This is a genomic window from Saccharopolyspora hordei (genome assembly GCF_013410345.1).
Classification (GTDB): domain Bacteria; phylum Actinomycetota; class Actinomycetes; order Mycobacteriales; family Pseudonocardiaceae; genus Saccharopolyspora; species Saccharopolyspora hordei.
Genome location: NZ_JACCFJ010000001.1, coordinates 2440142 through 2666137 on the forward strand (window position 1 = coordinate 2440142; position 225996 = coordinate 2666137).

Consider the following 225996-nt stretch of genomic DNA (forward strand, 5'->3'; position numbering starts at 1 on the left):
CCGGGATGGTGCAGTTCAAGCCGTACTTCCTGGGCGAGGCCCCGGCGCCGTACCCGCGCGCCACCAGCATCCAGAAGTGCGTGCGCACCGGCGACATCGACGAGGTCGGCAAGACGACCCGGCACAACACGTTCTTCCAGATGGCGGGCAACTTCTCCTTCGGCGACTACTTCAAGGAAGGCGCCATGGAGTTCGCCTGGGAGCTGCTCACCAAGTCGCAGTCCGACGGCGGCTACGGCTTCGACCCGGAGCGGCTGTGGGTCACCGTCTACGAGAAGGACGACGAGGCGCGGGACCTCTGGCAGCGGGTCGTCGGCGTCCCGGCCGAGCGGATCCAGGCCCGCGACGGCAAGGACAACTACTGGGACATGGGCGTGCCCGGTCCCGGCGGGCCGTGCTCGGAGATCTACTACGACCGCGGCCCGAAGTACGGCCGCGAGGGCGGGCCGGTCGCCGACGAGGACCGCTACATCGAGATCTGGAACCTGGTGTTCATGCAGGACATCAGGGGGGAGCAGTCGCCGAAGCAGGGGCACCCGCCGATCGGCACGCTGCCCAGCAAGAACATCGACACCGGCATGGGCGTCGAGCGGGTGGCCTGCCTGCTGCAGGGCGTGGAGAACGTCTACGAGACCGACCTGGTCCGCCCGGTCATCGCCAAGGCCGAGGAGCTCTCCGGTCGCCGCTACGGCGCCAACCCCGAGGACGACGTCCGCTTCCGCGTCATCGCCGACCACGCCCGCTCCGGCGTGATGCTGGTCGGCGACGGCGTGACCCCTGGCAACGAGGCCCGCGGCTACGTGCTGCGCCGCCTGCTGCGCCGGATCATCCGCTCCACCCGCCTGCTGGGCGTGCACGAGCCGGTGCTCAGCGAGTTCAGCAAGGTCGTGCGCGACGCGATGGCGCCGAGCTACCCGGAGCTGGTCACCGAGTTCGACCGCATCGACTCGGTGATGCGCAACGAGGAAGAGGCGTTCCTGTCCACCCTCACCGCCGGGTCGAAGATCTTCGACATGGCGGTCGCCGAGACCAAGAAGACCGGGGGCAAGCAGCTCTCCGGCGACAAGGCCTTCCAGCTGCACGACACCTACGGCTTCCCGATCGACCTCACCCTGGAGATGGCGGCCGAGCAGGGGCTGAGCGTCGACGAGCAGGGCTTCCGCGACCTGATGGCCGAGCAGCGCCGCCGGGCCAAGGAGGACGCCAAGGCCCGCAAGACCGGCCACGGCGACCTGTCCACCTACCGGGCGCTGCTGGACCAGCACGGCACCACCGAGTTCATCGGCTACACCGACCTGCAGTCGCACAGCCGGGTGCTGGGGCTGCTGGTGGACGGCCAGCCGGCCAAGTCCGCGCCCGCGGGCACCGAGGTCGAGCTGGTGCTGGACCGCACCCCGTTCTACGCCGAGGGCGGTGGCCAGATCGCCGACACCGGTCGGCTGGTCGGCCCCGGCGTCGCGGTCGAGGTGCACGACGTGCAGCGCGCCGTGCCCGGCCTGTTCGTGCACCGCGCCAAGGTCGTCGAGGGCGAGCTCGGCGTGGACACCCAGCTGGAGGCCGCGGTCGACCAGGCCCGCCGCCACGCCATCGAGCGCTCCCACTCCGCGACGCACCTGGTGCACGCGGCGGTGCGCAGCGCCTACGGCAAGCGCGCCGCGCAGGCCGGTTCGCTGAACTCGCCGGGCCGGATGCGGTTCGACTTCACCGCGCCGGCGGCGGTGTCGGCCAGCGTGCTCACCGGCGTCGAGGAAGAGGTCAACGACTACCTGCAGAGTGACGTCGAGGTGCAGGCCTACACCACGACGATGGACCGGGCCATGGAGCTCGGCGCGATCGCGCTGTTCGGCGAGAAGTACGGCGACCGGGTCCGGGTCGTGGACATGGGCGACTACTCCCGCGAGCTGTGCGGTGGCACCCACGTGCCGCGCATCGGCAAGCTCGGCGTGGTCAAGCTGGTCTCGGACGCCTCGGTGGGCTCGGGCGTGCACCGCGTCGAGGCGCTGGTCGGCATGGACGCGATGCGCCACATCAGCAAGGAGCACCTGCTGGTCAGCCAGCTGGCCGAGCAGTTCAAGGTGCCCGCCGACCAGCTGCCGGAGCGCATCAGCAGCGTGGTCTCCCGGCTCAAGGCCGCGGAGAAGGAGATCCAGCAGCTGCGCGTCGCGCAGGTCCTGCAGTCCGCCGGGGAGCTCGCCGAGAAGGGCACCGACGTGCACGGCGTGACCGTGGTCGCCGAGCAGGTCCCGGACGGCGTGGACGGCGGCGCGCTGCGCGCGCTGGCCGCTGAGGTCCGCGGCCGGTTCGGGTCCCGGCCCGCCGTGGTGGCGCTGTTCTCCGCCGACGAGGGCAAGGTCAGCTTCGTGGTCGGCGTCAACGACGCGGCCCGCGACCAGGGCCTCGCGGCCGGCAAGCTGGTGCCCGGGTTCGCCGCCGAGGTCGGCGGTCGCGGCGGCGGCAAGCCGGACATGGCCCAGGGCGGCGGCTCGGACCCGGCCGGCATCACCGCCGCGATCGGCGCCCTGCGCAAGGCGGTCGACCAGGTGGTGGCTGGCGGGTGAGCGAGCACCAGCAGGCAGTGCCCGGACCGGGACGTCGGCTCGGTGTCGACGTCGGTGCGGTCCGGGTGGGCGTCGCGCTCAGCGATCCCGCGCCGATGCTGGCCACCCCGCTGGTCACGCTGAAGCGGGACGAGCCGGGCGGCAGCGACCTGGCGCAGCTGGCCGAGCTGGTCACCGAGCACGACGTGGTGGAAGTCGTGGTGGGCCTGCCCAAGACGCTGGCCGGCCGCCACGGCTCCGCCGCGGAGATCGCGCAGTCCTACGGGGCGGCCCTGGCGGAGCGCATCGCACCGGTGCCGGTGCGCTTCGCCGATGAGCGCCTGACCACCGTCACCGCGAGCCGGATGCTGTCGCAGCGCGGCGTCAAGGGCAAGAAGCAGCGGGCCGTGGTGGACCAAGCCGCCGCCGTCGAGATCTTGCAGGCGTTCTTGGACAGTCGGGGGAAGACGCGAGAGGACCTGTCGTGACCGACGATCTCGGACTGTTCGCCGACGAGCCCGAGGAGCGGAGGCACCGCGCACCGGACCCGGAGCGCTTCCGCCGCCGCAAGCGGCGCCGGCTGGTGACCGCGCTCGCTGGGCTGTTCGTGCTGGTCCTGGTGGGTGTCGGCGTGCTCTACGGGGCCAGCCAGATCATGCAGATCGGCGCCTACGACGACTTCGACGGCGAAGGCAGCGGTGACGTGGTCATCGAGGTCAAGCCCGGGGACACCGTCAGCGCCATCGGCCGCACCCTGGCCCAGCACGGCGTGGTGGCCTCCTCGAAGGCGTTCACCAAGGCCGCCGAGGAGAACCGCCGGATCAACAGCATCCAGCCCGGGTACTACCTGATGCGCAACCAGATGTCCGGCGAGGCGGCCGTGGCGCACATCCTGTCGCCCAAGGCGAAGGTCGGCCGGGTGGACATCCGCGGCGGCATGCGGCTGGAGGACCAGCTCGCCCCCGACGGCGGGCACACACCGGGCATCCTGACCCGGCTCGCCGAGGCCACCTGCGTCGGCGAGAACCCGACGTGCACCACCCCCGAGGAGATGCACCACGTCGCCGCCACCGCCGACCTGGAGTCGCTGGGCGTGCCGGACTGGGCGATCGAGGACGCGAGCAAGGCGGAGCCGAAGCGGCGGCTGGAAGGCCTGATCATGCCCGGCGTCTACGACGTCAAGCCGGGCGAGTCCGCGGAGAACGTGCTGCGCGACGTGGTGAACCGCTCGGCGGCGGCGCTGGAGGCCGCCGGTCTGCCGCAGCGGGCCGAGGGCACCGGGCACACGCCGTACGAGCTGCTCATCATCGCCTCGATCGTGCAGAGCGAAGCGATCGAGAAGGACTTCCCCCAGGTCGCGCGGGTGATCGAGAACCGGCTCACGCACCCGGTCATGGAGCTCAAGATGGACTCCACGATCAACTACCCGCTGGACAAGCCGAGCCTGCTGACCAGGCCGGAGGACCGGCAGCGGCCCGGGCCGTACAACACGTACCTGAACTACGGGTTGCCGCCGACGCCGATCTCCACGGCCAGCAAGGAGGCGCTGGCGGCCGCCGAGAAGCCGGCGGAGGGCAACTGGCGGTTCTTCGTGAAGTGCTACCCGGATGGCACGTCCTGCTTCGCGGACACCCTCGAGCAGCACGAGGCCTACATCGACGAGGCACGGGCTCGTGGCGCGTTCTGACCAGCGGCGGGCAGCGGTGCTCGGTTCCCCGATCGAGCACTCGCTGTCCCCGGTGCTGCACGGGGCCGCGTACGCCGCGCTCGGCCTGGACGGCTGGACCTACGAGCGGGTGGAGGCCGACGAGCGGCAGCTGGTCGACGTCGTCGCCGGGCTCGGCCCGGAGTGGGCCGGGCTGTCGGTGACCATGCCGGGCAAGCGCGCCGCGCTGCGCCTCGCCGACGAGGCCAGCGCGCGGGCCGAGGCGGTCGGCGCGGCCAACACCCTGGTGCACCGGGCGGACGGCAGCTGGGCGGCGGACTGCACCGACGTCGACGGGGTCGTCGGCGCGCTGCGCGCCGCCGGTGGGTTCCGCACCGGCACCAGCGGGCTCGTGCTCGGCGCGGGCGGCACCGCCGCCGCGACCCTCGCGGGATTCGCCGACCTCGGGCTGCGCGAGGTGACGATCGCGGTGCGCGAGCCCGCGCGGGCGCGCGAGGTGGTGGAGACCGCCGAGCGGGTGGGCCTGTCGGTGCGCGTGGAGCGGCTGGACCGCGTCTCGCTCGCCGACGCCGCGGCCACGGCGGACGTCGTGGTGTCGACGCTGCCTGCGGGCGCGCTCGACGAGCGGGCGGCGGAGCTGGCGAAGGCGGCCTGCGTGCTCGACGTCGTCTACCACCCGTGGCCGACGCCGCTGGCCGCCGCGGTGACCGCGGCCGGCGGGCGCATCGCGACGGGGCTGGACATGCTGCTGCACCAGGCGTTCGGCCAGGTCGAGCAGTTCACCGGCCTGCCGGCCCCACGCGAGGTCATGCGCGACGCCCTCGCCGACGCCACCGGCGGCGAGGTCCCGCTGCCGCTGTGACCGCGGTTCCCGCGGAAGCTGGACGTCCGATTTCCCCGGGAGTCGCGTGGGCCCCGGCACGCGTGCGTGTGTCGTGACCGACGCACCGACGTTCCGGGGCGTCGGCACGCCCCGGGACGACGACGGCCCCTCCGCTCGGGGAGCGGAGGGGCCGTGTGCGTCGGGGTGCTTCAGTTGGTGTTGTCGAGGTCGGTGGCGACCAGCCGGGCCACGTGGTCCAGCGCCGCCTCCGCGCCGTCTCCCTCGGCAGCCAGCACGACCTCGTCACCGAAGGACGCGCCCAAGGTCATCAGACCGAGGATGCTGCCCGCCTCCACCGGACCGGTGCCGTCCTTGCGGATCATGATCTTCACCGGCTGCGCCGCGGCGGCCTTCGCCACCAGAGCCGCGGGCCGAGCGTGCAGACCTACCTTGCTGGCAACGGTGACCCGTCGCTCCACCATCGGTTCTCCGTTCGTCGGGGGAATCGGGGAAGGGTGCCGGGGGGTTCAGCTGCGGTCGGGGCCCGCCCCGGCCTTCCCCTCGACATTGTCCGTACCGTTCTCGGCCGCGTCGCTGTCGTCCTCCTCACGGCCGGGGGTGCGCAGGTTCCACTTCGTGATCACGAACCGGAACACGAAGTAGTAGATGACCGCGTAGCCGAGTCCGATCGGGATCAGCCACAGCGCGTTCTGCGAGATCCCGAAGTTCAGCAGGTAGTCGATGGCGCCCGCGGAGAAGCCGAACCCGCTGTGGATGTCCAGCGCGTTGACCAGCGCCATCGACGTGCCGGTGAGCACCGCGTGGACCAGCAGCAGCGGCCAGGCCACGAAGATGAACGAGAACTCCAGCGGCTCGGTGATGCCGGTGAGGAACGACGTCAGCGCCACCGAGATCATCACGCCGCCGACGACCTTGCGCTGCGAGGGCTTGGCGGACTGCCAGATCGCCAGCGCGGCGGCCGGCAGGGCGAACATGAAGATCGGGAAGAACCCGGTCATGAAGGTGCCCGCGGTGGGGTCACCGGCGAAGAAGCGGGAGATGTCGCCCTTCTGGCCGTTGTAGTCGCCGAAGAGGAACCAGACCACGTTGTTCGGGATGTGGTGCAGGCCGAACGGCAGCAGCAGCCGGTTGACCACGCCGTAGACGCCGCCGCCGATCACCGCGTTCTGCGTGACCGCGTTGCTGAAGGCGGTCAGGCCGGCGTCGAAGAGCGGGAAGAGCAGGCCGAGGACCACGCCGACGACCAGCATCGCCACCGCGGTGATGATCGGCACGAACCGGCGCCCACCGAAGAAGCCCAGGTAGGGAGGCAGCTTGATGCGGTGGTACTTCTGCCACAGCCAGGCCGCGACGAGACCGGCGATGATGCCGCCGAGCACGCCGTAGGGGCCCTTGTTGAACACCGTGTCCGCTGCCGTGTCGGTCATCTTCCACAGCACCCCGGACAGCACCACGTACCCGACGGCCCCGGACAGCGCGGTCGACCCGTCGGCCTTCTTCGCGAAGCCGATCGCGACACCGATCGCGAACAGCAGCGGCAGGTAGTTGAACAGCGAGTCACCGGCGGAGCCGATGACGTCGGCCACGGGCTGCACCCACGGCAGCACCGCGCTCAGGCCCTCCTCGCCCAGCAGGTCGGGCTGGCCGAGTCGCGACAGCAGCGCGGCAGCGGGTAGGACGGCGATCGGCAGCATCAGGCTCCGGCCCAGCCGTTGCAGCAGGGCGAAGCCTCTCCTGTTGCCGCTCGCCGCTGGGGCGCTGGCACTCATCGGTTACCTCCTGTGTCGTGGACACCGAGTCGTCGGGGATCCGGCTCGCGGTCCGTGGGCCGGATGGTCGGGCGGTGCTCGTCGGTCCCGCCCGGCTCGCGGTCCAGCTGCATGGTGACCTGGTACAGGTCGCCGCGGTACCAGGACGTCATGTCCTCGACCGGGCGCCCCTGCGCGGTGGCGATCCGGCGGAACACCAGGACCGGGCTGCCGGGGCGCACCCCGAGCAGCGTGGCGGTCTCGGCGTCGGCGCCCTCGGCGAGCACCGTCTGGGTGCCGCGTTCCAGCTGCACCTGGTAGCGGCGGGCCAGCAGGGTGTACAGCGAGTCGGTCAGGTCGTGGTCGAGCAGACCGGGCAGCAGTCCAGCGTGGTACCAGCCGCGCTCCACCGCCATCGGAGCCCCGTCGGCCTTGCGCAGGCGGTGGATCCAGTAGGCCGTCTCGCCGGGGGCCAGGCCCAGCGCCTCGGTGGTGCTCGGCGGTGGGAGCCGCTCGTCCGCTTCGAGCAGCACGGTCTCCGGCCGCATGCCGCGGCGGCGCATGTCCTCGGTGAACGAGGCGAGGTGCAGCTGGGAGTCCACGCGGGGGCGGGTGGTGAAGGTGCCCTTGCCGCGCACCCGTACCAGCAGCCCTTCGCTGACCAGCTGGCCGATGGCTTCCCGCACGGTCAGCCGGGAAACCCCGTAGCGGACCGCGAGTTCGCGCTCGGAGGGCACCGGGGACCCGGGGAGGAGCTCGTCGCGCGCCAGGGTGCGCAGGATCTCGCGCAGCTGGGCGTGCTTGGGCGTCGGGCCGTCGCGCAGCACGCCTCCAGCGAGCTCGCTGTCGTCTGCGGTGTCCCGCGCGGCCACGTCGCCTCCACCGGTGCGTCGTCGCTCCCCGGTGCCTGGTGGGCACCGGCCACCGGGACGAACCTCGGCGGATCGCCGTCGTGTTCGCCCGATGCTGTTGACCGGTGGTACCCAGTTGGTACTGTCCGGTCTGGACCACTCGGTTGCGAACAATGCGCCGTCACGCGATCGAGTGTCAAGACGGCTCCGGTTTCGTTGCCGCATCGACACCGAGTGGCGCAAGATCGTCGCGACGCGGTGGCGCGCAGCTCTGCGTCGTGGTTACGGAGGAAGGGAGCACGCGGTGGCTCAGGACAAGGCCGCGGCGATCCTGGCCGCGCTCGGCGGCGGGGACAACGTGGTGGAGATCGAGCCGTGCATCACGCGGCTGCGCTGCGAGGTCGAGGACGGCTCGAAGGTCGACGAGGCGGCGCTGAAGAACGCGGGCGCGCACGGCGTGATGGTGCAGGGCTCCGTCGTGCAGGTCGTGGTCGGCCCGGAGGCGGACACGCTGGCCGAGGACATCGAGGACCTGCGGTGAGCGTCGAGGTCGGCAGCCCGGTGGCGGGCCTGGCCACCGCGCTGACGGAGGTGCCCGACCCGGTGTTCTCGCAGGCCATGGTGGGTCCGGGCGTGGCGGTGAAGCCGTCCGGCGGGCGGGCCGACGCGGTCGCGCCCATCGCCGGGACGGTGGCGACGCTGCACCCGCACGCGTTCGTGGTCGCCTCGCCCAGCGGCACCGCGGTCCTGGTGCACCTGGGCATCGACACGGTCAAGCTCAAGGGCGAGGGCTTCGAGCTGCACGTGGCCAAGGGCGACCAGGTGGAGGCCGGGCAGCGCGTCGTCACGTGGGACCCGTCCGAGGTGGAGTCGCACGGCTACGCGTCGATCTGCCCGGTGATCGCCCTGGAGACGGCGCCCGAGGCGCTGGCGGACCTGCGCGAGGACGGCCAGGTCGTCGCCGGCGACGTGCTCTTCTCCGTCGGCGCCTGACCTCCCCGGTCGGGGGAAGCGTGGAGGGCACCTCTCGCCACCGCGGTGGGCGATGGGTGCCCTTCACGCCGTCACGGCCGCGGGAGCGTCGCTCGATCGGGGCCCGACATGCGGGGGTTCGGGGTCCGCGGGTGCGGCTGTCGGCTGGGGGATCGTGGCCGCGTGGTCGCGGTGATCGGGGTGCTCGGGGGCGTCGTCGGGTGCGGCGCCGGGTGGCTCGGGCGGTGGGTGCTGGGCTCGGTGCGGCGGGGCGTGGTGGTGCCCCGGCCGTGGTGCGAGCTCGCCGTCGGGGTGGCCTGGGCCTGGGTGGCGCTGCGCGTGGCCGCCGGGATGCCGTGGTGGTGGGCAGCGGTCCCGCTGCTGCTGGGCTGGGTCGGGGTGCTGCTCGCGGTGTGCGACGTGCGCGCCTACCGGCTGCCCGACGTGTTCACGCTGCCCGCCTACCCCGTGGCGGCGGTGCTGGTCGGCGTCGCGGCGGTGCACCGGCCGGGGACCTGGTCCGGTGCCCTCGTCGGCGCGCTGCTCCTCGGCGGGGTCTACCTGCTGGTGCGGGTCCTGCTGCCCGAGGCGATGGGGCCCGGTGACGTGAAGCTCGCGGGAGTGCTGGGGCTGGTGGTGGGCGCGGTGTCGGTGGGGGCCGTGCTGGTCGTCATGGTGGTGGCGGCGCTGGGCACGCTCGCCGCGGCGTCGTGGCGCGGCCGCGGTGCGGTCCCGCACGGCCCGGTGGTGCTCGTCCCGGCGTGGCTGGTGACCGCGGTGGCGCCGGGCTGGTGACCGCCGACTCGCTGCGTCGCAGGTCACCGTGGGCGTGCTGGGTCCGACAGCGTTGACCCCCGGCCGGTCCCGCCGACGGGCGCACGTGGCAGGATCTACGGTGTGCTGCGCTGGATGACCGCTGGAGAATCGCACGGCCCCGCCCTGGTGGCGGTGTTGGAAGGCATGGTGGCCGGGGTCGAGGTGACCTCGACCGACATCGCGACCCAGCTGGAGCGCCGCAAGCTCGGCTTCGGGCGCAGCCCCCGGATGAACTTCGAGGCCGACGAGCTGGAGATCGTCGGCGGCGTGCGGCACGGGCGCACCCAGGGCGGCCCGATCGCGATCCGGATCGGCAACACCGAGTGGCCCAAGTGGGAGCAGGTGATGGCCGCCGACCCGGTCGACGAGGACGTGCTGTCCACGCTGGCCCGCAACGAGCCGCTCACCCGCCCGCGGCCCGGTCACGCCGACCTCGCCGGGATGCAGAAGTACGGCTTCGACGAGGCCCGCCCGGTGCTGGAGCGCGCGAGCGCCCGCGAGACCGCGGCCCGCGTCGCCGTCGGCACGGTGGCCCGGCAGTTCCTGCGGCAGCTGCTCGGCGTGGAGATCGTCAGCCACGTGGTCAGCCTCGGCGGCGTGGACGCCGAGCACGACGCGCTGCCCGGTCCGGACGACCTCGCGGCCATCGACGAGAACCCGGTGCGCGCGTTCGGCGACGCCGCGACCGAGCGGATGATGGCCGAGGTCGAGAAGGCCAAGAAGGACGGCGACACGCTCGGCGGCGTGGTCGAGGTGATCGCCTACGGGCTGCCGCCGGGCATCGGCTCGCACGTGCACTGGGACCGCAAGCTCGACGCGCGGCTGGCCGGTGCGCTGATGAGCATCCAGGCGATCAAGGGCGTGGAGATCGGCGAGGGCTTCGCCAACGCGCGCCGGCGCGGCAGCGCCGCGCACGACGAGATCTACCCCGCCGAGGGCGAGAAGTGGGTGCGCCGCAGCAGCAACCGGGCCGGTGGCCTGGAGGGCGGCATCACCAACGGCGAGCCGCTCATCGTCCGCGCGGCGAAGAAGCCCATCTCCAGCCTGCCGCGCGCACTGGCCACTGTGGACGTGGCGACCGGCGAGCCGGCGCAGGCGATGCACCAGCGCTCCGACATCACCGCGGTGCCGCGCGCCGCGGTGGTGGCCGAGACGATGGTCGCGCTGGTGCTGGCCGAGGCCGCCCTGGAGAAGTTCGGCGGTGACTCGCTGCCCGAGACCCGGCGCAACGTCGAGGGCTACCTCGCCGCGCTGCGGGAGCGCGCCGAGAAGCGGCAGGTGCGCTGATGGCGCCGCGGGCGGTGGTCGTCGGCCCGCCGGGCGCGGGCAAGACGACGATCGGTCGGCTCCTGGCGGAGCGCTTCGGCGTCGCCTTCCGGGACACCGACGACGACGTGGTGCGCACCACCGGCCGGGCCATCGCCGACATCTTCGCCACCGACGGCGAACCGGCGTTCCGGGAGCTGGAGGAGGCCGCCGTGGAGACCGCGCTGCGGGAGCACGACGGCGTGCTGGCTCTGGGCGGCGGCGCGGTGCTGTCCGAGCGCACCCGCGAACGCCTCGCCGGGCACCCGGTGGTCTTCCTGTCGGTGGGCCTCGCCGAAGGCGCCAAGCGCGTCGGGCTGTCCACCGCGCGCCCGCTGCTGGCCGGGGTGAACCCGCGCGCCACCTTCAAGGCGCTGCTCGAGGCGCGGGTCCCGATCTACCGCTCGGTGGCCACCGTGGAGGTCGCGACCGACCACGTCGAGCCCGACGAGGTGGTGGCGAAGGTCGTGGCCGCGCTGTCCGCGCCGAGCGCCGCGTCCAGCTGACACCCCGAGTGCGCGATCTGCGCCGCTGCGCTGACCGCCCTGCGTACTCTTCAGTCCAGAACCGCTTCACCGAAGGGACGATGATGACCGAACCGGTGCGGATCGGGGTTGCGAGCCAGCAGCCCTACGACGTGGTGGTCGGCCGGGGGCTGCTCGGCGAGCTCGTGGACTACCTGCGCGACGCATCGGTGGTGGCGCTGGTGCACCAGCCCACCATCTCCGCGACCGTCGAGGCGGTGCGCGAGGAGCTGACCGAGGCCGGGGTGGACGCCCACCGGGTGGAGATCCCCGACGCCGAGGACGGCAAGAGCCTGCAGGTCGCCGGGTTCTGCTGGGAGGTGCTCGGCAAGATCGGCATGGACCGCGGCGGGATCGTGGTGTCCTTCGGCGGCGGCGCGGTCACCGACGTCGCGGGCTTCGTGGCCGGCACCTGGATGCGCGGGGTGCGCGTGGTGCACGTGCCGACCACGCTGCTGGGCATGGTGGACGCCGCGATCGGCGGCAAGACCGGCATCAACACCGAGTCCGGCAAGAACCTCGTCGGGCTGTTCCACGAGCCGAGCCTGGTGCTCGCCGACCTGGCGACGCTGGAGGGCCTGCCGCGCAACGAGCTCATCGCGGGCATGGCCGAGATCGTCAAGGCCGGGTTCATCGCGGACCCGGAGATCCTGCGGCTGATCGAGGCCGACCCGGAGGCCGCCACCGACCCCACCGGTGAGGTGCTGGGCGAGCTGGTGCGCCGGTCGATCAAGGTCAAGGCCGACGTGGTCGCCGCGGACCTGAAGGAGTCGCTGCTGCGGGAGGTGCTCAACTACGGGCACACCCTGGCGCACGCCATCGAGCGGCGGGAGCGCTACCGGTGGCGGCACGGCGCGGCGGTGAGCGTGGGCCTGGTCTTCGCCGCCGAGCTCGCGCGGCTGGCCGGCCGGCTCGACGACGAGACCGCCGACCGGCACAAGCGGGTGCTGGACTCGCTGGGCCTGCCCACCACCTACGACCCGGACGCGCTGGGCCAGCTGCTGGAAGCGATGAAGGTGGACAAGAAGAACCGCGCCGGGGTGCTGCGGTTCGTCGTGCTGGACGGGCTGGCCAAGCCCGGTCGGCTGGAGGGCCCGGACCCCTCGCTCATCGCCGCCGCCTACTCCGCCGTCACCGGCGGTGAGGCGAAGTCCACGGGGGTCCTGCTGTGAAGGTGCTGGTGCTCAACGGCCCGAACCTCGGCCGGCTGGGCAAGCGGGAGCCCTCGGTCTACGGCAGCACCACCTACGCCGACTTGGTCCGGATGTGCGAGGACGCCGGTGCCGAGCTCGGCGTCGAGGTCGAGGTGCGCCAGACCGACCACGAGGGCGAGATGGTGCAGTGGCTGCACGAGGCCGCCGACCAGCGCTGGCCGGTCGTGCTCAACGCCGGTGCCTGGACGCACTACTCGATCGCCGTCCGCGACGCGGCGGCGCAGCTCGAAGCGGAGCTGGTCGAGCTGCACATCTCCAACGTGCACAAGCGGGAGGAGTTCCGGCACACCAGCTACCTGTCGGACATCTCGACCGCGGTGGTGGCCGGCTTCGGCGTGGCCGGGTACCCGTTGGCGATCCGTTGGCTGGCGGAGCACGCGAGCGCGTAGGCGCACGGTTCTGGGGGGAGGAGCGGTGCGGGGGCTGGTGCGCAGGGCGGCCGGGCTGGTCGGTGTCGTGCTGCTCGCCGGGTGCACGCAGGCGCCGGTGGAGCCCGGTGGGCAGCCGAGCGTCCAGTCGCAGGCCCAGCCGAGCCGGTTGCCGGTGGACCTGCGGGTCGCTGCCGAGCGCAGCAGCGGCGGGGTGGTGGTCTCCGGCGGCCTGCCCGCGCCGTACAACTACGGACCGACGGTGCTGCAGGACGGCGGGCAGTACCGGGTGTGGTGGTGCAGCCAGCTGCCGGGCATCGGCCCGCCCGGTGACGACGTCCTGCACGCCGCGGCGGGCAGCGTCGACGGGCCGTTCGCCGACTCCGGCGGGGCGCCCGCGGTCCCGGTGTTCTCCGGCCAGCCCAGCGGGTTCGACGGCATGCACACCTGCGACCCGTCGGTGATCCGGGTCGACGACCGCTACTACCTCTACTACACGGGGGCGGCGGGCGACGACCACGCGCACGGCAACGCCATCGGGGTGGCCAGCAGCACCGACGGGCGCGCGTGGCAGCGCGAGGCCGGGGGCGCGCCGATCATCGAGCCGTCCGGTGAGGTGCACCGGGAGAACGCCTACGGCGCGGGCCAGCCGTCCGCGCTGTACCTGGACGGCTGGTTCTACCTGATGTTCACCGACACCACGGCGGCCGGGGCGGGGTGGAACGGCGCCGGGCAGTTCGTGGTGCGGGCGCGCGACCCCGAGTTCCGCGACCAGGTGCAAGCGCTCACCGAGCAGGGGTTCCGGCCGGCCGGTCGCGGGCGTTCGCGGTCGGTCGTGGACGCCTTCAGCGCGGACTGGATGTGGGTGCCCGCGCTGGACGCGTTCGCGATCGCCCACCAGACGGCGGACGGCACCTCGGTGACGTTCTGGGACCGCGGCTTCACCGCGCACCCCTACCCGCCGGTGCTGATCCCCGGTCCGTGGCAGGAGGGGCCGGGGCTCGTCCGCCGCCCCGACGGCACCGCCCCGGTGTCCACATCGGACCCGTGCGGAGTGGTGCCGCTGGACGTCCTGCGCGCCACGGCGCTGCTGCCCGCGCCGACCGACATCCGCCACTTCGGCATCGACGTCACCGGTGCCGACGGCTGCGCTACGCCGGAGCAGGCCGCGGACGTCCTCGACGGCTTCGCCGTGCCGTCGCCGGTGCGCACCGTCGACGTGGTGCACCGCGGCCAGCGGGTCCGGGTCGAGCGGCGCTCCGTGGCGGAGCTGCTGGTCACCGGCGTGCTCGACCGCCGGGTGTCCGCAGTGGACGGGCTGCCGGTGGTCGGCACCATCGCGACCGGTGCGCAGGCGCTGCGCGCGCCGAACGGTGACGTGGCGCTGCTCGACGACAAGGGTCGGTTGTGGACGGTCCCGCCGGAGGTGCCGGGGGCCAACGGGTCGGCGGTCACCGACGTGTCGGAGGCGGAGTGGGACTCCCACCCGCGCGGCGGAGACCTGCGCCGCTGACCGGGTCACCGGGCCGGGCCGCCTCGACGAGGTCGGTGACGCGGAGGTCGGTGAGGAACATGTGCCCCGGCGCGTGCGTGATGGCCAGCTCCGGTCGCACCTCCGCGAGGACCGCCTGTGGCGTCACCCCGCAGGCCCAGAACACCGGGACCTCGTCGTCCTGCAGCGGGAGCGGGTCGCCCCAGTCGGGCCGCGAGAGGTCGGTGATGCCGATCTCCGCGGGGTCGCCGACGTGGAGCGGGGCGCCGTGCGCGAACGGCAGCTCCGCGGTCACCGCGACCGCTCGGGGCACCTCGGCCTCGCGGACGGCGCGCATCGACACCACGACCGGACCGCGGAAGCGCCCGGCCTCCCGGCAGCGCAGCGCGGTGCGGAAGATCGGCACGCCTTGGCCGAGCTCGAGGTGGCGCAACCGGACCCCGGCGGCGAGCAGCCGCTCCTCGGCGCTGAAGCTGCACCCGAGCAGGAACGCCACCAGGTCGTCGCGCCACACCTCGCGCAGGTCGTCCACCCTGGACACCTCGCCGCCGCGGTGCACGTGGTAGCCCGGCAGGTCGGTGCGGAGGTCGGCGCCGGGTGCGGCGCGGAGCCGGTCCGCCACGCCCGGCTCGGTCATCTCCAGCAGCGGCAGCGGTCGCGGGTTCAGCCGGCAGAACTCGGCGAACTCGTCCGCCGCCTCGCGCGGGAGCACGGCCAGGTTGGCCTGGACGTGCCCGGTGCACAACCCGGTGGTGACCCGCCGCCAACCGCCCCGGCGGATGACCTCCCGGGCGACCGCGGGCGGGGTGTCCGCGGTGATCATGCCGGCTCCGCCGTGCTCAGGTCGACGTCACGGGTCTCCGGGCCGCGCAGCGCGCCGATCGCAGCGAGCGCCCCGCCGAGGACGATGAGCACGATCGGCGTGTACTCGTAGGGCATGAGGTTCGCCAGACCGATCATGTAGAAGGCGTAGAACCCGGGCACGATCACCGCGAGGCTGTAGCCGATCCCGTAGCCCGACGCGCGCACCCCGGTGGCGAACCGCTCGATGATGTAGGTCGAGACGATGCCCCACGGCGACACCGTGAGCACCAGGGCGAGCGTCGCCCACACCATCGTCGGCAGCACGCTGCCGCCGTCGGCGGCCGCGGCGGTCGCCGAGCGGACCATCGCGGCGAACACGAGCGGCACCAGCACGACCGTCCACACCCCGGACAGCACCAGCATCCGCCGTCGCCCGAAGCGCTGGCCGAGCTGCGCCATCACCAGGTACCCGGCGGCGACGAACACGTTGGCCACCAGCAGCCCGGTGTTCACCGCCGAGCTGGGCAGGCCGATCACCGCCGACAGCAGCGCCGGGGTGGCCGAGAGGGTGGCCTGCACGGTGAACCACATGCCGGTCATCATGAGCAGCACCTGCAGCAGCTTGCGCCGGTGCTCGCCGGTGAGCAGCTGCCGCAGCGGGGACGTGCGCTGCGCGGAGGTGCGCTGGACCTGCTTGAACGCCGCCGACTCCTCGACCTGGCGGAAGTAGAGCAGGAACCACGCCGACAGCCCGGCGCCGACGAAGAACGGGATGCGCCAGCCCCACTGCACGTACGCGCTGTCGAGGTCGCCGGCCGGCGCGAACTGGAAGGTCAGCGCGACGACGAGGGAGATCGCGATGTAGCCCAGCGGGTAGGCCGCCGCGATGAGCCCGCCGACCAGCCCGCGCAGGTGCCGGGGGCTGGCCTCCATGGCCAGCGGGTTCGCGCTGGAGTACTCGCCGCCCATGAAGACCCCGCCGACGAAGCGCAGCAGCAGCACCAGGACGATCGCCAGCCAGCCGATGGTGGCGTAGCCGGGCAGCAGGGCCATGAGCAGCGTGCACGTCCCGGCCCCGCCCACGGCGACCAGGGTGGCCCGGCGGCGGCCGGCGACGTCGGCGATGCGGCCGAAGACGATGGCGCCGAGCGGGCGGCCGATCAGGGTGAGCGCGAGGGTGACGTAGGAGAGCGTGGCGGCGACGGCCGGTGCGGTGTGCGGCGGCTGGAAGTAGGCGATCGCGGGGGTCAGGGCGACGATCGGCAGGTAGATGTCGAAGTAGTCGACGAAGAAGCCGAAGCACGCGCCCTTCACCGCGCGCCTCGCGGGTGGGCTCAACCGTTGTCTGCTGGGGTCGAGGGACGTGGTGGCCATGGGACTGCTCCTTGGCTCGGTGAGCGAGGTGCGCAGCTCGTGCCGGTGCCGACCTTCGTCGGCGCGCGGCGGGCAGCCGGACGACCGGTGCCGCCGCGGAGGCAGCGCGGCCGTGGGTGGTGCTGGCCGACTCTAGGAGATCGTCCGACGATCGACAACACCCACGCCGGGATCCGGATCGGGTTCGTCGGTCGAGGACGTGCCCGAGCACAGGTCCGACACGCCGGTGCGTGTCTCGTCCTGACGCGATTCCCGCGGAGATCAGACGTCCGGTCCCCGTGGGAGTCGCGTCCACCGGTGACCGCGGGGGTGTCGCTCGAGCGGCGGGCACGGCGGGGTGGGAGGTCCCGGGATCGCGGAGGCGTCGGCTCGGCGGAGGCGGTCGGCCGGGGCGGGGGACCAGCCGACCTCCGGGGGTCAGTCGACGAAGTGGTCCTGGAGGGCCTTCTCCGCGTCGACCAGGTAGTCGTCCAGCATCTCCGCCGCAGCCTCGATGTCGCCCCTGCCGAGGGTCTCGGCGATCTCGGCGTTGCGCTTGAGGAAGGCCGCGTGGAACACCTGGGTGTCCCGCATGTGCGCGTAGGCGAGCCGGAACTCGGCGAGCACGTCGCTGACCAGCGCGTTGAGCCGCGGGCTCCCGGCGAGCGCGACGAGCGCCTCGTGGAAGCGGATGCTCGCCGCCGCCACGGCGTCCCAGTCCCCCCGCTCCGCGACCTCCCGCCCGTCCTTGACCGCGGCGGCGACCCGCCGCAGGCCGGCCGGGTCCAGGCTGCGGATGTGCCGCAGCGCGGCGCACTCGACGACGCGGCGGACCTCGTAGAGGTCGGCGACGTCCTGCCGGGAGAGCTGGCGGACGAACACCCCGCGGCTGAGCTCGTGGACCAGCAGGCGTTCCCGGATCAGCAGCCGGAAGGCCTCCCGCAGCGTGCTCCGGGAGACCCCGTGCTCCTGCTTGACCCGCTCCTCGGACAGCCGCATGCCGGGCACGAGCGCGCCCGCGGCGATCTGGGCGCGCAGCGCGTCGGCCACCCGGCTGGCGGCACCGCTGGAGTCGGTCACGTGGGTCCCTCTCGCTGTCCTCGCGCACGGCGCGTCCTCGCCGCTCAGCTTACCCGGTCGGCGCCGCGGATCGTCCGACGATCCGTTGCCAGATCGTCAGACGATCCGTACGCTCTGGCGCTGCGCGTCGAAGCGGAGGATTCCCATGGCAGACCCACGTCCGCTGCGGGTCGGGGTGGACATCGGTGGCACGTTCACCGACCTGGCCGTCCTCGACGACCGCGGGATCGTCGCCGTCGGCAAGACCCTGACCACCCACCGCGAACCGGCGGCCGCGGTGGAGCAGGTGCTGCGGCAGACCCTCGAGGAGCACCGGCTCGACCCCGCCGCCATCACCACCGTCGTGCACGGCACCACGCTGGTGACCAACGCCCTGATCGAGCGCCGCGGCGCACGCACCGCGCTGCTGACCACCGAGGGCTTCCGCGACGTGGTCGAGATGGGCCGCGAGCACCGCTACGAGCTCTACGACCTGGGACTGGAGCTGCCCCGGCCGCTGGTGCCCCGGCACCTGCGCTTCGGGGTGCGGGAGCGGCTGCGGGCCGACGGCACGGTGCTGACCCCGCTGGACGTCGACACCGTGCGGCGGCTGGGCGTCGAGCTCGCCGCGGCCGGGGTGACGGCGGTGGCCGTGTGCTTCCTGCACAGCCACACCAACGGCGAGCACGAACGGCGGGCGCGGGAGGTCCTCGACGAGGTCGCCCCGGAGCTGCGGGTGGCGCTGTCCTGCGAGGTCAACCCGGAGATCCGCGAGTACGAGCGGACCTCCACCACCCTCGCCAACGTCTACGTCCAGCAGCTGGTCGAGACCTACCTCGCCGACCTGCGGGAGCGGCTGCGCCGCTGCGGGGTGCGCACCGACCCGCTGATCATGCTGTCCCACGGTGGCGTCGCCGCGCTGGAGACGGCCCGGCGGTTCCCGATCCGGATGCTGGAGTCCGGCCCCGCGGGCGGCGCGCTGGGCGCCGTCGCCTTCGGCCGCGCCGCCGGGCGGCCCGACCAGCTCGCTTTCGACATGGGCGGCACCACCGCCAAGCTCTGCGTCGTCGAGCGCCACCGCCCGCTGGTCACCCACACCTTCGAGGTGGACCGGGTGTACCGGCTGCGCGCCGGCTCGGGCCTGCCGGTGCGCGCCCCGGTCATCGACATGATCGAGATCGGCACCGGCGGTGGGTCGATCGCCCGGGTGGACCCGCTCGGGCTCATCACCGTCGGCCCGGACTCGGCGGGCTCGGAGCCGGGCCCGGTCTGCTACGGCCGCGGCGGCACCCGGTGCACCGTGACCGACGCCGACGTCGTGCTCGGCTACCTCGACCCGGCGCGGTTCCTCGGCGGGGAGATGGACCTGGACGCGGCCGCAGCGGAGGCCGCGGTCAAGGAGCAGATCGCCGAGCCGCTGGGCGTGTCCGTGGCGGAAGCGGCGTGGGGCGTGCACACCACGGCGAACGAGAACATGGCCAACGCGGCCCGGGTGCACGCCGTCGAGCGGGGCCAGGACCCCGGGCGCCTGCCGGTCTTCGTCTCCGGCGGCAACGGACCGCTGCACGGTCCCGGCGTGGCGCGGGCGCTGGGCGCTCCGGCGGTGGTCGCGCCCCCGGCGGCGGGGGTGCTCAGTGCGCTCGGTTTCCTGTCCGCGCCGATGTCGATCGACATCGTCCGGTCGCGGCACGCGCTGCTGAGCGAGCTCGACGTGGACGCGGCCGCCGCGCTGTTCGCCGAGATGGCCCGGGAGGGCACCGACGTCCTGGTGGCCTCCGGTGTGTCCGACGTGGACGTGACCTGTGAGCGGACGCTGGAGATGCGCTACGTCGGGCAGGGCGGTGAGATCGAGGTGCCGGTGCCGCCGCCGGACGGGCCGGGCTGGCGGGACGCGGTGCTCGCCGCGTTCCGGGACCAGTACGCGCAGCGCTTCGGCACCGTGGCGCCGAGCGGCGTCGAACCGGAACTGCTCACCTGGCGCGTCACCGCCAGCGGCCCGCGACCCCGCGCCCACCTCGGCTTCGAGTCCACATCGGACGGGAGCGGTGCGTTGCTCGGTCACCGCGACGCCTACTTCGCGCCCGACGGGTACCGGTCGACGGCGGTCTACGACCGCTACCGGCTGGCCCCCGGGACCGTGCTCGAGGGACCGGCGCTGGTGGAGGAGCGGGAAGCCACCCTGCTCGTGCCGCCGGGCGCCCGGTGCTCGGTCGAGGCCGACAGCAGCATCGTCGTCGACTTCACCGCAGGAGGGCCCCGATGAGCCGACGCGTCGACCCGGTGGTCGTCGGACTGGTCGCGAACCGGCTGCACTCGCTGCTCGACGAGCAGCAGGCCGCGCTGGTCGGCACGGCCTTCAGCCCGGTGGTGCGCGAGTCGATGGACCTGGCGTGCGCGGTGTTCGACTCCGCCGGCGAGATGATCGGGCAGTCCAGCGGCGGCACCCCCGGGCACATCAACGCCATGGCGACCGGGATGCGGCACATCGTCGCCGCGCACCCGCCGGAGACCCTGGCCGACGGCGACGTGCTCATCACCAACGACCCGTGGATGACCTCCGGGCAGGTCAACGACATCACGGTGGCCACCCCGGCGTTCCGCGACGGGCGGGTGGTCGCGTGGTTCGCCAGCTGCTGCCACTCGCCCGACATCGGTGGACGCATCCTGTCCGCGGCCGCGGCGGAGGTCTTCGAGGAGGGGCTGCGGCTGCCGATCCTCAAGCTGCGCACCGCGGACGGGCCCGACGAGACGCTGGAGCGGTTGATCCGGGCCAACGTCCGCACGCCCGACGAGACGATGGGCGACATCTACGCCCAGGTGGCCGCCAACCAGGTCGGCATCCGCAGTCTCAACCGGGTGCTGGACGAGTTCGGGCTGGACGGCGTGGACGAGGTGGCGGCCGAGATCATGCACCGCTCGGAGCAGGCGTTGCGCGCCGCGCTGCGGGCCGTCCCGGACGGCCGCTACCAGGCGAGCGCGGACTCCGACGGCTTCGACGGCGAACCGATCCACCTGGAGGTGACCGTCGACGTCACCGGCGACACCGTCCACATCGACTACTCCGGGTCCTCACCGCAGTCGCGGCACGGCATCAACGTCGTGCTCAACTACACGCACGCCTACACCTCGTTCGCGATCAAGGCGGCGCTGGCCCCGGAGGTGCCGCACAACGCCGGGTCGTTCCGCCCCGTGGCGGTGACCGCGCCGCGCGGCTCGGTGCTCAACTGCGTCGAACCGGCTCCCGTGGCGTCCCGGCACCTCATCGGGCACTTCCTGCCCAGCCTGCTGTTCGAGGCGCTGCGCCCGGCGGTGTCCGGCGGGCTGCCCGCGATGAGCGCCGACGCGCTGTGGATGACGGTGTGGCGGGGTGGCGGGATCGACGAGCCGCGCCCGTTCACCCTCACCGTCTTCGGCGCGGGCGGGACCGGGGCGCGCCCGGACAAGGACGGGCTGAACACCACCGGGTTCCCCACCGGCGTGCGCGCTGCGCCGACGGAGGTGCTGGAGACGCTGACCCCGCTGGTGCAGCGGCGCCGCGAGCTGCGGCCGGACTCCGGCGGTGCGGGGCGGTTCCGCGGCGGGCTGGGGCAGGTGGTGGAGATCACCCGGCACGGCGGTCACGAGTGGACGGTCAACGCCAACATCGACCGGGTCGACTTCCCCGCGCGCGGCGCGGGAGCGGGCGCGGCGGGTGCGCCCGGGTCGTTCACCGACCTGCGCACGGGGCGGGACCTGCCGCGCAAGCAGCTGGTCCGGCTCGACCCGGACGCCGTGGTGCAGCTGCGGTTCCCGGGCGGCGGCGGTCACGGCGACCCCCTCGCGCGGCCGGTCGAGCGGGTGCTCGACGACGTGGTCAACGGCTACGTCAGCATCGCGGCCGCGCGCGAGCAGTACGGTGTGGACGTCGAGTACACCGGGGACCCCGACGCGCTCGTGCGGCCACCGGAGTCCTACCGCGTGCGCTCGGCCACGCCGCGCCGATCCGGTGGGTGACCGGAGTTCGACGCAACCTCCTCGCGCCCCAGGCGTCTCCTGGTCGGAAAGACGGTGCGAGGAAGGGTTCAAGCGATGGTTCGGGCGAAGGTTCTCGCGGTGGCGGCAGCAGCGCTGGCGGTCGGGCTGACCGCGTGCAGCCCCGGCGGGTCGGGTGGACCGGCCGCGGGGGAGGACGCCCGGCAGCCCGTGGTCGGTGACGACGCCGGGAACAACGCGGTGGTGCCGTCGGCGGCCCCGGACGAGGGGTCGACCGCGCCGCAGCAGGACGGCCAGGCGGTGGGTGACCCGTTGTGCGGGGCGAGCGACCTGACGCTCGCGTTCGGCGAGGCCGACAGCGCCGCGGGCAGCACCTACCAGCCGCTCATCTTCACCAACGTGAGCCCGCACAACTGCGTCCTGCACGGGTTCCCCGGGGTGTCCTACGTCGGCGGGGAGGACGGCCACCAGATCGGCGAGGCCGCGTTCCGCGACGGCAAGAAGGGCGAGGAGATCAACCTCGCGTCCGGCGACAAGGCCTCGGCGATCATCAAGTTCGCCCGGGTGGAGAACTTCGACCCGGCCCAGTGCCAGGCGGAACCGGCCAAGGGCTTGCGGGTCTACCCGCCGCAGGAGACCGCGTCGCTGTTCATCCCGTTCGACCAGGAGCGCAACGGCTGCGCCGGCGAGGGCGTCCCGAGCCACCAGCTCACCGTGCAGACCATCCAACCCGGCGTCGCCGGCTGACCCGGGGGGACCGGCCCCCGAGCGGACGCGCCGCCGTCCGCGGTGACGCGATCTCGACGGGAACCGCACGTCCGGTTTCCCTCGGAGTAGCGGGGAAGTACGAGGGTCGGCGGGAGGTGCCCTTCCCGCCACCCACGTTCGGGGACAGAGCCGGGTCAGGAGCGGAAGGTGCGGCGGTAGGTGGCCGGGCTGGTGCCGAGGCGGTGGCGCAGGTGCTTGCGCAGGGAGGACGCCGTGCTCAGGCCGGAGCGCTCGGCGACCGCGTCGATCGGCAGGTCCGTGGTCTCCAGCAGGTGGCGCGCGTGCGCCAGGCGCTGCTGGAGCAGCCAGTCCATCGGGCTGGTGCCGGTCTCGTCGCGGAACCGGCGGGTGAAGGTGCGCACGCTCGTCCCGGCGTGCTCGGCCATCTGCTCCAGCGTCACCGGCTCGGCCAGGCGCTCCAGCAGCCACGCGCGGGTGCCTGAGGTGCCGCTGTCGTCCGGTCCCGGCACCGGTCGCTCGACGTACTGGGCCTGGCCGCCCTCGCGCCACGGCGGCACCACGCTGGCGCGGGCCGCGCGGTTGGCCACCTCGCTGCCGTGGTCGCGGCGGATCACGTGCAGGCACAGGTCGATGCCCGCCGCCACCCCGGCCGAGGTCAGCACGTCGCCGTCGTCGACGAACAGCACGTCCGGGTCCAGGCGGACCTTCGGGTACAGGCGCCGGAAGTCGTCCACGTGCTTCCAGTGCGTGGTGGCCGGGCGGCCGTCGAGCATGCCCGCCGCGGCGAGCACGAACGCCCCGGTGCAGATCGACATGACCCGGGTGCGGGAGGGCAGCCCGGTCAGGTAGTCGGCCAGCCGCGGGTCGAGGGTGCCGTCGGTGCGCGGCCCCGCCAGGTGGGTGCCGGGGACGATCAGCGTGTCCGGCGCGGTCAGGGCCTCCGGGCCGGTCCCGGGCTGGATGGCGAACCCCTTGGTGGTGGCGATGGGGCCGCCGTCGAAGCTGCACACCTGCACGTCGTAGAGCGGCGTGCCCGACTCGTCCAGGGCGCCGGTGAAGATCTGCGACGGGATCACCAGGTCGAAACCGACGACCTCGGGCAGTCCCAGGACGGCGATGCGGTGCTGAGCGGTCATGGCCAGATCTTCCCACATGTTGTCCCTCCGGCCACTGGTTTCGGAGGGTCCGTTCCGGCGAGGCTGGTCGGGTGATGATCACGACTGTTCCTGCGCGGCGCGTCCACCCGGCGTGGTGGGTCGCGGCCGTCGCCTTCGTCGCCTTGGTGGGCGCCGCCGCGTTCCGGTCGGTGCCCGGTGTGTTCATGGACCCCCTGCACGCGGAGTTCGGCTGGCCGCACAGCACGATCTCCGCCGCCGTCTCGCTGAACCTGCTGCTCTTCGGGCTCACCGCGCCGTTCGCCGCGGCGCTGATGGCCCGCTTCGGCATCCGGCGGGTGACGGTGGCCGCGCTCGTGCTGGTCGCGGCGGGCAGCGGGCTCACCGTGCTCATGACGGCGAGCTGGCAGCTGGTGGTCTGCTGGGGGCTGCTGGTCGGCCTGGGCACCGGGTCGATGGCGCTGGCCTTCGTGTCCACCGTGGTCGACCGGTGGTTCGTGGCGCGGCGCGGGCTGGTCAGCGGGGTGCTGACCGCAGGCAGCGCGACCGGGCAGCTGGTGTTCCTGCCGGTGGCCGCGGTCCTGGTCGAGCGGTTCGGGTGGCGGGTCGCCGCGCTGACCATCGCGGCGACGGCGCTGCTGGTCGCGGTGCTGGTGCGGCTGGTGATGCGCGAGCACCCGGCCGACGCCGGGACCACCGCCTACGGCGCGACCGGCGACGAGCCGGAACCGGTGCGGGACACCGGCAACCCGGCGGCCGGTGCCCTGCGGGCGCTGCGCGACGCCGCCCGCACCCCGGCCTTCTGGCTGCTGGCCGGTGGTTTCGCGATCTGCGGGGCGAGCACGTCCGGGTTGGTCAACACGCACTTCGTGCCCGCCGCGCACGACCACGGCATGCCGACGACCACCGCCGCCGGGCTGCTCGCGGTGATCGGCGTGTTCGACGTGGTGGGCACCGTGCTGTCCGGCTGGCTCACCGACAAGGTCGACCCGCGGGTGCTGCTGGCCGCCTACTACACCCTGCGCGGCCTGTCGCTGTTCGTGCTGCCGCAGCTGTTCGCGCCCTCGGTGGGGCCGAGCATGGTGCTGTTCGTGGTGTTCTACGGGTTGGACTGGGTGGCCACGGTGCCCCCGACGATGGCGCTGTGCCGGGCGCAGTTCGGGCCGCGCGCGCCCGTGGTCTTCGGCTGGGTCTTCGCCTCCCACCAGGTCGGCGCGGCGGCCATCGCCAGCATCGCCGGCGTGGTGCGCGACCAGTTCGGCGACTACGCCGCGGCCTGGTACGGCGCGGGCCTGCTGTGCCTGCTGGCGACGGCCTTCTCGGTGGCGGTCCAGCGCCGCGCGCCGGGAGCGATCACCACGGGGTCAGGGTCACGGTGATCGACGTCGGAGCGCCGTCCTGGATGTAGGAGGCGAAGCCGGCCACGTCGTCGAAGGCGAAGCCGTAGGCCTTGCCGTCCTCGGTGTTCTCGTGCATCACCTTCGAGTAGTGGTTGGTGATGTCGTGCTGGTAGAAGCCGGCCGGGTCGGTGCCGGGCTGGTCGGGGCTGTCCAGGAGGATCGAGCGGTTGAAGCCCGCGCCCAGGATCGCCGCGACCGGCCCGGTGACGCCGTCGTTCGGGGCGGCCAGCGCACCGTCGCAGAACAGCACGTCGCGCGTGCTCGGCTTGCCGATGGGCTGCACGCCACCGTCGAAGTTGAAGGTGTCGCCGGAGACCTGGCCGGTGTAGACCTTGCCGTTGTCGGTGTCCACCCGCAGCTGGGTGCTCTGGTACTTCGTCCAGACCTCGTCGATGTAGGCGTCGTAGTAGGTGTCGGAGAACAGGCCCTGGTCCAGCCCGTGGCCGGGCGCGATGACCCGCAGGTCGTCCTGGCGCAGCTGGGCGAAGTCGGGGTGCTCGGCGACACCGTTGAGGATCCGCTCGCGGCCGCCGGCGGGCACCGTGCCGGTGGTCTGGTCCGCGGAGCCCTGCAGGTGGATCGACAGCGGCACGCTGAACATGTCGACCATGGTGGTGTTGCAGTACATGCCGTCGGCCTTGAGCGTGAACTCGACGGTGTCGTGCAGCACCTGGTAGTTCGGGTCGCTCTCCACCCAGCCCGCCGGGTACTGCAGCGCGGGCTTGCCGTCGCCGTCGGTGACGACCTTGAACTTGAGCTTGTCGCCGAGGGCGAAGTAGATCCGCCCGGACATGCTCGGCAGGTCCAGCGTGGTGTCACCGCTGCTCTGCAGCGGGATGCTGTAGTCGGCGAAGCCGTCCGACCCGTTGTCGGACTCGGAGACCGGCACCAGCTCGCCGTCCGGGGTGACCCGGCACTGCTCGCCGGTGTCGAGGTTGGTGCCGACGATGTAGACGGTGATCGAGGCGTTGTCGAACTGCCCGCTGTTGTTCACGATCGTCAGCGGCAGCGGGACCGCCGGCGCGCGGCGACCGGCCAGCGCGGACGCGGGGGAGGCGACCAGGCCGCCCAGGGCGGGCACGGCGAGGGCGGCGGCGGAGACACCGCCGAGGAAGGATCGTCTGCTGAGCACGGCGCATCCTTTCGGTCGGAATTGGTTCGGGGCCGCAACAATGGTGGGAGCGCCCTCACCAACCGCCAATAGGCCGAAGTGGCGCCCGGCGTTCCCCGGACCGGCGCAGCCGACGAGCCATTTCCGGACAACGCCGAGGTTCTGGGCGTGTTCCGCGGCTCTTCGCGGCCTCGGGGGTTATCCCTACCGCGTTTCCCGCTTTTGCCGACGGCGGGAACCGCACCGGGTGGTGCGCCTCGCGCGGTAGCCGGCCGGATACCGTGGCGGGGATGGATGGAGCGATCGCGCGTGCGCGGTCCGAACGCGGCGAACTCGTGCTGCTGCGCCGGGGGGACGCGGTGGAGCTCCGGGTCAACGGCGTGTTCGTCATGGACACCGCGCACACCGGGACCGAACGCGAGCTCGCCGCCGCCACGCTGCGCGCGGTGGAGGGGACGGACCTCCGGGTGCTGGTCGGCGGACTCGGCCTGGGCTTCACGCTGCAGGAGGTGCTGGCCGACCCGCGGGTCCGCGAGGCGCACGTCGTCGAGATCGAGCCGGACCTGCTCGACTGGCACCGCGCGGGCCTGGTGCCCCAGACCGCCGGGGTGCTGCGCGACGACCGGGTGCGCTGCCACGTCGGCGACGTGGCCGAGGTGATCACCGCCCAGCCGGCGGGCAGCGTCGACGTCCTGCTGCTCGACGTGGACAACGGCCCGGGCTACCTCGTCCTCGACGCCAACGCCGCGATCTACCGCGCCGGGTTCCTCGCCCGCTGCGCGGAGAAGCTGTCCGACGGCGGGACGCTGGCGATCTGGTCGGCCGACACCTCGCCGGAGCTGCGCGCCGCGCTCGAGGAGGTCTTCGGCGGCTGCGAGGAGCGCGCGATCCCGGTGCGGCTCGGCCGGCGCGAGACGACCTACCACCTCTTCCTCGCCGTCCGCTAGCCGTTCAGGGGCCGAGGAGGTCCAGCTCCAGCAGGCTCGGCTCGAGCGCCCCCTCCAGCACCAGCAGGCGGCGCTTGGCCTCCAGGCCCGGGCCGAAGCCGCCGAGCCCGCCGCCGCTGGCCAGCACCCGGTGGCACGGCACGAGCACCGGGACCGGGTTGCTGCCCATGATCGTGCCGACCGCGCGGGACGCCTCCGGTCGCCCGGACAGCTCCGCCAGCCGCTTGTAGCTCACCGTCTCGCCGAACGGCACCAGGTCGTGCAGGGTGCGCAGCACGTGCCTACGCAGACCGTCGAGCAGCTCCCACTCGATCGGCACGTCGAACTCCCGGCGGCGCCCCGCGAAGTACTCGTCGAGCTGCCGGGCGGCCTCGGCCGCCACCCCGGTCCCGCGGTCCAGCTCCGCGTCGTGGGCGCCGAGCACCGCCTCCGGGCCGGCGAAGGCCACCTGGCGCACCCCGGTCTCCCCGGCGACCACGGTCAGTTCGCCGACCGGGCTCGACACCGCGCTCCACGACAGCGACATGGCCGAACCCTAGCGCGCGGCACCGACGACGCGGTCCGCACAAGGGTCTGGCGGCTTCCCGCCGACCTCGGCTTGACCAGGTCGGATCGCTGGCCCGGGGGTTAGGCTCCGGACCATGTCCGAAGCGCACTCCCACCGACGGCAAGCCCTCCGCGACCGCCTGCGCGAGCAGGACCTGGACGCGATGCTGGTGACCGACCTGCTCAACATCCGCTACCTGACGGGCTTCACCGGCTCCAACGCCGCCCTGGTGGTGCACGCCGCCGACGAGCCGGGTGCGGAGTCGCGCACGGTCTTCTGCACCGACGGCCGCTACCTGACCCAGGCCGAGCACCAGGTGCCCGACCTGGAGCGGGTGATCGACCGGGCGAGCGACGTGGCGCTGGCCGAGCGGATCGGCTCGGCGCCCGAGCAGCACCGCTGCGTCGGCTTCGAGAGCCACCACGTCACCGTCGACCGCCGCGACGTGCTGGCCGACGCCGCGGGCGACGTCGAGCTGGTGCGCGCCCCGGGGCACGTCGAGCAGCTGCGGCTGGTCAAGGACGAGTTCGAGATCGAGGCGCTGCGGATGGCCTGCGCCGCCGCCGACCGGGCGCTGGCCGACCTGATCGAGCACGGCGGGCTCCGGCCGGGCCGCACCGAGCTGGAGGTCGCGCGCGAGCTGGAGGCGCGGATGCGGGACCACGGCGCCGCCGGGCCGTCGTTCGAGACGATCGTCGCCGCCGGGCCGAACTCCGCGGTGCCGCACCACCGGCCGTCCGACGCGGTGCTGGCCCCCGGGGACTTCGTGAAGATGGACTTCGGTGCCCTGGTCGACGGCTACCACTCCGACATGACCCGCACCGTGGTGCTGGGCAAGCCGGCGGACTGGCAGCGGGAGGTCTACGAGCTGGTGCGCACCTCGCAGGCCGCCGGGCGGGCCGCGGTGCGGGTCGACACCGACGTGCGCGCGGTGGACACCGCGGCGCGGAAGGTGATCGAAGACGCCGGGTACGGCGAGCACTTCCTGCACGGCCTCGGGCACGGCGTCGGGCTGGAGATCCACGAGGCACCGACCCTGTCGCAGCGGGGGGACGGTAGAATCTGCGCCGGGATGGCGGTCACCGTCGAGCCTGGCGTTTATCTGGCAGGGCGGGGCGGGGTCCGCATCGAGGACACGCTGGTCGTGCGTCCCAGCACGCCGGAGCTCCTCACCTTGACGACGAAGGAGCTCGTCGCAGTCTGACGCACTTGCAGGTGCGCCGGAACGCCGGAGGCGCGATCCGGCGCAACACGCCCGAAGCCATCACCACAGGAGAAGAACCCCACGTGGCCACCACGAACGACCTGAAGAACGGAATGGTGCTCAACCTCGACGGGCAGCTGTGGTCCGTCGTGAACTTCCAGCACGTCAAGCCTGGCAAGGGCGGGGCCTTCGTGCGCACCACGCTGAAGAACGTGCTCTCCGGGAAGGTCCTGGACAAGACCTTCAACGCCGGGGTCAAGGTGGAGACCGCGAACGTCGACCGTCGTGAGATGACCTACCTCTACAACGACGGCACCGACTACGTGTTCATGGACCCGGACACCTACGACCAGATCAGCGTCCCGGCGGACGTCGTGGGTGACGCGGCGAACTACATGCTGGAGAACAGCAACGTGGTCGTGGCCCGCCACGAGGGCAACCCGCTCTACATCGAGATGCCGGCCGCCGTCGAGCTGGTCATCGAGCACACCGACCCGGGTCTGCAGGGCGACCGTTCCACCGGTGGCACCAAGCCGGCCAAGCTGGAGACCGGTTCCGAGATCCAGGTGCCGCTGTTCCTCAACACCGGCGACAAGGTGAAGGTCGACCCGCGCGACGGCCGGTACCTCAGCCGCGTCAGCAGCAAATGAGCGCCCGCCCGTCGGCTGGTGTGGCCGGGAAGAGGGTGTGAGGTGGGTTCACGGAGCAAGGCGCGCAAGCGCGCGGTGGACTTCCTCTACGAGGCGGACCAGCGTGGCGTGGACGCCGTGACCCTGCTGTCCGAGCGGGTCGGGTCCCCGGAGGTCCCTCCGGTCAGCGACTACACGGTCACCCTCGTGGAGGGCGTCGCGGAGAACCGCGACCGGATCGACGAGCTGCTCACCCAGCACGCCGAGGGCTGGTCGCTGGAGCGCATGCCGGCGGTGGACCGCTCGGTGCTGCGACTGGGCCTCTACGAGCTGCTGTGGAGCGACGACGTGCCTCCTGCGGTGGCGATCGACGAAGCGGTGGAGCTCGTCAAGGCGCTGTCCACGGACGACTCGCCGCGGTTCGTCAACGGCGTCCTCGGGCGCATCGCAGGCATCAAGAACCGCCTGCGCAAGACGGTCAAGTGACCGCCTGAGCGGGCCAGGAACACGCGAAAGGGCACCTCCCGCCGCTGCCGGTGGGAGGTGCCCTTCCGCACGTCTCGTGCCCGCGCTCAGGCGGTCAGGTCGGCCCCCGGAGGGCACCCCCGCACCTGGCGGGCGCGGGGTGCCCCCCGTCGAGCGGCCTTCCTCACTCCTCGCGGGCTGGGCGGGCTTCCGGAGGGAGCACGCCCCAGTCGATGAGCTGCTCGGTGAGCTCGCCTGGCGTCATGTCGTAGATGATGGCCAGGGATCGCAGGTCCTCGGTGCGGATGGACAGCACCTTGCCGTTGTAGTCACCGCGCTGGCTCTGGATGGTGGCCGCGTAGCGGGCCAGCGGACCGACCTTCTCGGCTGGCAGCTGCTGCAGCCGTTCGAGGTTGATCACGACTTTGGTGGCGGGCTCGGCGCCCGAGGGCACCCGCCCTTCCGGAAGCAGTTCTGCGACCGGAACACCGTAGAAGTCGGCCAGCTCGGCCAGCTTCTGCACGGTCACCGCACGGTCGCCGCGCTCATAGGACCCGACGACCACGGCCTTCCACCGCCCGCCAGACTTCTGCTCGACGCCGTGCAGCGACAGACCCTGCTGCTGGCGGATAGCGCGGAGCTTGCTGCCCAGCGCCTTGGCGTAGTCGCCCATGTGGCGTTTCTCCGTTCGTTCGCCCCGTCAGCCGATAACGCCGACCGGGGAGCAAAGCTCAGATCGATACGGAGAGTAATGTTCGCTCGCGAGCGTCACCAGGTCAAGTTGGTCTTTGTCGGCAATGGGGCGAGTCCCGCCACACCACCCGGACGATTGACGGCCGAACGCTGATAGCGTACGAGGCAGCCCGGCGGTCCGCCCGAGCTCGCGAGGCGGGGACTGCGGGGCAGCTCACACACCATCCTTTAAGGATCCGTCCAGTGAGGCGGAGAAGGAGGTCACACCGTGGCGTCACGCCGAGCGGCGGACGCGGCGGACCCGGTCGAGCAGCGGGAACTGCTCTCGACCGGTGACGTTGCGCGCACGATCGCACGGATCGCTCACCAGATCATCGAGAAGACCGCCCTGGACACCGGCAGCAGCGACGTGGTGCTGCTGGGCATCCCGACCAGGGGAGCCCCGCTGGCGCGGCGGCTGGCCGCCAAGATCAGCGAGTTCAGCGGGGTGACGGTGCCCACCGGGGCCCTGGACATCACGCTCTACCGGGACGACCTGCGCAAGCGCCCGAACCGCCCGCTGGAGCCGACCGACCTGCCCGTCAGCGGCATCGACGACGCGCTCGTCGTGCTCGTCGACGACGTGCTGTTCTCCGGCCGCACCGTGCGCGCCGCCCTCGACGCCCTGCGCGACCAGGGGCGGCCCCGCGCCGTGCAGCTGGCGGTGCTCGTCGACCGCGGGCACCGCGAACTGCCGATCCGGGCCGACTACGTCGGCAAGAACATCCCCACCTCGCGCTCCGAGGACGTCGCCGTGCAGCTGGCCGAGTCCGACGGCCAGGACCGCGTGGTGCTGCGGCGCGGGAAGGAGGCGTGATGACCGACCACGTCCGCCCCTGCCCGAGCGAGAGGCAGGAGGACCGCTGATGCGCCACCTGCTGTCCACGGAGGGCCTGGACGCGGCCACCGCGACCAGCGTCCTCGACACCGCCGACACGCTCAAGCAGACGCTGCTGGGGCGCGAGGTGAAGAAGCTGCCGACGTTGCGCGGGCGCACGGTGGTGACCCTGTTCTACGAGAACTCCACGCGCACCCGGGTGTCCTTCGAGGTGGCCGGGAAGTGGATGAGCGCCGACGTGATCAACGTCTCGGCGAGCAGCTCGTCGGTCGGCAAGGGCGAATCGCTGCGCGACACCGCGCTGACGCTGGCCGCCGCGGGCGCCGACTGCGTGATCATCCGGCACCCGGCCTCCGGGGCCGCGCACCGGCTGGCCGGCTGGCTGGACGGCGTCGGCAGCCAGGTCGTCAACGCCGGTGACGGCATGCACGAGCACCCGACCCAGGCGCTGCTGGACGCCGCGACGCTGCGCGAGCGGCTGGGCGAGCTGGCCGGGCGCCGCATCGCGATCGTCGGCGACCTGCTGCACAGCCGGGTGGCGCGGTCCAACGTGCACCTGCTGCGCACCCTGGGCGCCGAGGTGGTGCTGGTCGCACCGCCGACGCTGGTGCCGACCGGGGCCGAGCAGTGGGGCGCGGAGGTGCGCCACGAGCTGGACCCGGAGCTGCCGAAGCTGGACGCGGTGATGGTGCTGCGCGTGCAGGCCGAGCGCATGCACGGCGGCTTCTTCCCGTCGGCCCGCGAGTACTCGATCGCCTACGGGCTCAACCAGGCGCGGCTGGACAAGCTGCCGGAGCACGCGGTGGTGCTGCACCCCGGCCCGATGCTGCGCGGCATGGAGATCGCCCCCGCGGTGGCCGATTCCCCGCGCGCCGCCATCACCCAGCAGGTCAGCAACGGCGTGCACGTGCGGATGGCGGTGCTCTACCACCTGCTGGCGGGAGAGGAGCTCGGCGCATGAACGACCGGTGCCCACTCGAGCGCTGCTCAACCGCACCTCAGGGGACCGTGACGCGACCCGGCCACAGGGAACCGCGGGACGTGAGGCTGATTTCGGACGCAACCACCACTGTGAATCGCGGAGAGGCGGTACGGGCATGACCCGCCTGTTGTTGAAGGACGTCCGCCCGTACGGCGAGGGCGACCCGGTGGACGTGCTGGTCGACGGCGAGGTCGTCGCCGAGATCGGCGCGGACCTCCAGGTCGACGCCGACGAGATCGTGCACGCCGGCGGCGCGGTGCTGCTGCCCGGCTTCGTCGACCTGCACACCCACCTGCGGGAGCCGGGCCGCGAAGACGCCGAGACCGTCGAGACCGGCTCGGCCGCCGCGGCGCTGGGCGGCTACACCGCCGTCTTCGCGATGGCGAACACCGACCCGGTCGCCGACAACGCGGTGGTCGTGGAGCACGTGTGGCGGCGCGGCCGCGAGATCGGCCTGGTCGACGTGCACCCGGTGGGCGCGGTGACCGTCGGGCTCGAGGGCGAGAAGCTCGCCGAGCTGGGCTCCATGCGGCGCTCCGCCGCCGAGGTCCGGGTCTTCTCCGACGACGGCCACTGCGTGCACGACCCGCTGGTCATGCGGCGCGCGCTGGAGTACACGAAGTCCTTCGGCGGGGTCGTCGCGCAGCACGCCGAGGAGCCGCGGCTGACCGTGGGCGCGCAGGCGCACGAGGGCCCGAACGCCGCGCGGCTGGGCCTGGCCGGTTGGCCGGCCCCGGCCGAGGAGGCGATCGTCGCGCGCGACTGCCTGCTCGCCGGGCACACCGGGGGCGCGCTGCACGTCTGCCACGTCTCCACCGCGGGCACCGCGGACATCCTGCGCTGGTGGAAGTCGCGGGACACCGCCGGCCGGGTGTCGGCGGAGGTCACGCCGCACCACCTGCTGCTGACCGACGACCGGCTGGAGACCTACGACCCGGTCAACAAGGTCAACCCGCCGCTGCGCACCGACGCCGACGTGCAGGCGCTGCGCCAGGCGCTGGCCGACGGCACCGTGGACTGCGTGGCCACCGACCACGCGCCGCACGCGGCGCAGGACAAGGACTGCGAGTGGTCCGCGGCCAAGCCCGGCATGCTCGGCCTGCAGACCGCCCTGAGCATCGTCGTGCGCACGATGGTGCGCTCGGGCCTGCTGGACTGGCGCGGGGTGGCGCGGGTGATGAGCGAGCGCCCCGCCGAGATCGCCGGGCTGGCCGACCAGGGCCGGCCGGTCGCGGTGGGCGAGCCCGCGAACCTGGTGCTGGTCGACCCCGACGCCGAGTGGACGGTGCGCGGTGCGGAGCTGGCCAGCCTGGGGCAGAACTCGCCGTTCGAGGGCATGCAGCTGCCGGGCCGGGTGGTCGCGACGCTGCTGCGCGGACGGCTCACCGCACACGAGGGCAAGGTGAGGCGCTGATGGAACGGACCCTGTGGGTCCTCGCGCTGGTTGCGCTGGCCGCGCTGGTCTTCTACGGGATGTGGCGCGGCTGGCACAACCGGGCCCGCCGCCAGGCCGCGGAGCTGCCGGCGTTCCCGGTGCCCCCGGCCGACCTGGGCGAGGAGCTGCGCCCCGCCGCCACCGGCATGTACGTCGGCACCACGAAGGCCGACCACTGGCAGGACCGCGTCGTGGTCGGCGACATCGGCCACCGCGCCAACGGCAGCACCCACCTGCACGCCTCGGGCCTGCTGGTGCGGCGGACCGGGGCCAGCGACCTGTGGATCCCCGCGGAGTCGGTGGTGGACTGCCGCCTGGACCACAAGCTGGCGAACAAGGTGGTGCCCGGTGCGGGCCTGGTCGTGGTGACCTGGCAGCTGGGCGAGGTGCTGCTGGACACCGGGTTCCGCGGCGACGACAAGGACGTGCAGACCGAGTGGGTCGAGGCGATCCGCGCCCTGGCACCCGCGGACGCGAGCGACGGCACCGACGCGGGCTCGCGGCAAGGACGATCGACCGGCGACTCCGACGAGTCGCGGCAGGAGGAGAAATGAGTGACCAGACCCCGGCCGCGCTGGTGCTGGAGGACGGCCGGATCTTCCGCGGGCAGGCCTACGGCACGGTGGGCCGGACCCTCGGCGAAGTCGTCTTCACCACCGGCATGACCGGTTACCAGGAGACCCTGACCGACCCCTCGTACCACCGCCAGATCGTGGTGCAGACCGCGCCGCAGATCGGCAACACCGGGTGGAACGACGAGGACGACGAGTCCGCGCGCATCTGGGTCGCGGGCTACGCCGTGCGCGACCCCGCGCGCCGGCCGTCGAACTGGCGCTCGCGCCGCTCCCTGGACGAGGAGCTGGCGCGCCAGGGGATCGTCGGCATCGCCGGCATCGACACCCGCACCCTGACCCGGCACGTCCGCGAGCTGGGCGCCATGCGCGGTGGCATCTTCTCCGGCCCGGAGCTGGGCACCGACGACGAGATGGTCGCGGCGGTCCAGGCCAGCGCGGAGATGGTCGGCGCGTCGCTGGCCGGTGACGTCACCACCGCCGAGCCCTACGTGGTGCCGGCGATCGGCGAGAAGCGGTTCACCGTGGCCGCGCTGGACCTGGGCATCAAGTCGAACACGCCGCGGATGATGTCCCAGCGCGGCATCGAGGTGCACGTGCTGCCGCTGTCGTCCACTGTGGATGACGTGCTGTCGGTCGAGCCGGACGGGCTGTTCCTGTCCAACGGCCCGGGCGACCCGGCCACCACCGACGCGCAGGTCGAGCTGGCCCGGCACGCGCTGGACCGCAAGCTGCCGCTGTTCGGCATCTGCTTCGGCAACCAGATCCTCGGCCGCGCGCTCGGCCGCGGCACCTACAAGCTGCGCTACGGCCACCGGGGCATCAACATCCCGGTGATCGACGCCGAGACCGGCAAGGTCTCGATCACCGCGCAGAACCACGGCTTCGCCGTGGAGGGCGAGCCGGGGGAGGAGTTCGACACCGACTTCGGCCGCGCCGTGGTCAGCCACCACTGCGCCAACGACGGCGCCGTCGAGGGCCTGCGGCTGCTCGACGGCCCGGCGTTCAGCGTCCAGTACCACCCCGAAGCGGCCGCGGGTCCGCACGACGCCGCACCGCTGTTCGACAAGTTCGTTGACCTGATGACGGAGACCCGCTGATGCCGAAGAGGACCGATATCAAGCACGTACTCGTCATCGGTTCCGGGCCGATCGTCATCGGTCAGGCGTGCGAGTTCGACTACTCCGGCACCCAGGCCTGCCGGGTGCTGCGCGAGGAGGGCATCCGGGTCTCGCTGGTGAACTCCAACCCGGCGACGATCATGACCGACCCGGAGTTCGCCGACGCCACCTACATCGAGCCGATCACCCCCGAGTTCGTGGAGAAGGTGATCGCCGCCGAGCGGCCGGACGCGCTGCTGGCCACGCTGGGCGGGCAGACCGCGCTCAACACGGCGATGGCCCTGCACGACCGCGGGGTGCTGGAGAAGTACGGCGTCGAGCTGATCGGCGCCGACGTCAAGGCGATCCAGCGCGGTGAGGACCGGCAGCGGTTCAAGGACATCGTGCGCACCGTGGGCGGCGAGGTCCCGGAGTCCGCGGTCTGCAAGTCCATGGAGGACGTGCGCGCCTTCGTCGAGGCGCACAGCCTGCCGGTGGTGATCCGGCCCAGCTTCACCATGGGCGGCCTCGGCTCGGGCATGGCCCACACCCCGGAGGAGCTGGAGCGGATGGCCTCCTTCGGGCTGGCCGAGTCGCCGGTGCACGAGGTGCTCATCGAGGAGAGCGTCCTCGGCTGGAAGGAGTACGAGCTCGAGCTGATGCGCGACCACGCCGACAACGTGGTGGTCATCTGCTCGATCGAGAACATCGACGCGATGGGCGTGCACACCGGTGACTCGGTCACGGTGGCGCCCGCGATGACGCTGACCGACCGCGAGTACCAGCGCATGCGCGACGTGGGCATCGCGGTGCTGCGCGAGGTCGGGGTGGACACCGGTGGCTGCAACATCCAGTTCGCCATCCACCCGGAGACCGGCCGGATGGTCGTCATCGAGATGAACCCCCGCGTGTCGCGGTCCTCGGCGCTGGCGTCGAAGGCGACCGGCTTCCCGATCGCCAAGATCGCCGCGAAGCTCGCGGTGGGCTACACGCTGGACGAGATCCGCAACGACATCACCGGCGAGACCCCGGCGAGCTTCGAGCCGACGCTGGACTACGTGGTGGTGAAGGTGCCGCGGTTCGCCTTCGAGAAGTTCCCGGGCGCCGACCAGGAACTGACCACGACGATGAAGAGCGTCGGCGAGGCGATGGCCGTCGGCCGCAGCTTCTCCGAGGCGCTGGGCAAGGCGCTGCGCTCGATGGAGACCTCGGCGGTGGGCTTCTGGACCAAGCCCGACCCCGAGGGCGCCACCCTCGAGTCCACACTGGAGCAGCTGCGCACCCCGCACGACGGCCGCCTCTACACCGTGGAGCGCGCGCTGCGGCTGGGCGCCTCGGTGGAGCAGGTGCACGAGGCGTCGGGCATCGACCCGTGGTTCGTCGACCAGATCGCGAGCTGGGTGGAGCTGCGCGCCGAGTTGGTGGCGGCCCCGGTGCTGGACTCGGCGCTGCTGCGCCGGGCCAAGCGGGCCGGGCTGTCGGACCGCCAGATCGCCGCGCTGCGGCCGGAACTGGCCGGGGAGGACGGCGTCCGCGCGCTGCGGCACCGGCTGGGCGTGCGGCCGGTGTACAAGACGGTGGACACCTGCGCGGCCGAGTTCGAGGCCCGCACGCCGTACCACTACTCGGCCTACGAGTCCGACCCGGCGGCGGAGTCGGAGGTCGCCGAGCAGCGCGAGCGGCCGAAGGTGATCATCCTCGGCTCGGGGCCGAACCGCATCGGGCAGGGCATCGAGTTCGACTACTCCTGCGTGCACGCCGCGATGGCGCTGCGCGAGGCCGGGTACGAGACCGTGATGGTCAACTGCAACCCGGAGACGGTCTCCACCGACTACGACACCTCGGACCGGCTGTACTTCGAGCCGCTGACCTTCGAGGACGTGCTGGAGGTCGTGCACGCCGAACAGGCGTCCGGCACGGTCGCGGGCGTGATCGTGCAGCTGGGCGGCCAGACCCCGCTGGGGCTGGCCAAGCGGCTGGCCGAGGCCGGGGTGCCGATCGTGGGCACCCCGCCGGAGGCGATCCACCTGGCCGAGGACCGCGGCGCGTTCGGTGACGTGCTGGCCGGGGCCGGCCTTCCCGCACCGAAGTACGGCACCGCCACGTCCTTCGAGGGCGCCAAGCGGATCGCCGACGAGATCGGCTACCCGGTGCTGGTGCGGCCGTCCTACGTGCTCGGCGGTCGCGGCATGGAGATCGTCTACGACGAGGCGTCGCTGGAGAACTACATCGCCCGCGCCACCGAGGTCACCCCCGAGCACCCGGTGCTGGTGGACAACTTCCTCGACGACGCCATCGAGATCGACGTGGACGCGCTGTGCGACGGCACCGACGTCTACCTCGGCGGCGTGATGGAGCACATCGAGGAGGCCGGCATCCACTCCGGCGACTCGGCGTGCGCGCTGCCGCCGATCACGTTGGGGCGCCAGGACATCGAGATGGTGCGTCGGTCCACTGAGGCCATCGCCCGCGGCATCGGCGTGCACGGCCTGCTCAACGTGCAGTACGCGCTCAAGGACGACGTGCTGTACGTGCTGGAGGCCAACCCGCGCGCCTCGCGGACCGTGCCGTTCGTGTCGAAGGCGACCGCGGCCCCGCTGGCGAAGGCGGCGGCGCGGATCATGCTCGGCGCCAAGATCGCCGACCTGCGCGCGGAGGGCATGCTGCCGGACGCGGGCGACGGCGCGGACCTGCCAGCCGACGCGCCGGTGGCGGTCAAGGAAGCGGTGCTGCCGTTCCACCGGTTCCGCACCCGCGAGGGCGCCGGGGTGGACTCGCTGCTCGGCCCGGAGATGAAGTCGACCGGCGAGGTGATGGGCATCGACACCTCGTTCGGGCAGGCGTTCGCCAAGTCCCAGGCCGGGGCCTACGGTTCGCTGCCGACGTCGGGCAAGGTGTTCGTCTCGGTGGCCAACAAGGACAAGCGGTCCCTGGTGTTCCCGGTGAAGCGGCTGGCCGACCTCGGCTTCGAGATCCTGGCCACCAGCGGCACGTCGGAGGTGCTGCGGCGCAACGGGATCCCGTCCACTGTGGTCGCCAAGCACACCGAGTCCGCGGACGGGGAGCGCGACGTCGTCGAGCTGATCAAGGCCGGCGAGGTCGACATGGTGATCAACACCCCCTACGGCAACCCGGGGCCGCGGGTCGACGGCTACGAGATCCGCACCGCCGCGGTGTCCCGCGACATCCCGTGCATCACCACGGTGCAGGGCGCGGCCGCAGCGGTGCAGGGCATCGAGGCCGCGATCCAGGGCCACATCGGGGTCCGGCCGCTCCAGGCGCTGCAGGCCGCCCTGCGCGGCGGTGAGCAGCGGTGACGGGCTCGCTGCGGGCCGGCTTCGGCCGGCGGCTCAGCGACGCGGTGCGGGCGCGCGGTCCGCTGTGCGCGGGCATCGACCCGCACCCGTCGCTGCTGCTGGCCTGGGACCTCGACGAGTCGGCGCGCTCGCTGGAGCGGTTCGCGATGACCGCGGTGGAGGCGCTGGCCGGTGAGGTCGCGGTGATCAAGCCGCAGTCGGCGTTCTTCGAGGCCTACGGCTCGGCCGGGATCGCCGTGCTGGAGAAGGTGGTCCGCGAGGCGCGGCAGGCCGGTGCGCTGGTGCTGCTCGACGTCAAGCGCGGCGACATCGGCTCCACCATGACGGCCTACGCGATGGCCTACCTGGACGAGCACGCGCCGCTGGCGGCGGACGCGATCACGGTCTCGCCGTACCTGGGCTACGGGTCGCTGGCCCCGGCGATCGGCCTGGCCGAGCAGACCGGTCGCGGCGTGTTCGTGCTGGCCCGCACCTCGAACCCGGAGGGCGCGGGGTTGCAGCAGTCGGTCCACGGCAGCGGTGACACGGTCGCCCAGTACGTCGTGGACTCGGCGGCGGAGACGAACGCGGACGCTGAGCCCATGGGGCACGTCGGGGTGGTGGCCGGGGCCACGATCCGTCCCGGCGAGCTGGACTTCTCCCGGCTCAACGGCCCGATCCTGGCACCCGGCCTGGGTGCGCAGGGGGCGACGGTGCAGACCCTGCAGGACGTCTTCGGCGAGGCCCTGCCGAACGTGCTGCCGGCGTCCTCCCGCGACATCCTCCGCCATGGCCCGGCCGTCGCCGACCTGCGCGCGGCGGCGCACCGGGTGCGCGACGAGGTGGCGGACCTCGTCCGCTGACGACCCGAGACGACGGGCACCTGTCCCCGGCTCGTGAGCCGGCGGCAGGTGCCCGTCGCGCGTGCGTGATCAGGTCGGGTACGCATCCGCGTGGGTCCTGGTGCGAACGCTGCCGTGCAGCCGAAGCCGCCGCGCGTGCTCCGGTGGGTCGTCGTGCTCGTGCTGGTCTGGGCGGTCACCGCGGGCTCCTCCCTGGCCACCACCGAGGCCGCCACCTGGTCCCAGGTCTTCGGCGGGGGTGAGGCCACGGCCGACCCGGTGACGGCGTCCAGCCTGGTGGTCGTCGTGGTCCTGGTGCAGATCGCGCGCCGCGTGCGCTCCAACAACCGGCAGGCCAGCGGCGTTCGCTAGCGCGAACGAACGGCGCGATCCCTGATCTCGGCCCTCGTGCGCGAGCTAGTCTCGGAGCATCACCGTCGAGGCCAAGGGGTGGTTGGTGAGCACCGCTTCAGAGCGAATCCAAGCGATGATGCGCCGCTTCGAAGAGCAGGCGCAGAAGGCGTCCGAGCTGCAGTCCGCGATCCAGGACATGCAGGGCACCGCGACCAGCCCGGACCGCTCGGTCACGGTGACGGTCGCCGCCTCCGGCGCGGTGGTGGACCTCAAGCTCGCGCCGAACGCGGTGTGCCAGTCCGCCAGCGCCCTGCAGCAGCAGATCATGGCGACGATCCGCGAAGCGACGGCGAACGCGGCGGAGCAGATGAACAACGCCGTGGCACCGATCCTCGGCGACCAGTTCGAGCAGTTCCAGCAGGCGTTCACCGCCCAGGCCCCGACCCTCAAGCCACCGGCGGACGACGAGGCCCCGGCGGCCTCCACGTCGTCGGCCCAGACCACGCCGTCGGCCGGTCCGGCAGCGCCGCAGCAGCGTCCGCCGCAGCGGACCGCCGACTTCGACGATGACGACGACTTCTCGACCGGTTCGTTCCTGCGCTGAGGGGGAGTGCACGTGCCGTGACTGACCTGAAGGTGACACCCGAGACCCTGACCGGTCACGGCCAGGGTTGCGAGAGCCTGGCCGAGAAGTTCGGCCAGCTCGCCGACCTGCTCCACCAGGCGAAGGTCGACGACCAGTGCTTCGGCCCCATCGGCGATGCGGTCGGCATCAGCAGCAAGTACTTCGAGAGCCTGGACGCCTGCCGGGACCTGGCGACGAAGGCGCAGGAGTTCCTCAAGGGCATGAAGGAGTCGCTGGACGAGACGGTCGAGGACTACGCCGAGACCGAGCGCCAGATCTCCGAACTGCTGAAGAAGGCGGGAGAGGACCTGGTGGGATGACGGGGCCTGGTGATTTCCAGTCGCTGAACCGGGGCGACGGTGACTCGAAGAACTGGTTCGAGCAGGCCGCCGGTCGCGGCTCGTCGCTGGTGGGCGCCGCGCAGGGCCTCTCCGACGCGTCCTCGCCGCCCGAGTGGGGCGCTGCGGCGGTGTCGGCCCGCGCGGAAGTGCTGCAAAGCCTGGCCAGCCCGGGGCAAGCCCTGATGGACAACGGTCTGGGCTTCCTGGTGTCGATCGTGATGAGCCCGCTGATCGAGCTGGCGGAGTTCGCCATCGGCGACCCCGAGCAGATGCGGTCGACCGGTGAGGGCTGGGAGAACGTCGCCAAGTGGCTCGACCAGGTCGCCGAGCAGGAGACGCAGCGCGCGCAGGCCACGGCCGAGACCTGGGTCGGCAAGGACGGCGACGCGTTCCGCACGCAGATGACGGAGTTCGGCGAAGGGGTGAAGGCCCTCGCGGAGGACGTCCGCGACCTCAAGGCCATGCTGGACATGATCGCGGACATCTTCGACATGTTCGTCGAGTTCGTGATCCAGATCATCACGGAGCTGGTGATCGGCCTGATCGTGCAGTGGTTGGCGGCGCTGGCAGCGTCGTGGATCACTGCGGGCGCCTCCGTCGCCACGGCCGGAGCCACCACGACCGTCCAGGTCGGGTCCACCGGGATGCGCATCACCATGCGGGTCAGCAAGATCCAGATGGAGCTGGCGAAGCTGATGCAGCGCATCGAGAAGGTGCTGCAGCAGGTGCGCGAGGTCGGCAAGCTGCGGAAGGTCATCGACAAGATGAACGACCTCCGCAACGGCGGGAGGGTCTCCCAGTTCGTGGCGCGCCGGCTGGACTCGAACCCGGTGTTCGGCACCCTCACGCGGGCCGGCGACGACTTCGCCTCGACCACCGGCAACCGCTTCATGCGGGACGTCACCGGCACCGAGGCGCTGACGGGCAACCTCGCGCAGCGCTTCCTCAGCAGCACCCTCGGCGGCCAGACGAGGTTGAGCGGCGCGATCTTCGACGCGGGCACCTCGACCGCGACCGATGCGGCGATCGAGCAGGGCGCCAAGCACGCCTACGGTGAGGGCGAGGACCGGACCACCGGCATGACCGAGGACGAGCGGCGAGCCGCGCAGGAGAAGGGTTTCTCGTGATCGAGGTGATCGCGTTGCGGCGGTCCTGGGCGCAACCGGGTGAGCCGCTCTGCTGGGTTGTCGATGCCAAGGGCAGGTACCTCTTCGAGGTGTCCGGGCGGGACGCGACCGGGGCGCCGAAGAAGGGCTTCGCGTCGCGGCTGGCGGGGGGCCTCGGGGGTGCGGCCTTGGAAGCCCTCGACGCGGCGACCGGTGGCAGCGACGCGAACTACCAGGACAGTCCGGCGGGTGTGGTGACCGGCGGGCAGCCCGACTGCCAGTCGGCGTCGCTGGTGGACGTCTACCGCCGGCACGGCGGCCGCGCCGTGTGGGTGCTGACCGACCGCCGCTTGGCGCTCGTCGAGGTGTCGGACCCGGAGCCCCCGGCGGGTGCGTCCGAGTCGCTGTTCTCCCGCGCTCGTCGCCTGGGCGCGGGACTGCTGTCGGGCGGGGACGACGGCCAGGCAGCAGCCGAGGAGGCCGTGGAGGACGAGCCGGCCGTGCCGGAGGTGCGACCGCTGCAGGAGTGGCCGCGGTCGATCGCCGCGGGGTTCGAAGCGGTGGCCCGCAAGCTCGGTCGGGAGTACCGGGGCGGCACCCGCCACTTCTTGAAGATCCAGTTCACCGACGGTTCCGCGCTGGAGATCGGGCCGTCCGAGGACGACAGCGACGGGTTGCGGCTGGCAGCGATGAGCTACGGCCGGGCGTGACGGGGGGGTTCGTGGTGGGACGAAGCACGTCGTCGATGGTCAACCTCCTGGTCAAGCACTGGGCGGACAAGGCCGAGCAGGTCGTGTACGTGTTCGGCAACGAGGAACGGCGGGGTTACGTCGCCTCGACGGTCCAGGGCGTGACCCGGGTGCCGCACCTCGTTGCCACGCCCGGCGTGCAGCTGGCCGAGAAGCACCGGCGGAGCACGACTCCGCTGAAGGTGCTGCGGGACGGCGCCTTCATGGGCGACGAGTTCGTGCACGACCCCGGTCTCTGGGGGGTCGCCCAGGCCGCCACGCCGAACGACCTCGCGGTCCGGTTCGCCGACAACCTCAGCTCGGCCGGGAACGCGAGCTTCCTGGCGGTGACGAGCCACCGGGTCGGCGTCCTGGTGGAGACGGCCCACCTGGAGTCCGAGCAGCCGGAACCGGCACCGGGAGTGGCGCCGGAGAGCAAGGGCTTCTCGCTGCTCGGCGCGGCGAAGTCCGCGGTGCGGAGCGTGGCCTCGCGGGGCGGCGACGAGCCGGCCAACCCGGTCACGTCCGCGGTCGAAGCCCCGATGAGCGCGATCCGCGAGATCGCGCCGGCGGCCATGGGACGCAGCGGGAAACCGGTGCGCTTCCTGCGGTTCTGGTTCACCGACGGCTCGGCGCTCAGCGTCAAGCACCCGAAACCGGGCCAGCTGGCCGAAACCATCCGCCTCAACCTCCGGTGATCGCGGCCCGGTGGGTCGGCACGGGCTCGGGGAGTGCGTCCATGACAAGGCCGATCTCTCGAGGACGACCGCGGGGACGGTCGCGGTGAGTGCGGAGTGATGCGGTGAGCAAGCGACTCGGCGGGGTGCTGGCAGCTCGGCAGGGGTGGTGCAGGCCGGACGAGGTGGTCCGGTTGGCGGTGCCGTGCCGGCGGCCCGGCATCCGCTTCGACGTCAACGGCCTGTCCTGGGACGGCAGCCCCGGGTCGAGGGGTATCGGCGGTGTCCTCGCCGCGGTGGAGGACGTGGTGAACGCGTCCTCCACCCACGACGACCGCCTCCCGCCGCCGAAGGTCGTCTGCTTCGGTCCGGGCCCGCAGTCGCAGGTCATGGGGTTCCGGCCGGTCGTCGAGGACGGCGACGTGGAGTTGACCTGGATGGTGACGTCGCACCGCCTCGCGCTGCTGGCGGAAGTGCCCGAGCCCGCGGCGGAGGAGGAGTCCTCGCGGTCGTTCTGGCAGAAGGCCCGCGAGTTCGGTAGGGGCGAGGCCACGGCCGACCCGGTCGCGCAGGTGGAACTGGAGCAGGGCCAACCGTTCGGCCTGGCCGCGCAGCGCGACGAGCACGTGAAGTGCCAGGTGGTCCCGGAGCACGGCCAGACGCGCGAGTTCGTGCCCGACCGGCCCGCCCACAGCCTGCGCAGTTCCCGGCTCCCGGGGCCGGAACCGGCCTGGTTCTCCGGCCCGGCGGAGGTCCGCTGCACCGGCCCCACCACGGTCCTGCTCCCGGACCGCTACGACAAGAGCGGCCTGACCGTGCTGTACGTGCTGATGACGGCGTCCAGCCTGATGATCGTCGTGGTCCTGGTGCAGATCGCGCGCCGCGTGCGCTTCAGCAACCGAAACGCCCGTTTTCGCTGATTTGCTTCCGAGAAGGTGTCTCTCGAGCGGTCGTCTCGCTGTCGGCCGTTGGGTAGGCTCGGCTCGCGGGACTTGGAATCAGGGGGAAGAGTGAGCAGTGCGTCTGAGCGTATCCAAGAAATGATGCGCAAGTTCGAGGAGCAGGCGCAGAAGGCATCAGAACTTCGGTCTGCGATGCAGGGCATGCAAGGGTCGGCGACCAGCCCGGACCGGTCGGTCACAGTGACGGTGGCACCGTCCGGAGCTGTGCTGGACCTGCGCTTGGCGCCGAACGCGGTCCGCCAGTCGGCCAACGAACTCCAGCAGCAGATCATGGCGACGATCCGCGAAGCGACGGCGAACGCGGCGGAGCAGATGAACAACGTGGTGGCGCCGATCCTGGGTGACCAGTTCGACCAGTTCCAGCAGGCGTTCAACGCCGAAGGCATGGCGATCAAGCCGCAGACGGACGAGGGTCAGTCCGCCGCGTCTGAGCCCGCCGCGCGGCCCTCCGCTCGGCAGGAGCCCACCGCCGGACCGGCGGCACGTCAGCAGCCGTCGCAGCGCAATGCCGATTTCGACGACGATGACGATTTCTCGGCGGGCTCGTTCTTGCGCTGATGGAGGCACGTCATGACTGACATGCAAGTGACTCCGGAGACCCTCACTGGCCATGCGGACGGCTGCGACAGCCTCGCCGACAAGTTCGGTCAACTCGCCGATGTGCTCCACCAAGCTCGGGTCGACGACCAGTGCTTCGGGCCGATCGGACAGGTGATCGGCATGCTGAACGGTTACTACGACGGGTTGGAGGAGTGCCAGGACCTGGCCAAGAAGGCGCAGGCCTTCTTGAAGCGGACCTCCGAGTCGTTGCGGGAGACCGAGAAGGACCACGCGGAGAACGACAGGCAGATCGCGGAGATGTTCCAGAGCATCGCCAAGGAGTTGGGTGGATGACGGCACCTCAGGGGCCGGGCGATTTCCAGACCCTCAACCGTGGTGACGGCCATCAGAAGGATTGGTTCGCTCAAGCTGCGGGGCGTGGGTCGTCGTGGGTCGGCGCAGCCCAGGACGTCGCGGACGCGAAGCGCGAGGTCCAGGAGAGTGCTCAGCAGGTAGCACAAGGTGGCGACTTGGCGGACAACGTGCCGTCGCCGGACCTGGGCGTGGCGCTGTTCTCGGCACGCGCCGAGGTGCTGACTTCACTCGCCAGCCCGGGCCAATCACTGATGAGCAACGGCCTCGGCTTCTTGGTGTCGATCGTGCTCAGCCCACTGATCGAGCTGGCCGAGTGGGCGATCGGTGACCCGGAACAGATGCGTTCCACCGGCGAGGGCTGGGAGAACGTCGCGAGGTGGCTCGACAGCGTCGCGGAGCAAGAGCAAGGACGCGCCCAAGCGACGGCGCAAACGTGGATCGGCAAGGACGGCGACGCCTTCCGCACACAGATGTCGGAGTTCTCCGAAGGTGTCAAGGCGCTTGCGGCCGACATCCGCGATCTCAAGAGCACGCTGGACATGTGGGCCGAGATCATTGACATGTTCATCGAGTTCGTCATCCAGACGATCACGGAACTCGTCATCGGCCTGATCGTCCAGTGGTTGGCTGCGCTCGCCGCTTCCTGGATCACTGCTGGGGCTTCGGTGGCCACTGCCAGCGCGGGCACGGCCGTACAGGTCGGTGCTACCGGTGTCCGCATCGGCGCACGGATCACGCAGCTCCAAGGCAAGCTCTTCCAGCTCTTCCAGAAGGTGGAGCGGCTCCTCCAGAAGATGCGCGAGATGGGCAAGCTCAGGCAGGTCATCAAGACCACGGAGGACTTGCGCGAGGGCAAGCTGTTCGACGGGAAGTTCAAGATGGGCCAGGAGATGGCCGGTCGCATCATGGACAGGCAGAGCTCCGCGTTCAAGTTCTTGACTCATGCCGATGCGGAGGACCTGACGTCCAAGGGAGGCAAGTTCCTCAAGAGCGACATCAAAGAGACGGAAGCCTTCCAGAAAGCGGCCAAGAACCTCGACGACCGCATTGCGGAAGCACGGAGGCTGGACGACGGCAAAGCCCTCGATGCACTCACTGAACAAAGGGCGAACCTGGAAAAGGACATGAAAGGTGTCCAAGGGCTTGCCAGTGGAGTCACCGGTACCGTTCTGCAAGGAGCCCTGGGCGGGAAGACCACCCTTGGTCAAGCCGCGTTCGCTGCTGGGACCGATGTCGCCACGGATGCGGCCATCAAGCAGGGTGCGCATCAGATCTACGACACCGGCAAGGGCTGGTTCCAGGGGGATCTGTCGAGTGAACAGCGTGACGCGGCTCAGGAGCGTGGTTTCCAGTGATCGAGGTCTTGGCGGCACGCGCTTCGTGGTGCGCGCCCGAGGAGAAGATCCTCTGGTGTCATCCGCTGACGAGTAGAGGGGGTACGGGTAAGTACATCCAGTACGCCGTGCCTGGGTTGAATGAATTCGGTGAGCCGCGCAAGCTCTCTCGAGCTGCGTTGGAGGCAGCGACCGGTGCTGCTTCCCTCTTCTTCGAAGCTCTCCTCAGCCAGGGTGAGACGGGTGAGACGGCATCCGACTCGGAGGTGCCCTGGGCCGTGGTGGCTGGCAAGGCGCGGGACTGCCTTGCGGTGTCACATCTGGCGGACTGGCAGGCCAACGGGGGAAATTCCGCCGGTTTTCGTGATCGGAAGCTGTTCTGGGTGTTGACGACACACCGGTTGGGACTGCTCGACTTCACTCCGCGGGATTCAGGTGAGGGTTCCAATTCGTCCGGTCTGTTGGGCGGTTTGAAGAAGACCATCGGTTCGGTGTGGGACCGGGAGGAAGAGCAGCCTGCGAACCGGGAACTCGAGTTGCCCGTTCCTCTGGTGTGCGCCGAGGTCCCGCGGAACGCCATCGCATCGGTCGAGGTCGTGGAGCAGAAGGTGAAGGGGTGGAAGCGGAACTGGTTCAAGGTCGTGCTCTCTGATGGATCCGCGTTCTTCATCTCCCACCGGAAGCACAACGAGAAGAGGTTCTTCGACCGCATGCTTGCGATGACCTACGGGCAGGAGTGAGGGGCGCAGTGAAGTCGGAGAAGCAGGTACGGGCCGCGCTGCAAGCCGAGTGGGTGGGCGAGGGCGAGGAGCTGCGCACCCTGCTCGGCGACAAGGACGATCTGGGGCATCTCGGCGCCACCATCGGCGGGCGCTTCGCCGTGCCGCACCAGCCGTTGGGTCCAGTTCCCGAGCTCGACGTCGATCTCGGTCTGCTGGCTCCACCCAGCCGGCTCGTGCGTGAAGGGAAGTTCCACGGAGACGAGTGGGTGCATGACCCGGCGATGCGCGGATGGGTCTACGCTGCGAGCCCGGATCAATTGGCCGTGCGCTGCGCCGATCACCTCGCTGCTGCCGGGCCAGAGGCGTGGTACGTCGCGACCGATCGTCGTTCTGCGGTCGTTGTGGACAGTTCGGCTCTTCCCAAGGACAAGACCGAAAGCGAACCGGAGCCAGCGGCGCCTGAACGGAAACGTGGCGGAGTGGGGAGCCTCTTGGGGAAGGCTCGGTCCGCCTTCGACGCAGTAGCAGATCTGTCCGACGGACTCACGAAGGCGGGGAAGCGGGTGGCGGTGTTGTGGGAGTGCTCGCACGACCAGGTGCGCCACCGGGACTGGGTGAAGCGGGGGAGAAGCACCATGCCGCATTGGTTCCGGTACATGGAGTTCGTCGACGGCTCCGTGCTGGAGCTAAGGATGAACCTGCGGGACTACATCTAGTGGACGGAGCACTTCCTGGCAGGTGGCCAGTAGGGGAACTTCTTTCTGCAACGCCCAGCTCGTAGCGCGCAGTGTGGGCTCGAACCACTAGATGATCAGTTCTTCGTGCGGGCACCGCGACGGATGCGGCGATCGAGCAGGGCGCCAAGTACGCCTACGGTGAGGGCGAGGGCAACGAGGAACGGCGGGGTTACGTCGCCTCGACGGTCCAGGGCGTGACCCGGGTGCCGCACCTCGTTGCCACGCCCGGCGTGCAGCTGGCCGAGAAGCACCGGCGGAGCACGACTCCGCTGAAGGTGCTGCGGGACGGCGCCTTCATGGGCGACGAGTTCGTGCACGACCCGGGTCTCTGGGGGGTCGCGCAGGCCGCCACGCCGAACGACCTCGCGGTCCGGTTCGCCGACAACCTCAGCTCGGCCGGGAACGCGAGCTTCCTGGCGGTGACGAGCCACCGGGTCGGCGTGCTGGTGGAGACGGCTCACCTGGAGTCCGAGCAGCCGGAACCGGCACCGGGAGTGGCGCCGGAGAGCAGGGGCTTCTCGCTGTTCGGCGCGGCGAAGTCCGCGGTGCGGAGCGTGGCCTCGCGGGGCGGCGACGAGCCGGCCAACCCGGTCACGTCCGCGGTCGAAGCCCCGATGAGCGCGATCCGCGAGATCGCGCCGGCGGCCATGGGACGCAGCGGGAAACCGGTGCGCTTCCTGCGGTTCTGGTTCACCGACGGCTCGGCGCTCAGCGTCAAGCACCCGAAACCGGGCCAGCTGGCCGAGACCATCCGCCTGAACCTCCGGTGATCGATCGGCCAGGTAGGCGGCACGGGCGCAGGGAGTGCGTCCATGACGAGGCCGATCTTTCGAGCAAGACCGCGGGGACGGTCGCGGTGAGTGCGGAGTGATGCGGTGAGCAAGCGACTCAGCGGGGTGCTGGCAGCTCGGCAGGGGTGGTGCATGCAGGACGAGGTGATCCGGTTCGCGGTGCCGTGCAGGCGGCCCGGCATCCGCTTCGACGTCACCGGCTTGTCCTGGGACGGCAGCCCCGGGTCGAGGGGCATCGGGGGTGTCCTCACCGCGGTGGAGGACATGGCACCAAGGCTCGTGCGTCCTTGGCGATCGAGCGTCGGCCACGCCGGCGGCGAGCCCGTCCGCACACCGACCGCGTCGTCCCGGCGTAGCGTCCCGCACGCGTGTTCCCCGTGGTCCGCGGTGGGGGAAAACATCGTTGACCTGCTGTGACGGGTCTGTCAACCTGTTGCGTCCGTAGTCGCGGTCCCCCGGTCGTCTCGCGGCGGTGGCCGTTCGTTCGGCTAGGGTCGGTGCCGGGAGCGCGAGGACCGGAGGGGTCGATGGGTGAGGCACCTCTGCTGGGCGGACGGTACCGGTTGGGTGCCCGGATCGGCCGTGGCGGCATGGCCGACGTGCACCGGGCGATGGACACCCGGTTGCAGCGCGTCGTGGCGGCGAAGGTCTTCCGGTCCGGGGCCGACGCCGCCGGGCGGGAGCGGTTCGCCGAGGAGGCGCGGATCCTCGCCGGGCTCAGCCACCCCGGTCTGGTCACCGTGCACGACTTCAGCGCGGACGCCGACGAGCTCTACCTGATCATGGAGCTGGTCGAGGGGCACACCCTCGCCGACGAGGTCCAGGCCGGGCCGCTGCCGCCGCAGCGCGTCGCCGAGATCGGGTCCCGGTTGGCCGACGTGCTGGCCCACGTGCACGACAACGGGGTGGTGCACCGCGACGTCAAGCCCTCCAACGTGCTCATCTCCGACGAGGGCGGCGTCTACCTCGCCGACTTCGGCATCTCGCGGCTGGCGGCCGCGGCCGGGCGCATCACCGGCTCCGGTCAGCTCATCGGCACCGCCACCTACATGTCGCCGGAGCAGGTCAGCGGCGGCGAGGTCGGCTACCCGGCCGACGTGTACGCACTGGGCCTGGTGCTGCTGGAGAGCGTGACCGGGCGGGTCGAGTACCCGGGCAGCGGTGCGGAGAGCGCGGTGGCGCGGCTGGTCCGCGCCCCGGAGGTGCCGCTGGACCTGCCCATCGGCCTGCACCGGGCACTGCTGGTGATGACGGCTTCCGACCCGGCCAAGCGCCCGACCGCCGCGGAGTGCGTCGACCTGCTGGCGGGCCGGTCGACGGACGTCATCCCGCGCGTCCAGGCCACGCCGCCGCACCAGGCGACCCACCCGCTGCCGCGACCGCGCCGCCACCTCAAGTCGTGGCTGCTCACCGGCGCGGGCATCGGGGCGCTGCTGGTGGTGCTGGTCGCGTTGCTGGTCACGCCGTCGGCTCCGGAGCAGCCGGCCCTGCCGCCGGTGTCCGGTCCGGCCGGGGTCGAACGGCTGCCGGAGGACATCGCCACCCTGGAGGAGCTGATCCGGCGATGAGACGGCTCCTCCTGCCAGCGCTGCTGCTGGTGCTCGCCGGTTGTGGTAGCTCGTCCGACCAGCTGGCCCCGCACACCCGCGAGCAGCTGCTCGGGCACGTGGAGGCGGTGAAGGCCGCGGCGAGCGCCCACGACCGGCCGGCTGCCGAGGCGGCACTCGGTGACCTGCACCGGGCGATCGCCGAAGCCCAAGCGCGGGGCGAACTCGCCACGGACGCCGCGCGCACGCTGCTCGCCGCGACGGAACGCGTCGCCGAGGACGTGCGCGCCCTGCCGCGCCCGCAACCGCCGCCCCCGGTCACGGTGACGGTCACCCCGGAGCCGCCGGTCGCGGAGCAGCCGCCGGAACACCCCGACGAGCCGCGCGGGGACCGCGCCGAGGAGCGCGCCAAGCGGTGGCGGGAGCAGCTCGAGCGCTGGGAGCGGGAGCGCGAGCTGTGGCGCAAGGTCCGCGAGAACAGCGGCAACAACGGGAACGGCAACGGGAACGGCAACGGGAACGGGGACCGCTGAACGGGAAAGTTCCCGGACGCTGCGCTCGTGGTTGTGCCGGTTCCTCGGGGTGTGGCAGTGTGCGCTCGCGCTCGCTGCGGATCTCGGACCCTGAGGAGGCGACGACGTGCGCGAGGGACTCGGCTTGATCGCGGTCGGCCTGGTGCTGGCGGCGTGCAGCTCGGGCGCGCCCCCGGCCGAGGAACCGGAGGGACCGCGCCGCGCGGCCCCGGCGAAGTCCCTGACCGCCTCCGACCCGTGCGCACTGCTCACCGAGGAGCAGCGGAACGCCCTCGCCCTGGACCAGGCACCCGCGCCGACGGAGCGGGACGGCGTGCGGGGCTGCGAGTACGGTTCCGGCGCCCCGGACGGTCCCGGCTGGAGCGCGTTCGTCGCGGCGGACCCGACCGGCACCTACCAGCAGTTCGCCGATGCGCACCAAGGTGCTCAGCAGCTCGACATCGCGGGCTACCCCGTGGCGAAGGTGAACGACACGACGGGCTGCACGCTCGTCGTCGACGCGGCCGACACGGGAAGCCTCCGGGTGACCGCCCTGGTCCGCCCCGGCGCCCCGATCGAGGTGGGCGGCAGCTGCGACGCAGCCACCAAGGTCGTGGAAGCCACCCTGCTGACCCTCCCGACGGCGTGAGGGGGAGCCGCTGCGGCAGCGACGGCTCCTGACCTCCCCGGCCCGGTGAGTGTCCACTGTGGCGCACGCGAGGCCAGCGGTGCTGCCGGGTCTGCCAGTCCTGGGCAGAACTGGCAGCTCCTCCGCACGGGGAGCCGTCGGGTCTCGGTGTCCGTGGGCGGTCTCCAGTCACTCGGGGCAGAGGGCTTCGACGACGTCGCGGACGTCGGCGCGGAAGGCCAGGTCGAGGAAGTAGAGCTTGTCGGCGAGGTCGGAGAGCTGGGTGCGGCCCACCACGACCTCGGCCCCTCCCTGCCGGAGCGCCACTTCGTCGCGGACCAGCATGGTGACCACGACCTCGTCCTGCCGGTCGTCTGCCGGGATGTGCCAGCGAGCGCACATGGTTCGTCCCTCCCGAATCGAAATTTCCTGCGGCGACGACCTTCCGCAGTTCCCGCCCGGGCACGCAACGATGCTTTCGGGTGACTGGGGGTGCTTGCCCCGTTGGCAACCGGTGATGGTGATCAGGGCAGCCCAGGACGGTTCGTGGAACGGGGGAAGAGCATGGGCGGACGAGCAGGCGTGCCGGTCCGGGTGCGGAGGGTGTCGAGCGAACTGCGAGAGCTGAGACTCCGGAGCGGTCTGCCAGCGGAGGAAGTCGCCAACGCGCTCGGTTTCTCGATGAGCAAGCTGAGCCGGATCGAGAACGGCCAACGGGGGTTGCGAGCAGATGACGTCGCAGCGCTGCTGGGCTTGTACCGGGTGCCGGTGCAGCGTCGCGACGAGCTCCTCGCCCTGGTCCGCAGTGGCTCCGACCCGAACTGGTGGCAAGTCCAGAACGGTCGTTTGCCCGCGATGTGGTCGGACGTGATCCGGTTCGAGAAAGAAGCCGTCGCCATCCGGAACTACGAAACCATGTTCATCCCGGGACTGCTCCAGACCGCGGAGTACGTCGGGGCGATCGGCCGGGGCACTCAGCCCGACATCGGTGTTGAAGAACTGGACACCCTCGTCTCCGCTCGTCTGGGGAGGCAAGCTCTGCTGAGCAGAGCAGGTGCTCCCGAGCTCGAAGTGCTGGTCGAGCAGGTTGCCCTCGAACGGCCGGTCGGTGGCCCGGACATCATGCATCGGCAACTTCGCCACCTGATGGACTCCGCGGAACGTGACAACATCACCATCCGTGTCCTCCCGACCGCGTTGGGAGCTCATCCAGGGATGGAAGGCCCTTTTGTGCTGCTGGAGTTCGCTGACGAACCCACGCTCGTCTACCTGGAGCACCGTGGGAACAGCGCGTTCCTGGAGACTGCCGAGCACGTTGCGTCTACGACGCTGACCTTGGAGTGGTTGCGTGACAGGGCTCTGTCACCAGAGGATTCGATCGAGCTCGTCGCGGCCGTCGCGAGGAACTTCGCGTGATCATCGATGAGGAGCGCACAGTGTTGGTCGATGACTTGTCCGGTCTTCGTTGGCGCAAGAGCAGTCGGAGCAGCATGCAGGGGAACTGCGTCGAGGTGGCGTTCATCGGTTCGGCTGTCGCTGCCCGCGACTCCAAGGCCCCCGAGGGCGGCAAGCTGGTGGTGCGACAGGCAGCGTGGGCTTCCTTTCTCCACGCACTCCGTAACGGCCGGTTCGACGGGTGTGGGGCTGTGGGTGATGCCTGAGCGTGACACCGGTGTTCGTGCTGAAGCTCTCCACCTGGGGTTGTCGAAGCCCGAGAACATGCCCGTAGCTGAGCTGGCCGACTTGCGGGACCTTTCCGTCGTTCCGCGAGTCGAATTCACTCGAATGTCGTAATCGTCTTCGGTCAACTCCGTCCCAGACGGTCACTTCGCGCATTAAGGTTTGCCTCGTTGGCAAGTGCATGGCCGTCGCTGGACCCCGCGACGGTTCGCGAACGAGGGGAGTTCGACTGTGGCTGAGGGGGGCGGGCGAGGAGATCCAGCTCGACGCGACGGACCAGGCGTACATGCACCACCGCATGAGCCAGGGCGGGTTCTTCAACCCCACGGCGCAGGTCGTTGCCGTCGCGGAGACACTGTCCCGTGCGCAGACCAAGGCCGCCCTGGCCCAGTCCCAGGCCGCTGGCGGCTCGATGCTCGTCGACCCGGACCAGATCGACAAGCTGGCCCAGTTCTTCGAAGACGAGGCACAGGCGCTCGCGGACCGAGTGGTGGACGTTCAGCAGCTCGCGGAGCTCAAACCCGCTGGCCGTGACCCGGTGAGCACTCAGGCGACAGCCGTGTACCAGAAGGTTGGAGCTGGCGACGAGAACGCCTACATGGACAACTACCTGAAGCTCGCGGAGTACTTCCAGAACACGGCGGCAAACCTTCGCGCCAGCGCTCACCAGAACCGGACCGACGACCAGAACGCGGCCGACAGCTTGGGAGGGAAACTTGCGTAACACGTTCGCCGCAGGGATCGTTTCGGCCACCTTGCTCTTGGCGGCCGGATGCGGGGGCGAAGCAAGTCCTCCTGCTGGATCGACTGACACGGCACCGCCGGCCCCGGAAACGAGCAAGCCGCAGTCGGCGCGGACCGGACCCGCGAAGGCGGTCGAGGTTGCGGACAAGTGCTCGATCGTGACTGAGCAGCAGGCGACCGCACTCGGCGCCGACCAGCCCCTCAGGGAGAGGGATTCGAACGGCCAGCTCGGTTGCACTTACCAGAAGGGCAAGGCGGGCACTCCGGGTTGGAGCGCGTTCGTCGCTGTCGACGGCGGCTCGACCTTCACGGCCGAGGTCGAGGCGCGCAACGAGCCGACGAAGAAGGGGGAAGTCGCTGGCTACCCGATCGCCGGGTATGACTCCGGCCGAGGCTGCGTCCTGTACGCGGATGTGTCTGATCAGGGGTATCTGATCGTCAACATCGCTCGTACCAGCACGGCTGATCCGGGCATCGACATGTGCCAGCAGGCGGAGAAGTTCGCGGAAGCTGCGATCCAGAATCTTCCCAATGCGTGAGGGGCGGGCATGACGAACACCAGGTACTTGGAGCCAGCGGACTTCGAAGGCGCCAGCCTGCAGCAGATGCGGAGTTGGGTCGAGAACGGCTCCCCCGACGACCTGTACGACAAGTCGAAGTCTTGGGAGACGGAGGACAAGTACCTCCAGGACCTCAAGGGCCGCGTGGAACAGGCGTTGAAGGACGCTGGTGCCTCCATGCAGTCCGCGTCGGGCGAGGCCATGCAGAACCAGGCCATGCCGGTCGTGCTCTGGACCGAGGTCACCGCGGAGAACGCCAAGGCGCAGTCGCAGCTGATGCTCGACCAGGGCGACGCCTTCGTGAAGGTGAAGTCGTCGATCCCCGGCAAGGGCGAGGAGCAGGAAGTCCCGGACGACTATTGGTTCGAGGAAGCTTGGGACAGCATCGTCAACGGCCAGACCGACGCTGAGGCAGCGAAGGAGCACAACGAGAAGCTCCGGCAGGAAGCCGCCGCGGCCGCCGCGCTGTTCGCCGGCTCCTACACCTTCGCCATGGCCAACCCGACGCCGCACCAGCTGCCCCTGGCCGTGGTCGGGGCCCGCGACGACGACGCACTGCTTCTCGATGAGCAAGCTGAGCCGGATCGAGAACGGCCAACGGGGGTTGTACGCGGACGACGTCGCCGCGCTGTTGGGTCTCTACCGTGTGCCTTCCGAGCGGCGCGAGGAGTTGCTGAACCTCGTGCGCACGGCGTCGAGCCCGAACTGGTGGCAAGTCCAGGACGGTCGCTTGCCCGCGATGTGGGAGGACGTGATCCGCTTCGAGAAAGAAGCCACGGCCATCTACAACTACGAGACCATGCTCATCCCCGGGCTGTTGCAGACGTCGGAGTACGCGACCGCTGTCGTCCAGGGCACTGGCCCGGACTTGAACCTCACTGAGGTGGACACTCTGGTCACTGCTCGCATGGGGCGACAAACCTTGCTGAACCGCCCCACCGCGCCGAAGTTCGAGGCGCTCATCGAGCAGAGCATCTTGGAACGCCCGGCAGGAGGCCCGGGCGTGATGTACCGCCAACTCCGCCACCTGGTGAGCGCGACGAGCCATGACAACGTCACGCTTCGCGTGCTGCCGACCTCGGTCGGCGTGCATCCGGGAATGGCGGGCCCGTTCGTCGTCCTCGACTTCGAGAAGCACCCGAGCCTGGTGTACCTGGAGAACCGGGGCAGCAGCGCGTTCCTCGAAGAACCCGAGCACGTCGCGGCAGCCAAGGAAGCACTTCGAGCCTTGCAGAACGTCGCCTTGTCGGTCGACGATTCAGTCGACCTCATCAGCGGCGTCGCCGAGCGGTTGGTGTGAGGACCGGCAAGGAGCAGTGCAGTGACATCGCAGGAGTTTTCGGGGCTTCGCTGGCGCAAGAGCAGTCGGAGCAGCAACTACGGGAACTGCGTCGAGGTCGCCTCCAGTGGGGCGACCATTGCGGCGCGCGACTCCAAGGACCAGGAGGGAGGCGTGCTGGTGCTGGGTGTCGCGACCTGGGCATCCTTCCTCGACGGCATCCGGGCTGGTCGGTTCGATCGTTCGGGTGGTCATCAGTAGTGCGCTGGCCGCGGGTGTCCGCTCGGTCGCCGAGCGTGATCGACCGTCCGTGGCTGACCTGGCCCGACCGCGGAACGCCTGCGCTCGAATTCACTCGAACGTCGTAATCGTTTTTGGTCAACTCCGTCCCGGAAGGTCACCGCGCGCCTTAAGGTTTGCCTCGTTGGCAAGTGGATGGCCGTCGCCGGACCTCGCGACGGTTGGCGAACGAGGGGAGTTCGACTGTGGCTGAGGGGGACGGCGGCACCTACCAGCCGGTCGACCAGAGGGCTATCGACGCGATGAGGATGACGCCCGGTTTCACCGGCTTCGTCGGCGATGCCGTGAACCTCATGACGCGAGCCATGGACAACGCGGCTCTGGCCCAGGCGCAGAGCGCGGTCGGTTCGATGCGCGTCGAACCCGACAAGGTCGACGAGCTGGGGCGGTTCTTCGACGACGAGGCGCGGGCGCTCGAGAAGGAAGCCGAGAAGCTCCAAGAAGTCGCGTTCACCTCGCCTCCTGGCTCGGACCCGGTCAGCACGCAGGCGACCATGGCGTACAACCAGGTCGCTGCCGGAGACGACCGGTCCGCCTACGAGAACTTGATGAAGCTCGCCGCGCTCTTCAAGAAGGCGTCGCTCGACCTGCACGACAGCGCTCGCCAGAATCGGCTCGATGATCAGAACGCGGCGGACAGCTTCGGAGGGAACATTGCGTAAGGCGCTCGTGGCAGGCTTGGCCTCGGCTGGTCTTCTCCTGGCAGGTTGCGGGAGCGAGGGGGACGACGGCGGTTCGACCGACGGCACGAGCGAGCCGACCCCGTCTGCCCCCGCGACCCAGTCCTCGAGGAGCGGCCCGGCCAAGTCGGTGAACCTCCCGGACCCGTGCGCGGTCCTGACGCAGGAGCAGCGCCAATCCCTCGGCATCGACCAGCCCGCCACCCCGAGCGAGTCGAACGGCAAGCAGGGCTGCGACATCTCGTCCGGTGAGGCCGGGAGCGGACGTGGCTGGACCGGCACCATCGCTGCGGACCCCAGCCGCACGATGCAGCAGTTCGCGAGTTCCGGTACCGGGGCTCAGCAGATCGAGCTCGCCGGCTACCCGGCCGCGCAGGTCGACAACGGCTCCGGCTGCATGCTCGCTGTGGACGTGTCGGACACCGGATCGCTGTTCGTCAACCTGATCGTCCGTCCTGGGGGTGGCGAGCAGGTCCGCGCCTGTGAGCAGGCCGCGAAGATCGCCGAAGTCGCTGTCCAGAACTTGCCCAATGCTTGAGGAGGCTTGGGATGACCGACACCAGGCAGATCGAGCCCTCGCAGTTCGATGGCGTCGATCTCGCGACGATGAGGGCCTGGGTGGAGAACGGCTCCGCCCAAGGGCTCTACGACTCCGCTGACGCGTGGAAGGCGCAGGAGACCTACCTCCGCGAGCTGCGGTCGCGCCTCGACGACAAGCTCAAGGAAGTCGGCGTCGTCATGCAGTCCGAGTCCGGTGAGGCGCTGCAGAACCAAGCGGTGCCCATCGCGCTGTGGACCGAGGTGGCCGCCGACAACAGCTTGGTCCAGTCGGAGCTGCTGCGGGACCAGGGCGAAGCCTTCAAGAAGGTGCAGACCTCGATCCCCGGCAAGGGCGAGGAGCAGGAGATCCCGGACAACAACTGGTTCGAGGACACCTGGGACAGCCTCGTCAACGGCCAGACCGACGCTGAGGCAGCGAAGGAGCACAACGAGAAGCTCCGGCAGGAAGCCGTGCAGGCGTTCCAGACCTACGACAGCACGTCGCAGAGCACGGTCGCGTCGAGCGCCGTGTTCACGCCGCCCCCGGAGAACGGTGTGAAGGTCGCCGTGTCCGGGTCGCAGCACCCGAGCGTGGGTGCGGTGCCGACGGTGTCCGGGAGCCCGTCCGGGACCACCAGCCAGTGGGCCGGTGGCAGCAGCGCCGGCTCGACGACCGTTCCGGCTGGTCACACGGGTGGCGCTGGTGGGGTCGGTACCGGCGGCGGCGCTGGTGGCACCGGCGGTGGCGGTGGCTTCGCCGGCACGAACCCGGTGTGGCAGCGACCCGGGCAGAACACGCCGGGCCGGCCGGGGACCGGTCGCGTGCCCGGTGGTCCGGGGACCGGTGGGCCGGGTGTGCCGGGCGTGCCCGGTGGCGGCATCCCGGGGACCGGTGGTGGTGCTGCGGGCGCCGGTGCCGGTGGCCGGGGCGGCGTCGGCGCGGGTGGCGCCGGCGGTCGCGGTGCCGGGGCGCTGGGTGCTGGCGGTCGTGCTGGTGCGGGTGGCCTCGGTGCCGGCGGGACCGGGACCGGTTCCGCCTCCGGTGGTGCCGGCGGTGCCGGTGGCCGCGGTGGTGTGGCCGGTGCCGGCGCGGCCGGGGCCCGCCCGCAGGGCAAGCAGGGCGAGGAGGACCAGGAGCACGAGACGCCCGACTACCTCAAGGGCGACCACGGCTTCTTCGACGAGGGCCTGCCGAAGGTCGCGCCCCCGGTGTTCGGCGACTGGGACCAGCGCTGACACCCAGGGGATGACGGTGGCTGCCGAGCTCGCGGTCGACCCGTGAGCTCGGCAGCGACGTAGCACGTGCGGTGACGTCCGGCCGCGGGACGACACGCGGGAACGTCACCGTGACGAGCCGGGACCGGTGACGGTGCCCGACCACGAGCGGCGGTGCCGCACGTCCCGGCGCGCACGCCACTGGGGAGACGTCTCCGAGGCGCCTGGGCCGCCTCGACGACCCAATGAAGGACCGCGCCCGAGCGGGCGCACGCACGATCCGCACCTGCGGGCCCGCGCGCCCGCACGAGTCCGGCTGGGGAGCATCCGGTGAAGTTCGAGTTGTCGCGGCAGGCCTTCCACGAGGCGTGGAAGCACTTCGACCTGGGGACCAAGCCCATCGTGCTCAACGTCCTGCCGGAGGGGGTCCTCGAGTCCGAGCGCCGCGAGGTCCAGCGCCGGGCCTGGGACGAGCTGCACCGCCTCGGCTTCGGCAACGAGATGCGCGAGGAGGACATCTGCAGCGTCTTCCTGCCGCTGCGGCGCTACGAGCGCTCCTTCGACATCACCTTCGGCGAGCGCACCGCCGACGGCGAGCGCAAGACCACCGGGATGGTCGCCAACGTCCGCTCCACCGCCACGCTCGCCGTGATGACCGAGGAGTCCGTGCGCCTGCAGGCGCTGCCCGCGGACTCGATGGTGCGCGCGCTGCTCAGCGTGCTGCCCGACGACGTGCAGCCCGGGCCGGGCCGCGGCGTCTCGGTGCGCAGCGCGGCGATGTCCGCGGCCGCCAAGGGCGCCGGGAAGGACGACCGCGCCATGGCCGACGGCCTCGTGCGCCAGGGCGTCCGGCGCGACGAGGCGCGCCTGCTGGTCGAGATGGCCGGTGGGCAGCGCGTCGCGTGGGCGCAGGTCGGTGCGGCGGTGATGGACGGCCAGGGCAAGCGCCACCGGGCGCCGATGGTGACGAACTTCTTCGCCACCGCCAAGGGCTGGTACCTGATCGAGACGAACACCCGCGGCGCCGAGCCCTGGACCACCGTGGCCCCGATCGACAAGCAGCGGATGGCCTCCCGCGTCAAGGACCTCATGAAGACCTTCTGAGCGCACCCCGCGCAGCCCGGCTGGTGTGGTGTCGATCACTTAGAGTCGTCGCATGGCTGCGGCTCGGGTGGGCGAGCGGTGGGCCGGGTTCCGCCGGTCCCCGTTCCTGCCCGCGACCGTGCTCGTGCTCATCATCGCCGCGGCCGCCGCGCTGTTCGCCGGCTCCTACACCTTCGCCATGGCCAACCCGACGCCGCACCAGCTGCCCCTGGCCGTGGTCGGGGCCCGCGACGACGACGCGCTGCTCGACGAGATGGAGCGGGCGTCCGGGACCGCCTTCGAGCTGCACCGCTGGTCCTACGAGGAGGCGGTGCAGGCGGTGGAGCAGCAGCGGGTCTTCGGCGTGGTCGACGTGCGCGGCAGCACCGTGCGGGTGGACGTCGCCAGCGCCGCCGGGGCCTCCGTCGCACAGGTGCTCCAGCAGGCCGCGGTGCAGGTCGGCGCGACCAAGGGCATGGCGGTCGAGGTGCGGGACCTCAAGCCGCTGCAGCGCGGCGACCCGCGCGGCCTCGCGCTGTTCTACGTGTCGCTGGCGGCGGTCGTCATCGGGTTCATCGGGGCGATCCAGCTCAGCGTGCACGCCCAGGGGCTCGCTCCCGTCGAGCGCATCGCCTTCACCGCCGCCTACGCGGTGCTCGGCGGGTTCGCCATCATCGCCGTGGTGGACTGGCTGCTCGGCGCCGTGCGGTTCCCGTTCGCCGAGTCCTGGCTGATCCTGGCGCTGACGATGTTCACCTCCGGGATGGTGTTCACCATGTTCAACACGCTCATGGGGCGGTGGGCGATGGTGCCGACCTGGGGTCTGCTGGTGCTGCTCGGCAACCCGTCGTCCGGCGGCGTGGTGTCCTGGCCGCTGCTGCCGTCGCCCCTGGGGCAGGTCGGCGGCTGGCTCCCGCCCGGCGCGTCGGTGAGCGCTCTGCACACCGCCGTCTACTTCGGCGGCTCCCAGCACGTGGCGCCGTACTTCGTGCTGGCCGCGTGGACGCTGCTGTCCAGCGCGGTGTTCGTCGTGTGGCGGCGCCGGTCCCCGGGTGGCCGGCCCACCGACTGAACCACGACGGACCTTCCACGTGGCGGAATACTAGTCGATCTTGGTCCGGTGGTCGCCGGGTGGCCGATGAGTGGTAGTTCACCCCGCACTGACCTGCGAGGACGCCGCTCGCGTGGCTCAACTGACCGGAAATCGGACACATTCGATGAATTTCGCCGAGATTAGTGCACTTCAGCGGCTTTGTTGGTAGTACTTGCAGCGGCGCCCCGCTCGTGCACGCCTCGTACGAGCAGGCGTGGCGACGGGCCCGGCTGAACCCGGCTCACAAAACCCGGACCCAAGTGGGACCCGGCCGAGCCGACTCGGTACCGTCGCCGCACCGATCAAGAAAACCCCACATCACGGAGGACATGGTGGCCCTTCCCCAGCTGACCGAGGAGCAGCGGGCAGCAGCTCTGGAAAAGGCGGCTGCCGCCCGTCGCGCCCGAGCGGAGCTCAAGGAGCGCCTCAAGCGAGGTGGAACCACGCTGGCGGAGGTCCTGGACACCGCCGACAACGACGAGGTCCTGGGCAAGATGAAGGTCTCCGCCCTGCTCGAGGCCCTTCCCGGCGTTGGCAAGGTCCGTGCGCAGCAGATCATGGAGCGGCTGGAGATCGCCAACAGCCGTCGGCTGCGCGGGCTGGGCGAGCGGCAGCGCAAGGCGCTGCTCTCCGAGTTCAGCGGCGAGTGATCGACGCAGAAGCCGGCGCTGAGCCGAGGACCGTCCAGCAGGGCGAGCCTCGGCTCACCGTCGTTTCCGGACCCTCTGGTGTCGGCAAGTCGAGCGTCCTGAGCGAGGTGCGCAAGCGGGCCCCGGAGATCTACTTCAGCGTGTCCGCCACCACCCGCGCGCCGCGCGCGGGGGAGGTCGACGGGGTGCACTACCACTTCGTCGACACCGCCGAGTTCGAGCGGATGATCGCCGACGGCGAGATGCTGGAGCACGCCCGCTACGCCGGCAACCTCTACGGCACCCCGCGCAAGCCCGTCGAGGAGGCCCTCGCGGCCGGTCGGCCGGCGGTGCTGGAGATCGAGCTGCAGGGCGCCCGCCAGGTCCGCCGGGCCATGCCGGACGCGCAACTGGTCATGCTCAAGCCGCCGTCCTGGGAGGTGCTGGTGGACCGGCTCACCGGTCGCGGCACCGAACCGGCCGAGGTCGTCGAGCGGAGGCTGGCGACCGCGCGCGAGGAGCTGGCCGCCGAACCGGAGTTCGACGTCAGCGTGGTCAACGCCGACGTGCAAGCCGCGACCAGCGAATTGCTACGATTGATACTCGGCCGCGAGCAGTGACGAGCCGGCGGTGAGCAGCACCGGAGTCCGGACGACCGGAGTCCGGCACCCCGCGGGCCGCATCGCCGCCCCAGGCACACGGCACCACGCCGCCGTCCACGAGGAGCAGGAGCCACTCACGTGAGCACCCCCAGCGCGCTGGCTGCGCTCAACAGCAGCCCGTCCACCAACACCGCTGAAGGCATCACCTACCCGCCGATCGACGACCTGCTGGAGCAGGTCAGCTCGAAGTACGCGCTGGTGATCTACGCCGCGAAGCGCGCTCGCCAGATCAACGACTACTACGCCCAGCTCGGCGAGGGCCTGCTGGAGTACGTCGGCCCGCTGGTCGAGCCGGGCCCGCGCGAGAAGCCGCTGTCGATCGCGCTGCGCGAGATCCACGCCGGCGTGCTCGAGCACACCGAAGGCGAGTGACGGAGCAGACCGCCGAGGACCGCCCGCGGGTGGTCCTCGGCGTCAGTGGTGGCATCGCCGCCTACAAGGCCTGCGAGGTGCTGCGGCGGCTGACCGAGTCCGGGCACAGCGTCCGCGTGGTCCCGACCGAGGCGGCGCTGAACTTCGTCGGCGCGGCGACCTTCGAGGCGCTGTCCGGGCAGCCGGTGCGCACCGGCGTGTTCAGCGACGTCCACGAGGTGCCGCACGTGCGCCTCGGGCAGGAGGCCGACCTGGTCGTCGTCGCCCCCGCCACCGCTGACCTGCTCGCCCGCGCCGCCCACGGGCAGGCCGACGACCTGCTCACCTCGACGCTGCTGACGGCGCGGTGCCCGGTGCTGATGGTGCCGGCGATGCACACCGAGATGTGGGAGCACCCGGCGACCCAGCACAACGTCGCGCTGCTGCGCAGCCGCGGCGTGGTGGTCGCGGAGCCGGACAGCGGCCGGTTGACCGGCAAGGACACCGGCAAGGGGCGGCTGCCCGACCCGGCCGAGATCGTCGACCTCGCGCGCCTGCTGCTGGCCGAGCCGCAGGCGCTGCCGCGCGACCTCGAAGGGCGCCGCGTGGTGATCTCCGCCGGTGGCACCCGCGAACCGCTGGACCCGGTGCGCTACCTGGGCAACCGCTCGTCCGGGCGGCAGGGCTACGCGCTGGCCCGGGTGGCCGCGCACCGCGGCGCGGACGTCACGCTCGTCGCCGCGCACACCGCCGACCTCGTCGACCCCGCCGGGGTCCGGGTCATCAAGGTGGGCACCGCCGACGAGCTGCGCACGGTGATGCTGGCCGAGGCCGACGGCGCGGACGTGGTGGTCATGGCCGCCGCCGTGGCCGACTTCCGCCCGGTCACGCTCGCCGAGCACAAGATCAAGAAGACCGACCGCGACCCGGAGCCGCTGGCCCTGACCCGCAACCCGGACGTCCTCGCCGAACTGGTCGACGCGCGCGCCGCGGGCAAGCTGGACACGTCGCTCATCGTCGGGTTCGCCGCCGAGACCGGGGACGCCACCACCTCGGTGCTCGACCACGGCCGCGCCAAGCTGGCCCGCAAGGGCTGCGACCTGCTCGTGGTCAACGCGGTCGGGGACGGTCGGGCCTTCGAGGTCGAGGAGAACGCCGGCTGGCTGCTGGGCGGCGACGGCACCGAACAGCCGATCCCGTACGGCGCGAAGTCCCGGTTGGCTTCCACACTGTGGGATGCTGTGAACCGGCAGTTGCGCCGCCAGTAGGGTGGCTGGGCACGTCGCCACCCGTGCGGTGGCCCCGTCGCGAGCGTTTTTTCAGGGAGAGTCGTGAGCCAGCAGTCTGACCTGCGCACCGGCCGCAGGTTGTTCACCAGCGAGTCCGTGACCGAAGGCCACCCGGACAAGATCTGCGACGCCATCAGCGACTCGGTCTTGGACGCGCTGCTGGCCCAGGACCCGCGCTCCCGCGTCGCGGTGGAGACCCTGGTGACCACCGGGCAGGTGCACGTGGCCGGTGAGGTCACCACCGACGCCTACGCGGACATCCCGACCATCGTGCGGGACAAGATCCTGGAGATCGGCTACGACTCCTCGGCCAAGGGGTTCGACGGCAACTCCTGCGGCGTCAACGTGGCGATCGGGTCGCAGTCCCCGGACATCGCGCAGGGCGTGGACACCGCGCACGAGTCGCGCGTCGAGGGCGTGATCGACGAGATCGCCAAGCAGGGCGCGGGCGACCAGGGCCTGATGTTCGGCTACGCCTGCGACGACACGCCGGAGTTCATGCCGCTGCCGATCGCGCTGGCGCACCGGCTGTCGCGTCGGCTGACCAAGGTCCGCAAGGACGGCGTGCTGCCGTACCTGCGGCCCGACGGCAAGACCCAGGTGACCATCGAGTACGCCGGTGACCAGGCGGTCCGCTTGGACACCGTGGTGCTGTCCACCCAGCACGCGGCCGACATCGACCTGGACGCGATGCTCGCGGTGGACATCGAGCAGCACGTGATCCGGCCGGAGGTCGAGCAGCTCGAGCTCGACGCCTCGGACACCCGGCTGCTGGTCAACCCCACCGGTCGGTTCGTGGTCGGTGGCCCGATGGGTGACGCTGGGCTGACCGGCCGGAAGATCATCGTGGACACCTACGGCGGCATGGCCCGCCACGGTGGCGGTGCGTTCTCCGGCAAGGACCCGTCGAAGGTGGACCGTTCCGCGGCCTACGCGATGCGCTGGGTGGCCAAGAACGCCATCGCCGCGGGTCTGGCCAGCCGCATCGAGGTGCAGGTGGCCTACGCGATCGGCAAGGCCGCCCCGGTGGGTCTGTTCGTGGAGACCTTCGGCACCGAGAACGTCGACCCGGCCCGCATCCAGTCGGCGATCAACGAGGTCTTCGACCTGCGCCCGGCCGCGATCATCCGCGACCTGGACCTGCTGCGCCCGATCTACGCGCAGACCGCGGCCTACGGCCACTTCGGCCGTCCGGACCTCGACCTGCCGTGGGAGCGCACGGACCGCGCCGAGGCCCTCAAGGCCGCGGCCCACGCCTGACCTGTCGTAGGTGAAGGGCACCTCCCGCCGACCGGGTTGGCGAGAGGTGCCCTGCACGCTTCCCTGGCTCGGGTGACCGGCGCCGCGGCTGTCCGGTCGACGCCGATCGGGATCCGGAGGATTCGGCCGGGCCTTACGCTGAGGGTGTGGCTGCGGACCGGTTCGTTCCCGGCAGCCCGTCGCACTGGACGCTCGTGGCGCTGATGGTCCTCGGCGCTGTGGTCGTCGCCGTGATCGGGCGGCGGCAGCGCGACCCGGTGCGGTTCGCCCGCGCGTTCGCCGCCGTGGTCCTGGCGTTCAACGTCCCGCTGCTGGTCTACCGGCAGCTGCCCGCGCAGTGGGACGTCGGCGAGTCCCTCCCGCTGCACCTGTGCGACGTCGCCTGGGTGGTCGCCGCCGTCGCGCTCTGGACGGAGCGGCCGCTGGCCTGCGCGCTCGTCCACTACTGGGGCCTCACGCTGACCCCGCAGGCCATCATCACCCCGGCGCTGGACGCCCCGGACTTCCCGCACGTCGACTTCCTCGAGTTCTGGGGGCAGCACCTGCTGGTCATCTGGTCGGCGGCGTACCTGACCTGGGGCGTCGGGGTGCGGCCGACCTGGCGCGGGTACTGGTTCTCGGTGGGGGTCACCGTCGCGTGGGGCCTGGCGGTGCTGGCGTTCAACTCCCGGGCGGGCACCAACTACGGCGTCGTCAGCCGCAAGCCCGACAACCCGTCGCTGCTCGACGTGATGGGCGGCTGGCCCTGGTACCTGGGCGTGGCGGTGGCGGTCGGGACGGCCGGGTGGGCGCTGCTGACCTGGCCGTGGACCCGGGCGCCGCGGCGGGTCGTGCGGGCGTAGCCCAGGAGCTCGCGGCACCAGCCCGACGAGGCCGGGGCTGCTGGCGAGGGCCGTCCGGAACTGGCAGTCCCCGCGTGGCCGTGGGGGCCGTCGGTCCTGCCTGGACCTGGTAGCTCTCATGCGGCCCTGAGGGGTCAGTCCTGCCTTGGAACTGGCAGGCCAGCGAGGTGGCGCGGGATGTCAGGACCCGGTGCGGAAGCCGTGCTGGCGCCACGCCTCGTAGACCGCGACGGCGGCCGAGTTGGCGAGGTTCATGGAGCGGATGCCGGGCAGCATCGGGATCCGCACCTGCATGGTCACGTCGTCGAGGACCTCCTCGGGCAGCCCGGTGGACTCCGGTCCGAACAGCAGCACGTCACCGGCTTGGTAGTCCACCGTCTCGTAGGAGCGGTCGGCCTTCGTGGTGAAGGCGATGACGCGCTGCGGTCGCAGCGCCCGCCACGCCGTGGCCAGGTCCGGGTGGACGTGCAGGGCCGCGCGGTCGTGGTAGTCGAGGCCGGCTCGGCGCAGCTTCGCGTCGTCCACGGAGAACCCGAGCGGTTCGATCAGGTGCAGGGCGCAGCCGGAGCCGGCCGCCATGCGGATCGCGTTGCCGGCGTTGCCGGGGATCTCCGGGTGGTAGAAGACGACGTGAAACACCTGAAATCGTTTCACACCACCGTGCCCGGCAACATCCGGGGGCAACCCTCTCGTGAGTGCGCAAGCCGCCTGCAGCCGGTCTTCGCGCTCACGAGGGGTCGTGAGTGGGGGAGCCGCTTGTAGCCGGTTTTGGCGTTCACGAGGGGTCGTGAGTGCGCAAGCCGCTTGTAGCCGGTTTTGGCGCTCACGAGGGGTCGTGAGTGGGGGAGCCGCCTCTGGGCGGTTCGAGCGCTCACGACCCGGTGGTGGAGGCGCGGGGGACCAGGCTGGGGGCCGGGTTGGTCACCACCTGCGGGACCTCCGTGCCCTTCAGGTTCGCCAGCAGCAGCTCGACGGCGCTCGCCGCCGCTTCGCCCAGGTGCAGGTCCACCGCGGTCAAGGTCGGCGTGGTGGTGCGGGCCCGCACGCCGTCGTACCGGGTCGCCACCCGCACGTCCTCGGGAACCCTGAGGCCGCGCTCCGCCACCGCGCGCACCGCCCCCACCGCGAAGGCGTCCACCGCGGCGCAGATCGCGTCCACGTCGGGGTGCTGCGCCAACAGCTCGGCGCAGGCGGCCCGGCCGGTGTCCTCCCCGCCCGACTCGTCGGCCTCCACGACCAGCGGCGCCATGCCGTGCTCCTCCGCGAACCGCGCGTAGACCTCGGCCAGGTCCACGTACCAGCTGCGGTGCCCGCTGCCGAGCAGCAGCGCGATCCGGCGGGCGCCCTGCTCCCGCAGGTGGTCCAGCAGCAGCCGCCCGACCTCCGGGGCGCGCAGGTCGACGTACGGCAGGTCCATGCCCTGCTGCGGGCCCATCGTCACGATCGGCACCCCGCGGGACCGCAGGCGCTGGGTGGTCGGGTCGTCCTGGTCCGGTTCGATGACGATCGCGCCGTCGATGTCCAGGGTGTCCAGCGGCGGGTCGGTGTCCAGCGGTGGGACGACCACCAGCGCGAAGCCGTGCATCAGCGCGGTCTCGGCCGCCGCGGCCGCGACCTCCATGAAGAAGCCGAGCTTGGACGGGCCGCCGGCCACCGCGACCGGCATCGACGACACCACGGCGAGGGTCCGCGACTGCCCGCTGCGCAACCGCTGCGCGCGCAGGCTCGGGCGGTAGCCGAGCTCGGTGGCCGCCTTCACCACGCGTTCCCGCGTGCGCGGGTCGACCTTGCCGACACCGTTGAGCGCGTGCGACACCGTGGTGCGCGACACCCCGGCCGCTCGCGCGACGTCGGAGATCGTCGGCCGGACCGGTCCCGCCATCGCACCTCCTGGAGACCTCGAGATGCCGCCAGGATATGGCGTCCCCGCCGCCGCGAGGGGCGAGTTGGGGAACCGCGCTGGCAGCGGCCCGGGCTGGCCCTTCTGGTAGAGAAGAGGCATGGCAGGTGCGGGACCCCGGAAGCGGAAGGGGGCGACGGCAGAGCGGACCGCGGCGGCGCACCGGCCGGTGGCCCGCGTGCTCGTCGACGTCCCGCTGCCGGTGCACCTGGACCGGCCCTTCGACTACCTGGTGCCGGACCGGCTGGACGAGGCGGCCATGCCCGGCTGCCGGGTGCGGGTGCGGTTCCGCGGCAAGCTGGTCGACGGCTACCTGCTGGAGCGCACCGAGACCACCGACTTCCAGGGCGCCCTGTCCTGGGTCGAGCGGGTGCCCTCGTCCGAGCCGGTGCTGACCCCGGAGCTGCTGGAGCTGGCGCGGGCGGTGGCCGACAAGTACGGCGGCATGCTCACCGACGTGGTCCGCCTGGCCGTCCCGCCGCGGCACGCCGGCGCGGAGAAGTCGGCTCCGCGCGAACCCCGCCCGGTGCCGCCCCGACCCGCGACCGAGGCGTGGAGCCGGTACCAGCACGGACCGTCCTTCTTGGACGCCGTGCACGCGGGTCGCCCGGCCCGCGCGGTCTGGCAGGCGCTGCCCGGCGAGGACTGGCCCGCTCGCCTCGCCGAAGCCGCGGCCACCGCGGCGGCGGCTGGGCGCGGGGCGCTCATCGTCGTGCCGGACCACCGCGACCTGCAGCGCGTGCACGACGCCTGCACTGCGCTGCTCGGCGACGACGTGGTCGGCCTGGCCGCCGAGCTCGCCCCTGCCGAGCGCTACCGGCGCTGGCTGTCGGTGCTGCGCGGCGCGGCGCGCGTGGTGGTGGGGACGCGCGCGGCGATGTTCGCCCCGGTGCACGACCTGGGCTTCGCCGCGGTGTGGGACGACGGCGACGAGCTGCACAGCTACCCCCAGACGCCCTACCCGCACAGCCGCGACGTGCTGACCCTGCGCGCGCACGCGGCGGGCGCGGCGCTGGTCGTCGGCGGCTTCGCCCGCACCGCGGAGGCCGCGCTGCTCGTCGAGTCCGGCTGGGCGCGGGAGCTCGTCGCGCACCGCACCGAGGTGCGCGCGGCGGCGCCGCGGGTGACCGCCATCGGCGAGGACGACACGCAGCTGGCCCGCGACCCGGCCGCGCGCGCGGCGCGGCTGCCGTCGGTGGCCTTCGAAGCGGCGCGCGCCGCCCTCGGCGCGGGAGCCCCGGTGCTGGTGCAGGTGCCGCGCCGCGGCTACGTGCCGGCGTTGGCGTGCGGGGACTGCCGGGAGCGGGCGCGGTGCCGGCGCTGCGCCGGACCGCTGGCGCTGCCCGGCGGCACCGAGGGCGGCGCGCCGAAGCCGGCGGCGTGCCGCTGGTGCGGGGCCGCGGAGGCGGCGTTCAGGTGCGCCCACTGCGGGTCGCGGCGGCTGCGGGCGATCGCCGTCGGCGCGGGCCGCACCGCCGAGGAGCTGGGCCGGGCGTTCAGCGGTGTCCCGGTGCGGACCTCGGGTGGGGGGGAGGTGCTGGCGACGGTCCCGGCGCGGCCCGCGCTGGTCGTGTGCACGCCCGGGGCCGAACCGGTGGCCGAGGGCGGCTACGGTGCGGCGCTGCTGCTGGACGGCCGGACGCTGCTGGGGCGCCCCGAGCTGCGCGCTGCCGAGACGGCGCTGCGGTTGTGGTTCGACGCGGCCGCCCTGGTGCGCCCGGCGCGCGCCGGCGGGCGGGTGGTCGTGATGGCCGAGTCGTCGCTGCAGCCGGTGCAGGCGCTGGTGCGGTGGGACCCGGCGTGGTTCGCGTCGTTGGAGCTCGCCGAGCGCGCCGAGCTCGGCTTCCCCCCGGCCCGGCGGGTGGCGGCCGTCGACGGCACGCCTGACGCCGTGGAAGCGCTGCTGGACTCGGCGGACCTGCCGCCCTCGGCGGAGGTCCTCGGCCCGGTGCCGCTCGGCGAGGTGGACTCCGACGGCGGCTCGGAGCGGGAACGGCTCATCGTCCGGGTGGACCGGACCGAGGGGCGGGCCCTGGCCAGCTCGCTGCACGCGGCCCAGGCGATCCGGGCGGCCCGCAAGGCCGCCGAACTGCAGGTCCGCCTCGACCCGCTGGAGATGCTCTAGCGGCCGGAAAACCGGTTGTCGCGCGGGCCGGGCGGTGCTGGGATGCGGGCGTGGAGGTGTTCCTGGAGACCGATCGCCTGGTGCTGCGCCGGTTCCGACCGGACGACGTCGACCTCGTGCTGGAGCTCAACAGCGATCCCGCCGTGATGCGCTACATCGACGGCCGGCCGCCGCCCACGCGGGTCGAGGTCGTCGAGCGGCTGCTGCCCCGCTACCTGGCGCACTACGAGCGGTTCGGCGGGCTCGGGAAGTTCGCCGCGGTGGAGCGGGAGTCCGGGCGGGACGTCGGGATCTTCATGCTGCACCCGGCCGAGGGCGGCGCGCGGGACGAGGCCGAGCTCGGGTACCGGCTGCGCCCGTCCGCCTGGGGGAAGGGCTACGCCACCGAAGGGGCGAAGGCGCTGCTCCGCACGGGGTTCGCCGACTTCGGCCTGCGGCGCGTCTTCGCGCAGACGATGACGGTGAACTCCGGTTCGCGCCGGGTCATGGAGAAGGCGGGCCTGCGGTACGTGCGGACCTTCTTCGAGGACTGGCCGGGGCCACCCCTCGACGGGTCCGAGCACGGTGACGTGGAGTACGCGCTGACCCGCGAGGAGTGGCTGGCTCAGTAGCGGTGCACGCGGTCGGCGACCGCCGGCGCGGGCTGCTCGTCGACGGCCGCCGGGGCCGAGATGCGGCTCGGGTCGCCGTCGGAGGTGTAGCGGCGCCCCGGGTCGGCCGCCAGCGCGTCCAGCCACGCCGTGGACCCGTACTGCGCGTCCTCACCGGTCGCCGCCTGGGAGCGGATGCGCGGCACGTTGGCCGGGTCGAAGTCCGCGGAGAACGGCGACGGCGCCGGGTTGGAGCCCACGAGCAGGACGCTGTCGTGGTGGTAGGCCGTCCCGTCGGCGGCACCGTCGGTGGCCAGCCGCTCGTCGTCCGGGTGCACGCCCAGCGGCAGCGCGAGCGAGCGGACCACCAGGCCCGGCACGGCGTCGGTGATGACCTGCTGCATGCCGGCGATCTGCCGCTGCACCTCGGCGCCGGAGAGCCGGCCGAGGTTCGGGTGGTCGAGGGTGTGGTTGCCGATCTCGAAGCCGTGCTCGTGCAGCCAGGTGAGGCTGCGCCGCCCGGTGGGCTCCTCGAACGGCGGGTTGAAGACGTAGAAGGTCGCCACCGGGCGGAAACCCGGGTGCGCGGCCGCCACGTCGAGCAGGATGCGGGTGGCGGTGCCCGGCGCCGGTTCGCCCGAACCGTCCACAGTGACCTGGGTGGCGGACCCGTCGTCGAAGGTGAGCACCACCGGGTGCGTGCCGGCCGGGATGTCGAACTGCCCGGTGGCGTACTCGGTGGCGGTCACCGGCACGTAGTCCTCCGCCGCGAGCCGCTCCAGCTCCGCCCGGAACTCCTCCGGGGTGCGGTCGTAGACGCTGGTCGGGGACGGCGTGATCCGGTGGTACATCAGCACGGGCACGTCGCCCAGCTCGTTGGCGCCCACCGACTCCGGTGACGGTGGCGGCGGCGGAGGGGGCGGCGGGGGTGGTGGTGCCTCGGCGACCTGCTGGGCGGGCGGTGGCGGCGCGCCGCACCCGGCGAGCGCCAGCACCGCCGTCAGGACGAGGAGTCCGGTGCGCTTCGCTGGCAACATCGCTCCCACGGTAGGTCCCGGTCGCGCCGCGGGGAATGCTCCAACTGGCCCGTTGATCTTCGGCGCCCCGGCTGAGAGGGTGGACGTGCACGCATCCGCTTGGAGCAGCACGGGTTTCGTGCGGAGGAGCCACGTTCGCCTGGTCGGGGAGGCGAAAGCGATGACGAGTGCTGCCATCGCCAGCGCGCGGGCGCTGCTGGCCGAGCTGCCCAGGTTCGTGGTGGCCGGCGTGGGCGCCACGCTGTTCCTGCTGGTCGGCGTGTTGATCGCCAGCTCTGTGTCCACTGAGGACGTCGAGATCGCCGGGTTGCCGGACCGGCCCATCACCTCGGCGGCGGTGGGGGCGGTCCAGGTCCGCTCCGGCGAGGAGGCGCGGGTCCTGGTGGACGGGCGCGAGGTGCCGACGGTCCGCGACGGTGACGCGCACCGGCTGTCGCCGGTCGAGCTGAGCGACGGGCGCCACGAGCTGAGCGTCGTCGTGCCCGCCTTGATCGGTTCGGCCACCACCAGTCGAGAGTTCACTGTGGACGACCAGCCGCCGGAGCTGCGGGTCGCGGACTCGCTGCGCGCCGAGACGCCCAACGCGCCGGTCACCGTCGAGGGGGCCGCGCCGGGCGCCCGCGAGGTCGTGGTCGCCGGGCAGTCCGTCTCGCCGGACCCGCAGGGCGGGTTCCGCGTCGTGGTCGAGCGGCCGGAGCGGTCGCTGCCGGTCGTGGCCACCGACGCCGCGGGCAACCGCACCGAGCGGACCGTGACCGTCCACACCAGGCACCCCGGGATGCGCGCGGTGCACATGACCGGGCTCGCCTGGACCAGCAGCGCGCTGCGGGAACCGGTCCTGGAGATGGCGCGGCGGGGGCAGATCGACACCATCGAGCTCGACCTCAAGGACGAGAGCGGGGAAGTGGTCTACGACTCCGCGGTGCCGATGGCGCACCAGATCGGCGCGGTCAAGGGCTACTACGACGCGCGGCAGGTGCTCGACCAGCTGCACGGCATGGGGGTCCGGGTCGTCGGCCGGCTGGTCGCCTTCAAGGACCCGGTGCTCGGCGAGGCCTCTTGGCGCGGCGGGCACCCGGAGCGGGTGGTGCAGACCGCCGACGGCCAGCCGTGGAGCGGCGGCTACGGCGGCTACGCGTTCACCAACTTCGCCGACCCCACGGTGGTGCGCTACAACATCGACCTCGCCGCGGAGGCCGCGAGCCTGGGCTTCGACGACGTCCTCTACGACTACGTGCGCCGTCCCGACGGCCACCTCGACCAGATGCGCATCCCGGGCCTGACCACCACCCCGGAGGCGGCGATCGCCGACTTCCTGCGCCAGACGCAGCCCGAGGTCCGCGCGCACGGCGCCCTGCTCGGCGCGTCGGTGTTCGGCATCTCGGTGGACCGCCCGACCGAGATCGCCCAGGACATCCGGCAGATCGCCCAGCACGTCGACTACATCGCGCCGATGGTCTACCCGTCGCACTGGGCGCCGGGCGAGTTCGGCGTGCCCGACCCCAACGCCCAGCCCTACGACATCGTGGTGCGCTCGCTGGCCGAGTTCGCCAGGACGGTGGAGGGCACCGACGCCCAGATCATCCCGTGGCTGCAGGACTTCAGCCTCGGCGTCCGCTACGGCCCGGCGGAGGTCGCCGCGCAGATCGCAGCCGCCCGGGACAACGGGATGTCCTCCTTCCTGCTCTGGGCGCCCGGCTGCCGCTACCACGGCGAGGCCCTGGTGCCGAGCTAGCGGCCGCTGTTGTCCTCCGGCGGAGGACTGTGCAGAGTGGAGGAGCGCGTGCGGTACCCAGCCCGCACCGACGCAGGTTCCCAGTCGCCGCGCGAGCCGTCCGGGTGTCGCGTCGTCGACGTGTTGGAGGTGCCGATGCTCGCGAGGCCCGTCCGGCTCACCCTCGCCGCGCTCGTGTCCGGTGCGCTGGTCGCGCCGACGGTGCAGGCGGCGCCCGCCGACCCGCCCGAGCCGCCCAAGCGGGCGGAGGCGGTCGGCTACGGCGGGGCGGTGTCCAGCGTCGACCCGTACGCGACCCAGATCGGCCTCGACGTGCTCCGCCGCGGCGGCAACGCCGCGGACGCCGCGGTGGCCGTCGCCGCGGCGCTGGGCGTCACCGAGCCGTACTCGGCGGGCATCGGTGGCGGCGGGTACTTCGTGCACTACGACTCCGCGACCGGCGAGGTCGAGACGCTCGACGGCCGGGAGACCGCGCCCGCCGCCGCCCGCGAGGACCTGTTCCTGGAGAACGGCGAACCGATCCCGTTCGACGAAGCGGTCACCAGCGGCCTCGGCGTCGGCGTCCCCGGCACCCCCATGACGTGGCACGACGCGCTGTACCGGTGGGGCCGGATGGACCTCGCCGAGGTGCTGCGCCCGGCCGAGGAGCTGGCCCGCCGCGGCTTCGTCGTCGACGAGACCTTCCGCGAGCAGACCGCGGACAACGAGGAGCGCTTCCGCGCCTTCCCCGCCACCCGCGACCTGTTCCTGCCGGGCGGGAAGCTGCCGGAGGTCGGCAGCACGCTGCGCAACCCCGACCTCGCCGACACCTACCGGGCGCTGGCCGAGCGCGGCGTCGGCGCGTTCTACGACGGCGAGATCGGGGCCGACCTGGTCCGGGCGGTCACCGCGCCGCCGGTCGACCCGGCGGCGGACCGCACCGTCCGCCCCGGCGCGATGACCACCGACGACCTCCGCGAGTACCGCGCGATCGTGCAGGACCCCACCCGCATCACCTACCGCGAGCTCGAGGTCTACGGCATGGCGCCGGACAGCTCCGGCGGGACCACCGTCGGGGAAGCGCTCAACGTCCTGGAGGGCACCGACCTCGCCGCGGTGGACAAGACCCAGTACCTGCACCGGTTCCTGGAAGCCAGCAAGGTCAGCTTCGCGGACCGCAACCGCTGGGTCGGCGACCCGGAGTTCAGCGACGTGCCCACCGAGGAGCTGCTGGACCAGGACTTCGCCGACTCCCGCGGCTGCCTGATCACCGACGACGCGGTGCTGCCCACCCCGGTCGCGCCGGGCGACCCGTACGACCCGCAGGACTGCGCGGCGGGGGCCGCCGAGGGCACCGCGCCGTACGAGGGGCCCAACACCACGCACCTCACGGTCGCCGACGCCGAGGGCGACGTGGTCTCCTACACGCTCACCATCGAGCAGACCGGCGGCAGCGGCATCGTGGTCCCGGGACGCGGCTTCCTGCTCAACAACGAGCTGACCGACTTCAGCTTCACCCCGGTCACGCCGGGCCAGCCGGACCCGAACCTGCCGGGGCCGGGCAAGCGACCGCGCAGCTCGATGAGCCCGACCATCGTGCTGCAGGACGGCGAGCCGCTGCTGGCGCTCGGCAGCCCCGGCGGTGCGACGATCATCACCACCGTGCTGCAGAGCCTCACCGGGCGCCTGGACCGCGGCCTGTCCCTGGTCGACGCCATCGCCGAGCCCCGCGCCTCGCAGCGCAACTCGGCCCGGACCGAAGCGGAACCGGCCTTCCTGGCGCAGCCGGAGGCGGAGAAGCTGCAGGCCATCGGGCACCAGTTCGAGGAGACCGACGAGATCGGCGCGGCGACGGGCGTCGAGCGCCTGCCGGACGGCCGCTGGGTCGCGGCGGCCGAGCGCGAACGCCGCGGTGGCGGCGCGGCCGGGGTGGTCGTCCCGCGACCGTGACCGGTCAGGTCGTGCGACCGGCCTGCCAGGCGGTGCGCTCGCGGGTGATCACGGCCTCGGCGTCGGCCACCGCCGCCGCCCACTGCTGCTCGTCGAGGTCGCTGTCCAGCTGGCTGCGGACCTCCCCGAGCTCGCGGGTGGTCCGGTGGTGGGTCTCGGCCTTCGCCGCGTGCCGGCGGGTGGCGCTCCACGCCGCGGTCGCCGCGACCGCGGCCGCCGCGATGGCCGCCGTTGCCGCCCCCACCGGGGCCAGGCCGGTGACGTCGAAGGCCTCGCTGAGCGCGCCGGCGACGCCCAGCGCCTCGGCCACCAGCATCGCGGTCCGCGCGTACCGCGCCTGCTGCCGGTGGTGCAGCGCCCTGGTCTCGTACCAGTCCTGCTGGTCGAGCACCCGGCCGATCAGGTACGCCTCCTTGCGGTCGGCCAGCGGGGCGCCGCGCAGGGCGCGCATCCGCTCGGTGATCGTCTCGGCGGTGTGCTGCGTCAGCGGTACGTCGGGGAACTGCTGCTGCAGCGCGCGCAGTCGCTCGGTGAACCGCTCGTCGGCCCGCTCGGCGCCGGTCGGGAACGGGGCCGCGCCCACCGCGTAGCGCCAGGCCAGGGTGGTGACCGACGTGGCGAGGGTGCGGCTCTGCGCCGCCAGCCGGTCCGGGCGGGTGCTCGTCAGCGCCAGCTCGACCGCGAGGACCGCGAGGAAGGCCAGCGCGGCCCCCACCGCGAACAGGTCGAGGCCGGTGCCGCCGAGGCGCAGCGTCAGGGCGGTGCACGCGGCGGCCGCCACGACCAGCACCAACCGCGTCCGGACGGCTCGGAGGTGGGCGTGCTGCTGGCGGGCTGCGGCGGCGTCGGCCGCCTGGAACAGACCCGGGTAGTCGGCGGGGGTCAGTGCTGGCATCTGCTCGGTGCTCGACATGGCCACTCCGTCACTCGGGGCCCCACCAGTGAAGCGCGTCCGCCGGGTGGCCGGAATCGGCCAAGTCGGCACACCTGCCGCGGCCGTCGACGGCGGGGTGCGCGGCGGCACGCCACCCGCACCGCCGCGCAGGGCGGGGTGCGAAAACCATCTAGACTCGTCGGGTCGCGAACCACCACGACCGATCTCCACAGGGGGGCCACGTGACCGTCCAGCCGATCAGACTCTTCGGCGACCCCGTGCTGCGCACCAGGGCCGACGAGGTGGTCGACTTCGACAAGGAGCTGCGCACCCTGGTGCAGGACCTGTGGGACACCATGGAGTCCCAGGGCGGTGCCGGGCTGGCCGCACCGCAGCTGGGCGTCGGTCTGCGGGTCTTCACCTACCACTGCGACGGCTTCGCCGGGCACCTGGTCAACCCGACCTGGACGGCGGTCGGCGGCGACGAGCAGTTCGGGCCGGAGGGGTGTCTGTCCATCCCCGGCCTGTTCTGGGACTGCGTGCGCGCCAAGCACGTGGTGGCGCGCGGCTGGAACATGCACGGCGAGCCGGTCGAGGTCGAGGGCACCGACCTGCTGGCGCGCTGCATCCAGCACGAGACCGACCACCTGGACGGCGTGCTGTTCGTCGACCGCCTCGACGAGCAGACCCGCAAGGAGGCCTTGCGCGAGATCCGCGCCGCGGAGTGGTTCTCCGGCGAGGTGCCGGTGATCAAGGAAAACCCGCACCCGCTGTTCGGGGGCCGCTGATGCGCGTGGTCTTCGCCGGAACCCCCGCGCCCGCCGTCCCCTCGCTGCGCAAGCTCCTGGAGTCGGACCGGCACGAGGTCGTCGCGGTGGTCACCCGCCCGGACGCGCCCGCCGGTCGCGGCCGCAAGCTGGTGCGCTCGCCCGTCGGCACCCTCGCCGACGAGCACGGCGTCGAGGTGCTCACCCCGACCCGGGCCTCGGACCCGGACTTCCTGGCGCGGCTGCGCGAGCTCGCCCCGGACTGCTGCCCGGTGGTCGCCTACGGCGCGCTGCTGCGCGAGGAAGCGCTGGCCGTCCCGCGGCACGGGTGGGTCAACCTGCACTTCTCGCTGCTCCCGGCGTGGCGCGGCGCGGCGCCGGTGCAGGCGGCGATCCGGCACGGCGACGAGATCACCGGGGCCAGCACCTTCCGCATCGTGCCCGAGCTGGATGCCGGCCCGGTCTTCGGCGTGGTCACCGAGGAGGTGCGCCCGACCGACACCGCGGGCGAACTGCTGGACCGGCTGGCGGTGTCCGGCGCCGGGCTGCTGGAGGCGACCCTGGACGGCATCGAGGACGGCACGGTGCGCGCCGAGGAGCAGCCCGCCGAGGGCGTCAGCTACGCGCCGAAGGTCACCGTCGAGGACGCCAAGGTCGACTTCACCGCGCCCGCGACCGCGGTGGACCGGCTGATCCGGTCGGTCACGCCGGAACCGGGCGCCTGGGCGCTGCTGGGCGACGGGCGGTTCAAGCTCGGCCCGGTGTCCATCGTGGACGAGGAGCTGCCGCCCGGCGAGATCCGGGTGGAGAAGCGCCGCGTGCTGGTCGGCACCGGGACCACCGCGGTCCAGCTGGGCGAGGTGCAGGCGCCGGGCAAGAAGCGGATGGCCGCCACCGACTGGGCCCGCGGAACACGCATCGAGCGAGGAGAACGGCTCAAGTGACTGAACGCCGCCGTCGGCCGTCCCGGCCGGCCAAGGCCCGCCCGCCGCGACGCGGGTCCAGCCCGCCGCGACCGGCGGACGTGGACCCGGTGCGCCTGGTCGCGGTCGAGACGCTGCGAGCCGTCCGGGAGCGCGACGCCTACGCCAACCTCGCGCTGCCCCCGCTGCTCAAGCAGCGCCGGATCACCGGCCGCGACGCCGCGCTGGCCACCGAGCTGACCTACGGGGCCTGCCGCGCGCAGGGCCTGCTGGACGCCGTGATCGACGCGTGCAGCAACCGCCCGCTGTCCGATGTGGACCCCACGTTGCTGGACGCGCTGCGCGTCGGCGTCTACCAGCTGCTGCGCACCCGCATCCCGGCGCACGCCGCGGTCGCCTCCACTGTGGACATCGTGCGGTTCGAGTCCGGTTCGAAGCTGGCCGGGTTCGCCAACGCGGTGCTGCGCAGCGTCACCGAGCGCGACGAGCAGGGCTGGATCGACGAGCTCGCCCCGGCGCGGGAGGAGGACCCGGTCGGCCACCTCGCGATGCGGCACGCGCACCCGCGGTGGATCGCGCAGGCGTTCGCCGACGCGCTCGGCCTCGACGAGCTGGACGCGGCGCTGGCCGCCGACGACGCCCGCCCCGCGGTCCACCTGACGGCCCGCCCCGGCGAGATCAGCGCCGACGAGCTCGCCGCGATCACCGGCGGTGACCCGGCGCCGTACTCGCCGTACGGCGTGCGGCTGGAGCCGGGCGCGGGCGACCCGGGCGACCTGGAACCCGTGCGCGAGGGGCTCGCGTCGGTCCAGGACGAGGGCAGCCAGCTGGTCGCGCTCGCGCTCACCGGGCCGGAGCTGACCGGCTCCGACCAGCGCTGGCTGGACCTGTGCGCCGGCCCGGGCGGCAAGGCCGCCCTGCTCGGCTCCCTGGTCACCATGGACGGCGGCACCCTCGACGCGGTCGAGCAGGCACCGCACCGCGCGGACCTGGTCCGGCAGGCGACCGAGGGCCTGTCGGTCACCGTGCACGTCGCCGACGGTCGTGACCCGGGCCTGGAGCCCGGCTACGACCGCGTGCTGGTGGACGCCCCGTGCACCGGGCTGGGCGCGCTGCGGCGGCGCCCGGAGGCGCGCTGGCGGCGTCAGCCCTCGGACGTCGGCGACCTGACCAAGCTGCAGCGGGAGCTGCTGCTCTCGGCGATCCGCCTGACCCGCCCCGGCGGGGTGGTGGCCTACGTGGTGTGCTCGCCGCACCTGGCGGAGACCGAGGGCGTGGTCGCCGACGCGGTCCGCCGCACCGGTGCCACCCAGCTCGACGCGCGGCCGCACTTCCCGGACGTGCCGGACCTCGGGGAGGGCCCCTCGGTCCAGCTGTGGCCGCACCGCCACGGCACCGACGCGATGTTCTGCGCCCTGCTCCAGGTCCCGGGCTGAGCCCGGCAGGACGCGGTCCGGTCAGCAGCGGAGAGGTGAGCAGTGTCTGGAGTGGACTACCGCCGGTGGCTGGCGGTGGCGGTGGAGGAGGCGAAGGCCGGCCTCGCCGAAGGCGGCATCCCCATCGGTGCCGCGCTGGTCGGCCCGGACGGCGCGGTGCTCGGCCGGGGCCACAACCGCCGCGTGCAGGACGACGACCCGTCGGTGCACGGCGAGACCGCGGCCTTCCGCGACGCGGGCCGGCAGCGCTCCTACCGCGGGACCACGATGGTGACCACGCTGTCGCCGTGCTGGTACTGCAGCGGGCTGGTGCGGCAGTTCGGCATCGGCCGCGTCGTGATCGGCGAGGCCCGCAACTTCCACGGCGGCCACGACTGGCTCGCCGAGCACGGCGTCGAGGTCGTCGTCCTCGACGACCCGGAGTGCACCCGGCTCATGGCCGACTTCATCGCCACCCGCCCCGACCTCTGGTACGAGGACATCGGCGAGGACGCCTGACCGGCTCACCCCGGCCCGGACGCCCGCCGCCCGCGGAGGACGTGCACCAGCACGCCGACCACCAGCCACCCCGCGGCCACCGCCAGCGCCAGGCCGCTGGCCGTGGCCAGCACGACCACCGAGACCAGCCCGCCGAGCACCGGCACCACCACGGTCGACGCCCGGCGGTCCCGGCCCGGCACCGCGAAGTAGCCGACCACCGAGGCGTGCAGCAGCACGAACGCGCTCAGCGCGCCGACCGTCACCATCGACGACAGGACCTCCAGGCCGTCCTCCGCCGACGCCGCCCACACCGACACCAGCAGCGTCACCACCGCGGCCAGCACGGTCGCGTTGCGCGGGACGTGCGTCCGCCGGTCCACCCGGCCGAGTGAGGCTGGCAGCTGCCCGTCGCGGGCCATGCCGAACAGCAGCCGGCTCACCGCCGCCTGCGCGACCATCGCCGAGAACGCCGGTGCGACCGCCTTGACCGCGGTGACCGCCACCATCAACCAGCCGCCCAGCGCGGCGCGCAGCATGTCGTAGAACGCCGACTCCTGCGCGCCCGGGTCCTGCGCCAGCTGCTGCGGCGTCAGCGGGCTGAGCAGCGAGGCCAGGTAGGTCTGCGCCACGAACAGCACCCCGCTGAGCGCCAGGCAGAGCAGCAGCGCACGCCCCACCTGCCGCGGCGAGCCGGTGTTCTCCTCGGCGAAGGACGCGATCGCGTCGAAGCCCAGGAACGACAGCACCGCCACCGACACCGCGCCGAGCACCGCCAGCGGCGCGAACCCCGCGGCCCCGGTCAGCGGGGACAGCCACGGCCGGGACGGTCCCTCCCCGACCAGCACCACGAGCGCGGCGACCACGAACACCGCGAGCAGCACGACCTCGACCACCAGCACCACCGAGCCGACGAGAGCCGCGACCTTCACCCCGCTCAGGTTCAGCGCGGTGACGACCACGATCGCCACCCCGGTCGCCAGCCACACCGGGACCTGCGGCAGCAGGGAGTGGGTGGCGATGCCGACGAACAGCGCGGCCACGCTCGGGATGAACAGGTAGTCGAGCATGACCATCCAGCCGGCCAGGAACCCCGGCGCCCGCCCCAACCCGGCCGAGGCGTAGGCGAACACCGAGCCCGCCCGGGGCACCGCGGCCGACATCCGCGCGTAGGACCACGCGGTGAAGCCCATGGCGACCGTCGCCACGACGTACACCAGCGCGACCGCGCCGCCGCTGCGCGCGTCCAGCACGCCGAAGACGCCGACGGGTGCGAGCGGGCCGATGAACAGCAGCCCGGCGACGACCAGGTCACGCGTCGACAACCGGCGCCGGAGCTCGGAGGTGGTCATGGCCCCGATCCTGACGGGAAGACCGGGGCGTGGCGAGGCGTTCCACGATGCGGCACTGATCGTGGGGAGCGGCGGTTGACCGCGGGCGCCCCGCGGTCGAGGCTGGACCCCCACGTCCGACGAAGATCAGGTGGTAGGCATGTCATCCACTCCGGTCGAGGTGACCCGGACCGGCGAGCACACCTTCGTCGCCACCAACCCGCGCGGCGGGCGGGTGGCGATCGGCCGGGAGGGCGCGCCCGACGCGTTCACCCCCGGTGAGCTGCTGCTCGCCGCCATCGCCGCGTGCTCGGCGCTGACCAGCGAGAACCTGCTGGTCCGGCGGCTCGGCGAGGACGCGGAGCTGACCGTGCACGCGGACCGGACCAAGGACCCCGCGGACAAGCACCGGTTCGCCCGCGTCCAGGTCGGCTTCGACGTCGACCTCGGCGCGGTCGAGGACGACGACGAGCGCGCCAAGCTGCTCGACGCCGTCGAGCGCGCCATCGGCAAGTACTGCACGGTCAGCCGCTCGGTGGAGGAGGGCACTCCGATCGACCTCACGCTGCCCAGCTGACCGGCACAGCGCCTCGCGCCGCGCGCAACGAGTGCGCAACCGAGCCCGACGGAGGTGGTCGCGGCGTCGTAAGGTGCTCGACGCGCACCGAGGGGTGTGCGCGAGGAGTGGGAGGCGCTGTGGCACAGGAGACCGCACCGGTACGGCAGTCCGGGCTCCGCCGTGACCTGTCCGGCCGCCAGGTCGGCATGATCGCCATCGGCGGCGCGATCGGCACCGGGTTGTTCCTCGGCTCGGGCTTGGCGATCTCCATCGCCGGACCGGCCGTGATCATCGCCTACGCGGTGGCGGCCTTCGCCGCGCTGGCGCTGGCGTACGCGCTGGCCGAGATGATCGTGGTGCACCCGGAGGCGGGCGGCTTCGGCGCGGTCGTGCAGCGCTACCTCGGCGGTCTGCCGGGCTTCGTCTCGCGCTGGATCTACTGGGCCGCGCAGGTGGTCAACGTCGGCAGCGAGGTCATCGCCGCCGGGCTGTACGTGCAGTTCTGGTACCCGCAGCTGCCGCTGTGGGTGCCGGTGGTGGCCTTCTCGGTGATCATGCTGGCGGTCAACGTCTCGGCCGTGCGGTACTTCGGCGAGTTCGAGTACTGGTTCGCCATGATCAAGGTCGTCACGATCGTGGTGTTCATCGCCCTCGGCGTGTGCTACATCGTCTTCGGCCTGCCCGGCCAGGAGCCCGCCGGCGTCGGCGCGCTGACCGAGCACGGCGGGTTCCTGCCCAACGGGCTCGGCGCGGTGTGGCTGGCGCTGACCGTGGTGACCTTCTCCTACCTGGGCACCGAGGCGGTGTCGATGACCGCCGCCGAGTCGCGCAACCCCGGCCGGGACGTGCCGCGCGCGGCGCGCGGCATGGTGCTGCGGCTGGCGCTGTTCTACGTGCTCGGGATGCTCGTGGTGGTCTCGATCCTGCCGTGGAACGAGGTGTCGTCCTCCGAGGACGTCACGCAGAGCCCGTTCGTGCGGCTGTTCAGCATGGTGGGCATCCCCGCGGCGGCCGGGATCATGAACTTCGTGGTGCTCACCGCCGCGCTGTCGGCGATGAACACCAACCTCTACATCACCGCGCGCATGACGCACTCGCTGGCCATCGACGGCTACGCGCCGAAGTGGTTCGCGCAGGTCAGCGGCAACGGCGTGCCGCGCCGGGCGCTGGTGCTGTCCACGGCCGGGCTGGTGCTGGCCGCGCTGCTGGCGGTGTTCGCCGAGGACTCGGCGTTCCCGATGCTGCTGGGCCTGGCGCTGTTCGGGGCGCTGGTCGCGTGGCTGCTCATCTTCGCCAGCCAGCTGGTGTTCCGGCGCAGCCGGGCCAAGGAGGGGCTGCCGCCCTCGCCGGTCCGCCTGCCGGGCGCCCCGGTGACCACGGTGCTGGCGATGCTGTTCGTTGCGGCCGTCCTGCTGACCACGCCGTTCACCGAGCAGTTCGACACCGCCTGGAAAGCCGGCGTGCCGTTCGTGCTCCTGCTGTGCGGGGCCTACTACGTCGTCCGCCGCCGGAAGGCCGTCGACCAGGTGGAGTGACCGCTACCCGCACCGCTGGGCGGGCCGGGACACGCGCTCTTCTACACTCGCGCATGTGTCGAACCAGCCGATGATCGCGCCGTCCATCCTGTCCGCCGACTTCGCCCGATTGGCCGATGAGATCGCCGCCGTGAACGGCGAGCCCGGCAAGCGGGCCGACTGGCTGCACGTGGACGTGATGGACGCGCACTTCGTGCCCAACCTGACCCTGGGTCTGCCGGTGGTCCAGTCGATCCTCAAGGTGACCGACATCCCGGTCGACTGCCACCTGATGATCGAGGACCCGGACCGCTGGGCGGTCGGCTACGCCGAGGCCGGTGCGCACAACGTCACGGTGCACGTGGAGGCCGCGAAGGACCCGATCGCCATCGCCAAGGACCTGCGCGCCGCCGGCGCCAAGGCGGGCCTGTCGATCAAGCCGGGCACCCCGCTGGACCCCTACGTCGACGTGCTCAAGCACTACGACACGCTGCTGGTGATGTCGGTCGAGCCCGGCTTCGGCGGCCAGAAGTTCATCGCCGACGTGCTGGACAAGGCCCGCAAGGCGCGCCAGCTGGTCGACACCGGGCACCTCACGCTGCTGGTGGAGATCGACGGCGGCATCAACACCGACACCATCGAGCAGGCTGCTGAGGCCGGCGTCGACTGCTTCGTGGCGGGGTCGGCGGTCTACGGTGCCGACGACCCGGCCCAGGCCGTCGAGGCGCTGCGGGCCAAGGCGGCACCGAACTTCGCCCACGTCCGGCAGTGAGCCGCCGAGCCCGTGGGCGGTGACGCGCACGGGGTGATCGAGGGACCAGGTGGGGCGGTTCGGGAGGACGTCGATGGTCGGCGAAGAGCAGGCGATGCGCGCCGCGATCGCGGCCAGCGAGCAGGTCCGCGGCACGACCAGCCCGAACCCGCCGGTCGGGTGCGTGGTCCTCGCGCCCGGCGGTGAGGTGGTCGGTGTCGGCGCGACCCGGCCCCCGGGCGGCCCGCACGCCGAGGTCGTCGCGCTCCGCGCGGCGGGGGAGCGGGCCCGCGGCGGGACCGCCGTGGTGACGCTGGAGCCGTGCGCGCACACCGGTCGCACGCCCCCGTGCACCGACGCGCTCCTCGCCGCGGGTGTGGCGCGCGTCGTGCACGCCGTGTCCGACCCGAACCCGGTGGCCAGCGGGGGCGCGGAGGTGCTGCGCGCGGCCGGCGTGGAGGTCCGCGGCGGGCTGCTGGCCGACGAGGTCGCGGCCGGTCCGCTGCGCGCCTGGCTGCACTCCGCCCGCACCGGGCGACCGCACGTGACCTGGAAGTACGCGGCCAGCCTGGACGGGCGCTCGGCCGCCGCGGACGGCACCAGCAAGTGGATCAGCTCTGCGGAGTCCCGCGCCGAGGTGCACCGGATCCGCGCGCGGGTGGACGCGATCATCGCGGGCACCGGCACGGTCCGCGCCGACGACCCGCACTTGACCGCCCGCGCACCCGACGGGACGCTGCTGGACCGGCAGCCGCTGCGGGTCGTGGTCGGTGACGGCGACCTCCCGTCCACCGCGAAGGTCTTCGACGACGCGGCCGAGACGATCCGGCTGCCCGGCGGTGACCCTCGGGCGGCGCTGGCCGCGCTCGCCGAGCGCGGCGTGGTCGACGTGCTGCTGGAGGGCGGACCGCGGCTGGCCGGGGCGTTCCTGGCGGCCCGCTGCGTGGACCGGGTGCTGGCCTACGTGGCCCCGGTGTTGCTCGGTGCCGGCCCGGCTGCGCTGGGCGATGCCGGAGTGGGAAGCATCTCGCAGGCATGGCGATTGCAGATCGAAGAGACGACGATGAGTGGCCCGGACGTCCGCGTCAGCGCGGTTCCGCAGCAGGGCTGAGCACCGCAGGGGTGCCGAGCGCGAGGAGGCAGCAGTGTTCACCGGGATCGTGGAGGAACTCGGCACCGTCGAGGCGGTCGAGCCGCTCGACGACGGCAGCCGGCTCACCATCAACGGTCCCCTGGTGACCGAGGACGCCGAGCACGGCGACTCGATCGCGGTCAACGGGGTGTGCCTGACCGTGGTGACCGTCGAGGACGGCCGCTTCACGGTCGACGTGGTGGCCGAGACGCTGCGCCGCTCGTCCCTCGAGAACGTCGCCCCCGGCGACCGGGTCAACCTGGAACGCGCCATGGCGCTCGGCGACCGGCTCGGCGGGCACATCGTGCAGGGCCACGTCGACGGCACGGCCGTCCTGCGCGGCACCGGGGACGACGGGCTCACCCGCTTCGACCTGCCGCAGCGGCTGTCCCGCTACCTGGTGGAGAAGGGCTCGATCACGGTCGACGGCGTGTCGCTGACCGTGGTCGAGGCCGGCGAGTCGAGCTTCAGCGTGGCGCTGATCCCGACCACCCGGGAGCTGACCACGCTGGGTCGGCGCGTCCCGGGTGACGAAGTGAACATCGAGGTGGACGTGCTGGCCAAGCACCTCGAACGGCTCGCTGCCGCGCAGCTGGCGCACCAGGACCGTGGTGCGCCGAGCCGTTCGGAGGACAATGGCGGCGTCAGGGAGGCGCAGTGATGAACCCCGAGGATGGCGGCACCGTGAGCAGCAGGTTCGACAGCATCGAACGCGCGTTGTCCGACATCGCGGCCGGCCGCCCGGTGGTGGTCGTCGACGACGAGGACCGCGAGAACGAAGGCGACCTGATCTTCGCCGCGGAGAAGGCGACGCCCGAGCTGGTCGCGTTCATGGTCCGCTACACGTCCGGCTACATCTGCGTCGGGCTCCCCGGTGAGGACTGCGACCGCCTCGACCTGCCCCCGATGTACTACTGGAACCAGGACCGCAAGGGCACCGCGTACACGGTCACCGTGGACGCCGCGGAGGGCGTGAGCACCGGCATCTCCGCCGCCGACCGCGCCAGGACGCTGCAGGTCCTGGCCGACGCCGAGGCCACCCCCAAGGACCTCACCCGCCCCGGCCACGTGGTGCCGCTGCGCGCCCGCGACGGCGGTGTGCTCCGCCGGCCCGGGCACACCGAGGCCGCGGTGGACCTGTCCCGCCTCGCGGGCCTGCGCCCGGCGGGTGCGCTGTGCGAGATCGTCAGCCAGAAGTCCGAGGGCGACATGGCCCGCCGCGACGAGCTGGAGGTCTTCGCCGAGGAGCACGACCTGGCGCTGATCACCATCGCCGACCTGATCGCCTACCGGCGCCGCTTCGAGAAGCAGGTCGTGCGGGTCGCCGAGGCCCGCATCCCCACCCCGCACGGCACCTTCCGCACCGTCGGCTACGACAGCACCCTCGACGGCATCGAGCACCTGGCGCTGGTCTACGGCGAGATCGGCGACGGCGAGGACATCCTGGTGCGGGTGCACTCCGAGTGCCTGACCGGTGACGTGCTCGGCTCGCTGCGCTGCGACTGCGGCCCGCAGCTGGACGCGGCGATGGCCAAGGTGGCCGAGGCCGGGCGCGGCGTGGTGCTCTACATGCGCGGGCACGAGGGCCGCGGCATCGGCCTGATGCACAAGCTGCAGGCCTACCAGCTGCAGGACGACGGCGCCGACACGGTGGACGCCAACGTCGCGCTGGGCATGCCGGTGGACAGCCGGGACTACGGGCAGGGCGCGCAGATCCTGTGCGACCTGGGTGTGAAGTCGATGCGGCTGCTCACCAACAACCCGGCCAAGCGGGTGGGCCTGGAGGGCTACGGGCTGCGGATCGTCGACCGCGTGCCGCTGCCGATCCGCCCCAACCCGGAGAACATCCGCTACCTGCGGACCAAACGCGACCGCATGGGGCACGTGCTGGACAACCTCGACGACGGCGAGGACTCCTCGATCAACGGCGAGACCGGAGTGACGGCATGAGTGGTGAGGGGCGGCCGCGCGTCAGCGTGCCCAAGGCCGGTGACCTGCGGCTGGGCATCGCGGCGATCCGCTGGCACGAGCGGTACGTGGAGCAGATGCTCGCGCGTGCGCTGGCGGCGGCCGAGGAAGCGGGCATCGCCGAGCCGACCGTGGTGCGGGTGCCGGGCTCCATCGAGCTCCCGGTGGTGTGCCAGCAGCTGGCGCACCAGCACGACGCGGTGGTGGCGCTCGGCGTGGTGGTCCGCGGTGGCACCCCGCACTTCGACTACGTCTGCGACTCGGTCACCCAGGGCCTGACCCGGGTGGCGCTGGACGAGTCCACGGCGGTCGGCAACGGCGTGCTGACCTGCGACACGGTGGAGCAGGTCGAAGCGCGGGCCGGGTTCGAGGACTCGGTGGAGGACAAGGGTTTCGAGGCGACCGCGGCCGCGCTGGAGACCGCGCTGGTGCTGCGGGAGCTGCGGGGTTGGAACGGGGAACGGGGGTTCCTGTGACCGTGGAGGTGCGGCCGCGGAAGGTGCGCCGGGTGGCGATCCCGATCGCGGTGCTGCTGGTCGTGGTGTTCGCGGTGGTCGGCACGCTGCTGACCGACAGCCCGACCGGTGTGATCTTCTCGGTGTCCGACCAGGTCGCGATGGCGCTGCTGGGCGTGCTGCTGGCCGCCGGGGTGATGCTGCTGACGCGTCCGCGCCTGCGGGCCGACGCCACCGGCGTGGAGGTGCGCAACATCATCGGCACGCACCGCTACGCGTGGCCGCTGGTGCAGGCCGTGACCTTCCCGGACGGCTCGGCGTGGGCCCGCCTGGAGCTGCCCGAGGACGAGTACGTGCCGATCATGGCGATCCAGGCCGCGGACGGCGAGCTGGCCGTCAAGGCGATGCGCGACCTCCGGGAGCTCCGCCGCCAGGCCCAGCAGGAGTCCTGAGCTCCGTCCACAGTGGTCGTGCGGGTGCCGTGCGCGCACGGCACCCGCGGCCGCCGGTTCGTCAGCGGGCGTCGACGAGGTCGCAGACGAAGACGAGGGTCTCGCCGGGGGCGATGACGCCGCCCGCGCCGTGGTCGCCGTAGGCCAGGTGCGGCGGGATGACGAGCTGGCGGCGGCCGCCGACCCGCATCCCCTGCAGGCCCTGGTCCCACCCCTCGATGACCTGGCCGCGGCCGAGCTGGATGCGCAGCGGCTCGCCGCGGTCCCAGCTGGCGTCGAACTCCTTGCCGGTGCTGTGCGAGACGCCCACGTAGTGCACGGCGACCGTGCTGCCCGCGGTGGCCTCCGGGCCGTCGCCGACGGTGATGTCCCGGACGACCAGCTCGGCCGGCGGCTCGCCCTTCGGCCGGGCGATCTTCGGTTTCTCGGTGTTCACACGCTCTCCTCGATCGGTGGTTGCCGCGCGATTCTCCCGGACGCCCCGCAGCGCACGCGCCCGGGACCGGCTCCGCGCACCGCGGCGCGCCGACCGAAGTGGACGGACCGCCGCTGGTAACCTCCGCCGCATGGACTCCCAGCGCTGAACCACCACGGTCCCGCGGCGCGACCCGGTGCGGTCGCGCCGGTCGATCCTGCGCTGGAGGAGATCCCTTGCTGGAGGAAGCACACTTCGAGTCCCACGTCGCCGCCCGCCTCGCCGAGCTGCCGGGCGTCCGCGCGGTGAGCCTCGGCGGGTCGCGCGCGCAAGGCACGCACCGGGCCGACAGCGACTGGGACTTCGCGATCTACTACCGCGGCCGGTTCGAGCCGCAGCACCTGCGCGACGTCGGGTGGCCGGGCGAGGTGTCCGAGCTCGGCGCCTGGGGCGGCGTGTTCGACGGCGGAGCCTGGCTGCGGATCGACGACCGCCCGGTGGACGTGCACTACCGCGACCTCGACGTGGTCGAGCACGTCCTCGCCGAAGCCCGCGCCGGGCGGTTCGAGTGGCAGCCGCTGCTGTTCCACCTGGCGGGCATCCCGAGCTACCTGGTGCTCGCGGAGCTGGCGATCAACCGGGTGCTGCACGGCGAGCTGCCGCGCCCGGAGTTCCCGCCGGCGTTGCGCGAGACCGCCCCGGAGGTCTGGTGGCAGCAGGCGTCGCTCGTGCTGGCCTACGCGCGGGCGAACCACGCGCCGCGCGGGCAGCTCGCCGAGACGGCCGGGTCGATCGCCCAGGCGGCCTGCCAGTCGGCGCACGCGGTGCTGGCCGCGCGCGGGGAGTGGGTGACCAACGAGAAGCGCCTGCTCGCCCGCGCCGGGCTGCGCGAGGTGGACGCGGTGATCGCCGGCCTGGCCCCGGAGTCCCTGGTCGCGGCGGTGGACGAGGCCCGCGACCGCTGCGCGGCGGCGGTGTCCGCGGCCCGGGGGTCGTGAGCGGCGGGACCGGCTGGAGCCGGTCTGCGCACGCACGACCCCGGTGATCCGCGTGACCTCCGGCGGCTCGTCCGCTAGTGTCATGACACTGTTTCAAAACGGTGTTATGAAATGGGGTGGGTGGCATGCCGGAGGTCACGCTGAGCGCGCCGAGCCAGTACGTCGCGGGCGTGGTGCTGCTGACGGTCGTCACGATCGAGTTCGGCGGCTGGTTCCTGACCACGGTCGCGCGCGGTCGGGTGCCGATGACCGAGTTCCAGCGCGCCTTCGCCCGCGCCGGGCACGCGCACGCCGGGGTGCTCGTCACGCTCGGGCTGGTCTGCCTGGTGCTCGCCGACGCCACCGGGCTGACCGGCGCGCTCGGCTGGCTGGCCCGGCTCGGCGTGCCCGCCGCGGCGGTGCTCGTGTCGGCGGGGTTCTTCCTGTCCTCGCTGGGACGGGACGTGCACCGGCCGAACCGGCTCATCGCGCTGGTCTGGCTGGGTGCGCTGGCGCTGGCCGGAGGCGTCGTGACGCTGGGGACCGGCCTGCTGGCGGCCTGAGCTGCGGCGACCGGCCGGTTCCCGCACTCGCCTGCGGGAACCGGCCGCCCGGCTGCCATGATCGGCTCCATGGGGCTGTTCGACGGCGGGCCGAAGCTCGCGACCGTGCTGGGCAAGGCGTTCCGGTGCCTGGTGTGCGGTGGCGCGCTCTTCCACCGGCGCGAGGTCAAGCTGAACTCCACCGGCGCGGAGCTGTTCAACCTGGCCTGGGCCAACGCGTCCGCCACCGGGCTGGTCTGCGCCGAGTGCGGGTACGTGCACGAGTTCGCCGGCAGCCGCCGTCCCGAGCTGTGGAAGCAGAGCCGCGGCTACCCGGACGGCGCCGAGTAGTCCTCAGCGCGGGCGGACGGCCGAGGCGGACAGCGCCACCAGCAGGGCCAGCACGGCCGGGACGGCCAGGCCCACGCTGAGGTCGGTCCAGCCGGACACCAGGCCGATCACCACCGGGCCGGCCAGCAGCCCGCCGTAGCCGAGCGTGCTCACCTGCGCCAGGTCCCGGCCGCTGCGGCTCGGGTCGCGGTTGCCCGCGGCGTTGAACACCTGCGGGATGATGCAGGAGAGCCCGATGCCGAACAGCGCGAACCCGATGAGGCCGGCCACCGGGTGGTGCAGCAGCAGCGCGGTGCCCAGCCCCACCCCGGCGATGGTGCCGCAGCAGCGGACCAGCAGCACCGGGCCGAGCCGGGCGACCAGGACGTCGCCCAGGAAGCGGAAGGTCGCCATCGTCGCGGAGAACACCGCGTAGCCGATCGCCGCGACCGCCGGGCTGGTGTGCAGCACGTCGTGCAGGTACAGCGGCGACCAGTCCGCCATCGAGCCCTCGCCGACCGAGCAGAAGAAGGCCAGCACGCCCAGGAACAGGATGCCCAGCGAGACCCCGCGCCGCTGCGGCACGGCGCTGCTCGGCGTCGGTGCCTCGCCGGGCAGCAGCTCGCGCCGCGCCAGCAGCAGCACCGCCGCCAGCACGGCTCCGACGAAGGCGAAGTGCGCGCCCACCCCGATCGCGAGGTGGGCGGCCAGCGCGCCGGCCCCGGCGCCGAGCAGGCCGCCCACGCTGAACATCGCGTGGAAGGTGCTCACGATCGGCCGCCGGTAGCCGCGCTGCACCTGCATCGCGTGGGTGTTCATGGCCACGTCGACGGTGCCGTGCCCGGCGCCGAACACCAGCAGGCCCACCAGCAGCGTCGGCAGGTCGCCCGCGAACCCCGGCAGCAGCAGGCTCGCCGCCATCGCCACCCCGGCCGGCCCGAGCACCCGCGCGCTGCCGAACCGGTCGGCGAGGTGCCCGATGACCTGCATCGCCAGCACCGACCCGGCCGCGACCGCGAACAGCGCCAGCGTCACCTCCCCGTCGCCGAGGCGGAGGTCCTGCTTGATCGCCGGGATCCGCGCGGTCCAGGTGCCCAGCGCCGCGCCGGTGCCCGTGAAGTACGCCGTGACGGCCCAGCGCGCCCGCTGCGGCATGGCGACGGTGGTCTCAGACAACGCGGACCTCCACTCCGGCCGCGGCGAGCGCGGCGCGCGCCTCCTCCGGGGCGGAGGCGTCGGTGACGACGACGTCGAGCTCGGTGACCGGGCAGACCAGTCCCAGCCCGGTGCGGGCGAACTTCGCCCCGTGGCAGACGGCGACGACGCGCTGGGCGGCCTCCACCGCGGCCCGCTTGACCGGGACCTCCTCCAGGTCGTGCGCGGTCAGCCCGTGCTCCGCCGACAGCCCGCACACGCCGAGCACCGCGGTGTCCACCCGCAGCGCGCGCAGCGAGGCCTCCGTCAGGTGGCCGGTGAACGACAGCTCGCCGGGCTTGGCGCGGCCCCCGGGCAGCAGCAGGTCCACCTGCGGCACGTTGCTCAGCGCGTGCGCCGAGTGCAGGTCCAGCGGGACGGCGGTGATCTGGCGGTGGGCCAGCCGCTTGGCCACCGCCAGCGTCGTGGTGCCCGAGTCGAGGATGACCGACTCACCGTCGGTGACCAGCTCGTCGACCGCGGCGGCCAACCGCTCCTTGGTCGCCGGCTCGTCGCGCTCGCGGAGCGGGAACGGCGCCGCGTGCCCGCGCAGGGAGCTCACCGCGCCGCCGCGCACCCGGCGCAGCACGCCCTGCTCGGCCAGGTGGTCCAGGTCGCGGCGGATGGTCATCTCCGAGCAGCCGGTCGCTTCGGCCAGCTCCGCGACGGTGACGCGCTCGGCCCGCCGCAGCCGCTCGACGATCGCCGCCTCCCGCTCCGAACTCTCCACGGTTTCGATCGAACAGGAATCGTGTGCGGAACGCAAGCGTGCGAACCGGGCATGCGATCGAGCCCGCTGGGGTGGGCACCGGCAGATGGGGGACAATGGACGCCGACGCTGCACCCGCAGGCCGTCGAGCGGGGTTGGAGGAGATCGTGAGCGTGGCCCAGGAGCGCAACCTACGGCTGGTGCGAGACGTCCCGGCCGAACCCGGCGTTCGGCTCGGCGACATCAGACTGCGCAACCGCCTGGTGACCTCGTCCAGCCTGCTCGGCTACGGCGTGGCCAACGCCAAGCTGGTGCCCTACGGCATGAGCCCGATCTCGCAGTTCGTCCCGCTCGAGCGGTTCGGCGCGGTCACCACCCGCACGGTCACCGTCGAGCCCCGCGAGGGGCACTTCACCACCCGCGACGTGTGGCCGCTCACCGAGCTGCCCGCGCTGGTCAAGCGCTACGGCCAGGCGCTGCGGCAGGTCGACGGCGGCTGGCTGAACGCCTTCGGCTGGTGCAACGTCGGCATCGACGCCTACCTGCGCGACTACTACCCGCGCACCCGCGAGCAGAACACCATCATCTCCGTCGGCGGGTTCTCCGCCGAGGAGTTCGTCACCCTGGTGGACAAGGTCAACGCCGCGGTGCCGAGCGGCGAGATCGCGGCGGTCGAGTTCAACGTCTCCTGCCACAACGTCAACTTCGACTTCGACCAGATCATCGAGTCGGTGCTGGCCGAGGCGGTGCCGCGCAGCAACCACCCGGTGGTCCTCAAGCTGTCGCCGGACTACGACTACCTGGCGCACGCCCGGCTGGCCGCCCGGCACGGGGTGTCCGCGCTGACCGCGATCAACACCGTCAAGGGCCTGCGGCTGGACCCGGACACCGGGCGGCCGCTGCTGAAGAACGGCTTCGGCGGCCTGTCCGGGCGCGCGATCAAGCCGATCGGGCTGCGGGTGGTCAAGGAGCTGCGCGACGCGGGCGTGACCCTGCCGATCATCGCCACCGGCGGCATCCGCAGCTTCGACGACTGCCGCGAGTACTTCTGGGCAGGCGCGGACGCGGTGAGCCTCGGCAGCGCCAGCTGGTTCGCCAGCTACCCGGGGTACGCGCTGTCCCCGCTCTACGGCCTGCGCATCCGCAACCTGCTGCGCCGCATCGAGGCCTACGAGCCCCCGGCCCGCTGACGCCGCGGGCCCGCACCGGCCACTGTGGACGCCGCTGGTCGCCCGCGCCGCCGCCTCGGGAAAAACCGCCTCGCCGCCCGGCCGGCGTGGTAAGAAGTGATCAGGAGCACACTTCACCCCTGGGGAGGCGGTTGTGGGCGGTTACGGCAACTTCGGCAGCAGCTTGCGCGACCTGCCCCGGCTGCGGAGGAGTCGGCGCGGCCGGGTGTCCAGCTGGGACCAGACCGGCGGCAACACCGACAACATCCGCGTGGAGCCGGGGCAGACCCGCGAGCTGGCCGACATCGAAGGTCCCGGCGTCATCACGCACATCTGGTGCACCGTGGCGCTGGACCACGTCGGCAAGCCCGCCGAGCTGGAGGGGGACTACCTGCGGCGGCTCGTGCTGAAGATCACCTGGGACGACCAGGAGAACCCGGCGGTGCTGGTGCCGCTGGGCGACTTCTTCGGCATGGGGCACGGGCGCAGCGCCAACTTCGTGTCCGCCCCGCTGCAGATGAGCCCGCAGGACGGCAAGGGCTTCAACTGCTGGTTCGCCATGCCCTTCGCCGGCCGCGCCCGGGTCGAGCTGATCAGCGAGCTGAGCGTCAAGCCGGTGACGTTCTACTACTACATCGACTACGAGACCTACGCCGAGGCCGACCCGGAGCTGGGCTACTTCCACGCGCAGTGGCGGCGGCAGAACCCCACCGACGGCGTCGAGCAGGGCGACCAGACCAACGAGGAGTTCCTCTTCGGCGGCACCAACATCGGCGGTGAGGGCAACTACGTGATCCTGGAGGCCGAGGGCCGCGGGCACTACGTCGGCACCGTGCTCAACGTGCACAACCTCCGCCACACCAGCGAGTGGAACTGGTACGGCGAGGGCGACGACATGTTCTTCATCGACGGCGAGGTGTGGCCGCCACGCCTGCACGGCACCGGCACGGAGGACTACTTCGGCACCGCGTGGTGCCCGACGCAGACCTACCACGCGCCCTACCACGGCATCACCATGCCGGGCGGGCCGAACTGGAGCGGCCAGGTGTCCTACTACCGCTTCCACGTGGAGGACCCGGTGGTGTTCGAGAAGTCGATCAAGGTGACCATCGAGCACGGCCACGCCAACAAGCGCTCCGACGACGTCTCCTCGGTCGCCTACTGGTACCAGACCCTCCCGGCGCTGCCGATCACCCTCGCGCCCGTCGAGGAGCGCATCCCCCGCCCGCTGTGAGCCGGTGCGGGCACCTCGGCCGCGAGGTGCCCGCCACCAGTCAGACGGCGCAGCGCAGCGGGCCGCCGTTGTAGGCGATCGCGTCCGCGAAGGCCTCCGCCAGGTCGACGTCGGTCTCGTCGGCGTCGGCGTAGGCCCGGTGGAGGTTGAGCACGATGCGCTCGCGGTCCGGCCAGTGCGCGAACTCGCCCAGGTCGCAGCGCTGCGCCGCCTCCAGCGGGGACAGCCCGTCGGTGCGGGCCTGGCGGGCCGTGTCCAGCACGAACCGGTAGTAGCGGGCCTGGTCCTCCAGCACCCGCGGGAACGACGTCCCGGGCAGCACCGGCCCGTGGCCCGGGACCACCGTGCTCGCGGGGAAGCCCGCCAGCCAGTCCAGCGACTTCAGCGCGCCCTCCACCGAACCCATGAACACCAGCGGCGTCACGCCGTGGAAGACCAGGTCGCCGGTGAACAGCACGCCCGCGTCCGGGACCCACGCCACCACGTCGCCCCGGGTGTGCGCGGGGTGCCCGGGGTGGTGCAGCTCGACCCGCCGGTCGCCGAGGTGCAGCACGAGCGAGTCCTCGAGCACCACCGTCGGCGCGCGGTGCTCGGTGATGCCGAACTCCGGCACCGGGTCCCACACCGGCGGGGCGTGCTGCAGCACCTCGTCGGCCAGGATGCCGTCCCGGGTCGCCGGGTGTCCGATGAGGACGGTCGAGTCCGGCAGCAGCGCGTTGCCGTGCGTGTGGTCGCCGTGCAGGTGGGTGTTCAGCGCGAACCGGATCGGCGCGTCCCCGCCGGCCGCGCGCACGGCGTCCAGGAAGCGCTGCGTGCGCCGCGCGGTCGCGCAGGTGTCGACCAGCAGCGCGCCGTCATCGCCGAACACCGCCCCGGCGTTGTTGATCCACCACGAGCCGTCCGGCTGGACCCAGGCGTGCACGCCGGGCGCGACCTCGGACAGCGTCGCGCGGTCGGGGTGGGCCTTGTCGATGTTCACGGCTGGACCTCCCGCCTGCCACGGGGAAGCGCCCGCCTCCCCGTCGATCACCGTCGTGGGGTCAGTGTGCCCTGCCACGCGGTCGGGGGGAGGGCCCCGCACCGAGATCCAGGCGGTCGGACCACGCACGTAGGCTGGTGGGGTGGCCGATCCGTCCACCTACCGACCCGCACCCGGCACGATCCCGGACGAGCCCGGCGTCTACCGGTTCCACGACGCCGCGGGCCGCGTGATCTACGTCGGCAAGGCCAAGAGCCTCCGCAGCAGGCTGTCGTCGTACTTCGCCGACCTGGCCGGCCTGCACCCGCGCACCCGCCAGATGGTGACCACCGCCACCGGGGTGCAGTGGACCGTCGTCAGCAACGAGGTCGAGGCGCTGCAGCTGGAGTACTCCTGGATCAAGGAGTACGACCCGAAGTTCAACGTCCGCTACCGCGACGACAAGTCCTACCCGGTGCTCGCGGTCACGCTGCACGAGGAGTACCCGCGGCTGCACGTCTACCGCGGCCCGCGCCGCAAGGGCGTGCGCTACTTCGGCCCCTACGCGCACGCGTGGGCCATCCGGGAGACCCTCGACCTGCTGCTGCGCGTCTTCCCGGCGCGCACCTGCTCCAGCGGGGTGTTCAAGCGGCACTCCCAGATCGGCCGCCCCTGCCTGCTCGGCTACATCGGCAAGTGCTCGGCGCCGTGCGTCGGCCGGGTCAGCGCCGAGGAGCACCGCGCCATCGTCGAGGACTTCTGCGACTTCCTCGCCGGGCAGACCGACCAGCTGGTGCGCAAGCTCGACAAGGAGATGCAGGCCGCCTCCGCCGAGCTGGAGTTCGAGCGCGCCGCCCGGCTGCGCGACGACCTGGCCGCGCTGCGGCGCGCCATGGAGAAGCAGGCGGTGGTGCTCGGCGACGGCACCGACGCCGACGTGGTGGCCTTCGCCGAGGACGAGCTGGCCGCCGCCGTGCAGGTCTTCCACATCCGCGGCGGCCGGGTGCGCGGCCAGCGCGGCTGGGTGATCGACAAGGTCGAGGAGACCGACACCGCGGCCCTCACCGCGCAGTTCCTCACCCAGTTCTACGGCGAGCAGGCCGCGCTGGCCGAGCAGGCCGACGCCGGGGGCAGCCCCGTCCCGCGCGAGGTGCTCGTGCCGCAGCTGCCGGAGGACGCCGACACCATCGTCGGCTGGCTCAGCGAGCTGCGCGGCAGCCGGGTGAACCTGCGGGTGCCGCAGCGCGGCGACAAGCGGGCGCTCATGGAGACCGTCGAGCGCAACGCCAAGGAGGCCTTCCAGCAGTACAAGCTGCGCCGCGCCGGCGACCTGACCGCGCGCTCGGCGGCGCTGCAGGAGCTGCAGGAGGCGCTGGCGCTGGACACCGCGCCGCTGCGCATCGAGTGCATCGACGTCAGCCACGTGCAGGGCAGCGACGTGGTCGCCTCGCTGGTGGTGTTCGAGGACGGCGTGCCGCGCAAGTCCGAGTACCGCCGCTTCGAGGTCCGCCAGGGCGCCGAGGGCGGCGACGTGGGCTCCATCGACGAGGTGGTGCGCCGCCGCTTCCAGCGCTACCTCAGCGAGACCGCCAAGCCCGAGGGCGACCAGGTCGCGGCGGCCGTCGACCCGGACACCGGCCGCCCGAAGAAGTTCGCCTACCCGCCGAACCTGCTGGTCATCGACGGGGGCGCCCCGCAGGCCAACGCCGCCGCCGACGCGCTCACCGAGATGGGCATCACCGACGTCGCGGTGATCGGCCTGGCCAAGCGGCTGGAGGAGGTGTGGCTGCCGGCCGACCCCGACCCGGTCATCCTGCCGCGCACCAGCGAGGCCCTCTACCTGCTGCAGCGGGTCCGCGACGAGGCGCACCGGTTCGCCGTCAGCTACCACCGCACCAAGCGCGGCAAGCGGATGACCAGCTCCGCACTGGACTCGATCCCGGGACTCGGCCAGACCCGCCGCACGGCGCTGCTCAAGCACTTCGGCTCGGTGCGCAAGCTGCGCCAGGCCGGGGTGGACGAGATCGCCGCGGTCCCGGGGATCGGACGCCGCACCGCCGAGGCCGTGCACTCGGCGCTGGCGGCGGACGGGGGCGCCGGGCCCGGCCCGGCGAAGGAGAACACTGAAGGGGAGAGCAGTGACTGAGGAGTCGGGCATCGAGGTCGCCGTCGTCAGCGGCCTGTCGGGGGCGGGCCGCAGCACCGCGGCCAAGTGCCTGGAGGACCTGGGCTGGTTCGTGGTGGACAACCTGCCACCCGAGCTGATCGCGACCATGGTGGAGCTGGGGGCGCGCTCCAGCGGCGCGGTCACCCGCGTCGCGGTCGTGATGGACGTGCGCAGCCGCGCGTTCACCGAGGACCTCGGCGCGGTGATCAAGGACCTGGACGCCCGCGGCTACAAGCCGAAGGTGCTGTTCCTGGAGGCCACCGACGAGGTGCTGATCCGCCGCTTCGAGCAGGTGCGGCGCAGCCACCCGCTGCAGGGGGAGGGGCGGCTGGCCGACGGCATCGCCGCGGAGCGCTCGCTGCTGTCCCGGCTGCGCTCCGAGGCCGACCTGGTGCTGGACACCTCGAACCTGTCGGTGCACCAGCTGCGGAGCAAGATCGAGGACGCCTTCGGCACCGAGGCCGGCACCCGCACCCGCATCACCGTGCTGTCCTTCGGCTACAAGTACGGCCTGCCGATGGACGCCGACCTGGTGATGGACTGCCGGTTCCTGCCCAACCCGTTCTGGATCCCCGAGCTGCGCGAGTTCAACGGCCTCGACGACGAGGTCCGCAACTACGTGCTGGGCCAGGAGGGCGCCGAGGAGTTCCTGCAGAGCTACCAGCAGCTGCTGCGGCTGGTCGGCGCCGGCTACCACCGCGAGGGCAAGCGGTACCTGACGCTGGCGCTGGGCTGCACCGGCGGCAAGCACCGCAGCGTCGCCCTCACCGAGGAGCTGGCCCGGCGGCTGGCCGAGGAGGACGGCTTGATGGTCAAGACGGTGCACCGGGACCTGGGGCGCGAGTGAGCACAGAGCTGCGCGCGGTCGCCCTCGGCGGTGGGCACGGTCTCCAGGCGACGCTGTCGGCGCTCAAGCGGATCACCTCGGACGTGACCGCCGTGGTGACCGTGGCCGACGACGGCGGCTCGTCCGGTCGGCTGCGGCGCGAACTCGGCATGCTGCCGCCCGGGGACCTGCGCAAGGCGTTGGCGGCGCTGTCCGACAGCGACCCCGAGGGCGAGCTGTGGTCGACGGTGTTCGAGCACCGGTTCGGCGGCAGCGGCGCACTGGCCGGGCACGCGGTGGGCAACCTGGTGCTGGCCGGGCTGCTGGAGGTGCTCGGCGACCCGGTGCGGGTGCTCGACCACGCGTGCCGCCTGCTCGGCGTGCGCGGGCGCGTGCTGCCGATGTCCACCGAGCCGCTGGACATGTCCGCCGACGTCGTCGGGCTGGACGCCGACCCGGACGCGGTGCGGACGATCCGGGGGCAGGTGGCCATCGCCAGTACGCCCGGACGGGTGAAACAGGTGCGCCTCCAGGCGAACGGGGGGACCCGTCCGACAGCGTGCCCGGAGGCGGTCGAGGCGGTGCTCTCGGCCGACTTGGTGCTGCTCGGACCCGGTTCCTGGTTCACCAGCGTGCTGCCGCACCTGTTGGTGCCGGAGCTGCACGAGGCGTTGGTGCGCACCCGCGCGCGGCGGTTCGTGGTGCTAAACCTGGTGCCGCAACCCGGTGAGACGGCGGGATTCTCACCCGAACAGCACCTGGCCGTACTCTCGCAGCACGCGCCGCGGCTGCGGGTGGACGCGGTGCTGGCCGATGCGGACTCGGTGCCGACCCCGGACCGGCTCCGCGCGGCGGCGGCCGAACTGGGGGCGCAGACCCTGCTGGACGAGATCGCCGCCCCCGCCGTGCCGGGACGGCACGACCCGGAGGCGCTCGCGGCGAGCCTGCGGGCCGCACTGGAGAGGAGGACGGACCGGTGGCGATGACCGCGGCGGTCAAGGACGAGTTGAGCCGGTTGCCGGTGACCAAGACGTGCTGCCGGCGAGCCGAGGTTTCCTCGCTGCTGCGCTTCGCCGGCGGACTGCACATCGTCGCCGGCCGCGTGGTCGTCGAGGCCGAGCTGGACAGCGGTTCCACCGCGCGCAGGCTCCGCAAGGAGATCCACGAGCTCTTCGGGCACCACTCCGACGTGCACGTGATCACCTCCGGCGGGCTGCGCAAGGGCACCCGCTACGTGGTGCGCGTGGTGCGCGACGGCGAGGGCCTGGCCCGGCAGACCGGGCTGCTGGACCCGCGAGGCCGCCCGGTGCGCGGGCTGCCCGCGCACGTCGTCTCGGGCGGGGCCTGCGACTCGGAAGCCGCCTGGCGCGGCGCGTTCCTGGCGCACGGCTCGCTCACCGAGCCCGGGCGCTCGTCGTCGATGGAGGTCACCTGCCCCGGCCCGGAGGCGGCGCTGGCGCTGGTCGGCGCGGCCCGGCGGATGGGCGTGGCGGCCAAGTCCCGCGAGGTGCGCGGCGCGGACCGGGTGGTGGTCCGCGACGGCGACGCGATCGGGGCGCTGCTGACCCGGCTCGGCGCGCACGCCAGCGTGCTGGCTTGGGAGGAGCGGCGGATGCGCCGCGAGGTGCGCGCCACCGCCAACCGGCTGGCCAACTTCGACGACGCCAACCTGCGCCGCTCGGCGCGCGCGGCGGTCGCGGCGGCGGCCCGGGTGGAGCGGGCGCTGGAGCTGCTGGGCGCGTCGGCGCCGGAGCACCTCATGGTGGCGGGCAAGCTGCGGCTGGAGCACCGGCAGGCGTCGCTGGAGGAGCTCGGCCAGCTGGCCGACCCGCCGATGACCAAGGACGCGGTGGCCGGCCGGATCCGCCGGCTGCTGGCGATGGCCGACAAGCGCGCCCGCGAACTGGGCGTCCCGGACACCGAGTCCGCGGTGACCGCGGAGATGCTCGAGGCCGAGGTCTGACCCGACCCGCCGGCGGGCTCCGCCCCGGGCGGTGGCCCGCCGGCGCGGCCCGAAACGGTGCAGAGATGCCGATCACGGGCGCGGGGGTCGCGCCGCGGTCGTCGTGGTGCCGCTGACCAGCAGTGATGCGGGTGTTCCAGAGGGTCGTCGCGATGGGTGGCGATCACCGGTGTCCCGGCGGGTGAGCGGCTTCGCCCGCCCGAGCGCGAGGCCTCCGCTGGCAGATAGGGTGAAGTCGAGACCATCAACCTCACCCGCCGCGTCGTCGGCCGGGTCAGTCACGAGGAGAGATCGGCGTGACCGTTCGCGTAGGTATCAACGGCTTCGGTCGGATCGGGCGGAACTTCTGGCGTGCCGCTGCCGCCAGTGATCACGACATCGAGATCGTGGCCGCCAACGACCTGGGCGATGTCGCGACCATGGCCCACCTGTTGAAGTACGACAGCATCCTCGGTCGCCTCGACCAGGAGGTGAAGGTCACCGGCGAGGGCATCGAGGTGGGCGGCAAGCTCATCAAGATCCTCGCTGAGCGCGACCCGGGCAAGCTGCCGTGGGGCGACCTGGGTGTCGACGTCGTCGTGGAGTCCACCGGTTTCTTCACCAAGGCCGAGGACGCCCGCAAGCACGTCGACGAGGGCGGTGCGAAGAAGGTCATCATCTCCGCCCCGGCCAAGGGCGAGGACCTGACCGTGGTGCTCGGCGTCAACGACGACAAGTACGACGGCTCGCAGACGATCATCTCCAACGCCTCCTGCACCACCAACTGCCTGGCGCCGATGGCCAAGGTGCTCGACGACGCCTTCGGCATCGAGCAGGGCCTGATGACCACCATCCACGCCTACACGCAGGACCAGAACCTGCAGGACGGCCCGCACAAGGACCTGCGCCGCGCCCGGGCCGCCGCGCTGAACGTGGTGCCGACCAGCACCGGTGCGGCCAAGGCGATCGGCCTGGTGCTGCCGGAGCTCAACGGCAAGCTGGACGGCTACGCGCTGCGCGTCCCGGTGCCGACCGGCTCGGTCACCGACCTGACCGCGACCGTCCGCAAGGAGGCCTCGGTCGACGCGGTCAACGAGGCGTTCAAGGCCGCGGCCGCCGAGGGCCGGCTCAAGGGCATCCTCAAGTACAGCGACGAGCCGATCGTCTCCGCGGACATCGTCACCGACCCGCACTCGACGATCTTCGACGCGCCGCTGACCAAGGTCATCGGCAACCAGGTCAAGATCGTCGGCTGGTACGACAACGAGTGGGGCTACTCCAACCGCCTCGCCGACCTGGTCGGCCTGGTCGGCAAGAAGCTGGCCTGACATCCGGACCCGAGACCCGCACGAGCCGCCGGTCGAGCCCGCGGTTCGTGCGGGTCTTCCCGCAACCGAGGAGCAGGACGTGAAGAACCTCGACGATCTGCTGTCCGAGGGCGTGCGGGGGCGGCGTGTCCTGGTGCGTGCCGACCTCAACGTGCCGCTGGACGGCGACCAGATCACCGACGACGGCCGGGTGCGCGCCTCCCTGCCGACGATCGAGAAGTTGACCGGCGCCGGTGCGCGTGTGGTGGTCACCGCGCACCTGGGACGGCCGAAGGGCGAGCCGGACCCCAAGTTCTCCCTGGCCCCGGTGGCCCGCCGCCTCGGCGAGCTGCTCGGCACCGAGGTCCCGCTGGCCGGTGACCTGGTCGGCGACTCGGCGAAGTCCGTGGTCGAGGGCCTCACCGACGGGTCGGTGGCGCTGCTGGAGAACGTGCGCTTCGACGCCCGCGAGACCAGCAAGGACGACGCCGAGCGCGGTGCGCTGGCCGACGAGCTGGCCGCCCTGGTGGGCGAGGGCGCGGCCTTCGTCTCCGACGGCTTCGGCGTCGTGCACCGCAAGCAGGCCTCCGTCTACGACGTCGCCGAGCGGCTGCCCGCCTACGCCGGTGGCCTGGTGCTCGCCGAGGTCGAGGTGCTGCGCACCCTGACCGGCGACCCGAAGCGCCCCTACGCGGTGGTGCTGGGCGGCTCGAAGGTCTCCGACAAGCTCGGCGTCATCAAGGCGCTGCTGCCCAAGGTCGACAAGCTGCTCATCGGCGGCGGCATGGCCTACACGTTCCTCGCCGCGAAGGGCTGCGGCGTGGGCAGCTCCCTGCTGCAGGAAGACCAGATCGACTCCACCCGGCAGCTGCTGGACGAGCACGGCGACAAGCTGGTGCTGCCGGTCGACGTGGTGGTCGCCGACCGCTTCGCCGCCGACGCGGACAAGCAGGTCGTCGCCGCCGACGCCATCCCCGAGGGCTGGATGGGCCTGGACATCGGACCGCGCAGCGTCGAGCAGTTCGCCGGTGTCCTCCGCGAGGCCGCCACGGTGTTCTGGAACGGCCCGGCCGGGGTGTTCGAGTTCCCGGCGTTCGCCGACGGCACCCGCGGCATCGCGCAGGCCATCGTCGACTCCGACGCGTTCAGCGTCGTCGGTGGCGGCGACTCGGCCGCCGCGGTGCGCACGCTGGGCCTGCCGGAGGACGGCTTCTCGCACATCTCCACTGGTGGCGGGGCGTCGCTGGAGTACCTGGAGGGCAAGGACCTGCCCGGTGTGGCCGTCTTGGAAGGTGAGGGCTGAGCATGGCCAGGACACCGCTGATCGCGGGCAACTGGAAGATGAACCTCAACCACCTCGAGGCCATCGCCCTGGTGCAGAAGATCGCCTTCGCGCTGCCGGAGAAGTACTTCGACAAGGTGGAGGTGGCAGTGCTGCCGCCGTTCACCGACATCCGCAGCGTGCAGACCCTCGTCGACGGGGACAACCTGCGGCTCAAGTACGGCGCGCAGGACGTCTCCCAGCACGAGTCCGGGGCCTACACCGGTGAGGTGTCCGGCCCGATGCTGGCCAAGCTGGGCTGCACCTACGTGGTGGTCGGCCACTCGGAGCGCCGCGAGTACCACGGCGAGACCGACGAGCTGGTCGGCAAGAAGGTCCGCGCCACGCTCAAGAACGGCATGTCGCCGATCCTGTGCGTCGGTGAGCAGCTGGAGGTGCGCGAGGCGGGCGACCACGTCGAGCACTGCACCACGCAGCTGATCAACGCGCTCAAGGGCCTCAAGGCCGAGCAGGTGCGCCAGGTCGTGGTGGCCTACGAGCCGGTGTGGGCGATCGGCACCGGCAAGGTCGCCACCGCCGCGGACGCCCAGGAGGTGTGCGCGGCGCTGCGGAAGGCGCTGGCCGACAAGTACGGCCAGGAGATCGCCGACGAGGTGCGGGTGCTCTACGGCGGCTCGGTGAAGTCCAGCAACATCGGCGACCTGGTCGGTCAGCCGGACGTCGACGGCGCCCTGGTGGGCGGGGCCAGCCTCAACGGCGACGAGTTCGCCAAGCTCTCCGCCATGGCGGCCGGCGGTCCGCTGCCGTGACCTCCGGGGCACCCGCGCTCCGCTGGGCCGGGCGCGGGTGCCCGTCACCCGACATCCCCACCCTGGGAGATGACCAGCGCGGGGCGGTGTGAGAGCGTCTGCGTGGCAAACGGTGGACAGTGGTCAACGCACCGTTGGCGGCCCGGTACTCTAGGTGGCGAACCGCTGTGCGAACGAGGACGTGATGACTCTTTTCCTGCAGATCATGTTGATCGTGACGAGTGTGCTGCTGGTGCTGCTGGTGCTGCTGCACCGGGCCAAGGGTGGTGGCCTCTCCTCGCTGTTCGGCGGCGGTGTGCAGTCCAACCTGGCCGGTTCCAGCGTGGCTGAGAAGAACCTCGACCGCATGACGTTGTTCGTCATGGCGCTGTGGGTCATCTCCATCGTCGGGGTCGGCCTGTTGATCAAGATCGGTTGATCGGTCGGCACCCCAGCCGGTCGACGACCCAAGGCCGCTTTGTGGGTGAGGATGGATGACTGGTGGTAACGCCATACGCGGCACGCGCGTGGGCTCGGGTCCCACGATGAGCGAGTCGGAGCGGGGCGAAGCCGCACCGCGCAAGCGGGTCGACTACTGGTGCAGCAACGGGCACCGCAGCCGCCCGTCGTTCGCGCTGGACGCCGAGGTGCCGGAGGAGTGGGACTGCCCGCGCTGCGGACTGCCTGCGGGCCTGGACCCCGAGAACCCGCCCGCGGCGAGGCGCACCGAGCCGTACAAGAGCCACCTCGCGTACGTGAAGGAGCGCCGCAGCGACGAGGACGGGATGGCCATCCTGGAGGAAGCGCTGGCCAAGCTCCGCGAGCGCAAGGGCCGCTGAGCCCCGTTCGCGGCCGACGGCACCACGAGGACCGGGTCCGGTGAGCGATCACCTGGCCCGGTCCTCCCGCGTTCAGGGGGACCGCTCCTCGGTGTCCCGGACGGCGGCGAGCATGTGCCGCAGCACCCGCAGCGTCGTGTCGATCTCGGCGTCGGTGAGGTCGCCGCCGACGCGGCCCATCGCCTCGTGCTCGCGCCGCTGGACCGCGTTGATCGCGGCGCGGCCCGCGTCGGTGAGCGCCACCAGCGGGGAGCGGCGGTGGGCCGGGTTCGGCTCGAGCGCGACGAAGTCCTGCGCCAGCGCGTCGTTGACCATGCGCTGGACGAACTGCCTGCTCAGCTCCAGGGCTCGCGCGATCTGCGGGACGGTCTCGGCGGTGCCGGTCATCTCCAGCCGTTCCAGGACCGCCCGCACGCCGATGGACAGGCCGTTGCGCGGGCTGTCGTGCTCGACCAGCCGCGCCACCCGGCGGTACAGCGGGCCGAGGACGGCGTAGACCTCGGCGAGCCGCGGTCCGAGTCGGTCCGGCGAGAGCGGCAAGTTGTCAACCATGGTGTCATTATGACACCTTGGTTGTCATGACTGTTGTGGAGTCCATGACGATCCCGGTCCCCGGCGGCGAGCTCTACGCCGAGGTGGTCGGCTCCGGTCCGCCCGTGGTGCTGCTGCACGCCGGCTTCCTCGGCGTGCAGATGTGGGACGAGCAGCTCGAGCTCGCCGCCGAGCACCAGCTGGTCCGCTACGAGGCGCGCTCGCACGGGCGCTCCAGCACGGCGATGCGCGACCACCACCCCTCCGAGGACCTGCGGGCGGTGCTGGACCACCTCGGGCTCGAGCGGGTCTCGCTGGTGGGCAACTCGATGGGCGGCGGCACGTCGTTGACGTTCGCGCTCCTGCACCCGGACCGGGTGGACCGGATGGTGCTGTTCGGCCCGGGCGTCCCGCCGGTGGAGTTCCGCGACCCGTTCATCCTCGAGCACCACCGGGAGGAGGAAGCCGCGAAGCGGGCGATGGACGCCGACCGCTTCCTCGACAACGCGCTGGAGTACGCGGTGGACGGGCCGCACCGCCGGCCCGACCAGGTGGACCCGGAGGTCCGGCGGCGGTGCCGGGAGATGGCCGCGACGACGGTGCTGAACCACCACACCGCGACCGGGCGCCTCCTCGAGGTCGACGTGCGCAGCCGGCTGGAGGAGATCGCCGCGCCCACCGTCCTGGTGGTCGGTGAGCTCGAGTCCAGCGACCTGCACCGGATGGCCCGGGAAGCGGCGCGGCGGATGCCGCACGCGGAGCTGGTCGAGTTCGGCGGCTGCGGGCACATGACGAACATGGAGGACCCGCAGCGCGCCAACGACCTCATCCGGCGGCACCTGGCCGGCTGACCCCGGATCGCCGGTGTGGTGTTGGTCGCGCTGCCGCGCGCGCCGAGGCTACCGGTGGGTAGGCTCGCGGTCCACGGAGCGCGACCTGGGAGGATGCATGACTCTGGCGACGGCAGACCTCGCGGACCGGGAAGGCCCCGAGGTGCGCAGCTGCGACGTGCAGTTCCGCACGATCGGCGGACGCGCGGCCTTCGAGGGGCGGATCCGCACCGTCACGTGCTTCCAGGACAACGCCCTGCTCAAGGAGGTCCTCTCCACGCCCGGCGAGGGCCAGGTGCTGGTGATCGACGGCCAGGGCTCGGTGCACACGGCGCTCATCGGCGACGTCATCGCCGAGCTCGGCCGGTCCAACGGCTGGAGCGGGGTCATCGTCAACGGCGCGGTGCGCGACTCCGCGGTGCTGGCCGAGATGGACTTCGGGGTCAAGGCGCTGGGCACCAACCCGCGCAAGAGCACCAAGACCGGCGAAGGTGTGGTGGACGAGGTCGTCGAGCTCGGCGGCGTCCAGTTCGTCCCCGGTGAGTACGTGGTGGCCGACCACGACGGCGTCGTGGTGGTCGCCAACCCGTGAGGCCGGTCAGCGGGTGTAGTGCTCGGTGACCACCCGCTGCATCGCTTCGGCGGCGTTGCTGGTCAGCGACGTCGCGCTGAAGTAGATGTCGCCCCGGACGCCCGGGTGCTGGGCGTTGAGGGCCAGGTGCGCGGAGAGCTCGCCCGGGTCGGTCCAGCCCTCCTGGCCGACCCGGTAGGCGCCCTGCCCGATGTAGAGGTCCACGCCGGTGCCCCGCACCGTCTCGGACCACCACGGCACCAGCTTGGCGTAGTCGGCGGCGGGGTGGCCGATCGGCCAGTAGACCTGCGGCGCGATGTAGTCGACCCAGCCCTTCTCGACCCACCCGCGGGTGTCGGCGTACAGCGCCGAGTACGACTCCAGGCCGCTGGTGTCCGAGCCCCGCGGGTCGCTGGAGGCGTTGCGCCAGATGCCGAACGGGCTGATGCCGAACCGCACGTGCGGCTTCACCGCGTGCACCCGGGCGTCCAGACCGGCCACCAGCTGGTCGACGTTGTGCCGGCGCCAGTCCTCGATGCTGGCGAACCCCCGGCCGTGCTGGGCGAAGGTGTCCTGGTCCGGGAGCTGCTCGCCCTCGACGGGGTAGGGGTAGAAGTAGTCGTCCAGGTGCACGCCGTCGACGTCGTAGTTCCGCACCGCGTGCATGATCGCCTCGGTGACGAACTCCCGCGCCTCGGGCACGCCGGGGTCGAAGTACAGCTTGCCGCCGTAGGCGAACGTCCACTCCGGGTGCTGCCGCGCCGGGTGCTCCGGCACCAGCTGCTGCGGGTCGGCCTGCATGCTCACCCGGTACGGGTTGAACCACGCGTGGAACTCCAGTCCGCGCTGGTGCGCCTCGTCGACGAGGAACCGCAGCGGGTCGTAGCCGGGGTCCTCGCCCTGCTCCCCGGTCAGCCAGTGCGACCACGGCTCGTGCGGCGACGGCCAGAACGCGTCCGCGGTGGGCCGGACCTGCACGAACACCGCGTTGAGCCCGCGGTCCACGGCCTGGTCGAGCAGCGTGCGGTACTCGGTCTGCTGCTGGGCGGCGGACAGCCCCGGCCTGCTCGGCCAGTCGATGGTGTCCACGGAGGCGATCCACACGCCGCGCATCGCCGTGCTGGGCTTCCCGGCCGCCGCGCCGGTGGTGCCGATGAGGGTCAGCAGTGCCGCCACCAACCCCAGCGCCAGGACCAGCACGTCGGCCCGGATCCGGCGCAGTGCCTGCGTTCGAGTCAACCCGCTCGCCTCCGCCGCTCGTCGTCGATCGCGCGGCACAGGTTACGGTCCGGGCCCGCGCCCCGCTGGCGTGACGCGCGGAATCCACCCGTGGGGTGGGACTACCGCGCGGTGGCGAGCCGCCGGGTCAGGTGCCGCACCGCTCGATCGCTGTAGGCGGAGGGGATCGTCTCGTTGAGCTGCCGGGCCCGGTCGGCCAGCGCCGCGGCGCGGTCGACGTCGTGCGCGCGCAGGTGCGCGTCCGCCAGCCAGGTGGTGTAGAGCGCGGTCTCCCGGACCCGGCGGTGGTCGCAGGTCCGGATCGCGGGGGCCAGGCGCTGCCGGGCCCGGTGGGGCCTGCCCAGCGCGGTGTCGACCCGTCCCACGATGATCTCCATCTCCGCCGGGGTCAGCCAGTACACCCACGGCGGGTCGGGGTCGTCGTCGCGGCGGCGCCCGTACTCGTCCTGGGCGCGCCGGATCGCCGTGGCGGCCTGGGTGTTCTCGCCCGCGGCCGCGTGCGCCCACGACGCCCGCGCGTGCAGCAGCGCCCGCACGGTGGGGGTGGCGGCACCGCGGTCCAGCCCGTCGATGCGCACCAGCGCCGAGCGGGCCACCTGCACCGCGTCCCGCGGCCGGCCGAACTGGGTCAGGTGCCCGGCCAGCGCGGACACCACCTGCGCGGTCAGCACCGGGTCGTCCGCGGCGTGCGCGGCCTGGATCCCGTTGAGGTAGTAGTGCTCGGCGGCCGCGAGGTGCCCGCCGTCGGCCGTCGACCACCCGGCCAGCTGGCACAGCTCGGCCACGGCCTGCAGCAGGCCGCGGCCGACGTCCTCGGAGTAGCTCGCGGTGCGCAGCAGGTCCGCGGTGCGGGCGACCTCGCGGCGGATCGTGGTGTGCAGGTCGCCGCCGGCGACGACGTCGTCGGCGTGGTGCAGGTAGCGCAACCGGGCCCGGATGCGGTCGAGCGTGGTGTGGCCGATCCGCTGTCCGGTCCCGTCCAGCCGGGCCACCGCGGTCGGCGGCGGGGTGATCAGCCACTGGCGGGCCACGCGCACCGCGCGGTCGCCGGTCAGCTCCAGGGCGGGGACGTCGTCGGTGAGGCGCGCGGCGAGGCCGTCGCGCTCCGCCGGTGTCCACACGTCCTTGATCAGCTCGACCGGGTCGAGCGCGGTCGGCTTCCGGGGCGGGACGGGCGCGTCGGGCAGCAGCGCGGCCAGCTGGTCCAGCGACAGCCCGAGCTCGCGGGCCAGCGCCTCCCGCATCCGCGGCGTGGGGGTGGACGCGCCGCGCTCCCACCGCGCCACGGTGGACACGTCCACCCTCAGCCGGTACGCGAGCGTCTCCTGGGTGTGGCCGCGGCTGCGGCGCTGCCGGGCGAGGTCGGACTGGCGTGCCACGCGGGAGACCGTACGCGGCACCCCTGTCCGCCTCCAGCACCTCGCCGCAGGTGCCCGGTCAACGCCCGGTTGCTGCCCTGGTCCGCACCCGGTGGCCGCGGTGCACTCGAACCGTCCGCCCACGGAGGGGAGGGAGCGACCGGTGCCCCTGCTGCGCGACCCGGCGCTCGCCGACGACGGTGCCCGCGAGGTCGAGTTCGCCCACCGCCGGATGCCCGTGCTCGCCGGGCTCACCGAGCGCTGGGAGCCCGAGGAACTGTTGCGCGGCGCGCGCATCGCCGCCTGCTCGCACGCCACCACCGAGACCGCCAACCTGTGCCGGGCGCTGGTGGCCGGCAGGCGGTGCCGACGTGGCGCTGTGCGCCTCGCACCCGCTGTCCACGGAGGACGACGTCGCCGCCGCGACCCAGCGCGACCCGGGTGCGGAGGTCTTCGCGCTGCGGCTGCGACCGGGCCACCTACCACCGGCAGGTCGAGAGCGCGCTCGGCATCGAGCCGACGCTGGTGGTGGACGACGGCGCCGACCTGACCGCCGCGGTGCACGAGCAGCACCCGGAACTGCTGCCCGCCGTCGTCGGCGGCACCGAGATCACCTCGACCGGCGTGGTCCGAATGCGCAGCACGGCCGCCGAGGCGGCGCTGCGCTACCCCGCGCTGCCGACGAACGACGCGCTCACCGAGCACCTGTTCGACAACCGCTACGGCACCGGGCAGCACACCGTCGACGGGATCCTGCGCGCCACCACCGTCCTGCTCGCCGGGGCACCGTGGTGGTGGCCGGCTACGGCTGGTGCGGGCGCGGCGTCGCGGCCCGGGCCCGCGGCACGGGCGCCGACGTCGTGGTCACCGAGGTGGATCCGGTGCGGGCGCTGGACGCCGAGCTCGACGGCGTGCGGGTGCTGCCGGTGCACCGCGCCGCCGCCGAAGCGGACCTGGTCGTGACGACCACCGGCAACCGCGACGTGGTCACCGTCGAGCACGTGCGGCGGATGGAGGACGGCGCGATCCTCGCCAGCTCCGGCCACTTCGACCTGGAGATCGCGGTCGACGACCTGACCCGCACCGCGGTCCGGCGCCGCTTCGTGCGGGAGAACTGCGCGGAGCACACCCTGCCCGAAGGGCACCGGGTCCTGCTGCTGGCCGAAGGCCGCCTCCCCGGCCAGGCGGCGGCCGAGGCCCACCCCGCCGAGGTGGTGGACATGACCTTCGCGACCCAGGCGCTGGCGGTCCGGTACCTGGTGGAGAACGCGGGCGAGCTGGACCCGGCGGTGCACCCGGTTCCGAAGGAGATCGAGGACGAGGTCGCGCGGGCCGAGCTGGCGGCCTACGACGTCACCACCGGCGAGCTCACGCCGCGCCAGCGCGAGTACCTCGCCTCCTGGCGGATCGGCACCTGACAGCACGAGGGGCGCCTCCCGGCTCGTCGTCCGGGAAGCGCCCCTCGCGGCACTCGATCAGGCCTTGGCAGCTGCCGCGGCGTCGAGCAGCCAGAGCGTCCGGTCCCGGCCGCGCGCCCCGGCCGCCGGGACCTCCTCCGGCGTCGCGCCGCGCAGCGCCGCCGCCACCGGCTCGGCCTTGGCCTCGCCCGTGGTCATCAACCAGACCTCCGACGCGGCCTGGATCGCCGGCAGCGTCAGGGAGATCCGGGTCGGCGGCGGCTTCGGGCAGTCGTGCACGCCCACCACCGTGCGCTCGGTCTCCCGCACGTACGGGGTGTCCGGGAACAGCGACGCCGTGTGACCCTCCTCGCCGACGCCCAGCAGCAGGACGTCGAAGTGGGGCACCGCGACGCTGCTGCCCTGCGCCGCCCCGGCCGCCAGCACCTCGGCGTAGCCCGCCGCGGCGGCGTCCGCGTCAGCCCCGTGCTCGCCGTCCGACGGGGCCACCGGGTGCACCCGCTGCGGGTCCACCGCGACGTGGTCCAGCAGGGCCTCGCGCGCCTGGGTCTCGTTGCGCTCCGGGTCGCCGGCCGGCAGGAACCGTTCGTCGCCCCAGTAGACGTCCACCCTGGACCAGTCCACCGCGTCGCGGGCGGGGGAGCGGCGGACCTGCTCCAGCACGCCGATCCCGGTGCGGCCGCCGGTGAGCACCACCGACGCCTCGCCGCGCTCGGCCTGGGCGTCCACCAGCTTGGTGATCAGCCGCGCCGCGGCGGCCGCCGCCAGCAGCTCGCCGGACGCGTGCACCACCACGCGGCTCACGACTCGGCCACCTCCTGCTCCTCCGGCTCGTCGCGGATGATGTCCTTCAGCCCCGCCAGGGTGGCCTCGTAGATCTCGTCCGGGTCGAGGCGGCGCAGCTCCTCGATGAGGCAGTCGTGCACCTGGCGGCGGTGCAGCGACACCCGGCGTTCCGGCTGGCCCGGCTGGGTCAGGGTGCCGATCTTGCCGTCCGGGCGGACGATCTCGACGTTGCCCGACGGCCGCTCCAGCACCGCCGAGACGATGCCCGGCCCGCGCGGGTGCGACACCCGGCGCACCGGGATCTCCAGGTAGCTGGCCAGCCACGCGGCCAGCAGGTCGGTCGACGGGGAGTCCGCCGCACCGGTCACCGTCGCCGACGTGACGGCCTCGTGCGGCGGCAGGTCCATCGCCGCCGCCAGCATCGCGCGCCACGAGGTCAGCCGCGTCCACGCCAGGTCCGTGTCGCCCTCGGCGTAGGACCGGACGCGCTTCTGCAGCGCCGCGATCGGGTCCGCCTCGTTGGCCGCGTCGGTGATCCGCCGGTGCGACAGCGCACCGATCGGGTCCTTCGCCGGGTTGTCCGGAGCGTCGGTGGGCCACCACGCCACCACCGGGGCGTCCGGCAGCAGCAGCGGGACCACCGAGCCCGCGCCCTCGTCGGCCAGCGGCCCGTACAGCCGCAGCACGATGACCTCGGACGCGCCCGCGTCACCGCCGATGCGGATCTGGGCGTCGAGCCGCGGCGCGGCCTGCTTGGCCCCGCGGGCCACCACGATCACCCGGCACGGGTGCTCCCGGCTGGCGTCGTTGGCGGCCTGGATGGCCTTCTCCACCTCGGTGCCGTCGCCGGTGACCACCACCAGCGTCAGCACGCGACCCAGCGCGACCGCACCGCCGGTCTCGCGCAGCTCCACCAGCTTCTTGTTGACCTGCGAGGTCGTGGTGGACGGCAGGTCGATGATCACGGTCGCCTCCAAGCGCGTCCGGTGCGGGCCAGCACGGCGTCGGCCGACGGCGGACCCCAGGTGCCCGCCTTGTACGGCTGCGGCTTGCCGTGCGAGGCCCAGTAGTCCAGCACCGGGTCGAGGATCTTCCAGGACAGTTCGACTTCTTCGTTGACCGGGAACAGCGACGGCTCGCCCAGCAGCACGTCCAGGATCAACCGCTCGTAGGCCTCGGGCGAGGACTCGGTGAAGGCGTGCCCGTACCCGAAGTCCATGGTCACGTCGCGCACCTCCATCGAGGTGCCCGGCACCTTCGCGCCGAAGCGCATGGTCACGCCCTCGTCCGGCTGCACCCGGATCACCAGGGCGTTCTGCCCCAGCTCCTCGGTCATCGTGCTGTCGAACGGCAGGTGCGGCGCTCGCTTGAACACCACCGCGATCTCGGTGACCCGGCGGCCCAGCCGCTTGCCGGTGCGCAGGTAGAACGGCACGCCGGCCCACCGGCGGCTCTCCACCTCGAGGGTGATCGCCGCGTAGGTCTCGGTGGTCGAGTCGGAGGCGAACCCGCCCTCCTCGTGCAGCCCCGGCACCAGCGAACCGCCCTGCCAGCCACCGGTGTACTGACCGCGCGCGGTGGTCTGGTCGAACGGGCCGACCGGCTTGGTCGCCGAGAGCACCTTCACCTTCTCCGCGCGCAGGTCCTGCGGGGAGAACGAGACCGGCTCCTCCATCGCGGTCAGCGCCATCAGCTGCAGCAGGTGGTTCTGGATCACGTCCCGGGCCGCGCCGATGCCGTCGTAGTAGCCCGCGCGACCGCCCAGGCCGATGTCCTCGGCCATGGTGATCTGCACGTGGTCCACGTAGTGGGCGTTCCAGATCGGCTCGAACAGCTGGTTCGCGAAGCGCAGCGCCAGGATGTTCTGCACCGTCTCCTTGCCGAGGTAGTGGTCGATGCGGAACACCGACTCCTCGGGGAACACCTCGTTGACGATGCGGTTGAGGTGCTTGGCGCTCTCCAGGTCGTGGCCGAACGGCTTCTCGATGACCACCCGCCGCCAGCTGTCGCCGGACTGGTCGGTCAGCCCGGAGCGGGACAGCTGCTTGAGCACCGTCGGGAACGCCGACGGCGGCACCGAGAGGTAGAAGGCGTGGTTGCCGCCCGTGCCGCGCTCGGCGTCGAGCTGCTTGACGGTCGCGGCGAGCCGGTCGAAGGCCTCGTCGTCGTCGAAGGAGCCCGGCACGAACCGGATCCCCTCAGCCAGCCGGTCCCACACGCTCTGGTGGAACGGGGTCCGCGCGTGCTCCTTGACCGCCTCGTAGACGACCTGGCCGAAGTCCTGGTCGGCCCAGTCGCGCCGGGCGAAGCCGGTCAGCGCGAAGCCCGGCGGCAGCAGACCCCGGTTGGCCAGGTCGTAGATGGCCGGCATCAGCTTCTTGCGGGACAGGTCACCGGTCACCCCGAAGATCGTCAGACCGCACGGTCCGGCGATCCGGGGCAGCCGCTTGTCCCGCGGGTCCCGCAGCGGGTTCTGCCACTGCTGGTCGGGCGGGGTCACCGCGAACCTCCTTGCGACAGGTCTTGCACGGCCTTGACGAGCTCGACGAGCCCGACGGCGCGGTCGGTGAGGTGCAGCCGCAGCACCGGGCGCTCGCGGTCGGCGAGCACCTGGCCGTCACCGAGCGCCTGGGCGCGCTGCAGCCCGGCCAGCGTGTACGGCCGGTCCGGCACCTCCAGGTCCTGCTCGGAGTCACCGGTGATCTGCAGGAACACGCCGTTCTGGTGGCCGCCCTTGTGGTACTGGCCGGTGGAGTGCAGGAACCGCGGCCCCCACCCGAAGGTGGTCTGCAGGCCGGTGCGGCGCGCCAGCTCCGGGCGCAGCACCGCGGCGGAGGCGTCGTCCAGCCGGTCCAGGTAGGCCTGCACCGCGACGTAGCCGCCCTCCGGGGCCGCGGCCAGGAACGCCCGCAGCGCCTCGGCCACCGTGCCCACCCCGGCCGACAGCCACGAGCCGGAGGCGTGCACCTCGATCGCGCCGTCCACCAGCGTCGGCGTCGCCGCCGGACCACCGGCGGGGCCGTCCAGCAGCGCCCGGGCGGCCTTCTTGGCGGCCTCCACGTCGGGCTGGTCGAAGGGGTTGATGCCCAGCAGCCGGCCGACCAGCGCGGTGGCGAACTCCCACAGCAGGAACTGCGCGCCCAGCGGGCCGGTGGTGCTGATCTGCGCGCCCTCGACGGCCGGGCCGACCGCCACGGTGGTGGCGTCGGCGCCCGCGTCGGCGAAACCGGGCGCGTCGGTGCCCTCCACGACGACCGGCAGCAGGCCGGTGCCGTCCTTGCCGGTGGACTCGGCGATCAGCTGCTCGACCCAGTCGCCGAAGCCCTTGATGCCGGAACCGGTGTCGGCGAACACGACCTTCTCCGCGCCCCGGGCGTGCGCCGCACCGAGCGCGGCGGCCAGCCGCAGGGCCGGGTTGCTGTCGGCGTCGGCCTCCAGCTCCGGGAACGCCGCGGCCGCGTCGTCCAGCAGCGCGGCGATGTCGGCGCCGGCCAGACCCGCGGGCACCAGGCCGAACGCGGTGAGCGCCGAGTAGCGGCCGCCCACGTGCGGGTCGGCGGTGAAGACCTTGCGGTAGCCGGCCTCGCGCGCCGCCGACTCCATCGGGGAACCGGGATCGGTGACCACGATGATGCGGGTCACAGGATCGATTCCGTTCTGCTGAAAAGCCCGCTCGAAGATCCGGCGGTGCGAGTCCGTCTCGACCGTGGTGCCGGACTTCGAGGACACGACCAGCACGGTGCGCGAGAGGTCACCGGACAGCGCGTCGGCGACCTGGCCGGGGTCGGTGGTGTCCAGCACGACCAGCGGCACCCCGGCGGAGGCGGTGATCACCTCGGGGGCCAGCGAGGAGCCGCCCATCCCGGCCAGCACCACGCGGTCCAGCCCCTCGGCGCGCAGCTCGGCGCGCAGCGCGTCGATCTCGGCCAGCAGCGGGCGGGAGCTCTCGTGCAGCGTCGTCCAGGACAGCCGGATGGATGCCTCGGGCTCGGCGTCCGGGCCCCACAGCGTGGCGTCCTGGGCGGCGAGCTTGCCGGCAACCGCATCGGCGGCCAACTGCTCGACCAGCGGTCGCGCCTCGGCCGCTAGCGCCACATCGGGAATGTCGACGGAAATTTCGGTTGCCATGTAGTTCCTTACCAGCGCTCGATCTAGTCGGTTCGAACCCCAGTTCGACCTGCCTGGCGGGGATTCGATCTTGAGAACCAACGTCGTGCGACCACAGTGTCGCCCATCCGGGCGGGTGCGGCAGGCAGTGGCACGGGCCCGGGGAAGCGGCGGCGGGGCCGGATCCCACCGGCCCCGCCGCACCGCTCACTTGGCCTGCTCGAGCTGCTGCTTGACGGTGTCCAGCAGTTCGTTCCAGGACTTCTCGAACTTCTCGACGCCCTCGCGCTCCAGCACAGCGAACACGTCGTCGAGGTCGATGCCGGCCTTCGCCAGGTCGTCGAAGACCTGCTGCGAGGCCTCGGCGGTGCCGCTGACCACGTCACCGCGCACCTCGGCGTGGTCGGCCACGGCCTCCAGCGTCGCCTCCGGCATGGTGTTCACCGTGTTCGGCGCCACCAGCTCGTCGACGTAGCGGGTGTCGGAGTAGGCCGGGTCCTTCACGCCGGTGGAGGCCCACAGCGGGCGCTGCGCCTTGGCACCGGCGGCCTCCAGGGCCTTCCACCGGTCGCTGGCGAAGACCTCCTGGTAGGCCGCGTAGGCCAGCCGGGCGTTGGCGATCGCGGCCTTGCCGCGCAGAGCCTCGCCGCCGGTCACGCCCTCCAGCCGCTTGTCGATCTCGGTGTCCACGCGGGAGACGAAGAACGACGCGACCGAGAAGATCTGGCTGACGTCGTGGCCGTTGTCCTTGGCCTGCTCCAGGCCGGCCAGGAAGGCGTCCATCACCTCGCGGTAGCGCTGCACCGAGAAGATCAGCGTGACGTTGACGCTGACGCCCTCGGCCAGCACGCGGGTGATCGCGGGCAGGCCCTCCACGGTGGCCGGGATCTTGACCATGAGGTTCGGCCGGTCCACGGCCTTCCACAGGTCCACGGCCTCGGCCACGGTGCGGTCGGTGTCGTGGGCCAGCCGCGGGTCGACCTCCAGCGAGACCCGACCGTCGACGCCGCCGGTCTGCTCGTAGACGTTGCGGAAGACGTCCGCCGCGTCACGCACGTCCGCGGTGGTCAGCTCCAGGACGGTCTCGTCCACGCTGGCGCCGCGGGCGGCCAGCTCGCGCACCTTCTCGTCGTAGTCGGCCGCGTTGGACAGGGCCTTGGCGAAGATCGTCGGGTTGCTGGTGACGCCGACGACCTCCTTCTCGGTGATCAGCTGGGCGAGGTTGCCCGAGGTGATCCGCTGGCGGGACAGGTCGTCGAGCCAGATCGAAACCCCGGCCTCGCTGAGCGCCTTGAGGTTCGGATTGGTGGTCATGTGGGTACCTCCGCTCACGCCTGCTGGGCGTTGCTCAGGCTGCGCCGGGCCGCCGCGACAACGGCGTCGACGGTGATGCCGAACTCCTTGTACAGCGTCTTGTAGTCCGCCGAGGCGCCGAAGTGCTCGAGGGACACCGACTCACCGGCGTCCCCGACGAAGCGGTGCCACGGCATCGCGATGCCGGCCTCGACCGAGACGCGTGCCTTCACCGAGCTCGGCAGGACCTGCTCGCGGTAGGCCTCGTCCTGCGCGTCGAACCACTCCACGCACGGCATCGAGACCACACGAGTGGCAACGCCGTCGGCCTCCAGAACCTTCCTGGCCTCGACGGCCAGCTGCACCTCGGAGCCTGTGGCGATCAACACGACCTGGGGCTGGCCGCCGCCGGCCTCGGCCAGCACGTAGCCGCCCTTGGCGACGCCCTCGGTGCTGACGCCCTCCAGCGTCGGCACGCCCTGGCGGGTCAGCGCCAGGCCGGCCGGGCCGCTCGGGTCCTCCAGGATGGCCTTCCACGCCGCCGCGGTCTCGTTGGCGTCGGCCGGGCGGACGATCGAGAAGCCAGGGATCGCGCGCAGCGAGGCCAGGTGCTCGATCGGCTGGTGCGTCGGGCCGTCCTCGCCGAGGCCGATGGAGTCGTGCGTCCACACGAAGATGGACGGGACCTCCATCAGCGCGGCCAGCCGGACCGCCGGGCGCATGTAGTCGCTGAAGACCAGGAAGGTGCCGCCGTAGGGGCGGGTTCCGCCGTGCAGCGCGATGCCGTTGAGGATCGCGCCCATGGCGTGCTCGCGGATGCCGAAGTGCAGGTTGCGGCCGTAGGGGCTGGCCTTCCAGGAGTCGGTGGAGATCGACTCGGGGCCGAAGGACTCGGCGCCCTTGATCGTGGTGTTGTTGCTCTCCGCCAGGTCCGCGGAACCGCCCCACAGCTCGGGCAGCACGTCGGCCAGCGCGTTGAGCACCTCACCGGAGGCCTTGCGGGTGGCGATCGACGAGCCGTCGGCCTCCCAGCTCGGCAGCTTCTCGTGCCAGCCGGCCGGCAGCTCGCGGGCGGTCAGCCGGTCCAGCAGCGCCTTGCGCTCCGGGTTGGCCGCCGCCCACTTGTCGAAGGCGACCTGCCACTCGGCGTGCGCGGCCTTGCCGCGTTCGGCGACCTTGCGGGCGTGCGCCAGCACCTCGTCGTCGACCTGGAAGGACTTCTCCGGGTCGAAGCCCAGCGCCTCCTTGATCCCGGCGACCTCGTCGGCACCGAGCGCGGCGCCGTGCGCCTTGCCGGTGTTCATCTTGGTCGGGGCCGGGTAGCCGATCACCGTGCGCAGCACGATCAGGGTCGGGCGGGAGGTCTCGGCCTTGGCGGTCTCGATGGCCTCCAGCAGGCCCTTGACGTCCTCGCCGCCGTGCACGGTGAGGACCTGCCAGCCGTAGGACTCGTAGCGCTTGGCGGTGTCCTCGGTCAGCGCGATCCGGGTGTTGTCCTCGATGGAGATCTCGTTCGCGTCGTAGATCACCGTGAGGTTGCCCAGCTGCTGGGTGCCAGCCAGCGACGACGCCTCGGAGGTCACGCCCTCCTCGATGTCGCCGTCGGAGGCGATCACGTAGATGTGGTGGTCGAACGGGCTCTCACCGGCCGGCGCGTCCGGGTCGAACAGGCCGCGCTCGCGGCGGGCGGCCATCGCCATGCCGACCGCGGTGGACAGGCCCTGGCCCAGCGGGCCGGTGGTGGTCTCCACCCCCGCGGTGTGCCCGTACTCGGGGTGGCCCGGGGTCTTCGAGCCCCACTTGCGCAGCTGCTCGAGGTCCTCCAGCTCCAAGCCGTAGCCGGACAGGAACAGCTGCACGTACAGCGTCAGGCTCGAGTGGCCTGCGGACAGCACGAACCGGTCGCGGCCGATCCACTCCGGATCGCTCGGGTCGTGCCGCATGACGCGCTGGAACAGCGCGTAGGCCGCCGGAGCCAGGCTCATCGCGGTGCCGGGGTGGCCGCTGCCGCAGTTCTCCACCGCGTCGGCGGCCAGCACGCGAGCGGTGTCCACCGCGCGCTGGTCCAGCTCGCTCCAGTCGTCGGGCAGTCGCTTGGTGGTCAAGCGGGCAAGGTCGTCGGTGACGGACACGGACGCAGCTCCAAGTTTTTTCCTTCGGCGGTTTTCCCGGTGAGGGGTGAATGCGGTCGCTGGACCGATTCGAACCGCGGTTATCCCTCGTCCGACGGGCAGCCTAGTCGTGTCCGATCGGGCACGCGCCGACCCGTCTGGATTGCCGTCCCGCCGTCTGCGGGTTGATCGGATGTCGGCCCGAGACCATCGCTTCACCTGCGATGTCGTGCTGACGGGCGACGAGAGGTCCCGCTGATCGGAACCAGCTCCCAGGATACTCGCCACGCTGCGTGACTGGGGTCACCCGCTGTTGTCGCCACCCGCGCGGAGTCCCGTACCGTAGCGCGCCTACTATTCAGGAGCGGTCGGTCCTGTGCCACGTCCAGGTCGACCAGGTCGTCCGATTCGCCAAGGAGTGCCATGTCGCCGGTGAGCGCAGCGTCGTGACCACCACCGTCGACGCCCCCCGCGAGCAGCAGCACGCCCGGCGCCCCGCCGAGCTGCTGAAGGCTTACGTGGGCCTGATCAAGCCGCGGGTCATCGAGTTGCTGCTGGTGACCACCATCCCGGCGATGATGCTGGCCGAGCGCGGCATCCCGTCGCCGTGGCTGGTGATCGCCACGCTGGTCGGCGGCACCATGGCCGCGGGCAGCGCCAACGCGCTGAACTGCGTGGCCGACGCCGACATCGACCAGGTCATGAAGCGCACCAGGGCGCGCCCGCTGGTGCGGCACACCGTCTCGAACCGGCACGCGCTGGTCTTCGGCATCGTGCTCGGCATCGGGTCCTTCGCCTGGCTCTGGGCGACGACGAACCTGCTGTCCGCGGTGCTGGCGGTCGGCACGATCCTGTTCTACGTCTTCGTCTACACGCTGGTGCTCAAGCGCCGCACGGCGCAGAACATCGTCTGGGGCGGCGCGGCCGGCTGCATGCCGGTGGTGATCGGCTGGGCCGGGGTGACCGGCCGGGTGGACTGGCCGGCGCTGGTGATGTTCGGCGTCATCTTCTTCTGGACCCCGCCGCACACCTGGGCGCTGGCGATCAAGTACAAGGACGACTACGCGCGCGCCGGGGTGCCGATGCTGCCGGTGGTCGCCGAGCCGGCCTACGTCTCCCGGCAGATCGTCGCCTACACCTGGCTGATGGTGCTCTGGACGCTGCTGCTGGTCCCGGCCACCGGCTGGCTCTACGCGGTGTTCGCGGCGGTGACCGGCGCCTGGTTCCTGGTCCTGGCGCACCGGCTGCACGCGGCGACCAAGCGCGGTGAGAAGACCAAGCCGCTGAAGCTGTTCCACCTGTCCAACACGTACCTGATGGTCGTGTTCGTGGCGCTGGCGGTGGACTGCGCCCTGGGCCTGCCGGTGCTCGGCTGGCCGTTCTCCTGACCGCGGGCGGGGCTCCCCGGGCGGTCCGGGGAGCCCCACTCGCTCACGGCAGCAGCACGAGCTTGCCGGTGGTGCGGCGGCCCTCCAGGTCCTCGTGGGCGCGGCGGGCCTCGGCCAGCGGGTAGGTGCCGCCGACGTGGATGGTGAGCACCCCGTTGCTGATCCACTCGAACAGCTCACCGGCCCGCAAGTCCAGCTCCTCGCGGGTCAGGATGTGGTGCGCCAGGCTCGGGCGGGTCAGGAACACCGATCCGGCCGAGTTCAGCCGCTGCGGGTCCACCGGCGGCACCGGGCCGCTCGCCGCGCCGAACAGCGCGAGCATGCCGCGCGGGCGCAGGCTGGCCAGGCTGGCGTCGAAGGTGGTCTTGCCGACCCCGTCGTAGACCACGTCCACACCGCGCCCGTCGGTGAGGTCGGAGACGGTGGCGGCGACGTCCTCCTCGGTGTAGCGGATGATCTCGTCGGCCCCGGCCTCGCGGGCCAGCTGCTCCTTCTCGGCCGTGGACACGGTGCCGATGACGTTGCCGCCGAGGTGCTTGATCAGCTGCGTCAGCAGCAGCCCCATGCCACCCGCGGCGGCGTGCACCAGCGCGGTCTCCCCGGTCTTCACCGGGTGCGTGGAGGTGACCAGGTAGTGCGCGGTCAGGCCCTGCAGCAGCGCCGCCGCCGCGGTGCGCTCGTCCACGCCCGCTGGGACCCGGACGGCCTTGTCGGCAGGCACCAGCGCCTGCTCGGCGTAGCTGCCCGGGGTCATCGCCCAGGCGACCCGGTCGCCGACCGAGAACTCGGTCACCCCGTCACCCACCGCGACCACCTCGCCGGCGCCCTCGGAGCCGGGGGTGAAGGGCAGCTCCACCGAGTAGATGCCGCTGCGCTGGTAGGTGTCGATGAAGTTCACGCCGCTCGCCGCGACCCGCACCAGCAGCTGGCCGGGCTGCGGTTCCGGCGCGTCGACCTCGGTGAGCTGCAGGACCTCGGGTCCGCCGTGCTCCGCTACCCGGATGGCTCGCATGGTGTCTCCTCCTGTGCGTGGTCGTCTGCTGGGATCAGCCCGCTGCGCCGATCATCCCACCAGGTTGTTCTAGGATCGCGGTATGACGACGGCTACTGAAGAGACCACTGCTCCCGCCCGCAAGGCGATCGCGGCCGCCAAGGCGTTCGTCAGCGCCCACGGCGACTCCGCCCGCGCGGTCGTGGAGAACCTCGGGCAGCCCGGTGCGCGCGTCGTGCTGATCGGGCAGGACGGCCGGATCGGTGACGTCGTGGTGCCCGACGTCGCGACCGGGAACGCCCTGGTCGAGGCCGTCGAGGGGCTGTCCGCCCACGAGTGGGACGCGGACACCGTCGCGGCCGTGAAGATCGGTGCCGCGCACCGCCGGAAGATGGCCGGTCCGCGCGCCCGCTGACCCTGCCCACCCGACACGCCGGTCGGTCACGGGTGACGACGACCTTCGCTGTGGTTTACCGTTTTAGCGAGGACTGAACTCGATCACCCTGGAGTCGTCGTGCCCGAGTACGTGCAGCGCACCGACCGGCCGGCCATGTCGGAGTGGATCGAGCAGATGGCGGCGCACTTCGAAGCCAGCGAGGGCATGCCGCTGATCGCCGGGAGGATCCTGGCGTTCCTGCTCGTCTGCGACCCGCCGGAACGCACCGCCGCCGAGCTCTCCCTCGCGCTGGCCGCCAGCACCGGCTCCATCAGCACCAACGTGCGGCTGCTCATGCGGCTCGGCGTGGTCTCCAAGACCACCCGCCAGGGCCGGGAAGCCGCGCTGTACCGGGTGGAGGAGGACCGCTGGCCGGAACTCGTCCGCCACCGGATGGAGCGGGTGGTCGGCCTGGAGGAGCTCACCGCGGCCGGCCTGCGCATGTTCAGCGGCCAGGGCGAGCGCGCCCGGCGCCTGCGCGCGGTGCACGAGTTCTACCAGTGGCTGTCCGGCGAGATGCCCGAGCTGTGGCGCCGCTGGGAACGCGAGGGCAGGCCGAAGCTCCGCTTCTGACCCGGCTCAGGCCGCGGCGGGCTCGGCCGCCTTCGGCGCCTCGATCGGCTCCGGCAGCGGACCGCGGTAGCGGGACTCGCCCCACAGCAGGGCGGTGACGATGATCACCAGCGTGGCCGCGGCCATGTGCAGCACGACCATCGCCTCCGGGACGCCGAGGTGGTACTGGATCGAGCCGATCGCGCCCTGCACGAGCACCATGGCGCACGCCGCGCCGTAGGTCTTCAGCAGCGCCTTGGTGGGGCGGGCGCTGCGCAGCCACACGCCGAACACCGCGAGGATGAGCACGTAGGCCATCACCAGCAGGCCGTGCACCTGGACCAGGCCGTGCACCGGCAGGCCCAGCCGCGGGGTGTCCGGGTCGCCGGCGTGCGGGCCCGCCGCGGTCACCAACGTGCCCGCGACCAGCACCGCGGCGGTCACCGCGACCAGGGCGACCAGCAGCGCGCGCATCCGCGTCGGCACCACGCCGACCGGCTCGCGGTCGCCCTCCTTGGTGGCCTTGTACAGCAGCGTGGCCAGCCAGATCAGCACCGCCGAGGCCATGAAGTGGACCGACACGCTCCACCAGGCCAGGTTCACCAGCACCGTCATGCCGCCGATGATCGCCTGCGCGATGACGCCCAGGGGCATGACCAGCGCGAGCCGGACCAGTCGCGTGCGCCGCGGCCGGCAGCGCAGCGCGGCCACGAAGCAGGCCAGCGCGACGAAGCCGATCACGCCCGTCAGCAGCCGGTTGCCGAACTCGATCACCTGGTGCAGCGTCGCCACCTCGGGGTGCTCGACGGGCACCATGCTGCCGGGGAAGCACTGCGGCCAGGTGGGGCAGCCGAGCCCGGAGCCGGTCACGCGCACCGTCACACCGGTCACCGAGATCAGCGCCTGCATCACCAGCACCGCGAGCGCCAGGGTGCGCACGACGCGCGGGGACGGGCGGGAGATCCACGTTGGAAGCGGCACGCTCCGATGGTAGCCGCGGGCGTGGACCCGCCCGTCCGCAGGCCCAGCTCAGTCGCGGCCGAAGAAGTCGCGCGGCAGAGCGCCGGCCTTGAGCAGCGTCCGGGTCAGCTGGCGGCCGGTTTCGACCAGCTCCTCGGTCCGGGCCTCGCCCAGCGCGCGCCACGGGGCCATCGACATCGCGTCGGTCGCCACCTCGACCTCCTCGCGCAGCGCGAGCCCCGCCTCGGTGCACCCGCCCTCGTCGTCGACCAGACCGCGCTCGCGCAGCTGCTGCTCCGCCTCGGCCCACTGGGCCTCGCTCCACTCGCGCAGCGTCCGCGCCGCCGACGGCTTGAAGCCCTCGCCGGTCGCGCTGTGCAGCGCCAGTGCCTGCAGACCGCTGAGGTCGGCGTGCTGCAGGGCCGCGATGTGCGCGTCGCCGCGGAACTCGCGCAGCAGCGTGACCGCGTGCCAGAGGCGCAGGTGCGGCTCGTCCGGCCAGTCCAGGTCGGCGTGCGCGGCGAACAGCGGCTTGCCCTCCGGGCCGCACGCCAGGCTCGCCTCGCGGGCCAGCTCGGCCGCCCCGGTCACCGCCGGCGAGGCGACGTCGTCGAGCATCCGGCGCAGCGCCGCGTCGGCCGCGCGGAAGCGGGCCTCCAGCACCGCGCTCGGGGAGGCGATCGACCAGGCGCGCGGGATGTGCTTGGCGACCGACTCGGGGTTGAAGTTGTAGAAGGTCGCCGCGACCACGCCGGGCCCGACCGGACCCATCGCCGCCGACCGGCCCGCGTAGTAGGACATCCGGCCCCGTTCCAGGCCGAGGGCAGCGAAGCCCTCCTCGGCTTCCGGGGCGAAGTAGATCATCGAGTGGATGACTTCCAGGGCGCTCTTGGCCCGGCGGGCGATCTCGGTCATGGCCACACCCTAGATCCGGTGGGCGCCCGCGTCACGGCTCAGGTGAGGCGGGTGGTGCGCACCGCCGCGGCGCCGCACACCGCGCCCCAGGCCAGCAGCACGAGGACTGGCTGCGGGCCCGGCAGCGTGCCGTTGACCAGCACGGCGTCCAGCGCGGCCGCGAGCGCCCCGGACGGCAGGAACCCGGCCAGCGTCCCCAGCGGGCCGGGCAGGTCCGCGGCGGGCAGCGCCAGCCCACCGGCCAGCAGCAGGACGAACCAGATCGCGTTGGCCAGCGCCAGCACGATCTCGGCCCGCAGCGCGCCGCCCACCAGCACCCCGGCGGCGCCGAAGACGAGCGCGCCCAGCACCAGCAGCGGCACCGCGGGCAGCAGCCCGGACAGGTGCGGCGACCAGCCCAGCAGCACCGCGACCACCCCGAGCACGACCGCCTGCAGCGCCACCACCAGCAGCGTCGCCAGCACCCGGCCGGAGATGAGCGTCCAGCGCGGCAGCGCCGTCGCGGACAGGCGCTTGAGCACGCCGTAGCGGCGGTCGAAGCCGAGCGCGATCGCCTGCCCGGTGAACGCCGTGGACATCACCGCCAGCGCCAGGATCCGCGGCACCACCGAGTTCACCCGCGGCTCCGGCAGGTCCCCGATGTGCAGCTCGCTGAGGCCGACCAGCAGCGCCAGCGGGATGACCAGGGTGAGCAGCGCCTGCTCGCCGTGCCGGACGATGAGCAGCGCCTCGACGCGGGTCTGCGCCAGCAGCATCCGCAGCGGCCGGCCCCGCCCCGGCTTCGGGGTGAAGGTGCCGGCCGGGAACTGGGCGCCGAGCTCCGGTGTGGCGTTGGCCTCGGCGTTCACGATCGCAGCTCCCGTCCGGTCAGCTCCAGGAAGACGTCCTCCAGGCTGCGGCGCGTCACCCGCAGCTCCTGCGCCAGCACCCCGTGCTGGGCGCACCAGGCGGTCACCGTGGACACCACCTGGGGGTCCACGTGGCCACGGACCACGTAGTCGCCCGGCCGCAGCTCACTGGCCTGGCAGTCCTCCGGCAGCGCGGCCAGCAGCAGGTTCAGGTCCAGCCCGGTCTGGGAGCGGAAGCGCAGCTCCTGCTTGCCGTCCTCGGGCTCGGTCAGCTCGGCGGCGGTGCCGTCGGCGACCGCGCGGCCGTGGTCGACGATCACCACCCGGTCGGCCAGCGCCTCGGCCTCGTCCATCAGGTGCGTGGTGAGCAGCACGCTCACCCCGTCGCGGCGCAGCGCGCCGACGAGGTCCCAGACCAACCGCCGCGCCTGCGGGTCCATGCCCGCGGTCGGCTCGTCGAGGAACACCAGCTCCGGCCGCCCCACCAGCGCGCAGGCCAGCGACAACCGCTGCTGCTGGCCGCCGGAGAGCCGCTTGTAGGGGGTGCGACGGGCGCCGGCCAGGCCGAGCACGTCCAGCAGCCACGCCGGGTCCAGCGGGTCCGCGGCGCAGGCGGCGACCAGTTCGAGCATCTCGTCGGCCCGCACCCCGGGGTAGGCGCCGCCGCCCTGCGGCATCACGCCGATCCGGGGCCGCAGCGCCTCGGCCTGGGTGTGCGGGTCCAGCCCGAGCACGCGGACCTCGCCGGAGTCGGGGCGCTGGAAGCCCTCGCAGATCTCCACGGTCGTCGTCTTGCCCGCGCCGTTCGGCCCGAGCAGCGCCAAGACGCTGCCGCGCGGCAAGCACAGGTCGAGGCCGGCGACGGCGACGGTGTCACCGAAGCGCTTCTCCAGTCCGCGCAGCTGGACGGCCGGACCATCGGCGTTGCTCACGGGAACCAAGCCTATTGCGTGACCGGCCGAACACCGCTGCGGGTCGGCAGCAGCCGGGGCACCTTGCCGCGCACCAGCCACAGCGTGATCGCGAAGGCGATGACCGCGGCGATCACGGCCAACGGGATCTGGTACACGCGCAGCGGGAAGCCGGCCCCGGTCGGTGGCACGAACAGCGACACCGCGGCGCAGATCACCGCGGCGGTGACCCGGAACCGGTTGTTGTTGGTCGCCAGCGCCAGCGGCACCACCGACCACAGCAGGTACCAGGGCCACAGCACCGGCACGGCCAGCGCCAGCGTCAGGTAGGTGATGCCCATCCCGGCCAGCGGCTCGACGCGCCCGCGGAAGGACAGCCAGAGCATCCGCACGCACACCACCGCGACCACCAGGTAGCCGATGATCTTGGTGATCACCAGCATCGCGTCCGTCTGGTTGCCCAGCCCCAGCAGCGTGCTCAACCCGCCGCCGGTCATGCCGAACGCGGTCAGCGGCGCCATGAACGTCTTGACCCGGTTCGGCACGTCGAAGGTGTCGATCCAGCCCAGGCCCCAGCCGCTGGCGACCGTGATGATCGTCATGGTGGTCAGGAACACCGCGGTGAGCAGCGCCGCCACCCCGAACAGGTCGCGGAACCGGCCGCCCCGGCGCAGCGCCAGGTAGATGCCGAAGAAGCCGAGCGCGATCCAGCCCGGCGGCTTGATCGCCCCCGCGATGCTGAGCAGCACGCCGGCGGCGATGGTGCCCGGCAGCGTCTGGTAGCGCAGGCCCAGCTCGATCGCGGCCAGCATGATGCCGACCATCAGGGCCTCGTTGTGCATGCCGCTGACCACGTGGAACAGCACGATCGGGTTGGCCGCGCCGAGCCACAGCGCGGCGGCCGGGTGCACCCCGCAGCGGCGCGCCAGTCGCGGGATCGCCCAGATCGCCAGGGCCAGACCGCACAGCATCACGACGCGCCACACCAGCACCCCGAACACCACGTCGTCGCCGACGACGCGGGAGATGACCTGCCCGAACATGAGGAACAGCGGCCCGTACGGGGACGGGGTGTCGCGCCAGATGTTGGGCACGTTCGCGGTGAACGGGTGGTCCACGCCCAGCGCGGCGGCCGAGCCCAGCACGTACGGGTTGAAGCCCCGGGCGGCCACCTCGCTCTGCGCCAGGTAGCTGTACATGTCGGTGCTGAACAGCGGCGGGGCCAGCGCCAGCGGCAGCGCCCACATCGCCAGCGTGCGGGCCAGCTGGGTCACCGACAGCATCCGCCCGCGTCCCGGCCAGCACAGCCGGCCCAGCCACAGCCAGGCGATCACGACCATGAAGATGCCCAGCCAGCAGCAGGCCATGGCCACCGTCGGCACCCGGACGGGCAGCCCGATCAGCCGGGCCCCGGACAGCGGGTTGTCCACCGGGGCAGCCCCGGCGCCGATCGATCCGACGGCGAGCACCAGCGAGCCGGTGGTGCCGAACCGGCGGACCACGTCGAGCTGACGCCGCTCGCCCCGGTCCAGGGGTTCGGCCGCCTCGTCGGGAGCCGTTCGTCTGCTGGTCGCTTCACCTGCCGCCACGACGACGTAGCGTAATCGCGTGAGTCAGGTCACGGGCGCGCCCTGCGTTCTGGTGCCCCGGGCCGAAATAGGTAACATTCGTGTTGTGAAAAACGTCGGGACGTCAACCGCTGCGGCGGCCGAGCCGGGCCAGGCCGCCCAGCACGGCACGCACGGCGACGGACGCACCCGGCACGCGGTCGCGCGATTGCTGCTGGAACGAGGACCGATCACCGCTGCAGCGGTGGCCGACGAACTCGGGTTGAGCCCCACCGCGGTGCGCCGGCACCTCGACGTGCTGGTCGCCGAGGGCGAGGCCCACACCCGGGAGGCCTCCCCGCGGAGGCGTCGGGGCCGTGGCCGGCCGGCCAAGCTCTTCCTCCTCACCGAGGTGGGCAGGGCACGGTTCGGGCACGCCTACGACGACCTGGCGGTGGCCGCACTGCGGTTCATCGCCGAGCACGACGGCGAGCAGGCGGTCCGCGAGTTCGCCGAGCGACGGATGGCCGCCCTGGTGGCCAACCACCGCGAGGCGCTGGCGGCCGCCCGCAACCCGGCGGAGCGCGCTGAGGCCCTTGCCGACGCGCTCACCAGGGAGGGCTACGCTGCCTCGACGCGAAGCGTCGGAAGCGGCGAGCAGCTCTGCCAGCACCACTGCCCGGTGGCGCACGTCGCTGCGGACTTCCCGCAGCTGTGCGAGGCCGAGACCGCGGCTTTCGCCGAGGTCCTCGGCACCCACGTGCAGCGGTTGGCCACCATCGCGAACGGCGATGCGGTCTGCACCACGCACGTGCCGACCACGCGGTTCGCGGATCCCGACCCGAACACCGCCCCGAATCCTGATGGAGGGGAGCCCGTATGACTGCCGCTGCGGAGCAGCGCACACCCACCACGGCTGACCAGCAGTTGAGCCAGGACGAGATCCTGGCCAGTGTCGGCAACTACGAGTACGGCTGGGCCGACCCGGACGTCGCGGGCGCCAGCGCCCGCCGTGGTCTGGACGAGGACGTCGTCCGTGACATCTCGGCGAAGAAGGACGAGCCCGAGTGGATGCTCGAGGCCCGTCTGAAGGCGCTGCGGTTGTTCGACCGCAAGCCGATGCCGAACTGGGGTGCCGACCTGTCCGGCATCGACTTCGACAACATCAAGTACTTCGTCCGCTCCACCGAGCAGCAGGCCCAGACCTGGGACGACCTGCCCGAGGACATCAAGCGGACCTACGACAAGCTGGGCATCCCGGAGGCGGAGAAGCAGCGCCTCGTCGCGGGTGTGGCCGCCCAGTACGAGTCGGAGGTCGTCTACCACAAGATCCGCGACGACCTCGAGGCCCAGGGCGTCATCTTCCTGGACACCGACACCGGCCTGAAGGAACACCCGGAGCTGTTCAAGGAGTACTTCGGCTCGGTCATCCCGGCCGGTGACAACAAGTTCTCCGCGCTGAACACCGCGGTCTGGTCGGGCGGCTCCTTCATCTACGTGCCGCCGGGCGTGCACGTCGACATCCCGCTGCAGGCCTACTTCCGGATCAACACCGAGAACATGGGCCAGTTCGAGCGGACCCTGATCGTCGTCGACGAGGGTGCCTACGTGCACTACGTCGAGGGCTGCACCGCGCCGATCTACTCCAGCGACTCGCTGCACTCGGCCGTCGTCGAGATCGTCGTCAAGAAGGGCGCCCGCTGCCGCTACACGACGATCCAGAACTGGTCGAACAACGTCTACAACCTGGTCACCAAGCGCGCCAAGGCCGAAGAGGGCGCGACCATGGAGTGGGTCGACGGCAACCTCGGCTCCAAGGTGACCATGAAGTACCCGTCGGTGTTCCTGATGGGCGAGCACGCCAAGGGCGAGGTGCTCTCGGTGGCGTTCGCCGGTGAGGGCCAGCACCAGGACGCCGGCGCGAAGATGGAGCACCTGGCGCCGCACACCTCCTCGACGATCGTCTCCAAGTCGATCGCCCGCGGCGGTGGCCGCACCTCCTACCGGGGCCTGGTGAAGGTCGCCAAGCGCGCCCGCCACTCCTCGTCGAACGTCAAGTGCGACGCGCTGCTGGTCGACACCATCAGCCGCTCCGACACCTACCCGTACGTCGACGTCCGCAACGACGACGTCGCCATGGGCCACGAGGCCACGGTGTCGAAGGTCAGCGACGACCAGCTGTTCTACCTGATGCAGCGGGGCCTGACCGAGGACGAGGCGATGGCGATGATCGTGCGCGGCTTCGTCGAGCCGATCGCCCGCGAACTCCCCATGGAATACGCACTGGAACTGAACCGACTGATCGAGCTGCAGATGGAAGGGGCCGTCGGCTGAGATGACGAGCACCACCAAGACCGACGCCCAGCACGGCCTCGGCGAGCACTCGCACGGCGGCGCCGTCGTGCCGCAGGTCTCCCGGGGGTCGCGCTTCACCTCCTACGACGTCGAGGCCTTCGAGGTCCCCGGCGGTCGCGAGGAGGACTGGCGGTTCACGCCGCTGAAGCGGCTCAAGGGCCTGCACGACGGCACCGCCACCGCGACCGGCAACATCAAGGTCGAGGTCACCGGCGACGGGGCGACCGTGGAGACCGTGGGTCGCGAGGACGCGCGGATCGGTGAGGGCGGCGTGCCCGCCGACCGCGTCGCCGCGCAGGCGTGGAGCTCCTTCACCGAGGCGACCGTCGTCACCGTCCCCAAGGAGACCAAGCCGGAGGGCCCGATCACCGTCACGGTGCACGGGCCGGGCGAAGGTCAGGTCGCGTTCGGGCACATCCAGGTGCGTGCCGAGCAGTTCGCCGAAGCCGTGGTCGTCGTCGACTACCGCGGCTCCGGCACGCTGGGCGACAACATCGAGTTCGTCGTCGGCGACGGTGCGCAGCTGCGCGTCATCTCGGTGCACGACTGGGAGGACGACGCCACCCAGGTGAGCTCCGAGCACGCCAAGCTGGGCCGCGACGCGGTGTTCCGGCACCTGGCGGTCACCCTCGGCGGTGACCTGGTGCGGGTCAACACCACCGTCAACTACGGGGACCGGGGTGGCGACGCCGAGCTGCTCGGCCTGTACTTCGCCGACGCCGGTCAGCACCTCGAGCACCGGATGCTGGTCGACCACGCGGTGCCGAACTGCCGCAGCAACGTGCTGTACAAGGGCGCGCTGCAGGGCGACTCGGCGCACTCGGTGTGGATCGGTGACGTGCTGATCCGTGCCGAGGCCGAGGGCACCGACACCTACGAGCTCAACCGCAACCTGGTGCTGACCGAGGGCGCGCGTGCCGACTCGGTGCCGAACCTGGAGATCGAGACCGGTGAGATCGAGGGCGCCGGCCACGCCAGCGCCACCGGCCGCTTCGACGACGAGCAGCTGTTCTACCTGCAGGCCCGGGGCATCCCGCAGGACCAGGCCCGCCGCCTGGTGGTGCGCGGCTTCTTCGGCGAGCTGCTGCAGAAGATCACCGTGCCCGAGGTCCGCGAGCGGCTCGAAGCCGCCATCGAGGACGAACTCGCCGTCGTCGGCGCCTGACCCCCAAGCCTGAACAGGAGATCGAAGAAGACAATGGCCACCCTGGAGATCAAGGACCTGCACGGCTCGGTCCTCACCGAGGAAGGCGCCAAGCCGATCCTCAACGGCGTCAACCTGACCGTCCGCTCGGGCGAGATCCACGCGATCATGGGCCCGAACGGTTCCGGCAAGTCGACGCTGGCCTACGCCATCGCCGGTCACCCGAAGTACCAGATCGACTCCGGCTCGGTGCTGCTCGACGGCGAGGACGTGCTGGAGATGAGCGTCGACGAGCGGGCTCGCGCGGGTCTGTTCCTCGCCATGCAGTACCCGGTCGAGGTGCCGGGCGTGTCGATGTCGAACTTCCTGCGCACCGCGGCGACCGCGGTCCGCGGCGAGGCGCCGCAGATCCGCAAGTGGGTCAAGGAAGTCAAGCAGGCCATGTCGGACCTGGACATCGACCCGTCGTTCGCCGAGCGGAGCGTCAACGAGGGCTTCTCCGGCGGTGAGAAGAAGCGGCACGAGATCCTGCAGCTGGACCTGCTGGACCCGAAGTTCGCGATCCTGGACGAGACCGACTCCGGTCTGGACGTCGACGCGCTGCGGGTCGTGTCGCAGGGCGTCAACCGGTACCACGCCAAGGGCGGCAAGGGCGTCCTGCTGATCACGCACTACACCCGGATCCTGAAGCACATCACCCCGGACTACGTGCACGTCTTCGCCGACGGCAAGGTCGTGGAGTCGGGCGGGGCCGAGCTGGCCGACGAGCTGGAGGCCAACGGCTACGTGCGCTTCACTGCGAAGAAGGAGGCGGCAGCCCAGTCATGACCGTTCAGCCTCCTCGCACCGGCGGTGCGAGCACGCCGTTGGACGTGGCGGCGATCCGCGCGGACTTCCCGATCCTGGGACGCACCATCCGCGACGGGCGTCGCCTGGTGTACCTCGATTCCGGGGCGACCTCGCAACGGCCGCGCCAGGTGCTCGACGCGGAGCGCTCCTTCCTGGAGCACTCCAACGCGGCGGTGCACCGCGGTGCGCACCAGCTCGCCGAGGAGGCCACGGACGCGTACGAGGGCGCCCGGGAGCGCATCGCCGGCTTCGTCGGCGTCGACGCGGACGAGGTGGTGTTCACCAAGAACGCCACCGAGGGCGTCAACCTGGTCGCCTACGCGATGAGCAACGCCGCGACGGCCGGGGCGGAGGCCGAGCGCTTCCGCCTCGGCCCCGGTGACGAGGTCGTGGTGACCGAGATGGAGCACCACGCGAACCTGGTGCCGTGGCAGCAGGTGTGCGAGCGCACCGGTGCCACGCTGCGCTGGTTCGGCGTCACCGACGAGGGTCGCCTGGACCTGTCCGACGTGGCGGGCGTGATCACCGAGCGGACCAAGGTGGTGGCCTTCACCCACCAGTCGAACGTGCTGGGCACGGTGAACCCGACGGAGCAGGTCGTCGAGCGGGCCCGCCAGGTCGGTGCGCTGGTGGTGCTGGACGCCTGCCAGTCGGTGCCGCACAAGCCGGTCGACTTCAAGGCGCTCGGGGTGGACTTCGCGGTGTTCTCCGGGCACAAGATGCTGGGCCCGTCCGGCATCGGCGTGCTCTACGGACGCCGCGAGCTGCTGGCGGCGATGCCGCCGTTCATCACCGGCGGCTCGATGATCGAAGTGGTGCACATGGAGCGCTCCACGTTCGCCGCGCCGCCGCAGCGGTTCGAGGCCGGCGTGCCGATGACCTCCCAGGCGGTCGGCCTGGGCGCGGCGGTGGACTACCTGAGCGCGATCGGCATGGACCGCGTCGCCGACCACGAGCGGCAGCTCACCGAGCTGGCGCTGCGCGAGCTGTCGGCGGTCGACGGGGTGCGCATCATCGGCCCGACCAGCGTCGAGGACCGCGGTGGCACCGTGTCGTTCGTGGTCGACGGGGTGCACCCGCACGACGCCGGCCAGGTGCTGGACGACCAGGGCGTGGAGGTCCGGGTCGGGCACCACTGCGCGTGGCCGCTGCACCGCAGGATGGGAATTCCGGCGACCGTGCGGGCGTCGTTCTACTTGTACAACGAACTGGACGAGGTCAAGGCGTTGGTGGACGCGGTGCGCGAGGCGCAGCGCTTCTTCGGGGTGGCTTGACCGGACCTGCCGGGGAAACTCTTCATGCAGCTGGAGCAGATGTACCAGGAGATCATCCTGGACCACTACCGCAATCCGCACCGCCACGGGCTGCGGGAGCCCTACGACGCCGAGTCGTTCCAGGTCAACCCGACCTGCGGCGACGAGGTCACCCTCCGGGTTCGGTTGATCGGTGCCGACGAGGACGCGATCGTGGAGGACGTGTCCTACGCGGGGCAGGGTTGTTCGATCAGCCAGGCCTCCGTGTCGGTGCTGACAGACCTGGTGGTCGGCAAGCCGCTGAAGGAGGCGATGGCCACTGAGTCGGCGTTCAGCGAGCTGATGCACGGCCGTGGCAAGGTGGAGCCGGACGAGGACGTCCTGGAGGACGGCATCGCCTTCGCGGGCGTGGCGAAGTACCCGATGCGCGTGAAGTGCGCGCTGCTGGGTTGGATGGCTTTCAAGGACGCGGTGTCCCGCGTCGTTGTCGAGGAGGCTTCATGAGCGAGCAAGCCCCGGTGCAGCAGGAGACCGACGTCGAACGGACCGCCGAAGCGCTGCCCGACCAGACGTCGCCGTCCGCCGAGGTCGCCTCGCTGGAAGACGTCGAGGAGGCGCTGCGTGACGTCGTGGACCCCGAGCTGGGGATCAACGTCGTCGACCTCGGCCTGGTGTACGACATCCGGGTCGAGGAGGACAACACCGCCACCGTCGACATGACGTTGACCTCGGCGGCGTGCCCGCTGACCGACGTCATCGAGGAGCAGGCGCGGGCCGCGCTCACCGGTGGCCCGGGCGGCGGTCTCGTCAAGGACTTCCGCATCAACTGGGTGTGGATGCCCCCGTGGGGGCCGGAGAAGATCACGGAGGAAGGCCGCGAGCAGCTGCGTGCTCTCGGGTTCACCGTGTGATCTCCAGGTCCGACGCGAACCAGGGGTGTCGGGCGTTCGTCGCCCGGCGCCCCTCTTTCGTGCCCGCTGTGGAGTTGTCAAGGTCCTTGCCCCGCCGCGGCGGGGTGTTCTGACTGGGACCCGGGTCCGGCGTCGGCTGACCGGTGGGGTGCGGGTCGGCGCGTTCCCGGTCGGTCTCGCGCTGGCGGACCCGCGTCACGGCGACGGCCCGGTGCGGAGCGACCGCTGACGACGTGCTCGGTGGTCCCCGCAGTGGTCGCGACCGTTCCCGGCTCGGTCGCGGACCGTCTCGCTGTGGTCCCACGCGGTGCTGCGCATCGGGAATCCCTCCTGTGGCGCGGTGGTCGTGCCGGTGTTCTCGTCGGTCCACACCGGACGGTGGGGTCATCGGCGGGCTCATGCCTCGATGATGCCAGGTGTCGAACACGGTTTCGATCGATCACCTGTCGCTCGATGCGGTGATCATCGCGCCGGGGCCGGTCCTCGACGGTCGACCGCCCAGGCATCCGCGGAGGAGGCCCTCCACGCCCACCCGGCTCCGCTATCTTGCGCTGCAGATCGTGGGCAGAGGGGAGCGAGCGGTTGGGGCGGGGCACGTGGAGGGCGGATCTCTCACCCGTGGAGGAGCGCCTGTGCGAGGCGTTCGAACGTCGCGAACCCCTGGAGCTGGACGGCGAGGCCGTCCGCGCCGACGTCATCGCGCGCCTGGTCACGGCACCCCACGAGGAAGGGCGGCGCCGTTCGTTCCAACTGAGCGGAGCCGAGATCACCGGCGATCTGGACCTGTCCGACTGCGCCGTCCCGGTCCCCGTCCACCTCGAAGGGTGCCGGTTCGACGGCGAAGTCCTGCTCCACGACGCCCGCGCTGCCCGCATCCACCTGGACTCCTGCGAGGTCACCGCGATCCGCGCCGCCCGGCTGCGTTGCGAAGGGCCGTTGGCGCTGAGCCACCTGCGCGAGGTCGGGCACATCGACCTCGAGGACGCGCGGACGGCGGGCGACCTCGTGCTGACCGGGAGTCGTGTCCACAACGACGACAACGCCGTGGACCTCATGGGCGCCCAGGTCGACGGCGACCTGATCGCGACCGGGATCGATCTCGCGGGCACGTTCTTCATGGCGGGCGCCGTCGTGACGGGCTTCCTGTTCCTCGACGAGGCGACGCTGAGCAGCCCCGGGGGCATGACGGTCTTCGCCAAGGTGGCCAACATCGGTCTCGACGTGTTCGCGGGATCTGTGCGCAGCGACGGCGAGCTCCACTTCTCCGGCGCGCGCGTCGGAGGTGACGTCCAGCTCCGCGACGCGGAGGTCGAGCAACCGGGTGATCGCGCGATCGACCTGTGCCGAGCCGAGGTCCGCGGCTCGGTGTACCTGTCGGACGGGTTCCGCTGCGCTGGGACCGTGGACATCAGGCACGCCGCCATCTCCGGGCAACTCCGGTTGGACGAGGGCGAGATCTCCGAACCGGCCGGCGACGTCGCGATCGCTCTCGACTGGTCGGACGTGACCGACGGGGTCGAAGCTCTGGAGGCCCCCGAGGTGACGGGCTTCGTCAACCTCGTCGGTACCCGCATCGGTGGTGCGTTCCGGCTCTGCGGCGCACGGCTCCACGGTCGCGGCGGGCTCGCCGTCAACGCGTTCGGCGCTTCGTTCGGCACCGGGTTCCGGCTGGAGCGGGCGACCCGGGTCACGGAGCAGGTCTCGCTGGCCAACTGCACCATCAACGGCGACGTCATGCTCGACGGGATCGACGCTGTCGTGGTCAACCTGAACAACTGCGCGGTCACCGGCGACGTCTCGCTCACCGCGGCGACGTTGACGAACTCCGGCGCGAAAGCGCTCGGCATCGCGAACAGCGAGATCTCCGGTGACGTCCTCCTCGACGGGATGCGCGTGGTCGGCGGGCTGCGGCTGACCGGCAACAAGGTGGGCGGCGACCTGGACCTGCACACGTCGTCGCTGGAAGGTCCTGGCGGAGGGGAGCACGTCGCGTACTTCGCCGACACGACCGTCGAGGGGGCGATCTGGGCGAACCAGGAGTTCCGGTGCACCGGCTCGATGCGGGTGGTCAACGTCGTCACCCCCCACGCGACCTTCGCCGGGGCCGAGCTGACCTCTCCCGGCACCGTCGCGCTGACCATGTCGAGCATGACAGCGGACAACCTGGTCCTGGCCGACGTCTCGGTCGACGGTGGGGTGGCCCTGACGTCCTCCACCGTGGCCCACGTGCTGCGGATGACCGCGGCGACGGTGACCGGCGGCGCTCTCCGGGAGGACCTGGACGAGCTCGGGGCCTTCTCCCTGAACCTCACCGGCACCTCCGTGGGTCGCCGGATCGACCTGGGGCGCAGCGAGTTCCGGCGCAAGGTCGTGCTGACGGACGCGACCGTTGGTGACCTCCGGTTCGACGGTGCCGTGCTCGGCGGCGACTGCGCGCTCGACGCCGCGCGGCTGAAGGCCGGGGTGCTCCGGCTCCTGCCTGGGGAGGCCCCTGCTGGGTCGGTGCACTTGGCGAACGCGCAGGTCGACCTCCTGCTGGACCGGGCGGACGCGTGGCCGGTGGGGAGTGAGATCGACCTGTCCGGGTTCGCCTACAGCCGTCTCGGCACCGGGATGACGCTGCGGCAGCGGCTGGACTGGCTGGCCCGTGCGACGCCGAAGTTCGCTCCGGGCCCGTACGAGCAGCTGGCCACGTGCTTGACCGCGGCGGGCAACGACGACGACGCGCGTGCGGTGCGGCTCGCTGCGGTCCGGCGGTCCTACCAGCAGTGGGGAGCGCGGGGGACGCTCGCGCGGACCGGCCACCTGCTCAGGCGGGCGTGGGGTGGTGTGCAGGACCTCGTCCTCGGCTACGGCTACCGGTCGGCGCGCGCTGTGGTGCTGTTCGTGTTCCTCTGGATCGCTGGCGGTGCCGCCTTCGCGCTGGGGAGCGGGCCCTGCCTCAGCGGGGGAGCGGCCGAACCGGGGCCGTGCCCGGTCAAGGCCGACGAGCACCCCACCTGGGACCCGTTCCTGTACGCCTTGGACCTGCTCATCCCGCTGCTGGACCTCGGGCACGAGAAGGCCTGGGACGTGGTCGGTCCGTCCAAGGCCGTCATGTGGGTGCTGATGGTGTCCGGCTGGGTGCTGGCCACCGCGATCATCGCGGCGGCCAGCAGGACCCTGCGCCGGGGCTGAGCCTCACCCCGCGCAGGGGAGGCCGGTGCGGCGCCCGGGGTCGTGCTACCGGCCGTCGACGTCGGTGGCGGTCGACGGTTGCAGCAGCACGTGGTACAGCGAGGTGGGGAAGACCGCCGTGTCGTCGGGAGTTCCGCCGCGCACCTCGATCCGTCCGAGTTCGCGGCGCCACCGGTCCTGGGTCTGCGCGCGGACCTGGTCGAAGTCGCGAGAGCCCTCGACGGCCAGGTTCGCGTCCGCGCCCGCGGCGTCCACGTAGGACACCGAGGTGGTCGTGGTGACCTGGTCGTGGTCGAAGGTCAGCCACGCGCCGCGCAGGCCTGCACCGCCGGAGACCGCGTTGCGCACCCAGCACCGCACCGTGTGGTCGTCGACCGCCTCCACCCCGGTGGCCGTGACCGGGTTGCGCTCGTTGGCCTGCCCGACGTTGACGAAGACGTGCGCGGGCCGTCGTGGAACGTGGAGCGCTCGACGCCGATGCGCGTGTCGGCCGTGGCCTCCACGTCGATGCCGCCGTAGTCGGTCAGGTGGGTCCGGTAGTGGCCGCGTCACCGACCTCGCCGTCGTGGGTGTGGGCGGCGGCGTACTGGTCCTGGTCGAAGGTCGACGGCGCGGTGGTGTCGAAGTCGTGGTCCGGGCCGGCGCCGATGCTGCCCGTGGTGGGCAGGGTCGAGACCAGTCCGCCCTGCTGCCCGTCACGAGCAGCGCTGCGGTGGTCGTGAGCCGAGGGACCACCAGTCCTCCCAGTTTGACGACGTTGTCGGACGTCGTTCGACTTCCAGCCCAGGCTGAGCGCCGTGGGCCGCGGCAATGGTTCGTGCGAGCGAACCGGCCGGCGGCGGGCTCAGGACCTGGGCGGACGCTCCTGGTCGGGGGTGGGCGAGGTGGCGCCGGGCTGCTCGCCGCGCAGCACCTCGACGCGGTCCGTGCCGGGGCGGGACATGACCCAGCTGGACCCGGTCAGCCACTTGGCGTGCTTCTTCAGCGGGGCGAGCCGGCTGGACGCCTCGTCGTAGCTCGCGACCGTGCTCGGCGTGCACACCAGGGTCGCCAGCGACAGGCTCACCGCCATCCCGCCCGCGGAGCGCTCCGGGGCGAGCACCTGCTCCGCCAGCGGCACCAGGTCGTCCAGGTCGGCCACCAGCAGGAAGTCGTCCCCACCGACGTGTCCCACCTGCACCGAGCTGAGCGACGCGGCGGCATCGGTCAGGCTCCGGCCGACGGCGCGGATCAGGTCGTCGCCCGCGGAGAAGCCGACCGTGTCGTTGACGGACTTGAACCCGTCGATGTCCAGCCAGCTCACCGCGAAGACCTCGCCCGCGGCGACGCGGCGGGTGACGTCCCGGGCGATCGCGTCGCTGCCCGGCAGCCGGGTCAGCGGGTTCAGCGCCGCGGCCTCCTCGACCTTCAGCTCCGCCATGCCGCGGATCAGGTCACCCGCGCGCACCGCACCCAGGCACCGGCCCGACTCGTCCACCACGATCGCGTCGTCGTACATCCGGTTCTGCTCGGCGCCGGTCACCAGGCCCAGCGCCTCCATCGCCGTGGTCGCCGTGGTCACCACCCGCGGCTCGTCGGCCAGCCGGGACGCCGGGCGCTTGGCGTGCAGCGCGTGCCCGTACGGGCCGGTCACCGCGAGCAGGAACCGGTTGCGGTCGATGGTCCACTGCGGGCGGTTGTCCTCGTCGACCAGCACCACGCCGCTGATCTCCGGGTGGTCGGCCAGCACCTCGCGCACCTTGTCCGCGGTGACGTCGGTGGGCAGCATCGTGGCCGGCGACAGGAACTCGGTCACCCGCGGCCCGCTGGCCAGCGAGCTCACCGGCGGGCCGTGCGGGTCGGTGATCTCCGCCGCCACCCCGGGCACGCTGCTGGCGGTCGGCGGCCGCCGCGCCGCCGGGGCCAGCAGGTTGCCCTGCACCAGGCGGACCCCGTTGCGGCGCAGGGTGGTCAGCTGGCGCTCGTTCTCCACGCCCTCGGCGACCAGCTGGCTGTCGGTGGCCTCGCACAGGTGCCGCACCGACTCGACCAGCGCGACCCGGCCCGGGCTGCCCGGCAGCTGCTGCACGACCGCGCGGTCCAGCTTGACCGCGGCCGGGCCGATGTCGGCGATCAACGACAGCGGCACGTCACCCTCGCCGACACCGTCCAGCGCGATGCCGAACCCGTCGTCGCGCAGCTGGTCCACCCCGGCCAGCAGGGCGTCGACGTCCAGCCGGGCGAACGGCGGACCGATCTCCAGCGTCACCTCCTGCTCGCGGCGGCCGATCTCGCGCAGCCGCTCGCGCACCAGGTCCAAGCGCTGCAGGTCGTGGGTGACGGTGCCGCCGAAGACGTTCAGGTGCAGCGGCAGCAGGGATTCGTGCTCGGCGGCGGCGCTCAGCGCCGAGGTGGCCAGTGCCACGTCCAGCTCGGTCAGCCGTCGCTGCCGGGCGGCTTCCCGGAAGAGCTCCTGGACGTGCTTCCCGCGCGGCCGGGCCAGCACCTCGATCGCGACGATGGCCCCGGTCTTGACGTTGATCAACGGCTGGAACGCGAAGCGCACCTCGTCGACCAGCGCTTGCACGGAGTCGATGCTGCCCGGCCTCATGGTGCCCCATAGACGGTGTTCACGATGCGTTCACCGGCATCTCAGCCCCTCCTCACGGCGGAGGACCGCCTCCCCGCCGACCAACTTAGCGTGCTTGACCAGCGGCGAACACGGGCTGGCACCGGTGGGTGGCGGTTGACACAACCGCCCGCAGCGCCACAGGCACGGCGCGTGCGTGGACGCCGGAGGGGCGGGCGCGCGGCTAGCCGCCGCCGAGGCCGTGCCGGGCCAGCGGGTGGCCGACGGACAGACCGCCCAGCACCAGCCGCCGCCGGATCCGCCACGGCGCGCCCGCGAACAGCGCGGACATCGCCGCTGCGGTGCCCGCCGGGTCGTCGTCGGCGGCCAGGAACGCGGCGCGGTGCTCGGCGTCCAGCCGGAAGAACAGCTCGAAGAACTCCGGGACCTGCTCGGGCGGCATCGACAGCAGCGCCCGCAGCGCCCGGTGCCGCAGCAGGTGCCCGCTCACCGCGCGCGGCGGCCACAGGATCGACCACCCGGCGCGGGCCGCGGCGGCCGGTCCGGAGGGCAGCGCGGCGCTGATCGCCGCCGCCAACCACGGGGCGCGCTGCAGCGACGCGGCGATGTTGAACCCGCTCGCCGGGTGCACGAAACCGGCGGCCGCGCCGAACGGGACCACCCGCCCCGGGCGGGGGAGCGGGTCGTCCACCGGGAACCGCACGCGCTCCTCGGAGATCCGTTCCTGCTCGCCCACCCCGGCTTCGGCGAGGCGGCCGGCCAGCCGCCGGCGCAGCAGGGCCAGCGGCAGCGCCGGGCGGCGGGCCAGCGAGGTCTCCTCCAGCAGCACCTGGTCGGCGCCGACGGGCACCGCGTAGAGGAACGTCGGCCACCCGCCGCGGGTCTGCGGGGCGGGGCGCCAGTCCATGAACACGCCCGTGCCGGGGCGGCAGGACGGCTCGGCGGCAGCGGCGCTGACCACCCAGCCGACCGCGCTCTGCTGCGCCGAGGTGTGCGCCGGGCGCCCGCCGGAGAGCGCCCGGGCCGCGCCGCTCGCGTCGACCACGACCGCCGCGGCGATGCGCCGACCGTCCTTGAGCACCACCGTCGACCCGGTGGGCCCGTGCTCGGCGGTCTGCGCGCGCCCGGTGACCTCCACGACGTCGTGGCGCCAGAGGTGCTTCCACAGCGCGGTGTTGTCCAGCACGGCGTACTGCCGGGCCCACTCGTGCCGGTGCGTGCCGTGCAGGAGCATCCGGTCGGCCACCGCGGCCACGGCGGCGTCGCGCACGGCCGCGGGCAGCTCGTCGCTCCAGCTGCCGTAGGTGTGCGGCCAGACGCGGCGCGGCGCCGGGTCGACCAGCACGACCTCCAGACCGGTGTCGCTGCAGGCCGCGGCCGCGGCCCGTCCCGCCGGGCCGCCGCCGACCACCACGACATCTGCCACGGGGAAATCAGATCACGCCGACCCCCCACCTCGCCGCCAGGGTCGCCGAGCGGGGTGGGCGTGTGGCCGAGATCGCCGCGGTCCGCACGGCCGGCGCACGAGGGCGATCGTCTAACGTGTGGTCATGGAGGACGCGCAGCTTCGGGCCGGTCGGCGGAGCGGCCGCACCGGCCCCCACCGAGCCCCGGGTGACCTGGCCGCCAGCCCGTTCCGGGCGGACCGGGACCGGGTGTCCAGCTCGGCGTTCTTCGCCCGGTTGGGCGGGGTCACCCAGGTCGTGAGCCCCAGCGGCTCGGGGCTGCTGCTGCACAACCGGTTGACGCACAGCCTCAAGGTCGCCCAGGTCGCGCGCGCCATCGCCGAACGGCTGGTGGCCGATCCCACCGACCTGGCCAAGCTGGACCGGCTGGGCGGCTGCGACCTGGACGTGGTGGAGGCCGCCGGGCTCGGCCACGACCTCGGCCACCCGCCGTTCGGGCACCTCGGCGAGGGCGTGCTGGACCGGCTGGCCCGGCAGCGGTTCGCGCTGCCCGACGGATTCGAGGGCAACGCGCAGAGCTACCGGGTGGTGACCCGCATCGACGTGCGCGGCGCCGACTGCGACGGCCTGGACCTCACCGCCGCCGTGCGCGCGGCGCTGCTGAAGTACCCGTGGACCCGGCTGTCGGCGCCGCAGCCGCACCCGCGGACGCTGCCGGAACCGCCGCGCGGCGCCTCCGAGCCGGAGGAGGCGCCCGGCACCGGGTCGGCGAAGTTCTCCTGCTACAGCACCGAGCTGGACGACATGGTCGACGCGCGCTCGCCGTTCCAGGGGCGGCTCGCGGACTGGCAGCAGACCGTCGAGGCGTCGATCATGGACACCGCCGACGACATCGCCTACGCCATCCACGACCTGGAGGACTTCCACCGCGTCGGGGTCCTGCAGCACACCAGCGTCTCGCACGAGCTGACCGAGTGGCTCGGGCACGCGGTGGAGTTCGCCGGCCGCTCCGACGTCGAGCTGGCCGGGGACGGGTTGCGCCCGGGCTGCTCGCTGGAGCGGCTGCGCCGCCGCCTGCACGCCAAGGACTCCTGGATCGCCGACGACGAGGCGTTCGTCAGCGCGGTCAAGAAGGTCCTCGCGAACCTCGTCACCAAGCTGCTGGAAGTGCCCTTCGACCGCTCGCAGCAGGCCGAGCAGGCGGTCGCCGCGTTCTCCGGCGAGTGGACCCAGCGGCTGGTGGAGGGCGTGCAGGTCCTCGAACAGCCCCCCACGCGGTCCGGCCACGTCACGCTGGCCGTCGAGCAGTGGCACGAGGTGCAGGTGCTCAAGTTCGTGCACCGCCGGTTCGTGCTGCAGCGCCCGGACCTGGCGCTGCACCAGCGCGGCCAGGACCGGCTGCTGAGCAAGCTGGTGGAGGCGCTGGACAACTGGCTGATCGACCGCAGCGAGGCCGCCCGGCTGCCGCGCCGGCTGCGCGACCTGTTCGACCGGGCCCGCGCCGAGTTCGCCTTGCTGCACCGCGACGCCCCGGAGGTGCTGGTGCCGCCGGGGGAGCCGGTGGAGGTCGACACCGCGCACCTGGAGCGGATGGCGCGCGGCCGGGCGGTCATCGACTTCGTGGCCTCGCTCACCGACGACCAGGCCGCGGCGCTGCTGGAGGCCCTCTCGGGGCGCACCACGCAGCTGTGGAACGACACCTTCGTGCTGTGAGCAGCCGGTGCGGTGCGGGAAGTGCGATCGACACCGCCCGGTACACTGACCGGGTGGTCACCAAGCGCTTCGTGGTTCGCGTTCCCCGCGCCACCCCGTCGCTGATCCGGCCGGTCACCAGTTAGCGACCGGACCGTTCAGCCTCCCCGCCCACCGCGGTCGTTCCCGGTGGGCGCGTCCGTGGAACCGCTCGACCACCACTCTCGGAGCTTCCCTTGATCTCTGCCACCGGCCTGGAGCTGCGCGCCGGTTCGCGCATCCTGCTCTCGGACGCCACCCTGCGCGTCCAGCCCGGCGACCGGATCGGCCTGGTCGGCCGCAACGGCGCGGGCAAGACGACCACCCTGCGGGTGCTGGCGGGGGAGGGCGAGCCCTACGCCGGTGACCTGTCCCGCCGGGGCGAGCTCGGCTACCTGCCGCAGGACCCGCGCGAGGGCGACCTCACCGTCACGGCCAAGGACCGGGTGCTCTCCGCGCGCGGCCTGGACCAGCTGCTGCGCGACATGGAGAAGACCCAGACGGCGATGGCCGAGCTGGCCGACGAGCGTGAGCGGGACAAGGCGATCGCCCGCTACGGCCGGCTGGAGGAGCGCTTCGCCGCGCGCGGTGGCTACGCCGCCGAGAGCGAGGCCGGGCGGATCTGCAGCAACCTCGGCCTGCCCGACCGGGTGCTGGACCAGCCGCTGCGCACCCTCTCCGGCGGTCAGCGGCGCCGCGTCGAGCTGGCCCGGATCTTGTTCGCCGCGTCCGAGGCCGGGCCTGGTGGCCGTTCGGCCAGCACGCTGCTGCTCGACGAGCCGACCAACCACCTCGACGCCGACTCGATCAGCTGGCTGCGCGACTTCCTCAAGAACCACGACGGCGGGCTGGTGGTGATCAGCCACGACGTGGACCTGCTGGCCGCGGTGGTCAACAAGGTGTGGTTCCTGGACGCGATCCGCGGCGAGGTCGACGTCTACAACATGGACTGGGCCCGCTACCTGGACGCCCGCGCGGCCGACGAGAAGCGCCGCCGCCGCGAGCGCGCCAACGCCGAGAAGAAGGCGTCCGCGCTGCTGGCGCAGGCCGACAAGATGCGGGCCAAGGCCACCAAGGCGGTCGCCGCGCAGAACATGGCCCGCCGCGCCGAGAAGCTGCTGGCCGAGGTGGAGACCGAGCAGGCCCAGGAGAAGGTCGCCAAGATCCGCTTCCCGCAACCGGCCGCCTGCGGGCGCACCCCGCTGACCGCCGAGGGGCTGTCGAAGTCCTACGGCTCGCTGGAGATCTTCAGCGGGGTCGACCTGGCCGTGGACCGCGGCTCACGCGTGGTCGTGCTGGGCCTCAACGGTGCCGGCAAGACCACCCTGCTGCGCCTGCTGGGCGGTCTGGAGAAGGCCGACTCCGGCGAGGTCGTCGCAGGTCACGGGCTGCGCATCGGCTACTTCGCGCAGGAGCACGAAACGCTGGACCACGACGCCACGGTCTGGGAGAACATCCGCAGCGCCGCCCCGGACGCGCCGGAGCAGCAGCTGCGCACCCTGCTGGGCGCGTTCCTGTTCCAGGGCGAGCAGCTGCAGCAGCCGGCCGGGACCCTCTCGGGCGGCGAGAAGACGCGGCTGGCGCTGGCCGGGCTGGTCTCCAGCGCGGCCAACGTGCTGCTGCTGGACGAGCCGACCAACAACCTCGACCCGGCCAGCCGCGAGCAGGTGCTCAACGCGCTGCGCACCTACGAGGGCGCGGTCGTGCTGGTCACCCACGATCCCGGCGCTGTGCAGGCGCTCGAACCGGAAAGGGTGATCCTCCTCCCGGACGGTACCGAGGACCACTGGTCGGACGATTACCTGGATCTCGTCCAGCTGGCTTAGCAACCGCCGTCCGTCCCGCGTGCACTACTACGGATGGATTAGTGCATTCCGGTGATCGACGGGTGGTCGTCTCGGCCGTTGGCCGATCTTTTTTCCATGATCGCCTGGCGTTCCCGCTTATCCTGTTCGATCATTGCGCTGACAGGGGTCGCGAGGCCCGACCTGCTCAGAGGGAAGGCGGGGACACCGTGGCTGAGCTGAAGAAGGGTGCGCGCATCACAGGGAGCGCGCGCGACAAGCTTGCCAGTGACCTAAGGAAGAAGTACGAGAAGGGGGCGAGCATCCGCGCTCTGGCGGAGGCGACCGGCCGGTCGTACGGCTTCGTGCACCGGGTGCTGAGCGAATCTGGTGTTCAGCTGCGCGGTCGTGGGGGCGCGACGCGTTCGAAGAAGAAGTGAGCTCGGCGGCCACCAGCCGCCTCAGATGGAGGTCCGCTTGGCGGAATCGATGGTGGACGCCGACCTGCTGGTCCGTGGCGGTGTGGGGCTCACGGTCCGAGGTCGGCGGGCCACGATCACGCTGAACCGCCCGGACACGCTCAACGCGCAGACTCCGCACACCTGGTACGCGCTCCGGGAGATCGGTCAACGCCTGGGCGCGGAGGTCCAGGTCGTGGTGCTGCGCGGCGCCGGCCGGGCGTTCTCGGCCGGGTTGGACCGGCGGCTGTTCACCGCCGCCGACGTCGACGGGGCACCGGGCCTGGTGTCGATGGCCCAGCGCCCCACCGAACAGGCCGATGCAGAGATCGCGAGCTTCCAGCAGGGCTTCAGCTGGTTGCGCGAACCGGACAGGGTGACCATCGCGGCGGTGCGGGGGCACGCGATCGGCGCCGGGTTCCAGCTGGCGTTGGCGTGCGACCTCAGGGTGGCCGCCGCCGACGCCAGCTTCCGCATGCCCGAGGCCGGGTCGGGCCTGGTGCCCGACCTGGGCGGCACGCTGCCCCTGGTCAAGACCGTCGGCTACGCCCGCGCGGTCGAGCTGTGCCTGACCGGGCGCGAGGTCCGCGCGGACGAGGCGCTGCAGGTCGGGCTGGTCAACGCGGTCGTCGAACCGGACCAGCTGGACGCGGCCGTCGACGAACTGGCCGAGGCCGTCGAGCGTCCGCCGCTGGGTGCGGTGCGCGAGACGCTGGCGCTGCTGGCCCAGGCGGACGAGGCCGTCGACCCGGAGCAGCAGCTGGCCGCCGAGCGCGCCGCGCAGCTGCGCTGCCTTGCCGACCGGCTCGTGCCGCCGCCGCGCTGACGCGGTTCTACAGCAACCCGGGGACGCGCTGGCCGTAGTGCTCGAGGTTGGCCGCGTTGGCCTCGTCGCCGCCGACGGTGTTCGAGCTGCGCCACAGCGGCAGCTCGAGCCCCTCGGTCTCGGCCAGGTCGAACAGCTCGACCAGCAGCGTGTTCCACAGGAACGCGTTGGCCAGCGAGGACAGCGGGGCCGTGACCGGCGCGGTGGGCGGGTAGCTGGCGTCGCCGCCCGGCACCAGGGTGTCCAGCACGATGTCGGCCTCCTCGGCCAGCGTGGTCCCGGCGCGCTTGGGGGCGTCGGCGCTGGCCGCCGGCGAGGTGATCGCGATGACCGAGGAGCCCGCCGCGCGGGCGGTGCGGGCCAGCTCCACCGGGTAGGGGTTGACGCCCGAGTTGGAGAACACCACCAGCACGTCCACCCCGCCGCGGAAGCCCGCGTCGGTGAGCACCTCCTCGGCCAGCCCGCTGCGCCGCTCGGTGCGGGTGCTGGGCACCGCGCCGTGCAGCGGCAGCAGGTCCGGGTGGTAGAGGGGGCGCACCGCGGCGAGCCCGCCCGCCCGGTAGAACGACTCCATCACCCCGGCCAGCGAGTGGCCCGCTCCCGCGGTGCACACCAGGCCGTCCGCGCGGATCGAGGCGAGCAGCCGCTCGGCGGCGGTGCGCAGTCCGCCGGCGTTGTGCACGCCGATCTTCCGCAGGTGTTCCAGCGTGTGCTCGGCGTGGCCGGGCGCGGTCTCCGACATCTCGGTGGCTCCTGGGGGCGATCGGACGCGACTCGAGGTCTATACCAATGTCGCGACACGACGGTCAAGGTCCTGCTCCACCACTGGCGTGGTTCCCGGGTAGGCTGTTGATCAGCGAACCAAGATCGAGGGGATGCATGCCGCAACGAGGCAACCGCAGAGAACTGCTGGCCGACGCCGCCATCGAGGTGTTGGCGCGCGAGGGAGGTCGTGGGCTCACCCACCGGGCCATCGATCGGGAGGCCGGGGTCCCGGAGGGCACCACGAAGAACTACTTCCCGACGCGCAGCGCGTTGTTCCTGGCCGTCGCGCGCTACCTGGCCGCCCAGCACACCGAGGCGCTGGACGCGCTGTGCAACGACATCCCCCCTGACCTCAGCTCCGAGGACATCACCGCGCTGTACGCGGCGATGCTGCGCCGGATGGCCACCAGCGCGCGGTCGCAGTTCCTGGCGCTGTTCGAACTCCACCTCGAAGCCGTCCGCAACCCGGACGTGCGCGCCGCGCTGAGCGCGATCACCGAAGCCAACGTCGACACCGCGGTGCAGCTGCACAGCGCGGTCGGGCGGCGGATCAGCAGGCGCGGGGCCGGGCTGCTGGACGCCGGCATGCTCGGCGTGGCGATGTCGATGCTGAGCCTGCCCGAGGAGCTGGTCTCCGAGCTCGGTCTGGACGACGCCGACGGGCTGGCCAGGGCGCTGTTAGCGCTCGGGGCGCCGCGCGGCGGGCCTGCGATCGGGGTGCTGCGGGACGCCGCCGGCTGACCCCGGTGGCGCTTCGGGGCCGTGCACTGACGCGCGGTAGCCTGCTGGGGAACGAGATCTGGGCAGGGGCGTCCTGGGGGTCGCCCACGATCGAAGTGGATGCAGGGAACGCATGTCAGCACAAGTCGAGCCCGGTCCGGTCGAACCACCCGCGGTGGTGTTCGCCCGTCTCGCCGACGTGCCGGTGGAGGCCCTGGACAAGCTGATCGAAGCGACCCAGGAGGTCTACAACGACCTCAACAAGGTGCACGGCCACCCGTACTGGGGGGACCTGGTCTTCCACCAGGGTGCGGCGATGAAGGCGCTGAAGGAGGCGCGCACCTGCCTGGAGGGCCTGCGCTCCGAGGCCATCGGGGCCCGCAACACCGAACTGGGGGTCACCGTCACCACCGCGGTGGTCGGCGGTGAGCGCTTCTACGCGCAGACCGAGGACAGCAAGGCCGAACTGGTGGAGAAGGTGCTGCGCCCGCCGCAGCCGGGGGCCAGCCACCTCTACGTCTGGGACCGGCCGCACCAGGACCCCGAGGCGCCCGGGCCCTACGTGCAGGTGCGGATCGTGACCGACACCGAGAACGAGGTCGGGGTCCTCAACTTCACCGAGGAGTCCGAGGACGGCGAGATGACGTCCTGGCACACCCTCAACCCGGAGCCCTCGCCGGAGGCCCCGGCCCTGCCGTTCGACGCCGGGAGCACGCTGAAGTTCCCGCGCAACGCGGTGCTGCCGTTCCGGGACCTCCGCGCCGCCCTCGACGAATTCACCCGAAGCGGGCAGCGGCCGGAGGCCGTGCAGTGGCAGCCCGCCCGCTGGGGCGACATCTGACGGGGCGACGTCCGGCTCAGCCGTAGATGCCCTGCACCGCCCGGCCGGCGATGGTCGTGACGACCTTGAACGCCTTCATCGCCTCGGTCATGTTCGGCGCGTCGAAGCCGACCCGGCGCACGTCCACCTGCTCCACGGTCGGGACCACCGCCGCGGCGGCGGCCAGGTGCGCGGCGTCGAACTCCACCTCGATGCGGTGCGGGCGCACGTCGCCCGTGGTGCGCCCGGCCAGGCGCAGGCTCTCGGCCGCAGAGGTGCGGATGTCGGCCGCGGTGCGGGCCGGTGGGCGGCAGACGGCGGCGTAGCGGCTGACGCACTCCTTGACCACGACGGTGCGCGCCGAGGGCGCGTACTCGGCGGCTTCGGCGCAGGCCCGGTCGTCGCCGGTCACCAGCAGGACGGGCACCCCGTGCTCGGCGGCCAGCGCCGCGTTCAGCCCGCCCTCGCCCGCCGGTCGGCCGTCCAGCCACACGCCGGTCACGGAGTTCTCCAGGTAGGTGTGCGACAGCACGCCCTCCTCGCCCGCGCGCGCGTGGTAGCCGAGGAACACCACGCCGTCCACATCGGACTCGATGCCCTGCATCATGGACAGCGGCTTGTGCCGGCCGGTCAGCAGCACCGCCCGCTCGTCGAGGTCCTCCAGCAGCAGGTTGCGCTGCGAGGAGTGCGCCTCGTTGACCAGCACACCGGTCGCCCCGGCGGCGCACAGGCCCTCCACGCAGGCGTTGACGTCGCCGGTGAACAGCCTCCGGAAGCGCTGCCACTGCTCGGTCCCGGGCACCACGTCATCGGTCCAGGTGACACCGGTGACGCCTTCCATGTCAGCTGAGATCAAGATCCGCACGGGGACCAATCTAGGGCAGGACCGCCGTCCCGTCCCGCGCATCCGCACGACGGCGCGGCGCTCCCGTCGGTGCCGCCCGAGCGGCGGTCCCACCAGGCCTTCGAGGGGTGTTTCGCCGTTCGGGTAACGGTTTCGTTCCACTGCGTAGCGCTCGGCGATGAAGACTTCTCGTCAAGCATTGACGAAGTGCGTCGAGAGGTGGTTCCTTCTTCTCACTCGCCGCGAAGGAGGGGGTCACAAGTGGGCAGACGACTCGTCGCGCTCTGGGCCGTGCTGCTGGTCGGGTTGCTGGCGCCGGTGCCCGCGTCGGCGCAGGAGGACGGCGCGCGCCCGCCGCAGGGCGCCACGCTCCGGATCGGGTTGCAGCAGCAGATCGACTCGCTGAACCCCTTCTTGGGTTACACGCTCGCCGCCACCGACATCTTCCGGTCGATCTACCCGACGCTGACCACCTACCGCGCCGAGGACTTCGCGGTGGAGCCGGAGCTGGCCGAGAGCTGGGAGACCTCGCCGGACAAGCTCACCTGGACCTTCCACATCCGGCGTGGCGTGACGTGGTCCGACGGCCAGCCGGTGACGGCCCGCGACGCGGCCTACACCTTCAACCGGATGATGACCGACCCGGCCGCCGCCACCGCCAACGGCAACTTCGTGGAGAACTTCGAGACCGTCACGGCGCCGGACGACCACACACTGGTGATCCGCACCAAGTCGCCGCAGGCGACGATGCTGGCCATCGACGCGCCGATCGTGCCCGAGCACGTGTGGTCGAAGGTCACCGACGTCGCCAGCTTCGCCAACGACCAGATGCCGGTGGTCGGCAGCGGGCCGTTCGTGCTCACCGACTACCGCCCGGAGCAGGACGTCACGCTCACCGCCAACCCGGACTTCTGGCGCGGTCCGCCGAAGGTCGCGCAGCTGCAGTTCATCCAGTTCAAGAACAGCGACGCCGCGGTGCAGGCGCTGCGCAAGGGCGACGTCGACGTGGTGCAGAAGCTGACCCCGGCCCAGTTCGACGCGCTGGCGGGTGAAGCCGACGTCCAGCAGGTCAAGGGCCAGGGGCGGCGCTTCTACGAGCTCATCCTCAACCCGGGGGCGACCAACAGCGAGAACGAGCCGATCGGCACCGGCCACCCGGCGCTGAAGGACGTGCGGGTGCGGCAGGCCATCGACCACGCCATCGACCGGCAGACGCTGGTCGACCGGGTGATGGGCGGCTACGCGCAGGTCGGCGGCGGCTACCTGCCGCCCATCTTCAGCGACTACCACTGGACCCCGCCGCAGCCGCGCGCCTTCGACCTGGCCCTGGCCAACCGGTTGCTCGACGAGGCGGGCTACCCGCGCGGGGAGGACGGCATCCGGCACACCCCGCAGGGGGAACCGCTCACCTTCGACTTCGTGCTCCACGGCAGCCGCTCGGAGGACACCCAGGTCGGTGAGTTCGTCAAGCGGTGGCTGGCCGACGTCGGCATCGCCGTGGAACTGCAGCCGGTGTCGGACAACCAGCTCAACGACCGCACCACCGCCGGTGACTTCGACATGGTGATCAGCGGTTGGTCGGCCAACCCCGACCCGGACTACGTGCTGCGGCTGCAGACCTGCGCCGCCCGCCCCAGCCCCAGCGGCGGCGGCAACGTCGACTCGTTCCTGTGCGACCCGCAGTACGACGACCTGTACGCCCGGCAGCTCGGCGAGTTCGACAAGGCCAAGCGGGTCGAGCTGGTCAAGCAGGCGCAGGCGCGGTTCTACGAGCAGGCCACCGGCTTGGTCCTCTTCTACCAGAACTCGCTGGAGGCCTACCGCACCGACCGCTACTCCGGCTTCACCGTGCAGCCGGCGAACGACGGCGTCATCGTTGCGCAGCAAGGGTATTGGGGCTACTACGGCGCGCAGCCCACGGACGAGGCCGTCAACGGGGCCTCGGCCACCGACTACAGCACCGTGGCCTGGGTGCTCGGCGGGGTCGTGGTGCTCGTCGGCGTCGTGGTGGCGCTGGTGATCGTCCGCCGACGGGCGACCGCCGACACCAGGGAGTGAACCGTGTCCGACCTGCTCGCTTCCGTCCCGGACCAGGCGCCGCCCCGCGGCGGCCGCGGCCGGTTCGCCCGCTTCCTGGCCGGCAAGGTCGGCGGCGGCGTGGTGAGCCTGTTCCTGGTCGCGGTGCTGGGGTTCTTCCTGTTCCGTGTGATCCCGGGCGACCCGGTGCGCACCATGACCCGCGGAGCTCCGGTGAGCGAGCAGCAGGTCCAGGCGCTGCGCGAGCGGTTCGGCCTGGACCAGCCGCTGTGGAAGCAGTTCCTGGACTTCCTGGGCGACCTGCTGCGCGGTGACCTCGGCACCTCCTACACCTACAGCCGCCCGGTCGGGGAGCTCATCGTCGAGCGGATCGGCCCCACCGTGCTGCTGGTGGGCACCGCGACCGTGCTGGCCGTGCTGCTGGGGCTGTGGATGGGGTCCCGCGCGGCGTGGCGGCACGGGGGCGCGTTCGACAAGACCGCGACCTCGGTGGCGCTGACGCTGTGGTCGGTGCCGACGTTCTGGCTCGGGCTGATCGTGCTCATGGCCTTCGGCGTCGGGGTCGGCGTGATCCCGGGGCTGTTCCCGGTCGGCGGGATCTCCTCCCCGGACACCCCGCCGGGCTTCCTGCCGCAGCTGCTCGACGTGGCGCACCACCTGGTGCTGCCCGCGCTGACCATGGTGGCGGTGATCTACGCCGAGTACCTGATGGTGATGCGGTCGTCGCTGCTGGAGGAGATGGGCGAGGACTACCTGACCACGGCCCGCGCCAAGGGCCTGCGCGAGGACCTGGTGCGCCGCCGCCACGCGGTGCCCAACGCGATGCTGCCGACCGTCACGCTGATCTTCCTCCGGCTGGGGTTGGTGGTCGGCGGGGCGATCACCGTGGAGACGGTGTTCTCCTGGCCCGGGCTGGGGCTGCTCACCTTCGAGGCGCTGCGGGTGCCCGACCTGCCGCTGCTGCAGGGGATCTTCATCGTGCTGGCGGGGAGCGTGGTGGTGATGAACGTGCTGGCCGAGCTGCTCTACCGGGTGCTGGACCCGAGGGTGCGGGAATCATGACAGCCACCGCGAACGAGGTCGTCCGGGCCCGCCGCCGGGCCCGGGCGGCGGAGGCGTGGCGCGTGTTCCGCGCCGACCGGGCCGGGCTGTTCGGGCTCGTGGTGCTGGTCCTGGCCGCGGTGCTGGCCCTGCTGGCGCCGGTGCTCACCGACCCCGCCGGGCTGGACGTCACGCGGGCGACGGGGCAGCCGCTGCAGCCGCCCAGCAGCGACTACTGGCTCGGCACCGACGAGTCCGGTCGCTCCGTGCTGCTGCTGACCTGGTGGGGCGCTCGGGTGTCGCTGGTGGTCGGGCTGGCCGCGGCGCTGCTGTCGGTGCTGATCGGCGCCCTGGTCGGCGTGCTCGCGGCGCACTTCGGCGGCTGGACCTCGCGGATCCTGCTGCGCTTCACCGACTTCTTCCTGGTGCTGCCGTCCATGGTGCTGGCCATCGCGCTGTCCACGGTGCTCGAACGCGGGCTGTGGACGATCGTGCTGGCGATCGGGGTGACGGCCTGGCCGCCCACCGCGCGCATGGTGCGCGCGCAGACGCTGACCATCGAGACCCGGCCGTACATCGAGCGGGCGCGGGCGCTCGGCGCGGGCCACGGCCACGTCATCGGCAAGCACGTGCTGCCCGCGGTGGTGCCGCTGGTGTTCGCCAACACCACGCTGACCGTGGCCAGCTCGATCATCACCGAGTCCACGCTGTCGTTCCTCGGGCTCGGTGACCCCAGCCTGGTGTCCTGGGGCTCGATGCTGAAGGCGGCGATGGACACCGGCGCGGTCACCGGCGGCGCCTGGTGGTACCTGCTCCCGCCGGGGCTGGGGATCGTGGTGGTGGTGCTCGCCTTCACCCTGTGCGGGCGGGCGTTGGAGACGGTGTTCAACCCGAGGCTCCGGGGGCAGCGGTGAGTCCGATCCTGGAACTGCGCGACGTGTCGGTGACCTACCCGGGCGCGGACGAGCCCGCCGTGCGCGGGGTGAGCCTGAGCCTCGGCGAGGGCGAGACGCTCGGGCTGGCCGGGGAGTCCGGCTGCGGCAAGACCACCCTGGCGATGTCGGTGCTGCGGTTGCTGCCGCGCTCGGCGCGCATCGAGGGGCAGGTCCTGCTCGACGGCGAGGACGTGCGCGAGATGACCTTCGGGCGGCTGCGCGCGGTGCGCTGGGCGGACGCGTCGGTGGTGTTCCAGGGGGCGATGCACGCGCTGAACCCGGTGCGCACCATCGGCGAGCAGATCGCCGAGCCGATCAAGCTGCACGGCCGCGCGGACGGCGACCTGCGGGCGCGGGTCGCGGACCTGCTGGCCCAGGTGGAGCTGCCCGCCGAGCGGGCCGACGCCTACCCGCACGAGCTCTCCGGCGGGCAGAAGCAGCGGGTCATGATCGCGATGGCGCTGGCCTGCGAGCCGCGGCTGGTGATCGCCGACGAACCCACCACCGCGCTGGACGTCGTGGTGCAGGCGCAGGTCCTCGACCTGATGCGCCGGCTGGTGGCCGAGCGCGGCATCGCGCTGGTGATGATCAGCCACGACCTGTCCGTGCTGTCGGCCAGCTGCGAGCGCCTGGTGGTGATGCACCGCGGGCGCGTGGTGGAGGACGGCCCGGCGCGGCAGGTGATGACCGACCCGCAGCACGAGCACAGCAAGGCGCTGGCCGACGCGTTCCCCACCGTCGGCGACCCGGCGTTCCGGCTCACCGAGAGCGCGTCCCGGGGGCGCGAACTGCTGGTCGCCGAGGACGTGGCGGTCGACTTCACCGGGCGCTCCGGGCAGGTGGTGCACGCGGTGCGCGGGGTGGACCTCTCGGTCGAGGAGCAGGAGATCGTCGCGCTGGTCGGGCAGTCCGGTTCGGGCAAGACCACGCTCGCGCGCACCCTGCTCGGGCTGCAACAGCCGACCAGGGGAGCGGTCCGCTACGACGGCGTGCCGCTGCCGACCAGCACCGCGGGCCTGCGGGACTACCGCAGGCAGGTGCAGCTGGTGCTGCAGGACCCGACCGGGGCGCTCAACCCGCGGCACACCGTCTACGAGGCGGTCGCGGAGGGGCTGCGCATCCACGGCATCACCGACGACGAGCCCGGGCGGGTGGCGGCCGCGCTGGAAGCGGCGGAGCTGCGCCCCGCGGAGAAGTTCTTCGGCCGGCTGCCGCGAGAGCTCTCCGGCGGCCAGCGGCAGCGCGTGGTCATCGCCGGTGCGCTGGTGCTCGAACCGAAGGTGCTCATCGCGGACGAGCCGGTGGCCTCGCTGGACGCGACCGTGCGCGGCGAGGTCCTGGCGCTGCTGCTGCGGCTGCGGGTGGAGCGCGGCCTGTCGACGCTGGTCATCACCCACGACCTCGGGCTGGCGTGGAACATCGCCGACCGGGTGGCGGTGATGTACCACGGCGAGCTGGTGGAGGTCGGCTCGGTGGAGCAGGTCCTGCTCGACCCGCAGCACGACTACACCAAGACGCTGCTGGCCGCCGTGCCCTCCGTCGAGCGCCGCGCGGTGGGGACGTCGGACCAGGCCGAGACGACGGGCTGAGGCGCGGCGTCAGTCCAGGCTGTCCACCACGGCGGGGCGGCCCGGGCGGTCGACGCGGACCACGTGGTCGGCGAGGTGGAGCGGGGAGACCTCGTCGGCGTAGCGCTGGAAGGCCGGCAGCGTCCAGCGCTCCGCCTCCGGGGTGAGCCGGTGCAGCGCCGCCTCGGGCAGCCAGAGGTGCACGGTGAGGTCGAAGGGCAGTCCCGCGCCCAGCAGCAGCGGACCGTCCACGATGGCCACTCCGCGCGGCGGCAGCGGGACGCCGGGCAGCCGCGGGGAGCGGTCCGCTTCGGCGTCCCAGAGGGCGGGCAGCACCTCGCCGGACCCGCCGTCGGCCAGCGGGTCCAGGACTTCGCGGGTGAGACCGCCCAGGTCGAACCAGCCCTCGTAGTAGGAGTCCGGGTCGCGGCGGCCGTGCTCCAGGCGCAGCGAGGCCGGGCGCAGGTAGTCGGCCGTGCGGACGCGGACCGTCTCGCGGCCGCGGGTGCGCAGCGGGTCCACCAGCGAGTCGGCGAGGTCACCGGTGCCGGCCGCCGGGGCGCCGTCCACCGCGACCCGCGCCCAGCGGCCCGGGAGCGCGTCGATGCGGTCGACCAGTTCCGCCACCAGCCGCTCCGGTGTCACGGGTCGGACTCGCACGTGTCCCCTCTCAACCGCGCGATGACGCCAGGAACCCTCGCAGGTGCGCCAGGACCTGCTCGGGGCGCTCCTCGGGCAGGAAGTGCCCGCAGTCGGCGATCTCGGCGCAGGTGACGTCCTCGGCGTAGGCGTCCCAGATCTCGCGCATCGGCAGCCGCGCGGGCAGGCCCGCCGACCCCCACAGCACGAGGGCCGGCATGGTCAGCTTGCGGCCCGCCTCGGCGTCGGCGTCGTCGTGCTCGCTGTCGAGCGGGAACGCCGCGCGGTAGTCGTCGAACCCCGCGCGCAGCGCCCCCGGTGCGGAGAACGCGCGCACGTACTCGTCGATCGCCTCGGGTTCCAGGCCGTGCCGGTTCACCGTCCAGCGCTCGAAGAAGTGGCCGAGGTAGCCGGCGACGTCGTTGCCCGCCAAGCGTTCTGGCAGGTCCGGCTGCAGGTGGAACAGCCAGTGCCAGTACGCCGAGCCCATGGTGGTGTCCATCCGCCGCCACATCTCCCGAGTGGGCACGATGTCCAGCAGCGCCACCCGCTCGACCTGGTCCGGCCGGTCCAGGCCCCAGCGGTGCGCCACCCGCGCTCCCCGGTCGTGGCCGACCACGCTGACCGACTCGAAGCCCAGCGACGCCACCAGCTCGGACACGTCGCTGGCCATCGTCCGCTTGTCGTAGCCGTCGCGCGGCTTGTCGGTGCGGCCGTAGCCGCGCAGGTCCGGCGCGATCACGGTGTGCGTGCGGGCCAGCTCCGGGATCACCTTGCGCCAGCAGTGGCTGGTCTGCGGCCAGCCGTGCAGCAGCACCAGCCCGGGGCCGCTGCCCGCTGTCGTGTAGTGCATGCGCAACCCGTTGACCTGGGCGACTCCCTGGGACGGCATCGGCCCGCTCCGTTCCTTTCTAACTGTCTAAGGAGGTTAGAGACTAGGATGGTAGGTCGAGAGCCGCGGGAAGGGCAAGGATGAGCGACTGGGTGCGCGACGGCGGTCGGCTCTGCCTCGACCTGGTCAACACGCTGCGCGATCGCTACGGCGGCGGCCGCGAGCTGCTGGTGTCGCCGGACCTGCTGGCGGACTGGCTGCGGGAGGTCGGGCTCCTCGCGGACGGCCGGCCCTCGGACGCGCACCTGGCCAGCGCGGTGGCGCTGCGGGAGGCGATCGACCGGGCGGTGCTGGCCCGCGCGGACCGCGCGATCCCCGCCGGGCCCGACGTGGAGCTGATCAACGCAGCGGCCCGGGGTGAGAACCGCGAAGCGCTCCAGCTGCGCGTGGGCCGGGACGGGTCCGTCGCGGCGGTGCGCCCGCAACCGCGCGATCCGGTGCGGGCGGCGCTGGCGGCGGTGGCCGTCGACGCGATCGAACTGCTGGCCACCGAGCCGTTCCCGCGCGTGGCGGTCTGCGCGTTCCACCGCTGCGGGCTCCGCTTCCTGGACACCTCGCCGGCCCGCAACCGGCAGTGGTGCTCCATGGCCCGCTGCGGCAACCGGGCCAAGGCCCGCCAGCACTACGCCCGGCGCAGGGCCGGGGCCTGAGCGGCGGCTCAGAGCAGGGCCGGTTGCAGGACGGACAGCCGCTGGGCATCGGTGTCCAGTTCGGCGGCCACGCCGAGCGGGATGGTGCGCTGCGCGGTGCAGTGCCCGAAGCCGAGCTCCCACAGGACCGGCACGCCCAGACCGCCCAGCAGGTCCGACATCACCGCGCGCACCTCCTCCAGCGGCCCGCACTCGGTCCACGACCCGAGCGCGATGCCCACGGCGTGGTCGAACCAGCCCGCGCGCAGCAGCTGGGTGACGAACCGGTCCAGCTGGTACGGGGACTCGGTGACGTCCTCCAGCAGCGCGATGCCGCGTTCCGGCGGGGTCGGTGCGTCGGGCGCGCCGAGCGAGGCCGCCACGATGCTCAGGTTGCCGCCGTAGGTGGTGCCCCGGGCGCGGCCGCGCACCAGGGCGTCCGCGGAGGACCGGGTCAGGATGGTGACCGACTCGGGCTGGAACAGGGTGCGGCGCAGGTGCTCCCGCGCCGCCGGGTCCTGCACGAACGCCTCCGTGGCGACCATCGGGCCGAACACCGTGACCAGGCCGAGTTGGGTGGCGACGGCCTCGTGCAGGGCGGTGATGTCGCTGGAGCCGACGAAGACCTTCGGTCCGGCCGCGGCCATCTCGCCCCAGTCCAGGTGGTCCAGGACCCGCATGCTGCCGTACCCGCCGCGCGCGCAGAACACCGCGGTCACGTCCGGGTCGCACCAGGCCTCCTGCAGGTCGGCGGCCCGCTCGGCGTCGGTGCCGGCCAGGTAGCCCAGTCGCGGGTGGCGGTCGCGGACGTGCTTGCCGACGCGCACGTCCAGGCCCCACGCCCGCAGGTGGGCCAGTCCGGCGTCGAGCAGGTCCTCGGGCACCGGGCCGGCCGGGGCGACCAGCGCCACCGTGTCACCGCTGCGCAACCGCGGCGGGCGACGTAGTTCGCGCATGCTCATCGGCAGCTCCATCCCGCGATCGGCGATCACCGTTGCGAGACTATCGGCACCGGACCGGTCGCGCCTCAGTTCGCCAACGGCGAACATCGCCGAAACCGGTGGTCGGCGGGCAGGTCCTGCGGGTAGACCGGCACTGCGGGTGCCGGTGACGAACAAAACGGGGGCCAGTCGCGCACCGCGCGCGATCGGTGGCCTAATGTCGGAGGGGTCATGGCTCGTGTCATCCACGTCTTCCGTCAACCCGACCGCTTCGTCGCCGGAACGGTCGGGGAACCTGGCGACCGCACCTTCTACCTGCAGGCGACCGAGGACGTCCGCACGGTGAGCGTGCAGCTCGAGAAGCAGCAGGTGTCGGTGCTCGCCGAACGCATCGGCGCGCTGCTGGACGAGGTGCAGCGGCGCTTCAACGCCGAGCTGCCCGCCCAGACCCCGGAGGAGCTCGTCGACACCGACCCGCTGCAGGTGCCCGTCGACGAGGAGTTCCGGGTCGGGACCATGGGGCTGGGCTGGGACGCCGAGACCGAGGCGGTGGTGGTCGAACTGCTCGCCGTCACCGACGAGGAGATCGACGAGTCGGTGGTGCTCGACGACACCGAGGAGGGCCCCGACGCGCTGCGGGTGTTCCTCACCCCCGCGCACGCGCGGGCGTTCGCCGAGCGCGCGGAGCGCGTCATCAACGCCGGCCGCAAGCCCTGCCCGCTGTGCGCCGAACCGCTCGACCCGAGCGGGCACATCTGCCCCCGGCAGAACGGCTACCGCCGCGCAGAAGAGGTCTGAGGCGCGTGCGCGCCGATGATCCAGCGGTCCACGAGCTGCTCCTGCACGGCCGGTTGGACGTCCAGGGGCGGTTGGTGGAGGCGTCCAACGCGACGCTGTTCTGCGGGGTCGAGGTCGACGGCCTGTCCGCCGAGTGCGTCTACAAGCCGGTGCGCGGGGAGCGCCCGCTGTGGGACTTCCCGGACGGCACGCTGGCCGGCCGCGAGGTCGGTTCCTACCTGCTCGCCGAGAGCACGGGCTGGGGACTGGTCCCGCCGACGGTGCTGCGCGACGGCCCGTTCGGGCCGGGCATGGTGCAGCTGTGGGTGGACGTCGAGGAGGGCTCCGAGCTGGTCGACGTCGTCCCACCGGACGAGGTGCCGGACGGCTGGTTGCCGGTGCTGCGCGCCCAGGACCACCACGGTGATCCCGTCGTGCTCGCGCACGCCGACCACGAGCAGCTGCAGCGCCTGGCGGTGCTCGACGTGGTGATCAACAACGCCGACCGCAAGGGCGGGCACATCCTGCACGCCCCGGACGGCCGGGTGCTGGGCGTGGACCACGGGGTCAGCCTCAACACCGACGACAAGCTGCGCACCGTGCTGTGGGGGTGGATCGGCGAGCCGCTGCCGGAGGAGGCCGTCGACCGCCTCGGTGAGCTGCGCGCCCGGATGGAGGGGGAGCTGGCGGAGCAGCTGGCCGAGCACATCACGGTGAAGGAGGTCCAGGCGATCAGCGCCCGGATCGACCGTCTGCTCGAGGCCGGGGTGTTCCCGGCCCCGTCCGGCGACTGGCCCGCCATCCCCTGGCCCGCCTTCTGACGCCGGTCTGACCTCGGGCGTCCTCCGCCACCTCGGCGGAAGAGCCGTCCGTCCCTTCCACGGGGGTTCTGCCCCTTCCGCCCCCTCTGGGGCGACGCGCATGCCGTGGAACACGTCAACGGCGTGCCGGGACCCGACGCGCCGACGTGTGCCGGGGTCTCCGCGCGATCCCGGTGGAGATCAGGTGTCCGACCTCCACGGGGTGGCGGCCGGGTTGTGGTCCACGACTGCTGTGATCTTCGGGTGTTGTGGGTGCGGGGGGCGGGGTGCGCAGGGCAACCTGGGGGCGTGCGAGCCCAGGACCAGCCGGTGCGAATCCCGTCCTCCTACGCCGACCGCCTGCACACCCCGTTGCCCGGCTTCCGCGACGTGCTGCGGCTGATGTGGACCGGCGGGTTCCGGGGACGGGTGGAGGACGCCGACCGGATCCCGGTGCTGCGCCGCGGCCTGCCGCCGGTCGCCGCGCAGGACACCGCGGTGACCTGGGTCGGCCACTCCACCTACGTGCTGCGGATGGCCGGGGCCACGGTGCTCACAGACCCGGTGTGGTCCTCCCGGATCCCCGGCGTGCCGCGACGGCTGACCCCGCCCGGTGTGGCGTTCAGCGAGCTGCCGCCGGTCGACGCGGTGGTGATCAGCCACAACCACTACGACCACCTGGACGCCCCGACGGTCCAGCGGCTGCCGCGCTCGACGCCGGTGCTGGTGCCCGCCGGGCTGGGCCGCTGGTTCCGGCGGCGCGGCTTCACCGAGGTCGTCGAGCTCGACTGGTGGCAGTCCGCGGAGGTGGCCGGACTGACCTTCGACTTCGCCCCGGCCCGGCACTGGAGCCGCCGGGGCCCGCTCGACACCTGCCGGAGCCTGTGGGGCAGCTGGGTGATCACCGGGCCGCGGCACCGCGTCTACCACGCCGGGGACAGCGGCTACGGGCCGCACTTCGCCGAGATCGGGCAGCGGTACCCGGGCATCGACGTGGCCATGGTGCCCATCGGCGCCTACGACCCGCGCTGGTTCATGGCACCGGTGCACATGGACCCGGAGGAGGCCGTGCAGGCCGTCGCGGACCTGGGCGCCGCGCACGCGGCCACGATGCACTGGGGCACCTTCGTGCTCACCCGCGAACCGGTCGTGGAACCGTTGACCCGGGTCCGCAAGGCCTGGCGCGAGGCGGGCCGCGACCCGGAGCAGCTGTGGGACCTGGCGATCGGCGAATCGCGCGTCCTGGAGGCCTGACGCCCCGGGCCCGCGGCGCCGCGGGCCCGGGACGACCGGCTCAGTCCACCAGGGCCTGGTAGACGAGCTGGTGCAGCTGGGAGCGGATCGGGTGGGTGCTGGAGGGCATCAGCTGGGTCATGAACACGACCGTCAGCTCCTCCTGCGGGTCCACCCAGAACGCCGTGCTCGCCATGCCGCCCCAGGCGAACTCGCCCTTCGAGCTGGGCACCTTGGCGGCCACCGGGTCGTCCACCACGGAGAAGCCCAGGCCGAAGCCCTTGCCCGCGTTGGCCGCCTCGGAGAAGGAGCCGAGCGCCAGCGTCTCCAGGTCGGCGCCGCCCGGCAGGTGGTTGCGGGTCATGTAGTCCACCGTGCGGCTGCCCAGCAGCCGGGTGCCGTCCAGCTCGCCCCGGCGCAGCAGCATCTGGGTGAACCGGTGGTAGTCGTGCGCCGTGGAGAACAGCCCGCCGCCGCCGGAGAGCGCCTTGGGCAGTTCGAAGGCGGCCGCGTGGGCCAGGTCGTGCTTCGGGTGGCGCCGGGCCTTGCCCTCCGGGTCGGCCACGTACAGGGTGGCCAGCCGGTCGGCGTCGGAGCGGTCCACCGCGAACCCGGTGTCGGTCATGCCCAGCGGTTCGAAGATCCGGGTGCGGAAGAACTCGTCGAGGGTCTGCCCGGAGGCCACCTCGACGATCCGGCCGAGCACGTCGGTGGACACCGAGTAGTTCCAGGCGGCGCCGGGGTCGAACAGCAGCGGCAGCGACGCCCACTCGTCACAGCAGCCGGCCAGGTCCATGTCGTCGGCCACGCCGTTCTCGAAGCCCGCCTGCCGGTAGAGCTCGTCCACCGGGTGCAGGTAGTGGAAGGCGTAGGTGAGCCCCGAGGTGTGGGTCAGCAGGTGCCAGATCCGCATCTCCTCGCCCGCCGGGCGGGTCTGCGGCGCGCGGGCCGTGCCCCCGGTGTAGACCCGCAGGTCGGCGAAGGACGGGATGAAGTCGCTGACCGGGTCGGTGAGCTCGAAGGCACCTTCCTCGAACAGCATCATGATCGCCGTGGAGGTGATCGGCTTGGTCATCGAGTAGATGCGGAACAGCGTGTCCTGCTCCACCGGCGCACCGCTCTCGACGTCGCGCATCCCGTGCGTGGCGAGGTGCGCGACCTTGCCGCGGCGGGTGACCATGACCAGCCAGCCGGGCAGCTTGCCCGCGTCGACGTACTGGGCGAAGTGCCGGTCGATGCGCCGCAGCCGGTCCGGGTCGAAACCGACTTCGCCGGGCTCCACCTCGATCTCCACTGGGTCCCTCCTCGGTGTGCAACGGGTACGCAGCGTTTCTACACGCCAGGGGCGACACCGAGTAGTTCGGAGCGCGAAAGATCTCCTCCGCCCCTCGGCGTTCGACGGTCCCGGCGGGTAGCGTCGGAGGGGTGACGATCCCGACACCACCTCCTGGTCTGCCGCGCACCGCGGGGGAACTGCGGGCCAGCGGCCACGCACCGCGCAGCGTGAAGGCCGAGCTGCGCGCGAACCTGCTGACCGCACTGCGTTCCGGCCGCGCGCTGTGGCCCGGCATCGTCGGTTTCGACCGCACCGTGCTGCCGCAGCTGGAACGCGCGCTGATCGCCGGGCACGACGTGGTGCTGCTCGGCGAGCGCGGGCAGGGCAAGACGCGACTGCTGCGCAGCCTCGTCGAGCTGCTGGACGAGTGGACCCCGGTCATCGAGGGCTCGGAGCTCGGCGAGCACCCGCTGCAGCCCATCACCCCGGCTTCCCGGCGGCGGGCCGCCGAGCTCGGCGACGACCTGCCGGTGGCCTGGCGGCACCGCAGCGAGCGCTACGTCGAGAAGCTGGCTACCCCGGACACCTCGGTCGGCGACCTGGTCGGCGACGTCGACCCGGTCAAGGTCGCCGAGGGCCGGTCGCTGGGCGACCCGGAGACCATCCACTTCGGACTGGTGCCGCGCGCGCACCGCGGCATCGTGACCGTCAACGAGCTGCCCGACCTGGCCGAGCGGATCCAGGTCGCGCTGCTGAACGTCATGGAGGAGCGCGACATCCAGATCCGCGGCTACAGCCTGCGGCTGCCGCTGGACGTGCTGCTCGTCGCCACCGCCAACCCCGAGGACTACACCAACCGCGGCCGGATCATCACGCCGCTGAAGGACCGCTTCGGCGCCGAGATCCGCACCCACTACCCGCTGGAGGTCGAGGACGAGGTGGCGCTGGTGCGCCAGGAGGCGGACCTGCCCGCCGAGGTCGGCGACCACCTGCTGGAGGTGATCGCGCGGTTCGTCGGCCACCTGCGCGAGTCCAGCGCGGTGGACCAGCGCTCCGGGGTGTCGGCGCGGTTCGCCATCGCCGCCGCCGAGACCGTGTCGGCCGCCGCGCTGCACCGTGCCGCGATCACCGGCGAACACCCCGCCGTGGCGCGGCCGGTCGACCTGGAGGCGGTGCCCGCGGTGCTGCGCGGCAAGATCGAGTTCGAGGCCGGGGAGGAGGGCCGCGAGGACGAGCTGCTGGGCTACCTGCTGCGCCGCGCGGTGGCCGACACCGCGCGCGGCCTGTTCGCCGGGCTGGACCTGGGGCCGCTGGCCCAGGCCGTGGCCGACGGGCACCCGGTGGCCACCGGGGAGCGCGTGTCCGGGCACGACCTGCTGACCGCGCTGCCGGAACTGCCGGTGCTGCACCAGGTCGCCGAACGCCTCGACGTGCGGGCCGGTGACCCGCCCGGGCGCATCGCCAGCGCCGTGGAACTGGCGCTGGAATCGCTGTTCCTGGCCAAGAAGCTCGGCAAGGACGCCGAGGACGACAGGTCGGTGTACAGCTGATGTCCCGGCGGTTCCGGTACAGCGCGTGGCACGGCGGGGCCGACCCCCTGGAACCGCCGGTGGACCTGCGCGCCGCGCTGGACCAGATCGGGCGCGACGTCATGGAGGGCGCCTCGCCGCGCGCCGCGCTGGAGGAGCTGCTGCGCACGGGCACCCGCGACGTCGCCGGCCTCGACGAGCTCACCCGGCAGCTGTGGCAGCGGCGCAGCGAGCTGCAGCGCCGCCACCGCCTGGACGGCACGATCGCCGAGGTGCGGCGGCTGCTGGACCGCGCGCTGGAGCAGGAGCGGCTGGCGCTCGCGGCCGACCCTGGTGAGGACGCGCGGTTCCGCGAGCTGCAGCTGGACGCGCTGCCGCCGGACGCGGCCGGGCAGGTCGCCGAGCTGGCCACCTACGACTGGCGTTCCCCGGACGCGCGGGAGACCTTCGAGCAGGTCCAGCAGATGCTGGGCACGGAGTTGCTGGAGCAGCGCTTCCAGGGCATGAAGCAGGCGATGCAGCAGGTCACGCCGGAGGACGTCGAGCGGGTGCGGGAGATGCTCGACGACCTGTCGGACCTGCTGGCCGCGCACGCCCGCGGCGACGCCGACGTGCCGCAGCGCTTCGAGCGGTTCATGGCGCGGCACGGGGAGTTCTTCCCGGAGAACCCGCGGGACGTCGACGAGCTCATCGACGCCCTCGCGGCCCGCTCGGCCGCGGCCCAGCGGCTGCTGAACTCGATGAGCCCGCAGCAGCGCGACGAGCTGCTGGCGCTGTCCCAGCAGGCCTTCGGCGATCCCCGCATCGCGCAGGCGCTGCAGCGCCTGGACCAGCAGTTGCAGCAGCTGCGGCCGGGTGAGGACTGGACCGGGCGGGCGCGCTTCCGCGGTGACCAGCCGATGGGGCTGGCCGAGGCGACCGCCGCGATGGCCGAGCTCGGCGAGATGGACCGGCTGGCCGAACAGTTGAGCCAGTCCTACCCCGGTGCCAGCCTGGCCGACATCGACCTGGAGGCGCTGGAGCGGCAGCTCGGCCCGCGCGCGGTCGTGGACGCCCAGCGGTTGGCGGAGATCGAGCGGCAGCTGCGCCAGCAGGGCATGCTGCAGCGCGCGCCGGACGGCAGCCTGCGGTTGAGCCCGCGCGCGATGCGCCGGCTCGGCGAGACCGCGCTGCGCTCGGTCGTCTCGCAGCTGCGCTCCCGCCGCGGGGAGCGCGACACCCACCGCGCGGGGGCGGCAGGGGAGCTGACCGGCACCACGCGCCCGTGGAGCTACGGCGACTCCGAGCCGTGGGACGCCCCGCGGACGGTGCGCAACGCGGTGCTGCGCCGCGCGGCGGAGGGCCCGGAGTCGGCGCTGCTGGACGTCTCCGACCTGGAGGTCGCCGAGACCGAGCAGCGCTCGCGGGCCGCGGTGGTGCTGTGCGTGGACACGTCGTGGTCGATGGTGCAGGACGGCCGCTGGGTGCCGATGAAGCGCACCGCGCTGGCGCTGCACCACCTGGTGGCCACCCGGTTCCGCGACGACGCGCTGCAACTGGTCACCTTCGGCCGCTACGCCTCCACCGTGGACATCGGGGAACTGGCGGCGCTGGAAGGGGTGTGGGAGCAGGGCACGAACCTGCACCACGCGCTGCTGCTGGCCGGCCGGCACCTGCGCCGCCACCCGGACGCCGAGCCGGTGGTGCTGGTGGTCACCGACGGCGAGCCCACGGCCCACCTGGAACCCGGCGGCGACGCGGTCTTCCAGTACCCGCCGGACCCGCGCACGCTGGCGGCCACGCTGTCCGAAGTGGACGCCCTGACGCGGCGGGGCACGACGCTGAGCGTGTTCATGCTGGGGGAGGACCCGCGGTTGGAGGCGTTCGTGGACCTGCTGGCCCGGCGCGGTGGCGGCCGGGTGCTCGCACCCACGCCCGACGGGCTGGGCGCCGCCGTCGTCGGCGACTACCTCCGCACCAAGCGCCGCCGCTGACGGCAGGTCTACTGCGACGGCGTCGAGGACGCGGTCTCCGTGGGAGTGCCCTCCTCGGGCGTCTCCGGGCCCTGCGCGGAGCGGAGGGCGCGCTTGTGGGGCAGCGCCACGTTGTGCACACCGGAGAGGAGTTCGTGGACCCCGTAGTGCCGCGGGTGGCGGTAGAGGGCCACGCAGAACACCAGGAGCAGCAGCCCGCTCGCCGCGACGACCGCGACGGCCCCCAGCAGCGGCACCCAGGCGGTGGCGAGGAAGTGCAGCACGTCCAGCGGTTCCTCCACCGCGACCGCGACGGCGTCGAACACCCGGTCGCCCAGCACGTGCAGGACGAACCCGGTGCCCGCCGTCAGCACGCCGACGACCGGGAGCATCGGGACCGCCAGCACCACGGCCCGCAGCAGCAGGCGCCACGGCGCGGGGCGCTCGCCGTCGCCCGGGCCGGCCAGCTCGAGCAGCAGCAACCGCTTGCCCGGCGTCCCGCCGGTGGCCCAGGGCAGCAGGACGTAGTAGGCCAGCAGCACCAGCAGTGGCCCGACCACGAGCGCGTCGTCACGGAGGACGGGCACCAGCACCAGCGTGCCGACCAGCACCGCGAACGGCAGCACGCACATGTCCACCACGAACGCCAGCAGGCGCCGTCCCAGCGGGACCGGGCGCCGCGCCAGTGCCGCGTCGTCGATGGAGTCCAGGGTCGGCAGCCAGCGGGTCAGCGGCCCGGCGAACCACCAACCCAGCAGGGCACCGGAGGTGTTGGTGATGACGTCGTCGACGTCGGCCAACCGGTAGGGGCACTCGTAGAGGCCCCACACCCCGGTCAGCTGGGTGCACTCGAAGAACAGCGACACGCCCAGGCCGATCGCGGCGGTGGTGAGCAGGCTGCGCTGGAAGTGGTAGCGCAGGTACACGCCCAGCGGCACCAGCAGCGCGACGTTGAGCAGCGCTTGCCACACGGCCGGGTTGTGCAGCACCAGGGCGCCGACGCTGACCCGCCCCTCGGCCTCCTTCCAGACGTCGCCGAGGGTGTTGCCCGGCACCAGCGCCGGGTGCGACATCTGCGGGTACTCCGCGCACACGTCCACCCGCCGCGAGGGCAGCGGGATCAGCGTCATGAAGAACGCGGTCAGCGCGTAGAACAGGAAGCTGTAGAACGACAGCGTGCGCCAGCTCGACATGATCCCGTGCCTGCGGTAGGTGACCACGGCGGCGGGAGCGAACAGGACGAGGGCGAGCACCGGGAAGACGACCGCTGCCGTCTTGATGGGCAGCAGGTGAACGCTGGACACGGGCCTCGATCATACGTTCACGCCCGGTGGCGCGCGTGCTCGGTGGGTGACCGGTGCCGCGACGCGGCGTGACGGGAGCCAGGTGGTGCCGAGGGAAGCCGCGCGACCAGGGCGTCCACGCCCGCCGGGTAGTGCTCCTCGCCCTCGGCGAAGCAGCGGCGGACGTCGTCGTCGGGCAAGCGCTTCCGCACCTCGGCGGTGATCCGGTCGACGTCGCCGCGCTCGGCCGGGGGCAGCGGCACGCCGACCGAGGCGCGCGCCGCCGCGGCCGCCCCGAGCAGCCGGGCGGCGCGGTCCGGGGCGGCCACCGCGTCGGCACCGGCCAGGCCTTCGAGGGCCAGGGCGACGGCGCGGGGGTCGGCGACGCGGCGCGCGGTCCGGTAGGCGTCGAGGTGGTGCCGGCGGGCGGTGTCGCGGTCACCGCGCTGCTCGGCGAGGAACCCGAGTTCGGCCAGGAGCAACGCGTTCCCCGGTTCCTGCTCCACCCGGCGGTGCCAGGCGAGCACGCGGCGCAGGTGCCGCTCGGCCTCGTCGAAGCGGCCTTCGCGGCGCGCCCCGAGCGCCAACCCGGTCTCGGCGTACACCTCGGCGGGGGTGAAGCCGTGCTCGGCCGCCACCCGCATCGCGCGCCCGTGCAGCTCGCGCGCCCGCGGGTGGTCGTGCCGGAGCAGCGCCACCCGCCCGAGCCAGGACGTCTGGTAGGCCACCTCCGCCCACAGGCCGAGTTCCTCCGCGCCGCGCAGGGCTTCGGTGTGGTGGCGCTCCGCGCTGTCGTAGTCGCCGGTGGTGGTGGCGATCATGCCGAGCGCGAACAGCGCCTGGGCCAGGCCCCAGCGGTCGCCGGTCGCGCGGAACAGCTCGGCGCTGCGCCGCGCGTCGGCCGTGGCGGCGGCGAGGTCACCGCGGGCCATGCGGTGCGCGGAGCGGTCGCTGAGCGCGGCGGCCAGGCCCCAGCGGTCGTCGAGCGCGGTGAACTCGGCGACCAGCTCGTCCAGCGCCGGTCCGGACGCCGTCAGGTCCGCGACCGTGCACTGCGCGTGCGTGGTGAACCAGCGGGCGCGGGCCCGTCGTGCGCGATCGGGGACGTCCTGCCACGCCGCGACGTGGTCCACCGGCTCACCGGCGAGCAGCGCGATGCCCGCGTACCACGCGGCGGCCTCGGCCCGCGCCGGGCCGGAGCCGGCCAGCGCCGCGGCGAGCGACTGCCGGGCCTCGCTGAGCCTGCCGCGCAGGAACCAGTACCAGCACAGTGCGGTGACCAGCCGCAGCGCCGCTTCCGGGGAGGAGTCGTCGAGGACCGCGCGGAAGGTGGCCGCCTCGGCGTCGAGCAGCTCCAGCCACCGGCGCTGCTCCGGCCCGCGCAGCCGCTCCGCGGCGCGTTCGGCGAGCGCGGTGCAGTGGTCGTTGCGCCGCTGCCGCAGCACGTCGTGCTCACCGGCCTCGCGCAACCGCTGCGCGCCGTGGGCGGCGACGCTGTCCAGCAGCCGGTAGCGGCGCCCGCCGTTCCCGGTCTCGACCGCGACCACGAGCGACTTGTCCACCAGCCGCGCCAGCAGGTCCAGCACCTCCGCCGGGCGGACGTCGTCACCGGAGCACACCGCCTCGGCGGTCTCCAGGGTGCAGCCGTCGGGGAGGATCGCCAAGCGGCGCAACACGATCCGCTCCGCGGGCGGCAGCAGCTGCCAGCTCCAGTCGATCACCGCGTGCAGCGTCCGCTGCCGCTCCGGCGCGTCGCGGTGCCCGGAGGTCAGCAGCGCGAATCGGTCGTCCAACTTGGACTCCAGCGCGTGCGGGCCGAGCACCCGGACCCGGGCGGCGGCCAGCTCCAGCGCCAGCGGGATGCCGTCCAGCCGCCGGCAGATCGCGGCCACCGCGGCGGCGTTCCCGGCGTCGACCGCGAACCCCGGCGAGGAGGCGGCGGCGCGGGCGGTGAACAGCTGGACCGCGGCCGCGGCGCGCACGGCGGCCGGGTCGGCACCGACGTCGGGAACGGCCAGCGGCGGCACCGGCAGCAGCGTCTCGCCGGCGATGCCCAGCGGTTCGCGGCTGGTGGCGAGGACGCGCAGGCCCGGCACCGCCCGCACCAGCCGCGCGGCCACCGCCGCGGCCGAGGCGACGACGTGCTCGCAGTTGTCCAGCACCAGCAGGACCTGCTTGTCGCGGAACGCGTCCACGAGCGGGTCGGCGGTGCCCAGCGCGGACTCCTGCACCCCCGCGGCGGCGAGCACGGCGTGCTCCACCGAGCAGGTGGTGTCCTCCTCCGCCGGGATCCCGGCGAGCTCGACCAGCCACACGCCGTCCCGGAACGCGGTCCCGCGCGCGGCTTCGACCGCCAGCCGCGTCTTGCCGACACCGCCCGGCCCGGTCAGCGTGACCAGCCGGGAGGTGCCCAGCAGCGCCCGCACCTCGGCGATCTCACCGTCCCGGCCGACCAGCTCGGTCACCGGGGCGGGCAGGTTGTGCGGGGCCGCGGTCGGGGCGGCCAGGGAGGCGTCCTGGGTCAGGATCGCCTGCTGGAGCTCGACCAGCTCCGGGCCCGGGTCGATGCCCAGCTCCTCGGCCAGCCGCTCGCGGAGGTCCGCCAGCGCGGCCAACGCCTCGCCCTGCCGCCCGGCGCGGTACAGCGCCCGCGCGTGCAGGGCGCACAGGCGTTCCCGCAGCGGGTGCGCGGCCACCAGCTCGCCCAGCTCACCGGCGAGGGCGGCGTGCTCGCCCAGTTCCAGGCGGACCTCGGCGAACTCCTCCAGCGCGGCGAGGCGCTCCTCCAGCCGCTGGCGGACGGCGAGCGCGAACGGCTCGTCGGTGAAGTCGGCGAACGCGGGACCCCGCCACAGCGCCAGCGCGTCGGCGAGCAGCGCCCGGCGCGCGGCGGGGGCCTCCGTCGCGCGGGCCTGCGCGACGAGGCGGCGGAACCGGTGCGCGTCGACGGCGTCCGCGTCGGCGGCCAGCGCGTAGCCGGCGGGGCCGCGGGTGACCAGCTCGCGTCCGATCGCCCTGCGCAGCTGCGACACCTTGGTCTGCACCGTGTTGGTCGGGTTGCCGGGCGGCTCGGCGCCCCACAGGTCGTCGACCAGGCGGTCGGTCGGCACCGGCCCGTCGTGCGCGAGCAGCACCGCGAGCAGGGCGCGGACCTTCGCCTCGGGCACCGCGACCGGTTCGCCCTCGGCGGTCCACACCCCCAGCGGGCCGAGGACTCCGAATCGCACGCACCCACCGTAGCCCGCGCACGAGCCGCCCCCAGCCGTTCGTGCGCGTCCCGTGCGCGCCACCGGGCACGGTGGACACCGCCTCGCACGGAGGGACGAGACGGAGGAGAGGGAACGTGAACGAGCCAGTCACCGTGATCGGCCTGGGGCCGATGGGACGGGCCATGACCGGTGCCCTGCTGGACGCCGGGCACCCGGTGACGGTGTGGAACCGGACCGCGAGCCGGGCCGACGGTGTGGTGGCGCGCGGCGCGGTGCTCGCCGCGAGCCCGGCCGAGGCGGTGCGCGCCAGCGAGGTGGTCGTGCTCAGCCTGACCGACTACCAGGCGATGTACGACGTCCTGGGCCCGGTCGAGGACCTGTCCGGCACGGTGCTGGTCAACCTCAGCTCGGACAGCCCGGAGACGACCCGCGCGGCGGCGGCCTGGGCCGCGCGGCGCGGTGCCCGGTTCCTCACCGGCGGGGTGATGGTGCCGGCCCCGGTGGTCGGCACCCCGGACGCCTACGTCCACTACAGCGGGCCGTGGGACGTCTTCGCCGCGCACGAGGAGACGTTGCGGGTCATCGGGGTCCCGCACCACATGGGCACCGATCCCGGCCTGGCCCAGCTGCACTACCAGGCCGGCCTGGACGTGTTCCTCACCACGCTGTCGGCCTTCCTGCACGGGACAGCGCTGCTGGGCCGGGCCGGGGTGACGGCGGCGGAGTTCGCGCCGTGGGCGGCGCGGGTCCTGCGCCTGGTGGTCGACCTCCTGCCAGGCGCCGCCGAGCAGGTCGACGCCGACCACCACCCCGGGGACCTGAGCACCGCCCGGATGATGGGGGCGTCCGCCGCCCACGTCCTGGCGGCCAGCGAGGAGGCGGGCATCGACCTCGGCCTCCCGCGCGCGGTCAAGGCCCACTACGACCGCGCGATCGCCGCGGGCCGCGGCGGTGACGACTGGACCAGCCTGGTCCACGGCGTCCGCGACCCCGGCTAGGCACGTCCGCGGTCACTGCCCGGCGAAGGTGCCGATCACCTCCGGGTGGGCGTCGGCCCACTTCTTGGCCGCCTGCTGCTCCTGCCCCTTCTGGGCGCTGTTGATCTCGTTCTCCAGCGAGGCCAGCTGCTCGTCGGTCAGCCGGAACTTCTTGATCATCTCCGTGACCTCGGGGAAGTCCTGGCTGAACCCGGCGCGGCCGACCGCGTGCAGCTGCTCGGCCTGGCCCATCGCGCCCTTCGGGTCCTGCAGGTCCTTCAGCGGGTAGCGGGCGTAGGCCCAGTGCGGGTGCCACAGGGTGACCACGATCGGCTTCTGGTCCTTGGTCGCCCGCTCCAGCGCGGCCAGCATCGCCGTGGTGGAGGAGGTCTGCAGGGTGTACTCACCGCCCAGGTCGTAGGCCGGGATCGCGCTGTCCCTCGTGGTGCGGGTCAGCCCCGCGCCCGGGTCGATCCCGGTGATCACCCCGCCGAACTCGGCGCCGCGGCCCTTGAGGTCCTCGATCGAGTTGACGTCCAGGAGGTACTTCGGCACCGCGATGTTCAGCGTGCCCTGGTCGTACCAGACTCCGAGGTCCTCCAGCTGCGGGCCGTACTGCGCCCAGTAGTCCGCGTGGGTCTGCGGCAGCCAGGCGTCCAGGAAGAGGTCCGGGTTGCCCTGGGCGAGCCCGGCGTAGATCGGCCCGACCTCCAGCTCGGTGGCGTTGACGGTGTAGCCCTTGCGCTCCAGGAGCTCCTTGAACAGGTAGGTGACCGCGATGTCCTCGTCCCAGGCGATGTAGCCGATGTTGATGGCCTTCGCCTCCTGGCCGGTCTGCGCTTCGCGGCCACCGCACCCGGCGGCGAGCAGGACGAGTGCGGCCAGCGCGGCGAGGATCGCGGTGAACCTCCGTGGTCTTCTGCTGGACAACATGTGCAACCTGCCTCCCTTCGACGGCCGCCGGACGCCTTCATCCGGTCTTGGCCGCTCTGCGCTCCGCTCGCGCCACCGGCGAGCGGTCCGAGAGCACGGCGGTGACGCGGTCCAGGTAGACCGCCAGGATCACCACCGCGATGCCGGCTTCGAAGCCCTGCGCGAGCTGGACCCGGGTGACCGCCTCGTAGATGTCCGAACCCAGCCCGGGGGCGCCCACCATGCCCGCGATGACCACCATCGACAGGGCCAGCATGATCACCTGGTTGACGCCGGCCATGATCGACGGCATGGCCAGCGGCAGCTGGATGCCGGTGAGGACCTTCAGCGGCGGTGCGCCGAACGCCTCGCCCGCCTCGACGACCTCGCGGTCGACCTGCCGGATGCCCAGCTCGGTCAGCCGCACGCCGGGCGGCAGCGAGAAGATCACGGTGGCGACCACGCCCGGCACCTCGCCGATGTTGAAGAACACGATCACCGGGACGAGGTAGACGAACGCGGGCATGGTCTGCATCAGGTCCAGCACCGGCCGCACCACCGCGCTGACCCCGCTGTTGCGCGCCACCAGGACGCCCAGCGGGATGCCGATCGCGATCGAGATGGCGGTGGCCACCAGCACCAGCGACAGCGTCTGCATCGCCGCTGGGAACTCCTGCATGCTGGCGACCAGGCCGAAGCCGACCAGGCTGAACAGGCCGAACCGCCAGCCGCGCAGCCACCACCCGAGGGCGGCGAACACCAGCACCACCGCCAGGGCCGGCAGGGAGGCCAGCGCGGCGGACAGGCCGGTGACCGCCGAGCGCAGCACCAGGTCGATGGTGTCGAACACCGGGCCGACGTTGTCGTTGAGCCAGTCGACGGCCGCCGCGAACCAGTCGCCGACCGGGACCCGCGGCAGGCCGGGCTGGGCGGGGAGGGGCAGCAGGTCACGCATCGGACACCTCCTGGACCGCCACGGGGGCGTCCGCCTCGTGGCTCAACGCCTCGAAGATCGCGGTCGGCGTCACCGCACCGAGCAGCTGCCGGCGGTCGTCGACCACCGGCACCGGCTCGGGGTGCTCACGCATCCGCGGGAACAGGTCCTTCAGCGGCAGGGACGCGGGTACCGGCTCCGCGCCCGCCGGGGCGGTGACCCGCGGGTCCGCCAGCGCGCCCGCGGTGAGCACCCGGGTGCGGTCGACGTCCTGGACGAACCGGGCCACGTACGCGTCGGCGGGTTCGCGCAGGATCTCCTCGGCGGTGCCGATCTGCACGATGCGCCCGGCCCGCATCATCGCGATGCGGTCGCCCAGCCGCATGGCCTCGTTGAGGTCGTGGGTGATGAAGACGATCGTCTTGCCCAGCTGGGCGTTGAGGTCGAGCAGCTGGTCCTGCATCTCGCGCTTGATCAGCGGGTCCAGCGCGCTGAACGCCTCGTCCATCAGCAGCACGTCGGTCTGGGCGGCCAGCGCCCGCGCCAGGCCGACGCGCTGCCGCATCCCGCCGGAGAGCTGCTGCGGGTAGCGGTCACCCCAGCCCTCCAGCCCCACCAGCCGCAACGCCTCGGTGGCCCCCGCGGCGATCTCGTCCTTGCCGGCGCCGCGGACCGACAAGCCGTAGGCGACGTTGTCCAGCACGGTGCGGTGCGGGAAGAGCGCGAAGTGCTGGAAGACCATGCTCATCGTGCGCTGGCGCATCGCGCGCAGCGCCTTGCCGGACATCGCGGTGATGTCCTCGCCGTCGACGAACACGCGGCCGGAGGTCGGCGTGAGCAGCCCGTTGAGCATCCGGATCAAGGTCGACTTGCCGGAACCGGACAGGCCCATGACCACGAAGGTCTCGCCCTCGCGCACCTCGAACGACGCGTCGACCACCGCGGCGGTGCCGCCCGCCTCGGCGATCTCGTCCGGGTCGGCTCCGGCCTCGAGCCGGCGGACCAGCTCCGCCGGCTGTGGCCCGAAGACCTTGTAGAGCCGTTCCACACGTACCGATGTCACCGGATCGCCTCCACCCGCTCATCCGGCTCCGGGTGTTTCGCGCACCCGGTGCCGCGGGCAGCGTGGGTGGTCGGCCGGGCCGATCAACGCACGGTGCCCGGAATCGCGTTCTCCACCTTCCGATCCCGTTCTCCGATCATGGTTCCCACCGGGTCGAACGGAGCCCTTCGAACCGAGATCTCTTTCCCGTGCGCACCACTGAGGCGCGTGTGAACAGTGCCGATGCGCTGTCGCGGTGTGTGCGGACCTGCTGTGGACACTGATGATTCCACCTCGGTGGCGAAATGGCGAAGTGGTCTGGTTTGGCCTTCCGGTCTTGTCGGACTCGTTTTCCCCCTGTGATCTGCGGGAGATCAGGCGTGAACGGGTCCGTCGATCGGATCCCGGCGTTCCCGGGGGCGCGTCCGGTGGGTGTGGTGCGCTCGGAGCGACCGGGGCTCCCACGATGTGATACGGGCGATCCCCCGGATGGCGGCACCCACCACAGGGGGACGTTTAAGGTCGGGTGCATGCAACCCTGGTCATCGGTTCCCGTGCCTCGCGTGCCGGGCACGCCACGTCCGCTGCGCCTCTTCGACACCGCGACCGGCGCGGTCGAGCCCACCGAACCCGGTCCCGTCGCGAAGATGTACGTGTGCGGCATCACGCCGTACGACGCCACCCACCTCGGTCATGCCGCCACCTACCTGGCGTTCGACCTGGTCCACCGGGTGTGGCTGGACAACGGTCACCAGGTGCACTACGTGCAGAACGTCACCGACATCGACGACCCGCTGCTGGAGCGCGCCGAGCGCGACGGTGAGGACTGGGTGGTCCTCGCGATGCGCGAGACCGCGCTGTTCCGCGAGGACATGGCGGCGCTGCGGGTGGTGCCGCCCTCCGACTTCGTCGGCGCCGTGGAGGCCATCCCGGAGATCGTCGAGGCGGTCGGCAAGCTGCTGGCCTCCGGCGCGGCCTACCAGGTCGACGACGAGCACCGCGACATCTACTTCCGGCACGCCGCCAGCGGGCGCTTCGGCTACGAGTCCCGCTACGACGAGGAGACGATGCGCGCCCTGTTCGCCGAGCGCGGCGGGGACCCGGACCGGGCGGGCAAGGAGCACCCGCTGGACGCGCTGCTGTGGCGGGCGGCTCGCGACGGCGAGCCGTCCTGGGAGTCCGAGCTGGGCCCCGGGCGGCCGGGCTGGCACCTGGAGTGCTCGGTCATCGCACTGAACCGGCTGGGCCTGGGCTTCGACGTGCAGGGCGGCGGCTCGGACCTCGTCTTCCCGCACCACGAGTTCAGCGCCGCGCACGCCGAATCGCTGACCGGGGAGTTCCCGTTCGCCAAGCACTACGTGCACGCGGGGATGATCGGGCTGGACGGCGAGAAGATGTCCAAGTCCAAGGGCAACCTGGTGTTCGTCTCGCGGCTGCGCGGCGACCGGGTGGACCCGATGGCCATCCGCCTGGCGCTGCTGGACGGCCACTACCGCACCGACCGGTCCTGGACGGCCGACGCGCTCACCGCGGGCACGGCGCGGCTGGCGCGCTGGCGCCAGGCCGTGGCGCTGGAGTCCGGTCCGTCGGCGGAGCAGGCGGTCGCCGGGCTGCGTGACCGGCTCTCCGACGACCTCGACACCCCGCAGGCGCTGCGCGCGATCGACGCCTGGGTGGAGGAAGCCCTGACCACCGGCGGCTCGGACCGCGAAGCCCCGCGGCTCGTCCGCACCGCAGTCGACGCCCTCCTCGGCGTCGAGCTCTGAACCCCGAAACCCGCAGGTGACCACGGGGGTGTCAGTTTCGCCTCAAACTGGCACCCCCTCTCGCGGGCTGTGGCGGTGCCAGTTTTAGGCGAAACTGTCGCCTCCATCGGCGTGCTGGGGCCTGCCAGTTCCGCCTAGAACTGTCGCCTGCACCGGAAACTGTCGCCTGGACCGGCGTGCGGGCGGCTGTCAGTTCCGCCTAGAACTGGCGCCCCACCTCACGCTCTGCGGGTGGTCAGCTCCGCCTGCAACTGGCATCGGCCCCCGACGCGCTGGGGTGTGTCGGGGGCGGGTGCTGGGCGTGCGCTCGGGGGCGCGGGACGGGAGGGTGGTCGTGGGATGCGGAAGGTGTTGGTCGTCGGGGCGGGGCAGGCCGGGTTGCAGTTGGCGCTCGGCCTGCAGGCGCGGCAGTACGAGGTCACCGTGGTCTCCGCGCGGACACCGGAGCAGGTCCGCGGCGGCCGGGTGATGTCCACGCAAGCCTTGTTCGGCACCGCGGTGGCCACCGAGCGCGCGCACGGCCTGGCCCTCTGGGACGCCGAGGCCCCGCCCATCACCGGCCTGCGCAAGACCATCGCGGAGCCGGGGGAGGGGCGGCTGCTGGACTGGTGGGCCGAGTTCTCCCGCCCCGGGCAGTCGGTGGACCAGCGGGTGAAGCTGGCGCGCTGGCTGGAGCTGTTCGCCGAGCGCGGCGGCACCGTCGAGCACCGCGCCCTCACCCCGTCCGAGCTGGACGCGGTGGCCCCGCGGTACGACCTCGCGGTGGTCGCGACGGGGACCGGCGAGCTCGGCCGGATCTTCGAGCGCGACCCGCGGCACTCGCCGTACACCGCGCCGCAGCGCGCGCTCGCGGTGGCGTACGTGCGCGGGGCCGCGGACCCCTCGCCCGACGCTGGTCTCCTCCGGGCGCACTCGGTCTCCGGCGTCGGCGACGTCTTCGTGATCCCCGGCTGGACCTCCGGCGGTCCGTGCGACGTCCTGCTGTTCGAGGGCGTCCTGGGCGGGCCGCTGGACTGCTGGTCGGACCGGCCCGGGGCGGAGCAGCAGTGGACCCGGATGCGGCAGCTGCTGCGCGAGCACCTGCCGGCCGAGCACGAGCGGTTCGCCGAGGCCGAGCTGACCGACGACCGCGCCACCTTGGTCGGGGCGGTGACCCCGGTGGTGCGCACACCCGTGGCCGAGCTGCCCTCCGGGACGGCGGTGCTGGGCATGGGGGACGCGGTGGTGACCAACGACCCGATCACCGGCCAGGGCGCCAACCTCGCCAACCGGTGCGCCGAGACCTACCTGGACAGCGTGCTGGCGCGCGGCGAGCAGCCGTTCGACCGCGCGTGGATGCGGCAGACCTTCCACCGGTTCTGGCAGCACGCGCAGCACGTGGTGACCTGGACGAACGCGGCGCTGGGCCCGCCTCCGCCGCACGTGCAGCGGATCATGGCCGCCGCCGCGGAGCACCCCGAGGTCCGCCACCGCTTCGCGGACGCCTTCGACGACCCGTCGGACCTGCGGACCTGGTTCCTCGACCCGGACGGTGCCGACGAGTACCTGCGCAGCGTCGCGTGACGGCCCGGCACGAGCCGTGCTCGTTCACCCGGACGGACTGCGAAGGGGGCGGTGACCGCTCGCGGCCGGGGACGCGCCGGGCCGGAGTGGAGGGTCGGGTGACGGGCGCGCCCCGTCACCCGACCGCCGCCTTCCCCGCGCGTCAGCGTGCCGTGTGGGCGTCGTGGGCCTGGGCGAACTCGTTGCCGTGGAAGACGTCCCAGTTGATCGACCAGGCCATCAGGCCGCGCAGGCCCGGGTAGGTGCCGTGCGGCTGGTAGGCGCCGCAGCCGGTCCCGGTGCGCAGGCAGTCGAGCGCCGCGTGGACCTCCGGCACCGGCGTGAAGCCGTTGCCCGCCGGCTCGGCCGCGGGCAGGCCGATGGCCACCTGCTCCGGCGCCAGCGGGTCGAAGGTGCCGGCCGAGCCGCCCGCCAGCGGGAAGCCGGTCAGCAGCATGTCGATCATCGCGATGTGGAAGTCCGCGGTGCCCATCGTGTGGTACTGGTCGTCCAGGCCCAGGACGGGACCGGAGTTGTAGTTCTGCACGTGCAGCAGGTCCAGCCGGTCGCGCAGCGCGTCGATCACCGGCAGGTACGCGCCCGCGCGCGGGTCGGCCCCGGTGCCGCCGCCGTAGTGCTGGTAGCCGACCTGCACGAAGAAGGTCTCCGGGGCCATGGTCAGCACGAAGTCCTCGCCGTAGCGGTCGGTGAGGGCGCGCAGCGCGTCGATCAGGTTGACCACCACCGGGGTGGTCGGGTTCTTCAGGTCGGTGTCGCCGGGGGCGAGCTCCAGCGAGTGGCCCTCGAAGTCGATGTCGAGGCCGTCCAGGCCGTAGCGGTCGATGATCGCGGAGGCCGACTCCACGAACGCGTCGCGCGCGGCGGTGGTCTCCAGCCGCACCTGCCCGTTCGCGCCGCCGATCGACAGCAGCACCTTCGTGCCCTCGGCCTGCTTGGCGCGGATCCCGGCGAGGAACTCCTCGTCGCTCTCCACGTTCGGGCACTCGTCGGCCGGGCAGCGGGTGAACTCCAGCCGGCCGGAGGTGGGCGAGGTCGGTTCGGCGAAGGCCAGGTCGATGACGTCCCACTCGTCGGGCACGTCGGCGATGCGCACGTAGCCGGAGCCGTTGGCGAAGCTGGCGTGCAGGTACCCGACCAGGGCGTGCGCCGGGACGTCGGCCGCGGTGCCGCGCTCCGGGGCGGTGGGTGCGGCGGCGTTCTCCGGTGTGGCGGTGGCGGAGGCCGGTGCGGCGACGAGGGCGAGCCCGGCCAGCACGGCGAGAGCGGTGCGGATCCGTGACATGGGTGCTCCGATCCGGACAGAGGTGGTCTCCGGAGCACACAAACTGGACTAGACCACTGCCGAGGTCAAGGTCCAGACCAGTTCTCGCCACCACGCCCGGCCCGGGGGACCACGCGCCCGGGCCGGGCGTGTCAGGCGAGTGCGGAGGGGCGTCTCAGCCCGGGCCGGGGCCCATCGGGCCCTTGCCGCCCGGACCGCGGCGGCGCAGGTAGCGCTCGAACTCCGCGGCGATGGCGTCCCCGCTGGTCTCGGTCAGCTTGACCTCGGCGTCCCCGCGCTCCTCCAGCGCGCGGACGTAGTTGCGGACGTCCTCGTCCTCCTCGGCCATCTCGCTGACCGTCTGCTCCCACTCCTCGGCCTGCTCCGGCAGGTTGCCCAGCGGCACCTCCACGTCGAGGGCGTCCTCCACCCGGTGCAGCAGCGCGAGGGTCGCCTTCGGCGACGGGGGCTGCGAGACGTAGTGCGGCACGGCCGCCCAGAACGAGATCGCCGGGATCCCGGCCTGCACGCACGCGTCCTGGAACACCCCGACGATGCCGGTCGGTCCCTCGTAGCGGGAGCGCTCCAGGCCGTAGCGGGCCGCCGACTCGGTGTCGTACGCCGCGCCGGTCACCGGCACCGGCCGGGTGTGCGGGGCGTCGGCGAGCAGCGCACCCAGCGTCACCACGGTGCGGGCGCCCAGCCGCTCGATCTGCTCGACGAGCTCGGCGCAGAAGGCCCGCCACCGCATGTTCGGCTCGATGCCGTGCACCAGCACCACGTCGTGCTCGCAACCCGGCGGCCGGCAGACCGAGAGCCGCGTGGTCGGCCAGGTGATCTGGCGGGTGATGCCGTCGACCAGCTTGACCGTCGGGCGGGAGACCTGGAAGTCGTAGTACGGGTCCGGGTCGATCTCGCTCAGCGGTTCGGCGTCCCAGATGAGCTGCAGGTGCTCGATCGCGGAACTGGCTGCGTCCCCGGCGTCGTTCCACCCCTCGAAGCCGGCGATCACGATCGGGCCGGTCGGCTCGGGCGGCTCGGCGCGCGTTCGTTCGTTGGTGTGTGCGTCGCGATCGGTCACCGATCCAGCCTACGACGCCGCGCCGACGGCAGCGCCGGACATACCGGTGGTGCCGATCATCGCCCCTGGACGGAGGGCGGCGGTCGGTTTGACGCCCGCAGCGCCGGGCCAGACCCTTGACCTCAATCGCCTGCGGAGCGGATGCCCAGTGGACCACACCCGGCCGTCAACGGACCGAGACGGGATCTCGCCACGGTCCCGGTTGCGGTTGTCGATCGGACGGCGGCCGCGGGACCTGGCGCAGCTCGGCCTGGTCGGCGGGCTGCTGGCGCTGAGCGCGCTGCTCGTGCTGGTGCCGGCCAACCCGGTGGAGGTGGCGATCCACGGCCAGCTGGGCCGGATCCCGGCGGCGTCCGACCCGGTGTGGGTGGTGCTGAGCTGGTGCGGTTCGTGGGCCGGCATCGCCGCGGTGACCGCGGCGGCGGCCTACGCCGGCTGGATCCGGGTGGCGCTGCTGTGCGCGTCCGCGGGAGCGGTGACCTGGGCGCTCGCGCTGTTCATGCACCAGGCGCTCGGGCTGCACCAGGTCTCCTCGGCCGGTCCGCCCGGCGGCTACGCGTTCCCGTCCGACGAGGTGGCCGTCGTGGCGGTGCTGACCGTGGTCGCCGCGCCCTACCTGGGCGGGTGGGCCAAGTACGCCGGGTGGGGGCTGACCGCACTGGTCGGCGTCGCCGTGGTGCACCTGGGCGGGCACCTGCCGCTGGCGGCGGTGGGCGGGGCGCTGCTCGGCTGGGGCGTCGGGACGCTGTTCCACGTGGTCTGGGGCGCCCCGGACCGGCGGGTGTCCGAGGTGATCATCCGCGACGAGCTGGAGCAGGCCGGGCTGCGGCCGGTGTCGATCGCGGCGCTGCGGCACCGGTTCCTGGAGCCGCGGGAGTTCGCGGTGCGCACCGCCGACGGCGCGACGCTGCGGGTCAAGGTGGTGCGGCGGATGAGCCGCCGCGCCGGCGCCGGGTACAAGCTCAAGCGCCTGCTCGCGGTGCTCGACGTGCAGGACGAGCCGCAGCTGTCCACCCCGCACCACGAGGTCGAGCACGAGGCCTACGTGACGCTGCTGGCCGAGCGCGCCGGGGTGCGCACCCCGCAGGTGGTGCTGGCCTGCGACGTCGAGCACGCGCCCGCGCTGCTGGTGGTGCGCCAGGTGCCGGGGCGGCGGCTGTCGGCGATGCGCGCCTCCGAGGTCGACGACGAGCTGCTGGCCGAGGTCTGGGCGCAGGTGGCCGCGCTGGTCCGGGCCCGCATCGCCCACCACGACCTGCGCGCGAAGAACTTCCTGGTCGACCCGGAGAACCGGCCGTGGCTGCTCAGCTTCACCTTCAGCGTCGCCGGGGCCGGCCCGGCGCGCTGTGCCCGGGACCTGGCCGAGGCGCTGGTGTCGGTCGCGGCGGTGGTGGGGGTGGAGCGCGCCGTGAGCTCGGCGATCCGCGCCCTGCCGACCGAGCAGCTGGAGGGGGCGCTGCGCAACCTGCTGCCGATGGCCCTGCCCCGGCGGATCCGCGCGCAGACGGAGAACAGCCGGTTCCTGGTGGCGAACAGCCGGTTCCTGGTGGCCGAGGTGCGGGAGGCGCTGGCCGACGGGCTCGGGCTGCCGATCCCGGGGTTCCGCTCGCCGGTCCGGCCGATCACCGTGATCGGGCTGCTGCTCATCGGTGCCGCCGTCTACCTGCTGCTGCCGGAGCTGTCGAGCATGGACGAGGTGCTCCGGGCGGCGCGGGACGCGAACTGGTTCTGGCTGGTCGTGGCGGTGCTCACCGGGTTCGCCGCGGTGGTGCTGTCGTCGGTCTCGGTGCAGGGCTCCAGCACGATCCCGCTGCCGTTCTGGCGGACCCTGGCGGTGCAGGTGGCCGCCGCGTTCACCGGCCGCACCACGCCCGGCGGCGCGGGGTTCTTCGGGATCAACGTGGTCTACATGGAGCGGCTGGGGCTGCGCCGGCCGCTGGCGGTCGGGGTGACGCTGCTCAACCAGGCCGGCACCGGGGCGGTGGCGTTCGTGGTGGCCGTGATCGGGGTGTTCGCGGTCGGCCTGTCCGGCACGTTCACCCACCTGTCCCTCCCGACCGGCTGGCCGGTGCTGGTGGGGACGGTCGTGGTGCTGGTGGCCGCGGGCGCGGTCCTCGCCTCGCCGTTCGGGCGGCGGCGGCTCGTGGCGCCCTCGCTCGAGGTCGGCCGGGAGCTGCTGGAGGTGCTGCGGCACCCGGTCCGCGCGCTGCAGCTGTTCGGCGGGGCGCTGGGCTACCTGGTGGTGTCGGGCCTGGGGCTGGCGGCGTCGCTGGCCGCGCTGCACCCGGACGTGGCGTGGGTGGCGGTGACGGTGGTGTTCATCATCGGCAACACGCTCGGTCACCTGGTGCCCTCGCCGGGCGGGCTGGGCGCGGTGGAGGCCGTGCTGATCGCGGGGCTGGGCGCGATGGGCGTCCCGGCGACGGCGGCGGTGACCGCGGTGCTGCTCTCCCGCCTGCTGACCTACTGGCTGCCGGTCCTGCCCGGCATCGCGATGTTCCGCTACCTGCAGCACAAGGGCGTCATCTGAGCCGGCCTGCGACGAGGGATGGGACACTTTCGGTGGGGTCGGTGTGGACGGTGGTGCTGTACTGGTGGGAGTCCTGGTCCGAACCAGCCTGGAGGGGATCTCCGCGTGACCCGCGACGCCGGCCCGACCGCGCCCGCCGCCGTCCTGTTCGACATGGACGGGACCCTCGTCGACTCCGAGAAGCTGTGGACGATCGCGCTGGACGACTACGCGGCCCATCGCGGGGGCGCGCTCTCCGACGCCACCCGGGAGTCCATGGTCGGCTCGAACATGACCCGCAGCATGAAGCTGCTGCTGGCCGACGTCGGGATCCCGCCCACCGAGGCCGAGGTCGACGCGGCCGCGGAGTGGGTGGCCGGCCGGATGGCGCAGCTGTTCGCGCAGGGGCTGCCGTGGCGGCCGGGCGCCCCGGAGGCGCTGCGCGAGGCCCGTGCGCTCGGCGTGCCGGTCGCGCTGGTGACCTCCACGATCCGCTCGCTCACCGAGATGGCGCTGGACACCCTGGGGCGGGACACCTTCGACGTCACCGTCTGCGGCGACGAGGTCGACGGCCGCAACAAGCCCGACCCCGAGCCCTACCTCAAGGCCGCGCGGCTGCTGGGCGTGGACCCGGCCGCCTGCGTCGCGGTCGAGGACTCGCCGACCGGGGTGGCGAGCGCGGAAGCCGCCGGCTGCCTGGTGGTCGCGGTCCCGTGCGAGGTGCCGCTGGCCCCCGGCCCGAACCGGGTGCTGCACGAGTCGCTGCACGAGGTCGACTTCGCCGCGCTCGGCGAGCTGTTCGCCCGCGCCGCGTGATGCTCGACGTCCCGATCGTGCTGGCCGGGTACGGCCCGGTCGGCCGGGAGTACGCCGAGCTGGTGCACCGCGAGCGCGCGCAGTGGCGCGACCGGTACGGCGTGGACCTGCGCGTGGTCGCCGTCCGTGGGCGTGACACCCAGGCGGAGGTCGGTGCCGCGGTGCCGCCCCGCGTCCAGTGGACCGCGGCCGAACCGCTCACCGACCTGCTCGCCCGCACCGGTGCGCGCGTGCTGGCCCAGGCCGTGCCCTCCGACGGCAGCGACCGGCCGGCGCGCGACGCGCTGGCGGCGCTCGGGCACGGTGCGCACGTCGTCACCGCCACCAAGTCGCACCTGCTCACGCACTGGCGGCAGCTCGACGAGGCAGCGCGCCGGGCCGGGCGGTCGGTGCGGATCTCCGGAGCGACCGGTGCGGCGATGCCCGCCGGCGACCTGGCGCGCTCGGTGCTGCGCGGCTTCGACGTCGACGCCGTGCACGGCTGCCTCAACGGCACGGCCACCTTCGTGCTCGACCAGCTCGCGGAGGGGGTCGCGCTGGAAGCCGCCGTCGCCGAGGCGCAGCGGCGCGGCATCGCCGAGGCCGACCCGGCCGCCGACCTCTCCGGCGCGGACGCCGCGACCAAGTTGCGCCTGGTCACCGGTCTGCTGTGGGGGTGGGACCCGGCGGACGTGCGGGTCGAGCTGGAGCCGGTCCGCGCGGCGCGCGCCGACCCCGGGCACCGGCTCCGGCAGGTCGCCGGCGCCCGCCGCGACGACCCGGGCGTGGTCCGGGTCGAGGTGCGCCCCGAACCCGTCGGCAGCCCGCTCGGCGCGCTGACCGGACCGGAGAAGGCGGTGCGCTACGACTGCGGTGACGCCGGGTCGGTCACCGTTTCCGGTGGGCGGTCCAGCCCGCGCGGCGCCGCCCGCGCGATGGTGAAGGACACCATCGGCGCGGTGCTCGAGGCCACGGCGGGCCTGCGGTGAGCCGTCGGCCCGTGATCGAGTCCGCAACCAGCAGGTCCGCTGTCGAGGCCGCTGACCCGAGATGCAAGGATCGTGCACTGTGAAGACCTTCGACGAGTTGTTCGCCGAACTGCAGGAACGCGCCCGCACCCGACCGGAGGGCTCGTCGACGGTGGCCGCGCTCGACGCCGGGGTCCATGCCCAGGGCAAGAAGGTGCTCGAAGAGGCCGGCGAGGTGTGGCTGGCCGCCGAGCACGAGTCCGACGAGCAGCTCGCCGAGGAGATCTCGCAGCTGCTGTACCGGCTCCAGGTCATCATGCTGGGGCGCGGGCTGACCCTGCAGGACGTGTACCGCTACCTCTGATCGTGCCGGGTGTGATGATGTGCTCGAGCGGGCGTCCCGCGCCCGCCGGTCCTCGGACAGGCGGCTGAGGGCCCGCCCCCGGAACTCCCGACCAAGTCGACCACCGTTCAACAGACGAGGAGAACGCTGCCATGCTGCGTGTGGCTGTGCCCAACAAGGGCACGCTGGCCGGACCCGCATCCGAGATGCTCGCGGAAGCCGGGTACCGGCAGCGCCATGAGCAGCGGGACCTGACCGTCCTCGACGCCGTCAACGACGTCGAGTTCTTCTTCCTGCGGCCGAAGGACATCGCCATCTACGTCGGGTCCGGCGAGCTGGACCTGGGGCTGACCGGCCGCGACCTGGCCCTGGACTCCGGCGCGCCCGTCGAGGAGGTGCTGGCGCTGGGCTTCGGCGGGTCGACCTTCCGCTACGCCGCCCCGGCCGGCCCGCGCGAGTGGACCCTGGCGGACCTGGAGGGCAAGCGGATCGCCACCTCCTACCCGAAGCTGGTCGCCGATGACCTGGCCCGGCACGGGGTGAGGGCCGAGGTGATCCGGCTCGACGGCGCGGTGGAGATCTCCATCCAGCTCGGCGTCGCCGACGCCATCGCCGACGTGGTCGGCTCCGGGCGCACCCTGCGCCAGCACGGGCTGACCGCCTTCGGCGAGCCGATCTGCAAGTCCGAGGCGGTCGTGATCGAGCGCCGCGGCTCGGACCAGCAGCAGGCCAAGGACCAGCTGATCGCGCGGCTGCAGGGCGTGGTGTTCGCCCAGCAGTACGTGATGCTGGACTACAACTGCCCCCGCGAGCTGCTCGACGAGGCCACCACGATGACGCCCGGCCTGGGCTCGCCGACCATGGCGCCGCTGGCCGACGACCGCTGGGTGGCGGTGCGCGCCATGGTGTCCCGCAAGGACGCCCCGGCGATCATGGACCGGCTCGCGGCCGTCGGGGCCAAGGCGATCCTGTCCTCCGACATCCGCGCCTGCCGCCTCTGAGCAGGTCCGTCGTCACGCGGCGCGGGTGCGGACACCGGTCCGCGCCCGCGCCGCTGTGTCGGGCCGTGATCGGTCCGTCCGCCGTGCGGGACAATGAGCTCTTCGAACGATCTTGGACGGACGCTGTGGGGGTGAGCTGATGGCTGTCGTGGTACCGGGGAAGACCCCACCGCGGTGGGAGCTCTACGAGGGGATGCCCTGCTGGATCGAACTGATCACCACGGACCTGGAGCGGGCCCGTGAGTTCTACGCGGGCGTGTTCGACTGGGAGTACCGGACGCACTCCGACCCGGTGGCCGGCGAGCACGTGATCGCGCTGCGGGAGGGCTTCCCGGTGGCCAGCCTGCGCGCCGCCTCCGGCGACCAGTCCACCTGGCGGCTGTACCTGGCCAGCGCGGACTGCGCGGCCACCGCGGAGCAGGCGCAGCAGCTGGGCGCGACGCTGACCGTGCCGCCGAACCGGGTCCCGGGGCTGGGCACCAAGACCGCGCTGGTCGGGCCGTCGGACGCCGAGTTCGGCCTGCTGCAGCCCGAGGAGTCCTGGCAGTTCGACGTCGGGCTGCCGGGCACCCTGATGTGGGCCGAGCTGGTCACCATCAAGGCGCAGACCGCGGACACCTTCTTCCAGTCGCTGTTCGGCTACACCGCGGAGCAGTTCGGCACCGACAACCGCTCGGACTACTCGGTCTGGTACCTCGGTGAGGAGTCGGTGCTGGCGCGGGTGAGCATGATCCGCGAGTTCATCACCGCCAGCACGCGCCCGCACTGGCTGATCTACCTCGGGGTGGACCCGGACGTCGGCACCGACGAGCTGGTCCGCACCGCGGTCGCGCTGGGCGGGCGGGTCCGGGTGGACCCCTACGACTCCAGCTCCGGGCGGGTCGCCGTGCTGCGGGACCCGACCGGCGCCCGCTTCGCGGTGATCGACCCCACCCAGGCCGGCGAGTACGGCACCGCGGCCAACTACGACCCCTACGAGGACTGACCCCGGCGCGGGCCTCGACCCTCGCGGCCCCACCGCTCGTGGCGACGCGACTCCGGTGGAGACCAGACGTCCGATCTCCGGGGGGGATCGCGTCCGGTGACCGCAGCGGCTGGGCTCCCGGCACTGGGCGGCGCGGGTCGCCTTCCCGCGGTGGACAGGAGCGGGGGCACCTCTCGCCGACCCGGTCGGCGCGAGGTCCCCCCCACCTCGTCAGTCGGTGCGGTCGAGAACCGTCTCCACGCCCGGGTCCGGCTCGGGCCAGCCCGGGTAGGGCGGTGGGGTGCCGCCGAAGGCCGGGCACAGCGGCTTGTGGTCGCAGTAGTCGCACAGCCGGCTCGGGTTCGGGCGGAAGTCGCCCGTCTTGCCCGCGCGCAGGATCGCCTGCCAGATCGCCTCGAGGGTCCGTTCGAAGCGCCGCAGCTCGGTCTCGTCCGGCGTGTAGGCCAGGCGCTGCTTGTTGGCCAGGTACATCAGCAGCAGCTGGCGCGGGACCTCGCCGCGGGTGCGCCACAGCACCAGCGCGTAGAACTTCATCTGGAACAGCGCCTTGGCCTCGCCGATCTCCCGCGGCGCGGCCCCGGTCTTGTAGTCGACCAGCCGGACCTCGCCGGTCGGCGCGACGTCGACCCGGTCGATGAAGCCGCGCAGCAGCACCCCGGAGTCCAGCTCGGTCTCCACCCGCAGCTCGCAGGCCTCCGGCTGCAGCCGCTGCGGGTCCTCCAGCTCGAAGTAGGCGTCCAGCAGTGCGCTCGCCGACGCCAGCCAGCGCTCCAGCTCGGGGTCGTCGGGCCCGTCGAACAGCTCGGCCAGCTCCGGCTGCTGCTCCCGCAGCTCCGCCCACGCCGGGGCGAGCAGGGCGCGCGCCCGCTCCGGGTCGCGCTGCTCGGCGGGCAGCGCGAACAGCCGTTCCAGCACCGAGTGGACCACGGTGCCGCGCACCTGCGCCCGGGTGGGCGTCTCCGGCAGCCGGTCCACCGCGCGGAAGCGGTACAGCAGTGGGCACTGCTTGAAGTCGCTGGCGCGGGACGGCGACAGGGCCGGACGTCGGGTCTCGCGGTCCTGGAGCGCTGCGTCTGCTGCTGGTGCCACCGGTTCCGCCATGGGCAGGAACCCTAGACGAGCCCTCCGACACGCGATCGGCCCCATGCGGATCACAACCGCCTCACAACCGGGGGACTACCCTGCGCGCATGCCACCGACCGCGTCCCCGCCTGCTCGGCCGAAGTTCAACGACGGTGGACTGCTGCTGTGCCGGGTGGCCGGCGTGCCCGTGCTGCTCTCGCCGTCCTGGTGGCTGGGGGCGGCGCTGATCGTGCTGCTCTACACCCCGCTGGTCGGCCGGATCCTGCCCGGAGCCGGGGTCTGGGAGTGCGCGGTGCTCGCCGCGGTGTTCACCGTCTTCCTCGGCGTCTCGGTGCTGCTGCACGAGCTGGGGCACTGCCTGGTCGCGCTGCGGCTCGGCCTGCCGGTGCGCCGGGTGCGGTTGTTCCTGCTCGGGGGCTTGACCGAGATCTCCCGCACCCCGCCGACACCGGTCCAGGAGGGGCTCATCGCGGCCGCCGGGCCCGCGGTGTCGCTGGCGCTCGCGGCGGCCGCCGGGGTCGGCTGGTTCGCGATGGTGCCGGGCGGGGCGGTCTGGCTGCTGGTGGTGCAGACCTGCGTGGCGAACCTCGCGGTCGCGGTGTTCAACCTGCTGCCCGGCCTGCCGCTCGACGGCGGCCGGATGCTGCGGGCGCTGACCTGGCGGATCACCGGCCGGCGCGGCAGCGGCACCACGGCCGGGGTGGTCGGCGCGGGCGCGGTGGCCGCGGCGCTCATCGCCTGGGCGCTGCTGGGGCTGGTGCAGGACACCCAGGACCAGTGGCTGCGGCTGGGCGTGTGCGTGCTCATGGCCTGGTTCGTGGTGGCGGGCGCCAACGCGGAGCGGCGCGCCGACCGGGGCCGCAGCTGGCCGCCCGGGCTGACGCTGCGCGAGCTCGTGCGCCCGGTCCTGCAGCTGCCTGCGGAGAGCCCGGTGGGCGACGCCCTGGTGGCCGCGGCCGGGCGCGGGGTCGTGCTGGTGCGCGCCGACGGCATCGCGGTGGGCCTGCTGGACCAGACCGCGGCCGAGCGGCTGGCCACCCACGCGCCGCACGAGCCCGCCGAGCGGGCCGCCGAGCCGGTCGACCCGGACACGATCCTGCTGGACAGCGAACCGCACGAGGCGATCCTGGAGCGGGTGCAGAACGTGCTGGCCTGGCAGTTCCTGGTGATCGACGAGGAGGGCCGCCCCAGCGGTGTGCTGCGCCGCGAGGACCTCCGCGCCGCCCTGCGCGCCCGCCGCAGCTGACGCGTGACCTCGACCACGGCGCGGACGGCCCCGCCGCGACGGCGCTGAGCAGCACCGGATGCCGCTCCGAGGCCGGCGCGGGGCCTCTGCCACGATGGTGGGTCGAGATCGTGGCGTCGAGAAGGTGGGCAGCAGTTGAGCAGCACCGTCAGCGGTGAGTTCCGACCCGGAGACCGGGTGCAGTTGACCGACCCCAAGGGGCGGAAGTACACGGTCGTGCTGGAGCCGGGAGGGGAGTACCACACGCACCGCGGCGCGCTCGCGCACGATGACCTGATCGGCAAGCCCGAGGGGTCGGTGGTGACCTCGGCCGGCGGCACGTCGTTCCTGGCCCTGCGCCCGCTGCTGGCCGACTACGTGCTGTCGATGCCGCGCGGTGCCCAGGTCATCTACCCCAAGGACGCCGCCCAGATCCTCATGTGGGGCGACATCCGGCCGGGCGCGCGGGTGCTGGAGGCCGGGGCGGGCTCCGGCGCGCTGAGCTGCTCGCTGCTGCGCGCGGTGGGCCCCGAGGGCAGCGTCACCTCCTACGAGGTCCGCGAGGACCACGCCGAGCACGCCGAGCGCAACGTCAAGCGCTTCTTCGGCGAGAAGCCGGACAACTGGTCGCTGCACCTGGGCGACGTCCAGGACTACGACGGCGAGCCGGTCGACCGCGTGGTGCTGGACATGCTCTCGCCCTGGGAGGTGCTGGACACGGTCCGCGACAAGCTGGTGCCGGGCGGCGTGCTGGTGGTCTACGTGGCCACCACGACACAGCTCTCCCGCATCACGGAAGCCATCCGCGAGCAGCAGAACTGGACCGAGCCCCAGGCCTGGGAGACCCTGGTGCGCCCGTGGCACGTGGTGGGCATGGCGGTCCGCCCGGAGCACCGCATGGTGGCGCACACGGCCTTCCTGCTGACCGCCCGCCGCCTCGCCGACGGGGTGACCCCGCCGCGGGTCCAGCGCCGCCCCAGCAGGGGCTGAGACGCGGACCGGCCCGCCCCGTGCGCGTCGGGGCGGGCCGGTCGGACGTCAGCGCGCTGACCCGGTCACTGGTCGAGCTGGCAGATCTTCCACTCGCCGTCCTCGACCACCAGGGTCATGGTCTGGTCCACCGGGTGGGTCTTGCCCTCGGCCTGGTAGGTGCCGGTCAGCTTGGCCGTGGCCGTCTCACCGCGCTCGTTGACCTGGCCGAGCTCGACGTCGAACTGCCACTGCTCGAGCTGGTCCAGCGCCTGGTTCAGCTCGGCCTTGTTCGCCTCGCACAGCAGACCGCGGACGCTCTGGAAGTCGTGCGCGTTGACCTCGGTGACCAGCTGCTCGGCCACCGGCTTGGCGTCGCCGGGGCCGCTGGCCAGCCAGAAGTACACGCCGACACCAGCACCTGCGAGGACGACCAGCGCCCCGACCAGGCCGAGGATGAGCGGCAGCTTCGACTTCTTCTGCTGCGGTGGTTCGACGTCGCCGAACCCGTTGGGCTCCTGGAGCCAGGAACCGGGGCCGAACTCGCTGCCCCACTGCGGGGGCATGGGCGCCTGCTGCGGCTGCTCCGGTCCCTGCTGGGCCCAGCCGGTGTGCTGGTTCCCGTAGAAGGCGGGCTGCTGCTGCGGGGTTTCCGATGGTCCCGGTGGCGGGAATCCGTTGCCCGTGGGTTGCTGCTGGCCCCACCCGCCCGGTCCAGGTTGCTGCGGCGGATAGGTCATGAACTCCTCCCCGGAGGTGTGCGGCTTGCTCCTCGCCGTCTGCGCGGCGGCCGTAAGTAGATCAGAGCCGACGGCGCGACGTGCACGGAGTGCTCGTTTCGGCACTCAATCGTCACGAGGGGCCCAGCCGCCGCGAGGCGGGCCGGCGGGTGGTCGTTCCAGATGGTGGGAGGAGTCCCGCGCTGCGTGGGTGGGCGGCGGGAACAAAGCCACCCGGTTGCCGGAGTCGTTAACCCGGATGCCGGTCCGCGGGCGCGATCCGTGTGGCCGAGCGGGGAACCGGCCCTGTTCAGCGGCTTCGTGCACCGCGCCGCGCGATGCGCGACGTACCGATCGGACCATGATCGTCGACGCACCGTGTCCGCGCTCACCCGCGGCCGCGAGATCCGCTCCCCGCAACCTCGCTCACGTCGTGGGTATTCCCGGATTTTTGTGGCACGCTGGGCGATCCGGCGGGCATTCACGACGCCGCCGTCGTCGGTGATCGCCGGTACCGTGGTGGTACGAGCACGGGAGGAGGGTGCCGACATGCAGCACGACCGTCCCGGCAGCCGGCCAGAGGAGGGCGGCGAGCAGCACAGCCGTGGCAACGCAGAGCTCCGCAACCAGATCCGTCTCCTGGAGGACGAGGTCGCTCTGCTGCGCCGCAGGCTGAACGAGACGCCCCAACAGGCACGGTTGCTGGAAAAGCGGCTGGCCGAGGCATCCGAGAGAGTGAGTCAGCTCACCGAACGGAACGCCAAGCTCACCGAGACCCTGAAGGAAGCGCGGAGCCAACTGACGGCCCTGCGCGAAGAAGTCGACCGCCTCGCCCAGCCGCCGAGCGGCTACGGGGTGTTCCTGCACCGCTTCGAGGACGGCACGGTCGACGTGTTCACGTCCGGCCGCAAGATGCGGGTGGCGGTGTCGCCCAACGTCGACACGGAGGAACTGAGACTGGGCCAGTCAGTGCGCCTCAACGAGGCCCTGACCGTGGTGGAGGCTGGTTCGTTCGAGCAAACCGGTGAGGTCTGCACCTTCCGGGAGCTCCTCGCCGGCGAGCCGGGGGAGACGCCCCGGGCGCTGGTGCTGGGCCACACCGACGAGGAGCGCGTGGTGTGGGTCACCGAACCGCTGGCCTCCTCCGGGCTCAAGGCGGGCGACTCGGTGCTGGTGGACAGCAAGGCCGGGTACGCCTACGGCGTGGTGCCCAAGGCCGAGGTCGAGGACCTGGTGCTGGAAGAGGTGCCCGACGTCGGTTACGAGGACATCGGTGGCCTCTCGGGGCAGATCGAGCAGATCCGCGACGCCGTGGAGCTGCCGTTCCTGCACTCCGACCTGTACGTCCAGTACAAGCTCCGGCCCCCGAAGGGCGTCCTGCTGTACGGTCCGCCGGGCTGCGGCAAGACGTTGATCGCCAAGGCCGTGGCCAACTCGCTGGCCAAGAAGGTCGCCGCCGCCCGCGGGGACGACGACGGCCAGGCCAAGTCCTACTTCCTCAACATCAAGGGCCCCGAACTGCTGAACAAGTTCGTGGGTGAGACTGAGCGGCACATCCGGCTGATCTTCCAGCGGGCGCGGGAGAAGGCCTCCGAGGGCACGCCGGTGATCGTGTTCTTCGACGAGATGGACTCGATCTTCCGGACCCGCGGCAGCGGGGTGTCCTCCGACGTGGAGACCACCATCGTCCCGCAGCTGCTCAGCGAGATCGACGGTGTCGAGGGGTTGGAGAACGTCATCGTCATCGGCGCCTCCAACCGCGAGGACATGATCGACCCGGCGATCCTGCGGCCGGGCCGGCTGGACGTCAAGATCAAGATCGAGCGTCCGGACGCCGAGTCCGCCAAGGACATCTTCTCCAAGTACCTGACCGGGGACCTGCCGATCCACGAGGAGGACCTCAAGGAGTTCGGCGGGGACAAGGCCGCGTGCGTGGAGGCGATGATCCAGACCACGGTCGAACGGATGTACGCCGAGACCGAGGAGAACCGGTTCCTGGAGGTCACCTACGCCAACGGGGACAAGGAGGTCCTGTACTTCAAGGACTTCAACTCGGGCGCGATGATCCAGAACATCGTGGACCGGGCCAAGAAGGCGGCGATCAAGGCGGTGCTGGACACCGGTCAGCCGGGCCTGCGGGTGCAGCACCTGCAGGACGCCATCATCGACGAGTTCGCCGAGAACGAGGACCTGCCCAACACCACCAACCCGGACGACTGGGCCCGCATCTCCGGCAAGAAGGGCGAGCGGATCGTCTACATCCGCACCCTGGTCAGCGGGAAGAACCAGGAGTCCGGTCGAGCGATCGACACGGCCACCAACACCGGTCAGTACCTGTGACGGCCTGACTCGGGGCCGCCGTCCCACGGGGGTGGCGGCCCCGAGCTGTGCCGGCAGCGCGCAGCGGTTACGTTTCCAGGCGTGATCCCCGCGCAGACACCGGTGCAGCGGCTCGGGCTCGGCCTGGCCGCGCTCGGCCGCCCCGCCTACATCAACCTCGGTCGGTCCGACGTGCTGCCCGCCCAGCGCAGCGCCCAGGCCATGCGGGAGCGCACGCGCGCGGTGCTCGACGCCGCGCACGCCCGCGGCATCCGCTGGGTGGACACCGCGCGCTCCTACGGCAGCGCGGAGCAGTTCCTCGCCGAGTGGCTGCGCGAACGCGGCCACGACGACGTGGTGGTGTCCAGCAAGTGGGGCTACGCCTACGTCGCGCAGTGGCGGATCGAGACCGAGGTGCACGAGGTCAAGGAGCACTCGCTGGAGCGGCTGCGCGCCCAGTGGGCCGAGACCCGCACGCTGCTGGGCGACCGGATCGACCTCTACCAGGTGCACTCGCTGACCGCGAGCAGCCCGCTGTTCGAGGACATGGCGCTGCAGCACGAGCTCGCCCGCATCCGCGACGCCGGGGTGCAGCTGGGCTTCTCCACCAGCGGCGCGGCGCAGGCCGAGACCATCGAACGCGCCTGGGAGATCGAGGTGGGCGGGCGGCAGCTGTTCTCCGCCGTGCAGTCCACCTGGAACTCGATGGAGCCGTCCGCGGGGGCGGTGCTCAACGAGGTGCACACCGGCGGCTGGCGGGTGCTGGTCAAGGAGACCCTGGCCAACGGGCGCCTCGCGGTGGACCCGCCGCGCGAGCTGGTGGAGGTCGCCGACCGGCACGGGGTGTCGGCCGACGCGGTGGCCATCGCGCACGTGCTGCGCCAGCCGTGGGCGGACGTGGTGCTGCTCGGCCCCGCCAGCGTGGAGCAGCTGGACTCGAACCTGGCGGCCTGCCGGGTGGAGCTCACCGACCGCGACGTGCACGCCCTGGAGACCCTCGCCCGCGACGCCGCCACCTACTGGGGCGAACGCGCCGCCCTCCCCTGGCACTGAAGGACCCCGCGGCTCAGCGGCTCACCTCGCTCGACGGCGCCGGCAGCGGAACCCGGCACCGGCTGCGCTGGGACCACGATTCACCGCGAATCCAGTGAAGAGCGGACGTCGGAACCGCGGACCACCGCGGGAGGTCACCGGCGGGCGAGCCATTCGAGGGTGAACTGGCGGCCGTCGGGGACGAACGGCCAGTCCGGGTCCTCGAGGCGTTCACGGAGCTCCGCCACGGGCATCCACCAGCCCTCCGCGACCTCCTCGGGCTGGTGCACGATCGGGCCGTCCCACCGGACCTCGTGGAGGAACGCGTGGTAGTGCACGGTGCCCTGGTCGAAGGTGGAGCGGAACAGGAAGCGCACCGGCGCGCCGCGCACGCCCAGCTCCTCGGCCAGCTCGCGCTCCGCGGTGGTCGCCGGGTCCTCGCCCGCCGCGACGACGCCGCCCGCCGTGCAGTCGTGCATCCCCGGGAAGACGTCCTTGGTGTCGGTGCGGCGGTGCACGTAGATCTCGCTGCCGTCGGGGGAGAGGACCAGCACCGCCGCCGCCGCGTGCCACAGGCCCTCGGCGCGCATCCGCGCCCGGGTCGCACGGCCCACGACGCGCCCGGCCGCGTCGTACACGGCCACCAGTTCCTCACCGGCCATCATGCCCCGATCGTCGCAGTCGCCCAGGCAGCCACTCCCAGCGCGTCCGTCCCGGGTCCATTTCCCACGATCCGACATCCTGTGGCCTCCAGCACTCCGCACCGCCGCGCAGAACCCGTACGCTGCGAGGTATGCGGCGGATCATGGGAACCGAGGTGGAGTACGGCATCGTGGTGCCGGGCGACTCCAGCGCCAACCCTGTGCTGACCTCCACGCACATCGTCCTCGCCTACGCGGCGGCGGCCGACATCCCGCGGGCCAGGCGCGCGCGCTGGGACTACGAGGTCGAGTCGCCGCTGCGCGACGCCCGCGGCTTCGACCTCAGCGCCGCGTCGCAGCAGACCAACGGCTCCGACGGTGACGACCTCGGTGCGGCCAACGTCATCCTGACCAACGGCGCGCGGCTCTACGTCGACCACGCGCACCCGGAGTACTCCGCCCCGGAGGTGACCAACCCGCGGGACGCGGTCATCTGGGACAAGGCGGGCGAACGGGTCATGGAGGAAGCGGCGATCCGGGCGGCCAGCGTGCCCGGGACCGCGCCCATCCAGCTCTACAAGAACAACATCGACGGCAAGGGCGCCAGCTACGGCACCCACGAGAACTACCTGATGGCGCGCAGCACGCCGTTCACCGCCGTCATCAGCGGCCTGACGCCGTTCTTCGCCTCCCGCCAGGTGATGTGCGGCTCGGGCCGGGTCGGCCTGGGGCAGGCGGGGGAGAAGGCCGGGTTCCAGCTCTCCCAGCGCGCGGACTACATCGAGGTCGAGGTCGGCCTGGAGACCACCCTCAAGCGCGGCATCATCAACACCCGCGACGAACCGCACGCCGACGCCGACAAGTACCGCAGGCTGCACGTGATCATCGGGGACGCCAACCTGGCGGAGACCTCCACGTACCTCAAGCTCGGCGCCACGGCGCTGGTGCTGGACATGATCGAGGCCGGTCTGCGCTTCGACGACGTCAAGCTGGCCGACCCGGTGCAGGCGGTGCACCTGATCAGCCACGACCCGACGCTGAAGCAGACCGTGGAGCTCGCCGACGGGCGCAAGTTCACCGGTCTGGACCTGCAGCGCGTCTACCACGAGCGCGCGGCCCGGTTCCTCGACGAGCACGGCGGCGGCGAGCGGGCCGCCCGGGACGTGCTGGAGACGTGGGGCGAGGTGCTGGACCTGCTCGGCTCCGACCCGATGAGCTGCGCCGACCGGCTGGACTGGCCGGCCAAGCTGCGGCTGCTGGAGAGCTACCGCTCCCGGGACAACCTGGGCTGGGCCTCGCCGCGGCTGCACATGATCGACCTGCAGTACTCCGACGTGCGCATGGACAAGGGACTGTACAACCGGCTGGTCGCGCGCGGCTCGATGAAGCGCCTGGTCAGCGAGGACGAGGTCCGCGACGCGATGATCACGCCGCCGGAGGACACCCGCGCCTACTTCCGGGGCCGCTGCCTGGAGCGCTACCCGGCGGAGGTCGCCGCGGCGTCCTGGGACTCGGTCATCTTCGACCTGGGCCGGGAGTCGTTGGTGCGCATCCCGACGCTGGAACCGCTGCGCGGCACCAAGGCGCACGTCGGCGCACTCCTGGAGGCGGCGTCCAGCGCCGAGGAGCTGGTCGATTCGCTGACCAAGGGCTGAGACCCCGGCCGCCGACCCGCCGGGCGACCACGCCACGTGCACGTCAGGGCGGTGCGAAGATCGCAAAGCCCCCCGGCTGGCCGTGGGCCAACGGGTGCTCGGGTGGGTAGTGTTCACAGCAGGGCGTCCCCAGCGCCGGGGAAGTCCGGAGGTCGACCACCGGGAGGCAAGATGTCCCAAGACAAGGTTCAGCGCCACGGCGGCGGCGACGGCGAGGAAGAGCAGGGGCCGGAGGCCGCCGGCCAGGAGCGCCGCGAGAAGCTCGGCGAGGACGTGGACGCCATCCTGGATGAGATCGACGACGTCCTGGAGGAGAACGCCGAGGATTTCGTCCGGGCCTACGTCCAGAAGGGCGGGCAGTAGCCGGACCGGGTTCCGGGCCGCCTCGCGCGGCCCGGCACCGTCCGCTGCGCACCGGATCTTGACTAGAGTGCGTAACCAGTCGCAGGCCCTTCGAACGGGAGACGATGTCGCTGATGGAACCGAGCTCGACCCAGTTCCCGGGTCAGGCACTGCCGGCCGCCTACCTCACCCCGGGGTCGTCGTCGTTCACCGACTTCCTCCGGTCCACGGCGCCGGAGCTGCTGCCCAGCGGCCGGAAGCTGGCTGAGGGCGCGGTGGAGGCACCGCACGGCACCACCATCGTCGCGGTGACCTTCCGCGGTGGGGTGCTGCTGGCTGGTGACCGCCGAGCCACCATGGGCAACCTGATCGCCCAGCGGGACATGGAGAAGCTCTTCGTCACCGACGCGTACTCGGCGGTGGGCATCGCCGGGACCGCGGGTGTGGCGCAGGAGCTGGTCAAGCTGTACGCGGTCGAGCTGGAGCACTACGAGAAGCTCGAAGGCATCTCGCTGTCGCTGGACGGCAAGGCGAACCGGCTGGCCAACATGCTGCGCGGCAACCTGCAGGCCGCCATGCAGGGCCTGGCCGTGGTGCCGCTGTTCGCCGGCTACGACACCGAGGCCGACGACCCGGACCGCGCCGGGCGGATCGTCTCCTACGACGTGGTCGGCGGCCGCTACGACGAGGTCACCGGCTACCACGCGGTCGGGTCGGGTTCGCTGTTCGCGAAGTCCGCGCTGAAGAAGCGCTTCGACCCGGACGCCGACCTGGACACCGCGGTGCGCACCGCGGTCGAGGCGCTCTACGACGCCGCCGACGACGACTCGGCCACCGGTGGGCCGGACCTGTCGCGGCGGATCTTCCCGTCGGTCATCACCATCACCGCCGCAGACGGTGCCGTGCGGCTGCCCGAGGAGCGGGCGTCCGAGGTCGCCACCGAGGTCGTCAACGGCCGGTTGGAGAACCCCGGCGGCTGACACCCACCCCGATCCGACTCGCGAGCAGATTCGAACCAGGAGTGCTACAGCCGTGACGATGCCGTTCTACACCTCCCCCGAGCAGCTGATGCGGGAGCGTTCCGAGCTGGCCCGCAAGGGCATCGCTCGGGGGCGCAGCGTGGTGGTGCTCAAGTACGCCGGCGGGATCCTGTTCGTCGCCGAGAACCCGTCGCCGACGCTGCACAAGGTGTCCGAGATCTACGACCGCATCGGGTTCGCGGCCGTGGGCCGCTACAGCGAGTTCGAGGCGCTGCGGGTGGCCGGGGTGCGCATCGCGGACGTGCGCGGGTACTCCTACGACCGGCGCGACGTGACCGGGCGGTCGCTGGCCAACACCTACGCCCAGCACCTGGGCGCCATCTTCACCGAGCAGATCAAGCCGTTCGAGGTCGAGATCTGCGTGGCCGAGGTCGGTTTCACCGCGGAGACCGACCAGCTGTACCGGCTGACCTACGACGGGTCCATCGTGGACGAACCCCAGTTCGTGGTGATGGGCGGTCAGGCCGACGCGATCACCAGCAAGCTCAAGGACTCCTTCAGCGACGGGCTGGAGCTGACCGACGCGGCGAAGGTGGCGATCGAGGCGCTGTCGTCCGGTGGGGACGGCAACCGGGAGCTCGGTGAGAACCAGCTGGAGGTCGCGGTCCTCGACCGCGCCCGCCCGAACCGCACCTTCCGCCGCGTCCGGGGCGCGGCGCTGCGCGCGCTGCTGCCGGAGCGGGAGTCGGGCGAGGACGACTCCCAGGGCGAGGACGAGGGCGGGAAGGGGAAGGACGAGGGGTCCTCGAACTCCTAGCCCGGGACTCCGCGCGGGGCGCTGGTCGACGACCGGCGCCCCGTCACTGTGCGTAGCGCCTGCCCGAACGGCCGCCGCCGGACGTCCGCGGTCGCACCTTCCTCAGTTGTCACAAGATGCTGTGGTCCGAGATCGCGCCGAGCACTCCCGGTGGTGCGCGGGCGGGAGCAGGTGGCGCGCCAAGAGCGCTGGTCAGCGGCCCGGCCGGCGCGGCCGATGACGCGGTGCGACCGTTCCCGCCCCTCGGGACGCCCCACCGGTGCCCGAACGGCGGGACGCCGTGAGGCGCTTTTTGCGCCTAGTGTGGAGTCATGCAGCGGCGGATCTTCGGCATCGAAACCGAGTTCGGGGTCACCTGCACGTTCCACGGGCAGCGGCGACTGTCCCCGGACGAGGTGGCCAGATACCTGTTCCGACGGGTCGTGTCGTGGGGGCGGTCGTCCAACGTCTTCCTCCGCAACGGGGCCAGGCTCTACCTGGACGTGGGCTCCCACCCGGAGTACGCCACGGCCGAGTGCGACGACCTCGTCCAGCTCGTCACGCACGACAAGGCGGGCGAGCGGATCCTCGAGGACCTGCTCATCGACGCCGAGCGGCGGCTCGCCGACGAGGGCATCGGCGGCGACATCTTCCTGTTCAAGAACAACACCGACTCGGCGGGCAACTCCTACGGCTGCCACGAGAACTACCTGGTCGGCCGGTCCGGGGAGTTCTCGCGCATCGCCGACGTGCTGCTGCCGTTCCTGGTGACCCGCCAGCTCATCTGCGGTGCCGGGAAGGTGCTGCAGACCCCGCGCGGCGCGGTGTACTGCCTGTCGCAGCGCGCCGAGCACATCTGGGAGGGCGTCTCCAGCGCGACGACCCGCTCGCGGCCCATCATCAACACCCGCGACGAGCCGCACGCCGACGCCGAGCGCTACCGCCGGCTGCACGTCATCGTCGGGGACTCCAACATGTCCGAGGTGACCACGCTGCTCAAGGTGGGCGCGGCCAACCTCGTGCTGGAGATGGTCGAGCAGGGCGTCCAGTTCCGGGACTTCAGCCTGGACAACCCGATCCGCGCCATCCGCGAGATCAGCCACGACCTGACCGGGCGCCGCACGGTCCGGCTGGCCGGTGGCCGGGAGGCCTCCGCGCTGGACATCCAGCGGGAGTACTACGGCCGGGCGGTGGACCACGTGGCGCGGCGCGGCTCGGACCCGATGACCGACCGCATCCTGGACCTGTGGGGCCGCGCGCTGGACGCCATCGAGCACCAGGACTTCTCGCTCATCGACCGGGAGATCGACTGGGCGATCAAGCACCGGCTGCTGGAGCGCTACCGCAACAAGCACGGCCTGGAGCTGTCCAGCCCGCGGATCGCCCAGCTGGACCTGGCCTACCACGACATCCGCCGCGGTCGCGGGCTGTTCGACATGCTGCAGCGCAAGGACCTGGTGGACCGGGCGACCGAGGACGGCGAGATCGAGGCGGCCAAGGACACCCCGCCGCAGAGCACGCGGGCCAAGCTGCGCGGTGACTTCATCGCCGCCGCGCAGGCGGCGGGCCGCGACTTCACGGTGGACTGGGTGCACCTGAAGCTCAACGACCAGGCGCAGCGCACGGTGCTGTGCAAGGACCCGTTCCGCGCCGTGGACGACCGCGTGGAGCGCCTCATCAGCTCGCTGTGACCCGCAGCGCCTCCCGCCGGTGCGCCCGGCGGGAGGCGCCGGGGCTCACTTCTCCTGGCCGGTGGGGCGGATGATGATCTCGTTGACGTCGACCGACGGGGGCTGCTCGAGCGCGTAGAGGGCCGCGTTCGCGATGTCCTCGGCGCGCAGCTTGGGCACGTCCGGCACGTCCGCGGTCATGTCGGTCTCCACCATGCCCGGCTGGATGAGGGTGACCCGGACCCCGGTGCCGACGCACTCCGCGCGGATGTTCTGCGCCATCCCGGTGACCGCCCACTTGGTGGCCGAGTAGAGGTTGCCGGGGCGGACGTTGCGGCCCGCGTTGGAGCCGGTCAGCAGCAGGTGCCCCTGGGTGCGGGTGAGCGCGGGCAGGGTCACCCGGGCGGTGATCGCCGCGCCGTAGACGTTGGTGAGCACCATGTCCCGCCACTGCTCGGGGTCGGCGCCGCCGTCGCCCAGGAACGAGGTCGGCACGCTCACCCCGGCGTTGGCGAACACCGCGTCGAGGCGCCCGAAGCGTTCCTCGGCGCGCTGGACCACCTCGGTGAGGTTCGCCAGGTCGGTGACGTCGCAGGGCAGGGCGAGGGCGGTGTCCGCGCCGAGTTCGTCGACCAGGGCGGACAGGGCGTCGGTGGAGCGGGCGGTCAGGACCAGGCGGTAACCGGCTCGGGCGGCGGCCCGCGCGGTCGCGGCACCGATGCCGCGGGACGCCCCGGTGATCATCAAGACGCGATCGGACATGGTCACAGCGTAGGCGCCGGAACGATCTCCGCGATCCCGGCGGTGCGGGCGCGTGCACGCTGCGTGACGTCCCCGGTGTGGGATCACCCCATAGAGCACACCTGGCTCACGAGCGACGACACGCCCCACCCCGAACACATGATCGAACACGGAGGGGCTAGAGTCGTCCGGTGGCCACTGCGCGTGCTGAACGCTTGGTGAACCTGGTGCTGTGTCTGCTCTCGACCCGCCAGTACCTCACCGCTGAGCGGATTCGGGCGATCGTGCCGGGCTATTCCGACGCGCCCACCGACGAGGCCTTCTTCCGGACCTTCGAACGGGACAAGGCCGAGCTGCGGGACCTGGGGATCCCGTTGGAGACCGGCCGCAACTCCGCCTTCGACGCCACCGACGGCTACCGCATCGCCCGCCGCGACTACGAGCTCGGCGACGTCGACCTGGAACCGGACGAGGCGGCCGCCGTGGGGCTGGCGGTCCGGCTGTGGGACGCCCCCGAGCTCACCGCGGCGGCCCGCGGGGCGCTGCTGAAGCTGCGCGCGGCCGGGGTGGACGTCGACGAGCACGCCTGGTCGGCGGTGGAGCCGAAGGTGCGCACCACCGAACCGGCGTTCGCGCCGCTGCTGGCGGCGGTGCAGAGCGGCCGGGTGGTGCAGTTCGACTACCGGCGCCCGAGCAGCCCCGACGTGCGGCGGCGCACCGTCGAGCCGTGGGGTGTGGTGGCCTGGCGCGGCCGCTGGTACGTCGTCGGGCACGACCGCGACCGGGAGGCGCCGCGGTGCTTCCGGCTGTCCCGCGTCCAGGGCGAGGTCCAGGCCGTCGGCCGGGCCGGGCAGGTCCAGCGCCCGCCGGACATCGACCTGCTGAGCTTCGTCGCCGGTGCGCAGCGCGAGACGCCGCCCAGCACGCTCGCCCGCGTGTGGGTCGCCGACGGGCGGGCGCAGGGCGCGCGGCGCCGGGGGAAGGTCGTCGACCGGATGCGGCTCGGGGACGACTGGGGCGACGTGCTCGAGCTCGACCTGCACTACCCGGAGTCGGCGGCCGGCTGGCTCGCCGGCTACGGCGCCGACGTGGTGGTGCTGGAGCCGGACACCCTGCGCAAGACGGTCCACGAGATCCACCTCGACGTGGTGGAGCAGGCGGGGGAGGCGTCATGACCGGCCGGGTCGATGGGGGGACGTGGTGACGAGCGCGACCGAGCGGCTGCCGCGCCTGCTGGCGCTGGTGCCGTACCTGCTGAGCCGGCCGGGCATCCCGGTGGCCGACGCCGCGGCGGACTTCGGCGTCACCGAGCAGCAGCTGCGCAAGGACCTGGAGCTGCTGTGGATGTGCGGGCTGCCCGGCTACGGGCCCGGTGACCTGATCGACCTCTCCTTCGAGAGCGACACGATCACCGTCACCTACGACGCCGGGATGCGGCGGCCGCTGCGGCTGACCGCCTCGGAGGCCACCGCGCTGCTGGTGGCGCTGCGGGCGCTGGCGGACACACCGGGCATCACCGACACCGACGCGGTCCAGCGCGCCCTGGCGAAGGTGGAGAACGCGGTCGGGCAGGCCCGTCCGGCCGGGGTGGTCGTCGGCCTGGAGGGCCGCGAGGGCGCGGTGCGGCCCGGCGTGCGCGCGGCGGTGCAGGAGGCCACCACGCAGCGCCGGGCGCTGTGGATGCGCTACTACACGGCCTCCCGCGACGAGATCAGCGAGCGGACCGTGGACCCGATGCGGCTGCTGCTCATCGACGGGCGCAGCTACCTGGAGGCGTGGTGCCGCAGCGCGCACGGGGTGCGGATGTTCCGGCTGGACCGCATCGACGAGGTCGCGGTGCTGGACGAGCCGGCCCGGCCGCCCTCGGAGGCCGAACCCACCGACGTGTCGGAGGGGCTGTTCCGCCCCGCGCCCGACCAGTCGGTGGCCGAGGTGGAGCTGGAGCCCGACGCCCGGTGGATCGCCGAGTACTACCAGGTCGACGAGCTCGTCGAGCTGCCGCGCGGGCGCGTGCGGGTGCGGATGCGCTACTCCGACCGGAGCTGGATGAGCCGCCTGCTGCTCGGGTTGGGCGGGCAGGCGCGCGTGCTCAGCCCCGCGGACCTCGCGCAGGACGTGCGCCAGCGTGCGGAGGCGGCGTTGGCCCGGGCGCGTCACCTCCCGTCCACCTGAGCCCGCTACGGTGGCCGGGTGCCGTACGTGTGGAGTCTCGTCCTTCTCGGAGCGGGCCTGGTCCTGCTCGTGGTGCTGCTGGTCCGCCTCCTCCGCGAGGTCAAGCGGTTCCAGTCCGTGCAGCGTCAGGTGGCTCACGACCTGGCGGACCGCAGCGGCCTGGTGAAGGCGCGCGCCGCCGGGCTCGGCGTGGCGCTCGCCGAACGCCGCCGCGGGTGACGCTCAACGGCCCTGTTTGTCCTGCCCTGCCGCGCGTACCATTGGCGCCCAGCAGGGACATCACGAAAGGTTGGTTCGGATGGGTTTGCCAGGTGGCTGGGAGCTGATCCTCATCGTCTTGGTCTTGGTGCTGCTCTTCGGCGCCACCAAGCTCCCGCAGATGGCCCGTTCGCTCGGCCAGTCCGCGCGCGTGTTCAAGGCCGAGGCCCGCGGCCTGAAGGCTGACGAGGAGGCCGCGCGGAAGGCCCAGGAGGAGAAGCAGAAGCCGGAGCTGTCCGCTGGCGAGCCCAGCGCGCCCCCGGCCACGTCGCCGTCCCCGGCGGGGGAGAAGCAGAGCAACGACGCCAAGAACTGACTGAGGACGGAACGAGACGGTGGGTAGTCCACTGCGTCGCCTGAACCCGTTCCGCAAGGACCGCCGCCGGTGGGGCCGCAGGCACAACCCGGACGGCACCATGACGCTCGTCGACCACCTCTACGAGCTGCGGTACCGGTTGGGCGTGGCCTTGGCGGCCGTGGTCGTCGGCGCGATCTTCGGGATCTGGTGGTTCTCCAACTCGGCATTCGGGTTGCCCACGCTCAGCGACATCCTGATCGAGCCGTACTGCCAGCTGCCGCAGACCCAGCGGCTGGCGCCGAACGGCACGTGCCAGCTGCTGCAGACCGAGCCGTTCGAGATCTTCATGCTGACCCTGAAGGTCGGCGTCGCGGTCGGCGCGGTGGTGTTCAGCCCGGTGTGGCTGTACCAGCTGTGGGCGTTCATCACCCCGGGTCTGTACGACCGGGAACGCAAGTTCGCGAAGGTGTTCGTCGCCTGCGCGTCGGTGCTGTTCCTCGGCGGTGCGGTGTTGGCGTACTACATCCTGCCGGTGGCGCTGTCGTTCATGTCCGGCTTCGGCGGGGACGCGTTCTTCACCGCGCTCACCGGTGGCAAGTACATCAGCTTCATGCTCCTGCTGCTGGTGATCTTCGGCGTCAGCTTCGAGCTGCCGCTGGTCCTGGTGATGCTCAACTTCGCGGGGATCGTCAGCTACCAGCGGCTCAAAGGCTGGTGGCGGGGCATCGTGTTCGCGCTGTTCGTGTTCGCCGCGATCGCCACGCCGGGGCAGGACCCGTTCTCGATGCTCGCGCTGGCCGCCGCGCTGTGCGTGCTGTTCTCCATCGCGATGGTGATCTGCCGGGCCAACGACAAGCGCAGGCACCGCAAGCTCGCCGCGCAGGGGCTCACCGAGGTCGGCCTGGACGAGCCGTCGCAGATCGACACCCGGCCCTCCGAGCTGGACCTGGAGACCTCGCACGTCCCGAAGCAGCACGACGACGTCACGTGATCGCCCCGCGCGGTGAGTGCGCCGTGCGGGGGCACTGGCCAAGGCGGGGTCGCGTGGGCGAGGATCATGCCTCGTGCGCTGCGTCCTGTTGATCAACCCCGCTGCTGGTGGCTCGCTCTCCGCGCAGGTGGTCCGTGAGGTCGTCGGCCACCTCCGGGCCGCGTGCGACGTCCGGACGGTGCTCGCCGCCGACGCCGGGAGTGCCGCGGCAGCGGCCAAGCGTGCCGTGGCCGACGGTGCGGACGTGCTCGCCGTGGTCGGCGGCGACGGCATCGCGCACCTCGCGGTGCAGGCCTGCGCGGAGTCCAGCACGGCGCTCGCGCTCGTCCCGGCCGGCACCGGCAACGACCTGGCGCGGGGGCTCGGCGTGCCGCTCGACCCCGTCGCCGCCGCGCGGGCCGCTGCCCGGGCGATGCTGGCGGGGGCGCAGCAGCGCATCGACCTCGGCAAGGCCGCGGGCGCGGGCTGGTTCGCCACCGTGCTCTGCGCGGGCTTCGACTCCCGGGTCAACGCGCGGGCGAACCGCATGCGCTGGCCGCGCGGGCAGCGCCGCTACGACCTGGCGGTGGTCCGCGAGCTGCTCGGGCTGCACGCGATGCCGCTGCGGGTGGAGACCGAGTTCGGCGTCGTGGAGCTGGACGCGACGCTGGTCGCGGTGGGCAACACGGCCTGCTACGGCGGCGGCATCCCGATCTGCCCGGACGCGGACGTCCAGGACGGCCTGCTGGAGGTGACGGTGGTCGGCGAGGTGTCCCGCCGCGACTTCATCGGGATCCTGCCGACGCTGCGCTCCGGCAGGCACGTCGACCACCCCGCGGTGACCACGCTGCGGGCCCGGAAGGTCCGGCTGGGCGGCGACAACGGCTGGCTGGCCCACGCCGACGGCGAACCGCAGGCGCGCCTGCCGCTGACGGTCCGCTGCGCGCCGGGTGCGCTGGCCGTCGTGCGCTGACGTCGCCGCTGGTGGGACGGGCGTCACGCGGCGACCCCGGGTGTGACGAGGTCAGCACGGCCGGTGCGGGCTCGGCTGCGACGGCGGTCGGTGGGATGTGAAAACCTTGGGGTGTGGCTGTGAGCCGTTCCAACCCCACCGACCTGTCCCCGGCCGAGTCCTTCGCCAGGCACTCCCGCCGGAGCGCCCACCCGAAGCTGGCCGACTTCGCCGGGCAGCTGTCCTTCGAGCTCGACCCCTTCCAGCGCACCGCGTGCCAGGCGCTGGAGGCCGGGCGGGGCGTGCTGGTGTGCGCGCCCACCGGCGCGGGCAAGACCGTGGTCGGCGAGTTCGCCGTGCACCTGGCGCTGCAGGAGGGGCGCAAGTGCTTCTACACCACGCCGATCAAGGCGCTGTCGAACCAGAAGTACGCCGACCTGTGCGAGCGGCACGGTAGCGGCGCGGTCGGGTTGCTGACCGGCGACACCTCGATCAACGGCGACGCGCAGGTGGTGGTGATGACCACCGAGGTGCTGCGCAACATGCTCTACGCCGGGTCCAGCAGCCTGGACCAGCTCGGCTACGTGGTGATGGACGAGGTGCACTACCTCGCCGACCGGTTCCGCGGCGCGGTGTGGGAGGAGGTGATCCTGCACCTGCCGGAGCACGTGCAGGTCGCGAGCCTGTCGGCGACGGTGAGCAACGCCGAGGAGTTCGGCGAGTGGCTGCAGGAGGTGCGCGGCGACACCACCGTCGTGGTCGACGAGCACCGGCCGGTGCCGCTGTGGCAGCACATGCTGGTCGGGCCGCGGATGTTCGACCTGTTCGGCGGGGAGACCGCCGACCGCGAGCTGAAGATGAACCCGAACCTGCTGCGGCACACCCAGCAGCTGGCCCGCGTGCACCTGCCCCACGGCGGACGCCGCGGCGGCCCCAACGGCAAGCGCAAGGGGCCGCGCCCGCCCCGGTTCACCCCGCCCTCGCGCGTGGAGGTGCTCACCGGGCTGGACGCCGCCGGGCTGCTGCCGGCGATCGTGTTCATCTTCAGCCGCAACGGCTGCGACCAGGCGGTGTCCCAGTGCGTGCGCAGCGGGCTGCGGTTGACCACCGACGCCGAGGTGGCCGAGATCCGCGAGGTGATCGACGAGCACACCGCGAACCTGCCGGACAGCGACCTGTCGGTGCTGGGCTTCTGGGAGTGGCGGGAGGCGCTGGAGCGCGGGCTGGCCGCGCACCACGCCGGGCTGCTGCCGGCGTTCAAGGAGACCGTCGAGGAGCTGTTCGTGCGCGGTCTGGTCAAGGCCGTGTTCGCCACCGAGACGCTGGCGCTGGGCATCAACATGCCCGCCCGCACGGTGGTGCTGGAACGGCTGGTGAAGTTCAACGGCGAGTCCCACGTCGACCTCAGCCCCGGCGAGTACACCCAGCTCACCGGCCGGGCGGGTCGGCGCGGCATCGACGTCGAGGGCCACGCGGTGGTCGTCTGGCAGCCCGGCGTGGACCCCAAGCAGGTCGCCGGCCTGGCCTCCACCCGCACCTACCCGCTGCGCTCCTCGTTCCGGCCCGGCTACAACATGGCCGTCAACCTGGTGCAGCGCGTCGGCAAGGACGCGGCGCGGGACCTGCTGGAGCAGTCCTTCGCGCAGTTCCAGGCCGACCGGTCGGTGGTGGGGCTCTCGCGGCGGGTGGAGCGCAACACCGAGGCGCTCAGCGGTTACGCCGAGGCGATGCACTGCCACCTGGGCGACTTCGAGGAGTACTTCCAGCTGCGGCGCCGGATCTCGGAGCGGGAGAAGCAGCTGGCCCGGCAGAACCGGCAGTCGCGGCGCGCGGAGGCGGCCAAGTCGCTGGAGAAGCTGCGCAAGGGCGACGTCATCTCGGTGACCGCCGGGCGCCGCTCGGGGCTGGCGGTGGTCATCGACCCGGGGCTGGAGCCGATGGGCGAGCCGCGGCCGCTGGTGGTCACCGAGGACCGGTGGTCCGGGCGGCTGTCGGTGGCCGACTTCTCCTCCCCGGTGGAGCCGCTGGGCAAGCTGAAGCTGCCCAAGCACGTCGACACCCGGTCCCCGAAGTCCCGCCGGGACCTGGCGTCGACGCTGCGCAACACCGGGCTGTCGCCCTCCGGTGGGCGCGGGCGCGGCAAGCGGCGCTCGGACGCCGCCGACGACGCGGAGCTGGCGGCGCTGCGGCGCGCGATGAAGGCGCACCCCTGCCACGGGTGCGACGAGCGGGAGAGCCACGCGCGCTGGGCCGAGCGCTACGAGCGGCTGCGCGGGGAGAACGAGAACCTGCGCCGCAAGGTCTCCGCCACCACGCACTCGCTGGCCCGTGCCTTCGACCGGATCGTGGCGCTGCTCACCGAGCGCGGCTACCTGCCCGCGGAGGCGGGGGAGGACGGCCAGGGCCAGGTCACCCAGCACGGGCGGCGGTTGTCCCGGCTCTACAGCGAGTCCGACCTGCTGGCCGCGGAGTGCCTGCGGGTCGGCACCTGGCGCGGGCTCGGCCCGCCCGAGCTGGCCGCGGTGGTGTCGTCGCTGGTGTACGAGTCGCGGCGGGAGGGCCTGCCCCCGCAGGTGCCGTCCGGGCCGGTGAGCGACGCCCTGGAGGCGACCTGGCAGCTGTGGGCGGAGCTGGAGGACGACGAGCGGCGGCACAAGCTCGACCGCACCCGCGAGCCCGACCCGGGCTTCGCCTGGCCGGTGTTCCGCTGGGCGCGCGGGGAGTCGCTGGAGAAGGTGCTGACCGCGGCCGAGACCAGCGGGCACGAGCTGTCGGCGGGCGACTTCGTGCGCTGGTGCCGCCAGGTCGTCGACCTGCTGGACCAGATCCGCGAGGTGGTCGGGGCGTCCGACCCGGTGGGCGCGGCCGCGGCGAAGGCGGTCACCGCGATCCGGCGTGGCGTGGTCGCGGCCGGCGCGGTCTGAGCCCCTGCCGCGCTGCGGCCGATCGGTCGGACCTGGGGGGAACGGGCGGCCGCTCGGCCGGACGGTTGTGGTTGGATCTTCCCGCGATGCCGTGATCCGTCGTCCGGAGGTGCAGATGTCGTCCCCCTACGGGCCGCCGGCCGGGGGCTTTCCCCACTGGGGACAGCAGCCACCGCCCCCGAACACCGGGATGCCGCCGAGCGGACCGGGCTTCCCGCCGCAGGCCGGGTTCACCCCGCAGCCACCGCCGCCGCAGTACGGCCACGCCCCGCAGCACCAGCCCGCGTACCCGCCGCCGAGCGCGCCGGTCCCGCCGCAGGGCGGCTTCGGCCCGCCCCTGCGGAAGAAGCGCCGGGTGCTGCCGTGGCTGCTCGGCGGCGCGGGCGTCGTCGTGGTCGCCGCGGTGCTGGTGCTGGGCTTCGTGGCGCCGGGCTGGTTCGTGCGGACGGTGTTCGACGCGAGCAGCGTCGAGAAGGGCGTGGAGCAGACGCTCAAGGGCTCCTACCGGCTGTCCGGGGTCGGTCCGGTGGTCTGCCCCAGCGGGCAGCCGGTGGAGGTCGGCAGCCACTTCGACTGCCAGGTGCGGATCGGCGGGGAGACCAAGACCGTCACGGTGACGGTCAAGACCGACGAGGGCGTCTACGAGGTCGGGCACCCCGGCTGACGGGAAACCGGTCGCCAGGACCGCCGTCGACCGGCAGGATCGCGCTGTGATCGATGTGCGCGCACTCGCCGAGGCCGAGTTCCGGGACTCCGTGGACCTGTTCCGACGGGCGCTGCTGCGCAGGCCGCCCACCGACGAGGAGTGGGCGCGCCGTCGCGGCATGCTCGAGCCCGGGCGGGTGCTGGGGGCCTTCGACGGTGGTGAGCTGGTCGGCACCGCCCGGGCCGCGAGCAACCGGCTGGCGGTGCCCGGCGGACGGGTGCCCGCCGGCGCGGTGACCGCGGTCGGGGTCCGCGCGGACCACACCCGGCGCGGCGTGCTCCGCGCGCTCGTGCGGGCCCAGTTCGAGGACGTGCGGCAGCGCGGCGAGCCGGTGGCGATGCTGCACGCCACGGAGGCGGTGATCTACGAGCGGTTCGGCTACGGCGTGGCCACCCGGCACCGGCGGGTCGAGCTCGAGCGCGCACGGGCGGTGTTCCGCGACGACGCGCCGCGCGGCGGGCGGGTGCGGGTGCTGACCCGGGAGGCGGCCGACCTGCTGCTGCCGGAGGTCTACGAGCGGTGCGCGCCCGACCGGCCGGGGCGGATCGAGCGGGCCCGGCCGTGGTGGTCGGGCACGTGGGGGTTCCTCGGCGAGGACGTCCTGGTGGCGGTGCACACCGGCGCGGACGGGGTGGACGACGGGTTCGCCGTGTACGAGCCCAAGCACGGCGAGCGCGGCACCGCGCTGGAGGTCCACGACCTCACCGGCGCCGACGCCACCGCGGTGGCCCAGCTGTGGCGGTTCCTGCTGGGCGTGGACCTGGTCGACCGGGTGGTGGCGCACGAGCGGCCGCTGGACGAGCCGCTGGAGTGGTGGCTGGCCGACCGCCGCCAGTGCCGGGTCACCGAGGTCGCCGACGACCTGTGGGTGCGGCTGGTGGACGTGCTCGCCGCGCTGCGGGCGCGCTCCTACGGCGCGGCGGACCCGGTGGTGGTCGAGGTGCGCGACGCGGTCCTGCCGGACAACGCGGGCTGCTACCGCATCGGCCCGGACGGGGTCGAGCGCTCGTCGGCCGCGCCGCAGCTGGGCTTGGACGTGGCGGCGCTCGCCGCCCTGTACCTGGGCGACCAGCCGGTGTCGACGCTGGTCGCGGCGGGACGCGTCGAGGTGCGCGACCCGGCGGCGGTGGCCGCGGCGGACCGGTTGTTCGGCACCGCCGTGACCCCGTGGTGCGGCACCGGGTTCTGACCGCTCGGGCTCCGCGGCTGAGCTGTTCCGCCAGCAGGGCCACCACGGCACCGGGGCGACCGGGCCGGCGCGGTCCACAGTGGAAGGTCTGGTGGCGCGCTGGTCCGGCTCCGGAGCGGTGCGCGACCTCCGCCGCCGCGCACCGCTCGCCGGTCGAGGCCTTCCGCGCCCGCGGCCCGGTGGGCCGGGAGCGCTACCCGACCTGGCCGTCGGCGCGCATCGTGCCCTGGTCGATGTAGCGCTGGTGCCAGGACAGGGCCTCGGTGAGCAGGTGCGGGGTGTGCAGGCCGAACGACGACTGCAGCGCGCGGTCGTAGTAGTCCTGCAGCGCGGGGCGGAAGTCCGGGTGGGCGCAGTGGGCGATGATCTTCTCGGCGCGCTTGCGGGGCGACAGCCCGCGCAGGTCCGCCAGGCCCTGTTCGGTCACGACGACGTCGACGTCGTGCTCGGTGTGGTCGACGTGCGAGACCATCGGCACGATCGTCGAGATCGCGCCGCCCTTGGCGGTCGAAGGCGTGACGAAGATCGACACGTAGGCGTTGCGCGCGAAGTCGCCCGAGCCGCCGATGCCGTTCTGGATGCGGCTGCCCATCAGGTGCGTGGAGTTGATGTTGCCGTAGATGTCGGCCTCCACGATGCCGTTCATGGCCAGGCAGCCCAGCCGGCGCACGACCTCGGGGTGGTTGCTGATCTCCTGCGGGCGCAGCAGGATCCGGTCCTTGTAGGACTCCGCGTCCCGGTTGAACCGGTCGATCGCCGAGGGGCTGAGCGAGAACGCCGTGGCGGAGGCGGTCCGCAACGTGCCGGACTCGATCAGCTCCAGCATGCCGTCCTGGATGACCTCGGTGTAGGCGGACAGCCCGTCGAACGGCCCGGAGCCGAGCCCGGCCAGGACGGCGTTGGCCACGTTGCCCACTCCGGACTGCAGCGGGAGCAGTTCCCGGGTCAGCCGCCCGGAGCGCACCTCCATCTCCAGGAAGTCCAGCACGTGCCCGGCGATCCGCTCCGAGGTGGCGTCCGGGGGCGTGAAGACCGAGTTGCGGTCCGGTGATTCGGTCTCCACGACCGCGATCACCTTCTCCAGCGGGCACTCCAGGTAGGGCGTGCCGATCCGGTCGGTCGGACGGCAGATCGGGATCGGCACCCGGTGCGGCGGCAGCGCGGTGCCGTAGTAGATGTCGTGCATGCCCTCCAGGTGCTCGCTCTGCCACGAGTTGACCTCGAGGATGACCCGGTCGGCCTGCTCCAGCCAGGTCTTGTTGTTGCCCACGGAGGAGGACGGGACGAGGCGACCGTCCTCGGTGATGCCGCTGACCTCGACGACGGCGACGTCGAGCTCGCCGAACGCGCCCTGCCACACGCGCTGCGCGACGTGCGAGAGGTGGATGTCGGTGTAGTCCATCCGACCGTCGTTGATCTTCCCGCGGGTCACCGGGTCGGACTGGTAGGGCAGCCGCAGGTCGATGCCCTCCACGTCGGCGAGAGCCCCGTCCAGCTCCGGCGCGGTGGAGGCGCCGGTCCACAGGCCGAACTTCATCGGCTCGCCGCGCAGGCGCGCCTCGGCGACCCGCTTCGCCAGCGCCCCCGGCACCTCCTTGGGGTAGCCGGCGCCGGTGAACCCGCTCATGCCCACGTTGGCGCCCGGCTCGATCAGCTCAACGGCTTCGGCGGCCTCGACGACTTTCTCCGCGAACCGCCGGTTCCGAATCCTGCTGGTCATCTCCGCCCTCCATGGGGAACCCGCCGCTCTCCGTTCGGGTTTGACGCGAAATGTGACGGGGATCGTAGGCACGGAACCGGCGTGGAACGGCTGTGATGCACGACACGAGCGCCGGTGTCCGGCGTGGACGCGCGGGGCTCGCGGCGCCGCCGACCGCCCGCTGAAGTGGGAGAACGTCTGTCGTGGACGGAACCGCCGACAGGTTGCGTCGAGGTTTCCCGCGGATCAACGGCCGTTCGCCCGGCGACACCGGCGGTCGCCGGGCGAACGCCGGCGGCCCGACGGGGTCGTGAGTGCGCAAGCCGGTTCCAGCCGGTCTGCACACTCACGACCACTGGTTCGGGCGACACCGGATCACCGGTGGGTCACCGCTGGTGGCCACCCGCGGGTTTCATCCGGAAGTCGGCCTCGATGCGGGACGCGGTCGTCACCAGCAGCGGCACGATCTCCCGCCGCACGGCCTCCGCGGAGGCCTGGTGCGCGTCCAGGGAGACGTTGACCGCGGCGATCACCTTCCCGTCCGCGTCGCGGACCGGCGCGGCGACGCCCCGCAGCCCCTCCTCCAGCTCGTTGTCCGAGATCGCGAACCCCTGCTTGCGGATCTCGGCGAGGTCGGCGAGCAGGCCCTCGCGGGTGGTGACGGTGTGCGGCGTGAACCGCTTCAGCTCCGCCGAGCGCAGCCGCGCCTCCAGCAGCTCCGGCGGCATCGCGGCCAGCAGGACCTTGCCCATCGAGGTGGCGTGCGCCGGGAAGCGGGTGCCGACCGGGATCGCCACCGACAGCAGCTTCGGGCTGGGGACCTGCGCCACGTAGCAGATCTCGTCACCGTCCAGCACGGCCAGCGCGGTCATCTCCCGCAGCTGCTTGGTGAGCCGCCGCAGGTGCGGTTCGGCGATCTGCGGCAGCGACCGGCTCGACAGGTAGGCGTGGCCGAACTCCAGCACCTGCGGCGTCAGCGCGAAGCGCCGGTCGTCGTGCCGCACGTAGCCGAGGTGGACGAGGGTGTGCAGGATGCGCCGCGCCCCGGCCCGGTCCAGGCCGCTGGCCCGGGCGACCTCGGTCAGCGTCATCTCCGGCTGCTCCGGCGAGAACGCGCGCAGCACGGCCAGCGTGCGCTCGACCGAGCGCAGGACCTCGCCGTCCGCCATCTCGCCTCCCTCGCCGACCCGCGGGTGCCTCCGAGGGTAGTGCGCGGCCCGGAGCGCGCTGTGCACACCGGACGGGGCTGGGCGTGCCTCAGGCGTCCAGGGCCGCGATGAGCCGGTCGATGCTGGCGCCCAACCCCCACGCCCGCTGGAGCTCGCGCAGCCGGTCGACGTCCACTTCGGACCGCGGCAGCGCGTCGGCGCGGTCGACGACCACGGGTGCGTCGCGCGCCACGCGGACCACCGACGGTGCCGCGGCGAGGTACTCCGCGGCGTCGGTGAGCTTGCCGCGCAGGCGCGGCGTCAGGCCCGGCGCACCGCTCTCGACGGCCGCCAGCAGCGCCTCCAGCGAGCCGAACTGGGTGATCAGCTTCGCGGCCGTCTTCTCGCCGATGCCCGCCACCCCGGGCAGGCCGTCCGACGGGTCGCCGCGCAGCACCGCCATGTCGGCGTAGTCGTCCCCGGCCCGGTCCGCCGACAGCGCGTACTTCGCGGCCAGCTCCGCGGGGCCGTAGTCCTGCGCCTTGGCCAGCCCTGCGCCGATGTAGATCACCCGCACCGGGGTGGGTTCGGTGCGCACCAGCTGGAACAGGTCGCGGTCGCCGGTGACGACCTCCACCGCGTCGCGGTCCTCGCGGTCGGCCAGCGCGCCGATGACGTCATCGGCCTCGTAGCCCTCGGCCTCCGCGGTGGCCACGGCCGCCGCGTCGAGCACCTCGAGGATCACCGGCACCTGCGGCGACAGCGCGTCCGGGACCTCCTCGGCCTCCGGGTCCTCCTCGGCGACGCGGTGCGCCTTGTAGGACGGCAGCGCGTCGACCCGGAACTGCGGGCGCCAGTCGTTGTCCAGGCAGGCGACCAGCCGGGCGGGGCGGCGGTCGGTGATCAGCTTGGCGAGCATGTCGCAGAACCCGCGCACCGCGTTCACCGGCGTGCCGTCCGGGGCGGTCAGCGAGTCGGGCAGGGCGTAGAACGAGCGGAACCACAACCCCGCCGAGTCGACGAGCACGAGAGGACCAGTCACCGTCCCAGCTTGTCACGCCTCGACGACACCCCACCTCCCGCCTCGGCACGTCCCACGCGGCCCGGTCGAGGTGTCCGCGCAACGTCCCACCGCAGCTGGCCGCGCGGGTGAGGCCCGGTCCTGACCAGCGCCGTCGCGTCCGCGCGCCCCGCTCGGCGCCCGCCGCGACTTCCCTCGGGAACGCACGTCCGGTCCGGAGTCGCGTCCCCCGGAGCGCCATGCCCAACCCGGAGCGGAGTGCCCGCCGGGCGGGAAGCCCGGTGCGTGAGCGCGAGGGCGTGCCGCCGACGTCCGATCGAGTGACTTGGTGTGGAGTGAAGGGCACCTTCCGCCAAACAGGGTCGGCGGGAGACGGCCTTCACCTCTCAGCCGACCGGGTGGGGTGCGGGGGCGTTGGGACGGGGGAGAGGACCGGGCGGTGGGGGAGGACGGCGACTGGACCTTCTGGGCGGCGGGGCTTCACCGCGGCATTAGGCTGAGGAGCTATGGCCACCGACTCCGTCAAGCAGGATCCGTCCGTGCTCGCCGCCCGCCTGAACCGGGCGGCCGACACCGCGGCCGCGTCCGACCTCGACGCGCTGCTGATCTCTCCCGGTTCCGACCTGCGCTACCTCCTGGGCGCCGGCGGGGAGTCGCACGAGCGGCTGACCTGCCTGGTGCTGCCCGCCGATGGCCCGCCGACGCTGGTGCTGCCGAAGCTGGAGGAGCTCGGCTTCGCCGACGTCCCGCTGGCCGAGCTCGGCATCGAGGTCGTCACCTGGGTCGACGGCCAGGACCCGCACGCCATCGTGGCCGACCTGGCCGGCCGCGGTGGCGAGCCGCGTCGGCTGGCGGTGGCCGACGCGATGCCCGCGCTGCACGTCCTGCCGCTGCGCGCCGCGCTGCCCGACACCGAGCAGGTGCTCGCGGGCCGCGTGCTGCGGGAGCTGCGGATGCGCAAGGACGCCGCCGAGATCGCGGCGCTGCGCAAGGCCGGTGCCGCCATCGACCGGGTGCACGCCCGGATGGCCGAGTTCCTCAAGCCGGGCCGCACCGAGGCCGAGGTCGGCGCCGACATCACCGCGGCGATCCTCGAGGAGGGCCACACCGAGGCGGCGTTCGTCATCGTCGGCTCCGGCCCCAACGGCGCCAGCCCGCACCACGACGTGTCGGACCGGGTGATCGAGCGCGGCGACGTGGTCGTGGTCGACATCGGCGGCCCGGTCCCGGAGGGCTACAACTCCGACTGCACCCGCACCTACGTGGTCGGCGAACCCGCGCAGGCCGACGTCCGCGAGACCTACGCGGTGCTGGAGGCCGCGCAGCGCGCCGCGGTGCAGGCCGTGCGGCCCGGCGCGACCGCCGAGTCCATCGACGCCGCCGCCCGCGAGCCGATCGCCGCCGCCGGGTTCGGCGAGTTCTTCGTGCACCGCACCGGGCACGGCATCGGGCTCGACGTGCACGAGGAGCCCTACATCGTCGGGGGCAACGCGATCGAGCTGGAGCCGGGCATGGCCTTCAGCGTCGAGCCGGGCATCTACCAGCCGGGCAAGTGGGGTGCGCGGATCGAGGACATCGTCATCGTCACCGAGGACGGGGTGGAGAGCGTGAACAACCAGCCGCACGAGTTGGTGGTGCTGCCGGCGTGAGCGAGCGGTCCACCACTCCGACGGTCCTGGAAGCCACCGACCGGGCCATCCTGCGCGAGCTGGCCCGCGACGGCCGGTGCAGCTTCACCGATCTCGCCGAGCGCGTCGGGCTGAGCGTGTCCGCCGTGCACCAGCGGGTGCGGCGGCTGGAGCAGCGCGGCGCGCTGCAGGGCTACACGGCCAAGGTGGACGGCGACCAGATCGGGTTGCCGCTCACCGCCTTCATCTCGCTGACCCCGATCGACCCGGCGGCGCCGGACGACTACCCGCAGCGGCTGGAGCACCTGCCGCAGATCGAGTCGTGCTACTCGGTCGCCGGCGACGAGTCCTACATCCTCCAGGTGCGGGTGGAGTCCCCGCTCGGCCTGGAGGAGCTGCTCCGGCAGATCCGGGAAGCGGCGAAGGTGTCCACCCGCACCACGGTCGTGCTGTCCACGCCGTTCGAGCACCGGCCCCCGGCGATCTGACGGCCAACGGGCCCCGGGGCCGGTCAGGGCGTGGCCAGGTGTTCGGGGACCGGGCGCAGGCCGCCGCGCCCGTCGGGCAGGCACACCGCCGCGCGCTCGGTGCCGGCGAGGAAGTCGCTCAGGCAGCGGCCCAGCTGGCGGTGACCGGTGGCGTTGGCGTGGTAGGACTCCTGCATCGCGTGCGCGGCGCGCCGCTCGTCCTGCAGGCTCGGCCAGTCCACCGACAGGCGGGTGAACCACTCGCCGTCGCCGGTCTTCGGGTCCCCGGTGCAGGCCTCGTGGCCCACGCCCGCGCGGGAGAGGTCGAGGAACCGGGCGCCGACCTGCCGCGCGACCTCGTGCAGCCCGGACGCCAGCTGCGGCACCCCGGTGTCGCGGATCCACTGCAGGTCGCCGGTCAGGAACGGGCACCCGGACAGGTTCTGCAGCTCCGGCCGGACGCCGGGGCCGACCGGCGAGGCGTAGGACTGCACGACCAGCGAGTAGCTGCTCGGCGTGTACCCGGCGGAGTCCATCGCGGCCCGGACGTCCTCGAGCGCGTCGCGGACCTTCGGCTTCATCCGCTCGATCCGCTTCGGCCACTCGGTGCGCAGCGGCCCGGCGCACCCGTCCGCGGCGCGGCGCACCCACGCCTCGACGCACTGGTTGACCACGTCGGTGAAGCCGATGTCGTCGTTGGCGCCGACCTGCACCACGACGTCGGTGATGCGGAACCGCTTCGCCAGCTCGGCCAGCTGCGCGGACTGCGAGCCCTCGGGGTGGCCGGGCACCGGGTCGGCGCCGACGACGTCCGCACCGGCCCCCGAGCAGGCGAGGTTGATGCGGGTGACGCCGGGCGGCAGCCGCAGCTGGTTGACCGGCGCGTTGCTGGAGCGGTGGCACCAGTTGCCGCGTTCGCCGTTGGTGCCGGCGACGTAGTCACCGCCGCCCTCCCCGGACAGCGTGCTGTCGCCCATGGTGACCACGGCGGAGGGGAGCTGCTTCGGCTGCAGCGGGAGACCCGGCAGGTACTGGTCGCTGACCAGCAGCGCGAGCGCCAGGACCGCGCTGACGGCCATGACGACGAGTGATCTCCAGCTGTGCGCCCGCATCGCGAAGATTCTATGGGGCCTGCGGGGGAGGGCCTTCATCACCTCGGCCCGCTGCGGGAGCATTTGTCGGACTCGGTTCGTTGTACCCGGTGACTGCTGTCGACAGGAGGGCCCCCGCCGTGCCGATCTTCGTTGTGATCCTGCTCGCCGTGGCGGCCGAGATCGCCGTGCTGGTCGCTCTCGGCCAGGCGATCGGGGTGCTGCCCACCCTCGGTCTGCTGGTGGCCGCTGCGGTGCTGGGCGGCTGGCTGCTGCGCCGCGAGGGCCGGCGCACGCTGGGCGAGCTGCGGGAGGCCGCCCGGTCCCAGCGGTCGCCGGACCGGGAGATCTCCGACGGCGTGCTCATCGCCGCCGCGGGCCTGCTGATCATCCTGCCCGGGCTGATCAGCGACGTGGCGGGCCTGCTGCTGCTCGTCCCGCCGATCAGGTCGGCGCTGCGCGGGCGGATGCTGCGCGCGGCCGAGCGGCGCTCCCAGCAGGTGCAGGACCAGCTGTGGCTGCACACCCAGCGGGCCTACCGGCGGCGCGGTGCCACCGCCCCGGGCGGGGACGTGATCGACGGAGAGGTGGTCTCGGTCACCGAGGAGGACGCAGACGTCCCGGACGGCGAGCCGAAGTCGTTGCCGCCGCAGTGATCTGCGCAGGCAGGACGCTCGGACGAGCAGTCGCGCGGCTGATCGGGTCGGCGGTCCGCTCGGGGTTCCGCGGTGGCGGGTAAGCTCGCCCGAACCAGCCCACCCACCGGCGCCGCGCGTCGGTCACCATCGCAGCGAGAACCCGAGACGGGGAAGCACGAAGTACATGTCCGAGACCACGTTGTTGCTCGGCGGGCGCATCTACTCGCCTGCCGACGCCGCCGCCACGGCGATGGCCGTGACCGAGGGCACCATCTCCTGGCTCGGCTCCGACGAGGTCGGCCGCGCGCTGCACCCCGACGCCGAGGTCATCGACCTGGAAGGGGCGTTCGTCACCCCGGCGTTCGTCGACGCGCACGTGCACGCGACCTCCACCGGCCTGCTGCTCAACGGACTGGACCTGACCGGCTGCGCGTCGCTGACGGAGTTCCTGCACGCGCTGCGCGACCACGTGGCCGAGTACCCGGGCGCGCTGGTGTGGGGGCACGGGTGGGACGAGACCTGGTGGCCGGAACGCCGTCCGCCCACGCGCGAGGAGATCGACACCGCGGCCGGCGGCGCCCCGGTGTACCTGTCCCGGATCGACGTGCACTCCGCGCTGGTGTCCACCACGCTGGTGGACCGCGCGCCGCTGGCGCGGGGCGCGGAGGGCTGGAGCGACTCCGGCCCGCTGACCCGCGTGGCGCACCACCACGTGCGCCGGGCCGCGCGCGAGAGCCTCGGCTCTGGGCAGCGCAAGGAGGCCCAGCTGGCGTTCCTGCGGCACGCCGCCGCGCAGGGCGTGGCCTGCGTGCACGAGTGCGGTGGGCCGGACATCTCCGGCGCCGACGACCTGACCGACCTGCTGTCGCTGTCGGCGCAGGGCGGGGTCCCCGAGGTCGTCGGCTACTGGGGCGAGCTGGGCGCGGTGGACCGCGCCGCGGAGCTCGGGGTGCGCGGCCTGGCGGGCGACCTCTTCGTCGACGGCGCGGTCGGCTCGCGCACCGCGGCGCTGCGCGAGCCCTACGCGGACGACTCGAGCACCTCCGGCGTGCTCTACCTCGACGCGAACGCGGTGGCCGAGCACCTCGTCGAGTGCACCCGGGCCGGGTTGCAGGCCGGGTTCCACGTCATCGGCGACGCCGGGGTCGCCGAGGTCTGCGCCGGGTTCCGCAAGGCGGCCGAGGTGGTCGGCATCCCGGCGCTGGCCAGCCTGCGCCACCGGCTGGAGCACCTGGAGATGGTCGACGAGCAGCAGGCCGCCGAGCTGGGCCGCTACGGCGTGGTGGCGTCGGTGCAGCCGGCGTTCGACGCTGCCTGGGGCGGCTCCTCGGCGATGTACGCGCGCCGCCTGGGCGTGCCGCGCGGCACCCTGCTCAACCCGTTCTCCAAGCTGGCCGCCAGCGGCGCCCTGCTGGCCTTCGGCTCGGACGCCCCGGTGACGCCGGTGGACCCGTGGCGGGCCGTGCAGGCCGCCGTGCACCACCGCACCGAGGGCTTCGGCATCTCGCCGCGCGCCGCGTTCACCGCGCACACCCGCGGCGGGTGGCGGGCCGCCGGCGTGGACGACGGCGTGACCGGCACCCTCGTGCCCGGCGCTCCCGCGACCTACGCGGTGTGGGACGCCGGTGAGCTGGTGGTGGCCGCACCGGACTCGCGGGTGCAGCGCTGGTCGACCGACCCGCGCTCGGGCGTCCCGCCGCTGCCGGACCTCTCGCCGCAGGCCCCGATGCCGCGCTGCCTGCGCACCGTCCTGCGCGGCGAGACGATCTACACCCACGTCCCGGAGGACGACGAGATCGTCTGAGCACCCGGGCGCCCCTCGGGGCGCGGGGCAGGAGGGGACAGGCTGTTGCTGGACCGGGAACTTCCCGATCTGCCGGTGCGCGCGGTGCTCGACGACGTCACCGGCGCGCTGGCCGAGCACGGCACCGCGGTGCTGGTGGCCCCGCCCGGCACGGGCAAGACCACGCTGGTCCCGCTCGCGCTGGCCGCGCAGGGGCTGCGGGTCGTGGTCGCCGAGCCGCGGCGGCTGGCCGCGCGGGCCGCGGCGCAGCGCATGGCGACGTTGCTCGGTGAGGACGTGGGGCAGCGCGTGGGCTACGCGGTGCGCGGCGACCGCCGCCGGAGCGCGCGCACGGTGGTCGAGGTGGTGACCTCCGGGCTGCTCGTGCGGCGGTTGCAGGGCGATCCCGAGCTGTCCGGTGTGGACGTGGTGGTGCTCGACGAGTGCCACGAGCGCCACCTGGACGCCGACCTGCTGCTGGCCCTGCTGCTCGACGCGCGTGCGGGGCTGCGCCCGGACCTGCGGTTGCTGGCGACGTCGGCGACGGTCGCCGCCGGGCGCGTCGCTGAGCTGCTCGGGGACGCGCCGGTGCTGGAGGCGCACGCGCGCACGCACCCGGTGCGCACCGCGCACGTGCCGCCGAACCGCGGGGAGCGGATCGAGGCCTGCGTCGCGCGGGCCGTGGGCACGGCGCTGGCGGAGCAGGACGGTGACGTGCTGGCCTTCCTGCCCGGTGCCGCGGAGATCCGCCGGGTCGCCGGGTACCTCGACGGGTCCGATGTGGACGTGCTGCCGCTGCACGGGCGGTTGCCGCGCGGGCAGCAGGACGCCGCGCTGCGCGTGGGTGACCGGCGCCGGGTGGTGCTGGCGACGGCGGTCGCCGAGTCGAGCCTGACGGTGCCGGGCGTGCGCGCGGTGGTGGACTCCGGCTTGGCCCGGGTGTCCAGGGTGGACACCCGGCGCGGGCTGTCCGGCCTGGCCACCGTGCGGGTCTCGGCGGCGGTCGCCGACCAGCGCGCCGGTCGCGCCGGGCGGCAGGGACCCGGTGTGGTCTACCGCTGCTGGCCGGAGCACGAGCACAGCACGCTCCCGGCCCACCTGGAGCCGGAGATCCGCACCGCGGACCTGACCCGGCTGGCGCTGGAGTTGGCGTGCTGGGGCACGCCGGACGGTGCGGCGCTGGAGTGGTGGGACGCGCCGCCGGCCGGTGCGCTGGCCGCCGGCCGGGAGGTGCTGCGCGGCCTCGGCGCCCTGGACGCGTCCGGGGCGGTGACCGAGCGCGGGCGCCGGATGGCCGGGCTCGGCCTGCACCCGAGGCTGGCCCGCGCGCTGCTCGACGGCGCCGAGCGGGCGGGGACCGGCGTCGCCGCCGAGGTCGTCGCGCTGCTCGACGACGACGCGCTGGCCGGCGAGGTCGACGTGGACAGCGCGCTGGCGAGGCTGCGGCGCGGCGGGCCGGGCAGCGAGCGGTGGCGCCGCGAGGTCCGCCGGCTCCGCTCGCTGGTGCCGGAGCACCGCGGGAACGGTGACGCGGCGCTGGTCGTCGCGCTCGCGCAGCCGGAGCGCCTGGCGCGGCGCCGGGACGCCGAGTCGGCGGTCTACCTGATGGCGTCCGGGACGGCCGTGCAGCTGCCCGCCGGTGCCGGCGTGCGCGGGGCGGAGTGGCTCGCGGTCGCCGTCGCCGACCGGTCGCCGGGCAGCGCCCACGGCACCGTCCGGCTGGCCGCGCCCGCGGACGAGGAGCTGGCCCGCGACGCCGCGCCCGCCCTGGTCACCACCGCCGACGAGGTGGGCTGGGTGGACGGCGACGTGCGGGCGGTCCGCGTCGAGCGGCTCGGTGCGATCACGCTGGCGGAGCGGCCGATCCGCGACCCCGATCCCGCCGCGGTGCGCCGCGCGCTGCTGGAGGGGCTGCGCACCGAGGGCCTGGAGCTGCTGGACTGGAGCGACGGGGCGCGGCGGCTGCGGCAGCGCCTGGCGTTCCTGCACGCCACCCTGGGCGATCCGTGGCCCGCGGTCGACGACGCGTCGCTGCTGTCCGCGGTGGACACCTGGCTGGAGCCGGAGCTGAGCGCCGCCCGCCGCCGCGCGGACCTGCGGATCCCGGCGGCGACGGCGTTGCGGCGCCTGGTGCCGTGGTCGGTGGCCGGGCGCCTGGACGAGCTGGCGCCGGAGCGCGTCGAGGTGCCCTCCGGTTCGCGGATCCAGGTCGACTACACCGACCATCCGGTCCTGCCGGTGAAGCTGCAGGAGGTGTTCGGCTGGTCGGAGGCCCCGCGCATCGCCGACGGCCGGGTCCCGCTGGTGCTGCACCTGCTGTCCCCGGCCGGGCGTCCGGCCGCGGTGACCTCGGACCTGCGGTCCTTCTGGGCCAACGGGTACCACCAGGTGCGCGCGGAACTGCGTGGGCGCTACCCGAAGCACCCGTGGCCGGAGGACCCCACCACGGCCACCCCCACCCGCCGCACCAAGCGCTCCTGACCCGGCGACGGACCCCGGCGCACCGACACCGGCGGACGAGGTCCCTGCGTCGTGCGCGGGGTCCACGCAACTCCCACGGGGACCAGACGTCCGACTCCCGGGAGAGGCGTCCCGCCGAGTGCCGGAGTCGTGGGCGGGAGCTCAGCGGGGGATGGAGGTGTGCTTGAACTCGTTGAGCTCGGGCCAGCCGGTGAGCAGGTCCACCACCCGCTCCACCGCCGTGATCGACTTCTGCGGGTCCGCCCCCGCCGGAGCCCGGTCCATCAGGCGCACGAAGACCGCCTGGTCACCGGCGATGAAGGTCGGCACGCCCCAGACGTCGTGCGAGGCGACGTACTGCTCGTGCTCCGCGCGCACCTGCTCCAGCGCGGCACCGCTGTCGATGCGTTCGAACACCGCGTCGGCGGGCACGTCGTGGGCGCTGAGCACCCGCTCCACCACCGACCGGTCCTCCAGGTGCAGGCCCTCGTCGTGGCGGGCGGCGAACAGCGCCCGGTGCACGGCCGGGAACTGCTCCGGGTACTCGTCGCGGACCACGACACCCGCCTGCAGCGCGGTGATCCCGCTGTCCTGCCCGGGCTGGTCCCAGACGCTCGGCTGTCCCTCCTCGACGTGTGCCTGGCCGAGCGAGAACGGCAGGAAGCCGACCTGCCAGTCGGCGCCTGCGGCCAGGCCGGTGAGCACGTGCTCGTGCGCGTTGCGCGCGAACGGGCACCGGTAGTCCCAGGTGATCGCGAACGTGGACGTCATGGCCGGTCAGCACCTCCGATCGGTGGGGCGGGCGTCGGTGCCCGTCGCCTGCGGACCTCGTAGCCGGCGAGCACCACCGCCAGGGTGACCAAGCTGAGCCAGAACTGCGACCGGGTGTCCGGCAGGACCGCCATCGCGGCGATCACCACGACCACCAGTGCGATGGTCAGGTAGCTCAGCCAGGGGAAGAACCACATCGTCAGCGGCAGCTGCGCGGGGTCGGCCTGCCGCCGCAACCGCACCTGCGAGACCGCGATGATGACGTACACGAACAGCGCCACCGCGCCGCAGGAGTTCACCAGGAACGCGAAGACCAGGTCGGGGGAGACGTAGGCGGCGAACACCGACAGGTACCCGACGACGGTCCCGGCCAGCAGCGCGCGGCGCGGCACACCGCTGCGGCTGAGCTTGGTGAGCCCGCTCGGCGCACCACCCCGCCGGGTCAGCGCGAACAGCATCCGCGACGAGGTGTGGAGCGCGGAGTTCAGGCGGGACAGCACGGCGGTCAGCACGAGGGCGTTCATGATCGTCGCGGCACCGGGGACGTGCAGCGCCCGCAGCGCGGCGGTGTACGGGCTCACCTCGACCTCCGGGGAGTCCCACGGCACCAGCGTGACCACGACCAGCACCGAGAGCACGGAGAAGGCGACCACGCGCAGGACGATCGAGCGCATCGCCCTCGCCACCGCGCGGCGCGGTTCGGTCGACTCCGCGGCGGCGATGGTGACGATCTCCGCCCCGACGACGAAGCCGACGCAGGGCACCACCGCGACCAGCATGCCCCGACGCCGCGCGGGGCGAAGCCGCCGTGGGCGGTGAGGCCGCCCAGCCCGCCCGGTGTCGCGGGCCTCAGGGGCGACACGCCGCGCTGGTGACCCGGCAGGTGTCGACGTGCCGGCGCGCCACCAGCAGCTGATCTCAGGACCACGGCGGCGGGTGCTGCGCGGCGGCAGGCCCGCCGTGGGGTCGTCCCAGCGCCGGGCCGGGTGTCGGTGCGGCCGCGAGCTCCGGCGGCAGCGCCCCGTCCGCTGCCGGCCGATCGGTTCGATGGACTACCCGGTGTTCACTTGCTCTGGATAACAGCTGGTGAGAGCGCACGTGGAGCCGTGTGACACCGCTAGCTCCCAGTCACTTGGTCGTTGACCTCGGGAGCTGGTCGCCGCTACCGTGCCGGTCGGGAGCGGTGTCGTCGATGCCGCGCGTTCGAGACTCGGGAGTGGTGCGGATGGTGGTGCGAGCGCAGCGGCCCGCTCCGCGGACCCGGCGGCCGGTCGACGCGGCCCCGGAGTCGCTGACCTGCGCGTTGGCGGCCACGGTCCTGGAGGAGACCTACCGCTACCTGGACGAGACCTACGCGGTGCTCGGGCTGGCCCGCTGGAACCAGCCACCGGCCGAAGCGCTCCAGCAGGCCCGCACCCTCGAACCGCGCGAGGACGACGCCCCGGAGCGCGCGCCGAGCGGCACGGCCGAGCGCGGTGGGCGCGCAGCGGCGCCGCGCGCCCACGACCGGCTCAGCCGTCGCCCAGCGCCGCCCACTCCTCGTCGGTGAGCAGGCGGGACCGGATGAGGAACCGGACGCCGTCGGGCGCCTCCAGCGAGAACCCGCTGCCCCGGCCGGGCACCAGGTCGATCGTGAGGTGGGTGTGCTTCCAGTACTCGAACTGCGCGCGCGACATCCACACCGGGACGGGCTCGTCGACGCCGTCCACCACCAGGTCACCCAGGTGCACGTCGGCCGCGCCGGTGCGGAACTCGCCCGCCGGGTAGCACATCGGCGCGCTGCCGTCGCAGCAGCCACCGGACTGGTGGAACATGACCGGCCCGTGCCGCGCCCGGAGGCGGCGGACCTGCGCCGCCGCCTCCGGGGTGACGTCCACTCGGCCCATCAGAAGAACCCCTGGGCGTTCTCCGAGTAGCTGACCAGGAGGTTCTTGGTCTGCTGGTAGTGCTCCAGCATCATCTTGTGGGTCTCGCGGCCGATGCCGGACTGCTTGTAGCCGCCGAAGGCCGCGTGCGCCGGGTAGGCGTGGTAGTTGTTCACCCACACCCGGCCCGCCTGGATGTCGCGCCCGGCGCGGTAGGCGGTGTTGCCGTCGCGGGACCACACCCCGGCGCCGAGGCCGTAGAGCGTGTCGTTGGCGATCTTCATCGCGTCGTCGTAGTCCTGGAACCGCGTGACGGACACGACCGGGCCGAAGATCTCCTCCTGGAAGATCCGCTGCTCGTTGCGCCCCTCGAAGATGGTCGGCGCGACGTAGTAGCCGCCGGCCAGCTCGCCCTCCAGCTCGACCCGGTGGCCACCGGTGCGCACCGTCGCGCCCTCGGCCTTGCCGATGTCGATGTAGGACAGGATCTTCTCCAGCTGGTCGTTGCTGGCCTGCGCGCCGATCTGGGTCTCGGTGTCCAGCGGGTGGCCCTGCTTGACCTGCTCGGTGCGCGCCACCGCCTCGGCGAGGAAGTCCTCGTAGATGTCGTCCTGCACCAGCGCCCGCGACGGGCAGGTGCACACCTCGCCCTGGTTGAGCGCGAACATGGTGAAGCCCTCGAGCGCCTTGTCGTAGAAGGCGTCCCGCTCCGCGGCGACGTCGGCGAAGAAGATGTTCGGGCTCTTGCCGCCGAGCTCCAGCGTGACCGGGATGATGTTCTCGCTGGCGTACTGCAGGATCAGCCGACCGGTCGTGGTCTCGCCGGTGAAGGCCACCTTGCGCACCCGCGGGCTGGCGGCCAGCGGCTTGCCCGCTTCCACGCCGAAGCCGTTGACCACGTTGACCACCCCGGCGGGCAGCAGGTCGGCGATCAGGTCCAGCAGCACGTGGATCGACGCCGGGGTCTGCTCGGCGGGCTTGAGCACCACCGCGTTGCCGGCGGCCAGCGCGGGCGCCAGCTTCCAGGTCGCCATCAGCAGCGGGAAGTTCCACGGGATGATCTGGCCGACCACGCCGAGCGGTTCGTGGAAGTGGTAGGCGACGGTGTTGTCGTCGATCTGCGAGATCGCGCCCTCCTGGGCGCGCAGCGCACCGGCGAAGTACCGGAAGTGGTCGATGGCCAGCGGGATGTCGGCGGCCAGCGTCTCGCGGATCGGCTTGCCGTTGTCCCAGCTCTCCGCGACCGCCAGCCGCTCCAGGTTCTGCTCCATCCGGTCGGCGATGCGCAGCAGGGTGGACGCCCGCTCGGCGGGCGACGTGCGGCCCCACGCCGGCGCGGCGCCTTCGGCGGCGTCCAGGGCGCGTTCGACGTCCGCCGCGGTGCCGCGGGCGACCTCGGTGAAGTCCTGGCCGGTGACCGGGGTCGGGTTGGTGAAGTACTCGCCCCCGGCCGGGGCGACGTGCTCGCCGCCGATGAAGTGGTCGTAGCGGGAGCGGAACTCCACCACCGAGCCCGGCGTCCCCGGGGCTGCGTACCGTGCCATCTGTGCCTCCTCCTCGCGGCCGGTGTCGCCGCACGAAGTGATCGCGTGGCCGCGAAGCTAGGCACCGCGACGTTGCACCGGCGTTGCGCCGAGCGCGGTGGTTCCGGGGACGGCTTCGGAGCCTTATCGTGGTGTGGCTCACGTGGTTCGCGTAGATCCGGGGAGCGGCGATGCGGCCCGAGCACCTCGACGCAGCGGTGCCCGAACCAGCGGACCAGCGGCGCTACACCCGCGCGCTGGCCTCGGCCCGGGAGGCCGTGCTCGCTGGTCAGCGCCCCCGCGTGCCGGTGCGGTCGCCGATCATCGACTCCTGGCGGCGGGTGCGTCGGCACGGGCTCGACCCGGACCGGGGCCGGGACGTCGAGCCGGTGTCGCTGACCGAGGTGGAGTGGCGCCGCCAGCGGTGCGGTCTGGCCGGCGACCCGTGGCGGACGCTGCGCACCGGTCTGCTGCCCGCCGCCGACAGCGCCGGGCACATCGTGGTCGTGGTCGACCGTGACGGCCGGCTGCTGTGGCGGGAGGGCAACCGCGCGGTGCTGCGGCGCGCGGACCGGCTCGGGTTCGTCGAGGGCGCCAGCTGGGGCGAGCGCTCGGTCGGGACCAACGCGATCGGCACCGCGCTCGTCGAGGGCCGCCCGCTGCACGTCCACGCCACCGAGCACTACGTGG

At 72.7% G+C, this 225996-nt stretch carries 221 protein-coding genes (2 of these 221 only partly in view); 156 read left to right on the top strand and 65 right to left on the bottom strand.

Annotated features, from left to right (window positions below; translation table 11 throughout):
• The 4 genes in view from alaS to HNR68_RS11430 are tightly spaced (each overlapping or abutting the next) and all read left to right on the top strand, a layout consistent with a single transcriptional unit that may run on beyond the window.
• Positions 1–2558 carry the 3' portion of an alanine--tRNA ligase gene (gene alaS, locus HNR68_RS11415; RefSeq protein WP_179720282.1) on the top strand. Its footprint begins 115 nt before the window's first position, so 2558 of the gene's 2673 nt are visible here — the last part of the coding sequence; its start codon lies beyond the left edge, outside the window; the stop codon is at positions 2556–2558.
• Positions 2555–3025 (top strand): Holliday junction resolvase RuvX, encoded by a 471-nt coding sequence (gene ruvX, locus HNR68_RS11420; protein WP_179720283.1) that lies wholly within the window; start codon positions 2555–2557, stop codon positions 3023–3025. Before alaS ends, ruvX begins: the two co-directional genes overlap by 4 nt.
• On the top strand, positions 3022–4224 hold the full coding sequence (gene mltG / locus HNR68_RS11425; protein WP_179720284.1) for an endolytic transglycosylase MltG: 1203 nt from the start codon (positions 3022–3024) through the stop codon (positions 4222–4224). The genes ruvX and mltG overlap by 4 nt, the downstream gene beginning before the upstream one ends.
• Complete coding sequence (locus tag HNR68_RS11430; protein WP_343050070.1) at positions 4211–5065, top strand: shikimate dehydrogenase; 855 nt, start codon at positions 4211–4213, stop codon at positions 5063–5065. Before mltG ends, HNR68_RS11430 begins: the two co-directional genes overlap by 14 nt.
• 170 nt (positions 5066–5235) lie before the next feature.
• Here HNR68_RS11430 and HNR68_RS11435 read toward each other — a convergent pair whose 3' ends face one another.
• Genes HNR68_RS11435 through HNR68_RS11445 form a run of 3 tightly spaced genes read right to left on the bottom strand, consistent with a single transcriptional unit; the run spans position 5236 to position 7667 of the window.
• Positions 5236–5508, bottom strand: coding sequence for an HPr family phosphocarrier protein (locus HNR68_RS11435; RefSeq protein ID WP_179720286.1), 273 nt, complete (start codon positions 5506–5508; stop codon positions 5236–5238).
• A gap of 45 nt (positions 5509–5553) precedes the next feature.
• Positions 5554–6816, bottom strand: a complete 1263-nt coding sequence (locus tag HNR68_RS11440; RefSeq protein ID WP_179720287.1) for a PTS transporter subunit EIIC — start codon at positions 6814–6816, stop codon at positions 5554–5556.
• Complete coding sequence (locus HNR68_RS11445; protein WP_343050071.1) at positions 6813–7667, bottom strand: GntR family transcriptional regulator; 855 nt, start codon at positions 7665–7667, stop codon at positions 6813–6815. The genes HNR68_RS11440 and HNR68_RS11445 overlap by 4 nt, the downstream gene beginning before the upstream one ends.
• Positions 7668–7950: 283 nt before the next feature.
• Here HNR68_RS11445 and HNR68_RS11450 point away from each other — a divergent pair, with 283 nt between their 5' ends.
• From HNR68_RS11450 to HNR68_RS11485, 8 genes are all read left to right on the top strand, one after another.
• On the top strand, positions 7951–8187 hold the full coding sequence (locus HNR68_RS11450; protein WP_179720288.1) for a glucose PTS transporter subunit EIIB: 237 nt from the start codon (positions 7951–7953) through the stop codon (positions 8185–8187).
• Positions 8184–8639, top strand: a complete 456-nt coding sequence (locus tag HNR68_RS11455) for a glucose PTS transporter subunit IIA (RefSeq protein WP_179720289.1) — start codon at positions 8184–8186, stop codon at positions 8637–8639. The genes HNR68_RS11450 and HNR68_RS11455 overlap by 4 nt, the downstream gene beginning before the upstream one ends.
• 162 nt (positions 8640–8801) lie before the next feature.
• Positions 8802–9413 (top strand): prepilin peptidase, encoded by a 612-nt coding sequence (locus HNR68_RS11460; RefSeq protein WP_179720290.1) that lies wholly within the window; start codon positions 8802–8804, stop codon positions 9411–9413.
• Positions 9414–9515: 102 nt separating this feature from the next.
• Positions 9516–10721 (top strand): chorismate synthase, encoded by a 1206-nt coding sequence (aroC, locus tag HNR68_RS11465; protein ID WP_179720292.1) that lies wholly within the window; start codon positions 9516–9518, stop codon positions 10719–10721.
• The gene (locus HNR68_RS11470; protein ID WP_179720294.1) at positions 10721–11245 is read left to right on the top strand and encodes a shikimate kinase; all 525 of its coding nucleotides are present in this window, start codon (positions 10721–10723) and stop codon (positions 11243–11245) included. The genes aroC and HNR68_RS11470 overlap by 1 nt, the downstream gene beginning before the upstream one ends.
• Positions 11246–11328: 83 nt before the next feature.
• Positions 11329–12435, top strand: a complete 1107-nt coding sequence (gene aroB / locus HNR68_RS11475; RefSeq protein WP_179720296.1) for a 3-dehydroquinate synthase — start codon at positions 11329–11331, stop codon at positions 12433–12435.
• A complete protein-coding gene (gene aroQ / locus HNR68_RS11480) occupies positions 12432–12866 on the top strand; it encodes a type II 3-dehydroquinate dehydratase (protein ID WP_179720298.1) in 435 nt (144 codons plus the stop codon). The genes aroB and aroQ overlap by 4 nt, the downstream gene beginning before the upstream one ends.
• Before the next feature lie 25 nt (positions 12867–12891).
• On the top strand, positions 12892–14358 hold the full coding sequence (locus HNR68_RS11485) for a glycoside hydrolase family protein (RefSeq protein ID WP_343050072.1): 1467 nt from the start codon (positions 12892–12894) through the stop codon (positions 14356–14358).
• Here the strand turns inward: HNR68_RS11485 and HNR68_RS11490 are convergent.
• The 3 genes from HNR68_RS11490 to HNR68_RS11500 form a co-directional block, all read right to left on the bottom strand.
• Positions 14297–15160 carry a putative hydro-lyase gene (locus HNR68_RS11490; RefSeq protein WP_179720300.1) on the bottom strand — a complete coding sequence of 288 codons (864 nt, stop codon included), beginning with the start codon at positions 15158–15160 and terminating at the stop codon, positions 14297–14299. The two genes, HNR68_RS11485 and HNR68_RS11490, sit on opposite strands and share 62 nt — an antisense overlap.
• Positions 15157–16515, bottom strand: a complete 1359-nt coding sequence (locus HNR68_RS11495; protein WP_179720302.1) for an MFS transporter — start codon at positions 16513–16515, stop codon at positions 15157–15159. The genes HNR68_RS11490 and HNR68_RS11495 overlap by 4 nt, the downstream gene beginning before the upstream one ends.
• Positions 16516–16932: 417 nt before the next feature.
• The gene (locus HNR68_RS11500; RefSeq protein WP_343050073.1) at positions 16933–17574 is read right to left on the bottom strand and encodes a GntR family transcriptional regulator; all 642 of its coding nucleotides are present in this window, start codon (positions 17572–17574) and stop codon (positions 16933–16935) included.
• A gap of 145 nt (positions 17575–17719) precedes the next feature.
• On the opposite strand from HNR68_RS11500, the gene HNR68_RS11505 reads away from it, so the two are divergent.
• From HNR68_RS11505 to HNR68_RS11515, 3 genes are all read left to right on the top strand, one after another.
• The gene (locus tag HNR68_RS11505; RefSeq protein WP_179720304.1) at positions 17720–19816 is read left to right on the top strand and encodes a hydantoinase/oxoprolinase family protein; all 2097 of its coding nucleotides are present in this window, start codon (positions 17720–17722) and stop codon (positions 19814–19816) included.
• Positions 19813–21546: a hydantoinase B/oxoprolinase family protein gene (locus tag HNR68_RS11510; RefSeq protein WP_179720306.1), complete on the top strand. Its 1734-nt coding sequence runs from the start codon at positions 19813–19815 to the stop codon at positions 21544–21546. The genes HNR68_RS11505 and HNR68_RS11510 overlap by 4 nt, the downstream gene beginning before the upstream one ends.
• Positions 21547–21645: 99 nt before the next feature.
• Entirely contained in the window at positions 21646–22272 is a 627-nt protein-coding gene (locus HNR68_RS11515; RefSeq protein WP_343050074.1) for a DUF4232 domain-containing protein, read from the top strand.
• A 155-nt stretch (positions 22273–22427) separates the two neighbouring features.
• On the opposite strand, the gene HNR68_RS11520 is transcribed toward HNR68_RS11515, so the two are convergent.
• A complete protein-coding gene (locus HNR68_RS11520; protein WP_179720310.1) occupies positions 22428–23390 on the bottom strand; it encodes a GlxA family transcriptional regulator in 963 nt (320 codons plus the stop codon).
• Between the two features lie 74 nt (positions 23391–23464).
• Between HNR68_RS11520 and HNR68_RS11525 the strand changes: the two genes are divergently transcribed.
• The gene (locus HNR68_RS11525) at positions 23465–24748 is read left to right on the top strand and encodes an MFS transporter (RefSeq protein ID WP_179720312.1); all 1284 of its coding nucleotides are present in this window, start codon (positions 23465–23467) and stop codon (positions 24746–24748) included.
• Here HNR68_RS11525 and HNR68_RS11530 read toward each other — a convergent pair.
• Positions 24723–25901 (bottom strand): beta-1,3-glucanase family protein, encoded by a 1179-nt coding sequence (locus HNR68_RS11530; protein WP_179720314.1) that lies wholly within the window; start codon positions 25899–25901, stop codon positions 24723–24725. The two genes, HNR68_RS11525 and HNR68_RS11530, sit on opposite strands and share 26 nt — an antisense overlap.
• A 269-nt stretch (positions 25902–26170) precedes the next feature.
• Between HNR68_RS11530 and HNR68_RS27155 the strand changes: the two genes are divergently transcribed.
• Complete coding sequence (locus tag HNR68_RS27155) at positions 26171–26827, top strand: spermidine synthase (RefSeq protein ID WP_179720316.1); 657 nt, start codon at positions 26171–26173, stop codon at positions 26825–26827.
• A 4-nt stretch (positions 26828–26831) separates the two neighbouring features.
• Here the strand turns inward: HNR68_RS27155 and HNR68_RS11540 are convergent, their stop codons facing one another.
• Positions 26832–27353, bottom strand: a complete 522-nt coding sequence (locus HNR68_RS11540; RefSeq protein ID WP_179720318.1) for a methylated-DNA--[protein]-cysteine S-methyltransferase — start codon at positions 27351–27353, stop codon at positions 26832–26834.
• A gap of 115 nt (positions 27354–27468) precedes the next feature.
• Here HNR68_RS11540 and HNR68_RS11545 point away from each other — a divergent pair, with 115 nt between their 5' ends.
• The 3 genes from HNR68_RS11545 to nusB all read left to right on the top strand — a co-directional run bounded on the left by HNR68_RS11545 (position 27469) and on the right by nusB (position 29693).
• Positions 27469–28578, top strand: a complete 1110-nt coding sequence (locus tag HNR68_RS11545; protein WP_179720320.1) for a M24 family metallopeptidase — start codon at positions 27469–27471, stop codon at positions 28576–28578.
• 83 nt (positions 28579–28661) lie between these two features.
• On the top strand, positions 28662–29228 hold the full coding sequence (efp, locus tag HNR68_RS11550; RefSeq protein WP_179720322.1) for an elongation factor P: 567 nt from the start codon (positions 28662–28664) through the stop codon (positions 29226–29228).
• Positions 29229–29270: 42 nt separating this feature from the next.
• A complete protein-coding gene (nusB, locus tag HNR68_RS11555) occupies positions 29271–29693 on the top strand; it encodes a transcription antitermination factor NusB (protein ID WP_179720324.1) in 423 nt (140 codons plus the stop codon).
• 163 nt (positions 29694–29856) lie between these two features.
• Here nusB and bldD read toward each other — a convergent pair whose 3' ends face one another.
• Positions 29857–30345 carry a transcriptional regulator BldD gene (bldD, locus tag HNR68_RS11560; protein ID WP_010311046.1) on the bottom strand — a complete coding sequence of 163 codons (489 nt, stop codon included), beginning with the start codon at positions 30343–30345 and terminating at the stop codon, positions 29857–29859.
• A 288-nt stretch (positions 30346–30633) separates the two neighbouring features.
• Here bldD and pyrR point away from each other — a divergent pair, with 288 nt between their 5' ends.
• The 23 genes from pyrR (at position 30634) to HNR68_RS11675 (ending at position 51469) form a co-directional block, all read left to right on the top strand.
• Complete coding sequence (gene pyrR / locus HNR68_RS11565) at positions 30634–31221, top strand: bifunctional pyr operon transcriptional regulator/uracil phosphoribosyltransferase PyrR (protein WP_179720326.1); 588 nt, start codon at positions 30634–30636, stop codon at positions 31219–31221.
• 49 nt (positions 31222–31270) lie between these two features.
• Entirely contained in the window at positions 31271–32203 is a 933-nt protein-coding gene (locus HNR68_RS11570; protein WP_179720328.1) for an aspartate carbamoyltransferase catalytic subunit, read from the top strand.
• Positions 32204–32339: 136 nt separating this feature from the next.
• A complete protein-coding gene (locus HNR68_RS11575; protein ID WP_179720330.1) occupies positions 32340–33638 on the top strand; it encodes a dihydroorotase in 1299 nt (432 codons plus the stop codon).
• Positions 33638–34213: a PH-like domain-containing protein gene (locus HNR68_RS11580; RefSeq protein ID WP_246330432.1), complete on the top strand. Its 576-nt coding sequence runs from the start codon at positions 33638–33640 to the stop codon at positions 34211–34213. Before HNR68_RS11575 ends, HNR68_RS11580 begins: the two co-directional genes overlap by 1 nt.
• Positions 34210–35331 (top strand): glutamine-hydrolyzing carbamoyl-phosphate synthase small subunit, encoded by a 1122-nt coding sequence (gene carA / locus HNR68_RS11585; protein ID WP_179720332.1) that lies wholly within the window; start codon positions 34210–34212, stop codon positions 35329–35331. Before HNR68_RS11580 ends, carA begins: the two co-directional genes overlap by 4 nt.
• Positions 35331–38648 carry a carbamoyl-phosphate synthase large subunit gene (gene carB, locus HNR68_RS11590; RefSeq protein WP_179720334.1) on the top strand — a complete coding sequence of 1106 codons (3318 nt, stop codon included), beginning with the start codon at positions 35331–35333 and terminating at the stop codon, positions 38646–38648. The genes carA and carB overlap by 1 nt, the downstream gene beginning before the upstream one ends.
• On the top strand, positions 38645–39490 hold the full coding sequence (gene pyrF / locus HNR68_RS11595) for an orotidine-5'-phosphate decarboxylase (protein WP_343050075.1): 846 nt from the start codon (positions 38645–38647) through the stop codon (positions 39488–39490). The genes carB and pyrF overlap by 4 nt, the downstream gene beginning before the upstream one ends.
• A gap of 114 nt (positions 39491–39604) precedes the next feature.
• Positions 39605–39841 carry a hypothetical protein gene (locus HNR68_RS11600; RefSeq protein WP_218888265.1) on the top strand — a complete coding sequence of 79 codons (237 nt, stop codon included), beginning with the start codon at positions 39605–39607 and terminating at the stop codon, positions 39839–39841.
• Between the two features lie 85 nt (positions 39842–39926).
• A complete protein-coding gene (locus HNR68_RS11605; protein ID WP_343050076.1) occupies positions 39927–40427 on the top strand; it encodes a YbaB/EbfC family nucleoid-associated protein in 501 nt (166 codons plus the stop codon).
• A gap of 17 nt (positions 40428–40444) precedes the next feature.
• Positions 40445–40768 (top strand): WXG100 family type VII secretion target, encoded by a 324-nt coding sequence (locus HNR68_RS11610; protein WP_343050077.1) that lies wholly within the window; start codon positions 40445–40447, stop codon positions 40766–40768.
• Positions 40765–41916, top strand: coding sequence for a WXG100 family type VII secretion target (locus HNR68_RS11615; protein WP_179720338.1), 1152 nt, complete (start codon positions 40765–40767; stop codon positions 41914–41916). The genes HNR68_RS11610 and HNR68_RS11615 overlap by 4 nt, the downstream gene beginning before the upstream one ends.
• The gene (locus HNR68_RS11620; protein WP_179720339.1) at positions 41913–42605 is read left to right on the top strand and encodes a hypothetical protein; all 693 of its coding nucleotides are present in this window, start codon (positions 41913–41915) and stop codon (positions 42603–42605) included. The genes HNR68_RS11615 and HNR68_RS11620 overlap by 4 nt, the downstream gene beginning before the upstream one ends.
• Positions 42606–42619: 14 nt before the next feature.
• Complete coding sequence (locus HNR68_RS11625; RefSeq protein WP_179720341.1) at positions 42620–43321, top strand: hypothetical protein; 702 nt, start codon at positions 42620–42622, stop codon at positions 43319–43321.
• Between the two features lie 104 nt (positions 43322–43425).
• Positions 43426–44220, top strand: a complete 795-nt coding sequence (locus HNR68_RS26770; protein ID WP_246330433.1) for a hypothetical protein — start codon at positions 43426–43428, stop codon at positions 44218–44220.
• Positions 44221–44343: 123 nt separating this feature from the next.
• On the top strand, positions 44344–44820 hold the full coding sequence (locus HNR68_RS11635; protein WP_179720343.1) for a YbaB/EbfC family nucleoid-associated protein: 477 nt from the start codon (positions 44344–44346) through the stop codon (positions 44818–44820).
• A 12-nt stretch (positions 44821–44832) separates the two neighbouring features.
• Positions 44833–45156: a hypothetical protein gene (locus tag HNR68_RS11640; protein ID WP_246330434.1), complete on the top strand. Its 324-nt coding sequence runs from the start codon at positions 44833–44835 to the stop codon at positions 45154–45156.
• Positions 45153–46532: a WXG100 family type VII secretion target gene (locus HNR68_RS11645; protein WP_179720345.1), complete on the top strand. Its 1380-nt coding sequence runs from the start codon at positions 45153–45155 to the stop codon at positions 46530–46532. Before HNR68_RS11640 ends, HNR68_RS11645 begins: the two co-directional genes overlap by 4 nt.
• A complete protein-coding gene (locus tag HNR68_RS11650) occupies positions 46529–47251 on the top strand; it encodes a hypothetical protein (RefSeq protein WP_179720347.1) in 723 nt (240 codons plus the stop codon). Before HNR68_RS11645 ends, HNR68_RS11650 begins: the two co-directional genes overlap by 4 nt.
• Positions 47252–47259: 8 nt before the next feature.
• Entirely contained in the window at positions 47260–47949 is a 690-nt protein-coding gene (locus HNR68_RS11655; RefSeq protein ID WP_179720349.1) for a hypothetical protein, read from the top strand.
• 215 nt (positions 47950–48164) lie between these two features.
• Positions 48165–48740, top strand: a complete 576-nt coding sequence (locus tag HNR68_RS11660) for a hypothetical protein (RefSeq protein WP_179720351.1) — start codon at positions 48165–48167, stop codon at positions 48738–48740.
• A 548-nt stretch (positions 48741–49288) separates the two neighbouring features.
• A complete protein-coding gene (locus tag HNR68_RS11665; protein ID WP_179720353.1) occupies positions 49289–50329 on the top strand; it encodes a serine/threonine-protein kinase in 1041 nt (346 codons plus the stop codon).
• A complete protein-coding gene (locus tag HNR68_RS11670) occupies positions 50326–50841 on the top strand; it encodes a hypothetical protein (RefSeq protein WP_179720355.1) in 516 nt (171 codons plus the stop codon). Before HNR68_RS11665 ends, HNR68_RS11670 begins: the two co-directional genes overlap by 4 nt.
• 106 nt (positions 50842–50947) lie before the next feature.
• Complete coding sequence (locus tag HNR68_RS11675) at positions 50948–51469, top strand: DUF3558 family protein (RefSeq protein WP_179720357.1); 522 nt, start codon at positions 50948–50950, stop codon at positions 51467–51469.
• Between the two features lie 168 nt (positions 51470–51637).
• Here the strand turns inward: HNR68_RS11675 and HNR68_RS11680 are convergent, their stop codons facing one another.
• On the bottom strand, positions 51638–51850 hold the full coding sequence (locus tag HNR68_RS11680; protein ID WP_179720359.1) for a hypothetical protein: 213 nt from the start codon (positions 51848–51850) through the stop codon (positions 51638–51640).
• Between the two features lie 201 nt (positions 51851–52051).
• Here HNR68_RS11680 and HNR68_RS11685 point away from each other — a divergent pair, with 201 nt between their 5' ends.
• From HNR68_RS11685 to HNR68_RS11770, 18 genes are all read left to right on the top strand, one after another.
• Positions 52052–52864: a helix-turn-helix domain-containing protein gene (locus HNR68_RS11685; protein WP_343050078.1), complete on the top strand. Its 813-nt coding sequence runs from the start codon at positions 52052–52054 to the stop codon at positions 52862–52864.
• Entirely contained in the window at positions 52861–53109 is a 249-nt protein-coding gene (locus HNR68_RS11690) for a DUF397 domain-containing protein (RefSeq protein WP_380574246.1), read from the top strand. The genes HNR68_RS11685 and HNR68_RS11690 overlap by 4 nt, the downstream gene beginning before the upstream one ends.
• Positions 53110–53309: 200 nt before the next feature.
• A complete protein-coding gene (locus HNR68_RS11695; RefSeq protein ID WP_179720361.1) occupies positions 53310–53852 on the top strand; it encodes a hypothetical protein in 543 nt (180 codons plus the stop codon).
• Between the two features lie 37 nt (positions 53853–53889).
• Positions 53890–54411: a DUF3558 domain-containing protein gene (locus HNR68_RS11700; protein ID WP_246330973.1), complete on the top strand. Its 522-nt coding sequence runs from the start codon at positions 53890–53892 to the stop codon at positions 54409–54411.
• A 9-nt stretch (positions 54412–54420) separates the two neighbouring features.
• Complete coding sequence (locus HNR68_RS11705; RefSeq protein ID WP_179716369.1) at positions 54421–55314, top strand: hypothetical protein; 894 nt, start codon at positions 54421–54423, stop codon at positions 55312–55314.
• The gene (locus HNR68_RS11710) at positions 55232–55732 is read left to right on the top strand and encodes a DUF5753 domain-containing protein (protein WP_246330974.1); all 501 of its coding nucleotides are present in this window, start codon (positions 55232–55234) and stop codon (positions 55730–55732) included. Before HNR68_RS11705 ends, HNR68_RS11710 begins: the two co-directional genes overlap by 83 nt.
• A gap of 21 nt (positions 55733–55753) precedes the next feature.
• Complete coding sequence (locus tag HNR68_RS11715; RefSeq protein ID WP_179720367.1) at positions 55754–55972, top strand: DUF397 domain-containing protein; 219 nt, start codon at positions 55754–55756, stop codon at positions 55970–55972.
• A 224-nt stretch (positions 55973–56196) separates the two neighbouring features.
• A complete protein-coding gene (locus HNR68_RS11720) occupies positions 56197–56673 on the top strand; it encodes a hypothetical protein (RefSeq protein WP_179720369.1) in 477 nt (158 codons plus the stop codon).
• On the top strand, positions 56630–57229 hold the full coding sequence (locus HNR68_RS11725; RefSeq protein WP_179720371.1) for a DUF3558 domain-containing protein: 600 nt from the start codon (positions 56630–56632) through the stop codon (positions 57227–57229). The genes HNR68_RS11720 and HNR68_RS11725 overlap by 44 nt, the downstream gene beginning before the upstream one ends.
• Positions 57230–57240: 11 nt before the next feature.
• Positions 57241–58467 (top strand): hypothetical protein, encoded by a 1227-nt coding sequence (locus HNR68_RS11730; RefSeq protein ID WP_179720373.1) that lies wholly within the window; start codon positions 57241–57243, stop codon positions 58465–58467.
• Between the two features lie 309 nt (positions 58468–58776).
• Positions 58777–59550 (top strand): ESX secretion-associated protein EspG, encoded by a 774-nt coding sequence (locus HNR68_RS11735; RefSeq protein WP_179720375.1) that lies wholly within the window; start codon positions 58777–58779, stop codon positions 59548–59550.
• A gap of 52 nt (positions 59551–59602) precedes the next feature.
• The gene (locus HNR68_RS11740) at positions 59603–60601 is read left to right on the top strand and encodes an ABC-2 transporter permease (protein ID WP_179720377.1); all 999 of its coding nucleotides are present in this window, start codon (positions 59603–59605) and stop codon (positions 60599–60601) included.
• A 353-nt stretch (positions 60602–60954) separates the two neighbouring features.
• Positions 60955–61272, top strand: a complete 318-nt coding sequence (gene mihF, locus HNR68_RS11745) for an integration host factor, actinobacterial type (RefSeq protein ID WP_179724937.1) — start codon at positions 60955–60957, stop codon at positions 61270–61272.
• On the top strand, positions 61269–61871 hold the full coding sequence (gmk, locus tag HNR68_RS11750) for a guanylate kinase (RefSeq protein ID WP_179720378.1): 603 nt from the start codon (positions 61269–61271) through the stop codon (positions 61869–61871). Before mihF ends, gmk begins: the two co-directional genes overlap by 4 nt.
• A 120-nt stretch (positions 61872–61991) precedes the next feature.
• Positions 61992–62285: a DNA-directed RNA polymerase subunit omega gene (gene rpoZ, locus HNR68_RS11755; protein WP_179720380.1), complete on the top strand. Its 294-nt coding sequence runs from the start codon at positions 61992–61994 to the stop codon at positions 62283–62285.
• Positions 62282–63532 (top strand): bifunctional phosphopantothenoylcysteine decarboxylase/phosphopantothenate--cysteine ligase CoaBC, encoded by a 1251-nt coding sequence (gene coaBC, locus HNR68_RS11760; protein WP_179720382.1) that lies wholly within the window; start codon positions 62282–62284, stop codon positions 63530–63532. The genes rpoZ and coaBC overlap by 4 nt, the downstream gene beginning before the upstream one ends.
• A 99-nt stretch (positions 63533–63631) precedes the next feature.
• Entirely contained in the window at positions 63632–64813 is a 1182-nt protein-coding gene (gene metK / locus HNR68_RS11765; protein ID WP_218889027.1) for a methionine adenosyltransferase, read from the top strand.
• A 146-nt stretch (positions 64814–64959) separates the two neighbouring features.
• Positions 64960–65655, top strand: coding sequence for a YwaF family protein (locus tag HNR68_RS11770; RefSeq protein WP_343050079.1), 696 nt, complete (start codon positions 64960–64962; stop codon positions 65653–65655).
• A gap of 180 nt (positions 65656–65835) precedes the next feature.
• Here HNR68_RS11770 and HNR68_RS11775 read toward each other — a convergent pair whose 3' ends face one another.
• Both HNR68_RS11775 and HNR68_RS11780 read right to left on the bottom strand, forming a co-directional pair.
• Positions 65836–66294 carry a TrmH family RNA methyltransferase gene (locus tag HNR68_RS11775; protein WP_179720384.1) on the bottom strand — a complete coding sequence of 153 codons (459 nt, stop codon included), beginning with the start codon at positions 66292–66294 and terminating at the stop codon, positions 65836–65838.
• A gap of 232 nt (positions 66295–66526) precedes the next feature.
• Complete coding sequence (locus HNR68_RS11780) at positions 66527–67537, bottom strand: LacI family DNA-binding transcriptional regulator (RefSeq protein WP_179720386.1); 1011 nt, start codon at positions 67535–67537, stop codon at positions 66527–66529.
• 118 nt (positions 67538–67655) lie between these two features.
• On the opposite strand from HNR68_RS11780, the gene HNR68_RS11785 reads away from it, so the two are divergent.
• Positions 67656–69680: a primosomal protein N' gene (locus tag HNR68_RS11785; protein ID WP_179720388.1), complete on the top strand. Its 2025-nt coding sequence runs from the start codon at positions 67656–67658 to the stop codon at positions 69678–69680.
• 50 nt (positions 69681–69730) lie between these two features.
• Positions 69731–70291 (top strand): GNAT family N-acetyltransferase, encoded by a 561-nt coding sequence (locus tag HNR68_RS11790; RefSeq protein ID WP_179720390.1) that lies wholly within the window; start codon positions 69731–69733, stop codon positions 70289–70291.
• Here the strand turns inward: HNR68_RS11790 and HNR68_RS11795 are convergent.
• Complete coding sequence (locus tag HNR68_RS11795; protein WP_179720392.1) at positions 70285–71307, bottom strand: polysaccharide deacetylase family protein; 1023 nt, start codon at positions 71305–71307, stop codon at positions 70285–70287. The two genes, HNR68_RS11790 and HNR68_RS11795, sit on opposite strands and share 7 nt — an antisense overlap.
• Before the next feature lie 160 nt (positions 71308–71467).
• Between HNR68_RS11795 and HNR68_RS11800 the strand changes: the two genes are divergently transcribed.
• Complete coding sequence (locus tag HNR68_RS11800) at positions 71468–73042, top strand: putative glycoside hydrolase (protein ID WP_179720394.1); 1575 nt, start codon at positions 71468–71470, stop codon at positions 73040–73042.
• A gap of 135 nt (positions 73043–73177) precedes the next feature.
• A complete protein-coding gene (ggt, locus tag HNR68_RS11805) occupies positions 73178–74971 on the top strand; it encodes a gamma-glutamyltransferase (RefSeq protein WP_179720396.1) in 1794 nt (597 codons plus the stop codon).
• Positions 74972–74975: 4 nt separating this feature from the next.
• On the opposite strand, the gene HNR68_RS11810 is transcribed toward ggt, so the two are convergent.
• A complete protein-coding gene (locus HNR68_RS11810) occupies positions 74976–75884 on the bottom strand; it encodes a DUF4231 domain-containing protein (protein ID WP_179720398.1) in 909 nt (302 codons plus the stop codon).
• Between the two features lie 203 nt (positions 75885–76087).
• Here HNR68_RS11810 and def point away from each other — a divergent pair, with 203 nt between their 5' ends.
• Genes def through HNR68_RS11830 form a run of 4 tightly spaced genes read left to right on the top strand, consistent with a single transcriptional unit; the run spans position 76088 to position 79469 of the window.
• Positions 76088–76633, top strand: a complete 546-nt coding sequence (gene def, locus HNR68_RS11815; RefSeq protein ID WP_179720401.1) for a peptide deformylase — start codon at positions 76088–76090, stop codon at positions 76631–76633.
• Positions 76633–77556 carry a methionyl-tRNA formyltransferase gene (gene fmt, locus HNR68_RS11820; protein ID WP_179720403.1) on the top strand — a complete coding sequence of 308 codons (924 nt, stop codon included), beginning with the start codon at positions 76633–76635 and terminating at the stop codon, positions 77554–77556. Before def ends, fmt begins: the two co-directional genes overlap by 1 nt.
• A complete protein-coding gene (locus HNR68_RS11825) occupies positions 77553–78971 on the top strand; it encodes a transcription antitermination factor NusB (protein WP_179720405.1) in 1419 nt (472 codons plus the stop codon). The genes fmt and HNR68_RS11825 overlap by 4 nt, the downstream gene beginning before the upstream one ends.
• A gap of 42 nt (positions 78972–79013) precedes the next feature.
• The gene (locus tag HNR68_RS11830) at positions 79014–79469 is read left to right on the top strand and encodes a deaminase (protein ID WP_179720407.1); all 456 of its coding nucleotides are present in this window, start codon (positions 79014–79016) and stop codon (positions 79467–79469) included.
• Positions 79470–79474: 5 nt separating this feature from the next.
• Here the strand turns inward: HNR68_RS11830 and HNR68_RS11835 are convergent, their stop codons facing one another.
• On the bottom strand, positions 79475–80800 hold the full coding sequence (locus HNR68_RS11835; RefSeq protein WP_179720409.1) for an APC family permease: 1326 nt from the start codon (positions 80798–80800) through the stop codon (positions 79475–79477).
• A gap of 139 nt (positions 80801–80939) precedes the next feature.
• Between HNR68_RS11835 and HNR68_RS11840 the strand changes: the two genes are divergently transcribed.
• From HNR68_RS11840 to HNR68_RS11875, 8 genes are all read left to right on the top strand, one after another.
• Positions 80940–81356 carry an OsmC family protein gene (locus HNR68_RS11840; protein ID WP_179720411.1) on the top strand — a complete coding sequence of 139 codons (417 nt, stop codon included), beginning with the start codon at positions 80940–80942 and terminating at the stop codon, positions 81354–81356.
• A gap of 119 nt (positions 81357–81475) precedes the next feature.
• Positions 81476–82873 carry an amino acid permease gene (locus HNR68_RS11845; protein ID WP_179720413.1) on the top strand — a complete coding sequence of 466 codons (1398 nt, stop codon included), beginning with the start codon at positions 81476–81478 and terminating at the stop codon, positions 82871–82873.
• A 70-nt stretch (positions 82874–82943) separates the two neighbouring features.
• Positions 82944–83624: a ribulose-phosphate 3-epimerase gene (gene rpe / locus HNR68_RS11850; RefSeq protein ID WP_179724943.1), complete on the top strand. Its 681-nt coding sequence runs from the start codon at positions 82944–82946 to the stop codon at positions 83622–83624.
• Positions 83625–83697: 73 nt separating this feature from the next.
• Complete coding sequence (ribD, locus tag HNR68_RS11855; protein WP_179720415.1) at positions 83698–84714, top strand: bifunctional diaminohydroxyphosphoribosylaminopyrimidine deaminase/5-amino-6-(5-phosphoribosylamino)uracil reductase RibD; 1017 nt, start codon at positions 83698–83700, stop codon at positions 84712–84714.
• Positions 84715–84748: 34 nt separating this feature from the next.
• Positions 84749–85396: a riboflavin synthase gene (locus tag HNR68_RS11860; protein ID WP_179720417.1), complete on the top strand. Its 648-nt coding sequence runs from the start codon at positions 84749–84751 to the stop codon at positions 85394–85396.
• Positions 85396–86685, top strand: a complete 1290-nt coding sequence (locus HNR68_RS11865) for a bifunctional 3,4-dihydroxy-2-butanone-4-phosphate synthase/GTP cyclohydrolase II (RefSeq protein ID WP_179720419.1) — start codon at positions 85396–85398, stop codon at positions 86683–86685. Before HNR68_RS11860 ends, HNR68_RS11865 begins: the two co-directional genes overlap by 1 nt.
• Positions 86682–87179, top strand: a complete 498-nt coding sequence (gene ribH, locus HNR68_RS11870; RefSeq protein WP_179720421.1) for a 6,7-dimethyl-8-ribityllumazine synthase — start codon at positions 86682–86684, stop codon at positions 87177–87179. Before HNR68_RS11865 ends, ribH begins: the two co-directional genes overlap by 4 nt.
• A gap of 32 nt (positions 87180–87211) precedes the next feature.
• On the top strand, positions 87212–87610 hold the full coding sequence (locus HNR68_RS11875; protein ID WP_343050080.1) for a PH domain-containing protein: 399 nt from the start codon (positions 87212–87214) through the stop codon (positions 87608–87610).
• Between the two features lie 61 nt (positions 87611–87671).
• Here HNR68_RS11875 and HNR68_RS26775 read toward each other — a convergent pair whose 3' ends face one another.
• Positions 87672–88046 (bottom strand): FKBP-type peptidyl-prolyl cis-trans isomerase, encoded by a 375-nt coding sequence (locus HNR68_RS26775; RefSeq protein WP_179720425.1) that lies wholly within the window; start codon positions 88044–88046, stop codon positions 87672–87674.
• A 218-nt stretch (positions 88047–88264) separates the two neighbouring features.
• On the opposite strand from HNR68_RS26775, the gene HNR68_RS11885 reads away from it, so the two are divergent.
• The 3 genes from HNR68_RS11885 to HNR68_RS11895 all read left to right on the top strand — a co-directional run bounded on the left by HNR68_RS11885 (position 88265) and on the right by HNR68_RS11895 (position 89895).
• The gene (locus tag HNR68_RS11885; protein WP_179724945.1) at positions 88265–89023 is read left to right on the top strand and encodes a nucleotidyltransferase domain-containing protein; all 759 of its coding nucleotides are present in this window, start codon (positions 88265–88267) and stop codon (positions 89021–89023) included.
• A gap of 125 nt (positions 89024–89148) precedes the next feature.
• Positions 89149–89565 (top strand): hypothetical protein, encoded by a 417-nt coding sequence (locus tag HNR68_RS11890; RefSeq protein WP_179720427.1) that lies wholly within the window; start codon positions 89149–89151, stop codon positions 89563–89565.
• A 69-nt stretch (positions 89566–89634) separates the two neighbouring features.
• The gene (locus tag HNR68_RS11895; RefSeq protein ID WP_179720429.1) at positions 89635–89895 is read left to right on the top strand and encodes a hypothetical protein; all 261 of its coding nucleotides are present in this window, start codon (positions 89635–89637) and stop codon (positions 89893–89895) included.
• A gap of 3 nt (positions 89896–89898) precedes the next feature.
• Here the strand turns inward: HNR68_RS11895 and HNR68_RS11900 are convergent, their stop codons facing one another.
• Complete coding sequence (locus HNR68_RS11900; RefSeq protein ID WP_246330435.1) at positions 89899–91050, bottom strand: MFS transporter; 1152 nt, start codon at positions 91048–91050, stop codon at positions 89899–89901.
• Positions 91043–91798, bottom strand: a complete 756-nt coding sequence (locus HNR68_RS11905; RefSeq protein WP_179720431.1) for a DeoR family transcriptional regulator — start codon at positions 91796–91798, stop codon at positions 91043–91045. The genes HNR68_RS11900 and HNR68_RS11905 overlap by 8 nt, the downstream gene beginning before the upstream one ends.
• A 146-nt stretch (positions 91799–91944) precedes the next feature.
• On the opposite strand from HNR68_RS11905, the gene HNR68_RS11910 reads away from it, so the two are divergent.
• Both HNR68_RS11910 and HNR68_RS11915 read left to right on the top strand, forming a co-directional pair.
• Complete coding sequence (locus tag HNR68_RS11910) at positions 91945–92967, top strand: beta/alpha barrel domain-containing protein (RefSeq protein ID WP_343050081.1); 1023 nt, start codon at positions 91945–91947, stop codon at positions 92965–92967.
• Positions 92968–93100: 133 nt separating this feature from the next.
• Positions 93101–94180, top strand: a complete 1080-nt coding sequence (locus HNR68_RS11915) for a DUF2961 domain-containing protein (protein WP_179720433.1) — start codon at positions 93101–93103, stop codon at positions 94178–94180.
• Positions 94181–94220: 40 nt separating this feature from the next.
• Here the strand turns inward: HNR68_RS11915 and HNR68_RS11920 are convergent, their stop codons facing one another.
• The gene (locus tag HNR68_RS11920) at positions 94221–95159 is read right to left on the bottom strand and encodes an MBL fold metallo-hydrolase (RefSeq protein WP_179720436.1); all 939 of its coding nucleotides are present in this window, start codon (positions 95157–95159) and stop codon (positions 94221–94223) included.
• A 142-nt stretch (positions 95160–95301) separates the two neighbouring features.
• Here HNR68_RS11920 and uvrC point away from each other — a divergent pair, with 142 nt between their 5' ends.
• The 9 genes from uvrC (at position 95302) to HNR68_RS11965 (ending at position 104289) form a co-directional block, all read left to right on the top strand.
• Entirely contained in the window at positions 95302–97284 is a 1983-nt protein-coding gene (uvrC, locus tag HNR68_RS11925) for an excinuclease ABC subunit UvrC (protein WP_179720438.1), read from the top strand.
• Positions 97277–98152, top strand: a complete 876-nt coding sequence (rapZ, locus tag HNR68_RS11930; protein ID WP_179720440.1) for an RNase adapter RapZ — start codon at positions 97277–97279, stop codon at positions 98150–98152. The genes uvrC and rapZ overlap by 8 nt, the downstream gene beginning before the upstream one ends.
• Positions 98149–99117, top strand: a complete 969-nt coding sequence (locus tag HNR68_RS11935) for a uridine diphosphate-N-acetylglucosamine-binding protein YvcK (protein WP_179720442.1) — start codon at positions 98149–98151, stop codon at positions 99115–99117. Before rapZ ends, HNR68_RS11935 begins: the two co-directional genes overlap by 4 nt.
• Entirely contained in the window at positions 99108–100094 is a 987-nt protein-coding gene (gene whiA / locus HNR68_RS11940) for a DNA-binding protein WhiA (protein WP_179720444.1), read from the top strand. Before HNR68_RS11935 ends, whiA begins: the two co-directional genes overlap by 10 nt.
• A 296-nt stretch (positions 100095–100390) precedes the next feature.
• Entirely contained in the window at positions 100391–101401 is a 1011-nt protein-coding gene (gene gap / locus HNR68_RS11945) for a type I glyceraldehyde-3-phosphate dehydrogenase (RefSeq protein ID WP_179720446.1), read from the top strand.
• 79 nt (positions 101402–101480) lie between these two features.
• Positions 101481–102683: a phosphoglycerate kinase gene (locus HNR68_RS11950; protein WP_179720448.1), complete on the top strand. Its 1203-nt coding sequence runs from the start codon at positions 101481–101483 to the stop codon at positions 102681–102683.
• Between the two features lie 2 nt (positions 102684–102685).
• A complete protein-coding gene (gene tpiA / locus HNR68_RS11955; protein WP_179720450.1) occupies positions 102686–103471 on the top strand; it encodes a triose-phosphate isomerase in 786 nt (261 codons plus the stop codon).
• 184 nt (positions 103472–103655) lie between these two features.
• On the top strand, positions 103656–103889 hold the full coding sequence (gene secG / locus HNR68_RS11960; protein ID WP_179720452.1) for a preprotein translocase subunit SecG: 234 nt from the start codon (positions 103656–103658) through the stop codon (positions 103887–103889).
• A 55-nt stretch (positions 103890–103944) separates the two neighbouring features.
• On the top strand, positions 103945–104289 hold the full coding sequence (locus HNR68_RS11965) for an RNA polymerase-binding protein RbpA (RefSeq protein ID WP_179720454.1): 345 nt from the start codon (positions 103945–103947) through the stop codon (positions 104287–104289).
• Positions 104290–104361: 72 nt separating this feature from the next.
• Here the strand turns inward: HNR68_RS11965 and HNR68_RS11970 are convergent, their stop codons facing one another.
• A complete protein-coding gene (locus tag HNR68_RS11970; protein ID WP_179720456.1) occupies positions 104362–104841 on the bottom strand; it encodes a MarR family winged helix-turn-helix transcriptional regulator in 480 nt (159 codons plus the stop codon).
• Positions 104842–104867: 26 nt separating this feature from the next.
• Here HNR68_RS11970 and HNR68_RS11975 point away from each other — a divergent pair, with 26 nt between their 5' ends.
• Entirely contained in the window at positions 104868–105671 is an 804-nt protein-coding gene (locus HNR68_RS11975; protein WP_179720458.1) for an alpha/beta fold hydrolase, read from the top strand.
• A 97-nt stretch (positions 105672–105768) separates the two neighbouring features.
• The gene (rraA, locus tag HNR68_RS11980) at positions 105769–106242 is read left to right on the top strand and encodes a ribonuclease E activity regulator RraA (protein WP_179720460.1); all 474 of its coding nucleotides are present in this window, start codon (positions 105769–105771) and stop codon (positions 106240–106242) included.
• A 6-nt stretch (positions 106243–106248) separates the two neighbouring features.
• Here the strand turns inward: rraA and HNR68_RS11985 are convergent, their stop codons facing one another.
• Together HNR68_RS11985 and HNR68_RS11990 are read right to left on the bottom strand one after the other, a co-directional pair.
• On the bottom strand, positions 106249–107460 hold the full coding sequence (locus tag HNR68_RS11985; RefSeq protein WP_246330436.1) for a glycoside hydrolase family 10-like protein: 1212 nt from the start codon (positions 107458–107460) through the stop codon (positions 106249–106251).
• A 101-nt stretch (positions 107461–107561) separates the two neighbouring features.
• Complete coding sequence (locus HNR68_RS11990) at positions 107562–108839, bottom strand: NsdA family TPR-like regulatory protein (RefSeq protein WP_179720462.1); 1278 nt, start codon at positions 108837–108839, stop codon at positions 107562–107564.
• A 142-nt stretch (positions 108840–108981) separates the two neighbouring features.
• Between HNR68_RS11990 and HNR68_RS27595 the strand changes: the two genes are divergently transcribed.
• Complete coding sequence (locus HNR68_RS27595; RefSeq protein WP_218888272.1) at positions 108982–109368, top strand: adenosylhomocysteinase; 387 nt, start codon at positions 108982–108984, stop codon at positions 109366–109368.
• 244 nt (positions 109369–109612) lie between these two features.
• Complete coding sequence (locus tag HNR68_RS26480; RefSeq protein ID WP_218888273.1) at positions 109613–110236, top strand: adenosylhomocysteinase; 624 nt, start codon at positions 109613–109615, stop codon at positions 110234–110236.
• 57 nt (positions 110237–110293) lie between these two features.
• Here the strand turns inward: HNR68_RS26480 and pgl are convergent, their stop codons facing one another.
• The 6 genes from pgl to tkt all read right to left on the bottom strand — a co-directional run bounded on the left by pgl (position 110294) and on the right by tkt (position 118527).
• Positions 110294–111040 carry a 6-phosphogluconolactonase gene (gene pgl, locus HNR68_RS12000; RefSeq protein WP_343050083.1) on the bottom strand — a complete coding sequence of 249 codons (747 nt, stop codon included), beginning with the start codon at positions 111038–111040 and terminating at the stop codon, positions 110294–110296.
• Positions 111037–111987 carry a glucose-6-phosphate dehydrogenase assembly protein OpcA gene (opcA, locus tag HNR68_RS12005; protein ID WP_179720464.1) on the bottom strand — a complete coding sequence of 317 codons (951 nt, stop codon included), beginning with the start codon at positions 111985–111987 and terminating at the stop codon, positions 111037–111039. Before opcA ends, pgl begins: the two co-directional genes overlap by 4 nt.
• Positions 111984–113522, bottom strand: a complete 1539-nt coding sequence (zwf, locus tag HNR68_RS12010; RefSeq protein ID WP_179720466.1) for a glucose-6-phosphate dehydrogenase — start codon at positions 113520–113522, stop codon at positions 111984–111986. Before zwf ends, opcA begins: the two co-directional genes overlap by 4 nt.
• Positions 113519–115150 (bottom strand): glucose-6-phosphate isomerase, encoded by a 1632-nt coding sequence (locus tag HNR68_RS12015; protein ID WP_179720468.1) that lies wholly within the window; start codon positions 115148–115150, stop codon positions 113519–113521. The genes zwf and HNR68_RS12015 overlap by 4 nt, the downstream gene beginning before the upstream one ends.
• A gap of 186 nt (positions 115151–115336) precedes the next feature.
• On the bottom strand, positions 115337–116443 hold the full coding sequence (gene tal / locus HNR68_RS12020) for a transaldolase (RefSeq protein ID WP_179720470.1): 1107 nt from the start codon (positions 116441–116443) through the stop codon (positions 115337–115339).
• A 14-nt stretch (positions 116444–116457) separates the two neighbouring features.
• Positions 116458–118527, bottom strand: a complete 2070-nt coding sequence (gene tkt, locus HNR68_RS12025; RefSeq protein WP_179720472.1) for a transketolase — start codon at positions 118525–118527, stop codon at positions 116458–116460.
• 452 nt (positions 118528–118979) lie between these two features.
• Here tkt and HNR68_RS12030 point away from each other — a divergent pair, with 452 nt between their 5' ends.
• Positions 118980–119921, top strand: coding sequence for a heme o synthase (locus tag HNR68_RS12030; protein WP_179720474.1), 942 nt, complete (start codon positions 118980–118982; stop codon positions 119919–119921).
• Between the two features lie 43 nt (positions 119922–119964).
• Here HNR68_RS12030 and HNR68_RS12035 read toward each other — a convergent pair whose 3' ends face one another.
• Positions 119965–120933 carry a quinone oxidoreductase family protein gene (locus HNR68_RS12035; protein WP_179720476.1) on the bottom strand — a complete coding sequence of 323 codons (969 nt, stop codon included), beginning with the start codon at positions 120931–120933 and terminating at the stop codon, positions 119965–119967.
• Positions 120934–121015: 82 nt separating this feature from the next.
• Between HNR68_RS12035 and HNR68_RS12040 the strand changes: the two genes are divergently transcribed.
• On the top strand, positions 121016–121327 hold the full coding sequence (locus HNR68_RS12040) for a hypothetical protein (protein WP_179720478.1): 312 nt from the start codon (positions 121016–121018) through the stop codon (positions 121325–121327).
• A gap of 99 nt (positions 121328–121426) precedes the next feature.
• On the top strand, positions 121427–121921 hold the full coding sequence (locus HNR68_RS12045; protein WP_179720480.1) for a transcriptional regulator: 495 nt from the start codon (positions 121427–121429) through the stop codon (positions 121919–121921).
• 6 nt (positions 121922–121927) lie between these two features.
• On the opposite strand, the gene HNR68_RS12050 is transcribed toward HNR68_RS12045, so the two are convergent.
• Genes HNR68_RS12050 through mptB form a run of 5 tightly spaced genes read right to left on the bottom strand, consistent with a single transcriptional unit; the run spans position 121928 to position 127123 of the window.
• On the bottom strand, positions 121928–122881 hold the full coding sequence (locus HNR68_RS12050) for a COX15/CtaA family protein (RefSeq protein WP_179720482.1): 954 nt from the start codon (positions 122879–122881) through the stop codon (positions 121928–121930).
• Positions 122882–122929: 48 nt separating this feature from the next.
• Positions 122930–123775: an SCO6745 family protein gene (locus tag HNR68_RS12055; protein ID WP_179720484.1), complete on the bottom strand. Its 846-nt coding sequence runs from the start codon at positions 123773–123775 to the stop codon at positions 122930–122932.
• A 38-nt stretch (positions 123776–123813) separates the two neighbouring features.
• Complete coding sequence (locus HNR68_RS12060; protein ID WP_343050084.1) at positions 123814–124623, bottom strand: ABC transporter permease; 810 nt, start codon at positions 124621–124623, stop codon at positions 123814–123816.
• Entirely contained in the window at positions 124620–125555 is a 936-nt protein-coding gene (locus tag HNR68_RS12065) for an ATP-binding cassette domain-containing protein (protein WP_179720486.1), read from the bottom strand. The genes HNR68_RS12060 and HNR68_RS12065 overlap by 4 nt, the downstream gene beginning before the upstream one ends.
• Positions 125556–125566: 11 nt before the next feature.
• The gene (gene mptB / locus HNR68_RS12070; protein ID WP_179720488.1) at positions 125567–127123 is read right to left on the bottom strand and encodes a polyprenol phosphomannose-dependent alpha 1,6 mannosyltransferase MptB; all 1557 of its coding nucleotides are present in this window, start codon (positions 127121–127123) and stop codon (positions 125567–125569) included.
• A gap of 85 nt (positions 127124–127208) precedes the next feature.
• Here mptB and HNR68_RS12075 point away from each other — a divergent pair, with 85 nt between their 5' ends.
• The 8 genes from HNR68_RS12075 to HNR68_RS12110 all read left to right on the top strand — a co-directional run bounded on the left by HNR68_RS12075 (position 127209) and on the right by HNR68_RS12110 (position 136770).
• Positions 127209–127964 carry a helix-turn-helix domain-containing protein gene (locus HNR68_RS12075; RefSeq protein ID WP_179720490.1) on the top strand — a complete coding sequence of 252 codons (756 nt, stop codon included), beginning with the start codon at positions 127209–127211 and terminating at the stop codon, positions 127962–127964.
• Positions 127961–129415: a Fe-S cluster assembly protein SufB gene (gene sufB, locus HNR68_RS12080; protein ID WP_179720491.1), complete on the top strand. Its 1455-nt coding sequence runs from the start codon at positions 127961–127963 to the stop codon at positions 129413–129415. The genes HNR68_RS12075 and sufB overlap by 4 nt, the downstream gene beginning before the upstream one ends.
• A 1-nt stretch (position 129416) precedes the next feature.
• Positions 129417–130601 carry a Fe-S cluster assembly protein SufD gene (gene sufD, locus HNR68_RS12085; RefSeq protein WP_179720493.1) on the top strand — a complete coding sequence of 395 codons (1185 nt, stop codon included), beginning with the start codon at positions 129417–129419 and terminating at the stop codon, positions 130599–130601.
• Between the two features lie 33 nt (positions 130602–130634).
• Positions 130635–131408 carry a Fe-S cluster assembly ATPase SufC gene (gene sufC / locus HNR68_RS12090; protein WP_179720495.1) on the top strand — a complete coding sequence of 258 codons (774 nt, stop codon included), beginning with the start codon at positions 130635–130637 and terminating at the stop codon, positions 131406–131408.
• On the top strand, positions 131405–132703 hold the full coding sequence (locus HNR68_RS12095; protein ID WP_179720497.1) for a cysteine desulfurase: 1299 nt from the start codon (positions 131405–131407) through the stop codon (positions 132701–132703). Before sufC ends, HNR68_RS12095 begins: the two co-directional genes overlap by 4 nt.
• A 24-nt stretch (positions 132704–132727) precedes the next feature.
• Complete coding sequence (gene sufU, locus HNR68_RS12100; protein WP_179720499.1) at positions 132728–133186, top strand: Fe-S cluster assembly sulfur transfer protein SufU; 459 nt, start codon at positions 132728–132730, stop codon at positions 133184–133186.
• Positions 133183–133593 (top strand): metal-sulfur cluster assembly factor, encoded by a 411-nt coding sequence (locus HNR68_RS12105; RefSeq protein WP_179720501.1) that lies wholly within the window; start codon positions 133183–133185, stop codon positions 133591–133593. The genes sufU and HNR68_RS12105 overlap by 4 nt, the downstream gene beginning before the upstream one ends.
• Positions 133594–134211: 618 nt before the next feature.
• The gene (locus HNR68_RS12110) at positions 134212–136770 is read left to right on the top strand and encodes a hypothetical protein (RefSeq protein WP_179720503.1); all 2559 of its coding nucleotides are present in this window, start codon (positions 134212–134214) and stop codon (positions 136768–136770) included.
• Between the two features lie 45 nt (positions 136771–136815).
• On the opposite strand, the gene HNR68_RS27415 is transcribed toward HNR68_RS12110, so the two are convergent.
• The 4 genes from HNR68_RS27415 to HNR68_RS12125 all read right to left on the bottom strand — a co-directional run bounded on the left by HNR68_RS27415 (position 136816) and on the right by HNR68_RS12125 (position 140765).
• A complete protein-coding gene (locus tag HNR68_RS27415; protein WP_343050085.1) occupies positions 136816–137154 on the bottom strand; it encodes a glycoside hydrolase domain-containing protein in 339 nt (112 codons plus the stop codon).
• 139 nt (positions 137155–137293) lie between these two features.
• Positions 137294–137581: a hypothetical protein gene (locus HNR68_RS26785; RefSeq protein WP_246330437.1), complete on the bottom strand. Its 288-nt coding sequence runs from the start codon at positions 137579–137581 to the stop codon at positions 137294–137296.
• Between the two features lie 33 nt (positions 137582–137614).
• Positions 137615–139360 carry a GGDEF domain-containing protein gene (locus HNR68_RS12120; RefSeq protein WP_179720505.1) on the bottom strand — a complete coding sequence of 582 codons (1746 nt, stop codon included), beginning with the start codon at positions 139358–139360 and terminating at the stop codon, positions 137615–137617.
• Positions 139361–139562: 202 nt separating this feature from the next.
• Positions 139563–140765 (bottom strand): lycopene cyclase family protein, encoded by a 1203-nt coding sequence (locus HNR68_RS12125; RefSeq protein WP_179720507.1) that lies wholly within the window; start codon positions 140763–140765, stop codon positions 139563–139565.
• A gap of 124 nt (positions 140766–140889) precedes the next feature.
• Here HNR68_RS12125 and HNR68_RS12130 point away from each other — a divergent pair, with 124 nt between their 5' ends.
• The 4 genes from HNR68_RS12130 to HNR68_RS12145 all read left to right on the top strand — a co-directional run bounded on the left by HNR68_RS12130 (position 140890) and on the right by HNR68_RS12145 (position 145544).
• A complete protein-coding gene (locus HNR68_RS12130; RefSeq protein ID WP_179720509.1) occupies positions 140890–142458 on the top strand; it encodes a deoxyguanosinetriphosphate triphosphohydrolase family protein in 1569 nt (522 codons plus the stop codon).
• A gap of 215 nt (positions 142459–142673) precedes the next feature.
• Positions 142674–144302, top strand: a complete 1629-nt coding sequence (locus tag HNR68_RS12135; protein ID WP_179720511.1) for an ABC-F family ATP-binding cassette domain-containing protein — start codon at positions 142674–142676, stop codon at positions 144300–144302.
• A 188-nt stretch (positions 144303–144490) separates the two neighbouring features.
• Entirely contained in the window at positions 144491–144700 is a 210-nt protein-coding gene (locus tag HNR68_RS12140) for a helix-turn-helix domain-containing protein (RefSeq protein WP_010310662.1), read from the top strand.
• 37 nt (positions 144701–144737) lie between these two features.
• A complete protein-coding gene (locus HNR68_RS12145; protein ID WP_343050086.1) occupies positions 144738–145544 on the top strand; it encodes an enoyl-CoA hydratase/isomerase family protein in 807 nt (268 codons plus the stop codon).
• 7 nt (positions 145545–145551) lie between these two features.
• Here the strand turns inward: HNR68_RS12145 and HNR68_RS12150 are convergent, their stop codons facing one another.
• On the bottom strand, positions 145552–146286 hold the full coding sequence (locus tag HNR68_RS12150) for an SIS domain-containing protein (RefSeq protein WP_179720515.1): 735 nt from the start codon (positions 146284–146286) through the stop codon (positions 145552–145554).
• A gap of 137 nt (positions 146287–146423) precedes the next feature.
• Here HNR68_RS12150 and HNR68_RS12155 point away from each other — a divergent pair, with 137 nt between their 5' ends.
• A complete protein-coding gene (locus tag HNR68_RS12155; RefSeq protein WP_179720517.1) occupies positions 146424–147050 on the top strand; it encodes a TetR/AcrR family transcriptional regulator in 627 nt (208 codons plus the stop codon).
• Positions 147051–147162: 112 nt separating this feature from the next.
• Complete coding sequence (locus tag HNR68_RS12160; protein ID WP_179720519.1) at positions 147163–147870, top strand: Imm1 family immunity protein; 708 nt, start codon at positions 147163–147165, stop codon at positions 147868–147870.
• A 16-nt stretch (positions 147871–147886) separates the two neighbouring features.
• On the opposite strand, the gene HNR68_RS12165 is transcribed toward HNR68_RS12160, so the two are convergent.
• Positions 147887–148714, bottom strand: a complete 828-nt coding sequence (locus HNR68_RS12165; protein ID WP_179720521.1) for a M55 family metallopeptidase — start codon at positions 148712–148714, stop codon at positions 147887–147889.
• 240 nt (positions 148715–148954) lie between these two features.
• On the opposite strand from HNR68_RS12165, the gene HNR68_RS12170 reads away from it, so the two are divergent.
• Genes HNR68_RS12170 through HNR68_RS12185 form a run of 4 tightly spaced genes read left to right on the top strand, consistent with a single transcriptional unit; the run spans position 148955 to position 154295 of the window.
• Positions 148955–150751 carry an ABC transporter substrate-binding protein gene (locus HNR68_RS12170; protein ID WP_179720523.1) on the top strand — a complete coding sequence of 599 codons (1797 nt, stop codon included), beginning with the start codon at positions 148955–148957 and terminating at the stop codon, positions 150749–150751.
• Positions 150752–150754: 3 nt separating this feature from the next.
• The gene (locus tag HNR68_RS12175) at positions 150755–151792 is read left to right on the top strand and encodes an ABC transporter permease (RefSeq protein WP_179720525.1); all 1038 of its coding nucleotides are present in this window, start codon (positions 150755–150757) and stop codon (positions 151790–151792) included.
• On the top strand, positions 151789–152685 hold the full coding sequence (locus HNR68_RS12180) for an ABC transporter permease (RefSeq protein ID WP_179720527.1): 897 nt from the start codon (positions 151789–151791) through the stop codon (positions 152683–152685). Before HNR68_RS12175 ends, HNR68_RS12180 begins: the two co-directional genes overlap by 4 nt.
• Positions 152682–154295 carry a dipeptide ABC transporter ATP-binding protein gene (locus HNR68_RS12185; RefSeq protein ID WP_179720529.1) on the top strand — a complete coding sequence of 538 codons (1614 nt, stop codon included), beginning with the start codon at positions 152682–152684 and terminating at the stop codon, positions 154293–154295. Before HNR68_RS12180 ends, HNR68_RS12185 begins: the two co-directional genes overlap by 4 nt.
• A 9-nt stretch (positions 154296–154304) precedes the next feature.
• Here HNR68_RS12185 and HNR68_RS12190 read toward each other — a convergent pair whose 3' ends face one another.
• Both HNR68_RS12190 and HNR68_RS12195 read right to left on the bottom strand, forming a co-directional pair.
• Positions 154305–154934 (bottom strand): nucleoside/nucleotide kinase family protein, encoded by a 630-nt coding sequence (locus HNR68_RS12190; protein WP_179720531.1) that lies wholly within the window; start codon positions 154932–154934, stop codon positions 154305–154307.
• A 10-nt stretch (positions 154935–154944) separates the two neighbouring features.
• Positions 154945–155805 carry an alpha/beta fold hydrolase gene (locus tag HNR68_RS12195; RefSeq protein WP_246330438.1) on the bottom strand — a complete coding sequence of 287 codons (861 nt, stop codon included), beginning with the start codon at positions 155803–155805 and terminating at the stop codon, positions 154945–154947.
• Positions 155806–155885: 80 nt separating this feature from the next.
• Between HNR68_RS12195 and HNR68_RS12200 the strand changes: the two genes are divergently transcribed.
• Entirely contained in the window at positions 155886–156455 is a 570-nt protein-coding gene (locus HNR68_RS12200) for a CGNR zinc finger domain-containing protein (RefSeq protein WP_179720533.1), read from the top strand.
• Positions 156456–156463: 8 nt separating this feature from the next.
• Here HNR68_RS12200 and HNR68_RS12205 read toward each other — a convergent pair whose 3' ends face one another.
• Positions 156464–157408: a S66 peptidase family protein gene (locus HNR68_RS12205; RefSeq protein WP_179724959.1), complete on the bottom strand. Its 945-nt coding sequence runs from the start codon at positions 157406–157408 to the stop codon at positions 156464–156466.
• A gap of 198 nt (positions 157409–157606) precedes the next feature.
• Between HNR68_RS12205 and HNR68_RS12210 the strand changes: the two genes are divergently transcribed.
• The 3 genes from HNR68_RS12210 (at position 157607) to HNR68_RS12220 (ending at position 160206) form a co-directional block, all read left to right on the top strand.
• On the top strand, positions 157607–158173 hold the full coding sequence (locus HNR68_RS12210; RefSeq protein WP_179720535.1) for a DUF3090 domain-containing protein: 567 nt from the start codon (positions 157607–157609) through the stop codon (positions 158171–158173).
• 5 nt (positions 158174–158178) lie between these two features.
• A complete protein-coding gene (locus tag HNR68_RS12215) occupies positions 158179–158973 on the top strand; it encodes an SCO1664 family protein (protein WP_179720537.1) in 795 nt (264 codons plus the stop codon).
• A gap of 309 nt (positions 158974–159282) precedes the next feature.
• A complete protein-coding gene (locus HNR68_RS12220; protein WP_343050087.1) occupies positions 159283–160206 on the top strand; it encodes an MBL fold metallo-hydrolase in 924 nt (307 codons plus the stop codon).
• Between the two features lie 40 nt (positions 160207–160246).
• Here HNR68_RS12220 and HNR68_RS12225 read toward each other — a convergent pair whose 3' ends face one another.
• Positions 160247–161479, bottom strand: coding sequence for a serine hydrolase (locus HNR68_RS12225; RefSeq protein ID WP_179720541.1), 1233 nt, complete (start codon positions 161477–161479; stop codon positions 160247–160249).
• Between the two features lie 131 nt (positions 161480–161610).
• Between HNR68_RS12225 and HNR68_RS12230 the strand changes: the two genes are divergently transcribed.
• Positions 161611–163011, top strand: coding sequence for an ATP-binding protein (locus HNR68_RS12230; RefSeq protein WP_179720543.1), 1401 nt, complete (start codon positions 161611–161613; stop codon positions 163009–163011).
• Entirely contained in the window at positions 163011–164963 is a 1953-nt protein-coding gene (locus HNR68_RS12235) for a vWA domain-containing protein (RefSeq protein ID WP_179720545.1), read from the top strand. Before HNR68_RS12230 ends, HNR68_RS12235 begins: the two co-directional genes overlap by 1 nt.
• An 8-nt stretch (positions 164964–164971) precedes the next feature.
• Here HNR68_RS12235 and HNR68_RS12240 read toward each other — a convergent pair whose 3' ends face one another.
• Positions 164972–166246 (bottom strand): VanZ family protein, encoded by a 1275-nt coding sequence (locus HNR68_RS12240; protein WP_179720547.1) that lies wholly within the window; start codon positions 166244–166246, stop codon positions 164972–164974.
• 17 nt (positions 166247–166263) lie between these two features.
• On the bottom strand, positions 166264–169452 hold the full coding sequence (locus tag HNR68_RS12245) for a BTAD domain-containing putative transcriptional regulator (RefSeq protein ID WP_179720549.1): 3189 nt from the start codon (positions 169450–169452) through the stop codon (positions 166264–166266).
• 116 nt (positions 169453–169568) lie between these two features.
• Here HNR68_RS12245 and HNR68_RS12250 point away from each other — a divergent pair, with 116 nt between their 5' ends.
• Positions 169569–170432 (top strand): NAD(P)-dependent oxidoreductase, encoded by an 864-nt coding sequence (locus HNR68_RS12250; protein ID WP_343050089.1) that lies wholly within the window; start codon positions 169569–169571, stop codon positions 170430–170432.
• A 12-nt stretch (positions 170433–170444) separates the two neighbouring features.
• Here HNR68_RS12250 and HNR68_RS12255 read toward each other — a convergent pair whose 3' ends face one another.
• Genes HNR68_RS12255 through HNR68_RS12265 form a run of 3 tightly spaced genes read right to left on the bottom strand, consistent with a single transcriptional unit; the run spans position 170445 to position 173320 of the window.
• Positions 170445–171344 (bottom strand): glycine betaine ABC transporter substrate-binding protein, encoded by a 900-nt coding sequence (locus HNR68_RS12255; RefSeq protein WP_179720551.1) that lies wholly within the window; start codon positions 171342–171344, stop codon positions 170445–170447.
• A gap of 37 nt (positions 171345–171381) precedes the next feature.
• Positions 171382–172278, bottom strand: a complete 897-nt coding sequence (locus tag HNR68_RS12260) for an ABC transporter permease (RefSeq protein ID WP_179720553.1) — start codon at positions 172276–172278, stop codon at positions 171382–171384.
• Complete coding sequence (locus HNR68_RS12265) at positions 172271–173320, bottom strand: betaine/proline/choline family ABC transporter ATP-binding protein (protein ID WP_179720555.1); 1050 nt, start codon at positions 173318–173320, stop codon at positions 172271–172273. Before HNR68_RS12265 ends, HNR68_RS12260 begins: the two co-directional genes overlap by 8 nt.
• 509 nt (positions 173321–173829) lie before the next feature.
• On the opposite strand from HNR68_RS12265, the gene mshC reads away from it, so the two are divergent.
• A complete protein-coding gene (mshC, locus tag HNR68_RS12270) occupies positions 173830–175065 on the top strand; it encodes a cysteine--1-D-myo-inosityl 2-amino-2-deoxy-alpha-D-glucopyranoside ligase (protein WP_179720557.1) in 1236 nt (411 codons plus the stop codon).
• A gap of 339 nt (positions 175066–175404) precedes the next feature.
• Positions 175405–176628 (top strand): styrene monooxygenase/indole monooxygenase family protein, encoded by a 1224-nt coding sequence (locus tag HNR68_RS12275; protein ID WP_179720559.1) that lies wholly within the window; start codon positions 175405–175407, stop codon positions 176626–176628.
• A gap of 142 nt (positions 176629–176770) precedes the next feature.
• Here HNR68_RS12275 and HNR68_RS12280 read toward each other — a convergent pair whose 3' ends face one another.
• A complete protein-coding gene (locus HNR68_RS12280) occupies positions 176771–177910 on the bottom strand; it encodes a chitinase (protein ID WP_179720561.1) in 1140 nt (379 codons plus the stop codon).
• 154 nt (positions 177911–178064) lie between these two features.
• Positions 178065–178970 carry a PAC2 family protein gene (locus HNR68_RS12285; RefSeq protein WP_179720563.1) on the bottom strand — a complete coding sequence of 302 codons (906 nt, stop codon included), beginning with the start codon at positions 178968–178970 and terminating at the stop codon, positions 178065–178067.
• A gap of 208 nt (positions 178971–179178) precedes the next feature.
• Here HNR68_RS12285 and HNR68_RS12290 point away from each other — a divergent pair, with 208 nt between their 5' ends.
• The 6 genes from HNR68_RS12290 to HNR68_RS12315 all read left to right on the top strand — a co-directional run bounded on the left by HNR68_RS12290 (position 179179) and on the right by HNR68_RS12315 (position 185571).
• On the top strand, positions 179179–181500 hold the full coding sequence (locus HNR68_RS12290) for a lysylphosphatidylglycerol synthase domain-containing protein (RefSeq protein ID WP_179720565.1): 2322 nt from the start codon (positions 179179–179181) through the stop codon (positions 181498–181500).
• Positions 181501–181605: 105 nt separating this feature from the next.
• The gene (locus HNR68_RS12295; protein ID WP_343050092.1) at positions 181606–182295 is read left to right on the top strand and encodes an HAD family hydrolase; all 690 of its coding nucleotides are present in this window, start codon (positions 181606–181608) and stop codon (positions 182293–182295) included.
• A complete protein-coding gene (locus tag HNR68_RS12300) occupies positions 182295–183263 on the top strand; it encodes a homoserine dehydrogenase (RefSeq protein ID WP_179724965.1) in 969 nt (322 codons plus the stop codon). The genes HNR68_RS12295 and HNR68_RS12300 overlap by 1 nt, the downstream gene beginning before the upstream one ends.
• A gap of 79 nt (positions 183264–183342) precedes the next feature.
• The gene (locus HNR68_RS12305; protein WP_179720567.1) at positions 183343–183606 is read left to right on the top strand and encodes a phosphoribosyl-ATP diphosphatase; all 264 of its coding nucleotides are present in this window, start codon (positions 183343–183345) and stop codon (positions 183604–183606) included.
• Positions 183607–183737: 131 nt separating this feature from the next.
• Positions 183738–184586 (top strand): ATP phosphoribosyltransferase, encoded by an 849-nt coding sequence (gene hisG / locus HNR68_RS12310; RefSeq protein WP_179720569.1) that lies wholly within the window; start codon positions 183738–183740, stop codon positions 184584–184586.
• Between the two features lie 139 nt (positions 184587–184725).
• On the top strand, positions 184726–185571 hold the full coding sequence (locus tag HNR68_RS12315) for a VOC family protein (protein ID WP_179720571.1): 846 nt from the start codon (positions 184726–184728) through the stop codon (positions 185569–185571).
• Between the two features lie 210 nt (positions 185572–185781).
• On the opposite strand, the gene HNR68_RS12320 is transcribed toward HNR68_RS12315, so the two are convergent.
• The gene (locus HNR68_RS12320) at positions 185782–186672 is read right to left on the bottom strand and encodes a RecB family exonuclease (RefSeq protein WP_179720573.1); all 891 of its coding nucleotides are present in this window, start codon (positions 186670–186672) and stop codon (positions 185782–185784) included.
• Positions 186673–186760: 88 nt separating this feature from the next.
• Here HNR68_RS12320 and HNR68_RS12325 point away from each other — a divergent pair, with 88 nt between their 5' ends.
• Both HNR68_RS12325 and HNR68_RS12330 read left to right on the top strand, forming a co-directional pair.
• Complete coding sequence (locus HNR68_RS12325; protein WP_179720575.1) at positions 186761–187900, top strand: site-2 protease family protein; 1140 nt, start codon at positions 186761–186763, stop codon at positions 187898–187900.
• Positions 187901–188035: 135 nt separating this feature from the next.
• Positions 188036–188869, top strand: a complete 834-nt coding sequence (locus HNR68_RS12330) for a tRNA (adenine-N1)-methyltransferase (RefSeq protein WP_179720577.1) — start codon at positions 188036–188038, stop codon at positions 188867–188869.
• A 65-nt stretch (positions 188870–188934) separates the two neighbouring features.
• On the opposite strand, the gene HNR68_RS12335 is transcribed toward HNR68_RS12330, so the two are convergent.
• Positions 188935–189588, bottom strand: coding sequence for an Rv0361 family membrane protein (locus HNR68_RS12335; RefSeq protein WP_179720579.1), 654 nt, complete (start codon positions 189586–189588; stop codon positions 188935–188937).
• A 528-nt stretch (positions 189589–190116) separates the two neighbouring features.
• Here HNR68_RS12335 and arc point away from each other — a divergent pair.
• A complete protein-coding gene (arc, locus tag HNR68_RS12340; RefSeq protein WP_179720581.1) occupies positions 190117–191907 on the top strand; it encodes a proteasome ATPase in 1791 nt (596 codons plus the stop codon).
• 81 nt (positions 191908–191988) lie between these two features.
• The gene (locus tag HNR68_RS12345; protein ID WP_343050093.1) at positions 191989–192939 is read left to right on the top strand and encodes an aldo/keto reductase; all 951 of its coding nucleotides are present in this window, start codon (positions 191989–191991) and stop codon (positions 192937–192939) included.
• Positions 192940–193073: 134 nt separating this feature from the next.
• Here the strand turns inward: HNR68_RS12345 and HNR68_RS12350 are convergent, their stop codons facing one another.
• Complete coding sequence (locus HNR68_RS12350; RefSeq protein ID WP_179720583.1) at positions 193074–193583, bottom strand: NUDIX hydrolase; 510 nt, start codon at positions 193581–193583, stop codon at positions 193074–193076.
• A 128-nt stretch (positions 193584–193711) separates the two neighbouring features.
• Here HNR68_RS12350 and dop point away from each other — a divergent pair, with 128 nt between their 5' ends.
• From dop to pafA, 5 genes are all read left to right on the top strand, one after another.
• Positions 193712–195214 (top strand): depupylase/deamidase Dop, encoded by a 1503-nt coding sequence (gene dop / locus HNR68_RS12355; RefSeq protein ID WP_179720585.1) that lies wholly within the window; start codon positions 193712–193714, stop codon positions 195212–195214.
• A gap of 171 nt (positions 195215–195385) precedes the next feature.
• Positions 195386–195577: a ubiquitin-like protein Pup gene (locus tag HNR68_RS12360; protein ID WP_179720587.1), complete on the top strand. Its 192-nt coding sequence runs from the start codon at positions 195386–195388 to the stop codon at positions 195575–195577.
• A gap of 113 nt (positions 195578–195690) precedes the next feature.
• Positions 195691–196536, top strand: a complete 846-nt coding sequence (prcB, locus tag HNR68_RS12365) for a proteasome subunit beta (RefSeq protein WP_179720589.1) — start codon at positions 195691–195693, stop codon at positions 196534–196536.
• A gap of 52 nt (positions 196537–196588) precedes the next feature.
• On the top strand, positions 196589–197353 hold the full coding sequence (gene prcA, locus HNR68_RS12370) for a proteasome subunit alpha (RefSeq protein WP_179720591.1): 765 nt from the start codon (positions 196589–196591) through the stop codon (positions 197351–197353).
• A gap of 311 nt (positions 197354–197664) precedes the next feature.
• Positions 197665–199023: a Pup--protein ligase gene (pafA, locus tag HNR68_RS12375; protein WP_179720593.1), complete on the top strand. Its 1359-nt coding sequence runs from the start codon at positions 197665–197667 to the stop codon at positions 199021–199023.
• Between the two features lie 45 nt (positions 199024–199068).
• On the opposite strand, the gene HNR68_RS12380 is transcribed toward pafA, so the two are convergent.
• Complete coding sequence (locus tag HNR68_RS12380) at positions 199069–199764, bottom strand: SDR family oxidoreductase (RefSeq protein WP_179720595.1); 696 nt, start codon at positions 199762–199764, stop codon at positions 199069–199071.
• 170 nt (positions 199765–199934) lie between these two features.
• Between HNR68_RS12380 and HNR68_RS12385 the strand changes: the two genes are divergently transcribed.
• The 9 genes from HNR68_RS12385 (at position 199935) to HNR68_RS12425 (ending at position 209212) form a co-directional block, all read left to right on the top strand.
• The gene (locus HNR68_RS12385) at positions 199935–200918 is read left to right on the top strand and encodes a WYL domain-containing protein (protein WP_179720597.1); all 984 of its coding nucleotides are present in this window, start codon (positions 199935–199937) and stop codon (positions 200916–200918) included.
• 25 nt (positions 200919–200943) lie between these two features.
• Entirely contained in the window at positions 200944–201915 is a 972-nt protein-coding gene (locus HNR68_RS12390) for a WYL domain-containing protein (RefSeq protein WP_179720599.1), read from the top strand.
• A gap of 18 nt (positions 201916–201933) precedes the next feature.
• On the top strand, positions 201934–202134 hold the full coding sequence (locus HNR68_RS12395) for a bacteriophage holin (RefSeq protein ID WP_179720601.1): 201 nt from the start codon (positions 201934–201936) through the stop codon (positions 202132–202134).
• Between the two features lie 79 nt (positions 202135–202213).
• Positions 202214–202489, top strand: coding sequence for a Sec-independent protein translocase subunit TatA (gene tatA, locus HNR68_RS12400; RefSeq protein ID WP_179720603.1), 276 nt, complete (start codon positions 202214–202216; stop codon positions 202487–202489).
• A 19-nt stretch (positions 202490–202508) separates the two neighbouring features.
• On the top strand, positions 202509–203462 hold the full coding sequence (gene tatC / locus HNR68_RS12405; protein ID WP_343050095.1) for a twin-arginine translocase subunit TatC: 954 nt from the start codon (positions 202509–202511) through the stop codon (positions 203460–203462).
• A gap of 73 nt (positions 203463–203535) precedes the next feature.
• The gene (locus tag HNR68_RS12410) at positions 203536–204414 is read left to right on the top strand and encodes a YegS/Rv2252/BmrU family lipid kinase (protein ID WP_179720605.1); all 879 of its coding nucleotides are present in this window, start codon (positions 203536–203538) and stop codon (positions 204412–204414) included.
• Positions 204415–204527: 113 nt separating this feature from the next.
• Entirely contained in the window at positions 204528–207317 is a 2790-nt protein-coding gene (locus HNR68_RS12415) for a DEAD/DEAH box helicase (RefSeq protein ID WP_179720607.1), read from the top strand.
• 115 nt (positions 207318–207432) lie between these two features.
• Entirely contained in the window at positions 207433–207981 is a 549-nt protein-coding gene (locus HNR68_RS12420; RefSeq protein ID WP_179720609.1) for a DUF4333 domain-containing protein, read from the top strand.
• Between the two features lie 46 nt (positions 207982–208027).
• Positions 208028–209212: a GNAT family N-acetyltransferase gene (locus tag HNR68_RS12425; protein ID WP_179720611.1), complete on the top strand. Its 1185-nt coding sequence runs from the start codon at positions 208028–208030 to the stop codon at positions 209210–209212.
• 193 nt (positions 209213–209405) lie between these two features.
• Here HNR68_RS12425 and scpC read toward each other — a convergent pair whose 3' ends face one another.
• The 3 genes from scpC to HNR68_RS12440 all read right to left on the bottom strand — a co-directional run bounded on the left by scpC (position 209406) and on the right by HNR68_RS12440 (position 213101).
• Positions 209406–210932, bottom strand: a complete 1527-nt coding sequence (scpC, locus tag HNR68_RS12430) for a succinyl-CoA:acetate CoA-transferase ScpC (RefSeq protein WP_179720613.1) — start codon at positions 210930–210932, stop codon at positions 209406–209408.
• A gap of 365 nt (positions 210933–211297) precedes the next feature.
• Positions 211298–212080, bottom strand: a complete 783-nt coding sequence (locus HNR68_RS12435) for an IclR family transcriptional regulator domain-containing protein (protein WP_179720615.1) — start codon at positions 212078–212080, stop codon at positions 211298–211300.
• A gap of 88 nt (positions 212081–212168) precedes the next feature.
• Positions 212169–213101, bottom strand: coding sequence for a 5'-3' exonuclease (locus HNR68_RS12440; protein WP_343050098.1), 933 nt, complete (start codon positions 213099–213101; stop codon positions 212169–212171).
• A 485-nt stretch (positions 213102–213586) separates the two neighbouring features.
• On the opposite strand from HNR68_RS12440, the gene HNR68_RS12445 reads away from it, so the two are divergent.
• Together HNR68_RS12445 and HNR68_RS12450 are read left to right on the top strand one after the other, a co-directional pair.
• Positions 213587–214729, top strand: coding sequence for a M24 family metallopeptidase (locus HNR68_RS12445; RefSeq protein WP_179720617.1), 1143 nt, complete (start codon positions 213587–213589; stop codon positions 214727–214729).
• 26 nt (positions 214730–214755) lie between these two features.
• Positions 214756–215196, top strand: a complete 441-nt coding sequence (locus HNR68_RS12450) for an Lrp/AsnC family transcriptional regulator (RefSeq protein WP_179724973.1) — start codon at positions 214756–214758, stop codon at positions 215194–215196.
• A gap of 23 nt (positions 215197–215219) precedes the next feature.
• Here the strand turns inward: HNR68_RS12450 and HNR68_RS12455 are convergent, their stop codons facing one another.
• On the bottom strand, positions 215220–216287 hold the full coding sequence (locus HNR68_RS12455; RefSeq protein ID WP_179720619.1) for a GDSL-type esterase/lipase family protein: 1068 nt from the start codon (positions 216285–216287) through the stop codon (positions 215220–215222).
• Between the two features lie 119 nt (positions 216288–216406).
• On the opposite strand from HNR68_RS12455, the gene HNR68_RS12460 reads away from it, so the two are divergent.
• From HNR68_RS12460 to hrpB, 3 genes are all read left to right on the top strand, one after another.
• Positions 216407–216922, top strand: coding sequence for an FxsA family protein (locus HNR68_RS12460; protein ID WP_179720621.1), 516 nt, complete (start codon positions 216407–216409; stop codon positions 216920–216922).
• Between the two features lie 166 nt (positions 216923–217088).
• Positions 217089–218708: an amidohydrolase gene (locus HNR68_RS12465; RefSeq protein ID WP_179720623.1), complete on the top strand. Its 1620-nt coding sequence runs from the start codon at positions 217089–217091 to the stop codon at positions 218706–218708.
• Between the two features lie 45 nt (positions 218709–218753).
• Entirely contained in the window at positions 218754–221168 is a 2415-nt protein-coding gene (hrpB, locus tag HNR68_RS12470; protein ID WP_246330439.1) for an ATP-dependent helicase HrpB, read from the top strand.
• Between the two features lie 141 nt (positions 221169–221309).
• Here hrpB and HNR68_RS12475 read toward each other — a convergent pair whose 3' ends face one another.
• From HNR68_RS12475 to HNR68_RS27600, 3 genes are all read right to left on the bottom strand, one after another.
• Positions 221310–221918, bottom strand: a complete 609-nt coding sequence (locus HNR68_RS12475; protein WP_179720625.1) for a DsbA family protein — start codon at positions 221916–221918, stop codon at positions 221310–221312.
• Complete coding sequence (locus tag HNR68_RS12480; RefSeq protein WP_343050099.1) at positions 221915–222697, bottom strand: amino acid permease; 783 nt, start codon at positions 222695–222697, stop codon at positions 221915–221917. Before HNR68_RS12480 ends, HNR68_RS12475 begins: the two co-directional genes overlap by 4 nt.
• Positions 222698–222767: 70 nt before the next feature.
• Entirely contained in the window at positions 222768–222830 is a 63-nt protein-coding gene (locus HNR68_RS27600) for a putative leader peptide (RefSeq protein WP_380573537.1), read from the bottom strand.
• Positions 222831–223143: 313 nt separating this feature from the next.
• Between HNR68_RS27600 and HNR68_RS12485 the strand changes: the two genes are divergently transcribed.
• Positions 223144–223467 carry a hypothetical protein gene (locus tag HNR68_RS12485; RefSeq protein ID WP_218888279.1) on the top strand — a complete coding sequence of 108 codons (324 nt, stop codon included), beginning with the start codon at positions 223144–223146 and terminating at the stop codon, positions 223465–223467.
• Here HNR68_RS12485 and HNR68_RS12490 read toward each other — a convergent pair.
• Both HNR68_RS12490 and exaC read right to left on the bottom strand, forming a co-directional pair.
• Positions 223430–223804 (bottom strand): DUF779 domain-containing protein, encoded by a 375-nt coding sequence (locus HNR68_RS12490; protein ID WP_179720629.1) that lies wholly within the window; start codon positions 223802–223804, stop codon positions 223430–223432. The genes HNR68_RS12485 and HNR68_RS12490 overlap by 38 nt on opposite strands.
• The gene (exaC, locus tag HNR68_RS12495; RefSeq protein ID WP_179720631.1) at positions 223804–225327 is read right to left on the bottom strand and encodes an acetaldehyde dehydrogenase ExaC; all 1524 of its coding nucleotides are present in this window, start codon (positions 225325–225327) and stop codon (positions 223804–223806) included. Before exaC ends, HNR68_RS12490 begins: the two co-directional genes overlap by 1 nt.
• A gap of 170 nt (positions 225328–225497) precedes the next feature.
• Here exaC and HNR68_RS12500 point away from each other — a divergent pair, with 170 nt between their 5' ends.
• On the top strand, positions 225498–225996 hold the beginning of the coding sequence (locus tag HNR68_RS12500) for a helix-turn-helix domain-containing protein (protein WP_179720633.1). The gene runs 710 nt beyond the window's last position; only the first 499 of its 1209 coding nucleotides appear in the window; its start codon is at positions 225498–225500; its stop codon lies off the right edge, out of view.

Excerpts from the sequence above, each read along its gene's own strand:
- HNR68_RS11435 (WP_179720286.1), bottom strand. The coding sequence starts at position 5,508 with ATGGTGGAGCGACGGGTCACCGTTGCCAGCAAGGTAGGTCTGCACGCT.
- HNR68_RS11440 (WP_179720287.1), bottom strand. The coding sequence starts at position 6,816 with ATGAGTGCCAGCGCCCCAGCGGCGAGCGGCAACAGGAGAGGCTTCGCC.
- HNR68_RS11470 (WP_179720294.1), top strand. The coding sequence starts at position 10,721 with ATGGCGCCGCGGGCGGTGGTCGTCGGCCCGCCGGGCGCGGGCAAGACG.
- aroB (WP_179720296.1), top strand. The coding sequence starts at position 11,329 with ATGACCGAACCGGTGCGGATCGGGGTTGCGAGCCAGCAGCCCTACGAC.
- HNR68_RS11490 (WP_179720300.1), bottom strand. The coding sequence starts at position 15,160 with ATGATCACCGCGGACACCCCGCCCGCGGTCGCCCGGGAGGTCATCCGC.
- HNR68_RS11495 (WP_179720302.1), bottom strand. The coding sequence starts at position 16,515 with ATGGCCACCACGTCCCTCGACCCCAGCAGACAACGGTTGAGCCCACCC.
- HNR68_RS11505 (WP_179720304.1), top strand. The coding sequence starts at position 17,720 with ATGGCAGACCCACGTCCGCTGCGGGTCGGGGTGGACATCGGTGGCACG.
- HNR68_RS11510 (WP_179720306.1), top strand. The coding sequence starts at position 19,813 with ATGAGCCGACGCGTCGACCCGGTGGTCGTCGGACTGGTCGCGAACCGG.
- HNR68_RS11520 (WP_179720310.1), bottom strand. The coding sequence starts at position 23,390 with ATGACCGCTCAGCACCGCATCGCCGTCCTGGGACTGCCCGAGGTCGTC.
- HNR68_RS11525 (WP_179720312.1), top strand. The coding sequence starts at position 23,465 with ATGATCACGACTGTTCCTGCGCGGCGCGTCCACCCGGCGTGGTGGGTC.
- HNR68_RS27155 (WP_179720316.1), top strand. The coding sequence starts at position 26,171 with ATGGATGGAGCGATCGCGCGTGCGCGGTCCGAACGCGGCGAACTCGTG.
- HNR68_RS11540 (WP_179720318.1), bottom strand. The coding sequence starts at position 27,353 with ATGTCGCTGTCGTGGAGCGCGGTGTCGAGCCCGGTCGGCGAACTGACC.
- HNR68_RS11545 (WP_179720320.1), top strand. The coding sequence starts at position 27,469 with ATGTCCGAAGCGCACTCCCACCGACGGCAAGCCCTCCGCGACCGCCTG.
- bldD (WP_010311046.1), bottom strand. The coding sequence starts at position 30,345 with ATGGGCGACTACGCCAAGGCGCTGGGCAGCAAGCTCCGCGCTATCCGC.
- HNR68_RS11570 (WP_179720328.1), top strand. The coding sequence starts at position 31,271 with ATGCGCCACCTGCTGTCCACGGAGGGCCTGGACGCGGCCACCGCGACC.
- HNR68_RS11575 (WP_179720330.1), top strand. The coding sequence starts at position 32,340 with ATGACCCGCCTGTTGTTGAAGGACGTCCGCCCGTACGGCGAGGGCGAC.
- HNR68_RS11580 (WP_246330432.1), top strand. The coding sequence starts at position 33,638 with ATGGAACGGACCCTGTGGGTCCTCGCGCTGGTTGCGCTGGCCGCGCTG.
- carA (WP_179720332.1), top strand. The coding sequence starts at position 34,210 with ATGAGTGACCAGACCCCGGCCGCGCTGGTGCTGGAGGACGGCCGGATC.
- carB (WP_179720334.1), top strand. The coding sequence starts at position 35,331 with ATGCCGAAGAGGACCGATATCAAGCACGTACTCGTCATCGGTTCCGGG.
- HNR68_RS11615 (WP_179720338.1), top strand. The coding sequence starts at position 40,765 with ATGACGGGGCCTGGTGATTTCCAGTCGCTGAACCGGGGCGACGGTGAC.
- HNR68_RS11635 (WP_179720343.1), top strand. The coding sequence starts at position 44,344 with ATGCGCAAGTTCGAGGAGCAGGCGCAGAAGGCATCAGAACTTCGGTCT.
- HNR68_RS11640 (WP_246330434.1), top strand. The coding sequence starts at position 44,833 with ATGACTGACATGCAAGTGACTCCGGAGACCCTCACTGGCCATGCGGAC.
- HNR68_RS11645 (WP_179720345.1), top strand. The coding sequence starts at position 45,153 with ATGACGGCACCTCAGGGGCCGGGCGATTTCCAGACCCTCAACCGTGGT.
- HNR68_RS11665 (WP_179720353.1), top strand. The coding sequence starts at position 49,289 with ATGGGTGAGGCACCTCTGCTGGGCGGACGGTACCGGTTGGGTGCCCGG.
- HNR68_RS11670 (WP_179720355.1), top strand. The coding sequence starts at position 50,326 with ATGAGACGGCTCCTCCTGCCAGCGCTGCTGCTGGTGCTCGCCGGTTGT.
- HNR68_RS11680 (WP_179720359.1), bottom strand. The coding sequence starts at position 51,850 with ATGTGCGCTCGCTGGCACATCCCGGCAGACGACCGGCAGGACGAGGTC.
- HNR68_RS11695 (WP_179720361.1), top strand. The coding sequence starts at position 53,310 with ATGGCCGTCGCTGGACCCCGCGACGGTTCGCGAACGAGGGGAGTTCGA.
- HNR68_RS11705 (WP_179716369.1), top strand. The coding sequence starts at position 54,421 with ATGACGAACACCAGGTACTTGGAGCCAGCGGACTTCGAAGGCGCCAGC.
- HNR68_RS11710 (WP_246330974.1), top strand. The coding sequence starts at position 55,232 with ATGCTCATCCCCGGGCTGTTGCAGACGTCGGAGTACGCGACCGCTGTC.
- HNR68_RS11725 (WP_179720371.1), top strand. The coding sequence starts at position 56,630 with ATGATCAGAACGCGGCGGACAGCTTCGGAGGGAACATTGCGTAAGGCG.
- HNR68_RS11730 (WP_179720373.1), top strand. The coding sequence starts at position 57,241 with ATGACCGACACCAGGCAGATCGAGCCCTCGCAGTTCGATGGCGTCGAT.
- HNR68_RS11740 (WP_179720377.1), top strand. The coding sequence starts at position 59,603 with ATGGCTGCGGCTCGGGTGGGCGAGCGGTGGGCCGGGTTCCGCCGGTCC.
- HNR68_RS11780 (WP_179720386.1), bottom strand. The coding sequence starts at position 67,537 with ATGGCGGGACCGGTCCGGCCGACGATCTCCGACGTCGCGCGAGCGGCC.
- HNR68_RS11785 (WP_179720388.1), top strand. The coding sequence starts at position 67,656 with ATGGCAGGTGCGGGACCCCGGAAGCGGAAGGGGGCGACGGCAGAGCGG.
- HNR68_RS11795 (WP_179720392.1), bottom strand. The coding sequence starts at position 71,307 with ATGTTGCCAGCGAAGCGCACCGGACTCCTCGTCCTGACGGCGGTGCTG.
- HNR68_RS11800 (WP_179720394.1), top strand. The coding sequence starts at position 71,468 with ATGACGAGTGCTGCCATCGCCAGCGCGCGGGCGCTGCTGGCCGAGCTG.
- ggt (WP_179720396.1), top strand. The coding sequence starts at position 73,178 with ATGCTCGCGAGGCCCGTCCGGCTCACCCTCGCCGCGCTCGTGTCCGGT.
- HNR68_RS11810 (WP_179720398.1), bottom strand. The coding sequence starts at position 75,884 with ATGTCGAGCACCGAGCAGATGCCAGCACTGACCCCCGCCGACTACCCG.
- fmt (WP_179720403.1), top strand. The coding sequence starts at position 76,633 with ATGCGCGTGGTCTTCGCCGGAACCCCCGCGCCCGCCGTCCCCTCGCTG.
- HNR68_RS11835 (WP_179720409.1), bottom strand. The coding sequence starts at position 80,800 with ATGACCACCTCCGAGCTCCGGCGCCGGTTGTCGACGCGTGACCTGGTC.
- HNR68_RS11840 (WP_179720411.1), top strand. The coding sequence starts at position 80,940 with ATGTCATCCACTCCGGTCGAGGTGACCCGGACCGGCGAGCACACCTTC.
- rpe (WP_179724943.1), top strand. The coding sequence starts at position 82,944 with ATGATCGCGCCGTCCATCCTGTCCGCCGACTTCGCCCGATTGGCCGAT.
- ribD (WP_179720415.1), top strand. The coding sequence starts at position 83,698 with ATGGTCGGCGAAGAGCAGGCGATGCGCGCCGCGATCGCGGCCAGCGAG.
- HNR68_RS11865 (WP_179720419.1), top strand. The coding sequence starts at position 85,396 with ATGAACCCCGAGGATGGCGGCACCGTGAGCAGCAGGTTCGACAGCATC.
- ribH (WP_179720421.1), top strand. The coding sequence starts at position 86,682 with ATGAGTGGTGAGGGGCGGCCGCGCGTCAGCGTGCCCAAGGCCGGTGAC.
- HNR68_RS11890 (WP_179720427.1), top strand. The coding sequence starts at position 89,149 with ATGCCGGAGGTCACGCTGAGCGCGCCGAGCCAGTACGTCGCGGGCGTG.
- HNR68_RS11895 (WP_179720429.1), top strand. The coding sequence starts at position 89,635 with ATGGGGCTGTTCGACGGCGGGCCGAAGCTCGCGACCGTGCTGGGCAAG.
- tpiA (WP_179720450.1), top strand. The coding sequence starts at position 102,686 with ATGGCCAGGACACCGCTGATCGCGGGCAACTGGAAGATGAACCTCAAC.
- secG (WP_179720452.1), top strand. The coding sequence starts at position 103,656 with ATGACTCTTTTCCTGCAGATCATGTTGATCGTGACGAGTGTGCTGCTG.
- HNR68_RS11965 (WP_179720454.1), top strand. The coding sequence starts at position 103,945 with ATGACTGGTGGTAACGCCATACGCGGCACGCGCGTGGGCTCGGGTCCC.
- HNR68_RS11970 (WP_179720456.1), bottom strand. The coding sequence starts at position 104,841 with ATGGTTGACAACTTGCCGCTCTCGCCGGACCGACTCGGACCGCGGCTC.
- HNR68_RS11975 (WP_179720458.1), top strand. The coding sequence starts at position 104,868 with ATGACTGTTGTGGAGTCCATGACGATCCCGGTCCCCGGCGGCGAGCTC.
- rraA (WP_179720460.1), top strand. The coding sequence starts at position 105,769 with ATGACTCTGGCGACGGCAGACCTCGCGGACCGGGAAGGCCCCGAGGTG.
- HNR68_RS12015 (WP_179720468.1), bottom strand. The coding sequence starts at position 115,150 with ATGGCAACCGAAATTTCCGTCGACATTCCCGATGTGGCGCTAGCGGCC.
- tal (WP_179720470.1), bottom strand. The coding sequence starts at position 116,443 with ATGACCACCAATCCGAACCTCAAGGCGCTCAGCGAGGCCGGGGTTTCG.
- HNR68_RS12035 (WP_179720476.1), bottom strand. The coding sequence starts at position 120,933 with ATGCGAGCCATCCGGGTAGCGGAGCACGGCGGACCCGAGGTCCTGCAG.
- HNR68_RS12040 (WP_179720478.1), top strand. The coding sequence starts at position 121,016 with ATGACGACGGCTACTGAAGAGACCACTGCTCCCGCCCGCAAGGCGATC.
- HNR68_RS12055 (WP_179720484.1), bottom strand. The coding sequence starts at position 123,775 with ATGACCGAGATCGCCCGCCGGGCCAAGAGCGCCCTGGAAGTCATCCAC.
- sufB (WP_179720491.1), top strand. The coding sequence starts at position 127,961 with ATGACTGCCGCTGCGGAGCAGCGCACACCCACCACGGCTGACCAGCAG.
- sufD (WP_179720493.1), top strand. The coding sequence starts at position 129,417 with ATGACGAGCACCACCAAGACCGACGCCCAGCACGGCCTCGGCGAGCAC.
- sufC (WP_179720495.1), top strand. The coding sequence starts at position 130,635 with ATGGCCACCCTGGAGATCAAGGACCTGCACGGCTCGGTCCTCACCGAG.
- HNR68_RS12095 (WP_179720497.1), top strand. The coding sequence starts at position 131,405 with ATGACCGTTCAGCCTCCTCGCACCGGCGGTGCGAGCACGCCGTTGGAC.
- sufU (WP_179720499.1), top strand. The coding sequence starts at position 132,728 with ATGCAGCTGGAGCAGATGTACCAGGAGATCATCCTGGACCACTACCGC.
- HNR68_RS12105 (WP_179720501.1), top strand. The coding sequence starts at position 133,183 with ATGAGCGAGCAAGCCCCGGTGCAGCAGGAGACCGACGTCGAACGGACC.
- HNR68_RS12120 (WP_179720505.1), bottom strand. The coding sequence starts at position 139,360 with ATGAGGCCGGGCAGCATCGACTCCGTGCAAGCGCTGGTCGACGAGGTG.
- HNR68_RS12130 (WP_179720509.1), top strand. The coding sequence starts at position 140,890 with ATGGAGGACGCGCAGCTTCGGGCCGGTCGGCGGAGCGGCCGCACCGGC.
- HNR68_RS12150 (WP_179720515.1), bottom strand. The coding sequence starts at position 146,286 with ATGTCGGAGACCGCGCCCGGCCACGCCGAGCACACGCTGGAACACCTG.
- HNR68_RS12155 (WP_179720517.1), top strand. The coding sequence starts at position 146,424 with ATGCCGCAACGAGGCAACCGCAGAGAACTGCTGGCCGACGCCGCCATC.
- HNR68_RS12160 (WP_179720519.1), top strand. The coding sequence starts at position 147,163 with ATGTCAGCACAAGTCGAGCCCGGTCCGGTCGAACCACCCGCGGTGGTG.
- HNR68_RS12180 (WP_179720527.1), top strand. The coding sequence starts at position 151,789 with ATGACAGCCACCGCGAACGAGGTCGTCCGGGCCCGCCGCCGGGCCCGG.
- HNR68_RS12195 (WP_246330438.1), bottom strand. The coding sequence starts at position 155,805 with ATGCCGTCCCAGGGAGTCGCCCAGGTCAACGGGTTGCGCATGCACTAC.
- HNR68_RS12200 (WP_179720533.1), top strand. The coding sequence starts at position 155,886 with ATGAGCGACTGGGTGCGCGACGGCGGTCGGCTCTGCCTCGACCTGGTC.
- HNR68_RS12205 (WP_179724959.1), bottom strand. The coding sequence starts at position 157,408 with ATGGAGCTGCCGATGAGCATGCGCGAACTACGTCGCCCGCCGCGGTTG.
- HNR68_RS12210 (WP_179720535.1), top strand. The coding sequence starts at position 157,607 with ATGGCTCGTGTCATCCACGTCTTCCGTCAACCCGACCGCTTCGTCGCC.
- HNR68_RS12235 (WP_179720545.1), top strand. The coding sequence starts at position 163,011 with ATGTCCCGGCGGTTCCGGTACAGCGCGTGGCACGGCGGGGCCGACCCC.
- HNR68_RS12255 (WP_179720551.1), bottom strand. The coding sequence starts at position 171,344 with ATGTTGTCCAGCAGAAGACCACGGAGGTTCACCGCGATCCTCGCCGCG.
- HNR68_RS12260 (WP_179720553.1), bottom strand. The coding sequence starts at position 172,278 with ATGCGTGACCTGCTGCCCCTCCCCGCCCAGCCCGGCCTGCCGCGGGTC.
- mshC (WP_179720557.1), top strand. The coding sequence starts at position 173,830 with ATGCAACCCTGGTCATCGGTTCCCGTGCCTCGCGTGCCGGGCACGCCA.
- HNR68_RS12275 (WP_179720559.1), top strand. The coding sequence starts at position 175,405 with ATGCGGAAGGTGTTGGTCGTCGGGGCGGGGCAGGCCGGGTTGCAGTTG.
- HNR68_RS12280 (WP_179720561.1), bottom strand. The coding sequence starts at position 177,910 with ATGTCACGGATCCGCACCGCTCTCGCCGTGCTGGCCGGGCTCGCCCTC.
- HNR68_RS12300 (WP_179724965.1), top strand. The coding sequence starts at position 182,295 with ATGCTCGACGTCCCGATCGTGCTGGCCGGGTACGGCCCGGTCGGCCGG.
- hisG (WP_179720569.1), top strand. The coding sequence starts at position 183,738 with ATGCTGCGTGTGGCTGTGCCCAACAAGGGCACGCTGGCCGGACCCGCA.
- HNR68_RS12315 (WP_179720571.1), top strand. The coding sequence starts at position 184,726 with ATGGCTGTCGTGGTACCGGGGAAGACCCCACCGCGGTGGGAGCTCTAC.
- HNR68_RS12320 (WP_179720573.1), bottom strand. The coding sequence starts at position 186,672 with ATGGCGGAACCGGTGGCACCAGCAGCAGACGCAGCGCTCCAGGACCGC.
- HNR68_RS12325 (WP_179720575.1), top strand. The coding sequence starts at position 186,761 with ATGCCACCGACCGCGTCCCCGCCTGCTCGGCCGAAGTTCAACGACGGT.
- HNR68_RS12335 (WP_179720579.1), bottom strand. The coding sequence starts at position 189,588 with ATGACCTATCCGCCGCAGCAACCTGGACCGGGCGGGTGGGGCCAGCAG.
- arc (WP_179720581.1), top strand. The coding sequence starts at position 190,117 with ATGCAGCACGACCGTCCCGGCAGCCGGCCAGAGGAGGGCGGCGAGCAG.
- HNR68_RS12350 (WP_179720583.1), bottom strand. The coding sequence starts at position 193,583 with ATGATGGCCGGTGAGGAACTGGTGGCCGTGTACGACGCGGCCGGGCGC.
- dop (WP_179720585.1), top strand. The coding sequence starts at position 193,712 with ATGCGGCGGATCATGGGAACCGAGGTGGAGTACGGCATCGTGGTGCCG.
- HNR68_RS12360 (WP_179720587.1), top strand. The coding sequence starts at position 195,386 with ATGTCCCAAGACAAGGTTCAGCGCCACGGCGGCGGCGACGGCGAGGAA.
- prcB (WP_179720589.1), top strand. The coding sequence starts at position 195,691 with ATGGAACCGAGCTCGACCCAGTTCCCGGGTCAGGCACTGCCGGCCGCC.
- pafA (WP_179720593.1), top strand. The coding sequence starts at position 197,665 with ATGCAGCGGCGGATCTTCGGCATCGAAACCGAGTTCGGGGTCACCTGC.
- HNR68_RS12380 (WP_179720595.1), bottom strand. The coding sequence starts at position 199,764 with ATGTCCGATCGCGTCTTGATGATCACCGGGGCGTCCCGCGGCATCGGT.
- tatA (WP_179720603.1), top strand. The coding sequence starts at position 202,214 with ATGGGTTTGCCAGGTGGCTGGGAGCTGATCCTCATCGTCTTGGTCTTG.
- HNR68_RS12420 (WP_179720609.1), top strand. The coding sequence starts at position 207,433 with ATGTCGTCCCCCTACGGGCCGCCGGCCGGGGGCTTTCCCCACTGGGGA.
- scpC (WP_179720613.1), bottom strand. The coding sequence starts at position 210,932 with ATGACCAGCAGGATTCGGAACCGGCGGTTCGCGGAGAAAGTCGTCGAG.
- HNR68_RS12435 (WP_179720615.1), bottom strand. The coding sequence starts at position 212,080 with ATGGCGGACGGCGAGGTCCTGCGCTCGGTCGAGCGCACGCTGGCCGTG.
- HNR68_RS12445 (WP_179720617.1), top strand. The coding sequence starts at position 213,587 with ATGGCCACCGACTCCGTCAAGCAGGATCCGTCCGTGCTCGCCGCCCGC.
- HNR68_RS12455 (WP_179720619.1), bottom strand. The coding sequence starts at position 216,287 with ATGCGGGCGCACAGCTGGAGATCACTCGTCGTCATGGCCGTCAGCGCG.
- HNR68_RS12465 (WP_179720623.1), top strand. The coding sequence starts at position 217,089 with ATGTCCGAGACCACGTTGTTGCTCGGCGGGCGCATCTACTCGCCTGCC.
- HNR68_RS12475 (WP_179720625.1), bottom strand. The coding sequence starts at position 221,918 with ATGACGTCCACGTTCGCGATCACCTGGGACTACCGGTGCCCGTTCGCG.
- HNR68_RS12480 (WP_343050099.1), bottom strand. The coding sequence starts at position 222,697 with ATGCTGGTCGCGGTGGTGCCCTGCGTCGGCTTCGTCGTCGGGGCGGAG.
- HNR68_RS12485 (WP_218888279.1), top strand. The coding sequence starts at position 223,144 with ATGGTGGTGCGAGCGCAGCGGCCCGCTCCGCGGACCCGGCGGCCGGTC.
- HNR68_RS12490 (WP_179720629.1), bottom strand. The coding sequence starts at position 223,804 with ATGGGCCGAGTGGACGTCACCCCGGAGGCGGCGGCGCAGGTCCGCCGC.
- exaC (WP_179720631.1), bottom strand. The coding sequence starts at position 225,327 with ATGGCACGGTACGCAGCCCCGGGGACGCCGGGCTCGGTGGTGGAGTTC.